We start from the raw sequence: 205,160 nt of genomic DNA on the forward strand, positions 1-205,160 counted from the left end.
CCGTAGCACATGTGTGTGGCCCCGTCATCCGCCGATGACGGGGCCACACCCCTTTAACAACCCGACGTCGGAGTGGCCCGACGTCGGATGTGGCCTGTGCCCGGCGGCCGCGCACTAGCGCGGATTGATCGTCGTCCCGCCCCATTGCTCGGGCGCGACGTCGGCGAGCGTCTCGCTGAACGTCCACGGATGGCCGACCAGGTCGGCTGCCACGTACTGACGCTCGCCGTACTCGAAGTCGGTCGGCTCCATCACGATCCGCGCGCCATGCTCACGTGCCTGCTCGCAGTGGGCGCGGACGTCGTCGACGCGCACCATCACCGTCTGCGCAGCGGCGCCCCGTCGCGGCGCGCTCCAGCCGTCGCCTGCGTCGCGCACGACGACGTCACCGTCACCGACGCTCAGCTGTGCGCGGTGACCCTCGCCGATTCGCACGCGCTCGGTGAAGCCGAACGCGGCGGTGAGCCAGGCGACCGCGGCCTCGACGTCCGGGTAGTTCACAACCGGGATGACGGTCGCAGCCGGCATCGAGCGGTTGAACTTCACCGCTCGGGCCAGGTCTCGTCGCTGAGGCGCTGCTCGCCGACGGCGGTCAGGCGCACGTCCTGCACGACCGACAGTCCCACTCTCGTCGGCTCCTCCAGCGCGGCGAGGCCGAGCTCGACTGCGCGGTTGACGAGCGCCGGGTTGATCTCTGCCGGTACGTCGTAGATCGGCGGCCCCTCGCCGTCGGTCACGAAGCGGACCTCGCTGTCGCGGATCGCGACGAGGACGGCGTGATGCTCTTCGGGTGTCGGCGGTGCCATGGCGGCCGTGTCCTTTCTACGTGCGTGGGGGTTCGTTCAGGCGACCTCGGTCGCATCCGCCGCCGCGGCGGACGGACGCCAGCCGATCGCCGGCGCGACGTGGCGCGCGATCGTCTCCAGCATTCGCGCGTTGTACTCGACGCCGAGCTGGTTCGGGACGGTCAGGAGGACGGTGTCGGCCTCACGTACGGCGACATCCCTGCTCAGCTCCTCTGCGATCACGTCAGGCTCACCGACGTAGCTCTTGCCGAAGCGTGCGAGGCCGCCGTCGAGGTGGCCGACCTGGTCGTCGCCGCTACGCGTGCCGAAGTAGCTGCGGTCGAGGTCGCTGACGACCGGCAGGACGCTGCGGCTGACCGAGACGCGCGGCTCGCGCTCCCACCCGGCCTTCGCCCATGCCTCGCGGTACAGCGCGATCTGCTCCGCCTGCAACTCGTCGAACGGCACGCCGGTGTCCTCGGTCAGCAGCGTCGAGCTCATCAGGTTCATGCCCTGCTCAGCGGTCCAGACGGCGGTTGCTCGCTTGCCGGCGCCCCACCAGATCCGGTCCGGCAGGCCGGGCGATTGCGGCTGGATCGCGAGCGTCCCCGCCGGGCGGCCGTCACCGCCGTCGGCGTGCGCGACCGCGGCGCCGTCGATCGCCGCACGGAACAGCTCGGTGTGGCGGCGCGCGAGGTCGGCGTCCGTCTCGCCCTCGGCGGGCACGTAGCCGAACGACTCCGAGCCGCGCAGGGCCGGCTCCGGCGAGCCGCGGCTGATCCCGAGTTGCAGGCGGCCGGCGCTGATCAGGTCGGCCGCGGCCGCCTCCTCGGCGGCGTAGAGCGGATTCTCGTAGCGCATGTCGATCACGGCGGTGCCGATCTCGATCCGGCTGGTGCGCGCGGCGATCGCTGCGAGCAGTGGGTAGGGCGACGCGAGCTGCCGCGCGAAGTGGTGGACGCGCACGTACGCGCCGTCGATACCGATCCGCTCCGCCGCGACGGCCAGCTCGATCGTCTGCACGAGCGCGTCGCGCGCGGTCTGCGACTGCGACCCGGCCACGGGCTGCCAGTGACCGAACGAGAGAAACCCGATCCGCTTCATGCACGCGACGGTATCGCACCGCCGCCGGCAGCTCCGTGGGGCTAGCTCGACTCGAAGCCGCGCCGCCGGCGCTCGTCAGCCGGTTACGCGCGCGTGCCCTTGACCCTCACGCAACGTGAGGCCGCATGATTGGTGACGTGAACGACGCGGACGACGAGTACAGAGTCGGCGAGGTCGCGCGGATGGCGGGCGTGTCGGTGCGGACGCTGCACCACTACGACGAGATCGGGCTGTTGCTGCCGAGCGGTCGCAGCGAGGCGGGCTACCGCCTGTACTCGCGCGTGGATCTCGAGCGGCTGCGGCGGATCCTCTTCTACCGCGAGCTGGAGTTCGGGCTCGACGACATCGGAGGAATCCTGGCCGATCCCGACGAGGGCGCCGACGACCACCTGCGCCGCCAGCACCGGCTGCTGCGCGACCGCCGTGGGCGCACACAGGAGCTGCTGAGCGCGATCGAAGACGAGATGGAGGCACGCAAGATGGGAATCTCACTGACCCCCGAGGAGCAGCTGGAGATCTTCGGCACGGAGAAGTTCGCCGAGCACGCGCAGGAGGCCGAGCACAGATGGGGCGACACCGACGCGTGGAAGGAGTCGCAGCGCCGCTCCGCCGCGTACACGAAGGACGACTGGATCGCGATCAGACGCGAGGCCGACGAGAACATCCAGGCCTTCGCCCGCGCGATCGAGGTCGGCGAGCCGGCCGACGGACCGGTCGCGATGCACCTCGCCGAGGACCACCGCCAGCACATCGCGCGCTGGTTCTACGACTGCAGTCCCGCGATGCACCGCCAGCTCGCTGAGCTGTACGTCTCCGACCCCCGCTACAGCGCCACCTGGGACGAGATCGCACCCGGCTTCTCGCGCTACGTCCACGACGCGATCCTCGCCAACGCGCAGCGCTCCCGCTCGGACCCGGACTGAGCAGCGTCAGATCGTCACGTCGTAGCGTCGCCGCAGCGCCGCGGCGTGCTCGCGCAGCCACGTGGGCTGACCATCGGCGGCCCACTCGTCCCACAGCTGCCGATGAGTCAGTGCGACGAAGACGACCTGCGGGTCCCCGACCTTGCTCGCGAATTCGTTCACCTCCGCTGCATGGATCGAGCAGACGGTGATCTCGTCGGCATTCAGCGGCTCCCAGTAGAGGTACGCGAGCGTGACGGGACGGCCGCTGAACTCGCGCTTGACGCCGAGGTAGTGCTTGACGAGCTGAGCGGCGTCCAGGTGGCGGTAGCGACGGGGATCCGCGACGAGTCGCTCGTACTCTCTTCTCCATGTCATGTGGGCGAGTTCGCCGACGCGGGCCTCGTACGCCGGCGAGAACGAGGCTTCGTGCGCGCTGAGATGTTCGGTGCACTTGGATTCGACCGCGAGCACGCGCGGACCTTCGACGAGCCAGTCGAGCGTCGGCGGGGTGCCGCGCAGGCCCGTCGCGCACTCGCGCTCGAGTCCCGTCGTCCCGGCGAAGGTCCCGTCGCCAAACGGCACGCCCTCGCGTTCGTCCAGCCATGGCCCGAAGACGTTCGCAGCCAGACACGCTGACGAGTGGGCCGCGTGGAACTTCGCTGCCGCACCTGCGCGCGCCACGAGCTCCGATCCGCCTTTGCCGGACAGGTCACGCCGGATCGCAGCCTTCGTGGCCTGCGAGAACGACGGCAGCACGACCTCGTCGAACCGTTCGGCGTAGCCCTTCGCGTCGAGCACGACACCGGACTGCTCCAGATGCGCCGCCAGCGCGGCCGCCGCGGCGGGACCGGGCGCTGGACGTGCGGCGGCGTCATCGGAGCCGACGATGGCGCCGGCGCCGGGCAGACTGCCCCACAGCGGAAGGTGGATCCAGCCTTCCTCAACCGCCTGGCCGCGCAGCACGGGTGGCGGGGGATCCGTCAAACCGACCAAGGCGGCACGTGCCACCAGCGCACAGACCAGCGCGTCGAACGCGTGGTCGACCTGCTCGCAGGTGTGACGGTCGGCGTCCGACAAGCCCAGTCCGGGCACGGCGGCGCAGATGCCGGCGACGAGCTTCGCCAGCGGCTTCGTGTCGCTGCCCTTGTAGCCGGAGGGATCCAACGCCCACCGCACGAGCGCGCCCGCGGGGTAGACCTCGACGAAGCGCCCGGCGCCGGTGCGGTCGATCGTCTCGCCGGCGACGTGCCAGCGATGCAGCAGGTGGGCGCAGCGCATCGCGGTGACGCCGAGCTTGTCGGTCGAGACGCTGAGCGGGCGGCGCGTCTGCATCGTCACGCGATCGGTCGCGCGAAAGCTCAGCTCCGCGCGGAACAGCTCCGGTCTGTCGTCGTCGGGCGCCGGCCACGCCTCGAAGCGGCGGTGGGCGGCGAGCGCGTCGATGAAGGCGCGCGGCCAGCCGAACGGGGCGTCGATCGCGACCTTTTCGGCGCCGTCGGCCAAGCCCAGCAGCGTGGCGTCGTCGCAGCGGGCGTGCAGCTTCACGCGCAGGTCCTCGCTCCCCTCCTCCAGCACGCATGCGAACGTCGTCTTCTTGCTCGCCGCCAAGTCGATCCCGAGCACACGCATCGGCAGCGACGGTAGCGGCTGCTCACGGCCGGCGCTGAAGTTCCGGACCGCGGTGTCGATCACTTCAGGTGACGTGAGCCCCTCGACAACTCGACTCCCACGAGGCACGCACGCATGAGCAGCGACTCCCCCACGGTCAACGGCGACGATCCGAGCGCGACGCGTCTCACCGAGGTCGCGGACGCGACGCAGGAGCATCAGCCCTCCAGCTCCGTCCCCGAGCTCGTCGAGCCGCCGCACCCTGGCGCGGGCCACGAGATATACCCGGCGCCGCACGAGCCGCCGCTGCGGACCGAGCTGGCGATCCCGATCGTGATCGGGACGCGGCCGGAGGCGATCAAGCTCGTGCCGATCATCCTGGCGCTGAAGGAGAGCGAGTTCTACCGGCCGATCGTGATCTCGACCGGTCAGCACCACCGGATGGTGCAGGAGATCTTCCAGCTCGCCGGGATCACGACCGACGTGACCCTCTGGGCCGGCACGCGGCGTGAGCTGAACGAGCGCGTCTCCTCCGTCATGCGCCGCTTCGAGGACTTCATGGTCGAGTGGTTCGGCGTGCCCAGCGGCGAGCGCACCAACGAGCAGATCCTCAGCGGGCAGGTGCCCGCGGCGGTGCTCGTGCACGGCGACACCAGCTCCGCGATGGCGGCCGCGCTGGCCTCCTTCCACCTGCAGATCCCGGTCATGCACGTCGAGGCGGGGCTGCGCACCGGCGGCCTGAACCTGACGCCGTTCCCGGAGGAGCTGAACCGCCGGCTGATCTCGCAGATCGCCTGCCTGCACTTCGCCCCGACGATGAAGAACCTCGCCAACCTCGTGCACGAGCGCGTGCCCGCCGGCCAGGTCTTCGTGACCGGCAACACCGGCATCGACGCGCTGCGCTGGGCCTCGGGGCTGAACGTCGAGTTCGAGGACCCGCGCCTGCAGGCGCTCGTCGACGGCGACCACCGCATCGTCGTCGTGACCGCGCATCGGCGCGAGAACTGGGGTCACGGCCTCGACTGCATCGCCGAGGGCGTCGCGCGCCTGGCCGGCAAGCACCCCGAGGTCCGCTTCGTCGTGCCGATGCACCCCAATCCCGCTGTCCGCGAGCAGATCGTCGCGAGGCTGCGCGACGTCTCCAACGTGCTGCTGACCGAGCCGCTCGGCTACGCCCGCTTCGCCCGCCTGCTGGGCCGCTGCGACCTCGTCATCACCGACTCCGGCGGGATCCAGGAGGAGGCGCCGTCGCTCGGCAAGCCCGTCCTCGTCACGCGCCAGGAGACGGAGCGGCTGGAGGGCGTCGAGGAGGGCACGCTACTGCTCGTCGGCACCGATCCCGACCGCATCGCGAGCGAGGGCGACCGGCTGCTGTCCGACCCCGAGGCGTACGCGCAGATGGCCGAGGCCGACAACCCGTACGGCGACGGCCGCGCCGCCCGCCGGATCGTCGCGGCGCTCGAGTACCTGCTGCTGGGCGCCGACGCGCCGCGCGCGTTCGGTCCTGGCTACAACCGCGGCGCGGTGATCGACGCGGCCGGCTTCGCGGGCCCGTTCGAGCCGGTCGAGGCGATGCTCGGCCAGCTCGCCGGCCGCGAGCGTCGCGCGGAGGAGCAGGCCAACGCCGACGAGCAGTGGCTGACCTGAGGTGACGTCCCCGTTCGACGGCCTGCCGTGGGGGTGGTGCGTGCCGCTCGCGCTCGGGCTGCTCGTGATCGTCACGATGCTCGGCTGGGCGGCGGTGCTGTTCGTGCGCGGACAGCGCGCGCGGGTGCGCGCGCCGTGGCCGCCGTACGAGGGACCGGACCGCTTCACGTGGGTCTTCCTCGTGCCGGCGCTGAACGAGCAGGTGACGATCCGCGACAGCGTCGCGCGCCTGCTCTCGCTGCAGCTGGAGCGGCGCTGGATCGTCGTGATCGACGACGGCTCCGACGACGACACGCCGGCGATCCTCGCGGAGCTGTCGGCCGAGCATCCCGACCTGATCGTGCTGCGGCGCGACAAGCCCGACGCGCGCGTCGGCAAGGCGGCCGCGCTCAACCACGCCTACCGGCTGCTGGGCGAGCAGATCGGCGCGGTCCCGCGCGAAGACGTGATCGTCACGATCGTCGACGCCGACGGCCGGCTGCGCCCCAACGCGCCCGCGTGGGTCTCGGCGCACTTCGCCGACGCGCACGTCGGCGGGGTCCAGTCGCGCGTGCGGATCTACAACCGCGCGCACCCGCTCGCGTGGATGCAGGACGTCGAGTTCTCCGTCTACGGTGCGCTCTACCAGGCCGGTCGCAACGGCTGGGGGACCGCCGGCATGGGCGGCAACGGCCAGTTCAACCGGCTCGCCGCGCTCGACGACGTCGCTGACGAGCACGGGCCGTGGCGCGACAGACTGACCGAGGACCAGGACCTCGGCCTGCGGCTGATCGCGGCCGGCTGGCACGGGCGCCAGGAGCTGCGCGCGGCCGTCGAGCAGCAGGGGTTGTCGGCGCTGCGCCCGCTGTTTCGCCAGCGCACGCGCTGGTCGCAGGGCAACCTGCAGGCGATGGCGCTCGCGCGCGACGTGTGGCGTGCGCCGATCGGCCTGGTGCCGCGCGCGGAGCAGCTCGGCTACCTGCTGATGCCGCTGTGGCAGGCGCTCGTCGGGGTGGCGCTGATCGTCGCGATCGTGCTGTGGGTCACGGGCGTGACGCCGTTCTGGAACGGCGGGCCGAGCTGGCAGCTGGTGTGGGTCTACGTGTTCGCGTTCGGCGGCGTCGTGCTCGGCTGCATCGCCGGCCGCGCCGAGCAGGGACCGTGCGGCTGGCTGATCGGCTTCCTCGTCGCGCATCCGTACGCGCTCTACACCTGGGTGCTGTGGCCGGTGCTGGTGCGCTCGACGTTGCGGCAGTTGAAGAAGCGCAGCGAATGGGCGAAGACCGAGCGCGAGCCGCTGAAGGAGCTGGCGCCTTCGCCGCCTGCTCCGGCTCGATGAGCCGCGCGGCCCCGTAGGGTCTGAGCGGCATGGGCCCGTTCCGAGACCCGAGGAGCTCTCGCATGACCGCCACGTCCGGCCTCACGATCACCGGCGTCGACTTCGTCGCCGTCCCGACCGATGACTTCGACGCCTCGATGCACTTCTACGGCACCGTGCTCGGGCTGCCGTTCGTGAAGAGATGGGGCGAGATGCCCGGCGCCGAGTTCCAGGCCGGCAACCTGACGCTCGCGGTGATGGACCCGACCGCGTTCGGGCAGGAGTTCAAGCCGCACAGCATGCCGATCGCGCTGCAGGTCCCCGACGTCGGCGCGGCCCGCGCCCACCTCGAGGCGCAGGGGATCCGCTTCAGCGGCGACACGATCGACAGCGGCGTCTGCCACCAGGCGCTGTTCCGCGATCCCGCCGGCAACACGCTGGACCTGCACCACCGCTACGCGCCGACCGCCTGACAGATCTAAGACGACCGGTCATAGTGGAGGAAGCCGATCGCCGAGCTGGTCGCGGCGTCGTTCGCCGCCTGGAGCGTCGCGATCCGGCGCCGGTCCGGGCTGGATCACGACGAGGCCCGGGCCGGCGCTCGCGCCGGCCTCCGGGCCCGGGTCGGACCCGGCCGGGCCGTTGATCGCGGCCAGGCGGCCGCTGAAGGCGCGTGCGACGCGCAGGGCGTGGGACTTCGCCAGCTCTGCGCGCTCGCCTGCGAACAGCTCGTCGACGGTCGTGCGCCACAGCAGCAGCCAGCGCTCGAAGTGGCCGGCGCGCAGGCGCACCTTCATGTTCAACATCGCATGCGGGGCGAACGCGCCGCCGCCGTAAGACCGTGCGCCGAGCAATATCGTCTCCCAGAACGAGGAGATCACCGGCACGTGCTCCTCCAGGTCGAGTCTCGCGACGTCGACGAAGATGAAGCCGATGATCGGATCCTTCAGCGCGCGTCCGTAGAACGCGCGCACCAGCCGCTCGACGTCGGCGCGGCTCTCGATGTCGCGGCGCTCGCTGCTGACGCTCATGCCACAACTATGGCGGGTCGCGCCCGCCGCCTCAGATTCCGAGGCGGCGGTACTCGATCGCCGGGCAGCGATCCATCACGACCGTCAGGCCGGCGGCGCGGCCGCGGGCGGCGGCCAGCTCGTCGATCACGTCGAGTTGCAGCCATGCGGTTCTGGCGCCTATCGCGACCGCCTCGTCGACGTGGACACCGGCCTCCTCGGAGCGGCGGAAGACGTCGACGACGTCGATCTCGACCTGCTCGCGCGCGTCGGCCAGCGTCGGGTAGGCGCGCTCGCCGAGGATCTCCAGCGCGGCCGGGTTGATCGGCACGATCCGGTTGCCGCGCGACTGCAGCAGCGCGGCGATCCGGTGGCTGTCGCGCGAGGCGCGCGGCGAGCAGCCGACGACCGCCCACGTGCGCGGGCTCGACAGCAGTTCGCGGATCGTCTCGTCAGGCGGGTTCATCTGTCGCCGCTGCCTCCTGGTGCTCTGCCATCGGGTGTTCTGCCGCCGTGCGCTCTGCCGCCCGGCGCGAGCTGGCGCAGCTTCTGCGCGCCGGCGACCGCATGCTGCGCGCCGTCTCTGGCGTGCGTGGTGACGCGATCCGCCCCGCCGCGCGCCCGTGCCACGGTCGCGCCGACCCAGCGGCGGGCTCTGCGCGACGGCAGGTCGTCCGGGCGCGTCAGGTCTCTGCGCGCATGCGCTCTCAGCTTCGCGGCGAGGTCGCCTTCGACGGGTGGATAGGAGGAGACCGGCTCGCCGTCCTTCCAGACGATCACGTGCCTCGCACCGTCGACGATCGCGGCGCTGAACATCCCGTCGATCTGGTCCGCCTCGCCGATCGCGACCTGACGGTGTCTGACGCGCTCCAGCCAGACGAGGAAGAGGGCGATCGCTCTCGGCCCGGCCGTCGCGAGCAGCCACGCGCGAAAGCGCTTGTTGCGCAGCAACCGCCACAGCCACACGAGCCAGGGACCCATTGCCGTCCAAGGTACCCGGAAGCGGGGCGGAGCAGCAGCGAGCGCTCCCCGGCGTGCGCCGAGCGCGCCCCGCTACCCGCGCCGTGCGCGCGCGTTCTTCCACGGGGCTGCCGATTCGCGTGGCATCATCGGAGGCAATGCAGACCGAACCGCTCGATTCCGACGTCGTCGACGCGCTCATCGCGGAGCTCGCCGACCCGGCCGTCCTGGCTCGCCTGGTGCGGCTCTATCTCGACAAGCTCGGGGACCGCCTGGAGGAGGTCGTCAACGCCGAGGACGCCGCTGCGCTGACGGCGGCGGCGCACTCGCTGAAGGCCGCCAGCGCGACCTTCGGCGCGGTGCTCGTGGCGGACGTCGCGACGCAGCTGGAGGAGCTGGGCGAGCGAGGCGAAGAGGCCCCGGCGCCGCTGCTCGACGGGCTGCTGGAAGCGGCCGAGGACGCGCGCAGAGCGTTGGAGCAGATCGTCGCCGACGCGGAGGCCGAAGCCGACGTCGAGGCCGACAACGACGTCGACGAGGGGTCCGGCGGCGCGGTCAGAGAAGGCTAGGCGCAGCGGGCGCGCCCGGCTGATGCCAGTGCGCCCGGCGGCAGCCGCGCTACGCGTCCGCGTCCGCCATCTCGAGCAGCTTCGCGACCGTTCTCCAGTTGCGGGCGGTCGCTCTGACGCCGAGGCGCTTCTCGCTCAGCGCCTTGAACAGCGGCGAGTCGGTGATGCCCTCGGGCGTCCAGACGTACAGCTCGCGGCCGATCAGCTCGAACCGCTCCGGCTCGTGCGCGACCTCGTCGATCTCCGCGACGACGGCGGGATCGGGTGCGGCGGACAGGAACACGACATGGTGGCGCTTGTCGACGGTCGCGACCTCGCCGAGCGGGTTGGCCGCGACGACCGCCGCCAGCTCGTCGCGCGTGCGGATCGTGATCAGCACCTCGAAGCCGAACTGCTCGACGATCCCCGCCTCGATCTCGCGCGCGATCGTTCTGGCCGCTCTTCTGGGCCCGCTGAAGACGACGTTGCCGCTCTGCACGTAGGTCTTCACGTCGCTGAAGCCGAGCCGCTCCATCAGCGCGCGCAGGTCGGCCATCGGCACCTTCTTGTTGCCGCCGACGTTGATCCCTCTCAGGAGCGCGATCGTCCTCATGCCGGCGGCCCGCCCGCGATCCGCTCGCGCATCTGCTCGAGGCTGCCGCGAAACCAGCCGAGCTTCTCGATCCACCACGTCAGGCCGGCCGCCTCGTAGGGCGCCACGAGCGCGGGGCCGGGCCCGGCGGAGACGCCCTCCAGCACGACGTCGAACGGCCCGCCGCGCGCGGCGGCGGTGCGCTCCGCGTGCACGAACGCGACGACCTCGGCGAGCTGCTCGGGCGTCGGCGTCGCGTCGCGGGCGACGTCGGCGAAGGTCGGGAAGACGCCGTCCCAGCGCGCGGCGCGGCGCATCGGCCGCGGCGCGGGCCAGCCGCCGGCGACCCAGATCGGCGGGCGCGGGCGCTGGACGGGGCGGGGGAGGAAGCCGGTCGTCCGCACCTGCTCGTGGGCGCCGCTGAAGCTGTACGGCGCGCCGCCGAAGAGTCCGGCGACGATCTCCAGCCCCTCGTCGAGCTTCTGCGCGCGCACCTTCGCGTCGGGGTCCTCGCCGAAGGCCGCGAACTCCTGCTCGCCCTGCGATCCCAGCCCGGCGCCGATCACCAGCCGCCCGCCCGACAGCACGTCGAGCGTCGCCAGCTCGCGCGCGAGCTTCGTCGGGCGCCGCCGTGCGAACGCGCTGACGAGCACGCCGAGGCGGATCCGCGTCGTGTCGGCGGCGATCGCGGCGACCGTCATGTACGGGTCGGCGACGGGCCAGCCGGGCTCGCGGTAGGCGACGTGATCCCACACGAACGCGCCGTCCCAGCCGGCCGCCTCGGCCTCGCGCGCGAGCTGCACGAGCAGCAGCGGATCGCCGTAGTCGCCGATGTTGGGGAGGCCGACTGCGAAGTGGAGCGGCATCGGCGGGAGGCTAGCGTTCCGTGCGGGCGCCGCGCCGCCGACGGCTCAGCCGCCGCGCGGCTTCACCGCACGCGAGGCGCGCAGCGCTCTGCCGTCGGGCCCCACCGCGCGCACGGCGACGAAGCGGGCCTTCGTCCTCACTCTCAGCGCGGTCTCGAAGCCGGTGCGTCGCAGCGGCCGGCCGATCGGGCGCAGCCTGCCCGGTCTCGGCCCTGCGAGCACGCGCCAGCGGCGCACGAGCGTCGCGCCGTTCCAGCTCGCCCAGACCGTCGTTCTGCGCCCGTCGCGGTGTCGTCTGGCCGCGATCGCGGGACGGTCGAGCGGGCGGCCGCGCCAGGGGAAGCGGAACGCCTGGTAGCTGTCGGAGCCGGCCGGCAGCGCGAGGTCGAACAGCAGCCTGCCGCCGCGCGAGAACTCTGATATCCGCTCCTCGGGTCCCCAGCTGATGAAGACGTCTCTGTTCGGCAGCGTCTGCAGGTTGCCCTCGGCGCCGGCCAGCAGCCCGTCCGGGTGTCTGTACTGGCGCACGACCTTGGCCGTCATCGTGCGGCGGTTCAGGCGCAGCTGCAGGCCGCGCGACTCCTGCGCCTTCGCGGGGGTCGCCTCGTTGTCGAACAGCGTCAGCGTCCCGTCGGGCTGGCGGCGGACGTCGTGCTGGAAGGCGAATCTGGCGCCGCGTCCGATCCGGAAGTCGCTTCTGCGCCCGCCGAGGCGCCACTCGATCCGCCCGCTCGGCCGGTCGATCTTGTAGATCGCGTGCATGTTGCGGGCGCTCACGAGCAGGTCGCCGTCGCGGTCGACGTCTATCGCGTTGACGTGGAAGTAGTCGTGCGGCTTGCCGTCCTTGGGGGCCGTCATGCCCTCGGTGACGGGCACGTGGTCGGCGCTGCGCCACTCCCACACGAGTCTTCCGCTGGCGACGTCGACCTCCTGGATGCGCGACTCGACGATCGTCCCGTCCCTCGGCCCGCCGACCTTCGAGAGGTCGGCTCTTCTCTCGATGTAGAGGGTCATCAACGCGGTGCCGCGGTCGGTCAGCTGGAAGTCGTGGTGGTCGGGCAGTTCGCTGGCGACCGAGCGCACGCGCGCGATCTCTCTGTAGTGGGTGTCCATCACGACGTACTCGCCGTGGCCGTGGCCGAGGTGCGTGTTGCCCTCCCACCAGGTCAGCACCGGTCTGCCGCGGTACTGCTGCACCTTGAAGGCGGTCGCGGTCTTGTCGCCGCCGACGGCGTGGAACCAGACCGGCCGCCCGCGGTTGTCGACGATCATCGGCCCGTCCTGCCCGGGGCCGCGCTTGACCGCGAGGAATATGAAGCCGGGCGCGACGCCGGGGGCCGCCGGGGTGGCGACCGTGAGCGCGTCGGGGTCGAGCAGCGGCCGCGAGTGGAACGCCTTGATCGACTCGATGCCGGCCAGTTCCGGCTCGGCCGGCGGCGTCAGCAGCTCCCACGCCGCCGCGCCCACGGCGACGAGCACGAGCGCCCCGAGCGCGACCGCCACGCGCTTGCGCCCGGTGCGCCTGCGCCCGCGCGTGCGCGGCGGCGGAGGCGGCGGCAGCGTCGGCGTCTGGGTCCCTTGCATCGCGCGCCTAGTCTCGCCGCTGTGGTTAAGGGGAGTGTGAGAAGCGTATGGACCGTGGCGACGCTGCTAAGGTCATCAAGTGATGTCTTCGTTTGATGACTTAGGTCAGGCCGGATGATCGCGGCACTCGTCTTCGCCGGACTGACCGTCTCGGTGATGTCGACGCTCGGGACGCCGCTGATCCCGACGATCGCCGCCGCGCAGGGCGTGTCGCTGGAGACCGCGCAATGGATGCTGACCGTCACGCTGCTCGTCGGAGCGATCGCGACCCCGGTCCTCGGCCGGCTCGGCGACGGGCCGCAGCGGCGCCGCGTGCTGCTGTTCACGCTCGCCGCCTCGCTCGTCGGCTCGGTCGTCGCCGCGACCTCCGCGCACTTCCCGCAGCTGCTGCTCGGCCGCGCGCTGCAGGGGATCGGCTATGGCACGGTCCCGCTCGCGATCGCGCTCGTGCGCGAGCACACGGGCGGGGAGCGCCAGCGCTCCGGGATCGCGACGTTGTCGATCACCGTCGCCGTCGGCGCCGGGCTCGGCTTCCCCGTCACCGGCCTGATCGCCCAGGTGCTCGACTTCCACGCCGCCTTCTGGTTCGGCGCGATCTTCGCCGCGGGCGCGCTGCTCGCCGTCCACCTCGCCGTGCCGCGCGCGCCCGGCCGCGCGAGGGCGGTGACGCTCGACGTCCCGGGCGCGCTGCTGCTGGCGACCGGCCTCGCGGCGCTGCTGCTCGGCATCAGCCAGGGCGAGACGCTCGGCTGGGGCTCCGCCACCGTCGTCGGCCTGTTCGCCGCCGCCGCGATCCTGCTCGCCACGTGGGCGCGCGTCGAGTTGCGCCGCGAGGCGCCGCTCGTCGACCTGCGGCTCGTCTCCCAGCGCGCGATCCTCGGCGCGAACGTCGCCGCGCTGCTGCTGGCGATGGGCATGTACATCGTGATGTCGCTCGTCAACCGCCTGATGCAGACGCCGACCGCGACCGGCTACGGCTTCGGCGCCTCGCTCGTCACGACCGGCCTGATGCTGCTGCCGCTGTCGCTCGGCAGCCTCGTCTCGCAGCAGATCACCCGCCGCGTGATCGCCCGCTACGGGATCCGCATCGTGCTCCCCGCCGGCGCGCTGATCGTCGCCGCGACGCTGCTGTGGCTCGCGCTCGCGCACGACCACCTGTGGGAGATAGCGGTCTCGACGGCGCTGCTCGGGGTCGGGGTCGGCTGCTCGTTCGCCGCGATGCCGGCGCTGATCGTCGCGAGCGTGCCGGGCGAGCGGACCGGCAGCGCGACGAGCCTCAACCAGGTCCTGCGCAGCATCGGCGGCGCGCTCGGCAGCGCCGTCGGCGTCGCGATCCTGTCCGCGCACCATCCCGCCGGGCTGGTCTTCCCGCTGGAGGACGGCTACACCGTCGCGTTCCTCGCCGGCGCCGTCATCTGCGTCGTCACCGCGCTGGTCACCGTCGCGCTCGCGCCGCGCCGCGCGGTCGCCGACGAGGCCGCGATCGAGGTCCGCGACGTGCGCGAGCAGCTCGTGATGGAAGAGGCCGCCGTCGGCGCCGGGATCGGGCCGAGCGTGTTCGACGGGGAGCAGCCGGCGCTGCCGGGAGCGGTCGCGAGGGTGGGGGCGTCGTGAGCGCGGCGGGCGCGAGGGGCGGCGCGGAGGGCGCGGCGGGCGCGAGGAACGGCGCGAAGGGCGCGGCGGACGCGAAGGGCGCCGCCGATCCCAAGCCCGTCCGCAAGCGCGACGCCGAGGCGACGCGGCGGGCGCTGATCGACGCGGCCGGGTCGCTCTTCGACGAGCGCGGCTACGAGCGCGCGACGACGCGCGAGATCGGGGAGCGCGCCGGTGTCGACCCCGCCCTGATCGCGCGCTACTTCGGCTCCAAGGAGGCGCTCTACCTCGCGGTCCTCGCCGGCGAGGAGCGAATCGCACGCATCCAGCCGGCCGTCGCCGACCTGCACGCGATCGCGGAGCGGATCATCGGGCGCTGGGACAGAGCCGAGGTCTCACCGGTCCGTCGCGCGCTCGCAGATCCCGCGCCCGCCGAGCACGAGCGCCGCGTGCTGCTGCGGCGGATCATGCGCCCCGGCGTGCTCGATCCCGCGAAGGAGGCCGTCGGCGACGGCGACGACGCGGCGCTGCGCGCCGAACTGCTGCTGGCGCTGCTGCTCGGCGTCACCGTCTCACGCTCCAACGGAACGCTTTCCGCGCTCTCTTCGGCGTCACGGACGGAGCTGCTGCGCCAGCTCTCGCCGCTGCTCGACGCCTTGCAAGCTGGCCCCGGCGCGTCGGGTGCGCCGGGCGGGTCTCAGGACTCGCCCGGCGCATCCGCCCCACCACCCACGTCGATCGTCTGAGACCGACCGATTCGGTTACCGCGGCCGCAGCCCGTCGAGCATGATCTCCATGTAGCGGCGCCAGTCGGGCACGCCCGCCTGCACCACGCTCGCGAGGCCCGCGTACAGCGGCGGCATGTCGCTCGGCTGCAGGTCCGCCCGTACGACGCCGGCGGCGCGCGCGCGCTCGACCATCGTCGTGCTCAGCTCGATCAGCTGCAGCAGCTGCTGCGGCGGCGGGCCGAGGGGGCCGTGGGCGGTGCTGGCGGCGGCGATCGCGGCGACCGCGTCGGCGTAGCCGCGGTCGGTCAGCTGGGTCGTCGCGCACAGCTCGAACGACCGCTCGATCACGCGCCACGGGTCGGGATCGGTGCGCAGCAGCTCGTTGCCCTCCGCGATGATCCGGTCGAAGCGCTGCTCGACGATCGCGAGCGCGAGCGACTCCTTCGTCGGGAAGTGGCGATAGACGGTCCCGACCCCGACGCCGGCACGCCGCGCGACGTCGTCCATCTGCGCGTCGCGCCCGTCCTGCGCGAACGCGTCGCGGGCCGCGTCGAGGATCTTGGCGCGGTTGCGCGCCGCGTCGGCGCGCAGAGGTTTGGCACCGGTGCCGGGCGGGGGAATGGGGGTTGGGGTTGACAAGCGGAACCGCGCCTCCGTAACGTTCCTAAGCGGAACCGGAGATCCGGTTCCGCTCCCTTCTGATTCTAGCCTTCACGAGAAGGACGACACGATGGCCTCCGCCGCCCCCTCCCACGAGACCGCTCCCGACCCGCTTCGCTGGAAGGCGCTGGTCGTGCTCGCGGTCGCGCAGTTCATGGTCGTGCTCGACGCCTCGATCGTGAACGTCGCGCTGCCGTCGATCCAGAGAGACCTCGACTTCTCCGACGCCAGCCTGCAGTGGGTCGTCAACGCCTACACGCTCGCGTTCGGCGGCTTCCTGCTGCTCGGCGGGCGCGCCGCCGACCTGTTCGGCCGCCGCCGCGTCTTCATCGCCGGCCTCGGGCTCTTCTCGGTCGCCTCGCTCGCGGGCGGCTTCGCGACGACGTCGGAGTGGCTGATCATCGCCCGCGGCGTGCAGGGCCTCGGGGCGGCGATCGTCGCTCCGGCCGCGCTCTCGATCGTCACGACGACCTTCACCGAGGGCGCCGAGCGCAACAGAGCGCTCGGCATCTGGGGCGCGCTGGCCGGCGCCGGCGGCGCCGTCGGCGTGCTGCTCGGCGGGATGCTGACCGAGTGGGCCGGCTGGGAGTGGGTGCTGTTCGTCAACGTCCCGATCGGCGTCGCGGCCGCGATAGTCGCGCCGCGCTTCGTGCGCGAGAGCAAGGGCCAGGAGGAGACGAGCCTCGACATAGCCGGTGCGACGCTCGTGACCGGCGGCCTGATCGTGCTCGTCTACGCGCTCGTCGACGCCGAGAGCGCCGGCTGGGGCTCGTTCCAGACGCTCGGGCTGATAGCGCTCGCGATCGTGCTGCTGGTGCTGTTCGTCGTCGTCGAGTTGAAGCTCGTCAAGCACCCCGTGATGCCGCTGCAGATCTTCCGCAACCGCAACGTCGCCAGCGCCGACTCGGTCGCGCTGCTGGTCGGCGCCTCGCTCTTCTCGATGTTCTTCTTCATCTCGCTCTACCTCCAGCAGGTGCTCGGCTTCTCGGCGCTCGACGCAGGGCTCGCGTACCTGCCGCTGGCGTTCATGATCATCGTCTCGGCCGGCTCCGCCTCGCAGCTGGTGACGAAGGTCGGGCCGAAGCCGATCCTCGTCACCGGCCTCGTGCTGACCGCGATCGGGCTGCTGCTGTTCACCCAGATCGACGCGAACGGCTCGTTCCTCGGCGACGTGCTCATACCGTCGCTGGTCGTCGCGGCCGGCCTCGGCTTCTCGTTCGTGCCGCTGACGATCACCGCGGTCGCGGGCGTCACGCACGACGAGGCGGGGCTCGCGTCGGGCCTGATCAACACGGCCCAGCAGGTCGGCGGCGCGCTCGGGCTGGCGGTCCTGTCGTCGATCGCGAACTCGAAGATCAGCAGCTCGCTCGGCTCCGGCACGGCGATGCCGGACGCGCTCACCGACGGCTTCAAGCTCGCCTTCCTCGTCGGCGCGGGCTTCGCCGTGATCGGCGTCGTGATCGCGCTCGTCGCGGTCCCGAGAGTGAAGAGCGACGAGCTGCCGCAGGAGGTGGCGGTCGGGGCCTGAGCGGAGCGCGGTACTCTCGCTGGCGTGCAGCAGCCGCCTCTTCGAGCCAGCGACGACGACCGCGAGCAGGTCATCGCGCTGCTGCGGCAGGCGTCGGTCGACGGGCGTCTCACGGTCGAGGAGCTGGCCGATCGCGCTGAGCTCGCGCAGGCCGCCAGAACATACGACGAGCTGAGAGCGATCGCCGCGGACCTGCTGCCGGGCGGGCGCCTGCCGACCGCCGCGGACGCCGCCGGCGGGCCGCTCAGCGGCGCGGTCGAGCGCCACCGCGCGGTGCTGTCGAGCCTCGACCGCCGCGGCCGGTGGACGCTCGCGCCGCGCAGCCGCTTCGTCGCGACGCTCGGCTCGATCCAGCTCGACCTGCGCCAGGCGATCATGCCCGGCCCCGAGGTCGAGATCGTGCTGAAGGCCGTGCTCGGCTCGGCGGAGCTGCTGGTGCCGGAGGGCACCGACGTGCGCGTCAGCGGCGGCAACGTGCTCGGCTCGTGCGAGCTGCACCTCGGCGCCGAGGCGCCGCCGCCCGGCGCGCCGATCGTGCGCGTGATCGTCGCCGGTGCGCTCGGCTCGGTCGAGGTCCGCAGCGAGCCCCGCCTCGCCGACCGCATCAAGGCGGAGGCGAAGCGCTTCGCCCAGCGCCTCATGTCCCCGCCGCCGCAGCCGCCGCGCCCGCGCGCGCCGCGGCCCCCGGCGCCGCCGAGCTGAGCCGGGCGCCGCTCGCTCAGTCGCGCGTCGGAGCGCCGCCGATCAGGTCCAGCAGCTGATTGCGGCGAACGGCGAAGGGGCGGTCGGGGGAGAAGCGGCGGCGGGCGCGGGCGAGCTTGTCGCCGCGGTAGCGCCACCGTGCCCACGGCGAGTCTGGGGTCGCCAGCCGGCAGGCGGTGTAGAGGCCGATGAACGGCAGGTGCAGGGCGACGATCCCGAGCACGAAGCGGCCCTTCATGAACGTGATGCCGGACAGCACCACCAGCAGCGCGACGGCGCCGATCGAGGCGAACGTGCCGCCTGTGTCGCCGAGGCCGACAGGTCGCACGCCCATCGCGACGATCGTCGCGAAGACGGTCGCGAGCACGACCGCGTCGAGCGAGCTGCGGCCCTCCTGCGCCCAGTAGACGTCCTCGAGGTGCAGCCACAGCGCGAACTCGTCGAGCGTCAGGCCGGCGCCGACGCCGAAGCCGATCGCCGTGATGTGCATCCACGGCGCTCTGAACTCGGTCGCATAGCCGACGAAGCCGGAGATCAGCAGCAGCGAGATCCCCCACACGAGGTGGTGGATGTGGACGCCGCTGCCGGTTCTGACGCTCCCCGGCCACCACGTCACGCGCGAGCTGCGCGTGAGGCGGGCGCTCGTGCGGATGAAGCCGAACGAGAGCAGGAACGACAGCAGCACCAGCAGCGCCGGACCCCGCGGGGAGTCCGGCGATATGTCGAAGTCGAAGTAGAGCGCTGCGTACGGTGCGATCATGGGGCGCCGAAAGCGTAGGGCTTCCGGCGCGCAGGCTCAGAGCGCCCTGCCATCAGCCCCGTCGTCGGCGAACTCGGTCACGGCGTAGACGTGGCGGCCGATGTGCTCGCGCACGGCCGTCTCCTCCTCGCCGGGCAGTCCGCTGTGCACCACGTACGGCTGTCCGCGACCGAGGTCGAAGATCGCCAGCACGACCTGTCCGTGGACCGGATCGGGCTTGCCGACCTCCAGCACGCAGTCGCGCCCGCCGCGGCGGCACCAGAGGCGGAAGATGCGGCGGTCGCGCGGGGCGCAGCCGGCGTCGTCGGTCGCGCGCTGTCTGAGCGCCGCGTAGGCGACCTCGTCTTCGGGCTGAGCCGGATCCAGGCGCGGCACGAAGAACGCGACGGGCTGCTCGGCGACGCTCATCGCACAGCTCCTGTGGTTGGCCTGATCAGACCGGACCTCGAGGGCACAGTCTCACCTCCGCTCCTCTGTTGAATCGCGCGGAAGGACGAGGCGGCCAAGCGTGCGTAGTGGCACAAACCCTACAGCAGGTACTTGTGTGAAACGTCACGAGTACCGCTGCGAGTGCGCCCGGACGCGCGCGCGGGTCTAAGCGGCCTCCGTCTCGATCTGCCGCTGGCGCTCCAGCTCGGCATCCAGCTCGACGCCGAACAGCAGCGCGAGGTTGGCGATCCACAGCCAGATCAGGAACACGATCACGCCGCCGAGCGTGCCGTAGGTGGCGTTGTAGGAGCCGAGGTTGGCGGCGTAGAAGGCGAACCCGACCGAGGCCACGATCAGCACCAGCAGCCCGACCGCGGCGCCCGGCGTGATCCAGCGGAACTTCGGGTGTCTGACGTCCGGCCCGACCCACGTCAGCAGCGCCACCATCACGATCGCGACGAGCAGCATCACGGGCCACTTGGCGACGTTCCAGACGGTCACGGCGCTGTCGCCGAGGCCGATCGTGTCGCCCAGCGCGCGCGCGACGGAGCCGCTGATGACGAAGCCGATCGCCAGGAACGCCAGCAGAACGACCATCACCGCGGTGACCGCGAGCTGCAACGGCCGCAGCTTCCAGAACGGGCGCGTCTCCTCCGTGTCGTAGACGGCGTTGGCGGCGCGCATGAACGCGCCGATGTAGCCGGAGGCCGACCACAGCGCCGTCACGAGGCCGACGCCGAGCAGCGCGCCCGCGCCGCCCTTGTCTCTGACGACGCCGCTGATCGAGCTCTGGACGGTGTCGGCCGTGGAGCCGGGGGCGACCTCGCGCACGATGTCCAGCATCGCGTTGACGGTCCGCGGGTACTCGCCGAACAGCCCGACGAGCGCGACCAGCACGATCAGCAGAGGGAACAGCGACAGGACGGAGTAATAGGTCAGTGCGGCGGCCCAATCCTGCAGGCCGTCGGCCTTGAACTCCTTGCCCGTGCGCTTGAGCGTCGCCAGCCAGCCGCGCTTGGAGATGTCGGTCGGTCCGTCGGGCGCGGCGTCCTCGGATCGCTCGGTCTCAGGTTCGACTCGAGCGTCAGGCCTGTCGTCGAACTGGCCGTCAGCAGGGATTTCGTGAGCTTCCCAGGGGCGGAGCGCGGGGTCGGCGACCGCCGTGTCCGAAGGATCGGGTCGAGCCTGAGAATCCGCTTCCTGGTGCCCGACGCGTCCCCGCAGGCGTCCCACCAGGCCGCCGCTGCGTCGTCCTGTTCCGGCCATCGGCTCTTCCTCCTCAGCGGCGCGCGATCCGCAGCGCCACGAGCGCCACGAGCGCTGCACCGGCGGCGGCGAACGGGACCGGGTTGCTCTTTGCGCTGCGCTGAAGCGTCTGGGCGCGCTCGCGTGCGCCCTGCTTGGCGACTGCGACGCGATTGCGCGCCTGCGCCTTGACGTCCGCCTTGACGGCGAGCGCGGCGACGGTGTCGCCCAGCTCAGCGCGCGTCGTCTCGATCTGCGCCCGCAGCGCGACCGGGTCGCCCTCCGCGAGCGTCAGTGCTGTCGTGCCGTTCTTGCGCGCGTCTTCGCCCATGCGACGTCCTCCTTCACGGTCTCGACGGTCTGCTGCGGCAGCGGCGGGGTTGCCTGCTGGACCTGCCGTTTGCCCGCGAGCGCCGCGCCACCGGCGATCGCGAACAGCACGACGGCGACGATCAGGGCGGCCAGCCAGGTCGCGAGCGCGAGGCTGAGCGCGACGATCGCCGCGGTCACGAGCGCGCCGACGCCGTACAGCGCCAGGATCGCTGCGCCGCCGAACATCCCCGCACCCCGGCCGACGTGCTTGCCCTTCTCGGCCAGCTCCGCCTTCGCGAGCGCGACCTCTTCCCGCACGAGCAGCGACGCCTGGTCTGACAGCCGCCGCAGCAGCTGCGCCATCGGCAGCTCCTCGAGCTGCTCCTGCCGGGTCGGATCGTGCGGCCCTGCTCCGTTCGTCGGAATGGAGCTCATCTGACGCCACCTCCTGGCGTTGCCGACGACCTTCACGTACCCGTTCCGGCGCTGCGCACACGCGCAGCAGGGCGCGTGCGCGATTGCGCGTGCGCTACGGCTCGACGGAGAAGAGTCTGTCCGACAGCGGCTTGACGCCTCTGGCGGCGGCGTAGCCGAGCGGGTCGACGCCGAAGATCTCCGACAGCGTGCGCAGCAGCGTGAAGGCGTTCGCGGGAGTTCTGTCGACTCTGCCCGACGGCGTGTACGGCGAGATCAGCAGCGCTCCGACGGGGATCCCCGCGCCGGCCGCGACCGCGTCGCCGACGTTGGCGTATCTGCTCGGGCCGGGACCGGCTTGGACGGGAGCGGCGGGGTCGGGATCGCCGTCGGCGGCGCTGCGAGCGAGCGGGCCGCCGGCGGATGCGGCCGCGGCGAGCGGCGACGCAGCGGCGCGCGCGGTCGCCGCGTTCGCGCCGAGGTTCGGCGGGTCCGTCGGCGTCGTGTCCGCCGGCGGGTCGACCGGAGTTGTGGGCGTCGTCGGAGTCGTCGTCGGCGGTGGATCCTCAGGCGTCGTCGGCGTGGTCGGCGTCGTGATCGGCGGGTCGACGGGCGTCGTGACGGGCGGCGGCTCCGTCGGCGTCGTCGCGGGCGGAGCGGCCGGCGTCGTCGCTGCGGGCGGCGGGGGCACCGGGTCCGTCGGCGTCGTGGCGGCCGGCGGCGCGGGCGGCGTCGGCGCCGCCGCCGGCGGCTGGTCGCTGGTGATCACGATCAGGCCGCCGTTCGCGTACGCGAGCGAGTTCTGGATCGCCGGCACGACGCGCTCCAGGAACGCGTCGGCCTCGGCCGAGCCCTGCTGCGCGTCGCTGGAGATGTACGAGAACGCGGGCGTTCTGTCCGGGTCTCTGAGGTCTCTCTCCAGCTGCGACAGCGGCACGTTGTGCTCGTCGCAGTCGTCGGCCTCCAACGTGCCGCGGAACCACAGGAAGGGATTGCGCCGCGTCGTCGCCGCGTCGGTTCTGCAGGCCGCGGCGGCGCGAGCGCGCGGGCCGCCGCCGTTGCTCGCGGCCGTCGCGCCGAGCGCGCGCGGGCCGGCGCCGGCGTCGCGCGTGCGGGAGGCGCTCGCGTGGCCGCGCGACGCAGTCCCGGCCGCCGGCTCCGTGTACGCCCGCCACGTTCTCTCCAGCGCGCGCAACTGGTCGCCGAACGTGCCGGTCTCGTAGCCGTAGACGCAGCCGTCGCCGCCGGTCTGGCCGTCGGGCAGCGCGTCGGCCGGTCTCACGTCGGCGAAGGTCGTGCAGTCGTCGAGCGTCTGCTGCGTCGGGCCTTGGCCGCTGACGAGCGCGATCCGGTTCGCGAGCGCGCCGCGCGCGACCGTGCGGTAGTCGCTCAGCAGCGTGCCGCTCTTGGCGAGCGTGCCGGCGATGTAGGGCGCCGCCGTCTCGTCTCTGGCGAGCGCCGCGACGTCGGTCGAGCCGAGCACGATCATGAAGACGTGTCTGACGGGCGACTCGTCCTCGGCGGGCGTGTCGGCCGGCGGATCCTCGGCCGGCGCGTCGTCACCGTCGGTCGGCGTCGGGTCGGTGGTCGCCGCGGGCGCCTCCACGACGGGCGCGTCGGCGAGCGGCGTCTCGGCGAGCGGCGGCTCCTCGTAGGTGTCGTCGACGACCGGCGCGGGCTCCTCGGCCGGCGGCGCCTGGGCGACCACCTGCGCGGCGACCTGCGCCGGCAGCACGACCGTGAACGGCGGCTGACCGGAGCCGGCCAGCGACGCCGGCACGTTGGACCCCGTCACGACGACAAGCCCGACCAGCGTCGCCAGCGCGACCGGCAGCGCGGCGCGGCGGCGGTTCGCGGCGGTCGCTCGGCGCGGAGCGGCGACCGTCGGGGGAGGGGTGGGTGATTCAGCCCGCGGCCCCAGCAGCAGCGCGAGCGCGTCGGTGCGGGCGCTCGCGCGGCGGGCGCCGCACATCACGCACCAGTGCTGGTCGCCCGCGAGCGGGGCACCGCACTCGACGCACGGCTGCTCGCCGGGCAGGGGTCGCGGCGGGTGCGTCACAGGCCCGGGGTCTGCCCTGCGTCGGCGCGGCCGGGAGGCTCGGGCGCGATGATCGCGTCATCGCCGCGCGGCTCGCGCAGGCCCGTCGGCATCGTGTCCTGCTCGTCGGCCAGCGGCTGGGGCGACCCGGACGGAGCGGTCTCCTCCGCGATCGGCATGCGGACGCGGAAGTCGCCCTCCGCGCGCGGCCCGCCGAAGCCGTCGTCGGCGTTCGGGACGTGGACGCCGTAGGGCGCGTCGGCGGCGGCCGGGGGCGGCGTGACGCGCCCGGCCGCCGCGCCGCCGTCCGCGGGCGCGGCAAGGGCCGCCGACTCGACGGTCGCGGCGTCAGTCGCAGCAGCGGGCGCGGAACCTGCGCCGGCCGCCCCGCCAACCGCCGGCGGCGGCGTCAGCGCACCGCCGACCTGCTGGACGCCGACGAGCTGGAAGGCGCAGTGCGAGCAGAACAGCGCGCCACGGGCGTAGAGCGCGCCGCAGCGGGGGCAGGCGCCGGCCGCGCCGGTCGTGTCGAGCCGCAGCAGGTGCTCGACCTCGCCGAGTCTGGCGTCGACCTCCTGCAGCCTGCCGGCCTGGCGCATCAGCACGTCGAGGCGGAAGTGGTCGCGGATCGCCATCTCGTAGGCGAGGCCGCCGAGGTCCCACTGCAGCTCTGCCAGTTCGCGCGCGAGCTCGTCGCGGCGCTTGGCGAGGTCGGAGGCGCCGACGGCCTGGCCGCCGCCGGGCGGCAGCGGGCTCGGCGTGGGCGGCGGCGGGTCGCCGGAGATCAGCCGCTTGGGGCTCAGCCTTCTCTGCAGGGAGTCCATCTGGCTCATCCGATCGAGGTCGCTTCGGAGCCGCCGCCGGCCGGTTCGTCGTCCACCGGCGGCGGGGCGCCGGGCGTCGCCGTCTCCGTCGGCTGCTGTCTCAGTCTGTTGATGTCGCCGCCGGTTCTCTCGGTGCCGGTCGACTGCGGGATGTCTCTCGTGCTCTCGAGCACTCTCTGCGCGTCGGCGGCGGCGTCTCTTCTCGAGGTCGCGCCTCTGGCTCTGTCGCTGCTGGACGCGTCGCTCGACGCACCGCTGTCGGTCGCCGCCGCCGGATCGCTCGCGGTCGTGTCGGTCGTCGCCGGAGCGGGGGCGCTCGTCGGCAGCCCGCCGCCCTGGATGTTCACGACCGGCGCTCTCTGCGCGACCGGGGTGTCGTTGCCGGCCTGGCCGATCAGGAAGCCGATCCCGAGCGCGACCAGCACGACCGCGGCCGCGCCCATCGGGCCGCCGATCTTGTCCAGCCGCGACGGCGCGGGCGCGGGCGCGGCGCCGCCGGGAGCCGCGCCGTCGAGCGCCGGCGCACCCGCGGCGTGCACCGCGGTGGCGGCGGCCGGGTCGTGCCCGTTCGTCGCGGCCTGCGCGCGATTGGACTGCTCCAGCTCCGCGACGAAGTCGAGCCGCGGCGCCGTCACGCGCGTGCCGCAGCTGAGGCAGTAGCGTTGATCCGGTGCGAGCTGGGCGCCACAGGTGCGGCAGGTGGGGATCTGGATCATCTCGGTCAAGGAAGTGTGGAAGGTTGCGACTCGAAGGTTAGCTCAGCACCCGTCGGGTCGCCGATGTAGTAGACGTGGATCGTCGCTCTGCCTCTTGCTCTCAAAAGCGGCACGATCGCGCGCCCGGCCGCGACGACTCTGCCGCCTCTGCGCGCGACGCTGGCGATCACGAGCTCTCTCTGCGGGACCGCCGAGCCGTTGACGACTTTCGCGACGGCGGTGAGGCCGCTGGCGACGTCGCCCTCGAGTCTCGCGTCGGCGACCGTGATCTTGACGTCGCTCGCGTTCGCCGGGGCGTCTCTGCCTCTGCCGGCGGTCAGGTCGGCTCTGGCGGGTCTGCCGCCGAGCACCGTCAGCTGGTCGTTGACCCACACGACCTCTCTGCCTGGCGGCAGCAGCGCGACGTGCGTGAGCCAGTGCTCCAGCCCCGCCTCGTCGTTTCTCGCCGTCGCTCTGCCTCTGCCGTCTCTGACGACGAGTTGCAGCGGCACGTCGGACAGCGCTCTGGGGCCGGTGTTTCTCAGCACCGCGACGACGGCGCTGCCGTTGACGTCCGATATCACGGCCGTCTCGACGACGCTCACCGCGCGGTTGGCGGCGCCGACGTCGAGACCGGTCTGTCTGAACGCGTTGTCGCCCTGCTTGGAGACCTTCGCGGCCTGCTCGCGCGTCGTCTCGCAGCCGCCGCTGCCGAGCGCGAGTGCTGCCGCGGATGCCAGCACGAGCGCCATTCCTCGCCTCACCCGAACGCCCCGCCGACGTAGTCGCGCGTGCGCTGCGCCTGGGGCGCGTTGAAGATCTGCTCGCCGCTGGCCAGCTCGACCAGCTCGCCGAGGTACATGAACGCGACTCTGTCGGCGACGCGCTGCGCCTGCTGCAGGTTGTGCGTCACGATCACGACCGCGATCTGCTCGCGCAGCTCGAGGATCAGCTCCTCGATCTTGCCGGTCGAGATCGGGTCGAGCGCCGAGCACGGCTCGTCCATCAGCAGCACCTCGGGCTGCGCGGCGAGCGCGCGCGCGATGCAGAGCCGCTGCTGCTGGCCGCCGGAGAGGCGCAATGCGGGATGGTCGAGGTTGTCCTTCACCTCGTGCCAGAGGCCGGCGCGCGTCAGCGCGCGCTCGACCGGCTCCAGCAGCTCCTTCTTGCGCGGGCGCTTGCTGCCGCCCTCGCGCAGGCCGTAGGCGACGTTGTCGAAGACCGACATCGGGAACGGGTTCGGCTGCTGGAAGACCATCGAGACGCGCTTGCGCAGCGCGGTCACCTCGAGCCGGTCGATGTCCTCGCCGTCGAGCGCGATCAGGCCGCCGCGGGCGGCGCTCGGCGTCAGCTCGGTGAGGCGGTTGAGCGAGCGCAGCAGCGTCGTCTTGCCGCAACCCGACGGGCCGATCATCGCGAGCACCTCGCCCTGGCTGATCGGCAGGTCGACCTTGTTGACGGCGACCTTCGCGCCGTAGGCGATCGTGACCGCCTCGCAGCGCATCCGCTCGATCACGGGCGCGTCGGACGGCGGCGGGCCGGGGGTGTGGAGGCCGGTGCCGGCGCGCGACCCGGTGCCGTTGCCGTTCCCGTTGCGGTCGAGCGGGATCGGCGCGACCGGCACCACGACTGGCGGCGCGTCGAGCGAGATCTTGCGAATCGGGGGCGGTGGCATCAGCGGATCCACGCGGTGTCCTTTCCACGCCCGCGGGCGATGCGAGTTGCGAGAGCGTTGAGGGCGACGACGATCAGCAGCAGCACGAACGCCGCCGCGTACGCCTTCTGCGGCGCGTTGCCCTCGCCGATCGGTGAGTTGCCGTAGATGTAGCTGGTGAGCGTCGAGCCGGTGCCCTGCAGCACGCTCAGCACGGGGATGCTGCCGTCGCGCGGCTGCGTCGTGAGCGTGTTGCCGAGCAGCAGGATCACGATCGCGGTGTCGCCGATGATGCGGCCCATGCCGAGCGCGGTGCCGGTCGCGATGCCGGGGCGGACGGCCGGCAGCAGCACGGCGCGGATCGTCGAGGCCTTCGTCTTGCCGAGCGCCAGCGACGCCTCGCGCACGTGGTTGGGCACCTGCAGCAGCGCCTCGCGCGTGGCGCCGACGATCAGCGGCAGCGCGATCAGCGACATGACCGTGCCGGCGACCATGAACGAGCGGCCGAAGGCCGTGTCCTCGGAGCGGAACGACATCCACGAGAAGAACGTCTCGGAGAAGAACGAGAGGCCGAACAGGGCGAGCACGACGCTCGGTGCGCCGGCGATCACGTCGACGGCCGACTCGACGATCCGCGCCAGCGCCGCCGGGCGGCCGAACTCGACCAGCCACAGCGCGACGCAGACCCCGATCGGCACGGCGATCACGATGCCGATCGCGGTCAGCAGCAGCGTGCCCTGGATCGGGTCGAGGAAGCCGCCCGATCTGCTCTGGTCGACGGCCGCGCTCGGGTGCGTCACGAGCATGCTCGGGCGCAGCTGCGTGATGCCCTTGAAGCACATGTACAGCAGGACGGTGAGGGCGACGATCGCGAGCGTCGCGCCGGCGATCCAGCAGAGCGCGAGGCCGATCCGGTCGCGCAGCGGCCAGCTCGTCGCGCTGTCACGCGCGCGCGTCCGTCTCGGCGGCGCCTGCGCGGGTCCGCGCGGAGGTGTCGCGAGCGCGCTCATCAGCGGGTCGCGTACTTGCGCAGCGGCTGGCGGACGGCCCAGCCGGCGAACGACAGCAGGGCGGAGGAGACGAGCAGCACGGCCGCGATCGCGTAGAGCGTCTGCCCGAGCGGGACGGCCGAGAAGCCCTCCTGCTGGCCGACGATCGTGGCGGCGAGCGGCTGCAGCGGCTCGAGGAAGAAGTTGAGCCCGTCGAGCGGGTTGGGCGACCAGATGAAGGAGCCCGAGACCATCGCGAGCATGATCGCCTCGCCGAGCGCGCGCGCGGTCGCGAGCACGACGGCGGCGGCGATCGCGGGGCGGGCGGTGCGCACGGCGACCTTCCACATCGTGCGCCAGCGGTTGACGCCGAGCGCCGCCGAGCCCTCCAGCCACGAGCGCGGAACGGCGCGCAGCGCGTCGCTGATGATCGCGATCATGATCGGCACGATCATCACCATCAGGATCACCGAGGCGAGCAGGACGCCGCCGCCGCTGATCGGGACGATCGCGTTGACCGCGAGCTTGAACTCAGGGCTGACGAGGTGCTTGTCGATCCACGGGGCCAGCACGAGGATGCCGATCAGGCCGTAGACGACGGAGGGGACCGCGGCGAGGAAGCGGACGACCGGGGTCATGATGCGCTTCACGCCGGGAGGCGCGAACTCGACCATGAAGAGCGCGCACAGGAGCGCGAAGGGGAGTCCGATCAGGACGGCGAGGCCGGTCGACAGGATCGTGCCGTAGATCAGCGGCCAGGCGCGCAGGTGGTACTCGTACTGCGAGGGGTCAGACGGCGACTCGTAGATCGCCGCCAGCTGCTGCTGGACGTTGCCGCCGCTGCCGAACCAGGCGAGCCCGTTGTGGCTGAACGACGGCCACGCCTCCTTGAAGACGAAGCCGAGCATGCCCAGGATCACCAGCAGCAGCGTCGCCGCAAGCGCGCCGAGCCACAGCTCGGCGCGCTCCGGAGGACGGCGCGGCGCGCCGCGCCTCCGTGACGACAGCACGTTCACCGAATCGGGATCCAGTGCTGGTTGACGATCGCCTTCGCGTCGGCGCTCGTCTGGATCCACTTGATGAACGTCTTCGTCGCGCCGGTCGGCGCGCCGCGCGTCACGAGCGAGAACGGACGCACGCCCTTGTACTGACCCGACTTGGCGTTGCGCAGCGTGCAGCCGACGCCCTCGTAGTTGACGGTTCTGAGGCCGCCGGTGACGAAGTCGAGCGAGACGAAGCCGATCGCGCCTCTGGTGCTGGCGACGGTCGACTGGACGAGGCCGTTGGACGACTTCACCTGGGCGCTCGCCGCGACCGACTGCTGGCCGCCGAGGAAGATCTCTCTGAAGGCGTCAGCGGTACCCGACGTGGCGGTACGGCTGATCAGCTCGATCGAGCCGGTCGCTCTCGCGCCCGGGACCTGGCTCCAGGCGCGCGTGCGGCCCGTGAAGATCGACTCCACCTGGTCCTGCGAGAGCGTGCCGAGCGGGTTGCCCGGGTTCGTGATGATGCAGATCGCGTCGTACGCGATCTTGTTGAAGACGAGGCCGCCCGGATCGGAGGGCTGCTGTGCGCGCGAGGCGTTGCCGATCGTGACGCGGCCGCGCGAGACGTCGTTGATGCCGGTGTCCGAACCACCCTGCTGCAGGATGAATCTGACCTTTCCGGTGCCGGGGCCGCCGCTGACGTACTTTCTCGCGAGCAGCGTGATCAGCGGAGCGACGGACGTCGAGCCGCTCATCGTGATCGTCGTCTTCGCGCTCGCGGCGGGGGCGGCGATCGCGGATGCCGCGACTGCGGCGAGGGCGATTGTGGTTGCGCGGTGACGCACAGGACCTCCGTGAGAGGGGGTTTCGTGTTGACGGATGCAGATGCGCGCGAGCTGCGACGCACCGCAGTCGGCACGCGAAGGCGATGGTGGCGCATGAATGAACCCGTCCCGTTACCGATTCGTGAACGACGGTTTGTCGTTATCAACTTGTTCACGCGACCGGCGCGGCGAGTCTCCATTCTCTGCTTTCGTGCGCCCGTTCGCCTTTCGCCGTCTGCCGGCGCCCGTGCTCGCCTCCGTGCTCGCGCTCGGCTTCGCAGCCGCTCCCGTGCACGCGACGATCAACGCCGCCTCCACGCTCGACGGTCCGTCCGCCGACGTGATCGGCGTCGACGGCGTCGCAATGTCGGAGGACGGGACCGGCGGCCTCGTCTACAGCAAGCGCGTCGACGGCCGCGTCCACGTCTTCGTCAGTCGCTACGTCGGCCGCAGATGGCAGCCGCCGCAGCGCGTCGACCTCGGTCAGAGATTTGACTCCTCGTGGCCGGCGATCGGCGCCGGCGACGGCGGCCGGCTCGTCGTGACGTGGATCCACCAGTACGGCGGCGGCGTTCAGAACCGCATGTTCTCCGCCTCGCTGGACCCCGGTGCCAACAGCTTCCAGGCGCCGATCGCGATCGACCTCGACGTGCGCGAGGGGCTCGACGCGGCGCCGTCGCTGTCGATGGGACCGGGCGGCGTCGCCTACCTCGCCTACCGCGTCGTCTACCAGCGCCAGAGCCCGACGCTGCCGCCGGACACGGTCGACGCCGACATCCGCCTGCAGCGCTACTCGGGCTCGTTCTGGTCGCAGCTGGGCCAGCCGGTCGATCGCATCCAGAGCCAGCCGCAGACGACGCCGACGGATCTCAACGGGCCGCAGGTGCGCAGCGACGGCAACGGCAACGCGGTCGTCGCCTGGATCGAGCCCGACGATCAGCTGATCCCGCGCGTCTACGCCCGCCGCGTCTTCGGCCAGGTGCTCGGCAACGTCCTGCCGGCGAGCCCGACGGAGGTCGACGGCAAGCCGCTGCGCTCCGGCGCCGACCAGGTCGCGCTCGCGGTCGCGCCGTTCGGCGAGACGATCGTCGGCTTCCGTCAACAGCCCGACGCGCAGGGCAGCTGGACGCGCCCGCGGCTGCTCGTGAACATGCTGCCGTCGAGCCTCGCGGAGGGCGCCGGCACGTTCCTCGGCTTCAGAGCGGTCGACGGCGGCGGCGCTGACGGGCCCGCCGGCACGCTCGGCACGGTCAACGTCTCCGTCGACGACGGCGGCAGCTTCGACGCCGGCGTCTCGCTCGACACGCAGGCGCTCGACGTGCCCGGCGACGAAGGCGCGGTCGGCACGCCGTCCCGCCTCGACGACGGCTCTGCGCGCAGCGCGCCGAACCCGTTCGTCGCGCGCGGCACCGAGGGCTCGCTCGCCGCCGCCTGGACCGTCGACCAGGGCTCCTCCGCGGGTGTCGGCCTGTTCGAGCGGCGCGCCGACGGCACGCCGTTCCAGCGGATCGTCAGCGGCGCCAGAGGCGGGGCGGTCAGCGGCCTGCGCTTCTCCGGCTCGCCGCTGGGCAGCGCGCTGGTCGGCTTCCTGCAGGGCAGAGAGGACGGCAAGCAGATCGTCGCCGCCTCGATCGACGCCCCGCCGAGCGGGTTCATGGTCTATCCGCCGCTGGGCTGGACGCGTGCGAGAACGATCCCGATCAGCTGGGATCGCGCGCACAGCGCCTCGGGCGGCATCCGCTACGCCGTCCAGGTCGACGGCGAGGAGATCGCGACCGGCCTCACGGCGCTCACGCGCACGCTCAGAGCGGCGGAGCTGGGCGACGGCAACCACGAGCTGACGGTCGTCGCGACCGACGCCGCCGAGCAGACGACGACGAGCATCGTGACGCGTCTGAAGCTCGACCGCTCCGCGCCCGTCGCCCGTGTCAGAGCGCTGCGCAGACGGCGCCTGCGCACGACCGTCAGCGACGGCGTCAGATCGGAGTCCTCGGGCCTCGCCAGCGTCGCGATCGCCTGGGGCGACGGCACGCGCGGGCGCGGCCGCAGCGCGACGCACAGATATCGCAGACGCGGCCGCTACACGGTCCGCGTGACGATGCGCGACAAGGTCGGCAACCGCAGAACGCTGGTCCGGAAGGTGGTTGTGAGATGAGGCGTCGCCCGATCTCGTTCGCGCTCGGCGGCGCGCTGCTGCTGGCGGCCGCGCTGCCGGCCGTCGCACCGGCCGCGTGGAGCGACGCGCAGCTCGCTTCGGTCGACAACGCCCGCCTCGAGCAGGCCGACGGCGGCACGACCGCCGTCGACCTGTCCGGCGACGGCCGCTGGGTCGTCTTCCAGACGAGAGCGACGAACTTCTTCCCCGACGACGACGCCGACGCGATCGGCACGCTGCGGCTCGGCGGGGTCTTCCGCTTCGATCGCACGACCGGCGCGATCCAGCTCGTCGCCGACGGCGACGTCGTCGGCGAGGAGGACGGCACGCTGCTGCAGCGCGGCGCGGCCCGCCCCTCGGTCAGCGACGACGGTCGCTGGGTCGTCTTCTCGACGGCGCAGAGACTCGTGCCGCAGGACGACAACGACAACATCGACGTCTACGTGCGCGACATGTCCGTGCCGTTGACGAGCGACCGCGCGGGCGGCGGCGCCTACAGACTCGTCTCCGCGCGCGACGGCAGCGACGACCCGGCCCACTACGCGCCGATCGATCCGCCGCTGACGGGCCGCAACCCGGGCGCCGACGTCTTCGCCGCCCAGGCGATCAGCGCCGACGGCCGCTACGTCGCCTTCCGCACCACCGACCTCGCCTCCGACCTGCCCGCGCGCGACGCGGTCGACACGTCGCCGTTCAACGTCTTCGTGCGCGACCTCGCGACGAAGCGGACCGTGCTCGTGACGCGCGACGCCGACGGCAACGGCGCGGGCGGCGGGCTCGGACCGGTCGTGCTGAGCCGCGACGGCAGCACCGTCTCGTGGGTCGGGCAGAACGCCTCGCGCCAGACGCGCTTCCTCAACGGCGAGAACACCGACGACGCGTTCTCCTACTACCTCTGGCGCCGCTGGGACGACGCCGGCGCGACGACGCGCCGCGTGACCGGCCTGGCCGACCCCGACGACCCCGCCTGCGTCGACGGGACGGTCGACACCAACCCGATCGCGACGGGGCCCTGCTACGGCCCGCTCGCCGACACCGACGCCGGCTTCAACGACATCGGCTCGCGCGCCCCCGCACTCAGCGCGGACGGCTGGACGGTCGCGTTCCTGGCCGGCGCCGCGGCCCGGCCCGCGCAGGATCCCGACACGTACCTCGACGTCTTCACGACGTCGATGCGGCCGGGCGTCAGCCGCAAGGCCGGCACGCAGGCGGTCACGCGCGGCACGTCCGCGCCGAACCCGAACGTCAACGGCGAGATCGCATCGATCGCGATGAGCGCCGACGGCAGCCGGCTGGTGCTGGTGAGCGCCCGGCGGCAGTACCTGCCACCCGCCCCGCCGCTGGTCGGCGACCCGCGGTCGTCGGCCGGCGGCAACGAGCTGTACACGATCGACCTCGGCGCCGGCGGCTCCACGCGGCGCGTGCTGCGACCGGGCGGGGGAGACGTCGACGGCAGCATCGACGCCAACGCGGCGGTCTCCGCCGACGGCCGCTCGATCGCGTTCGTCTCCGGCGCCGCGAACCTCGCCCCCGGCGACGCCAACGGCCAGCCGGACGCGTTCACGGTGACCGAGTCGGCCGACCCGCCGTCGGGCGCGCCGCCGGCCGGCCTCGGTGCGGATCCGATCAACGAGGAGATCGTCAGCAGCTCCGACGACCTCGGGGTGCGCGCGATCGTGCGCAGAGACGGGACGCTGCTGCTGCGCGTCTCTGTGCCGGGCCCGGGTTCGCTGCGCGCAGTCGCCAAGACACGTGCGAGCGGGACCACCGCGGCCAGAGCCAGAAGAGCGAGAGGCGGCAGAAGAGCCGCCAAGAAGGTCAAGCCCGCCAAGCCACGCCAAGTCGCCGTCAGAAGCGCGCAGGCGCGCAGACGCAGCACCGTGCAGATGACGTTGAGGCTGAGGGGCAGAGACCGCACGAAGGTCCGCCGCGGCACCCCGCTCCCCGTTCGTGTCACCGTGACGCTCACACCGAGACCGAAGGCGCGTGCGAAGTCGGTCTCAATTACGTCGAGGTTCCGCTTCGTCGCGTCGAGAGCTTCGCGTAAGTCTGCGCATAGGTGAACGAGCTGTGAAGAGTGTGCCACCAACCTGTGAACCGTCGGGGCGAATCCTGTGAAGAGCTCTGTTCGGCGGGGTATCGCAGGCCGCAGAGTTCTGTTCGCCTCTACGTCACGTCTTAGACGCGAAAGGACCACACACCTCATGGCATCACCCGCAGCGGCACTTTGGCCGCGACGCGTGCTGACGGCCGGTATCGCCGCAGCTGCGCTCGGGCTGGGCGCGCTTGGCGCGACCGACGCCCACGCTGCTTTCACTCTCAACGAGTGCGCCGGCGCGAGCGGCGTCGTCGGTCAGGGAGCTTCTTTCCAGGCCGACTTGCACAGAAACTTCGCCGCCGTCTTCAACGGCTCGCTGATCGGCTGTGGCGGCAACCCGTCCGCGCCGACGTTCAGCGCGAGAGGCTCCGGCGTCGGCCTCGGCTCCGCCGGCGCCGGCACGAGAGACGCGAACACGCTCTGCATCGTCAACAGAACGTGCGGGAGCGAGCTGCTCCCGGGTCAGCGCGATCTGTCGGTCTCCTTCCAGGCGACCGACGACCCGCCGACGTTCGCGCAGTACACGCAGATGCAGAACGGCCTCGACACCACGACGGCCGACGACGCGCTGCTGCACGTCGTCCCGGTCGCGACCGGCGCCGCCGTCCTGATCATGAGACTGCCGCAGGGCTGCTCGATCAAGTCCGACGGTGCGGCGACGCTGACCGGCGCTTCCGTCGGCGACAGCTTCGCCGCCGGCACGCAGCGCCCGCTGATCCCCGGTAGAACGGTGGAGGGCGCCTTCGCCGGCACCGTCAGAACGTGGGGCGACCTCGTCCCGACGATCAGAGGGACGCCGACCAGCGGCCAGTACGCCGACCTCACGCCGGCCCTGACCGACTGCGGCGACGTGCCGATCCGCCGCATCGTCCGTACCGACAACTCCGGCACGACGTTCTCGTGGAAGGCCTACCTCGGCCTCAACAGCCCGAGCCGCGGCTGGACCACGACGTACGCCGCCACGCCGAACATCAACTGGCCCGTCGACGGCACCGGCAGCGCGACGCCGACCAGAATCGACACCGCCTCGACGGCCGTCTGCCCGATCGGTGGGACGAACCTCTGCTCCAACACGGCGACCGGCGGCGGCGCGCTCGCCGACGCGGTCAACCTCGTCGACGGCTCGATCGGCTATGTCGATCTCGCCGCGGCGCGCAACAAGAACTTCTGGAACTCCTCCACGGCCAGCACCCAGGATCAGACGATCTGGACGCCGCTCGAGGTCAACCCGGAAGCCAACCCGGCGACGAGAACGTGGGCTGAGCCCTCGGTCGACCCGACCGCGCACAACAGCGCCAACGTCACGAAGGGCGCGTCCTGCGGCCTCGTCGACATCAAGAACGTGCCGACGCCTGCCAACTCGCCCAAGAACGACCCGACGCTGGGCGACTGGAGCAGAACGTTCGCCGCCGGCGGCGTGACGGGCTACCCCGCCTGCGTCCTGACGTACGGCCTGCTGTGGGACGACAACGCGGTCGTCTACGGCGCCACGGCGTCGGAAGAGGCCAAGGCGCGCACGGTGAAGGACTACTTCACGATGCTCGTCAGCGACGCGGGTCAGAACGCGATCGCCGGCTACGACTACTCCGAGGTGCCGAACACGGCCGCCCAGCCGCTGCGCACGTACGCGCAGAACGGCGTTGCGGCGATCGACTGGAACAAGTCGGCCTCGGTCGCTCCCCCGGCGCCCGCCCCGCCGACCCCGACGCCCCCGACGCCCCCGGCGCCGGCTCCGCCGGTGACGCCGGCTCCGCCGAGCAACTCGTTCTCGGTCCCGAGCAGCAAGACGACGGCGTCGCTGCTGACGTTCGTCGCGCAGCTCCCGGGCGCCGGCTCGTTGAGAGTCGCTGCCACGACGAGAGTCGGCAGAAGAACGATCAGAGTCGCCTCGGTCTCCGCCAGCCCGAAGGGTGCCGGCAGAGTCACGCTGAGACTCAAGCTGTCCGCGGCCGCCAAGAGCGCGCTTGCGAGAGCGAAGAGCAAGAAGCTGTCGGTCAAGGTGGCGTTCACCTTCACGCCGACGGGCGGCACGGCCAACACGGTGACGAAGACCGTCACGGTGAGAGCCGCGAGAAAGCCCGCCAGAAGAGTCAGCAGAAAGAAGAAGAAGGCCGCCAAGCGCTGACGCGCCCGGCAGCTCCGCACACCCGGTCCCGCCGCTCTCGCGGCGGGACCGAGTGTCGTCCGTTCCCCACACACAGAAGCGCAGGACCACCCAGTGACCGACGATCCGCAGGCACCTCAGCCGGACCCCAACAGCGACGAGCGCCCGCTCGGCACCAAGCGCGCGACGCGTGCTGACGCGCTGCCGAGAGCGAGAGTCCGCTCGGGCCTCGCGGAGAGACGCAATCCCGCCGCAGACGCGCTGCGCAACGGCGCCACGGCGATCCGCCGCTTCCTGCTGAGAGACGTCTTCGCGCTCGGTCTGATGATCGCCGCGCTCGTCATCGTCATCCTCTTCTTCACGCTGCTCGGGGCGACCAAGCCGTCGAGCAGCGGCGTCGGCATACCGCTCAGCCAGGTCTTCACGCTCGCCAGAGAGAGAGTCATCGTCGAGGCGACGCTGCTGGACCAGGACGCGCGCGTCCAGATCCACACCAGAGACGGCAGCGAGTTCTGGGCCGCCTACCCGAGCTCCGGCGCGCAGACCGCGACGCTCTCCTCCGCGCTCGACAGAGGCGGCGCGATCGTCGCCGTCAAGCAGCAGCCGGGCAAGGCGCAGGTGACGATCGTCGTGCAGTTCCTGCTGCCGATCCTGCTGCTCGTCTGCCTCTTCGCGCTGTTCATGCGGATCGGCCAGGACGGGGGCGCGGGCGGCATCGCCTCGTTCTCCAACTTCACCGGCAGAGGCAAGAAGAAGGGCAAGGGCACCGCTCACAAGGTCACGTTCGCCGACATCGCCGGCGTGCCCGAGGCCGTTGCCGAGCTGGCCGAGATTCGCGACTACCTCGCGGACCCCTCCAGATACCTCGACCTCGGCGCCGCGGCGCCGAAGGGCGTGCTGCTGGTCGGACCTCCCGGCACCGGCAAGACGCTGCTGGCGAAGGCCGTCGCCGGCGAGGCCGAGGCCGCCTTCTTCAGCCTCTCCGGCTCCGACTTCGTCGAGTCGCTCGTCGGGGTCGGCGCCGCCCGCGTGCGCGACCTGTTCGCGAAGGCGCGCAGAATGTCGCCCGCGATCATCTTCATCGACGAGTTCGACGCCGCCGGCCGCAAGCGCGGCGCCGGCATCGGCCAGGGCAACGACGAGCGCGAGCAGACGCTCAACCAGCTGCTCGTCGAGATGGACGGCTTCGGCGGCGACGGCGGCCTCGTCGTGATGGGCGCCACCAACCGCCCCGACATCCTCGACCCGGCCCTGCTGCGTCCGGGCCGCTTCGACCGCCAGATCACCGTCGACACGCCGGACGTCCACGGCCGCGGTGAGATCCTGCGCCTGCACGGCAACAAGCGCCCGATGGGCCCCGACACCGACCTCGACGAGATCGCGCGCCTGACGCCGGGCTTCTCCGGCGCCGAGCTGGCCAACGTCGTCAACGAGGCGGCGCTGCTGACCGTCCGCGCCGGCGAGCGTGAGATCACGCAGAAGGTACTGGAGGAGTCGATCGACCGCGTCGTCTCCGGCCCCGCCAAGAAGCACCTGCTGACCGAGCGCGAGCGCTGGATCATCTCGATCCACGAGGCGTCGCACGCCGTCGTGACGGAGGCGATGGGGACCGGCGCGACCGCGCGCAAGGTCTCGATCGTCGCCCGCGGCCGCACGCTCGGCACGGCCGCGCACATGCTCACCGATCGCGACCAGACGATCATGGAGGAGCAGGACCTGATCATGCAGCTGATCGCGATCCTCGCCGGCGCGGCCGGCGAGCGGATCGAGTTCGGCGGCCTCTCGACCGGCGTCCACGACGACCTCCACGAGGCGACTGCGATCGCCCGCTCGATGGTCACCAGCTTCGGCATGTCCGAGGAGCTCGGTCCGGTCACGATCGGCGAGAAGGCCGGCGAGGTCTTCCTCGGCGCCTCGCTGCAGGAGCTCGGCTCCGTCGGACCGAGAACGCTCGACGTCATCGACGAGGCGGTCGAGCGGCTCGTGAAGGACTCCGAGCTGGTCGCGCGCGGGATCCTGCGCCAGAGCATCGACGCCGTCCACGAGACCGCACAGGCGCTGCTCGTGCACGAGACGCTCTCCGGCGTCGCGCTGGAGGCCGTCCTCTCGACCGTCCCCAACGTCGAGCCGGAGGACTTCCCGCGGCTGCGCGAGCAGGAGCGCGGGAGCATGCCGGACCGCGATCGTCGCTGATGCGCCGCAGGCTGCTCTGCACCGTCGCCGCGTCGCTCGCCGGGCTCGCGCTGCTCATCACCGGCGCCGGCACGGCCGCACCCGCGGCGCAGGCGGCGTCGTGGCGGCTGGAGCAGCCGGCGCCGCCCGCCGGCTCGCCGTACAAGGTGCCGCTCGGCAGACCCGGCGACCTCTCCTGCATGTCGGCGACGCGCTGCCTGCTCGCCGTCGAGGGCAACGCGATCGTCCCGCGCGGCCTGTGGTTCTACGACGGCGCCGCGTGGCGCCAGCTGACGACGGTCTGCGGCGGCAGCGCCGACACGACGCGGATCGCCTGGGCCGGCACCGACGAGTTCTGGACGATCACAGAGCCCAGCCTTCCGCGCCGCGGCGGCGGCCTCGGCCTCTGCCACTTCCGCGACGGCCAGGTGATCGCCTCCTACTCGACGGCGCCTGACAGCGCCGACCCGTTCCGCACGCTGACCGCGGCCGCCTGCAGCGGCCCGAGCGACTGCTGGTTCGGCGGGGTCGCGGCCGAGGACCCCTCAGGCCAGCGCGCCGGCGGCTACCACCTGCACTGGGACGGGACGACGCTGACGTCGTTCTACGCGCCGCAGGGCCGCGGCGTCAGCGACATCGTCGCCGGCGCCGGGCGCTTCTACGAGACGACCTTCATCGGCGCGCAGCGCGAGGACCGCGACACCCCCGTCCAGCTCACGCAGCAGGAGGACTTCCCGTACACGATCCACGCGATCCAGGGCACCGCCTTCCGCAACGAGCGCTACGCGACGCTGCCGCCGCCGGGGCTGCGCCCCGGCAGCGCCGAGCTGCTGGCGACCGACGTCGCGTCCGGCAACACGCCCTGGTTCGTCGGCGGCGGCGCCGCCTCGGGACCGGTCGCGCCGGCCGACACGAACTCGCCGCGCCCGCCGCTGGCGGTGCGCCTGGAGAACGGCTTCTACCGCGACCTCTCGCTCGACCCCGCGCTGTTCGGCGAGCACGACCGCTTCACCGACGTCGCGGCCGTCCCGGGCGGCGGCGACGCGTGGGCGACGGTGCAGTCCTATCAGGAACGCGCCTCGACGACCGCGCGCGCCCGCGTCGTGCACATGCGGCCCGACGACAGCGCCGAGGTCGTGCGGCTGCCGGCCGGCGGCTCCGGCCGCGGCGCGGCCGCGAGAATCGAGTTCACCAGCGCCGACGAGGGCTGGATGGTCACGAACGCCGGCTGGATCTTCCACTTCACCGACGGCGCCCCGCGCGCCGCCGAGAGCGATCCGGCGTTCGCGAGACTGATCACCTACCGCCCCAACGAGTCGGTCGCGCAGGCGATCTCCGACACGCCGCCGGCGGACGACTCGCAGCTGTTCGCCCCGCCGGACGTCGAGCCGGAGCCCGAGGCCGTCGTCAGAGACCCGAGAACGGTCCGGCTGAAGGCGCTGATGTTCAGACTCAGCAAGCCGAGAGTCGACAGACGCCTGAGGCTGCACCTCACCTTCTCGCTGCGCCGCGTCGCGAGAGTGCAGCTGCAGGGACGCCGCAAGGGCAAGGTCGTCGCGCGCACGCGGCTGCGCAGACTGAAGCCGGGTCGCCACACGCTCGTCCTGCAGCTGAACCGCAGACGCTGGCCGGACAGACTCAGATTCGTCACGAAGGAACCGAAGCGATGACGTCGATCCGCGCCGCTCTCGCCGCCGTCCTGGCGGCGGCCGTCACGCTGCCCGCAGCCGTCGCCGCGCCCGCCCAGGCGGCCGGCACCGCCGCGCCCGTGCTCGGCCTCGCCGACCGCGACACCGTCGTGATGGGCGCCGCGCCCGCCGGTGCGGCAGGCGAGACCTGGGCCTACCGCAGACTCTCCGCCGACGTCCCGTCGTTCGGCGACCTGAGCGGTCCGCTCGCCTTCGGCGCGTTCACCGACAGGCTCAGCACCGGCGGTCAGCTCGTCTTCGAGCGGACCGACGACGCCACCGGCTACTGGTCGCCGGCGCAGACGCCCGTCGACGAGACCGGCGCGCCCTATCGCGGCCCCGACCCCAACGCGTCGACCGCGCGCATCACCGCGCACGGCGGCGGCGCGCTCGTCGGACGCGACGGCAAGCGCAGAAGCGGCCTGCAGGGCGTCGTGCTCGCACGCGACCCGGGCGGGCGCTTCACGGTCCTGCCGGCTCCGCCCGACGACGTCGCCGAGCCCGCCGACGACCTCTCCAGCCTGCCCGCGGAGACCGTGACGCCCGAGCAGGGCGCGGGTCACACCGCGATCGCCGCCTACGACGCCGACGGCAGAACGAACGTGCTGCTGCCGCTCGTCGGGCGTGACGTCGAGCAGGCCGTCGCGCACTGGGACGGGACCGCCTGGAGACGCGAGCCGATCGAGCTCCCGGCCGACTCGCCGGAGCTCTTCCACACGATCGCGATCGACGCGAGCTCTGCCGGCGACGCCTACCTGCTGGCGCAGACCGACCCGACCGCCGCCGACGGCTTCGTCCTCTTCCGACGCGTCCAGGACGACAGAGGCGCGCGCTGGCAGCAGCAGGACCTCGGCGCCGATGCTGCGCGCTTCGCCGCCCTCGGCACGCCCGCCGACGGGATCACCGCGGTCGGCGCGCTGGCCGGCGACGGTCAGCAGCCGCTGAGCGCGACCGCAAACGGCGTCTGGATGGACGGCACGATCAGACTCGACGACGGCAGCGAGAGCGACGTCACGCTGTGGTGGTCGTCCTCCGCGAGAAGCGTGACCGGCAGCTGGTGCGACGCGCACGGCCCCGACGGCGGCGCGCTCTGCACGAGCGAGCTCGGCTTCAGATTCGGCCGCCGCGCCGGCTACCGCTCGTTCGCGTTCGCCGGCGACGGCTTCGGCACGCGCGTCGTGACGAACCCGCTCGCGATCGGCGGCGACGACGCGACGAACCTCGGCACGTGGGCCCGCTTCGACGGCACGCGCTTCACACGCGAGCAGGGCGCCGGCCCCAACTTCGCGCCCAGCGGCGGCTTCAGCTCGGCCGACCACGGCTGGCTGCAGGGCCCGGTGCAGGTCTCCGAGACGCCTACGCCCGCGCGACTGGCGTCATGGCCGGTGTCGCTGCGCTCGCCGCTGCTGGACGTCGCGACCGAGCCCGGCGCGACGCCCGGCGCGCTCGACCGCGGCGCGCTCGCGGTCGGCGCCGACGGCGCCGTCGCACGCTACGCGCCCGGCGTCGGCTGGGAGCGCGAGTACCTGCTCAGCTCCACCGGCGCCGTCAACGCGTCCCTGTTGCGCGGCGTCGCGTGGCCCGAGGCCGGGCGCGCCTACGCCGTCGGCGACCTCGGCTCGATGTGGCTGTGGCGCAAGGAGACGGGCCTGTGGGAGCGGGACGCCGCCGCGCCGATCGCGTTCGACGGCAACCTGATGGGCGTCGGCTTCGACGCCGCCGACTCCCAGCGCGGCTACGCCGTCGGCCGTGACGGCGTGCTGCTGATGTACGGCAAGACGTGGGAGCAGCAGCCGCTGCCCGCCGGCTTCGAGAGAGCGGACTTCACCGACATCGCGTTCGCGGGCCGCCAGGCGCTCGTCGCGGCCGGCAGCGACGTGCTCGTCAACGACGGCGACGCCGCCGGCTGGCACGTCGACGCGGGCCTGCACGCGCTGATGGCGCAGGCGCCCGGCGGCGGGCGGATCGTGACCGTCGCGGGCCTCCCCGACGGCGGCGCGATCGCGGCCGGCCGCGGCATCGTCTACGAGCGCGACAGCGCCGCCGGCGCGTGGCGCATCGCGGCGTCGCCGCTGCCGGGGGTCTCCGTCGTCGCCGCGGCCGCGGTGCGCGCCGGTGCGCAGGTGCGCGCCGTCGTCGCCGTGGCGCCCAACGTCGACTGGCCCGTCGCCCCGATCCTGCCCGCGCCCGATCCCGAGGTCCCCGATGCGCTCGTGCCGCCGTTCCCGCTGGCGGCCGACGGCTACGTCCTGCGCGAGGTCGACGGCGGCTGGCGCGACGAGCAGCGCGAGGCGTACGCGGGCGTCGCCAACGACAAGCCGGAGAAGGCCGATCCGATCGCCGCGTTCGCGCTCGATCCGGCGAGCGGCGACGGCTGGGCCGTCGGCGGCTGGTCCGGCCAGGCCGACAACGCCGGCCGCGGCACCGGCGCCAGCGGCGCCGGCGCGACGGTGCGCGCGCGCGTGCAGACGTCCGCCGTCGAGCGCTACTCGCCGAACACGGTCCCGGCCGGACCCGGTGCGGAGACCGCGAGCCCGATAGGGCTCGACACCGCCACCGCGACCTTCGCCGTCGCCGGCCACGCGACCTGCGACGGCCCGTGCGCGCTGCTCGGCGGCGGCGTCGGGCCCGACCGCACCGTCAACGCGCTCACGAGCGCGCTCGGCGCGCTCGCGACACAGCCCGGCGCTCCGCGCGCGCTGCTCTACACCGGCGGCCGGATGCCCGTCACGTCGACGCTGCCGACGCAGCTCTCCGACGCCGCGCGGCTCGCGGGCATGCTGAGCTCGTCGCCCGTCCCGGTCTACGGCGCGGTCTCCGCGGCCGACTCGCTCGGCGACACGGCGCAGACGTTCCGCTCGGCGTTCGCGGGGCTGCCGTCGCCGTTCGGCACGGCCGCGACGCCGAGCGGCATCACGATCTTCGGCAGCGCCGACACGTCGCTGGGGACGCGCACGCACTACGCGTTCGACTCCGCCGGCGCCGCCGGCACCGTGCGCGTGATCGTGATCGACAACTCGCGCGGCTCGCTCGCCGCCTCGGACCCGTACCAGGTCCCGCAGGAGGAGCAGGAGCCGTGGCTGCGCGCCGCGCTCAGAGACGCGCGCGCGAGAGGGATCCCGGCGATCGTCGTCGGCAGCCGCGACCTCAACACGCGCTTCACGCCGCGCAGCAACGTCGCCGCCGACGGCGACGCGATCGCGCAGCTGCTGGTCGACGAGGGCGCCAGCGCCTACGTCTACGAGCGGCCCGAGGAGCAGCGCGTGACGCAGATCCCGGCCGGCGGCACGACGACGATCCCCGCCTTCGGCACCGGCACGCTCGGCTACCGCTCGCCGATCGCCAACGCGCAGCAGCCCGACCAGGCCGACGCGATCTTCGGCGACAGCGGCTACCTGCTGCTGAGCGTCGACGTCGCCGGACGCGACGCGACGACCAACCGCGCGCCGGTCAGAGTGCGGATGATCCCGCTGATCAAGCAGCTGGCGCTCGCCGCCGTCGACGGCACGCTGCTGCGGCGCAGCAGACCGGCGCTGTTCCAGGGGCTCGGCCGCCGCGCACTCGGCGGCGACCGCTGGGGTCCGATCTCGCCGGCCGACGGCAGCCCGAACCCGACCGGCGCCGACCCGTACCTGAGCTTCCCCGCGGCGCTCTGCCTGCAGGCGAACTGCTCGACGCGCGTGACGCCCGAGTACCGTTTCACCAGCTCGGACCCGGACATCGCGGACTTCGTCGCGGTCGACCCCAACACGACGAACCTGCGCAAGCCGTTGCAGGGTGCCGACGGCAAGACCGTGACGGACGCGACCTCGGGGCTGCTGTGCGCGTTCAACCCCGGCACGACGACGCTGACGGTCAGCGCCGGCGGCATGTCGTACTCGCAGGTCGTCACGGTGCAGGCCGGTTCGGTGCAGCAGCCGTGCGGCACGCGCCCGCTCGACCCCGCCCGCTTCAGAAACGTCACCGAGCCGACCGCGCCCGTGGCCGTGCCGCCGCCGGCGGCGCTGCCGCCCGCCGTCGCGCCGAGCCCGGCGCCGGCGCCTCCACCGCCGCCGCCGCCGGTGATCGCCCCGGTCATCCCGCCCCCGCCGACGCCGCCGAGAGCGCCGAGAGCGGCGAGACTGCCGCCGCCGGTGATCCCGTTCGTGCCGCCTGCGCTGGTGCCGGGCGAGATCCCATTGAAGCCGCCGACGCAGCGCCCGATCGTCGGCGTCTCGCCGCCGCCGCCCGCGACCAGCTTCACCGGTCCGACGCCGCCCGGCGGCGCGACGGTGCGCGTCTACGAGGAGAAGCGGGAGGAGGAGGTCGCGCCGGAGTCGTCGCAGGCCTTCGCCGCCTACAACCCGGACGAGCACTCGCCGCTCGCGCCCGCGCTGCTGGGCGTGGCGCTGCTGGCCGCGTTCGCCGGCACCGCGCTGACGCTCGGCGTCCGTCGCCGCGACCGCAACACCCCGCGCCGCGTGGCGCCCGCGACGGCCAACGGCCGCGCGCAGGCACGCGCCGAACAACGACACAGCCGCCACAGGAGGCGTCGATGATGGAACGACTGAACAGAAGCGCCGGCTTCGCCGCGCTCTTCGTCGCGCTGCTGGCGCTCGTACTGGCCGTGACGGTGCCCGCGCTCGCGCAGAAGGGCAGCGCGAGAAGAAAGACCGCCAAGAAGGCGGCGCCGGTGGTGAAGCTGGTGAAGGGCAAGATCCCGGCGAGATACCTGCCGGCGGTCGCGCGCGCCAAGCGCGCCGACCGCCTCGGGGCCGACGGCGCGACCTCCGAGACGCTGACCGGCAGCTGCTCGCCGGAGACCGTCGACCTCGGCACCTGGTGCCTCGCGTCGGCGCTGACGCCGCTCGAGGACGACGAGATCGGCAAGAACGACTACCTGTTCGCGACGCAGAAGTGCGTCGACCTCGGCGGCTGGCTGCCGACGGCCGCGCAGCTGCTCGGCGCCGCGCCGCGCGTGAAGCTGGCGGGCACGATCGACGACAGCCGGCTGACGGCGACGACCGACCTCGACCCGAGCGACGGCCTGAAGGACAGACGCGAGATGTCCTCGACGCTGATCACGACCGCCGCCGGCTCCTCCGCGGCCGGTTCGCAGGGCGTCACCGACGGCTCCAAGGGCGATCCCAAGCAGGGCGAGCCCGACCCGGTCCCGCTGCCCGCCAACCCGCTGCCGGAGACGACGCAGTACGTGACCGTCTACGACAACCACGACAAGGGCGGTTTCGCCGGCGGCAAGCCGGTCAGCCAGCCGGAGAACTTCCGCTGCGCGTTCAACAAGAGCGAGGGCGCGGCGCAGAGAGAGAGCAACTAGGACGGAGGCGGCGGCGCGCGCGGGTCGCGGCCGCGCGCGCCGCTGCGGCGATGAGCGGCGGCGCGCCACCGGCGTGAGCGCGTCATTCGGCGCGCGGCGCTACGCTGGACTGACGTCCGCGCGGGCTGCCGCCTCCGCGCCGCGTCCAGACTCAGCCGTCATGGGAGTGCCGTCTCGCGCGGGCGTTTGTCATGCGCACCTCCCGGACCCTCATCACGCTGCTGGTCGCGCTCGCCCTGATCGCGGCCCCGGTCGCCGCCAGCACGTTGGGGGGCGATCGAGCGCGACCTGAGCGCCGCGTCGCGAACGTGATCGCGGGCAGCGCGTCGCTGCCCGTCGCCGCGCCCGGCGAAGTCTCCGCGACGACGCCGTCGCGAGCTGCGCCCGCTCCGCTGTCCGCGCTGTCGCCCCCGCTGTTCACCGCGCCGTGGGCGACGCTCGTGCCGCCGCCGCTGGTTTCGCAGCGGCTCGACCCGGTGCTCGCGCGGCGCAATGCGGCGCGCGCCGCATTGCGCCGCGCGCTCGCCGCCGCGCGCCGCGACGACGCGGCTGTGCTGGTCGACAAGCGCCGTGCGCTGCCGGCGCGCTACGTGCCGCGGGATCTCGTCGTGCCGCGCGTGACCTTCCTCGCGGGCGTGCCGGAAGAGGGTCGGATGCTGCGCCGTCGTCCCGCGCGGGCGCTCGAGCGGCTGTTCGCCGCCGCGCGCCGCGACAAGGTCCCGCTGGCCGCCGTCTCCGGCTTCCGCTCCTACGGCTCTCAGCAGGCGCTCTTCTCCGGCTACGCGAGCGAACGCGGCACGGAGAACGCGTCGCACGTCAGCGCACGCGCCGGCCACAGCGAGCACCAGACCGGCCTCGCGGTCGACGTCTCGGGCGCCAACGGCCGCTGCGCCGCCGAGAGCTGCTTCGCCGGCACCCGCCCGGCCCGCTGGCTCGCCGCCCACGTCGCCCGCTACGGCTTCGTCGTCCGCTACCCGCGCGGCCGCGAGCAGACCACCGGTTACGAGTACGAGCCATGGCACCTGCGCTACGTCGGCCCCGCACTGGCCGCCACCGCCACGCGCACCGACCGCACGCTCGACGAGCTGCTGCGGCGGCGCTGACGCGCTCGCTCACTCAGCGTCCCCGCTGCGCCCGGCGGCCTCGCTCCTCCCGACGCGTCGACGTACCTGACACACGTACGTCTACACGCAGCTATGTGGGCACGACCTATCTGATCTGCACTCCCGAGATCGCACGGGCGATCACGAGGCGCTGGATTTCGGAGGTGCCCTCGAAGATCGTGTAGATCTTCGCGTCGCGGTGCATCCGCTCGACCGGGAACTCGCGCGTGTAGCCGTTGCCGCCGAGGATCTGGATCGCGCGCTCGGTCGCCCAGACGGCCACCTCGCCGGCCTTCAGCTTCGACATCGAGCCCTCCGCGTTTCTGAACGGGACCTGGTTGCGGCCCATCCAGGAGGCGCGCCAGACGAGCAGGCGGGCGGCGTCGATCTCCAGCTTCATGTCGGCGAGCGTGAACGCGATCGACTGGTTCTCGATGATCGCGCGGCCGAACTGTCTGCGCTCTCTCGCGTAGTCGAGCGCGTACTCGTAGGCCGCGCGGGCGATCCCGAGCGCCTGCGCGCCGACGGTCGGGCGCGACGCCTCGAACGTCGCCATCGCCGCCTGGCCGCGCGACTTCGTGCCCTCGCGCACGCGCGCCAGGCGCGCGTCGAGCTTCTCCTTGCCGCCCAGCAGGCAGGAGCCGGGGATGCGGCAGTCGTCGAGGAAGACGTCGGCCGTGTGCGACGCGCGCAGACCGTGCTTCTTGACCTTCGTGCCCATCACGAGCCCGGGCGTGTTCGGCGGGATCACGAACGACGCCTGGCCGCGCGAGCCCAGTTCGGGGTCGACGGAGGCGACGATCACGTGGACCGCGGCGATGCCGCCGTTGGTCGCCCACGCCTTCTGGCCGTTGAGGACCCACTCGTCCTTCGCGGCGTCGTACTTGGCGCGCGTGCGCAGGGCGGAGACGTCGGAGCCGGCGTCGGGCTCGGAGACGCAGAAGGCGGCGATTCTCGGGTCCTCGGCGGTGCCGAAGCACTGCGGGATCCACTCGCCGATCTGCTCGCCGGTGCCGTTGGCGACGATGCCCGCGGCGGCGAGACCGGAGCCCATGATCGCCATGCCGATGCCGGCGTCGCCCCAGAACAGCTCCTCGTTGACGATCGGCAGCGACAGCCCCGTCGGGTCGGCGAAGAACTGCGCGAGCCCCTCGAAGCCGTAGAGGCCGATCTTGGCGGCCTCTTGGATGATCGGCCAGGGCGTCTCCTCGCGCTCGTCCCACTCCGCGGCGGCGGGGCGCACGACGTCTCTCGCGAAGCCGTGCACCCAGTCGCGCACGTCCTTCTGGTCCTGCGTCAGCTCGAGCGAGAAGACGGGCTCGCCGGCGGCGGGCGCCTCCTGCACTTCCGTGATGGCTTCCATGGGGGGCCTGGTCCTCTTCCGAACTCGTACGTTCTGACAACCTGTCAAGCGGCAGGGTAGCGCCGCCTGCTGCTGCTCACGCAGGTTCCCGCCCGCGGCCGCCGCGCCCCTGCGACGGCCGCGAGCGTCAGCTCAGCCGGCCCACTCCTGCGCGATTGGCCGGCCGAAGCGGAAGCGGTCGTCGGGGTCGTAGCGGTGCTTCAGCGCGGCCAGCCGCGGCAGCGCCTCCGGCGCGTACGCCTGCGCGAGCCGCGCCGGCGTGAGCGGCTCCAGTTCGCCGAGGAAGCTCGGCAGCGGTCCGCCGACGACGTGCGGGGCGAGCGCGTCGGCCAGGCCTCTCAGCGCGGCGCGGACGGGCTCGCCGGCCGGGCCGGGCGGCGCCACCGTCTCGACGTGGAAGAGCGCGTCGCCGGCCGGTCGGGCGATCGGACCGTCCACGCCCGCGCGCGCGAGCGCACCGCCGAGGTGGCGCACCTCGACCATCGAGAACGGCTGCTCGCCGACCGCGGTGCCGGCCAGCAGCGCCTGCACCTCGGGTGTCAGCCCGGCGACGACGTCGGAGTGGCCGGCCGCCGGCATCGGGTCGACGGGATCCATCACGACCTCGCCGAGGCCGCCGATCTCGATCGGCCGCATCATGTCCGCGACCGGCTCGCCGAGCGCGCGGATCGGCGCCAGCAGCTCCTGCGCGCGCGCCGGATCGGCCTCGACGCAGGCGCTGACGACGGTGACCGTGCGCCCGCGCAGCGGCTCCGGCACGATCGGCAACGGCGGGATCCGCAGCACGCAGATCGCGCTGGAGACCTCCTCCGGGACCGTCGCGATCCAGTCCGCGTAGGCGGCGATCGTCTCGGTTGCACGCTCGCCGGGGTACATCACCATGCCGCCGAACAGCGCCGGCGCTTCGATCAGCGCCAGCTCCAGCGCGACGACAGCGCCGAAGTTGGAGGCGCCGCCGCGCAGCGCCCAGAACAGGTCCGGCTCGCTCTCGGACGTGACGCGCAGGCGCGTCGCGTCGGGCAGCACGACGTCGATCGCGCGCACGCTGTCGACCGCCAGCCCGTGCTTGCGCGAGAAGTGGCCGAGCCCGCCGAGCAGCGTGTAGCCGACGACGCCGACGTTCGGGCTGGAGCCGACCAGCGGCGCGAGGCCGTGCGGCGCGACGTGGGGCAGCACGTCGCTCCATCTCGCGCCGGCGCCGATCCGCGCGGTCCGCGTCGCGGGGTCGACCTCGACGTCGAGCAGCCTGCCGGTGCGCACGAGCAGGCCGCCGTCGGCCGTGTGCGCGGCACCGTGGCCGGTCGACTGGACAGCGACGGCCAGCCCGCGGTCGCGCGCGAACGCGAGCGCCGCGACGACGTCGTCGGCGCTCGCCGCCTCGACGACGAGGGCGGGCCGCTGGTCGAACGTCAGGTTCCAGCTCGCGCGCAGCGCGTCGTAGCCGGGGTCGGCCGCCGTCGCGACGGCACCGGCGATCTGCGCGCGCAGCGCGTCGACGTCGGCGGCCTCGGGGAGGTTGAGTGCGGAGGACATGGACGGGACCGTACGTGTTCGGCAGGCGGCTGTACATCGGGAAAACCCCCTGGCCGATTCCCTGCCCACGAGCCCCGAGGCGCGTGGACCCGGAGGCGACGCCGGCGGCGCGACGCGGCTCCCGCCCCGGCACCCGTTACAGCCAGCCGCGCTCCTCGGCGGTCCGGATCGCCTCGATCCGGCTGCCGGCGCCGAGCTTGCGCATGATCGCGGAGAGGTGGTTGCGGGCGGTGCCGTGGGAGAGGTGCAGCGCGTCCGCCAGCTCGGCGATCGTGCCCTCCGTGCGGGCGGCGGCGAGCACCTCGCGCTCGCGCGCGGTCAGGGGGTTCTCGCCGGCGCTCAGCGCGGCGGCGGCGAGGCCGGGGTCGACGATTCGCTCGCCCGCGACGGCGCGGCGGATCGCGGCCGCCAGCTCGCTCGCGGGCGCGTCCTTCAGCATGAAGCCGGCGGCGCCGTTCTCCATCGCCCGCCGCAGGTAGCCGGGGCGCCCGAACGTCGTCAGGATCACGGCGCGGCACGACGGCAGCGCGGTGTGCAGCGCGGCGGCGGCGTCGAGCCCCGTCATGCCCGGCATCTCGATGTCGAGCAGGGCGACGTCGGGCCGGCTCGTCGCGGCCGCCGCGACGACCTCGTCGCCGCGCCCGACCTCGGCGACGACGACGATGTCGTCCTCCAGGCCGAGCAGGCTCGCGAGCGCCCCGCGCACCATCGCCTGGTCCTCCGCGAGCAGCACACGGATCATTGGGCGGCTGCTTCCAACGGCACCGTCACGCGCAGGCTGAAGCCGCCCTCGGGGAGGGCGCCGGCGTCGATCCGGCCGGCCAGCTGCGCCGCGCGCTCGCGCAGGCCGTCGAGGCCGTTGCCGCTGATGCTCGGCGCGCCGCTGTTGACGCCGCGCCCGTCGTCGCTGATCTCCGCGCTCGCGAGGCCGTCGCCGTTGGGCGGCGAGATCGCGATCTGGCAGTGGCGCGCGCCGCTGTGGCGGATCACGTTCGTCGTGCCCTCGCGCACCGTCCACGCCAGCAGCGCCTCGACCTCGGTCGGCAGCCCGTCGTCGTCGGGGCGCCGCAAGCGCAGCTCGATGCCGGCCGCGTCGAGCGCCATCCGCGCGCCGGCCAGCTCGCCCGTGAGCGTCGGTCTGCGGTAGCCGCTGACGGTCTCGCGCACCTCGCCGAGCGCGTCGCGTGCGACCTGCTCCAGCTCGCGCACGTGGCGCTGGGCCTCCTCGCCGCGCTCGGGCAGCAGCCGCCCCGCCAGCTCCGCCTTCAGCGTGATCACGGAGAGGCTGTGGCCGAGCACGTCGTGGAGGTCGCGCGCGAACCGTTCGCGCTCCGCCTCGACGGCCAGCTCGCCGATCCGGATCCGCGCCGACTCGAGCTGCCGGTTGGCGTTGATCAACCGGCCCATCGCGAGCATCAGCGCGCCGACGCCGAGCGTGCTGATCCCGTACGACAGCGACGTGCCGGCGCCCTCGTGCCAGTTGAGCCCGATCGCCAGCACGACGAACGCGATCAGCAGCGGTCCGGCCTGCTGCGGCGGCAGGTGGATGCCGGACAGCACCGAGACGTAGGTGAAGAGGATCGCCCAGGAGGGCGCGACGAACAGCGTCAGCACGATCCCGACGAGCGTGATCGTCGCGATGCACGGGTACAGCCGCCGCGGCGGCTGGCAGCCGGCCGGTCCGGCGACGCCGAGCAGGTAGGCGAACGCCGCCGCGACGAACAGGACGAACGCGAGCACCGCTCTCCACGCCGCCGGGTCGGACGTCGCGGTGTCGACGATCGGGATCGCCAGCCACGCCATCCCCATCAGCACCCCGAAGAGGTGTCTGCCGCGGCCCTCGACGGCCCCCGGCTCGTGGAACGGGCCGCCCTCGGCGGACAGTGGGAACGGCTTGGGCATCTCGATCGATCAAACTACGCGAGCACCGCCGCACGCGAAAGTGGCGTGCGTCAGGACATCGCCATGACATCTGTCACGGGTCCGGGGAAGGATTCCCACCCCCTGCGATAATCGACCCATGTCGATCGACTCGCCCGAGGATCTCGCCGGCCTGAAGGCGGCCGGCGCCGTCGTCGCCGCAACGCTGAAGGAGTGCCGCCGCGCCGTGCGCGCCGGGATCACGACCGCTGATCTCGACGCCGTCGCGGGGCGCGTGTTCGCGCGCATGGGCGCGCGCTCGGGCCCGCAGCTGACGTACGACTTCCCGGGCGTGATCTGCATCTCGGTCAACGACCAGGTCGTCCACGGCGTGCCCGGCTCGCGGCGCCTGCGCGACGGCGACATCGTCAAGGTCGACGTCACCGCCGAGCTGAACGGCTACTACAGCGACGCGTGCATCACGGTGCCGGTCGGCAGAGTCAAGCCGGCCAGCGGGCGTCTGGCAGCGGCCTCGCAGGCGGCGCTGCTGAAGGGGATCGACGCGGCGCGCGCCGGCGCACCGCGCAACGCGATCGGCGCCGCCGTCGAGGCCGAGGTGACCAAGCGCGGCTTCCACGTGATCCGCGAGCTGACCGGCCACGGGATCGGCCGCGGCCTGCACGAGAAGCCCGACGTGCTCAACTGGTGCGACCCGCTCGACGACGAGCCGCTGACGGAGGGGCTCGTGATCACGATCGAGCCGATGATCTCGGCCGGCTCGACCGAGCTGGAGGAGCTCGAGGACGGCTGGACGCTCGTGACGCAGGACGGCGCCCGCTCGGCGCACTTCGAGCACACGCTCGTGATCCGGCGCGACCAGCCGGCGCTCGTGCTGACCGCCTGAGGGGCGGCCGTAGGATGTGCGGATGAGCGATCAGCCCGACCGCGAGCTGACGATCGACGAGCTCGCGCGTGAGACGGGGATGACGGTGCGCAACATCCGCGCGCACCAGTCGCGCGGCCTGCTGCCGCCGCCGCAGGTGCGCGCCCGCACCGGCTACTACGGCCCGGAGCATGCCGCCCGCCTGCGGCTGATCCAGGAGATGCAGTCGGAGGGCTACAACCTGAAGGCGATCGAGCGGCTGGTGGAGGCGTCCAACGGCGCCGGCCAGCAGGTGCTCGACTTCGGTCGGATGGCGCTGAGCGCGTTCACCGAGGAGGAGCCGGAGCTGATCACGCTCGCCGACCTGCAGCAGCGCATCGGCGGGCCGGACCAGAAGGCGCTGCGCAAGGCCGAGCGGCTCGGCGTGATCCGCGCGATCGGCGACGGCACCTACGAGGTCCCGAGCCCGACGCTGCTGCGCGCCGGCTCCGAGCTGGTCGCGATGGGCGTCCCCGCGACGCACGCGCTCGCCGTCGCGGAGCAGATCCAGCGCCACTCGCGCGCGATCTCCGACGCCTTCGCGAGACTGTTCATCGAGGACGTCGCCGGCGGCCAGATCGACCCTCAGACGCGCACCGCCGAGGACTGGGCCGAGCTGGCCGAGGCGCTCACCCGCCTGCGCCCGCTCGCGACCGAAGCCGTCGCCGCCGGCTTCCAGTTGGAGATGGCGAAGGTCGTCGAGCGCGAGCTGGCGAGGGTCCTGCGGCGGACCTAGCGCGCGAGCGCCGCGAAGCCCTCGCGCCAGCTCGGCCACTGCGGCTCCCATTCGAGCAGCGCCTTCGCCTTCGCGTTCGACGAGCCGCGGATCTCGCACATCAGCGCGACGACGTGCGCGCCGAGCATCCGCCCGACCCAGCGCGGGACGTGCCGCGGCGGTTCGGCGCCGATCGCGGCGGCCAGCACCGGCAGCCACTCGCGCACCGGCGCCGGCTCGTCGTCGCAGACGTTGTAGACCTCGCCGGGCGTCCAGCGCTCCAGCGCCGCCAGCGTCGCGCGCGCGGCGTCCTCGATCTGCAGCAGCGACCAGACGCCGGCGCCGTCGCCGACGAGCGGGAAGCCGCGCCGCGCGATCAGGTCCCACTGGTCGCCGCCGGGCGCGAGACCGGTTCCGGGCCCGTACAGCCCGCCGTAGCGCAGCGCGACGCCGCCCGCCGCGGTGACGGTCCGCTCGACGTGCCGAATCGCGGCGAGCGTGCGGCGCAACTGCTTCGGCGGGTTCGGGTCGAGCGGGTCGCGCTCGCTCTTCAGCTGTGCCGACGGGCCGCTGCGCGCGTTCGGCCAGCCCGTGAAGCTCTGCGCGACGACGCGCTCGACGCCGTTGCGCCGTGCGGCCTCCAGCAGATGGTCGGTGCCCTCGGTGCGGAGGCGGTCGGTGAGCGCGAACGAGCGCGCGAAGCGGCGCATGTCGACGGTCGCCAGCGCCGTCATCTGGTGCACGATCGCGTCAGGCCGCACGCGTGCGACCGCGTCGAGCACGGCCGCGCGGTCGAGGCCGTCGAGCACGATCGGCTCGGCGCCGAGCGCGCGCAGCGCGTCCGTTTTCGCCGGGCTGCGCGTGCTGCCGATGACGGTGTGGCCGGATCTGGTGAGGAGGGGGATCAACGGCCGGCCGATCGCGCCGGTCGCTCCCGCGAGCAAGATCTTCATGCCCCTCCGACGAGACGACCTGCCAGCCTGTGACAGATGGACGGGATCGATCGTCCCCAACCGTCGGCGCAGCTGCGCTCGCTCGCCTTCGCGGTCGCCTACCGCATGCTCGGCAGCGTCGCCGAGGCCGAGGACGTCGTGCAGGAGGCGCTGCTGCGGCTGCACGGCGCCAGCGGCGTCGAGAATCCTGAGGCGTTCCTGACGACCGTCACGACACGGCTGGCGATCGACGTGCTGCGCTCCGCGCGCATGCGGCGCGAGACCTACGTCGGCGCGTGGCTGCCCGAGCCGTTGGTCGGCGGCGAGCCCGATCCGGCTGTCCGCGTCGAGGCTGACGAGACGATCTCGCTCGCGTTCCTGACGCTGTTGGAGCGGCTCGGCCCGGAGGAGCGGGCGGTGCTGGTGCTGCGCGAGGCGTTCGACTGGGAGTTCGCCGAGATCGCCGCCGCGCTGGGCAAGAGCGAGCCGGCCTGCCGGCAGCTGCTGAGCCGCGCTCGGCGTCGGATCGACGCCGAGCGTCCGCGCTTCGAGGCCGAGCCCGAGCAGCGCGAGGCGCTCGCCGCGCGCTTCCTCGCCGCCGCCCGCGGCGGCGACGTCGAAGGCCTGCTGGCGCTGCTGGCGCCCGATGCGGTGCTGACGGGCGACGGCGGCGGCAAGGCGCGCGCGCTGCCGGCGCCGCTGGTCGGCGCGGCGAGCGTCGCGCGCGCGCTCGCGGCCTTCGCCCGCATGGGCGCCGAGTGGGGGATCGTGCTGGAGCCCGTGACCGTCAACGGACAGCCCGGCGTGCGCGCCCGCACGGGTGACGGCGCGGTCGTCAGCATCCTCGGGATCGACGTCGAGGGAGGCCGCGTCGTGCGCCTGCACTCGATCGTCAACCCCGACAAGCTCGCGCACCTCGGGGCCGTGTCGGAGATCGCGCTGCGCCCGAGCGCGCGGCGCGACCGCGACCGCGACGCGCCGCCTACTTGAACTTCGGCAGCGCCACGCCGCCGGCGTCCTTCACGACCATGCCCTTGTACATCTTGCGCACCTGGGCGGGGTTGCGGACGGCGAGGTTGCGGGTCTCGCCTCTGTCGCTGCGGAGGTTGTAGAGCTCGGGTCTGACGTTCTGGTTGTCGCCGATGTAGGCGAACTCTCTGTTGCGTGCGAAGACGATCGAGCTGTAGGCGCCGGTGACGTAGTCGCGTCTCTTCGCCGGCTGCTTGCCCTCGGTCAGCGGCATCAGGTTCGCGCCGTCCATCCACTCCGGCTTCTCGAGGCCGGTCGTCGACAGCAGCGTCGAGGCGACGTCCTCGGTCTGCGAGTAGTAGTCGGTCGTTCTGCGCGCGCCCTTGCCCTCGGGGTGGCGGATCATCATCGGCACGTGGATCAGCTCCGGGTGCAGCTCCCACGCGAACTTCGCCACGTAGCCGCGCTCGCCGAGCAGGAAGCCGTGGTCGGACAGGAACATCACGACCGTGTCTCTCTCCAGGCCCAGCTCGTGGAAGCGCTGCATGAAGTTGCCGAACCAGCGGTCCGCCATCGTCAGCTCGGCGTAGTAGAGCGCTCTCATCGCCTTCACGTCGGCGGGCGCGAGGCCGTTCGTTCTCGTCGTGCCGTTGAGGACCGTGCCGGGCTGCCAGGCGCGCTCGGGGTTGCCACCGTGCAGCGCGATGTATCTGGCCGGCGGATCCCACGGCTCGTGCGGGTCGAAGCAGTCGATCGCGATCGCGAACGGCTTGTCGGACTTCTTGCCCTCTTCGAGCAGGCTCATGCCGGCGGTGAAGACGCGCGCGGGCAGGTAGTCGTCCTCGCCTCTGCGGCTCGCCATGTTCGCCAGGTACTGGCGCATCTTCTGGCCGGAGCTGGAGGAGAGGATCTTCGGCGGGACCCAGCGCGCCAGCTCGGCGTCGCTGATGATGTCCTCGTTCGCGGTGACGGTGCCGGTCTGGCCCGTGATCGGGATGTATCTGTCCCAGTCGGCCAGGAACGGTCTCTGCGAGCCGACCTGGACCCACGGCGTGTCGACCGCGTAGCCGGTCCAGTAGCCCATCCGTCTGAGCGTCGAGACCATGTTCTCGTCCGGCACCGGCTGCCAGCCCGGCGTGCTGGGCATGTCGCTCGGCGCTCTCCAGTTGCGGAACGGGAACAGCCGCGAGCCGCCGAAGATCGTCGCGCGCGCCGGGCCGGTCGGGAACGCCTCCGGGTAGCACTCGGTGAAGCGCAGCGACTCGCGCGCGAAGGCGTCGAGGTTCGGCGTGTGCGCGTTGCGTCGGCCGTAGGAGCCGAGCGCGTCGGCGCGGATCGAGTCGATGATGACGAGCAGCAGATTGGGCACGTCGCCCTTTCTGACCTTTCTGCTGACCTTCGCCGGCGTGCGCGGAACGGTCGCGACCGTCGCGGCGACCGGACGTGCGGCGCTCGCGGTGTTGTCACCGTCGTTGCCGCAGCCGGCGAGGCCGAGGGCTCCGACGCCAGCGGCGCCGACACCGGCCAGGCGCAGCAGTTCTCGTCGATCGATCTGGTCCATGAAGCCTCCGCGGCTCGAAATCCGTCGTGGGGGTTCTCCATGAACCCGTCGTCACCGCCAACGATGCGGCGCGCCACCCATGTTAGGCACCCCGGCCCACGGACTCGCCGACGGCGAGCCGCGCCGCCGGCCGGAGAGCGGCCGCGCGTCAGCCCGCCGGCGCCGCCGGGCGCGGGTTCGGCAGCGGCGTCAGCTTCGCCTCGATCTCGGCGCGCTGGGACTCGAAGCGCGGCGGCAGCACCAGCGTCTGCCCGAGCTGCTCGATCGGCTCGTCGCTCGTGAAGCCGGGGCCGAGCGTCGCCAGTTCGAACAGCACGCCGCTGGGCTCGCGGAAGTAGACGCTTCTGAACCAGAAGCGGTCGACGAGGCCGGTCGTGTGCGTGCCGGCCTGCGTCACGCGCGCGTTCCAGGCCTCGATCTCGTCGTCGTAGGAGGCCCACGCGATGTGGTGGACGGTGCCCGCGCCGCCGCGCCCGCGCTCCTGCGGCGCCGGGTCGTAGGCGTAGAAGCCGCCGCGTCTGTCGCCGCGCGCCTCCCACTGCGTCGCCGAGTCGGCGTCGCCGGGCGTGAAGCCGAGCACCTCGCCCAGCAGCGCCTTGCTGCGCTCGGGCGCGGTCGTGAAGGCGCGCGCGCCGGCGAAGCCGCGGATCGCGTGCTCGGCCGGGACGTCGGGCGAGACGGCCGTCAACGGCGCGTCGCCGCTCTCGTCGACGATCAGTTCGTAGCCGAGGCCCTCGGGATCGGCGAAGCGCAGCGAGCGGCCGTCGCGCTCGCTCTCGAGCCGCTCGTCGGCGAGCCGCAGGCGCCAGAAGTCGAGCGATGCCTCCGAGCCGACGCGCAGCACGATCGTGTGGATCATGCCGGCGCCGGCGCGGCCCTTGCGGGCGCCGGGGTACTCGAAGAAGGTGAGGTCCGCGCCGGGGCTGCCGGCCTCGTCGGCGTAGAAGAGGTGGTAGACGGACGGCTCGTCCTGGTTGACCGTCTTCTTCACCATCCGCAACCCGAGCACCCGCACGTAGAAGTCGACGTTGCGCGCGGCGTCGCTGGTGATGGAGCTGATGTGGTGGATGCCTTCGAGCTGCATCTGACGCCTCCTGGCGGGTGCGCGGATGTGGATTGTTGACTGCGCAACTACTTTACCAGGATCGTGCGTGACCCGCACGTCCTGCCGGGTACGTACCCATCCCATGCCCACCGTCCTGCTGACCGGCGCGACCGGCTATGTCGGCGGCCGTCTCGCGCCGCGCCTGGCGGGCGCCGCCGACGCGTCCGACGGCGCCGAGCTGCGGCTGATGATGCGCCGGCCCGACCCCGCGAAGGCGCCCGCCGGAGCGCGCGTGCGCGTCGTGCAGGGCGACGCGGTCAGCGGCGAAGGGGTCGCGGCGGCGCTCGACGGCGTCGACGTCGCGTACTACCTGATCCACTCGATGGGCCGCGGCGGCGGCGCCGACTTCGAGGCGCGCGACCGGCGCGCGGCGGCGGGCTTCGGGCGCGCCGCGGCCGCGGCGGGCGTGCGGCGCGTGATCTACCTCGGCGGGCTCTCCTCCGAGGACGCCTCCTCCGCGCACCTGCGCAGCCGCGACGAGGTCGCCGAACTGCTCGGCGAGCACGTGCCGGAGTTCGTGCACGTGCGCGCCGCGATGGTGATCGGCGCCGGCAGCGCCTCGTTCCAGATGCTGCGCGCGCTCGTGCGGCGGCTGCCGGCGATGATCTGCCCGCGCTGGATCGACACGCGCACGCAACCGATCGCGATCGACGACGTCGTCGCGGCGCTCGCGCAGGTGGGGGCGCGCCACGACGTGACCGGTGACGTGCAGCTCGGCGGTCCCGCGCCGCTCACCTACCGCGCCATGATGGATCGCACCGCCGACGCGATGGGCCGCCGGCATCCGCTGGTCGTGCGCGTGCCGGTGCTGACGCCGCGGCTGTCGTCCTACTGGGTCCAGCTCGTGACGCCGGTCGAGGCGGCGCTCGTGCGGCCGCTCGTCGACGGCTTGCGCGAGGAGATGCTCGTGCACGAGCCGCCGCCGCCCGGGATCAACGCGGCGCCGCGCGACTTCGACGCGGCCGTGCGGTCGGCGCTCGACGGGCGCTGAGCGTCGCAGTAGGCTCGCGTGCGTTCGACGCGAACGACGGGGGAGCTCGAGATGCAGATCAAGGCCGCGGTCCTGGGACCCGGCAACATCGGCACCGACCTGCTGGTGAAGCTGCAGCGCAGCGCCGCGATCGAGACGGCGCTGATGGTCGGGATCTACGACGACTCGCCCGGGCTGGAGCGGGCGCGTGCGCTTGGCGTGCAGACGAGCGCCCGCGGGCTCGACGCGGTGCTGGAGCGCGACGACGTGCGGCTCGTGTTCGACGCGACCGGCGCCCGCGCGCACCGCGAGAGCGCGCCGCTGCTGGCCGCCGCCGGCAAGGTCTGCGTCGACCTCACGCCGGCCGCGCTGGGACCGTACGTCGTCCCGTGCGTCAACCTCGACGACCACCTCGACGCACCGGATCTCAACATGGTCACATGCGGCGGGCAGGCGACGATCCCGATGGTGCACGCGATCGACCGCGTCGCCGACGTCGCCTACGCCGAGATCGTCGCGACGATCTCCTCCGCCAGCGCCGGCCCCGGCACGCGCCAGAACATCGACGAGTTCACCGAGACGACCGCGCGCGGCCTGGAGCTGGTCGGCGGCGCCGACGAGGGCAAGGCGATCATCATCCTCAACCCCGCCGAGCCGCCGATCCTGATGCGCGACACCGTCTTCGCGCAGGTGCGCTCGCCCGACGCCGCGGCGATCGAGGCATCCGTGCGCGAGATGCTGGAGCGGCTGCGGGCGTACGTGCCGGGCGCGCGGCTGCGGTTGTGCGACGTCGACGGCTCGCTCGTGACAGTGCTGCTGGAGATCGAGGGCGCGGGCGACTTCCTCGCGCCGTACGCCGGCAACCTCGACGTGATGACGGCCGCGGCGGCGCGGGTGGGGGAGCGGGTCGCCGAGCGGATGCTGGCGACCTCGACCGGAGCATCCCGACCGCGCGTCGGACCCGCCGCGGCAGCCGCCGGGGATGCGGCTGCAGCCCCGCTCGCGACGATCGACCCTGCGCAGCGGCCGAGCGGGGATGCGGCATGATCACCCTCGTCGACTCCTCCCTGCGCGACGGCATGCACTCCGTCCGCCACAGCTTCTCGCCCGACCAGGTCGCGGCCGTCGCGGCCGGCCTGGACCGCGCCGGAGTCGACGCGATCGAGGTCTCGCACGGCGACGGCGTCGGCGGCTCGTCGCTGCAGTACGGCCGCGCCGCGTTCTCCGACGAGGCGCTGATCGAGGCGGCGGCGGGCGCCGTCTCCGACGCGCGGATCGCCGCACTGCTGCTGCCGGGGATCGGGACGCTCAGACAGCTGACCGCGGCGCAGGCGCTGGGCGCGACGATCGCGCGCGTGGCGACCCACTGCACCGAGGCCGACATCGCCGAGCAGCACATCGCGTGGGCGGCCGAGCACGGCATGCGCGCGGTCGGCTTCCTGATGATGAGCCACATGATCGGGCCGGCGGAACTGGCGGTGCAGGCGCGGCTGATGGAGTCCTACGGCGCGAGCGTCGTCTACATCGTCGACTCCGCCGGAGCGCTCGTCCCGCGCACCGCCGCCGCGCGCGTCGCGGCATTGCGCGAGGCGCTCGGCGCCGCGACCGCGGTCGGCTTCCACGCGCACAACAACCTCGGCTGCGGCGTCGGCAACGCGCTCGCCGCCGCCGACGCCGGCGCGACGTGGCTCGACGGCTCGCTGCGCGGCCTCGGCGCGGGCGCCGGCAACGCGCAGCTGGAGGTGTTGGCCGCGGCGCTGGAGCGCTCGGGCTTCGAGACCGGCGCTGAGCTGTTCGCGCTGATGGACGTCGCCGAGGACGTCGTCGCGCCGCTGATGCAGCGCCCCCAGATCGTCGACCGCACGGCGCTGTCGATCGGCTACGCGGGCGTCTACTCGTCGTTCCTGCTGCACGCCGAGCGGGCCGCGGCGAAGTTCGGCGTCGAGCCGCGCGAGGTGCTGATGGAGCTGGGCCGCCGCCGCATCGTCGGCGGCCAGGAGGACATGATCATCGACGCCGCGGCCGAGCTGGCGGCGGCGAAGGCGCGCTGAGCGGCGCTACGTCTCGCGGCAGTCGCTGCAGGCGCCGTGCAGCACGACGTCGTGCTCGTCGACCGCGAAGCTGAGGCGCTGGGAGACCTGCTCGATCGCCTGCTCCAACGACGGGTCCTCGAACGGCTCGACGGTGCCGCAGTTGTCGCAGACGAGGTGGTGGTGATGGTCGCCGTCGGGCTGGTGGCGCTCGTAGCGCGCGATCCCCTGGCCGACGTCGATCCGCTGCACGAGCTTCATCTCGGTCAGCAGCTCGAGGATCCGGTAGACGCTCGCGCGCCCGACGGCGCGGCCGGTCTCGCGCAGGCGGTCGTCGATCTCCTGCGCGGTCAGCGCGCAGTCCTGGTCGGCCAGCAGCTCGACGACGGCGTTGCGCGCGCCGCCCTTGCGATGACCCGCGGCCGACAGCGTGGCGAGCGTGTGCTCCTGCCAGTCGTGGCTGCTCTGGGCGTGTGAATGGATCGACTCCATCTCCACAATCGTAGAGGACGCCCACGCATTGGGACTCGTTCTCATCTAGACTCGACGGCCCCGTGCTCGAGGCCTTCGACTACCCGTTCGTGCAGCGCGCCCTCGTCGAGGTGCTGGTGCTGTCGATCGCCGCCGGCACGCTCGGCGCGTGGATCGTCCTGCGCGGCCTCGCGTTCTACTCGCACGGCGTCGCCGCGGCCGCCTTCCCCGGCCTCGTGCTGGCCGACGGGCTCGGCTTCAGCGCGACGCTCGGCGCGTTCGGCGTCGCGCTGCTGTTCGCGCTGACGGTCGGGCAGTTGGCCGCTCGTGCGCGCGGCGGCCACGACTCGCTGACCGCGCTCGTGCTCGTCGCCGCGCTCGCGATCGGCGTCGTGCTCGCCTCCGACGTGTTCGAGTCCGGCGCGAACGTCGAGACGCTGCTGTTCGGCTCGCTGCTGGCGATCGGCCCCGACGACATCCGCCTCGCCGCGCTCGTCGCCGGGCTCGCGCTGCTGGCGACCGCGCTGCTCGGCGAGCGCTGGCTGGCGGTCGGCTTCGATCCGACGGCCGCTCGCTCGCTCGGCGTCCGCTCGCCGCTCGCGGACCTCGCGCTGCTGATCTTGATCGCGCTCGCGGCGGTCGCGACGCTGTCGGCCGTCGGCGCGCTGCTGGCGACCGCGCTGCTCGTCGTGCCGGCCGCGACGACGCGGCTGCTGCTGCGGCGGATGCTGCCGTGGCAGGTCGCGACGGTCGCGCTCGCCGCCGTCGAGGGGACCGCCGGCCTGTGGCTCGCGTTCGAGACCAACGCCCCGCCCGGCGCGACGATCGCCGTGATCGCCGGCGGCGTCTTCGCGCTCGTGGCGCTCGGCCGTGCGCTCGCGACGTGGCTGGCGCAGGGCAGAGCGCGTCGCCTCGCGACCGCGGGAGCAGCCGCATGAGCGCGCCGCGCACGAGCCCGCGCCGGTCGCGGCCGGCAGGAGCCCCCGCATGACCGCGCCCGGCATCGCCGACACCGGCACGGTCGCGCCGACCGCCGCCGCGATTCCCCTCATCACCGCCGACGCCCTCGCGGTCGGCTACAGCGCCGCCCCGGTCCTCAGCGAGGTCACGTTCTCGCTGCGCGCCGGCGAGCGGATCGGCGTGCTGGGGCCCAACGGCGGCGGCAAGACGACGCTCTTCCGCGCGCTGCTGGGCGAGCTGAGCCCGCTCGCCGGCAGCCTCGACACCGCGGCCCGCTGCGGCACGGTGCCGCAGACGGAGCGCTCGCGGCTCGACTTCCCCGTCAGCGCGCTCGACGTCGCGCTGATGGGCGCGATCGCCGGACGGCCGTGGTGGAAGCGCCCCGGCCGCGCCGAGCGCGCCGCCGCCCACGCGGCGCTCGAGCGCGTCGGCCTCGACGCGCTCGCAGAGCGTGCCTTCGGCGAGCTGTCGGGCGGACAGCGTCAGCGCGTGCTGGTCGCGCGCGCACTCGTCCAGGACGCCCGCATCGTGCTGCTCGACGAGCCCTTCACCGGCCTCGACAACGTCAGCGTCCAGCGGCTGGAAGGGCTGCTGGACGAGCTGGCGGGGGAGGGGCGCGGCGTGCTGATCGCGACCCACGACGTCGACCAGGCGCGCGCGTGGGACCAGGTCCTCTGCATCAACCGCCGTCAGGTCGCGTTCGGGCCCCCGCGCGAGACGCTGACGCTGGAAGTGCTCGCGGCGACCTACGGCGGCTCGATCGTGACGCTGCCGCAGGACGGCGGCGAGCGGCTCGCGATCCTGCCGCCGCACCACCACGACCACTAGCGGCCGCCGCCGCGTCTCGACCGCCAGCCCGCCCGCCCGATGCACGCCACGATCCTCACCACCCTGACCGACCCGTTCGCCGGCGGGATCATGCAGCGGGCGTTGCTGGAGATCGTGATCCTCGCGCTCGTCGGCGGCGCGCTCGGCTGCTGGATCGTGCTGCAGGAGCTGTCCTACGGCGCCGAGTCGCTCGCGCACGGGATGTTCCCCGGCCTCGTCGTCGCCGCGCTCGCCGGCGTCCCGCTGCTGCTCGGCGGCGCGGCCGGGATCCTCGTCGCGGCGCTCGCGATCGCGCTCGCCGGGCGGATCCCCGCGATCGGCCGCGACAACGCCGTCGCGGTCGTCGTCACGACGCTGTTCGGGCTCGGCGCGCTGCTGGCGCTCAGTCCCGACGTGCCGCCGGGGATCCAGGAGCTGCTGTTCGGCGACGTGCTCGGGACCAGCGGCAGCGACCTGATCGCCGGCGCGGCACTCGCCGCGGTCGTGCTCGCGGCGCTGTGGCTGATGCACTGGCGGCTGCTCGCGGTCGGCTTCGACCGCACCAGCGCGCGCTCCGTCGGCGCCTCGCCGCTGGTCGCCGACGCGCTGCTGCTGGTGCTGCTCGCGATCGCGGTGCTGGTCGCCGTGCAGGGCCTCGGCAACCTGCTCGTCGTCGCGGTCCTGGTCGCGCCCGCGGCGGCCGCGCGGCTGATCTGCCGCCGGCTGCTGCCGATGATGGCGGCGGCGGTCGCGATCGCCGTCGTGGCGGGACTCGCCGGCCTCTACCTGTCGTACTACGCCAACGTCGCGGCGGGGGCGTCGGTGGCGGGCCTGATGGTCGCGGCGTACCTGCTCGCGCGGCTCGGTGCGCTCGTCACGACCGTCCGTGCCTGACGCCGGTCGGCTGCAGGCACGGAGAATCGCCTTGAGCGGCTGCCGCCGAAGCTAATGTCGCGGCCCCGCTCGGCCGATAGCGCACGCAATGAGCGCATCAGAGATCGAGCCGGCCGCGTCAGGCCTGGGGGCTCTCGTCAGTGCCGTGTACCAGCCGGTGATGGAGCTGGAGCACGGCGGCATCGTCGGCTACGAGGCGCTCGCGCGCGGTCCGCAGGGCGGCCAGCTGGAGCGCCCCGACAGACTGCTGTCGGCCGCGCGCCGCGCGGGTCTGCTGGCGCAGGTCGACTGGGAGATGCGGCTGGCGGCGGTCGCCGGCGCGCTCGACGCCCGCCTCGACCGCTGCACGACGCTGTTCGTGAACATGGAGCCGGAGGCGGTCGGCCCGAGCGCCAACGGCGACGGCCGCGCACCCGACCTGTGGAGCCGCGCGGAGCAGTCGCTGTCGGTCGCCGTCGAACTGCCGGCCGGCGCGCTGCGCGCACGTCCGCGCGAGCTGGTGCGCGCCGCGGACGCCTGCCGCGACCGCGGCTGGGCGGTCGTGCTCGACGACGTCGGCGCCGACCGTCACTCGCTCGCCGTGCTGCCGCTGGTGGCGCCGGACGCGATCAAGCTCGACCTGCGCGCGACGCGCGGCTCGGGTGCGGCGGCCCCGACGCTGTCGGACATCGCGACCGCTGTCTGGTCCGAGCAGGAGCGCACGGGCGCGGCGATCATCGCGGAGGGGATCGAGACCGAGCAGCAGTTGGAGCAGGCGCGCGGGATCGGCGCGACGCTCGGCCAGGGCTGGCTGTGGGGCAGACCCGGCCCGCTGCCGAGCGAGGCGATGCTGCCGATAGAGGGCGGCCCGCTGTGGCAGGAGCTGCGGCCGCCCGCATCGCGCGACACCCCGTTCGAGCTGCTCGCCGCGACGCGCCCGCTGCGCGAGGCGCCGGCCGCGCGGATGGCGACGATGAGCGGGCACATCGAGCGCGCGACCCACGACGTAGGCGCGGGCGCGATCGTGCTGACGAGCTTGGACGACGCGGCCGGCTTCGACGGCGCCGCGCGCGACCGCTACCGCGACCTGGCGAGCCGCACGACGCTCGTCGCCGTCTTCGGCAGCGGCATATCCGCAACCCCCGCGATCGGGGTCTTCGGCACCGACGTCGCGACGGACGATCCGCTGCACCGCGAGTGGGCCGTGATCGCGCTCGCGCCTCACTACGCCGCGGCGCTCGTCGCACGCGCGAGCGAGCAGCAGCCCGACGACGTGCTCCCGCGCGAGCGTCGCTACGACTACGTGCTGACCCACGACCGCGACCTCGTCGTCGCGGCCGCGCGATCGCTGGCGGCACGCCTGGGCTGATGCGCACACTGCGCGACATCGCACGGCGGCTGGCGGAGGACCCCCGCGACGAGGGCGTCCTGATGAACGTCACGGCGGGCTTCATGTGGCTCGCCGCGGGCGTCGGCGGCGCGATCGCGCTGGCGCTGCCGGGCACGCCGCACGAGCACCTCCCGCTGCTGGTGGCGATGACGCTGCTGTCGTTCGCGTGGGGCGTCCTACTGCTGTCGCTGCGCTTTCCGCGGCCGGGGACCTGCCTCGAGCTGCGCGCGGTGACGAGCGCGCTGCTGATCGTCGCGGTCGGCGTCGGGCTGTGGGCGACGGGCGGGGCGCGCAGCTATCTGCAGCCGGTCCTGCTGTTCACCGGGCTGCATGTCGCCTACTTCTACCCGCCGCGGCTCGCCTGGCCGCTGCTGAGCCTGTTCGTCGTGGTCTACGCGACGCCGCTGCTGTACGACGCGCACGCGATCGACGACGGCTACCCGGCGCGCGTGCTGCTGTTCACCGTCGCGCTCGCCGCGACCTACGCGATCATGCGGCTGCTGAAGCGGCGCCTGCTCGCCGCCGAGCAGCGCCAGCGTGCGATGGCCGAGCGCGACGCGCTGACGGGCCTCGCGAACCGGCGCGCGTTCGACAGCGCGCTGGCGCAGGCGGTGCAGCAGCGCGACCAGCACGGCCGCTCGGCGGCGCTGCTGCTGATCGACTTCGACGACTTCAAGGCGATCAACGACACGCACGGCCACCCGGTCGGCGACGAGGTGCTGAAGGCGGTCGCGCGAGCCTGCGAGCCGGAGGTTCGCGGCGTCGACTGCCTCGCGCGGATCGGCGGCGACGAGTTCGCCGTCGTCGCGCCGGGCGCCGGCGCGGTCGGCGCCGAGCGGCTCGCCGGCGCGCTGCACGCGGCGGTCGCCGCGACCGCGACGATGCCGGCGAGGGTCGGTCCGGTCGCGGTCACGATCGCGTGGGCGACCGTGCCGGAGGACGCGACCGGCGCCGAGGCGCTCTTCCGCGTCGCCGACCGCCGCCTGCTCGAATGCAAGCGTGCGTGCACGCTCCAGAAGCCGCTGCGAGCGCGCGGCGGCAGATCGCGCGCGCGGCCGCTGCCGCATCCGGGCTGAGCGAGGCCGGCCGCGCGGCCGGCGGCGGCGCCGCGCCGCGCCGCGTGGCCTCGCGCCACGCGATTCGGCTGCGCCGTGCGATTCGGCCGTGCGATCCGGCCGCGCGATTCAGCCGCGCGCTGCGCGCCGTGCGATTCGGCTGCGCCGCGCGATTCGCCCGCGCCGCCCGATCCGCCCGCGCCGCCGCTCAGCCGGGCGCCCGCACGGCGGGCTGTTGCTGCTGCGTCAGCAGCATCGCCGCGCGCACGCGCCGCAGCCACTCGACCGTCGCGTGCAGGTGGGCGACCTCCGCGTCGCGCACCATCACCGCGGCCGCCGCCGGCCACGACGGCGCCTCGGCGACGATCTCCTCGACGCCCTCAGCCCCCGCGTGCGCCTCGAGCCGCTGCAGGCACGACTGCTCCCGTGCGCCGATCAGCTCGATCAGGCGCGGCAGGTCGGCGGGCGTGGAGAGCGCGAGCTTCAGGTGCAGCACCTCGCGCAGCGGCGCCAGCGACGAGTCGGCGTCCATCCACTCGGCGAAGCGCTCGCGTCCGCGCTCGGTCGGCTCGTAGACGACGCGCGGCGCGCCGCGCACGGTGCGCCGGCGCGTCGGCGTCTCGCCGTGCTCGCTCGCGAGCGGCCGTACGAGCCCCTCCTGCTCGAGCTTGTCGAGCGCGACATAGATCGCGCCGGCGTTCAACTGCCACGCGGGCCCGACCTGCTCCTCGAAGCGCTGCACGAGGTCGTAGCCGTAGCCACGCCGCTGCACGAGCAGCCCGAGGACCGCGTATTTCACAGACATCCCGTGTCTCGCAACGTCCTGCCACCCCAGTCACTTTCGCCCCGTTCGGAACGCGAGCGTATCTCAAGCCCGCTGCACCCGCCAGCGGGCTCGGACGCCGGGGAGGCGGCTGGGTCGCTCGCTACAGTGCCCCGATGCCACGACTCACGTTCATCCGCCTCGCCCCCGTCCTGCTCGCGCTCTCCGTCGGCGTTGCCGCGTGCGGCGGCTCGGACGACGCGGAGCAGGTCGACGCGACCGTGTCGCAGCCCCGCACGACGGCCACGCAGCAGCCGCCGAGAGCGACCACGACGACGCCGACGCCGACCACGCCCGCGACGGCGACGACGCCGCCCCCGGCGACGACGCCGCCGCCGACGGTGACCACGCCCCCGACGACCCCGACGACACCGCCCGACAACGGCGGCGCGACCCCGCCGTCGGCCGACGATCCGGCCACGACGACGACCACGCCGCAGCAGTCCGGCGGCGCCGCCACGCCCGCGTCCTGCGGCAACGTCGCGGGCGGCTTCATCACCGGTGTGCAGGCGAGCGGAGCCGACTGCGGCGAGGCGACGGGCGTCGCGAGCGCCTGGCTCGACGCGATCGGCGAGTCCGGACCCGACGCCGACGTCGCCGCCGCCGGCTTCGCCTGCAGCGGTGCGCTGAACGGCACGAAGGCAAGCGTCACCTGCATAGCCGACGGCGGCAGACGCGTCACCTTCCAGGCCGCTCCGTAGCCGCAACGACGCGTGCGGCGCGGCGTGTCCGCTGCGCACGCTGCTACCGTCAGTCCCACGGGTGGCGCCTTGCCGCCCGTGAGGTTCTGGTCTTCGAGGTGCGCCGACAGCGCGATTCGGGTCAAGGAATCTCCCGAATCGTTCGTGCGCAGGGGATGGGTACCGCCCACCTGCCGCGAGAAGGAGCACCCAAGCAATGCCAATGTCCTTTGCCGATCTCGGCAGCTCGAGCGCGGTCGTCAACGCCCTGCTGAAGCGCGGCTTCGAGAACGCCTTCCCGATCCAGGAGCTCGTCGTCCCCGACGTGCTCGGCGGTCACGACGTCCTGATCCAGTCGCCGACCGGCAGCGGCAAGACGCTCGCGTTCGGCGTCCCGCTGATGGATCGCATCGAGGCGACCGACAAGCGGCCGTCGGCGCTGATCCTCGCCCCGACGCGCGAGCTGGCGCTGCAGATCGTCGAGGAGACGCGTGAGCTGGCCCACGCCCGCGCGCTCTCGATCACCGCCGTCTACGGCGGCGTCGGCCTCGAGAGACAGGCCCGCAACGCCGCCAGATCGCACATCCTCGTCGCGACGCCCGGCCGCCTGGAGGACCTGCTCCAGCGCCGCGCCTTCACGCTCGCCAACGTCAAGCTGCTGATCCTCGACGAGGCCGACCGGATGCTCGACATGGGCTTCCGCCCGGCCGTCGACCGGATCGTGCGCGCGACCAACCCGCGCCGTCAGACGATGCTCTTCTCGGCGACGCTGAAGGGCGAGGTCGACAAGATCGCGACCGAGTACACGACGGACGCCAGACGCCATGAGCTGGCGCCGGCGCCGGAGAGAGTGGCCGACATCGACCACCGCTTCCTGCCGGTCGTGCACGAGGCCAAGCTCGACCACCTCGTCCACGAGCTGCGTCACCACGAGCGCGGGCTGACGCTCGTGTTCGTCAGAACGAAGCGCGGCGCGGACCGCCTCGTGAAGCGCCTCAGAGCGCAGAACGTCGAGTCCGTCGCGATGCACGGCGACAAGACGCAGGGCCAGCGCGAGCGCGCGCTGGCGCGCTTCGAGCGCGGCGAGGTCGACGTGCTCGTCGCGACTGACGTCGCGGCGCGCGGCATCGACGTCAACGGCGTCAGCCACGTGATCAACTTCGACGCGCCCGAGGACCGTGAGGGCTACGTCCACCGCATCGGCCGCACCGGCCGTGCCGGCGCGACCGGCATCGGCGTCACGTTCGTGATGGCCGACCAGGCGAGAGACATCGGCAAGATCGCCGTCGAGCTGGGCCTCCAGCGCGAGTTCGCCGAGACCGGCTTCAACGTCGACGTCGCCCCGCAGCGCCAGGGCCGTCAGGGCGGCGGTGGCGGTCAGGGCGGCGGACGCAACCGCACGCGGCGTCGCCGCGGCGGCAGCGGCGGCACGGGCGGCACGCCCGGCGGCGTCGACCAGCGCGGCGGCGGCTCCTCGCGCGGCGGCAGCTCGTCGTCCGGCGGCTACGGCGGCGGCTCCTCGCGCAGCGGTTCCTCGCGCGGCGGCTCCGGCTCCTCGCGCGGCGGCTCCGGCTCGTCCAGAAGAGGCCTCTACGGCGGCGGCTCCTACGGCGGCGGCTCGCGCGGCCGCTAGGTCGTGTTGGAATGCGCTGCGCGCCGCTTGTCGGCACGCGGCGCACGCTCCGTCAGCCGCCGAACGTCGCTGCCTCACGCGGCAGGCGGCGCGGTGAGAAGCGGGCTTCGAGCAGGGCGGGGGTGACCTGCTCGCCTGGCTCGGCCAGGCCGAGGCTCGCGGCCATCCAGCCGAGCGCGTCGGCCGGCTCCCAGCCGCGCGCCTCGGAGAGGTCCGCGAGCGTGACGGCGCCGTGGCGCTTGGCGAGCCGTCTGCCGTCGAGGCCGAGCACGAGCGGCACGTGCGCGTACGACGGCGCTTCGAGGTCGAGCAGCCGCGCGATCAGCAGCTGACGCGGGGTCGTGTCGAGCAGGTCGTCGCCGCGCACGACCTCGCCGACGCGCTGGTCGCCGTCGTCGACGACGACCGCGAGGTTGTACGCCGGCGTGTCGTCGTTGCGCCACAGCACGAGGTCGTCGACGGCGGCCTCGACGCGGCCGTGCAGCCGGTCCTCGAACGCGATCGTGAGGTCGGCAGCGTCCGCGCTCGCGCGTTCGTCCAGCCGGTCCTCGAAGGTGATCCTGACGTCGCCTGTGTGCCCGTCGCCGAGCGCGGTCGCTGCTGCGCGCGCATCCAGCCGCAGCGCTGGCGAGCGTCCCGACGCCTCGCGCTCGGCCCGCTGCGCCGTGGTCAGGTGTCGGCAGGTTCCCGGATAGGCGCCCTCGCGCAGCGGACCGTGCGCGGCTGACGCGGCCTCTCGGATCTCCGCGCGCGTGCACCAGCAGGAGTACACGAGCCCCGCCTCCCGCAACCGCGCCAGCGCGGCGCGGTGCAGCTCCCGTCGCTCGGACTGACGCACGATCGGCCCGTCCCAGTCGAGCCCGATCGCCGCCAGGTCGGCGAGCTGGCCGGCCTCGTGCTCGCGCCGCGAGCGGCCGGGGTCGAGATCCTCGACGCGCACGAGGAAGCGCGCCCCCGCCGAGCGCGCGAACAGCCACGCCAGCAGCGCCGTGCGCAGGTTCCCGACGTGCAGCGCCCCGCTCGGGCTGGGCGCGAACCGCCCGTCGCGACCGCTCATCTCGCGACTGGATCGGTGGGGCCGTCGACCGCCGCACCCCCGCGTCCGGCTCCGCTCGCGAACCGCGCGGCCCCGCCGGCCGCCTCGTGTTCGAGCGCGACGCGGCCGTGGCGCAGCTCGTTCGCGAACGCGGCGTCGAGCGGCAGGTCGTGCTGCTCGTAGGCCGAGAGACGGTCGTGGCGCATGCACAGCTGCGGGAATCTGGCCAGCTCGTGGGCGAGCGCCTCGGCCGCGGTGCGCGCCTCGCCGGGCGGCACGACGAGCGTCGCGAGGCCGATCGCGAGCGCCTCCTTCGCGCTCACGGGGCGCCCGGTGAGGATCAGGTCCAGCGCCCGCCCGAGGCCGACGATGCGCGGCAGCCGCACGGTGCCGCCGTCGATCAGCGGCACGCCCCAGCGGCGGCAGAAGACGCCCAGCACCGCGTCCTCCTCGACGACGCGCAGGTCGCACCACAACGCCAGCTCCAGCCCGCCCGCGACCGCGTGGCCGGCGATCGCGGCGACGACCGGCTTGGACAGCAGCATCCGGCTGGGCCCCATCGGCCCGTCGCCGTCCGGCGCGACGCGATTGCCCTCACCGGCCGCGACCGCCTTCAGGTTCGCGCCGGAGCAGAAGGTGCCGCCGGCGCCCCACAGCACCGCGACGGACGCGTCGCCGTCGGCCTCGAACGCGCGAAACGCGTCGGCGAGCGCCTCCGCGGTCGCGCGGTCGACCGCGTTGCGGACGGCGGGCTCGTCGAGGATCACCGTCGTGACGGGTCCGTCTCTCTCGACCGTGACGGGCATGGGGCTGAGGCTATCGGGAGCGCCGCGGGCGGCGCCGAGTCAACCGCGCGACGCTCCCGCGCGTAGGAACCATCGTGAAGATCGCGATCATCGGCTCCGGCGTCTCGGGACTCGTCGCCGCCCACGTGCTGCACGGTCTTCACGACGTGACGCTGCTGGAGGCCAACGACTACGCCGGCGGCCACACGCACACGCAGCGGGTCGAGACCGAGCGCGGCGCGTATGACGTCGACACCGGCTTCATCGTCCACAACGACCGCAACTACCCGCACTTCACCCGGCTGATCGATCAGCTCGGCGTCGCGACGCAGCCGTCGCCGATGAGCTTCGGCGTCTCCGACACGATCGGCGACTTCGAGTACAACGGCGCCTCGCCGAACGGCCTCTACGCGAAGCGCAGCCACCTCGTCTCGCCGTCGTTCCAGCGGATGGTCGCCGACCTGATCCGCTTCAACCGCGAGGCGCGCGAGCTGCTCGAGACCAGCGCGTCGGCGTGGGATCCGTCGTTGCGCGAGTACCTGCGGGCGCGCCGCTACTCCGACGCGTTCGTGCAGAAGCTGATCGTGCCGCAGGCGGCGGCGGTCTGGTCGGCCGATCCGGGACAGCTGTGGAGCTTTCCGGCGCGCTTCCTCGTCGAGTTCTTCGACAACCACGGCATGCTCGGCTTCCGCGACCGCCCGCAGTGGCGCACCGTCACCGGCGGCTCCGCGCGTTACGTCGAGGCGATCGTCGCGCGACTCGGCTCCGAGCGGGTGCGGTTGGCGACGCCGGTGCAGCGGATCGAGCGTCGCCCCGACCACGTCGCGGTGACGCCGCGCGGCGGCGACGCCGAGCGCTACGACCACGTCGTGGTCGCGGTCCACAGCGACCAGGCGCTGCGGATGCTGGCCGACCCGAGCGAGCGCGAGCGCGAGCTGCTCGGCGCGTTCCCCTACCAGCGCAACGAGGTCGTGCTGCACACCGACCGCGGAATGCTGCCGCGGCGGCGGCGCGCGTGGGCGAGCTGGAACTACCACCTCGGCGAGCGCGCGAGCGACCGCCCGACCGTGACCTACCACATGAATCGCCTGCAGTCGTTCGCTGCCGACCGCGAGTTCTGCGTCACGCTCAACCGCTCCGACGAGATCCGCCGCGAGCACGTGATCGCCCGCTTCGAGTACGACCATCCCGTCTACACGAGCGCCGGCCAGGCGGCGCAGCAGCGCTGGCACGAGCTGGAGGGCGACGGGCGCACGTCGTACTGCGGCGCCTACTGGGGCTGGGGCTTCCACGAGGACGGCGTCGTCAGCGCGCTGCGCGCGTGCGAGCGGCTGGGGGGACGGTTGTGACGAACTCCGCGATCTACGAGGGCGTCGTGACGCACCGTCGCCGCGCGCCCGTCGAGCACGCGTTCAAGGCGCGGCTGTACCTGATGTATCTCGACCTCGATGAGCTGCCGCGGCTGTTCGACGGCCATCCGCTGTGGTCGGCGCGGCGGCGCGCGCCGGCCTGGTGGCGGCGCGCGGACTACCTCGGCGATCCGTCGGTCCCGCTCGACGAGGCCGTGCGCGACCTCGTCGAGCAGCGCCTCGGCAGCCGTCCGGCCGGCCCGGTGCGGATGCTCGCGCAGGTGCGCACGTGGGGCGTCGGCTTCAACCCGGTCGCCTTCTACTGGTGCTTCGACGCGCGCGGCGAGCGGGTCGAGGCGGTCGTTGCCGAAGTCACCAACACGCCGTGGGGCGAGCGCCATGCTTACGTCGCGGGGGCAGGTGGGAACGATGCAAACGTGCTCGTGAGCCGACACACGAAAGCACTGCACGTGTCGCCCCTGATGGAGATGGAGATGGAATACGTCTGGCGGATCTCGACGCCTGGAGCGCGGATCGCGATCTCGATCGCCAACGAGCGCGACGGCGCGGTCGTCTTCGACGCCGGCCTCGCGCTCCACCGCCGCGAGATCGCTCGCCGCAGCCTCACGACGATCCTGCTGCGCCACCCGCTCGTGACCGCCCAGGTGCTGGTGCGGATCTACGTGGAAGCGCTGCGGCTGAAGCTGAAGGGGGTGGGGTGGCACGCGAAACCGGCGGCAACCCATTCGGAGGCTCTCCGATGACCACCGCCGAACGCGCCGCCCGCACCGTCGCCCACGCGCTGTTGCGGCGCGTGCGCGGCGGCGTGATCGAGCTGGTCGAGCCGGACGGGACGGTGCTCGTGTTCGGCACGCAGGCGTCGCCGCCCGCAGCGCCGTTGCGGGCGCGGCTGCTGGTCCGCTCGCCGGCGTTCTACACGCAGCTCGTCGGCAGCCACGGCGTCGGCCTCGGCCGCGCCTACATGGACGGCCTGTGGGAGTGCGACGAGCTGGTGACGCTGGTGCGGATCGCCGCGCGGGCGATGGTCGCCGGCGACCGCGTGCGCGAGCGGCTGCTGCCCGTCGTCGGTCCGTTGCAGCGGACCGCGTGGAAGCTGCGCGCGAACACGCGCGAGCGCTCGCGCGAGCGGATCGCCGCGCACTACGACCTCGGCAACGAGCTGTTCTCGCGCTTCCTCGACGAGACGATGATGTACTCGTGCGGGATCTTCGAGCGCCCGGACGCGACGCTGCGCGAGGCGTCGGTCGCGAAGCTGGAGCGGATCTGCCGCACGCTCGACCTCTCCCCGCGCGACCACGTGCTGGAGATCGGCACCGGCTGGGGCGGCTTCGCGATCCACGCTGCCGGCCGCTACGGCTGCCGCGTCACGACGACGACGATCTCGCGCGCGCAGCACGACCACGCGGTCGCGGCCGTCCGCGACGCCGGCTTGGCGGATCGCGTCACCGTGCTGCTGCAGGACTACCGCGACCTGCGCGGCAGCTACGACAAGCTCGTCTCGATCGAGATGATCGAGGCGGTCGGCTGGGAGCACCTCGACACGTACTTCCGGGTCTGCAGCGAGCGCCTGAAGGACGACGGCGCGATGCTGCTGCAGGCGATCGTCACGTCGGACCTGACGTACCGCGTCGAACGCGCCTCGATCGGCTTCATCAACGCGTTCGTCTTCCCGGGCGGGTCGCTGCCGTCGATGGCGGCGATCGAGCGCTCCGTCGGCCGCACCGACCTGCGCAACGTGCGACTGGAGGACATCACCGCCCACTACGTCCCGACGCTGGCGGCATGGCGCGCCAACTTCCTCGCGGCCTGGGACGAGCTGCGCCTGTGCGGCTACGACGAGCGCTTCCGGCGCGTCTGGGAGCTGTACCTCGCCTACTGCGAGGCGGGCTTCGCCGAACGTCGCATCCAGGACGTGCAGGTGGTGCTCGCCAAACCCGCGTTCCAGCGCGAACCGCTTCCGTCGCTGCCGGCGACCGCCCCGCGCCTCGCGCTGACCGACGCGCCGCCCGCCGCCGCGCCGGCGCGCGCCACACCGCTCGCCCACGACGCGGACGATTCGCTCAGCGGCGCGGCGTCCGGCTGACCGACGGCGCCGCGACGACCACGGCTCAGCGGCGCGGCGTTCGGCTGAAGCCGCGGCCGGCGATCGTGTCGAGCAGCTGCGCAGGACCGCGCGAGGCGAGCTTCGCGAGCGCGGTCTTGCCGCCGGGGCCGAGCACGCGCTTGTCGCGCTCGATCGCCTCGACCGCGCGGCGCGCCCATTCGGCGGCGGGGATCGTCTCCCAGCCCGAGGTGTCGAGGTGCCGCGCGTACAGCTCGGTCGTCGCGTCGAGCATGTCGGACTCGACGCCGGGCGTGACGAGCTGCAGCGTCCGCACGCCGGTGCCGCGCAGCTCGCGCTGCAGCGACTCGGTGAAGGCGACGATTCCGGCCTTGGAGGCGGCGTAGGTGGAGGCGGAGGGGAAGTAGGCGTAGCCGCTGATCGAGGCGTTGTTGACGATCATGCCGCGGCCCCGCGCGAGCATCCCCGGCAGCACCCGCTGCGTCAGCTGGATCGCGGCGAGCAGGTTGACCTGCACCATCGCCTCGATCTCATCCATCCGCTGCTCCTCCAGCAGCCCGCCGGTCATCTGCCCGGCGTTGTTGACGAGCACGTCGATCTGGTCCAAGTCATCGCCCAGCTCCGCGACGCAGCCGTCGAGCGCCGCGCGGCTGGAGAGGTCGAGCCGCACCGGCACGACCTCGCGCGCACGTGCGCCGGCCCCATCGAGCGGCTGCCATCTGTCCAGCGCCCGCACCCCGGCGAGCAGCCGCACCGGCCGCCGCGCCAGCTCCTCCGCAATCGCCCGCCCGATCCCCCGATTCGCACCGGTGACCAGGCAGGTGGCGCCGTCAAGCCGCATCACCACCCAGTACGGCTCACCGCGCCGAACGGATCGCTCACGCCGTCACGGCCACCGCTCTGCCGGCGCGTGTCAGGCGGGGGTGGGGAGGTGGCCGACGTCGTTCCACAGGCGCAGGGCGGGGACCTCGCGTTCGGCGCCGATGACGGAGATGCTGGTCGGGTCGAGCACGAGATGGCGGCCGGCGTTCGGATCCAGCTCCAGCGCGACCGAGGCGAAGGTGCGCAGCAGATGGCTGTGGGCGACGACGAGGACCGGTCCGTCGGCGGCGCGGGCGCGCGCGAGGGCGCGCGTGCAGCGGGCCGCGACCTCGGCGATCGTCTCGCCGTCAGGGCAGCCGTCGCGCCAGAGGTCCCAGCCGGGCCGTCGCTCACGGATCTCGACGGTCGTGAGGCCCTCGTAGTCGCCGTAGTCGACCTCGACCAGGTCGTCGTCGAGTTCGAGTCGGTCGCCGAAGCCGGCCAGCTCGGCGGTCCGCCGCGCGCGCTGCAGCGGGCTGGAGAGGACGAGCGCGAAACCGACGTGGCTCAGCGCCGGCGCGACCGTCGCGGCCTGCCGCTCGCCATGCGGCGTCAGCGGGATGTCGGTGCGGCCCGTGTGGCGGCGGGTCAGCGACCACTCGGTCTCGCCGTGGCGGACGAGCCAGAGATCGTTCGGAGTCGTGGCCATGGCGGTCGAAGATACCCGCGCCGGGGCGCGGGCGTCGGCTACGAGTGCTGCCCGAAGTCGGTCGTGTACGTCGCGCCCGGCTGACCCTCTTCGTCGTGCAGCGGCACGCCGGGGACGATCCCTATCCCGATCTCGCGAAAGCGCGGGTTGAGGATGTTGGCGCGGTGGCCGGGGCTGTCCATCCACGCCTTCACGAGCGCGCCCGGCTGCGCCAGGTCGAGCGTGCCCCAGCCGATGTTCTCGCCGAGCGTCCAGCTGGCGCCCTTCGGCACGTAGCGGGTCGCCAGCATGCGCTGGAACGGCGTGCGCCCGTCCTGCGACTCGTGCTCGAAGTACTGGCGCTTGACCATGTCCTGCGAGTGCGCGCGCGCTGCCCGGCCCAGCTTCGGGTCGAGCTGCAGCGGCTTCATCCCGCGCTGCGAGCGCTCGCGGTTGAGCAGGCAGAGCGTCGCGTCGGTCGCCTTCTCCAGCGTCGCCCCGGTGACGTCGACGTCGGCCGCCGCGCATGCCGCGGTCGAGGTCGTCGCGCGGCTGGCTCTGTGGCCGGCGCCGTGCGCTGCGGCGGGGAGGGCGAAGACCGAGACGATCAGGAGGCAGAGGAGCGAAAGGAGACGGTGGCGGCGCATGCCCACCCATCGGCGCGCAGCCGCTGCACCGCTCGTCACGGCCTCTGTCTTGGACGTATGTCGGACGGCGCGCAAGGGGTACGGTGGCGCCATGCCCCGCAGACGCGACCGGCTCGTCGACTACCGCGACAAGCGCGACTTCGCCGCGACCGCCGAGCCGCGCGGGGAGGGGGGAGCTCGCGCCGGCGAATCCCCTCGCTTCGTGATCCAGCAGCACGACGCGACCCGACTGCACTGGGACCTGCGGCTGGAGACCGACGGCGTGCTCGCCTCGTGGGCGCTCCCGCGCGGGATCCCGCTCGACCCCGGCGACGACCGCATCGCCGTGCGCACCGAGGACCATCCGCTCGAGTACCTCGACTTCCACGGCACGATCCCCGCGGGCAGCTATGGCGCCGGCACGATGGGGATCTTCGACCACGGCACGTACGAGACGCACGAGCTGACCGCCAGAAAGGTCGAGGTGACGCTTCACGGCGAGCGCGTCGAGGGGCGCTACGGCCTCTTCCCGATCGGCCGCGCGACGCCGAGACCGAAGTCGAAGGCGAACGCAGAGGCGAGCGACGGCCCCCAGGGCGAGTGGATGATCCACCGGATGGATCCGCCGCAGGACCCGCGGCGCGCGCCGCTGCCGGAGAGCCTGCTGCCGATGCTCGCGAAGGCCGGCGAGCTGCCGCCGCACGCCGAGGACGCGCGCTGGGGCCACGAGGTCAAGTGGGACGGGATCCGCGCGCTGCTGTGGGTCGACCACGGCCAGGTGCGGATCGAGAGCCGCACGCAGAAGGAGATCACCGCCCGCTACCCGGAGGTCCGGCCGATCGGCCGCGCGTTGGCGGCGCGCGGCGCCTACGAGGTGCTGCTCGACGGCGAGCTGGTCGCGCTCGACGAGCACGGCAAGCCGAGCTTCGAGCGGCTGCAGGGGCGCATGAACGCCGGCAGCGAGGCGTCGATCAGACGGGCCGTGCGCGGTCACCCGGTCACGTACGTGATCTTCGACCTGCTGCACCGCGACGGCCGCTCGCTGCTGGACGTTCCCTACGCAGAGCGGCGCGCGCAGCTGGAGGCGCTGGAGCTGGGCGGCGGCGACGCCTGGCGCGTGCCCAGCTACCACCGCGGCAACGGCGCGGCGCTGCTGGCGGCGACGCGCGAGCAGGGGCTGGAGGGGATCGTCGCCAAGCGCCTGGACAGCCGCTACGAGCCCGGCCGTCGCAGCGGCGCCTGGCGCAAGCTGCGCAACCGCCTGCGCCAGGAGCTGGTGATCGGCGGCTGGCTGGAGGGCGAGGGCAACCGCGAGCAGCGGATCGGCGCGCTGCTGGTCGGCGACCGCGAGCAGCCGGGCGCGCCGCTCAGGTACGCCGGCCGCGTCGGCAGCGGTCTCAGCGAGGCGCAGCTCGACGACCTGCTGCAGCGGCTGCGCGCGATCGAGCGCAGAACCCGCCCGTTCGCGAGGTCGACGACCAGATCGAGATCGGCGTCGGCGACGATCCCGCGCGGAGCGCACTGGGTCGAGCCGCTGCTGGTCGCCGACGTCGAGTACACCGAGCGCACGCAGGAGGGGCTGCTGCGCCAGCCGGTCTTCAAGGGCCTGCGCGACGACAAGCCGCCGCAGGAGGTCGTGCGCGAGCGCGCCGACCTGCGCGGGCAGAGATTCTCCAACTGGGACAAGGTCCTGTACCCGGCGAGCGGCTTCGCGAAGGGCGACCTGATCGAGTACTACGTCGCGATCGCGCCGACGCTGCTGCCGCACCTGCAGGATCGCCCGGTGACGCTGCGCCGCTGGCCCGACGGCGTGGAGGGTAGAACCTTCTACGAGAAGAACTCGCCGTCGCACCGTCCCGAGTGGGTCCAGACCGCCTCGATCTACAGCCGCAGCGAGCGCAGACGGCTCAACTACACGCTCGTGCAGGACCCCGCGACGCTGGCGTGGACGGCGAACCTCGCGGCGATCGAGCTGCACCCGTCGCTGTCGCTCGCGCGCGACATGGACCACCCGACCGCCGTCGTCTTCGACCTCGACCCGGGCGACGGCGCCGGCCTGGCGCAGTGCGCCGAGGTCGCGCTGCTGCTGGAAGGGCTCTTCAGCCAGCTGAGACTGCGCAGCGTCGTCAAGACGTCGGGCTCCAAGGGCCTGCAGGTCTACGTGCCGCTCGGCGAGCACGCCGCGACCTACGAGCAGACGAAGCCGTTCGCGCGGCGGATCGCGGAGCTGCTGGAGCGGCGGCTGCCCGACCTCGTCGTCTCGCGCATGACCAAGCGGCTGCGCGTCGGCAAGGTGCTCGTCGACTGGAGCCAGAACGACGTCCACAAGACGACGGTCGCGGTCTACTCCGTGCGCGCGCGGGAGCGGCCGACCGTCTCGACGCCGCTGGCGTGGGAGGAGCTGCGCGAGGCGCACGCCGCCGGCGCCGCCGAGCGGCTCGCGTTCGAGCCGTCCGACGTGCTGCGGCGCGTCGCCGAGCAGGGCGACCTGTTCGCGCCGATGCTGGGATCGGCGCAGCGGCTGCCGCGGTTGTGAGGCTGCCCTGCCCGCCGCGGTCATCGGCCGGACCGGTCGGACCCGCGGCCGCTGCCGGCCGCACGCCGCTGCGCGCGCAAGTCGCCTAGGATGCTGCGAGCTCGCCGCCGCGCCTGCTTCTCGACCATGGATCCAGTCACCCTTCGCAACCGCCTCCTCGTCGCCACCGGCATGTGGCGAGAGGTCACCGGCACCCCGCTGCCGAGAGTGCCGCCCGGGAAGCCGGAGCAGCAGGTCGAGGCCTTCGAGCTGCTGCTGGTGGACAAGCTGTGGCAGAGCGCAACGCCCGAGAACGCGCGCGAGATCGCCGACCGCACGTGGGATCTGGTGCACGACCGGCCTGACAGAGACCCGGTCCGCAGACGCGTCGTCGAGTGCCACGAGGCGCTCGCGCGCATGTCCCGCCTCGGCGACTGAACTGAACGTTCGTCCAGGTCGCATGTGATCCCGGCATGCAACGGCCGAGGATCTAAGAGTGCCCTACCTCGTCGACGACGCCGATCCGATCGTGTTCGAGCGCCTTGCGCGCGTCGCCGCACGTGCGCTCGCGGCGCCGGCCGCGCTGATCGCCCTGCGCTGCGCGCGGGGTTCGGTGGCCGCCGACGGCAGGACGCCCGAGCACGTGCTCGCCGCCGGCTGCGGCCTGCCGCTCTCGCGCACGCGCGGCGACCGGCTGGAGGAGGCGCTGCTGCACGCCGCCGCGGATGCGCTCGACGCGCCGCTCGCGATCGCCGACGTGCGCGCGCTGCCACGGCTGCGCGAAGGCGAGATCGTCGGCGAGCTGGGCGCCGTCGCCTGCATAGCCGCCCCGCTGCTCAGCCGCGACGGCGCCGTCCTGGGCGCGATCTGCGTCTACGACGTGCGCCCGCGCGCGTGGGGCGACGAGGAGCGCGCGTCGCTGCACGATCTCGCCGGTGTCGCCGCGCACGAGCACGAGCGCACGCTCGACATACGCGAGCGGATGGCGCTGCGGCACGTCGCGACGGCCGTCGCGCACGGTGCCGACCCCGCTGCCGTGCACGCGCTCGTCGCCGCCGAGGCGGCGCGCGCGTTCGGGGCGGAGGCGGGCGCGGTCGTGCACTACGAGGACGAGCGTCACGCGCGCGTGACGGGCACGTGGGCGCGCGACGGCGCCGACCCGCTGCCGCTCGAGGGCCTGCTGCCGCTCGACGACGGCGGGATCGCGGCGGCGCTGAAGCGTGGCCTGCCGACGCGCGCCGACGGCGGCCCCAACCACCGCCCGTTCCGCTTCCGTGCCGGCGCGCCGATCGGCGGCGACCAGAACGTCTGGGGCTTCGTCGCGGTGCTGTCGAGCACGACGCCGTTCGCGGCCGAGGTCGAGCATCGCCTCGCCGACTTCGCCGAGCTGGTCGCGGCCGCGAACACGAACTCGGCGGCGCGCGCCGCGCTCGCCGCGCAGGCGACGACCGACCCGCTCACCGGCCTTGCCAACCAGCGCGCGTTTCAGGAGCGGCTGAAGGGGGAGGCCGAGCGCGCCCGTCGCCATGGTCGCAACCTCGGCCTCGCGCTGATCGACCTCGACGGCTTCAAGCTCGTCAACGACACATGGGGCCACCAGGTCGGCGACGACGTGCTGGTGGCGGTCGCGCGTCGCGCCGGCGCGACGATCCGCGCCGGCGAGCTGCTCGCGCGCCTGGGCGGCGACGAGCTGGCGCTGCTGCTGCCGGAGGCCGACGCCGACGAGACCTACGCCGCGGCCGAGCGGATCCGCCAGCTGGTCGGCCACGAGCCGATCGGCGCCGCCGGCTCGATAACGGTCTCCGTCGGCGTCAGCGACCTCAAGCTCGGCGACGACGGCGAGGGGATGGTGCGCACCGCCGACGACGCGCTCTACTGGGCCAAGGCGCAGGGCCGCAACGTCGTCGCGCGCTACGTGCCGGAGCTGCTGCACGAGCTCGGCTCCGAGCAGCGCGCCGAGCGCGTCGCCCGGCGCCAGGCGCTGATGGGGATCGGCGCGCTGGCGCGCGCGGTCGACGCGAAGGACCCCGAGAGCCAGCGCCACTCCGAGCGCGTCGCGGACCTGGTCGTGAAGCTGGCGCGCGCCGCCGGCTGGCCGCCGCAGCGGCTCGCGCTGCTGCGCGAAGCCGCGCTCGTGCACGACGTCGGCAAGATCGGCGTGCCGGAGGCGATCCTGGCCGCGGGCATCCGCACGCCGGAGGAGGCGACGCAGCTGCGCGAGCACGCGCGGCTCGGCGCGGAGATCGCGACGGAGGTGCTGACGCCCGAGCAGGTCGCGTGGATCCGCTCCCACCACGAGCGGCCCGACGGCACCGGCTACCCGGACGGTTTGAGCGGCGAGACGATCCCGCCGGGCGCCCGTCTGATCGCCGTCGCCGACGCGTGGGACGCGATGACGAGCCAGAGCAGGCACCGCACGCCGATCTCGCCCGAGGCGGCGCTGACGGAGTGCCGCGCGGGCGCCGGCACCCAGTTTTCGGCCGAGGCCGTCGCGGCGTTGGAGCGCGTGCTCGCCGCCGGTGAGCTGGCGCCGGCCTGGGCGGCGACTTCGGCGATCTCGCTGGGGGCGTGAAGTCCCAGCAAACATGGTCGATTGCGACCGGTTGCGTGTGACATGTTGAGCTTGTGCAGCAAGGGGTGGCACAGGCGTGTTGGTCCTGCTACGTTCTGCGCCGTAAGGCCGGCCACAGCGTCGGCGACAAAAGCAGTGCGACGCACGCGGGTTCGTTGGGGACAACATCCTCCGCGCATGCAGCACGAACGCAGTGGAGGGCACACGTGGCGACCGGAACCGTGAAGTGGTTCAGCGACGAGAAGGGCTTCGGCTTCATCACTCCTGATGAAGGCAGTAGGGACCTCTTCGTCCACCACACCGGCATCAACAGCGACGGCTACCGCTCGCTCGCTGAGGGCTCCAAGGTCTCCTACGACGAGGAGCAGGGCGACAAGGGGCCCAAGGCGGTCAACGTCTCCGCCATCTGATTCGCACCCGCGATCGCACGCCGAAGGCCTCCGCCAGGGGGCCTTCCGTGTTTAAGCCGCGGGCGCGCCGCTACGCTCATCGAACGCCCTATGCGTACAATGGGGTAAATCCTGATCGACTTAGGGGTATCTGACGCGGTGAGCAAGACGGTTGAAGAGCGCGAGCGGGTCGTCGTCCGGTTCGCGGGTGACTCCGGCGACGGTATGCAGCTGGCCGGCGGTCGCTTCACGGACGCGACGGCGGTGCTCGGCAACGATCTTGCGACGCTGCCGGACTTCCCTGCCGAGATCCGCGCGCCCGCGGGCACGATCCCGGGCGTCTCGGCATTCCAGATCCATTTCGCCTCGCGTGACATCCTCACGCCGGGCGATGCGCCCAACGTGCTGGTGGCGATGAACCCCGCCGCGCTGAAGGCGAACATCCCGTCGCTGCCGCGTGGCGCGACGATCATCGTCAACGAGGACGCGTTCTCCAGACGCAACCTGGAGAAGGCCGGCTATCCGGTCAGCCCGCTCGAGGATGATTCGCTGGCCGAGTTCACCGTCCATCGCGTACCGATGACGACGCTGACCGCGCGCGCGTCGGAGGCGCTGGAAGGCGTCGGCACGCGTGACGCGGGCCGCGCCAAGAACCTCTTCGCGCTCGGCCTCCTGTCGTGGCTCTACGACCGTCCGACCGACGTGACCGAGCGCTGGATCGAGGGCAAGTTCGCCTCCAAGCCGGCCGCGAAGGCGGCCAATCTCGCCGCGTTCAGAGCCGGTTGGTCGTTCGGCGAGACGACCGAGATGCTCGACGTGCAGTACCGGATCCTGCCGGCGACCGACGTCGATCCCGGCACCTACCGGCAGATCAACGGCACCTCGGCGACCGCGCTGGGCCTGCTCGCCGGAAGCGTGCGGTCGAGATTGCCGCTGCTGCTGGCGTCGTATCCGATCACGCCGGCGTCGGAGATCCTGCACGAGCTGTCCAAGCACGAGGGCCTCGGTGTGCGCACGGTGCAGGCCGAGGACGAGATCGCTGCGGCCGGCGTCGCGTTGGGCGCCGCGTTCGGCGGCCACCTCGGGATCACCTCGACCTCCGGGCCGGGCATGGACCTGAAGGCGGAGACGATCGGCCTGGCGCTGATGCTGGAGCTGCCGATGGTGATCGTCGACGTGCAGCGGGCCGGGCCCTCGACGGGGCTCCCGACCAAGACGGAGCAGTCGGACCTGCTGATGGCGATGTACGGCCGTCACGGCGACGCGCCGCTGCCGATCATCGCGGCGCAGACGCCGGGCGACTGCTTCAGAGCGGCGTTCGAGGCGGTCCAGACCGCGATCGAGCGGCGCACCCCGGTGATCCTGCTGACGGACGGCTTCCTCGCGAACTCCTCGGAGCCGTGGCGGATCCCGTCGCTCGACGAGCTGCCCGAGATCGATGCGGGCTTTGCTCAGGCTCCACCTGAGGGTGAGGCTTTTCTTCCGTACGCCCGTGACGAGCGCGGTGTGCGGCCGTGGGCGCCGCCCGGCACGCCTGGCCTGGAGCACCGCATCGGCGGCATCGAGAAGCAGGACGGCACGGGCAACATCTCCTACGACCCCGCCAACCACGCGACGATGACGCGGTTGCGGCGCGAGAAGGTCGAGAAGATCGCCCGCGACCTGCCGCTGCTGGAGGTCGACGAGGATGAGGGCGCCGAGGTGCTGATCCTCGGCTGGGGCTCGACGTACGGGTCGATCCGCGCCGGCGTGCGCCGCGTGCGCGACAGAGGGCTGAAGGTCGCTCGCGCGCACCTGCGCTACATGAGCCCGATGCCGGAGAACCTCGGCGAGGTGCTGCGCGCCTACCCGAAGGTGCTGATCCCGGAGATGAACACGGGTCAGCTCGTCAAGCTGCTGCGCGCGGAGTACCTCGTCGACTGCAAGCCGTACACGAAGATCACCGGCCAGCCGTTGTTCGCGGCCGAGCTGGAGGAAGCGATCGTGGAGCTGATCGAGGCTCCGATCCTGTCGGAGGTCACCGGATGAGCGCCACCCTGCACGTCAACGGCAACGGCGGGACGCCGAGACTGACCAAGGCGGACTTCCAGTCCGACCAGGAGACGCGCTGGTGCCCGGGCTGCGGCGACTACGCGATCCTCAACGCGGTCCAGACGCTGATGCCGGACCTCGGCATCCCGACGGAGCGGACCGTCTTCGTGACGGGGATCGGCTGCGCCGGGCGTTTCTCGTACTACATGGACACGTACGGGATGCACAGCATCCACGGGCGCGCGACCACGATCGCGACGGGCCTGGCGACGACGCGCGAGGATCTCTCGATCTGGGTCGTCTCCGGCGACGGCGACGCGCTCTCGATCGGCGGCAACCACCTGATCCACGCGCTGCGGCGCAACGTGCCGGTGAAGATCCTGCTGTTCAACAACCAGATCTACGGGTTGACGAAGGGGCAGGCGTCGCCGACCTCCGAGCGCGGCAAGATCACGAAGTCGACCCCGTTCGGCTCGCACGATCGGCCGTTCAACCCGATCGCGCTGGCGCTCGGCGCCGAGGCGACGTTCGTCGCGCGCACGCTGGACCGCGACAGAAAGCACATGACCGAGGTGCTGCGCCAGGCCGCCGAGCACAGAGGCGCGTCGCTGGTCGAGATCTACCAGAACTGCCCGGTCTTCAACGACGGCGCCTTCTTCAACCTGACCGAGAAGGACACGAAGGTCCAGATGCAGATCCGGCTCGAGCACGGCGAGCCGATCGTGTTCGGGCCCGAGGGCGCGCGGCACGGCGTCGCGCGCGCCGACGACGGCGGCCTGGAGATCGTCGAGGCGGTCGGCAACGAGCAGCGGCTGCTGGTGCACGACCAGCACCGCGAGGACCCGTCGCTGGCGTTCGCGCTCGCGCGCCTCGCCGACCGGCCGACCGAGCCGACCCCGATCGGCGTCTTCCGCCAGGTGCAGCGCCCGATCCACGGCGCCGCCGCCAGCCAGAACCCCGACCGCCAGGTCGGCGACGTCAGCGCGCTGGAGCACCTGCTCCACGCGGGCGACACCTGGACGATCCAGGGCGCGTGAGATCGGCCTAGCGGCCACCGCCGTGCGCGCAGCGTATGACGGGAGCGCGAACCGCGAGTTCCCGGTCGGTAGCGAGGCTCAGCGGGTCTCCGTGGAACTCGCAGTGCGAAGCACGGCGTAGGATGGATGCATGCGGATCCTGGTGATCGAGGACGAGACCGCGATCGCCGACTTCGTCCAGCGCGGCCTGCAGGCTGAGGGCTACGCCGTCAGCGTCGCCGGGGACGGCATCGAAGGCGAGCAGCGCGCGCTGCACGACGACGTCGACCTGGTCGTCCTCGACGTCATGCTGCCGGGCCGCGACGGACTCGCCGTGCTGGCCTCGATCCGTCGCGTCAAGCCCGAGCTGCCGGTCGTGATGCTGAGCGCGCGCGCGGCCGTCGACGACCGCGTCGCGGGCCTCGACGGCGGCGCGACCGACTACGTCACGAAGCCGTTCTCGTTCGACGAGCTGGCCGCCCGCGTGCGCGCGCACCTGCGCAGGCCGCGCCAGCGGGACGCCACGACGCTGTCGGCCGCGGGGATCGAGCTGGACCTGCTCGGCCGCACCGTCAGACGCGACGGCGTCGAGCTGCGGCTGTCCGCGCGCGAGTTCGACCTGCTCGCCTACTTCCTGCGCCATCCCGACCAGGCGCTGTCGCGCCAGCAGATCCTCAGCGCCGTGTGGGGCTACGACTTCGACCCCGGCACGAACGTCGTCGAGGTCTACATCCGCTACCTGCGGCGTAAACTCGAACTGCCCGGGCGGCCAGCGCCGATCGACACGCTGCGATCGGTCGGGTACCGGCTCACGACACGGCCATGAGCGTGCGCGGGGCCAGCGGCAGCGGTTCGCCCTGGCGCTGGCTGCGCGGCCTGCGAGCACGCCTCGCGTTGTCGATCTCGCTGATCCTCGTCGTCACGCTCGGGACCGCGTTCGTCGCGACCTACCGCGGCACCGGCACGCAGGTCCGCAACCAGATCGACGACGACCTGCGCACCGACGCGCAGGCGGTCGACCAGCGGCTCGGCTACGACGTCAGACCGAGAGCGCTCGGCGAGGCCGCCGACGCCTACCTGCAGGACCGCTTCTCCTTCGGCGCCTCCGCGCGCCTCTACCTGATCAAGATCCGCGGCGGCGGCGACGTCTCGAACCTGTCGGAGCTGAACCCGGCCGAGGGCGACCAGCGCGTCGGCAGAGACGTGCTCGGGCCGCGCCGCGAGAGCGACGAGGCGCGCGCGCTGCGCACCGCGAAGCTCGGCTTCTCGACCGTGCGCGTCAACGACGAGCCGCTGCGGCTCTACTTCATCAGCGCGCGGCGCGCCGGCAGAGAGGTCGCGCTGATCGGCGTGGGAGAGTCGGCGGCGTCGGTCGGGCGCGCGCAGAGCGGCGTCGCGCGGACGTTCCTCGTCGCCGGCACGGTCACGCTGCTGGCCGCGATCGCGCTCGGGTTCGTGCTCGCCTCGCGGCTGTCGCGGCCGCTGCGCAGAATGGCCAGTACCGCGGCCGAGGTGACGGCCGGCGACCTGTCGCAGCGGATCGGCTCCAGACGCCCGCGCGACGAGGTGCGCGTGCTGTCGGACGCGTTCGACTCGATGCTCGACCGGCTCGAGAACGCCTTCGCGCGCCAGCGCGGCTTCGTCGCCGACGCCTCGCACGAGCTGCGCACGCCGCTGACCGTGATCCGCGGCCAGCTGGAGGTGCTGGCGCGCCAGAGAGACGTGTCGCGGGAGGACGTGCGCCACGTCGACGAGGTCGTCAGGACCGAGGTGCTGCGGATGGAGCGCCTCGTCGAGGACCTGCTGCTGCTGGCGCGCGCCGACGAGGGCGAGCTGGTGCGCGCGCACTCGCTCGACCTCGCGCCGTTCGTGGAGGAGCTGTTCGACTCGCTGACGCTGACGGCCGACCGCCGCTTCGAGCTCGGCAGACTCCCGCAGGGCCGCCTGATCGCCGACGAGGACCGGATCGCCCAGGTCGTGCGCAACCTCGCCCGCAACGCGGTCGAGCACACCGGCCCCGGCGGTCTCGTGCGGCTGACGGTCAAGCCGATCGGCCGCAACCGCGTCGAGCTGGCGATCGAGGACGACGGTCCCGGCATCCCCGCCGAGCAGCGCGACCGCGTCTTCGACCGCTTCCACCGCACCGACAGCGCCCGCGCCCGCCGCACCGGCGGGGCAGGACTGGGCTTGGCGATCGCGAGGGCGATCGTCGAGGCGCACGGCGGTCGCATCTCCGCTGGGACCTCGCCCGAGGGCGGCGCGCGGGTCGCGTTCGAGCTGCCCGGCTTCAGGGCGGCGGGGAGGCGGGCGGGGCGGGAGCCGTCGGCGCGCACGTAGCGATCTCCGGGTTACTGCTGAATTAGACAAGCGCGAACAAGCCCGATAATTCCGCACGTGCTGTGTGCGACTTGTGACGCCAATGGCGGTCGCATGCGTGGTGCGGAATCGTGGGTCTAGGCTACGCATGCCCGGACATCACGGTTAGGTTTGCCGTCATCGACTACGAGAGTAGGGAGGACAGGCCCGCAACAGGTGGGCACGGCCTTGTCGTCGCGCTACTGGCAGCGTCGATCGCCGTCATGGGTGGATCCGCCGTTGCCGCCGGCTCCGAACCTCTACCTATCGTCCTGGACGGATACTCTCGATCCGAGGGGACGCTGACTGGCTCAGTCGCGAACGGAAGCGGCGCGATCACCACAAGCGAGACTGTCCCGCTCGTCACGAACCTCCATGCGAGAACCTGCCTCAGCACGGATGCCATCATGCTGAGAATCGCGATGGCTGCGGCTATGAGCTGGTGAATGGACGAAATTGTGGAGGCGACGGTCGCCGACGAGACCCTCGACGCTCGTCGGACATGCCTCCGCCACAAAGCCCGCGCGTGGCGTCGTCGAGACACTGTACGCGCGCTGACGCTGGGGGGCCGGACCCGCGCCGACTGCCGTCCGATGGCTAAGAACACCCCGGTCGTAGCGCAATCTTCGGATTCATACTCAATTGGGATCCTGTCCGCGCCTATGCATGATGCATGCGGACTAGCTTGCAGTCGTCGCAGCAGGCGTGGTACGGTTGAACAAGTTGGGGGTCGCGCAATAATCTAGTCGCAAGATTGGCCTGCGCGTTCAAAATGGGCCTATGGGTTTCCGGACGCGGAAGCGCTCTCTGTATGAGCACGGCGAAACAAGCTGTCCGCAGGGTCCGTGCGCTACCGCGCGACGCCCGACGTAGTTGGACACCGCGGTGATGGTCGTAGTGCACAACACAATAGAGAGGTCTTATCTCATGAAGGTCTTCAAGCGTGGCCTGATCGTGGCCGCGATGGCGGCTGCGTCGTTTGCCGCACTGGGTGGTTCGGCTTCGGCTGCCATCAGCCCCGACCCGTACAGCTTCAGAACCACGGATGGCGGCGCGTTCACATCGAGAACGATTCTCGGCACCTCGAACTGCAGACTGTCTGCCCTCACTGGAACGCTCGTCGGCAACGCGAACGGCGCTTCGGGCTCCGTCACGGGCGTGACGATCAGTGGTTGCTCTGGCGCCATCACGAGCGCAAGAGCGCTAACGCCGATTACGGTTGACATAAACAGAGGCGTTGTCAGAGTCAACGTCGGCATCCTAATCACCAACATTCTCGGCGGCGCGTGCCTATACTCGGGCACCCTGACGGGGACGATCGCCAACGGCGCGAGCAGCATAACGGCCAGCAACCCGGCCATCGGGCCGGCCACGACCCTAAGCGGCACCTGCACCAGAACCGCTGATGCTAACCTGACGGTTAACACGGGCGCGAGTATAACCTGGTAGCTTTCTGAAGCATCTGCAGTAAGTTATACTTGGAGGCCGCGTCTTCGGACGCGGCCTCTTTGGTTGGGGCAACGACGCAGCTGGCGATGGGCGCGCTCCACCCGGCTAACGGCGCCTATGGCCTTGAGTTGGACGTAAGGCGGCGCAGCAACGAGGGGCTGCGTCGGACGGCGGGGCCTTTTCTATCTTTTCCGAACCACGAAAAGAGCAATGTAATAGTAGATTGATATTGCGAGTTTGAGAGCATCGTGCTAGGCTTGCCTTGTCGGAGCGCTGGGGAAAGGGTCGCGAGGTCCTTACGCGTTTGATGCGGGTCACCAGCTCGCGTTGATAGTCATTTGCGTCTGCAGCGCTGGTGGTCGTGGATCGCCTTCTGATTCACGCGCTCGCCGTCGCTCCGGTGTTGTGCGTCGCCGCGGTGATTGTCGTAGCTAACACACTACTGGAAGGTCTTTCATGAAGATGCTCTTGCGCGGTCTCTTTGCGACCGCGATGCTCGTCGCGTCGATCGCTCTGATGGGTGGGTCGGCGTCGGCCTCGATCACGCCGGATCCGTACAGCTTCGGCGCTTCGGATGGCGGTGCGTTCACATCGAGAACGATCCTCGGCACGTCCACTTGCAGAGTGTCGGGTCTTACCGGCACGCTGAGAGGCACCACTACCGGCGCCGAGGGGTCTGTGACGGCGGCGACGATCAGTGGATGCTCCGGCGCCATCGTGAACGGCAGAATACTACCGCCGATTGTGATTAGAATAATAAACGGAACTGTGCTAATTGCGGTAAATGTCCTAATTAGAAACATCCTCGGAGGCGAATGCCTATACTCTGGCCTATTGACGGGGACGATCATCAGAGGTGCCAGCAGCATAACCGCCACGAATCCGGCGCTTCCTCTCCTTATCGAGCTAGTGAGAACCTGCACGAGAACTGCCGACGTGACGCTCACGATCAATACCGGCGCGAGAATAAGCTGGCTGTAGTGTCGTAGCGAAACCTGCCGACGGGCGGATTCGCCTGTCGGGCTAGGCGTGATGGGGCCGCGTCATCGGCGCGGCCCCATGTGCGCGCGGTCGGAGCGGAGCGGGGTGGGGCTCTGCTCGGCCGGTGGTCGGCGCATCTCAGGGAACGTTCGCATTTGTATCTGGCCAGCTTGCGCGTGTACTCTTGGGACACAGGTGTTTACCATACGTCGGGCGGCGGGATGCGCGGTCGAGTTGAAGGCGCGCCGGCGCTCTGTGTCGCGAGGAGAGGGAAGAGGATGAGGGCACGAAAAGCCCGTCGGCATGTCGCCGCGGCTGTCGTTGGAATTGGGCTCGGCGTGGTCGCTGCGGGCTCGCCGGCGCTTGCGGCCGGCCGCGCGTTCGAGCTGGTCACGCCAGTGGGGAGCGATCCCGACGTCAGATTGGGCGGTGGCGCAGCCACCCCAGACGGGGACATCGTTTGCTTCAACACGGAGAGAGCGATCGCGGGCTCGACTCCGAACGGCCTCGTGACGGCAGACGACGGCTTCTGCTCCAGACGCACACCGTCGGGCTGGACCACGACTTGGGTGACCGGTCCGACCCCCGTCGAGCCGCTGGGAGGGCGCGGCGGTCAGGTCTACTTCGTCTCCCCGGACGGCTCGCGCGTGGTGTTCGCTTCGGACCTGGGGATCTATCCCGACTACCGCGGTGCTGAGCCTGGCCAGGGAACGGCCAGCGGCACCCTGAGCGCATTCATGTGGGACGGTGGCGCGTCGCCGCGCTGGCTTGCGCCGACTGCGAACCCTTTGCCCGAGAGACGGTCGCCGGTCGAGCCGGCGGTGTCGCTCGAGCGCGAGGCGGTCGCGGTCTCCAGAGACCTTTCGCACGGGATCTTCGTCAGCAGCCTCGGCCTCGTTCCGCAGGACACGAACGACACACTCGACGTCTACGAGTGGACGCCCGAGGGGATACGGCTCGTGTCGCGCGATCAAGCGGGCGACGCTGTCGGTGGATTCCCCGCGTTGGGGACGGACGCAGAACAGACGTTGGCGGAGCCCGGTTCGGTGTCGGCGGACGGATCGCGGATCTTCTTCGAGCACACCGGCTCGTCGCTTGCGGGATCCCCGGCTGGCGTCAAGAGTGTCTTTCTGCGCGAAGGCGACGACCTGACGCTTGTCTCGCCTCGTCGCGGTCCGGGCCCGGCGATGGACGTCACCTTCGCGGGGGCGACCGAAGATGGCTCGACCGTGTACCTCACGACCGAGGAGCAGTTGACGAACGACGCCAAGAGAGCTGGAGCCGCGCTCTATAGCTATGACGTCGCAAGCGATCAGCTCACGCTGTTGGCGACCGATGACAGCGACACGGGCGTTTACTTCCTCGGCAGTTCCGCCGACGGATCGACCGTCGTCTATCGATCGGGGCTCGCTCAGCTTTTCGTGCTCCGAGACGGCCAGGCCAGATCACTCGGAAACCTTGACTTCACCGACACGGTCCCGCTTCTGGACTCAGGCGCTTCGTCGCGCAGCGACAAGCGTGCGATGCGCATCTCAGCCGACGGAAGCGTGATCGTCTTCGCGTCGACCGCCGCGCTGGACGACTCGCCAGGCGGCGTGAGACAGATCTTCCGCTGGACCCCTGCGGAGGGTCTGAGACGCATCTCCAGAGATGCCGCCGACACGCCCCCTGTGACCGCCGCCGGGTTCGGTAACTATTCGACCGTCCTCCCAGGCTTCACGCGTCAGTCCACGCTCAACACGATGCGCTTCCGGCCGAATCTGGGGCGGGGTATGAGCGACGATGGCAGCCGCGTCTTCTTCGAGACGGCAGATCCGCTCGTGGACTCCGACATCAACGGCTTCATCGACGTGTACGAGTGGCACAACGGCACCGTGTCGCTGGTCTCGCCGGGCACGCAGCGAGCGGACGCTTTCTACCACGACAACTCTGCAGACGGCACCACGGTCTTCTTCACCACCGAAGCTCAGATCATCCCGGAGTCTGATCGCAACACCTCGCGAGACCTCTACGCAGCACGAGAGGGCGGCGGCTTCGCACTGCCGGAGCCAGCGCCGAGATGCGAGGGCGACGTCTGCCAGGGTTCCGTCACGGCGCCCCCGGTGTCGACCCTCCCGAGCAGCAGCACGTTTGAGGGACCCGGCGACACCACCGATCCCGCGCCGCTCGTCCCCCGCCACACCGTCGCGAGACTCACCGCTGCCCAGCGCGGCGTGTTCGCGCGCAGAGGCCGCACGGTCCTGCGCGTCAGAGCGAACGAGAAGGGCATCGTGACGGCGACGGTGACCGCAAGAATCGGTCGCCGCACAGTCGTCGTCGCTCGCTCGATGCGGGTCGCTCGCAGCGGCTCGACGGCGAGCTTGCCGTTGACGCTCTCGAGAAGAGCAAGAACGGTGCTCAGAACCAAGAGGAGACTGCGTCTCGTGATCAGCGTTTCGTACTCGGAGTCGGAGACGACCATCCGTCAGGTGGTGGTGCTCCGTGGCTAGTCGCAGCGCAACATCGACTGACCGCGGTGGGGTGAGGCATCTGCTCGCCCGCGCGGCGCTGTTGCTGGGAGTCGGCGTCGCGATGATGGCGGCTGGTACCGCTGCGGCCGTCGCCGACGGCCCGCAGCACCTCGATCCCGAGCAGTTCGCGATCGAGTCGTTCACGACCGCCTCGAGCGACATGAGCGCCGGTGGGCACCCCGACGTCAGCACGGTGATCAGGCTCAAGTCGGACGTCGTCGGTCCCGAAGCCCTCCCTTACGGACGTGCCAGAAGGATCGAGGTCGACCTGCCCGCCGGCTTGGTCGGTAACCCGACGGGTTTCCCAGCGTGCACGCTGAGAGACTTTAACGCCTTTTTCGCAACGGACGGGTGTCGTCCGGAGACGCAGGTCGGCATCGCGACTGTCACGGCCGTAGGTCTCGGCCTCACACCCAACACGCCGATCTTCAACCTCGAGCACGGTCCGGATGAACCGGTGCTGCTGGGGATGAAGGTCGACCCGACCCTGTATGCGTTCATTCGTGTGCAGGTCCGTCCGGACGGCGGTCTGACCGCGGTCGTCGACGAGATCCCTGTCGGCCACCCGATAGTCGAGACCGATCTCACCCTGTGGGGGGTGCCGGCCGACCACAACGGAAGCGGCGCGCAGCGGGTTCCCTTCATGACGGGGCCGACGGAATGCGACACGATTCCGACGACGAACGTGCGCGCGTACTCCTACGAGGGCAAGACGTCCACGGCGGTCGACGCGCTCGACACGCCGCCGGAACGCTGTGGCGCCGTTCCGTTCAAGCCGACGATGACAGCAGAGCCGACTTCGCGGGCAGCAGCTGGCCCGACCGGCCTGGACGTTCGGATCGACGTTCCGCAGAACCAGCTGCCCGATGGCCGTGCGGCCGCGCACGTCAAGCAGGTGCAGATCTCCCTGCCCGAGGGCATGAAGGTCTCGCCGTCGTCAGCGAACGGTCTCGGTGCCTGCGCGCCGGGCGAGTTCGGCTACCAGACCAACAGCGAGATCACCTGCCCGGACTCGTCGAAGATCGGCTCTGTGTCGATCAAGACACCCTTGCTGACCGATTCGCTGCACGGCTCGGTGTACCTCGCTAAGCAGAACGACAATCCGTTCAATTCGCTCTTGGCCATGTACATCGTCGCCGAGGGCAGCGGTGTCACGATAAAGCTGGCCGGCCGCGTTGATCCGGATCCGGTCTCAGGCCGTCTGACAGCGACGTTCGACAACAACCCGCAGCTGCCGTTCGAGACACTCGACCTGCAGCTGAAGAGCGGGCCGCGCGCGCCGCTGACGAATCCGCAGATCTGCGGCACATATCAGTCGCTGACGACGATCACGTCGTGGGCGAGACAGACGGTCACGGGCAGCACGCCGATGACGATCGACCAGGACTGCCAGCCGGTCGGATTCAGCCCGGCGTTCAACGCGGGCACGGTCAACCCCGTCGGTGGCGGCTCATCGACGTTCTCGCTCACGTTCGCGCGTGGCGACCACGACCAGGAGCTGCGCGACATCACCGTCGACATGCCCACGGGCTTGACGGGCAAAATCGCCAGCGCGGATCTGTGCCCCGATGCGATCGCCACCGCGGGTGACTGCGGCGAGGGCTCGAAGATCGGCACGGTGACGACGGCCGCCGGCCCCGGCTCCAACCCGTTCTATCTGCCTGGCCGGGCGTACATCACCGGGCCGTACAAGGGCGCGCCGTTCGGTCTCTCGTTCGTCGTGCCGGCGGTCGCCGGTCCGTTCGACCTCGGCACGGTCGTGGTGCGGGCGGCGATCTTCGTCGACCAGCGCGACGCCTCGTTGCGAGTCGTGTCGGACCCGCTGCCGCGGATCCTGCAGGGCATCCCGCTGCAGATCCGGTCGGTCAACGTGGCGGTTGACAAGCCCGGCTTCATGATCAACCCGACGAGCTGCGCGGTGAAGGACGTGCTCGGCCGGATCACCTCCCAGCTGGGCGCGGGTGCTGACGTCAAGTCGCGCTTCCAGGTCGGCGACTGTGGTCGCCTGCCGGTGAGGCCGAAGATGCTGCTCGAGGTCGGGGCCAGAGGCAAGACGGCCAGACAGACGCGCACGCCGTTCACGGCGACGCTGACGCAGACCCCGGGCCAGAGCGGCCTGAGATCGGTCGAGGTGACGCTGCCGAAGACGCTCAACTCGCGGCTGGACGTCGTGAACCGCAGAAGAGCGTGCTCGATCGACCAGTTCAACGCCGACAGATGCCCGATGGTCGTCGGTCGCGGCACGGCGGTCACGCCGTTGCTGCGCGATCCGCTCGCCGGGCCGGCGTACTTCGTCTACAACCCGGCCCGCAGACTGCCGGACCTCGTCGTGCGTCTGAGAGGTCAGGTCGCGATCGACCTCGTCGGCAAGGTCACGATCACGAGAGATCTGCGCCTGCAGACGACGTTCGACACCGTCCCCGACGTGCCCGTCACGAAGTTCAGACTGGCGCTCGAGAGCGGTCCGACGAACGGCCCGATCGGCGTCGTGCGCGACCTCTGCAGAAGCGAAGGCAGAAACGGCAGAGCCAGCCTCGCGTTCATCGGCCACAACGGCAGACGTCTCGACGTCACCCAGAAGCTCCGCATCAAGGGCTGTGGGCCGGCGAGAAGAGCCGCGTCGAGAAGGAGCCAGCAGAAGAAGCGCCAGAAGAAGCAGCAAGAAGAGCGTCAGCGCCAAGCGCTGACGGACGGCCGGAGCTGCTGAGTCGCCGCGCGCGGCGACTCAGCAGGGCAGCGACCCGGGGCGGGCGGGCGAGAGCCGCCCGCCCGGTTGCGTTCTGGCAGCGCGCGGTACGGCCGAGTGACCGGCCGGTCGAGGATCAGTGGTCGGCGACGGTGCCGGCGGGATCCGACAGCGGGAGACCCTCATCGACCCAGGCGACGATGCCGCCGGTCATGTTGCGCGCGTCCCAGCCGGAGGCGCGGAAGGCGTCGGTCGCCATCGCGGAGCGGCCGCCGACGCGGCAGTAGAAGACGACCGGGCGGCTCTGGTCGAGCTGCTCGGCGTTGGCCAGCAGATCTCCCAGCGGGATGTGGCGGGCGCCTGCGATCGCGCCTGCATCGTGCTCGTAGGGCTCGCGCACGTCGACCAACTGGACCGCGTCGCCGTCCTCGGCGATCAGCGCGTTGACCTCGGTAGGCGAGTGCTCGGTTGGGCTGGACATGGGGTGGAGGATAGTCGTGGGCGCGATGAAGGCGCCGGCCCTCCGCGGGTGGCGGCTGCGCCGCTGATCAGCGCCTCGCGCAGGCGGGCAGCGGCAATCGGCAGATCGCTCCGCGACGCAGGCGCGGCGGCAGCGCAGATGACTCGCGCGCGGGGGTGTTGCCGCGGGGTACGCTGCCGTGCATGTGGCGCAACTGGGCGGGCGACGAGAGCTGCCGGCCGAGCGCGATCGAGCGCCCGGGGTCCGTCGGCGAGGTCGCGGCGGCGCTGGAGCGGGCCGCAGAAGCCGGGCAGCGGGTCCGCGTCGCCGGCTCCGGGCATTCCTTCACCGACGTCGCGTGCAGCGACGGGCGGCTGCTGACGCTGGAGCGGATGGACCGCGTGCTCGACGTCGACCGGGCCGGACGGCGCGTACGGGTCGAGGCCGGGATCACGCTGCGGGCGCTCAACGCCGCGCTCGCCGCACACGGGCTCGCGCTGGAGAATCTCGGCGACGTCGACGCGCAGACGGTAGCGGGCGCGATCTCGACCGCGACCCACGGGACCGGCGCGCGGCTGCCGAACCTGTCGGCACAGGTCGAGGCGCTGGAGCTGGTGCTCGCGGACGGGAGCACGCTGGAGTGCGCGGCGGGAGCCGCCGCGCCCGCCGCCTCCGTCGTCGACCGTCGCCGGGCTGGCGAGGGCGGGTCGGTGGCAGGCCATGACGAGGCGACCGAGACCTACCTCGCCGCTCGCGTCGGGATCGGCAGCCTCGGCGTCGTCACCGGCGTGACGCTGCGCTGCGTGTCGGCGTTCACGCTGCACGGCGTCGACGCGCCCGCGCCGCTGGATCAGACGCTGGACGCACTCGACGAGCTGGGCGCGGCCAACGACCACTTCGAGTTCTACGTCTTCCCGCACACGCGCACGGCGCTGACGCGCACGAACAACCGCGTCGAGGGGCCGCCGCGGCCGCGCGCGCGGGCACGCGCGTGGGTGGACGACGTGCTGCTGACCAACCACGCCTTCCACGCGGTCTGCGCCGCCGGTCGTGCTGCGCCGCCGCTGATCCCGGCGTTGAACCGCTTCGCCGCGCGCGTCGCCGGTCGCAGCGAGAAGATCGATCGCAGCGACCGCGTCTTCGCGACCAGACGGCTCGTGCCCTTCACCGAGATGGAATACGCGCTGCCGCGCGAGCACACCGCGGCCGCCGTGCGGCGGATCCTCGCGCTGATCGAGGAGCGCGGCTTCCGCGTCCCGTTTCCGCTCGAGGTCCGTCTCGTCGCGCCCGACGACGCGCTCCTGAGCCCGGTCCACGGCCGCGCGAGCGGCTACATCGCCGTCCACATGTTCCGGGGGATGGAGTGGCGGCCGTACTTCCGCGCGGTCGAGCAGCTGATGGACGAGTACGGCGGTCGTCCGCACTGGGGCAAGCGTCACTTCCAGACCGCGGCGACGCTGCGCGCTCGCTACCCCGCCTGGGACCGCTTCCAGGCCGTCCGAGGGCGGTTGGACCCCGACGGGCGGTTCGGCAACGCCTACACGGACCGCGTGTTTGGGACGATGCCGGGATGGCCCGCGCGGCCGGCGATCACAGCGGCATAGATAACCCTCTACTGGAGGGTTAGAGAAAGGTCCTTCCCTCGCCGCGGTAGGTCGGCACCGTCTCGACGATCACGTCGCCCTCGATCAGGTGCAGCTCGGCGAAGCGCTCGCACAGCTCGCCGGCCTTCGCATGGCGCATCCAGACGCGGTCGCCGACGCGCAGGCCGTCGGCCGCGGCGCCGAGCAGCGGGGTCTGGACCTCGCCGGCGCCCTCGCGCGCGTCGAGGCGCAGGCCGGCGGGCAGCAGCGGCCGGGGAAGGCGGGCACGGTCGACGGGGCCCGAAGCGAGGTAGCCGCCGCCCAGCGCCGTTGCGACCCCGGGGCCTGGGCGGCGCACGATCGGCAGCGCGAACAGCGCCGCCGGCAGCGGCGAGAAGCGCGAGTAGGCGTCGAACAGCGTCGGGCCGTAGAGGCCGGAGCCGGCCGCCAGCTCCGTCACGGCCGGCTCGGCGCGCGTCAGCTCGAGGCTGCCGGTGCCGCCGCCGTTGACGAACTCCAACGGCGCGACGGCGCTGACCGCCGCGACGATTGCGGCCCGCCGCTGCGCCAGCTCGCGCGCTGAGAGTCGCTGCATCGTGCGCAGGGCCGCTCCCATCAATGGCCTGCCGGGCGGCCGGTCCCCGACGCCCGCGATCTGCGCCTCGTACGCCATCAGGCCGACGAGCCTGAAGGCCGGTCGCGCGACGATCGCCCGCGCCAGCGCGGTGACCTGCTCAGAGGTGTGCAGCGGCGAGCGCTTGACGCCGAGCCGGATCCGCCCGCCGAGCGGCCACCAGCCGGCGTCGGCGTCGATGCAGAGGCGGATCGGGCGGGGCGGAGCGTGACCACCGCCCGTGCCACCCCCGCCGGCCGCGTTGCTCGCGCCGGCTGGATCGGTCCGCGAGCCCGCCACCGCCCGCTCGATCAGTTCCAGCTGCGCGACGTCGTCGACCATCAGGGCGATGCCGGCGTCGTCGGGGCGGTCGGCGAGGATGCGCAGGGCGGCGCGATCGGCCGTCGGATAGGCGACGAGGAGGTCGCGCAGGCCGTTGTCGGCGAGCCACAGCGCCTCCGGCAGCGTGAATGCGAGCGTGCCGCGGAAGCCGGCGTCGGAGGCGAGTGTGCGCTCCAGCAGGGCGCGGCAGCGGATCGACTTGCTCGCGAGCCGGATCGGCCGGCCGCCGGCGCGGCGCAGCAGGTCGCGGGCGTTGGCCCGGTAGGCGTCGAGGTCGACGACCGCGAAGGGCGGGTCGAGCGCGGCGGTGGCCCGATCGAGCCGGATGAGCTGCTGCGCTGCGGTGCGGGCAGCGGCCGCGTGCGCCGCGCCGGCACCGCCCGCGCGTCCCGCGCTGTCGCTTCCGCCAGTTCTCCGCGCGCCCGCGGCGCGGGTGGAGGGCTGCTCGGAGGAGGCGGACACGCCCGCGACGATACTGCCCGAGCGCCCGGTTGGCTCCATAAACCGTTTTTCCGGGTTACATATCCGCACGTTTGCGGGGAGGGCGCTTCATAACGCGCGCTCGCGCGCGCGATGCGTCCAGGAAGCGGGGGTCGGATCCATAACCGGTCGACATCCGGCCGTGACCCTTGCTAGCCTCCTCGCGTCGTTCAAGAACCCAGCCGAATCCCTGGCGTCGCAACCGCCGGGGAACGGGGGAACCACGGAGTCCGACCCAAGGACTCGGGGGCGAATCGTCGTAAGGGATACGACGTAGCGCTGCTCTTTCTGCGCGAGCCCGTCAGCTAACCCCGCAGGCGCCCGAAAGAGAAGGGGTTGCACCTTGTCGTTCACTGCTGTGCTGTCTGCCAAACGTTGTTCTGCGATCGGTGTCGCAGCAATGGCAGTCGCGCTGCTCATTTCGTCTACGGCGTCGGGCGCCGCGCTCGGTAGACGCACGCTCAAACAGGGCATGAGCGGCCAGGACGTTCGCGTCCTCCAGGATTTCCTCACGAGAGCCGGCTTCGCCACACCCGTCGGCGGCGACTTCGGCCCGATCACGCTCGGCAACGTCAAGCGCTTCGAGAAGCGCTACGCGCTGCCCGTCGACGGCGTCGTCGACGCTCCCTTCGTCGACAAGCTGCGCGCGGTCGCCGACCCCAAGAACGCGACCAAGACGACCACGCCCACGTCGACCGCGAAGACGCGCGTGAAGAGCACCGCCGTCGGCCGTCACCTCGGTGACCGCGTCCTGAGAAAGGGCTCCAGAGGCCAGGACGTCCGCGTCCTCCAGGACTACCTCGACCGCGCCGGCTTCACGACGACGGTCGACGGCGCCTTCGGTCCCGGCACTGAGCGGCTCGTGAAGCGCTTCCAGAGCACGCAGGAGTTGCCCGTCACGGGCATCGTCGACGCGGCCACGGTCGCGGTCCTGCGCAGAATCGGCGACGCCGGCAGCGCCGGCAGCAGCGCCGGTGGCGCCGACTTCGACATGACGACCATCGCGGCGCCCGTCGGCAGAGCGAAGCTGCTCGCCAACGGCCTCGCCGTCGCCCCGTCGGACGCGCCGCAGGAAGTCAAGGACGCGATCGCCGCGGGCAACGAGATCGCGAGCAAGCCGTACGTCTACGGCGGCGGGCACGGCAAGTGGAACGACCGCGGCTACGACTGCTCCGGCTCCGTCAGCTACGCGCTGCACTTCGCCGGCCTGCTCGACGAGTCGATGCCCTCGGGCAGCTTCACGAGCTGGGAGCAGCCGGGCAGAGGTCAGTGGATCACGATCTACGCCAACGGCGGCCACATGTACGCGGTCATCGCCGGCCTGCGCTTCGACACCAGCGGTGCGGATCCGTCCCGCTGGCAGAGTGATATGCGCACCAACGACGGCTTCACGGTCCGTCACCCCGCCGGGCTCTAGCAACTCCGCAACGACAGGCGCAGGGCAGATATGTGACCCTGCGCCTATCGGGGTCCCTTGGAGTACGGCGACGGTAGAGTCGGCCACATGTCCGCACTTGCCGATGCCTACGCTCTGACCGACGATCAACGCGACTTCCGCGACACGATCCGCAAGGTAGCCCAGGAGCGCGTCGCTCCTCGCGCCGCGGAGATCGACGAGAAGGCCGAATACCCCTGGGACCTGCGCGAGCTGTTCTCGGAGCTGAACCTCTTCGGCCTGCCGTTCGAGACCGAGTACGGCGGCACCGGCACGGGCGTCCTGATGCTCAACATCGCCGTCGAGGAGATCGCGAAGGCGTGCGCCTCGACCGCGCTGATGCTGATGCTGGCCGAGCTCGGGACGCTGCCGATCAAGCTGTTCGGCAGCGACGAGCTGAAGGAGCGCTTCCTGCCGAAGGTCGCCAGCGGCGAATGGGCCCCGGCCTTCGCGCTGTCGGAGCCCGAGGCCGGCTCCGATCCGGGCGGCATGATCTGCAAGGCCGTCAGAGACGGCGACGAGTGGATCATCAGCGGCACGAAGAACTGGATCTCGAACCTCGGCGTCGCCGACTTCTACATCGTTTTCGCGGTCACCGACCCGACCGCCGGCCACTCGCGCGGCATCAGCGCCTTCGTCGTCGAGAGAACCCGTGAGGGCTTCTCCGTCGGCAACAAGGAGAGAAAGCTCGGCATGAGAGGCTCCCCGACCGGGCAGCCGATCTTCGACGACGTGCGGATCCCGGCCGAGAACCTCATCGGCGAGGTCAACAAGGGCATGCACGTCGCGCTCGGGACGCTCGACTACTCGCGCCTCGGCGTCGCCGCGCAGGCGCTCGGAATCGCGCAGGGCGCGACCGACTACGCCGCCGCCTACGCGCGCGAGCGCAGACAGTTCGGCAAGTCGATCAACCAGTTCCAGGGCATCCAGTTCAAGCTCGCCGACATGGAGACGCAGACGGCCGCCGGCCGTGAGCTGCTCTACCAGGCGTGCGCGAAGGCCGACCGCGGCGACGCCGACCGCGGCAAGTACTCCGCGATGGCGAAGCTGTTCAACTCCGACAACGCGATGCGCGTGACGGTCGAGGCCGTCCAAGTGCTGGGCGGCTATGGCTACGTCAGCGAGTATCCCGTCGAGCGGATGCTGCGCGACGCGAAGCTGACGCAGATCTACGAGGGCACGAACGAGATCCAGCGCGTCGTGATCGCACGCTCTCTGCGGTAGGCGGACGCGGCCTCGGTGGCTCGACTTGCCGACGCCAGCTAACGTAGGTGGACGCCCATGCGTGCACCTACACCGAAGCGCATCCTCTTCGCCGCGATCGTCGCGCTATTGCTCGGCATCGCCGTCATAACCCTGTACCAGGGGTTCTCGACCACGTACCCGATGCGGCTCTTCCAGGGCATCGCGGTCGCAGCCGCGGGCGTGATCGTGCTCGCGTTCGTCATGTCGCTGATAACGGGGCCGCTGGCCGGCTGGCGCAGCCCGGAGAGCGACGAGGAGTTCGACGCGCTCGTGGACCGCAGCGAGCGGCTCGCGCGCGAGGGCTCGTGGGGCGAGGACGACGACGACCTCCCGGGCGGCGACTACGACGACGACGAGGACGACCTCTTCGACCCCTGGAACGAGGAGGACTTCAAGGCCGTCGTGCGCTCCGCCGTCGACGAGCTGCCGCTCGAGTTCCACCGCGCGCTGGAGCACGTCGCGATCGTCATCTCCGACGGCGGCCGCAGGCGGCGCGCCTACGGCCTCTACCACGGCGACACGGTCGCCCGCGACGGCTTCGCGGACCGCATCATCATCTACCGCGACACGCTGCTGCGCGACTTCGGGCACGACACCGACCTGCTCAGAGCGCAGGTCACGCGCACGCTGCGCCACGAGCTGGCGCACCACCTCGGATGGGACGAGGACGGCGTGCGCAACCTCGGGCTGTAGGCAGAGCCGGGCGCGGCGCGGCGCGGCGCGGCCGCGGAGCCGCGAACGGCGATCTCGTCCGCGAACTGGCGTGTCGCCGATCGCGGGTGGCTACTCTCCTCTGCAACGCCCCCGTGGAGTGAGACCGCCGGGGAAAACGAATGCCCGTGGAGTGAGACCGCCGGGCACCTCGCGAAAGGATTCACCATGGCTGAAGCCGTGATCGTCGACGCCGTGCGTACGCCGATCGGCCGCGCCGGCAAGGGCGCGCTGCGTTCCGTGCGCGCCGACGACCTCGCCGCGATCCCGTTGCGTGCGCTGCTGGCGCGCAACCCGCAGCTGGACCCGTCCGACATCTCCGACGTGATGATGGGCGCCGCCAGCGGCGAGGGCGAGCAGAACTACAACATCGGCCGCAACGCCTCGCTGCTGGCCGGACTGCCGGTGTCGGTGCCGGGCTGCACGCTCAACCGCTTCTGCGCCTCCTCGCTGCAGACGCTGCGGATGGCCTACCACGCGATCAGCGCCGGCGAGGGCGACGTCTACGTCGCCGCCGGCGTCGAGGCGGTCTCGCGCGCGGGCGGCTCGCCGATGCCGTTCCACCCGCTGCTGGACGGCTCGCCGGGGTCGCTGATGAACGTCTACATCCCGATGGGCCTGACGGCCGAGAACGTCGCCGAGCGCGAGGGCGTCACGCGCGAGGAGCAGGACCGCTGGGCGCTGATCTCGCAGACGCGCGCGGTCGCAGCGCAGGCCGATGGCCACTTCGACCGCGAGATCGTTGCGGTCGACGTGCCGGAGCACACGGTCACCTCGCCCGAGGGCGAGGAGGTCACGGTCGCAGCGACGACGGTCGTCAAGGACGACGGGCCGCGCCCCGGCACGACGGCCGAGAAGCTGGCCGCCCTGAGACCGGTCTTCAGAGCCGACGGCACGGTCACGGCCGGCAACGCCTGTCCGCTCAACGACGGCGCCGCGGCGGTGCTGGTGATGTCGGCGGAGAAGGCGGCCGCGCTGGGCCTGAAGCCGCGCGCGCGGATCATCGCCTCGGCGATCGGGGCGCTGGAGCCGGAGTACATGGGCCTCGGCCCGATCCCGGCGGTGCGCAACGTGCTCAAGCAGGCCGGCATGTCGATCTCCGACGTCGACGTGGTGGAGCTCAACGAGGCGTTCGCCGCCCAGGTCGTCCCGTGCCAGCGCGAGTGGGGCGTCAGCGACGAGCAGCTGAACCCGTTCGGCGGCGCGATCGCCCTCGGCCACCCGTTCGGCATGACCGGCGCCCGCATCATGACGACACTCCTGAACGACCTCGACACGCTCGACAGGTCGATCGGCCTCGAGACGATGTGCGTCGCCGGCGGGATGGGGCAGGCGATGTTGGTGGAGCGGCTGAACTAGGCGGTTCGGCCCGAGGACCGAACGTCTCCTGCCGTCGAGCAGCAGCAGACCTTCGGTCCTCGGCGTGCGCGCTCAGCGTGGCGGCATCCGCAGCGCCCCGTCGAGGCGGATCACCTCGCCGTTGAGCATCGGGTTGACGGCGATGTGGGTGACGAGGGCGCCGAACTCGGCGGGGTCGCCGAGGCGGGAGGGGAAGGGGACCTGGCGGCCCAGCTCGGTGCGGGCGGGCTCGGGCAGCGCGGCCAGCAGCGGAGTGTCGAACGTGCCGGGCGCGATCGTCATCACGCGGATGCCGTACTGCGCGAGGTCGCGCGCGGCGGGCAGCGTCAGGCCGACGATCGCGCCCTTGGAGGCGGCGTAGGCGAGCTGGCCGATCTGGCCGTCGTAGGCCGCGATCGAGGCGGTCTGGACGCACAAGCCGCGCTCGCCGCCGCCGTCGGGCTCGTTGGCCTTCATCGCGTCGGCCGCGAAGCGCAGCACGTTGAACGTGCCGATCAGGTTCACGCCGATCACGGTCTCGAACGACGCGAGTGCGTGCGGGCCGCGCTTGGAGACGGTCCGCTCCGCCCAGCCGACGCCGGCGCAGCAGACGGCGATCCGCAGCCCGCCCGGCAGCGCCGCCGCGCTCGCGACGGCCGTCTCGACCTGCTCCGGGTTCGTCACGTCGGTGACGACGAACTGCGCGCGTTCGCCCAGTTGCGCGGCCAGCGCGTCGCCGCGCTGCTCGTCCAGGTCGGCGATCACCACGTCCGCACCCGCGGCATGCAGCTGCCGAACGGTCGCCGCGCCGAGCCCCGACGCGCCGCCGACGACGAGCGCTCCGCTGTTCTCGATCTCCATGCGCAGGACCCTAACGGGCGGGCTGGCGGGGCCGCACCGTCTCCGCCGCCTCCGCCAGCCTCGGCTCCAGGTGTCGCAGCGCGACGAGGTGCTGACGGGTCCAGGCGATCGTGACGGTCGCGGTCAGCGGGGCGCCGTCGCCGGTCTGCAGCACGCGCACGCCGGCGGCGTCGGCTTCGCTGGCGTCGGCGCCGGGCTGCGGGGCGGGAGGGGGTCCGCCGGTCGCGAGCGCGTTGCCGAGCGCGCGCAGCCAGGCGTCGACCTGCTCCAGCTCAGCCTCCAGCAGCGCGCGCCGCTGGGTCAGCGCCGGCGTGGCACCGCTGCGAACCTCGGTCAGCGGCAGCAGCACGCTGCCGACGCGCAGCGAGTGGGCGGTGCGGCGCACGCGGCCGCAGCTGCTGACCAGCCGCGAGAGGTCGGCGAACGGCTGGTGCTGCCCGGCCGGCTCGGCCAGGTACTGGCGGAACGCGTCGTCGAGCCGGCGCGCGTCGGCGATCGATTCGCTGACCGCATCCTGCAGCGCGGCCGGGTCAGCGGAGCCCATCCGCTGCGCGACGGTCGCACTCAGCGCGGCGGCGCTGCTGGCATAGGCGGCCGCGAGGCTTCTGCGCAGCAACGCCGCTGCACCGCGCGGCCACAGCAGCAGGCCGACGCCGAGGCTGATCGCACCGCCGATCGCGACATCCTCGATCCGCACCAGGCCGACCTTCCAACCGACCGGTTCGATCAGGTTGAAGAGCACGAGCACGCAGAGCGAGAACGACGCCTGGCCGGCGATGAACGAGATCGCTCTGGGCGCGTAGCCGACGAGCAGCACGGTCAGGGGCAGCGCGATCCACAGCAGCGTGCGGTTGCCGTCGATCAGCGCCACGAGCATGCCGCCGACGACGATCCCGGCGAACGTGCCGGCGATCGCCTGCACGACTGTCGCGCCCGTGCTGAGCGCGCGCGAGCGCAGCACCGAGACGACGCCGAGCACGACCCAGAAGCCGTGCTGCAGGTCGAGCCCGACGCCGATCGCGACCGCCAGCGCCAGCCCGATCGCCCCGCGCAGGCTGTTCTGGAACAGCACGGAGCGCGTGCTCGCGTAGGCCGCGGCGAGGCGGCTCGATGCGGCGACGGTGCCGCCGGCGGCGAGGGCGGCTGCGCGGGGACCGGTCGTCGAAGCCTCCGCGGCCTCCACTTCGTCCACCTCCGGCACCACCTCGCCGCATGCCTGCAGCCCGTCGGCGGCCAGATGCCAGGTCGCGTAGGAGAGCATCCGCAGTCCGAACGCCTGCTCCAGCTCGCGCTCGATCCGCGGCTCGTCGCCGGGCTGGGCGGTGGCGATCGAGGCGAGCATCGCGTCGCCGAGCGCTCTGCGGGCGCGCGCGAGCCGCTCGAAGTCGGCGGGCTCGGTCGCGTGGCGCTGCTCCAGTCGCGCGGCGACCGCGTCGAGCACCTGCGCGACCGCCTGCTCCAGCTCGACGCGCTCACGCGGAAAGTCGTAACCGCCCGCGGGCTGGGCGCGCGCGGAGAACTGGCTGAGGTAGTCGAGGTCGTCGGCGAGCGCGGCCAGCGCCGCGGCGCGTCCCGTCGCGCCGGAGGGCCGAAACGGCGTCGCATAGAAGGTTCTGCGCAGGTCCAGCACTGCTCTGCGCGCGGTTTCTTCGAGCTTTGCCGTGTCCCCCTCACCCGCCCGGACCGCGACCAGCTGCGCGAACGCGCGGCAGCCGGCTCCCGCGGCGGCGCGCAGGCGGTCGCGCGGGCGGGCCGGCCACAGCAGCATCACCGCCGGGATCGCGAACGCCGCCGCGATGCCCCAGCCCAGCAGTCGGTCGCCGACCTCCGACATCGGCAGCTGGATCGTCACCGACAGCACGAAGGCGAGGATCGCCGAGGTCGAAGCGGCGGCGAAGGTGCCGCCGAGCACGCCGGAGAAGAGGATCGCGAAGCCGACGACGAACATGCCCGCGATCGCCGTGCCGAGATGCTGCGAGCAGAGCGTGCCGAACACGATCAACGGCACGCCGGCGAGCGCGAGCGCGGCGTAGTCGCGCAGCCGCTCGCGCGGGCTGCCGCCGAAGTCGGCGAACAGCAGCAGCCCGAAGCAGCCGAAGATCCCGAAGATCGCCGTCTGCGAGTTGTCGATCGGCCCCATCCCGAGCGCGAACGCGCACGTGCCCGCGAGCGCGAGGCGGACCGCGTTCTGGAGCGCGTATCTACGCTGCTGCCCTGGCACGCAGGCGATCCTACGCGCTGAGGCGGCGCGGGCGTCCGAGCGAGGATCGCGCGCCGCGCGGCGGCGTGCTCCCCGCTCAGCTCACGCGTCCCGCCAGCGACAACGCGAAGCGGGCGTCGGCGTCCTCGTACCAGGCGTCGAGGCGCAGGCCGGCGGCGGCGTAGTCCTCCTCGACGCGCTCGCGCGTGAACTTGGCGCTGATCTCCGTGCGGATCTCCTCGCCGGCCGCGACCTCGACGCGCAGGCCGAGCGCTCCGATCAGCACCGAGCACGGCCGCAGCGCGCGCAGGCGCATCTCGATCCACTCGTGCTGGCGGTCGAAGAAGGCGATGTGGGAGAAGCCGTCGAGCGGGAAGTCGGCGTCCAGCTCGCGGTTGACGACCGCCAGCACGTTGCGGTTGAACTCGGCCGTGACGCCCGCGGAGTCGTCGTAGGCGGCCTCCAGCGTCGGCGTGTCGATCACGAGGCCGGTGCCGAGCAGCAGGCGGTCCTCAGGGCCGAGCAGCTCGCCGATCTCGCGCAGCAGGCGCCGACGCGAGCCGGGCGGGAAGTTGCCGATCGTGCCGCCCAGCAGCGCGACGATCCGCCGCTGCTCGCCATCCGCGCGCGGGATGCGCGACAGGTGCCGCTCGAAGTCGCCGACGACGCCGTGCACGAGCAGGCCGGGGTACTCCGTCACGAGCGCCTCGGCGCTGGCGCGCACGACCGACTCGGCGACGTCGAGCGGGATGTAGCGCGTCAGGCCCGGTCCGCCGTCGGCCGCCATCGCGTCGAGCAGCACGCGTGTCTTGGAGGCGCTGCCGGAGCCCAGCTCGACCAGTTCGACGGCGCCGGTCTCGCGGGCGATCTCGACCGCGTGCGCCTGCAGCAGCGCTCGCTCGGTGCGCGTCGGGTAGTACTCCGGCAGCTCGCAGATCGCGTCGAACAGCTCGCAGCCGCGCTCGTCGTAGAAGTGCTTGGGCGGCAGCTCCTTGAACGGTCGCGTCAGCCCGTCGAGCACGTCGTCCGCGAGTCCGCGCTCGTGTGCCTCGTCGAGGTGCGAGTCGATCGTGATCGACGCGTCGCAGGTGAAGAGCGAGGTCATCTGGAGTCCTTTGCGATCCGGAAGCCGGAGAAGATCTGACGGCGCTGCGGGTAGTCCCAGTTGCGGAACGTCGGCGTCGCGACGCGCGCGCGAGTCGCCCAGGAGCCACCGCGCAGCACGCGGTAGTCGGGGCCGAAGAAGACCTCGGAGTACTCGCGGTACGGATGCGCGACGAAGCCGGGGTAGCCGTCGAAGCGGCTCGACGTCCACTCCCACGTGTCGCCGATCATCCCGAGGCAGCCGCTCGCGGCGGCGCCGTCGGCGTAGGCGGCCGCGGGGACTGTGCCGTAGCGGCGCCAGTCGACGTTCGCGCGCCCGCGCGGATCGCCGTCACCCCATGGCTGCGGTCGCGCGGTGCCGCTCGCGTGATCCCAGGTCGCCGCCTTCTCCCACTCGGCCTCCGTCGGCAGGCGCGCAGCGTGTGCGCGTGCGAAGGCGTCGGCCTCGAACCACGAGACGTGCACGACGGGAGCGTCGGGGTCGAGCGGCGCGAGCCGGTCCATCCGCCACTCGTGCCAGCTCCCGTCAGCGCCGCGCTCCCATCCGCCGGGACGCTCGATGTCGTACTCCTCCTTCCACGCCCACGCCTCGCGCGACCACCATTCGCGCCGCTCGTAGCCGCCGCCCTCGACGAACGTCAGGAAGGTCGCGTTCGTGATCGGCGTGCGGGCGATGCGATAGGCGGGAAGCTCGATCCAGTGCCGCGGGCGCTCGTTGTCGTAGGAGAACGGGCCGCCGTCCTCGCGCGCGATCGCGCCGAGCGTCGCGCGGCCGGCTGGGATCTCGACCAGCTCCAGGCCGCCGGCGCCGAGCGTCGCGGCGGTCGGCGGCAGCAGCGGCGGCGCGAGCGCGTCGGCGGCCGCCGGCAGGTGCGCCAGCTCCATCGTCTGCAGCATCGTCTCGCCGTGCTGCTGCTCGTGGCGGATCACCAGCTCGTGGATCAGCGGATCGATCCCTCGGCGGGCGATCGCCGCCAGCGTCCGCGCGCGCACGGCCTCGAGGTACTCGAGCGCCTCGTTGCGGCGCAGGAAGGGGATGTCGCCGCGCTCGGCGCGCGGCGTCTCGAACGCGTCGTACAGCTGCGCGAGGTCGGGCCGCAGCAGCGGCTCGCCGGCGAAGTTCCGCACCGCCCACAGATCCTCGTACGCCGCTATGTGGCCGAGGTCCCACACGAGCGGGCTCATCAGCGGCGAATGGACCTGCTCGAGCGTCTCGTCGTCGAGGTGGCCGACGAGCTGGAGCGTGCGCGCACGCGTATCCGCGAACGCCTCCACGACCTGCTGCACGTCGCCCTGGTGGGCTGCCGTCTGGCTCGGCATCGAAGGGAAGTCTTTCACGCCGCTCGTGGAACCGAAACCCGGAGCGTTGGGGCGCCGAGACAGCTTTGGCGCGTCGGCGCAATGGCGAGAAAACCGGTCGACATCAGCTCGGCGGCGCGGCGGCCTCGTCGGCGATCAGCTCGATCTGCGCGTCCTCGTGGTCGACCAGGCTCGCCGGGATCCGCTCCGACGGACCGGCCAGCAGCTGGCCGATCGCCCACGTCTTGCCGGCGCCCTCGGCGAGGAAGATCGCTCTGCGCGCGGCGTGCAGCACCGGCAGCGTGACCGATATGCGGTCGAACGGCGGCTTGCTGCCGTGGACGGAGATGCAGAGCCGCTCGCGCTCCTGCAGCGCGGCCGTGTCGCCGGGGAAGAGCGAGGCGGTGTGGCCGTCCTCGCCGAGGCCGAGCAGCGCGAGGTCCAAGCGCGGGACGGGGCCGCCGAGCTCGTCGAGCAGCTCCTGCGCGTAGGCTGCCGCGGCGCCGGCCGGATCGGCGTCGGCGCCGGTGACCGGATGGATCGTCGGGGGCGGCTGCTGCGCGTCGCGCAGCAGGTTGTCGACGATCAGCTTGTAGTTGCTGTCGGAGTCGTCGAGCGGCACGCAGCGCTCGTCGCCGAACCACAGGTGGACGCCGCTCCAGTCGGCGACCAGCTGCGCCAGCAGCCGGTAGGCGCCCGCAGGGGTTCTGCCGCCGGCGAGCGAGATGTGCGCGACGCCGCGCTCCTGGCGTGCCGCGTCGATCGCGGCGACGACGCGCTCAGCGGTGATGCGGGCGGCGGCGTCTGCGTCGCCTGCGACGGTCAGTTGGATCATCCGGCTGCCTGTCCTCGGGCGGTTGCGGGGGCGCCAATCAATCTACTCGTCGCGCTGGCGGTCCTCAGTCGTGCCAGCACCACAACGCGGTGCGGTGCGCAGGGGCCGGTGGTCTCAGTCACGCACGCCGTAGCGCAGGAACAGCGACGCGTTGCGCTCCAGCGTCCACAGCAGCTCCAGCCGCGCGGGGTCGGCGAGCGCGGCGCCGGTGGTCATCGCGGGGTCCGGTCCGCCGCCGGCCAGCAGCGGCGCGATCGTCAGGAACAGCTCGTCGACGAGCCGCTCGTGCAGCAGCCCGCTCAACAGCAGCGGGCCGCCCTCGCACAGGACGCTGCGGATCCCGTGCTCGACGCGCATGTGGCGCAGCGCGGCGCTCAGCAGCGGACCGTCGCGCTCGCTGTCGACGCGGTGCAGGTCGACGCGCGCCGGAACCGCTGGCGGCTGGGCGTCGGCGGTCGTGTAGACGATCACGTGCGCGTCGGGATCCTGGAACAGCGGGATCTCCAGCGGCAGCCGGCCGCTGCGCGTGATCGTCGCGAGCGGCATCGACGGCGCCAGCCCGATCCGCTCGCGCAGCGCGCGCAGGTCGTCGGCGCGGATCGGTCTGCCGTAGCCCTCCTGCCCGATCGTGCCGGTCCCGACCAGCAGCGCGTCGGCCTGCGTGCGCAGGCGGCGGAAGAGCTCGTGGTCGCCGTCGTCGCCGATCGCGCCGGAGCGGCCCTCCAGCGCGATCCGGCCGTCGGCGGTCGTGGCGAAGTTCGAGATCACGTACGGGCGATCCGGGTGAGCGCGGGCGGCAAGGCCGAGGTCGCCCAGCAGCGCGTCGCTGTCGACGGGGCCGGGATCGGGCTGGAGGCGGGTGAACTGCATCGCGCGGCGGACGCTAGCGCGCGCGGCGGCCGGTCGAACTGGGCATATCGTCCGACATTCTGGGGGAGGGTGGTAGCGTCCGCGCCTCCGGCGCCCCTGTAACCACCCGACCGCCGCCCCCTCCATGACCTCGAATCAGAACCGCCCCGATCGCAACCTGGCGCTCGAGCTCGCCCGCGTCACCGAAGCGGCGGCGCTGGCCGCGGCGCGGCTCGTCGGTCGCGGCGACAAGATCGCCGCCGACCAGGCCGCCGTCGACGCGATGCGCTTCGTGCTCGACTCGGTGCCGATGACCGGCACGGTCGTGATCGGCGAGGGCGAGAAGGACGAGGCGCCGATGCTCTACAACGGCGAGACGATCGGCGACGGCTCCGCGCCGGAGGTCGACATCGCCGTCGATCCGCTCGAGGGCACGCGCCTCTGCGCCCTCGGCATGCCGTCGGCGATCGCCGTGATCGCGCTCGCCGAGCGCGGCACGATGTTCGATCCGGGCCCGATCGTCTACATGGAGAAGATGGCCGGCAACGACGAGGTCGCCGACCTGCTCGACCTCGACCGCCCGCTCGCCGAGACGCTGAAGCTCGTCGCGGACCGCAAGGGCATGGGCATCGGCGACGTCACGGTCGTGATGCTCGACCGCCCGCGCCACGAGAGAGCGATGCGCGAGGTGCGCGAGGCCGGCGGCCGCATCCGCCTGATCACCGACGGCGACGTCTCCGCCGCGCTGCTCGCCGTCAGCGACCGCTCGCCGGTCGACCTCCTGTACGGGATCGGCGGCACGCCCGAGGGCGTCATCACCGCCGCCGCGCTGCACTGCATGGGCGGCGCGATCGTCGGGCGCCTGTGGGCGCGCGACGAGGCCGAGAGAGACGCCGCCGTCAACGCCGGCTACGACCTCTCGAGAATCCTCACGACGCGCGACCTCTGCTGGGGCGACGACGTCTTCTTCTCCGCCACCGGCGTGACCGACGGCGACGTCCTCCAGGGCGTCCGCTACCGCGGCAGAGGCGCGACGACCGAGTCGCTCGTGATGCGCTCCCGCTCCGGCACCGTGCGTCGCGTGCTGGCGACGCACGACCGCACGAAGCTGCGCGCGATCACGGGCGAGCGCTACGGCTGAATCGGCCCGGGGGCCGATTCAGGTCGGAAGTTCCACGGCGGCGAGCTGGCGCTGCGCTGCGTCGGTGGGAACTTCCCGCTTCGGGAGGTCTCAGAGCGGGCGCGTCGGCGAGTCGGCCGGCTCGCCCGGGTCGGGCACGTCTGCGACGTTCTCCGGCACCGCGTAGCGGCCGACGCGCGACTCGGCCAGGTCCAGGCGCGCGAGCGAGCGCAGGAAGCCGTGCGTGACGAGCACGTGGATCGCCGACTGCGTCCAGCGGTAGACGTGCTTGCTGATGCTGTGGGCGATCGAGGGGTAGAAGTTCGCGACCTCGACCTCGATGTGGATCCGCTGCATGCCCGGCTCGCCGTCGGCCGGACCGCAGCGGCGCACGTCGAGCTGCAGGTAGCCGTCGCCGTGGCGACCCGCTCTGGCGACCAGCAGCCCGTCCTCGATCCGCCAGCGGACGATCCCGCGCTCGCCGTCCATCTCGTACTCGGGCGCCTGGAAGCGCAGCAGCCGCAGTGGCTGGCGCAGCAGCACGACCGTGCGCTGCGTCTCGCTGTAGTCGACGCGCACGACGCCGAGCGTCGCGCGCGAGAGGAAGCGCCAGTAGGTGCGCGCGAGGCGCTCCAGTTGCGGCGGGCTCCAGAGCTTCTCCAGCTCGGCGTCCGGCAGCGTCAGGTCGGCCGCCTGCGTCGAGCGGACCGCGCCGTGCGCGTCGACCGTCGTGTTGTCCTCAGCGCTGACGATGCGGGCGCGCGCCGGCCAACTGCGGCGCGCGACGCGCCGGCGCACGGCGACGACGGCGGCGGCGAGCAGGGCGAAGAGGGCGAAGACGGCGGCCACGGTCCCTTGATTGTGCCCGTCCGCGCGCTCGCGCACCGCAGCCGCTACGCGTCCGTGTCGATTCGCACACTCGCGCATCGCCGTGCTCGCCGTGCGGCTCGGATCCGCTCGCTCGCGCATCGTCGCCTTACCCCGCGCCGCTCAGATCCGCTCGACGGCCGCCGTCGTCGCGTCCCCGTCGCCGGACGGGACGAACGCGAAGCCGTCGGCGCCGGTCAGCGAGGCGGTGATGTGCGATCCCTGCGCGCCGGTCGGGGTCGCGCGCAGCACGCCCTCTGCTTCCGTCAGCCGCACGCGCGCCGCCTGCTCGCGGTCGCGCCGTCGCAGCGGCTGCGTCAGCTGCGCCTGGGCGCGCGGCGGCAGCGGCTGCGCGTGACCCTGCAGCGCCAGCAGCGCCGGGCGCGCGAACAGCATGAACGTGACGAACGAGGAGACCGGGTTGCCGGGCAGGCCGAACACGAGCCGCTCGCCGCGCGCGCCGAACCAGGTCGGCTTGCCGGGCTGCAGGTCGACTCTCCAGAAGCGCTGCTCGACGCCGAGCGCGGCGAGCGCCGGCTTGACGTGGTCGTGCGGGCCGACCGAGACGCCGCCGGAGGCGATCACGACGTCGGCCTGCTCCAGCGCGGCGGCGAACGCCCGCGCGGTCGAATCGGGGTCGTCGTGGACCTGCTCGACGGTCGTCAGCTCGGCGCCCGCGCGGTGCGCGAGCGCGGCCAGCATGACGGCGTTGGAGTTGTGGATCTCGCCGGGGCCGAGCGGAGCGCCGGGCGGGCGCAGCTCGTCGCCGGTCGACAGCACGGCGACGCGCGGGGCGCGCGCGCAGACGACCTCGCCGAGGCCGGCGCCGATCGCGATCGCCAGCTCGGCGGGGCCGAGCGGCGTGCCGGCGCGCAGCACCGTCGTGCCGGCGCGCAGGTCCTCGCCCGCCGCGCGGATGTTGTGACCGGCGGGGACGGCGGCGCTCAGCGTGACCTCGCCGTCGTGCTCGCTCGTGTCCTCGACGCGGATCACGGCGTCGGCGCCCGGCGGCAGCGCGGCGCCGGTCGAGATGCGGACCGCCTCGCCGGCGCCGACCACCGCCGTGGCAGGCGTTCCGGCACGCGATTCGCCGACGATCCGCAACGTACGACTGGACGCTCCGTGATGTACAGCGAAGCCGTCCATGGCCGAATTTCCGAATGGCGGGACATCGGCCGCCGCGACCACGTCGCGCGCGAGCACGCGATCGAGCGCGATCCCAAGCGGTACCGGGGTTTCTGGCAGTTTGACGCTCGCGGCGAGGACCAGCTTGCGGGCCTGCGCGATCGGCATCAGGACTCTGGGCACGGGTTCATTGTGTCCATCTGCGCTCGCACTCGTCTTGCGCTGCTGGTATAGACCCTCGGATGAAGGAATCGGGGACGCCCCGTCCTCGTCGCCCGGAGCCGATCGGGTGGGGGACGGTCGAGACTCTCGGGGGGCGCGCTCAGACGATTGCGAAGGGATGGCTGCTGCTGTTGCTCGAGCGTGCTCCGCTCGACGCGGTCGGCACGCTCCCCGCTGCGACGCTCGCGGCCGAGGGGCCGGCGCTGTGCGCCGCCGTCGCGCGCGGCCTCGGTTCCGACCTCGAACTGGACCGGCTGCGCCCGTCCGGCGACCTCGCCCCGCTCGTGCGCCGCATCGGCCCGCTCAGCGGCGCCGCCGACGCCGCCGCGACGATCGCCGCCGTCGACGCCCTGCGCGCCTGTCTCTGGGTCGCCGCGCTCGACGCGCGCGCGGGCACACGCGAGGCCGGCGCCGTCGGCGCGCTCGCAGAGCGGCTGGCGGAGGTCACGGCGGTCGTGATGGGGACGGCGCTGAGCGAGGCGGCGGTGGCCGCCGATGCGCCTCCGACGCCGCGCGGCGCCGAGCCGCCGCAAGCCGCGCCGCCGCGCGCGGAGCCGGCCGACCACGCCGCGCCGCTGCAGGCCGCGCCGTCGCGGGCGGAGCCGCCGCGCGCGGAGCCGGCCGACGCCGGCGAGCCCGACCCGGAGCGGTCGTCGTACGAGCTGACGCCAGCTCCCCACGAGCGCGCGGCCGACGCCCGCAACGGCGCCGTGCAGCCGGACTGGGTTCGCTCCGAGCGGGAGGCCGACGTCGACCTCGACGTCGAAGAGCGGGACGAGGCCCGCGGCGCGCACGCGTCCGTCACGCCGCTGCCCGAACGGCCCGCGATCGACCCGCGCGAGGGGCCGGCGGCGGCGATGGACGACTCGGACCTGTGGATCGCGACGCTGGAGCGGCACATCGACCGCTGCCAGCGCGAGGGCGGCGGACTCGCGCTGCTGCGCGTCGAGCTGGTCGACGGCGAGCGCGTCGCCGCGAGCGCCCCGGAGGGGCAGGCGCACGTGCCGTACGGCCGGCTCGCGCAGGCGATCCGCAGGGCGATCCGCCGACAGGATCTCGTCGCCTCCGACCATCAGGGCCGCGCCTGGGTGATCGCGCCCGCCGTCGGCCGCGCGGGCGCGCTCGCGCTCGCCGAGCGGATCGGCACCGGCGTCGAGGAGGGCGAGGCGTGGCACGGCGCGCCGCTGGCGGCGACGATCGGCTTCGCCGTCTACGGCGAGGACGGCCGCGACGCCGCGACGCTGATCGACCGCGCCGAGGAGGCGATGCTGGCCGCGAACGCCGCCGGCGCCCGCATCGGCGAAGCGATCCCGCAGCCCGAGGGCGCCGAGAACGACCCGAACCGCCCGGGCCCGCGGCTCGTGCGCTGAGCGTCGATGCGACGAAACCGGCGCTCTGCGCGTGCCGGATCGTGGATGGCGGGCGCGACCTGACCGAGCCGACAGGGAGGGAGTCCCACGAGGCTCGGCGGATCGTGTCCGGCGCCGCGAGGCGGTGCGCTCAGAGCGCCGGCGCCTGGAAGGGCGTCTTGAGCTTCGGGACCGTGGTGACCGTGAGGGCGCCGACGGTGATCAGGCCGTCGAGGCCGCCGAGCGCCTTGTGCGTCGCCTTCGTCAGGTCCCAGGTGCGGCCGTCGATGAACGGGCCGCGGTCGATCACCGGGGCGACGATCTTCTTGCCGTGGTAGTACAGCTCGACCTGCGTGCCGCACGGCAGCGTCTTGTTCGCGACGCCGATCGTGGTCTTCGTCAGTCTGACGCCGCAGGCGGTCTTGGAGCCGCCGTTGGAGCTCGGCGCGTACCAGCTCGCGAGTCCCGGCCGGTAGACGGTCACGGCGACCTGCGGCGCGCTGCCGGTGGAGCGCGTGGCGGTCGTCGCGGCGACCGCGCGCAGTTGCTGGGCGCCGAGCGTTCTCGGGCGCCAGGCGGCGGCGAAGGTGCCGTCCTGGTCGATCGTCGCGGTCGCGACCGGCGCCCATGTCGCGAGCTTGGGGTCGAGCGCCTCGATCGAGACGCTGCCGAGGTTCGCCGGGGCGAGGCCCGTGACGGTCGCGCGCTGCTTCAGCAGCGCGGCGGCCTTCGAGCTGATCGTGATCCCGTTTGCGCTGGCGGTCGCGACCGGCGTGCCGATCGCCAGCGTCGCGCCGGTCGGCGCGCTCGCGTCGGCGGACAGCTGGTCGGGGTCGGCTGAGGCGCCGCCCGTCGCCGCGATGGCGGGGGTGGACGCGAAGGCGGCCGCGAGCATGGCGGCAGCAGCGATGGCGACAGGGCGACGACGAAGGCTCATAGATGGGTTGCCGGTGCCTACGAGGTGAGCTGTCGGGCTCGCGACGCCAGCAAGGCGCGCCGCTACGGTCCGGACTGCGACCGATTCGCCCCCGCGAGCCGAGGCTCGCAATGGGTCCCCCGTCGACGCTGCGCAGGACGTAGCGTCGTTCGGCGTGGCGGCGGGAACTGTACAGAACACTGCCCGGGAAGCGCGCTCGGCGGGCGGGGCTGGCGCGTGAAACATCGCACCGGGAACAGGCGCGCTCAAGCGCCGTCGTGCCCGGCCGATCATCTGAACGAATCCGTCGCGAAACTTGAAACGTTGCGCGACGTTCTGCGTAGTAGGTAGTGGAGTTCGACGCGCGCACCGACGCCCGACTGCCGGGCAGGCCCTTCCCCCACTGGCGCCGACGCTTTGACTCTGCAAATGCGAAGTAGCTAGACTCCTGGCCATGTTTGGATGGCGGTGGTGCGCGCTTCTTGCGCGCATCCGCGTCTGATGATCGCGCCGACGGCCGGAGTTGGGGTGGCGCACGCGACGAGAAACGGAACCAGATGTCTGTAGCTGAACTTCAGGAACTCGAAGAGATCAAGGGCCTCGTCAATCGCGGTACGCAGCTGGGTGTCCTGACGTACGCCGAGATCGCGACCGCTGTAAGCGAGCTCGATCTCGACGAGTCCGACGTCGAGGACCTGCACGGGTTCCTCGAAAGATCCGAGATCGAGCTCGTCGAGGAGATCGATCCGGCCACGGCCGCCAACAGCCAGGTCGAGCGGGCGCCCGACAGACGTCGCGGCCGCCGCGCCAGAACGGCGCTCGACCTCAAGCCGGACATGACGACCGACTCCCTTCAGCTGTTCCTGAAGGACATCGGCAAGGTCCGGCTGCTGACGGCCCAGGAGGAGGTCGACCTCGCCAAGCGGATCGAGCGCGGCGACCTCGACGCGAAGCAGAAGATGGTCGAGTCGAACCTTCGCCTCGTCGTCTCGATCGCGAAGAACTACCGCAACCAGGGCCTGCCGTTCCTCGACCTGATCCAGGAAGGCACGCTCGGCCTCGTGCGCGCCGCGGAGAAGTTCGACTACCGCAAGGGCTTCAAGTTCTCGACCTACGCGACCTGGTGGATTCGCCAGGCGATCGCCCGCGCGCTCGCCGACAAGGCGCGCACGATCCGCATCCCGGTGCACGTCGTCGAGAAGCTCAACAAGATCGGCCGCGCCGAGCGCAAGCTCGTCACGGAGCTGGGCCGCGAGCCCACCGCCGAGGAGATCGCCGAGGTCACGGGGATCGATCCGGAGGAGGTCGACTCGATCAAGCGCTCCGCGCAGGCGCCGGTCTCGCTCGAGAAGCCGGTCGGCGACGAGGAGGAGTCGGAGTTCGGCCAGTTCATCGCCGACGAGCGCGCCGAGTCCCCGTACGAGCGCGCCGCGGAGATCCTCACGAAGGAAGCCCTTCGCGAGGCGCTGGAGAACCTCTCCTACCGCGAGCGCCGCGTGCTGGAGCTGCGCTACGGCCTCGGCGGCGAGCATCCCCGCACGCTCGACGAGGTCGGCCGCACGTTCAACGTGACGCGCGAGCGGATCCGTCAGATCGAGAACCAGTCGCTGAAGAAGCTGCAGTCGCTCGCGGAGGCGCAGAAGCTCCGCGACGTGGCGTAGCCCGCTCTTCCCGGTCGCTCCGTTTCTCAGAAGGGCCCCGGTTCGCCGGGGCCCTTCGTCGTTCAGGCGCCGCTGCGCAGCTTGACGATCGCCTGCGAGCCGGGGGCGAGCGGGAAGCCCGGCAGCAACGCCCGCGCCCAGGCGACGCCGGGGCGGCCCTCGACGTGGTCGGCGAGGTCGGCGAGGCCGGCCAGCAGCGCGACGCTCGGGGCGATCTGGACGCCGGCGGCGTTGGGGCCGTCGTCGTCGCCGAGCAGGCCGTCGGCCAGCAGTTGATCGACGTGGTCAAGCGCCGCCGGCAGTTGCTCCAGCGCGGCGCGCGCGCCCCTCTCGGTGCCGTCGGCTCTCGCCGCCATCGCGAAGGCGACCGGCAGGCTGACGGTCGCGGAGACCGCCGGCAGCGGCATCCCCGCGTGCTCGCGCATGAACCAGACGCGCGTCGCGTGGTCGTGTGCGATCGCGTAGCGCGCGATGCTGCGCGGCAGGCCCTGGAAGACCGCCTCGCCCCACCGCTCCGCCTCCTCGACGGCGGCGCGCCGCCGCGGGTCGGCGGGGTAGAGCGACGGCTCCGGCACGAGCCGCTCCAGTTCCTGCACGATCTCCAGCGAGCCCTCGACGCGGCGGCCCTCGATCCGCGCGGAGGGGACGGTCCCTCTGCGGTAGCCGCGCGCCCACAGCAGCGCCGGATGCATGCCCGCCGGGAGGTTGACGATCCGCGGCTCGAGGCGCTTGCGCTCGAACGCCAGCCGCGCGCTCCAGCCGGGGTTGGAGATATCCATCGTGTAGAGCGTCGCGTCCATCTCGCGAACCTACCGTGCCGCGGCCGCTGTGGCGCCGATTCCTGGTGCGACGACCGTTCGAGACGATCGCCGGGGGTTGCGCCAGCGGATGGGGCCCGGGGCTTTCCCGCGACCTCAGACCTTCGGGATAGGGGAGATCTCCAGTTCTGCGTCGCTTGCTTGACGAACTCCGGCGCGACTGTTTCGCTGCGGTCCAGCCCTGCGCAACCGCCACCTCGAAAGGACCCGCCGCCGTGGAGACGACGCTTGACCAGTTCGCCGAGACGACCTCGACCGAATCGTTCACGCTGCAGAACTCGAAGCTGCTGAAGGTGCGGCTGGAGTCGGTCACGATCCAGGCGAAGATCGGCTCGATGGTCGCCTACCAGGGCGACGTCACGTTCGAGCACGCCGGCTCGGGCGGGATGAGCCGGATGCTGAAGAAGGCCGTCTCGGGCGAGGGCGCGGAGTTGATGAAGGTGACCGGCCAGGGCGAGGTGTTCCTCGCCGACGCCGCGCAGGACATCCACCTGATCCACCTCGAAGACGACAAGATCACCTGCAACGGGCCACACGTGCTGGCGTTCGACGCCGGGATCGACTGGGACATCGAGCGCGTCAAGGACGCCGGCTCCGCGATCGCGGGCGGGATGTCGAACATCGCGCTGAAGGGCACCGGCTGGGTCGCGATCGTGACCGACGGGCCGCCCCTGCGCCTCGACGTCGCAGCGGCACCGACGTTCGCCGACGCGCAGTCCGCGATCCTCTGGTCTTCGGGCGTCTCGACGGCGGTCAAGACCGACGTCAACCTCAAGAGCCTGATCGGCAGATCGTCGGGAGAGACGCTGCAGATCGCCTTCGCGGGCGAGGGCTGGGTGCTGATCCAGCCGTCGGAGGGGATGGTCTCCGGCAACCCGCTCGCCGGGGCGGCCGGTGGCCTGTCGAAGATGCTGCGCGGCTGAGGGGCGAATCCGGCGATTCGGCGTCGCGACTGGCCGCGGCGCCGGCTGAGCCCACTTCAGTTCGTGAAGCGTTGCGGTATCCTCTGGCGTATGGCGTATGACGAGAACTGTCCGGTGTGCGCAACCGCCGAGATCGTCTGCGGCAAGTGGACGCTGCTGATCGTCCGCGACCTCGTCGAGGGCCGGCAGCGCTTCTGCGAGCTGGAGCGGTCGCTGCGCGGGATCAGCCCGCGCACGCTGTCGCTGCGACTGCGGGCGCTCGAAGAGGAGGGGATCGTCGCACGCGAGACCTTCCCCGAGGTCCCGCCGCGGGTCGAGTATGCGCTGACCGAGAAGGGCCGCGCGCTCGTGCCGCTGATCGAGGACATGCGCAGCTACGGACGGCTGTGGCTCGGGGCCGAGGGCGAGTGCACGCCGGCTCGCTCGGTCTCCGACGACGGTGACGACGCGTCGCTTGTCGTGCCCGCTTCGCCGGTTGCGGCGTAGCTGCGCGCTCGAGCGCGCCTGCTTGCTGCAAGCGTCCGTGCGTGTGAAGGAGCGGGACGCTCGGGCGGCGAACGCCTCTGCATGCGCAATCGCACGCTCCACCAGTTGCTGCAGGCCTTCACCGAGGACTCGGGTCTGCAGCTGGCGGCGGAGACGGCGCGCGGGGCTGAGATCCCGTTCGAGGTGATCGAGGAGCCCGGTGCTCGCTCTGCCCTCTACTGCTACCGGCCGCTGACGGGCAACTTCATCCGCTCGCGGATGGGGATCCTCGACCGCCTGCCGACCTACCTGCCGGCGGCGCGGATGATCGCGACGATCGACGGGATCGACGCGTACCTGCGCAAGCGCGGCGAGCCGCGGATCCCGCCGGACGACCGCGAGCGCGCCGACGCGGTCCTGCGCTCCTTCCTGTCCGCGGTGTATGCCGAGTCGAGCGAGTTCGGCTTCCAGCCCGAGCGCTTCGCGGCCGCCTACACGGAGCTGGAGACGGCGCTCTACGAGGGGCGTCAGGTCGCGCTCGTCGTCGCCCCGCTGTTCGGGCTGGCGCTGGAGTCCGACGACGTCCCGCTCGGTGAAGGGCTGTCGCTCGCGCGCGGGGAGAACATGCCCGACGTGCCGCCCGAGGCCGTCTGGTCGACGCCCGGCGAAGTCGAGCACGGCACGGTGCTGGCGGTCCTGACGCTGGAGGGCGACAAGCTCGCCGGCCCGCCGCTGACCGCCGCCCGCACCCGCTTTCGCAGGTTGCTGAGCGCGCTGCGGCTGTTCGACGACGGCTCCTACGCGCTCGGTCCGCTGGCGTGGGCGCGGCTCGACGGCGGCCCGTGGCAGGTCGCCCCGCTGGGCGGCAGCGGTCGCGCGCGCGGCCGCTCGACGCTCGTGGTCGAGCAGGAGGACGAACTGCGCGCGTTCTGCAGCCTCGTCGCCCGCCGCACGCCGCGCGCCGGCGAGGTCGCGTGGGCGCTGAACCGCTTCGAGATGGCGCGTGAGCGGATCGCGCCGCTGGAGGCGCTGACCGACGACCTGCTCGCGCTGCGCGCGCTGCTGGAGCCGGAGGGCCCCGACAGCGGCCGCCTCGCACAGCGCCTCGCGGTGATCTGCGCGCTGCCCGGCCACCGCGCCGAGCTGGCCGAGCGGGTCGCCCGCGCGGTCACGCTGGAGCGGACCGTGATCGCCGGCCTCGCCCAGCCCGACGCGAACGCCGACGCGCTCTTCGACGAGCTGTCCGGCAACCTCCGCGCCCTGCTGCGCGACATCCTCTGCGGCCACCTCGACTCCGACGTCCGCTCGCTCGCCGACGAACTGCTCGTCGAGGCCGCCGCCGAGACGGCCGCGTAGCCGCGGGCGGGTCCTGCGCACGCCCGCGCAGGGGAGGACCGACGGGCTACTGCTGCTCTACCGCAGCAAACTTGCGCTCCTCTTGACCGGCACGCGTGGTTGAGCCGTCATCGGTCCGCAGCGATCGCCCGCACGCGGAACAGCGGTACCGGATGGTCCACTCCGCGCAGGCGGCGGTTTGGCAGCGGCGACCACTGCCAGTGGTCGGCGGACGCCTGGGCTTCGACCGCCTCACGCGTCGCGCCGGCGGCGACCACCGTGCCGGGGCGGGCGATGCCGGTGATGCGGCTGGCGATGTTGACGGGGCTGCCGTACCAGTCGCCGGCGCGGCCGAGCACCTGACCGGTCGCCAGGCCGGCGCGCAGGCTGGGGAACTCCTCGCCCTCCGCCTCGGCGGCGCCGACCAGTTCCAGCGAGGTCTCCAGCAGCGCGTCCGGATCGGGTGAGACGAGCATCGCGGCGTCGCCGATCGTCTTCACCAGCCGTACCGGCGGGCGGGCTGCGGCGACCTCGCCGGCCAGTTCGGTGAGTCGCCGCGCGACGGCGCCCAGCTCCTCCGCCGCGACGCGCTCGCCGAGCTTCGTGAAGCCTACGAGGTCGGCGAACGCGATCGACATCGTCACCGCGCCCAGCACCCCGCCGCGCGCCAGCTCCGCGCGCCCGACGACGTCGGTGCGCAGCTGGTCGCGCAGGTGCATGTTGAGGATGTGCTGCATCACGACGCCGAGCTGCGGGCCCAGCTCCGCGCTCGCGGTCGCGTAGCGCTCGCTCAGCTCGCGCTCGCCGATCCCCGGCTGCAGGAACGCGTCGCGCACGAGCGGCCGCAACGTCGCCGCCACGCGCGCGAGGCCCTCGCCGAGCACGCGCGCGACCTCGAGGATCCCCTCCTCCGGCAGCCCCGCGGCCTCGAACTCCTTCAGCCGCGCGGCCGCCTCCACGTCGCTCGCCGTCAGGACGCGGTCGTCCGGGCCGGGCCGGGGCAGGCCGAGCGCCTGGCGCAGCAGCAGCACCAGCTCCAGCGACACCCCCGCCGCCTGCGCGACCTCGCGCGGCGTGAACTCCTCGGTGCCGAGCATCCGCTCGACCTGCAGCAGCGCGAGCCGGTCCTCCGCGGCCGCCCGCCGCAGCTCGTCGAGCGTCACGCCCTCCGCCAGCAGCCGCTCCAGCAGCGCGACTCGCTCGGCGCGCTCGCGCGCGTCGTCGATCCCCTCCAGCAGCCCCTCAGCAGCGAAGTCCATTCCTTCGCGCAGCCTATCGCGATGCCCTGCGAGCGCACGCCGGCCGCGACCAGGTCCCGGCCTGCGCGACTGCGACATAGCGCGACCTCGAAGAACTATAATCTGGTAATGAGACTGGGGGCAGTGTATTCAGATACCGTTAACGCGCTCTATCGCGTAGTCATCCCGATGATGGGACTGCAGGGGCTCGGCTACGAGGTCGTCGGCGTCAGACTCGAACGCGGCGAGAGGCTCGATATATCGCCGCTCATCGGCTGCGATCTGGTGCAGTTGCACCGCATCAGCTTCTTCGACGGCCACGACCCGATCGCTGATCTGCACGAGGCGGGCGCGCTCGTCTCGTTCGACGAGGACGACGACATGGGCGCGGGGACGCCTGAGATCGAGGCGATCGTCGGCAGCGATCGGTTCGCAAGTGGGCAGAAGCAGTTCGCGAACCTGCTCGCGCGTCTGCCGGAGGTCGACCTCGTGACGACGCCGAGCGAGGCACTCGCGGATCGCTTCGAGGAGGCGGGCGCGCCCACGATAGAGGTGATCGACAACTATCTGCTCGACAGATTCGCTGGCACCAACGCAATCGGCCACGACGGTTTCGTGATCGGTTGGCACGCCTGTGCGGAGCATGCCATCGACGCTGAGCTGCTTGGTCTCGCCGCGGTGTTGCAGCAGACGATGGAGCGACACGAATGTGTGCGCGTGGTGACGATAGGGCTCGACTTGGGGTTGGACCACGAGCGCTACCGCGCGAGTCCGAACGTCTCCTTCGACATGCTCACACGGGAGCTCGCTGACGTCGATCTCGGCATCGCACCGCTGGCGGATACCCCGTTCGGTCGTGCCCGTTCGAACGTCAAGGTGCGCGAGTACGCGGCCGCCGGCGTTCCGTGGCTTGCGTCCGACCTGGGGCCGTACGCTGGGTTGGGTAAGGACCAGGGCGGGCAGCTCGTTGGCGACGACGAGTGGTTCGCGGCGATCGACCAGCTCGTCAATTCACCTCGAGCGCATCGCAAGCAGCGTGAACGCGCTCGGCGCTGGGGGACCGCCGAGACGATCTCCAGCATGTGTCACATCTGGGAGGAAGCGTTCCTGGATACGCTCGCGACCGCGCAGTCCGTCTGACTGGCGGGGCGGCACCCAGCTCTGGGTGCCGCCCCGTGCCGGTCCGCTACGTCAGTCCGACGTCAACGTCTCGCGCCGGCTCTGCGCTTGGCGCTCGCGTTTCTACCTCTGTTGGTTCTTCTCTGTCTGGTCTGCGCTCTCGGGCTGGCTCTGCCGCAACCGGCGACGGTGATCGCCTGCGAGCGCTTGATCTGCCTGTTGTTCTGTCCAACGAACGCGAGGTCGGCCTTGAGGCCTCGTCTGGTCGCCGGCAGGCAGAGGTTCCTGACGACGCCGATCGGGCCGTTTCTCGGCCCGGACTCGAGCCTCAGGCTGAACTTCGTGATCGGCGCGTCCGGGACGGCGTCGAATGTCGTCCGGAGTCTGAGATCTCTGGTGATCGTCACCTTGCCGACGAGATCGATCGCCACCTGACCCTTGAGTCGCACGACGAGGTCCGGGAGTCTGCGGTCCGGGGTGTAGACGAAGTACGCCGCCCCTCTGAGTGGGTCTCGCAACAGCGGCGTAACTGCGGTCCCGGTACCCACCGCCATCGGACATCTCTCTGCACGGAACTGCTCGATCGTGCAGGCGCTTCTGCGGTTGACGACGTCGAGGCGCGAATTGAGCGCCTTGGGCAGGGTCACCTCAACGGATCTGTTGTTCGCTTGGCCCAGCGGCATCGTCAACGTGACGTCAAGCGGGGTGCGTTTGCCTCTTGTCAGCTTGCCTCTCGCGCCGACCTTCAGCGTCATCTTCGGCGTGAACGGCAGGCTGGCGCAGCTGACCGGCTGGAACAGGGTGCTGCGGTTCGCGACTGTGCCGAGCGCCGATCGAATCGCCGCGTTCACGCTCGACGCCGTGCAGTTGGACGGGTTGAACATGAAGCGCGGCCGGTCGACGGTGACCATCACCTCGCGGATCTGCAGCGGGATCCCCTGCAGGATCGTCGGCATCGGATCCGAGACGATCCGCAGCTGCGCCGTGTTGCGGTCGGTGTAGATCGCCGCTCGCACGACGACGAGCCCGAGGTCGAACGGCCCGGCGACAGCCGGCACCGCGATCGAGAGCCCGAACGGAGCGTCCTTGTACGGCCCGGTGATGTACACCTTGCCGCCGAGCCGGAACGGCAGCGGCCCGGCGCCGGCGGCGACGTCCGCTCTGCCGATCAGCGAGTTCGGTCCGCAGGCGCCGGCGCTGGCCGCCGCATCGGAGCAGAGGTCAGCGTCGGCGATCCGCGCCAACAGTCCCTTGGGCATCGAGACATCGATGTCGGAGAGGTCCTGTTGACGGCCGCCGCGCGAGAACTGCAGCATGAACGACGAGTCCTTCGCGCCGCGCGCGTCGACGCTGCCCGCGACGAGCGCCGGGTCGAACCCGGGAGCACCGCAGGGCGTGCCCTGCCCGTCCGCGCTGACCGTGAACGAGTCCTCCGACGTCGCGACCTTGCCGCTCCATGCGGTGAACGTGGTCTTGGTCGTGTGCGTCCCGCACGTCTCGGGCAGCACCAGCGGCGCCTTCGGCCCGTCGTTGAACTCGAGCGCGAGGTCCGTGAACGGCAGCTGCGGGTTGTTGTCGAACGTGGCGGTGAGATTGCCTGCGCCGTCACGATCGACCACACCGGCCAGCTTGATTCGCACCCCGCTGCCAGCCGCGACGAGATAGAGCTTGATCAACTCGCTGGCAGTTGGCTGCGCGAGGTAGATCGACCCGCTCAGCGGATTGTCGAGCAACGGCGTTCTCACCGTCACCGTCCCGATCTTCGAGTTCCCCGGACAACTCGCCGGCCCGTCGACTCTCAGCCCGATCTGCTCCGGGGCGCACCCTCCCAGCCCGGCGGCCGACGGAGGCGAAACCCGCACCCCCGCCGGCAGCGCCACCACAGCCTTCTTCAACGCCGCCTGCGCCAGCCCGGTCGGATCGGTGCTGTACGGCATTCTCAGATGCACCTCGAAGCCGGACGGGGTGTCGGCTTCTCTCATGACGGGCTGCATCGTCAGGCTCGGATCGAATGGGACCTTGTCGCAGTTCTCCGACCCAACCGGTCTGTTCTCGGGAGCAGGCGTGTGCGAATCGAACGACGAGTACTTCCAGTCGGTCGGGTCCTGCCAGGATGCGACGCGGAGGTTCGTCCGGACTGGGCCTGCGCATTCGGTTGGGAGGGTGAGGAAAGGCTTTGGCGTGACGTTAGCTCGGGTCGGCGTCGCGAAACAGTCGATGATCGGGTCCCAAACGGGATCGAGGTGATCGCCGTAGCAGCCTGAGGCGGGGATGCCTCGTGCGGGGTCGTGGCTCTGGTCAGCCGGAACTCCCCAGAATGTGAGTGATGTGCCCGTGACCGGCGATGACTGCGGGATGCCCGGGACAAGCACTGAGAGGCCATAGTCGTCCTCGGAGCGCACCGCGGCATTGAGGACAACTGGAATGCTCAACGGATGAAATCCAAACTGTGCAGGAGAGTCATCGCTCGGCACAAGATTAAAGACAGGATACGTGAGAAGTGAACCATTGAGATCCACCGTGGCGAGACCTACCTGCGCGGATGGCAAGCATCCCAGTTGGGAGAAGCGTTCCTTCGAGCACTTCGGAGTTGCTGAGGGATCTCCGCCGAAACCAGCGGGGAGGTCGACGACGATGTCCTTGACCGACTCGTCGGGCACTCCCGCGAACAGAATCGTTGTCGATGCTTGGTAAGGATGTGACCCGGCGGCGGTCGCCGCTGCTCCGTCCGCGTTCGAGACGAGTCCATCGAAGCCGTCGATCGAAAGCTCGGCGCCGCGCGCCGTCTGCGTCCACCCCGCAGCGCAGATCAGCATCGTGCACAGCAGGATCGCCGGAGCGGACGCCCGGAGACCACGTTTGCCGTATGTCAGTGGCCCACATGTCATCGTTCTGCCTTTCTAGGGCCCGCCTTGAGCGCGCTGGAGCCGACTCGTTGCCGCACGACGTGACGCAGCGTGACCGGCTTGGCGACGCTTGAGAACCGAACGACGGCCCGGACGCGTGTAATTCCTCTCCTCGCAAGTACAGACCTGGCGAATCTGTTGACGTGAAGGACGATCGTCGCGTTTCGATTCCTGGTGAGCGTTGCGGTGTGCTTGTCGGCTACGACCGTCGCCCCGCTGTGTGTGATGAGGAGTTCCGCCGTGAAGGCTCCTCGAGTACTTGCTGTCATGGTCAGCCGCAGGCGGCCGGTGGCGGCAAATCGTCTCCAGCCAGCCTTACCGATTCTTTTCACGGAAAAGACCGGAGCGACTGACAGATCGGGTGCGTTTTCCGAAGTCGCGGGCGTAGACGAGCCCAGACGTGGGACATCAACTAAAGTTCGCGGCGACGGCTGGCACGCGCTTCCCGAACATTCGGCACCAGGCAGGGGGCGTGCCGGCCGGCCATTGAGGGTCGCGTCATAGAGGTCGGTGTTGTTGTCTCTGTCGGAGGTAGCCAACTGCTCACGCGTTGTGAAGAACACGTCACTGCCATCACTACTCGCGTCTTGAAAAAATGAATTATCTTGGCTTTGGCCCGATGAGATCAGCCTGACTGTGCCGTCGGCAATTTCATACGCGTCGAACTGGGAGTTGACGTCACCTGGGACGAGACGCTGACGTGTGCTGAAAAACGCGCGCCGCCCGTCGGCAGAGATCGAGTTCTGGTAGATGGCCGGTTCGGTACCGAACCGGCTACCTCTTGTCCCAGGAGGCAGGACTGCGGAATCGACAGGTTCTTGCCCGTTCGATGGGCAAGACCCACACGAGATAATCTTCCGATCCGCGTCGTAAAGATAGATCTGACGAGATCCTCTCGAATCGTAAGTCGTCAGATTGTCCTCGGACGCGAAGACGAGCCCCGAACCGTCAGCCGAGACCCGAGCCGTTTGTCCCGGCCCGGCAAACGTTCCCGACGAACCGAACGTCGGCGCGACGGCTTCGATGCTGCCGCCTCTCCAAAGATAGATCCCGACGGTCATCCCGTCATCGACGCTAGCGACAAAGTAGACGGAATCGCCATTGTCACCAGCCCCGATAACCCCGTATACCGTTGTCAGATCCCCGACTGTCCCTCCGGTGAGGAGCTCAAGGCTGCCGTCATCGACGCGATATCGATAGAGATCAGTCCTTGTGTCTTGGTCGCCATCAAGGAGTTGTTCATCCGACGTAAAGTAGGCGCTGCTCCCATCACGGGTTGCTGTCCAGAAGGTTGCTGCTTGTGGCACGTCTGGGGTAAGCTTCTGGGACTGTGACACCGGTCGAGTTTCCGTGCCGTCAAGTCGCACATAGATCCGACCATCATTTGGCGTCGTGAAGAAGATCTTGCTGCCATCGGATGACACGGTGTTGAGCAGGCTTCCCGACGCGCCGCCACCGGCGACGGCGCCTGCTGCCGCTGGCGAGCTATCGGGGAGGACGTTCACCAACCTGACTGCTCCAGCCGTCCACTCGTAGAGGTTTGTGACGCCAGCGGGCGCGGTTGCCGTGTGGGCGTTGGAGTCTTGGAAGACGACGTGCGACGCGTCGCTCGACGAGCCAACGTACGAGATGTCCGGATAGAGCGCAGGATTCGGCAGGGTGTCGAGCGTGAGAGTGGTGTAGCCGGGTCGGCCGACCGCACTGAGGAAGTAGTTGAGAGTCCCCGCGGAAGCGTCTGGGGCAAGGACGGGATCTTGAGCCAGCGTTATCGCCTTTGTCAGATCATCCGAATATCCGCCGACTGGCGCTTGCGCGCTGAAACTTCCATGCTCGGCAGCAGCTTCAGGCACGGTGCTCCACCCATCTGCGGTCCGGCGGGCCACATACGATATGCGAAATGCGCCTACTGATGCACCGGCAAATGGCGTTCCGGAGATGAACGCTACCGAATCGCCCGAGGGAGCACTATCCACGAGAAACGAGGCGGGAATGTTAGCGGCCTCCACGAGAACGTCGCCGCCAGTCTTGTCAGGCGGAGACACCTGTTCATACGTCCGCCCGATGGCCGACCCGGAGCTTATTGCCAGCGCCGTCGCAATGCCGGTGACGGCGCACATGGTTTTGCGCCATTGGCGCTGGTACGCGATCTGCTTCATCCACTCCTCCTAGCCGATGACCCACTTTCCGACATACTAATGGTAGACACATATGGCTCTAGAGGCAACGCGGTGCGTCAAAACAGGTGTAGCCGATCGGCTGGAAGGCAGAGCGAGTCTCACGCAGTGGATAGCGAATGGTTTCGGGTCCGGAGCGGCGAGAGTGATTGGCGCGGCCATGGCCGCGCCCTGTAGAAGAGCTAAATCCTGGCTTATTGCATCTACTGCATTTCTAGAGTATCATGTGCAACAGCGTGTGTGCCGCGCGTCGACTGATGAGAGCGGGTTGAAAGGGGGGATCTGTGTGGCGCTCACACGCTTTACTGCATGGCTTCTAGTAGCCAGCACAATAAAGAATGAGGTAATATATGTTTAAGTTGCGATTGCTGTTCGTGACTGCTCTTGCTGTGGTTGCAGGCATGGCGATAACGAGCGCTGCGAGCGCTATTGTCATCGGACCAGGCGCACCTGGAACGAGAACACCGATAACTGCCACGGCTACTAATCTCACCGTCGGTGTTCCTCCCGGCGGATATCAGAGTAATGTCACTCTCACGGGGACAATAACAGCCGGCAATATCGCTAATAACGTTCTTACGCAAATAGGTACCATTCTAGCTGGAACCTGCGTCAGCGTGACTGCCGGATTCATAACAGAATGTAGACTACTTACGTCGGCTGCGCCGTGGAACGTCTTCATACAAGGCACAGCCGGTGCTGCGACGGTCAGAGTCGTAATTAGACCAGTGACGTTCCTAATAAGCACGTCAGACGGCAGAATCGCGTGCCTACTTACCGCGGATGTAAACGGCACCTATGCGAGAGCAACCGGAGTTCTTACCCTCGCTGGTGCTGGTTCGGTTACTAATATAGTGCCGAGAGTGCTAGCGCCGGGAACGTGTCCGGCGGGCGGTGCGCCAACTCTGACGGGAACTTTCAGAATTGTTCCGGCAATAACCTGGGTGTAGTAGCATAATTCACTATTTGGTAGCCTTCTTGTGCCGGGGTGCGCTGTGTGCCTCGGCACAGGTTGTGCGCACGTGTATCGCATTGGCTGAGGCTGAGGTGCTGGGATGAGAATCGCGTTTTGTGCTGACATCGCGACCCCGAACGGCTGTTACCGAGCACTGTGGCCGATGGTGGCGCTCGGCACACGCGGGCATAGGATACGACAGGTTAATCCTGGGGTCGGTCGGAAGTTACTGGGCCAGTTCGAGGTCTTACATGTGCATCGATACTCGGACCCTCAAATCCTTGGTTTGGTGCGTATTGCGCATGAGGAGGGGCTCGGTGTCGTCTGGGACAACGATGATAATTTCGCTGCAATCGATAGAGCGATGCCCGATTATGTTCGGCACGGGGGCCTGAAGTGGGAGAGACGGTCGGCAGATATGCGGCGGATCTTCGAGCTGGCGGGGATCGTCACCAGCCCGAGTGAGCATTTGTGTGAGGTTCACCTAGAGGCTGGAGCACGGGAGGTTGCGGTCGTGCCGAATCGCATCCAGCGGAGAGATTTGACGGGACCGCAGATCAGCGCGCGGGTTGTGGTGATCGGGTGGCTTGCCGGGAGAGAGCATCGGATGGACGTGCGCGCCCTCGGGATGGACGAGGTGCTCGCTCGGGTGTTGGAGCGCTCGACGGATGTGTACGTGGAGAGCGTCGGGATCTCACTCGGGCTGAAGTCGGATCGCTACATACACACCGAAGGCGTTCACTTTCCGAGATTGATCTCCAAGCTCGCGAGCCTCGACATCGGGATCGCCCCGCTGGCTGACCTGCCGTTCAACCGGTCACGATCGGACATCAAGGTTCGGGAGTATGCGGCTGGCGGGGTGCCGTGGCTTGCCTCACCGATAGGGCCGTACACCGGCCTCGGTCCTGATCAGGGCGGGATGTTGGTCGGCGATGCTGACTGGGAAGACGCGCTTGTCAGGTTCGCCACGGACGCGAAGCGGCGGAGGAAGCTTTCGCGTGCGGCGCAGAAGTGGGCGGCGCGTGAGACGATTGAGCGGTCGGTGGGGGAGTGGGAGCAGATACTGACGCGGGCGATCGAGGTTCGGCAGAGTGAGTGAACGGGGGATGATGTGGGCTCAAGAGCCGGTGACGTATGGCGTTGTTGAGGCGGGGGCGCGCTCAGACGCCGGTGGAGACGTTGTCGCTCGCATTCTCCGCGGACCTCGGCGCTGCCAATGGGTGGTACCGCGCGCACGGACCGTTGGAGGCGCTGGAGGCTCGGGGGCATCGGGTACGCGCGCTGAACGGGCGGGATGTGGCGACCGGCAGAGCGTTGACCGGAGTCGACGTGCTGCTCGTGCACCGGTCGTGCGACGCCGCGGCGCTGGGATTGGTCCAGTCGGCGCGCGCGCGGGGTGTCGCGGTCGTGTGGGACGACGACGATGACTTCTCTGCGATCCCTAGGAGGACGGCGAGTTACAAGCATCATGGCGGGATGGCGTACGAACGGCGTGCGGCGGCATTGAGGAAGCTGCTCCCGCACGTCGATGTGGCGACGGCGCCGAGCGAGCGCATCACTGCGCACCTGCAGGCCATGGGTGCCGCGCGGGTGCAGGAGCTGCCCAACTACGTTCCGGACGCGTTCGTGCGTGCCAAACCACAATCGCATGCCGGGTTCACGATTGGTTGGGTTGCCGGGCTCGAACATCGCTACGACTATGACGCGCTCGGCATCCGTCAGCAGCTCGAAGCGCTCCTAGACGTCCATCCCGCGCTGCGCGTCTCGGCAATCGGGGTGGGACTCGGGCTTCCGGGCGATCGTTGCGTGCACGAGAGACTCGTGCCATTCGGCGAGCTTCCGGCGCGGATCGGCATGTTCGACGTCGCGCTGGCTCCGCTCGCCGACATCCCGTTCAACCACGCTCGCTCCGACATCAAGGTCAAGGAGTACACGGCGGTTGGCGTGCCGTGGCTCGCGTCGCCCATCGGTCCCTACCGTGGGCTTGGCGAACGGGAGGGTGGACGGCTGGTTGCCGATGATCGCTGGTTCGAAGAGATCAACCGGATGATCATTGACACGAAGGCGCACCGCCAAGCCGCCAGGCGTGCCGAGCGTTGGGGCTCATCTCAGACGGTCTCGCAGAACGCTCACCAGTGGGAGACGCTCTTCACCGACCTCGTGCGCGCGCGCCGCGCGTAGCGCCGAGAGCTGCATTGCGCCGGGATGTGAGCGGCGAGACGCGCGTTCAGCCGCCTCTACGCGGCGCCGCCGCTACGCGAACAGATGCCCCCCGATCCGCACCAACCCCTCCGCGTCATGGACGTCGTCGTCGAGGTGCGGAATCAGGAGCAGGGGGACAGAAGGCCCGAGCCGCGCCGCGAGCAGCGCGACGTTCTCGCGGTCGCGCACGGCGAGCGCGTGCTCGTCGGCGAAGCAGGCGGCGACTCTGCGCGCGAGCGGTCTGGAGAGGCCGGCCTCGTCGACGAGCCGGGCGATCAGCTCGCCGGCGTCCTCGTCGCCGAGCTGGTCGGCGTGGACGCGGTTGACGATCCCGCCGCCGAAGCCCATCCGCGCGGCCTTCAGCTTGCGGTGGAAGTAGATCGCCTCGTCGATCGGCTCGCGCTCGGGGGAGGTCACCAGCAGGAAGCGCGTGCCGGGGTCGCGCAGCAGCGCGTCGACCTGCTCGGCACGTGCTCTGAAGCCCTCCATCAGCCCGCCGAGCAGGCGGAAGAAGGTCGACAGGTCCGTCAGCAGGTCGACTCCGGTGACGCGCTTGAGGACGCCGAGCGCGAGACCGGTCGAGCGGCCCAGCAGCCGCATGCCCAGACCCGGTCCCGCCCACCCGCGCAGCAGCGCCTGCAGCGCGCGGCCCTCGAAGAACTGCGTCAGGCGGTCCGGCGCGTCGAGGAAGTCGAGCGCGTTGCGCGACGGCGGCGTGTCGAGCACGAGCAGGTCGAACTCAGCCGTAGCGGCGAGGTCGTGCAGCTTCGCGATCGCGGTGAACTCCTGCGAGCCGGCGACAGCGCCGGACAGCTCGCGGTAGATGCGGTTGGAGAGGATCTCCTCACGGGTTCTCGCGTCCGGCGCGAGCCGCTCGATCAGGTCGTCGAACGTGCGCTTGGCGTCGAGTTGCAGCGCCCACAGCTCGCCGTCGCCGAGGTCGAGGCCGGCGGCTGTGAAGGCGGCCGGGTCGACGCGGTGCGGGTCGTTGCCGAGCGCGTCGAGGCCGAGCGCGTTGGCGAGCCGCTGCGCCGGGTCGATCGTGACGACGCAGACCTTCAGCCCGCGCGCGGCCATCCCGGTCGCGATCGCGGCGGAGGTCGTCGTCTTGCCGACGCCGCCGGAGCCGCCGCAGATGCAGACGCGGGTGCCTGCGAGCAGCGTCGCGACGCCGCCCGCCGGCGCCCCTGCCGCCGCGCCGGCCGCCTGCTCGCCGTCGCGCAGGCCGCTCACAGCAGCTCCTCCAACCGATCCGCCAGCAGCTCCAGCCCCGCACGATCGACCGACGGCGTGAACAGGTACGGCAGCTCGAACGGATCTGACCCGAGCCCGTCCGCGAGCCGCTGCACCTGCGCGCGCTGGGCGCGTGCGCGGACGTGCTCGGAGCGGGCCGATTCGAGTGCGGCTCGGACGAGCGGGGAGAGCGGCGACGACGCCGTGCTCGCGCGCGCCGAGCTGCCGTCGGACACCCCGCCGCCCGCCTCGATCGCTCTCGCCACCCCCGCCGCCTGCCGCGGCCCCAGCCGGTCGGGCACGAGCGCGTTGACGATCGTGTGCGACAGCTCGATCCCGCAGTCGTCGCGCAGCGACCGTCGCAGCGCGAGCGTCTCGTTGACCGGCATCTCCTCCGCCAGCGCGACCGCGATCACGGCGGCGAAGCGGGGGTCGGTGAAGGAGGCGTCGAGCGTGCGGCCCTGCGACGCGATCGGGCCGACCTTCGCGATCTCGGCGAATGTTCGAGGCGTGCGCAGCGTCGCGAGGCCGTGGCCGGTCGCCGGCGCGTCGACGATCACGAGGTCGTAGGGCTCGGCGCCCTTCGTTCGCCGCGGCGCCTGCGACAGCTCCCACGCCTTGCCGAGCGCCAGCAGCTCGCGCATCCCGGGCGTCGCGGAGACGAAGCCGTGGAACGTGCGCGAGTGGGCGAGCACGTCGCCGAGCGGGCCGGCCTTCTGCTGCAGGTACTCCTCCAGCGCGTGCTGCGGCTCGATCGAGATCGTGTGCAGATTGCGCGCCAGGCGCAGCTCGCGCGCGCCGCTGGAGCCGTCGGCGTGGCCGAACGCGACCGCGGCGCGGTCCTGGCCGGTCAGCTCGGCGACGACCGTGCGCAGGCCGCGACGGGCCGCCGCGATCCCGAGTGCGATCGCGACGGTCGACTTGCCGACGCCCCCTTTTCCGGTAAGGAAGAGCAGTCGCTTGTCGCGGAGTCCGGACACCGTGCGTGAGCCTAGACGCTCGACCGGGGGAGGAAACCCCGCCCCGACTGCGAATAGAGGCGCGTATGGGTTTCCCGACGCAACGGAGTCACCAGTGACCGGCCAGGCCAAGGTCATCGCCTTCGCCAATCAGAAGGGCGGCGTGGCGAAGACGACGACGACGCTCAACCTCGCCGTGGCGTTTGCGGAAGAGGGCCATCGCGTGCTCTGTTGCGACATGGATCCACAGGGCAATCTGACGATGTCGCAGGGGATCGACCCGGACACGGTCGAGACCTCGATGTACCACGTGCTCGTGAACCACATCTCGATCCGCGAGGTGATCCGCCGGCGCGAGATCGACGTCGCCTGCGCGTCGATCGACCTCGCCGGCGCCGAGATCGCGATGTCGACGCAGATAGGCCGCGAGCGCTCCTTGGAGAAGGCATTCCGCCCGATCAAGGAGGACTACGACTTCATCTTCATCGACACGCCGCCGAGCCTCGGGCTGCTCACGATCAACGCCCTGACGGCGGCCGACAAGGTGATCGTCCCCGTCCAGTGCGAGTATCTGTCGATGCGAGGGCTGCTCCAGCTCCAGAACACGCTCAAGATGATCCGCGAGAACCTCAATCCGAACGTCGACATCGAAGGCATCCTGCCGACGCTGGTCGACACCCGCACGCTCCACGCGAAGGAAGCGATCGAGCTGCTCGAGGAGAGCTTCGGCGAGCGCGTGTTCGCGTCCCGGATCCGCAAGACGGTCCGCTTCGCAGAGGCGCCCGTGCAGGGTATGTCCGTGTTGAAGTACGAACCCGACGGCATGGCTGCCCACGCCTACCGACAGCTCGCGAAGGAGGTTCTCGACAATGGCGCCAAGTAGACGCACGAGCATGAGGGAAGGTCCCCTCGCGGCGCTCTTCCGGAGAACCGAGGACGAGGGGCTGCAGGGGACGCCGCGCGATCAGGAGCCGGCCGCTGCCGCGCAGTCGCAGGCCCCCGCTCCCGCGCAGCCGCAGGTCGCCGCGCCGGCCTCTGCGCAGCCGGCCGCCGCGCAGCCGCAGGCCCCGCAGCCGTCGACCCCCGCCGCCGCCCGCGGCGAGGTGCAGGAGCGCCCGCACCCGTCGCTGCGCAGCGACGTCGTCGCCCCGCCCGTCGAGTCGGCGCCCGCGCCGCCGACGCCGCAGGAGCGCCTGCACCGCGCCTTCTCCGCCGACATTCCCGAGAACATGATGGATCCGACCCCCGCCGCGCCGCCGCGTGACGTCTACGCGCGCGTCGAGGAGACCGGCCTGCCCTCCGACCCGTACGGCGCGACTCGCGGCCACGGCCCGGTGCTGCGCGTCGTCGGCGTCGGCGGCGGCGGCGTCAACGCGGTCAACCGGATGGTCGAGGCGGAGGTCAACGGCGTCGAGTTCCTCGCCGTCAACACCGACCTGCAGTCGCTGCAGCAGTCCGCGGCGCACCTGACGCTGCACATCGGCGCCAACGTCACGCGCGGGCTCGGCTCCGGCTCGGACCCGTCGCTGGGGCGCAAGGCGGCGATGGAGGAGTACGACAGGATCAAGGCGCTGCTGAAGGGCAGCGACATGATCTTCATCACCGCCGGCGAGGGCGGCGGCACCGGCACGGGCGCCGCACCGGTCGTCGCGCGGATCGCGCGCGAGCTGGGTGCGCTGACGGTCGGGATCGTGACCAAGCCGTTCGGCTTCGAGGGCACGCGCCGCAAGGAGCAGGCCGACGTCGGCGTCGAGGAGCTGGCGGCCGAGGTCGACACGCTGATCGTCGTGCCGAACAACCGCCTGCTGTCGGTGCTCGACCGCGGCACCTCGATGGTCGACGCCTTCCGCGTCGCTGACGACGTGCTGCGCCAGGGCGTGCAGGGGATCTCCGACCTCGTCACGCTGCCGGGCCTGATCAACCTCGACTTCGCCGACGTGCGCACGATCATGGCCGACGCCGGCAGCGCGCTGCTCGGGATCGGCATGGGCACGGGCGAGCGGCGCGCGATCGACGCCGCCGAGCAGGCCGTCGCCTCGCCGCTGCTGGAGACCAGCATGGAGGGCGCGCGCTCGATCCTGCTGTCGATCACCGGCGGCACGGACCTGTCGCTGTGGGAGGTCAACGAGGCGGCCAAGGCCGTGTCGGAGGCCGCGCACCCGGACGCGAACATCATCTTCGGCGCGATGGTCGACGAGAAGCTCGGCGACCAGGTCTGGGTCACGGTCGTCGCGACCGGCTACGGCGAGGTCCGCCCGCCGCGCCAGTCGCGCGAGCAGCTGCGCGGGTCCGACATCGGCGTGCCGCGCGAGGAGCGCGCCGCGGTTGCCGCGGCCGCCGCTCGTGACGATCGTCCCGTGCGCAGCCGTTTCGCGGAACCGGCCGCCGGCGAGGTGCGGATCGCGCGCACGAGCCACGCGAGCCCGCCGCCGCGCGAGCGCGTGCGCGACGAGCTGGACGTGCCCGAGTTCATGCCGCACCGCTGAGCGGTCGTTGCCGCGCGGGGAGGCGTTGTCGTCCATCCCCGCCGTCGCGCGGTCGTTGCCGCGCGGCGCGGGCGCGTTGATGTCATCCTCCCGGCCGTGACCGTTCGCACGGCTGGGGAGGAGAGCCGCAGCGGCGTCGTCGCGGCGGGTCATCCGCTCAGCGCCGAGGCCGGCGCCGCCGTGCTGCGCGACGGCGGCAACGCGGTCGACGCGGCGCTTGCGGCGATGCTGACGTCGTTCGCCGCGGAGCCGTTGCTGACCGGCCTGGGCGCTGGCGGCTACATGCTCGTCGTCCCGCCCGACGGCGAGCCGCAGCTGCTCGACTTCTTCGTCGAGGCGGCCGGGCGCGGCGCCGACCATTCCCGCCGCGCCGAGCTGGTGCCGGTGTCGGTCTCGTTCGGCGACGCGGTCCAGGTCTTCAACGCCGGCGCGGCGTCGGTCGGCACGTATGGGATGCCGCACGGGATCTGCGAGGCGGCCGAGCGGTTCGGGCGGATGCCGCTCGCGGAGCTGGTCGAGCCCGCCGCGGCGCTCGCGCGTGCCGGCGTCCCGCTCAACCCCGAGCAGGCGTACATCGTCGAGATCCTCGAGGGGATATGCCGCCTCACGCCGGAGGTCGAGGCGATCTTCGCTCCCGGCGGGCGGCTGCTGGGCGAGGGCGACGCGATCGTCCAGCCGGAGCTGGCGGCGACGCTGGAGCTGCTCGCCGACGAGGGCTCGCGGCCGTTCTACGACGGCGAGATCGCGGCGGCGGCGACCGCGCTGCTCGACGCGCACGGCGGGCTGTTGACGCGCGCCGACCTGGCCGCGTACAAGACGGTCGCGCGCGAGCCGGTGCGGGTCGCCTATCGCGGCCGCGAAGTCCTCTCGAACCCGCCGCCGTCGGCCGGCGGCACGCTGATCGCGTACGCGCTGGCGTTGCTGGAGCGGGAGGGGGTGGGAGCCGGCGGCGCATCGCTCAGCGGTGGCGCGGCGGGGAGCGGCGCGGCGGGCGGTCCGACCTCCGCCCAGTTCGTCGCCGCGATGGGCGCCGCGCAGGACGAGCGCACGCCGGCCTTCCTCGACGGGCTCGACGAGCCCGGGTTCCTCGACCGCTTCCTCGCCGCGCGGCTCGGCTCGACGACGCACGTCGCCGTGCTCGACGGCGACGGCGGCGCGTGCTCCGTCACCTGCTCCAACGGCGAGGGCGCCGGGATCGTCGTGCCCGGCACCGGGATCCACCTCAACAACATGCTCGGCGAGCAGGACCTGAACCCGCTCGGCTTCCACCGCTACTCGCCCGGACGCCGCCTGCCGAGCATGATGGCGCCGACGGTCGTGCTGCGCGACGGGCGGCCGGAGCTGGTGCTCGGCAGCGCCGGCTCCAACCGCATCCGCTCCGCGATCCTGCAGACGATCGTCGCGGTCGTCGACCACGGGCTGGACGTGGAGGCGGCGGTGCGGGCGCCGCGGCTGCACTTCGAGGACGGGATCGTCTACGCCGAGCCGGGTGCCGACACGGAGGCGCTGGAGGCCGACGGCCACACGATCGCCCGCTTCAGAGCGTTGAACCTCTTCTTCGGCGGCGTCCAGGCGGTCGCGCGCGACGCCCGCAGCGGCGCGCTGTCAGGCGGCGGCGACCCGCGGCGCGGCGGGGCGGCCGTCGTCGCGTGAGCGGTCGCGCCGGTCGCTTCCCACGCGCGTCGCGGCGAAGGGGCGCTCCGGCGCGGCGAACCGTCGCTTCCCGCGCGCGGCGCACCGGCCCGCAGAAGCGGCTCGGTAGGGTCCGCCGCATGCGCCGTCTGCCGCTGCTCGCCACGATCGTCTGCACGTTCGCGCTCGCGCTCGTGTCAGCCGGCTGCGGCGCCGACTACTCCGACCTCTTCCTCGTCAGACGCACCGGCGTGCTGCCGGACGCCGACGTGCAGATCGTCGTCAACGACGGCGGGACGATCAGCTGCGACAGAGGCGAGTTCAGAGAGCTGCCGTCGAGAATGCTGCTGGACGGGCGCGACATCATGAGATCGCTCAGAGAGGATCTCGAGTTCGGCAAGGTCCACCCGAGAGCCCCGAACGCGCAGCTGCGCTTCCGCATCGACGCGCCCGACGGCACGATCAGCTTCAGCGAGACCGACGGCGCGCACGACGAGGACCTCGCGCGGCTCGTCCAGCTCGTGCGCGAGCTGTCTCAGCAGATGTGCGGGCTCGCGCGCTGAGCGCGCGCCGGGCCCTACTGCGGCGGCTCGCGGTCGGGCGAGTCCTCAATCGGCCGGGCACCCGGGACGCTGCGGTCCGCGCGCTTGGCCTCCCAGTCTCTGCGGGTCGCGACGATGTCGTCCTCGACCAGCTGCGACTCGCGCTCCAGAGCACGAACCTGATCGTCCAGCCCGCGCTCGTAGGCGTGGATGCCGGCCTCGTCGTCGGGGGTGCTGGTGGGGTCTCTCGGGTCTGGGGCCATCTTGCGAGGCTACCCGCCCGCGGTCGGTGCGATGCCCCTGATCGCACGCGATCCGCGCGATGCCCCTGATCGCGCGCGAGCGCGTCAGCGGCGGCCGCGGTGAGCCGGGCGTGGCGCCCGGCTCACACGGCGGTCGTCGCTAGCGGACCGTGACGGTGACGGCGGCGATCCGCCGCGCGCCGGCGAGCTTTCTGCCGGCGTGACGGGCCGGGCTGGCGAGCGTGTAGCGGCCGCTGAGCTTGCGGTAGCTGACCTTCCCGCCCTTCTGGCGCTTGACGACCGCTGCGCTCAGACGCAGCGTGCGGCCTCTCAGCGTGCCGCTGGCCATGACCGTCTTGCCGCGGCGCAGCACGACGCGGTACGTCTGCGAGGAGCGCCGCCCGACCTGCCCGGAGAGCGTGAGGACGACCTGGCGCTTGGCCTTCTTCGAGCCTCTGATCGCGGCGGTGATCCGTCTGGTGGCGGCGGGCGACACCGGTGCTCTGACCGACGGCGCCGGGACGCTCGGGACCGTCGGCGCGCTCGGCGCCGGCGGCGCCTGCGGCGTGTCCGGCTGGGTCGGCTGCCCCGGCTCCTCCTCCGGCGGATCGGTGCGGGGCTCGATCGCGGTCGGGATCGTGAACGTGAGGAAGCCGAACGGCTGGCCGGCGTAGGTCTCGAGCCCGTAGGTCGAGGTGCCGGCTGCCGAGGCTCTCGCCGGCACGGCCACCCACGAGCGGACGCTGCCGTCGCCGCTGGTCCGGGGCGCGGCGCCCGACAGGTCGACGTCGAGCAGCCGCACGTTGCTGACCGGGATCGTTCTCGGATTGCCGGCCATCGCGTCCGCCATCGAGCCGCTGGCCTGGCCGTCGACGTAGACGCGGGCGCTGCGCTCGTCGGCGGCGATCTCCAACCGCGGGTCGACGAGCGTGCTGTCGATGTAGTGCGCGGTGTTGACCCAGCGGATCGTGCCGCGGTACTGGATCACGAGCTTGCCGCTGGCGGGGTCCCTGTAGGCGTCCTGCTGCGTCAGACGCCAGCTCGACCGGTCGCCGGCGTCGGGTTGGCTGGCGCCGTCGCTCGTCTGCACGCCGCGCGCGGTCGTCGGGCCAGGTCCGGGCCAGGCGGTGTAGAGGTAGTTGACCCAGGTTCGCAGGTTGGACGAGCCGGTCAGACCGCGCGCAGTCCAGTCGAGTCGCGGCGCGACCGACGCCTCGAAGCGGGCGGACTCGTTCGTCCGCGCCGCGGGCGCGGCCGCGGCGGCGTACGGCGTCCAGCCGAGCGCCGCGTTGCCGAGCGGGTCGCCGGCGAGCGTCAGGTTGGCGTCGTCGGGCAGCCCGAGCGCCGTCGTGTTGCCGTAGGTCGGCGTGGGATTCGTGTAGGTGACCGGCGCCGACCAAGCGGTCTCCCCGGCGGCCCGGTTGGCGACGCGGATCTCGCCGCCGCTGAGCACCACGACGCCGCCGCTGAACGAGGGCGCCACTCTGCTGGTCCAGGCGACCGTCGCCGCGCCGTCGGGGCCGAGCGCGATCCGTGGCCAAACGGCCGGGTTGGCGGCCGTCGCCTCTTCGGCGACGGTCTCCGCCGCTCCCCAGGAGCCGTCGTTGCCGAAGCGCTGGGCGCGCACGCGGCTCGGCGTCCCGGCGCCGGCGTCGGCCGCCTCCGGCCAGACGACGGTGGCGGTGCCGTGGGCGTCGAAGGCGGCCGACGGGATGCCGGTGCCGCCGGTGATGCGCGCGGGGGCGCCCGTCTGCGTGGTGGCGGCGTTGGCGCTGCCGGAGGCCAGCACGGCCGGCGGCGTCCACACCGCCGACGAGCCGGCCGGGCGCGCAGCGGCGCGCGGTCCTGCGTCCGAGCCCCAGGTCGCGACGGCGGCGCCGGCGGCGTCGACGGCGACCGCGGGACGGCTCGCGAAGCCGGCGGCCGTGGTCAGCGTGGCGACGGCGCCGAGGCCGCCTCCGGCGGCGCGGGTGCGGGTCTTGATCTCGCGGGTGGCGTTGTCGGCGCCCGTGCGCCAGACGATCGTCAGCGCGTCGTCCTGGTCGCGGCCGAGGCCGATCGTGTCGGCGATGTCGACGGTCGTCGCGTCGACCGTCTGCGGTGCGCTCCACGCGCCGGCCGCGCCCGCGCGGGTCGCCAGCTCGACCGCGGCGGCGCCCTGCCACGCGATCGCGGCGTCGCCGTCGGCGGCGACGTCCACGGCGATCGTGAAGGAGGTGCTCGGCGCGGTCACGGTCGCGAGCGTGGCCGGCGCCGACCAGCTGCCGTCGGCGGCGGCCGTCGCCGCGCGCACGGTGACGGAGTCGGCAGCGGTCCGCTCGCCCCAGGCGACCGTGGCGCGACCGGCGCCGTCGACGGCGACCTTCGGCCCGACGATCACCGTGTAGTTGCTGCTCGCGGCGCGTGCGACGGAGGCGATCTCCTGCGGCGTCTGCCAGCTCGCGCCGGCGGGGCGGCGGCTGACGCGCACCGACTGGACGGCGGGGTCGGTCCACATCGTGGACTGGTCGTCGCTCTGTGCCCAGGCGAGCGTCGCGGTCCCGGCGCGATCGAGCGCGAGGTCGCTGCGCATCCGCATGCCGACCTCGACCTCCGCGCCGGCGGGGCCGTCGGCGACCGCCTCCGACGCGGGCGACCAGCCGCCGGCGGCGAGCGCCGGAGCGGGGGCGAGCGCTGCGAGCAACGCGGCGGCGGCGAGCGTCCCGCGGGCAGCGCGCGTCCCTCGCGCACGGCGCCGGCGCGGCGCGGGGGATGGGGCAGAGTGGTGCATGGGCTGGCTTCCTCTTCGAGTTCGACGTGCCTTTCAGGAGTGAGAAGCACGTCTTGTTGAGGATTGTTAGGGTAACCTAACTTAGGCCAGGACGGTTGTTGGCGCCCGCCCGAGCGAAGACTCGCCGCTGAGATCGGCGCCGCGGGACGACGGCGACGCGCGCGGGCAGGCGCTACGCCTGCTCGATCCGCAGGAAGTTGCCCGCGGGGTCGCGCACCGCGGCGTCGCGGGCGCCCCAGGGCTGGCTGGCGGGCTCCTGCAGTACCTCGGCGCCGGGCGTCTCGGCGACCTTCTCGAAGGTCGCGTCGAGGTCGTCGCTGCTGAAGTGCAGCGGGCGCAGCTCGCCCTTCGCCAACAGCGCGGCGAGCGTGTCGCCGTCCTCCTGCGAACGGCCGGCGTGCGGCTGGGACAGCACGATCTGGATCTCCGGCTGGCTGTCGGTCGCGAGCGTGATCCAGCGGAATTCGCCCTGCTCGACCTCGTTGCGCACGGTCAACCCGAGCGTGTCGCGGTAGAAGGCGAGGGCGGCCTCGGGGTCGTCGACGAGGACGTGTACGGCGCTGATGGAAACGGTCATGGAAACGACCCTAGGCGAGCGCCGAGGTGGTTGCTTCTCGAAAACTGCTCGACTCCCGGGCAGGTTTGCGCGGCCGCGTCAGCACCATGACCTGACAGCCCGGAACGACCTCGAAATCGCTGTGATCGCGGGCGCGGTAGGCGCTCGGCGTCTCCCCGACGACCTGCGTGAAGCGCGCGGAGAACGAGCCGAGGCTGGTGCAGCCGACGTCGATACAGGCCTCCGTCACGCTCACGTCACCGCGGCGCAGCAGCGCCGTCGCACGCTCGATGCGACGCGTCAGCAGGTAGGAGTAGGGCGTCTCGCCATACGCCTCACGGAAGCGGCGGCTGAAGTGCGCGGTCGACATCAGCGCCGTGCGGGCGAGCGCGGCGACGTCGAGCGGCTCGGCGTACTCGCGGTCCATCCGGTCGCGAGCACGCCGCAGCCGTCGCAGCTCGTCGAGGTCGGGGGCGCCCATGGCCCCCATTGTGCCTCAGCCGCCGACGTACGCCGCGAGATGCTCGCCGGTGATGGTCGAGCGGGCGGCGACGAGGTCGGCGGGCGTGCCCTCGAAGACGATCTCCCCGCCGTCGTGGCCTGCGCCGGGGCCGAGGTCGACGATCCAGTCGGCGTGCGCCATCACCGCCTGGTGGTGCTCGATCACGATCACCGACTTGCCGGAGTCGACGAGCCGGTCGAGCAGGCCGAGCAGCTGCTCGATGTTGGCGAGATGCAGGCCCGTGGTCGGCTCGTCGAGGATGTAGACGCCGCCGCTCTCGGCCAGGTGGGTCGCCAGCTTGAGCCGCTGACGCTCGCCGCCCGACAGGGTCGGCAGCGGCTGGCCGATGCTGAGGTAGTCGAGTCCGACGTCGGAGAGCCGGCCGAGGATCGTGTGCGCGGCGGGCGTGCGCGCGTCGCCGGCGCCGAAGAACTCCTCCGCCTCGCGCACCGACATCGCGAGCACCTCGCTGATGTCGCGGCCGCCGAGGTGGTAGTCGAGCACCGCCGGCTGGAAGCGCTTGCCCTCGCAGTCGTCGCAGGTGGAGGCGACGCCGGCCATCATCGCCAGGTCGGTGTAGATCACGCCCGCGCCGTTGCAGGTCGGGCAGGCGCCCTCGGAGTTCGCGCTGAAGAGCGCCGGCTTGACGCCGTTGGCTCTCGCGAACGCCTTGCGGATCGGGTCCAGCAGCCCGGTGTACGTCGCCGGGTTGCTGCGCCGCGAACCGCGGATCGCGGTCTGGTCGATCGACACGACGCCGTCCCTGCCCGACAGCGATCCGTGCACGAGCGAGCTCTTGCCGGATCCGGAGACGCCGGTCACGACGACGAGCACGCCGAGCGGGACGTCGACGTCGACGTCGCGCAGGTTGTGCGCCGACGCGCCGCGGATCTCCAGCTTGCCGGTCGCTCTGCGCACGGTCTGCTTGAGCGCGGCACGGTCGTCGAAATGGCGGCCGGTGAGCGTGCCGCTGGTGCGCAGGCCCTCGACGCTGCCCTCGAAGCAGACGGTGCCGCCGTCCGGGCCGGCGCCGGGGCCGAGGTCGACGACGTGGTCGGCGATCGCGATCGTCTCCGGCTTGTGCTCGACGACGAGCACCGTGTTGCCCTTGTCGCGCAGCCGCAGCAGCAGCGCGTTCATCCGCTCGATGTCGTGCGGGTGCAGCCCGACCGTCGGCTCGTCGAAGACGTACGTCACGTCGGTGAGCGAGGAGCCGAGGTGGCCGATCATCTTGACGCGCTGCGCCTCGCCGCCCGACAGCGTGCCCGACGGCCGGTCCAGCGCGAGGTAGCCGAGCCCGATCTCGACGAACGAGTCGAGCGTCTCCTCGAGCGCGTCCAGCAATGGCGCGACCGACGGCTCGTCGAGGCCGCGGACCCATTCGACCAGGTCGCTGATCTGCATGGCGCAGGCGTCGGCGATGTTCTTGCCGTCGATCTTCGAGGCGCGGGCGCCCTCGGCAAGTCGCGTGCCGCCGCAGTCGGGACAGGCGGTGAACGTGACCGCGCGGTCCACGAAGGCGCGGACGTGCGGCTGCATCGCCTCCTTGTCCTTCGAGAGCATCGATCTCTGGATCCGCGGGATCAGACCCTCGTAGGTCATGTTTATGCCCGCGATCTTCATCCTCGTCGGCTCGCGATAGAGGAAGTCGTGCAGCTCTCTCTTGGTGAACGTGCCGATCGGCTTGTCCGCGGGATAGAAGCCCGATTCGGCGTAGAGCCGCGTGTTCCAGCCGTTGCCGGTGAAGCCGGGGACGGTGATCGCGTCCTCGGAGAGCGACTTGCTGTCGTCGAACAGCTCGGCGAGGTCGAGGTCGGTCACGTTGCCCATGCCCTCGCAGCGCGGGCACATGCCGCCGGTGACGCTGAAGGTCGCCTTGACCGTTCTTCTGGAGCCGCGCTCGACGGTGATCGCGCCGGCGGCTCTGACCGACGGCGTGTTGAAGGAGTACGCCTTCGGCGAGCCGATGTGCGGCTGCCCGAGCCGGCTGAAGACGATCCGCAGCATCGCGTTCGCGTCGGTGACGGTGCCGACGGTGGAGCGGGGGTTGGCGCCCAGCCGTTCCTGGTCGACGATGATCGCCGTCGTCACGCCCTCCAGCAGGTCGACGTCCGGTCGCGCCAGCGTCGGCATGAAGCCCTGCACGAAGGCGCTGTAGGTCTCGTTGATCAGCCGCTGCGACTCGGCGGCGACCGTGCCGAACACGAGCGAGCTCTTGCCCGAGCCGGAGACGCCGGTGAAGACCGTCATGCGGCGCTTCTGGAGCGCGACGCTGACGTCCTTGAGGTTGTTCACGCGCGCGCCCTGGACCCGGATCAGGTCGTGGCTGTCGGCTACGTGCTGTGCAGGCGACTGCGTGTCCGTCGTCGTCTTGCTCATCGCGTCATCCTAAGCGCGGCTCGGCGCGCGGCGCTTCTCCGATCCTGCTCGCTTGCGGCGGAGCGGAGTCCGCTTGCGGCGGCGGCTGCGCTGCTTTCAGGTGAAGCGGACCTTGCCGTTCGATCTCGCGCGCGCCTGGGCGCGTGTGACGAACTCCAGCCGCTTCGTCGCCGCGCGGAAGAGGCGTGTGACGAGGCGGATGCGCGCGTTCTCCGAGCGCAGGTCCAGCAGCCCCTGCTTCGCCTCCAGCCCGAAGTCGACGGTCGCCGCCATCGCGTAGGCGCTCATCGTCGCCAGCTCCTGCGCGTCGGGCCGTCTGTCGGTCGCGCGCTCGACCAGCTCGGCGTACAGCTCGCGCGCGAGCGTCGCGGCGGCTTCGTCGAGCACCTCCTCGCGATCCTCGAGGAACTCGACCGTGCCGACCGGCCACGGCAGCCGCTCGTCGCGGTCGACGATGTCGAACGGCCGCGTCCCGCGCGCGAGCAGGTTCAGCCTGCCGTCCTCCATCCGCTCCAGTACCTCGCTGATCTCGCATGCGCAGCCAATCGGGCGCAGTCCGTCGTCGGACATCCAGACGATCCCGAACTCGCTGCCGCGCGTCAGACAGCGCTCGATCATCATCTTGTAACGCTGCTCGAAGATGTGCAGCGGCACGATCTCGCCGGGCAGCGCGACGATGCCGAGCGGAAAGAGGGGAAACTCGCGCATGAGCCGGTTGGGCATGGTTCGGGAGTCTAGGCCCCGGCGCGTGGTGAGCCGCTCGCCCCCGTGCGTCCGTACTCAGCGCGATGGCCTCACGCGACGACTCGACCGCGCTCGTCTGGCTGCGGCGCGACCTGCGGCTGCACGACCATCCGCAGCTCCTGCGGGCGCTCGGCGAGCACGCGCGCGTGGTGCCGGTGTTCGTGTTCGATCCGGCGCTGCTGCGGGGGCGCTTCGCGTCCGGTCCGCGGACCGCGTTCATGCTCGCGTGTCTGCGCGAGCTGGACGGCGATCTGCGCGAGCGCGGGAGCGGGCTCGTCGTGCGGCACGGGCGACCCGAGCGGGAGCTGGTCGCGCTCGCCCGCGCGACGGGCGCGAGCGCGGTGCTGTGGGCGAGCGACGCGACGCCGTACGCGCTCGCGCGCGACAGACGGGTCCGGGAGGCGTTGGCGGAGGCGGACGTCGAGGCGGTGCCGGGGCCTGGCAACTTCGTCGCGGACGTCGGCCGGCCGCGCACGAGAGGCGGCACGCCGTTCAGCGTCTTCACCCCGTTTCAGCGCGCGTGGGAGGCGTTGGAGCGGCGCCCGGTGCAGCGCGCCCCGGCCGAGCTGCCGCCGTTGCCGTCGGCGCTCGCGAAGGGACGGCTGGCGGGGCTGGAGGCGCTGCTGGGGAAGCGGCGGGCGGGGGACGCCGTCGAACCCGTCGTCGAACCCGGCGAAGCCGCCGCCCGGCGCGCTGCCGCCCGTTGGCTCGACGGACCGCTGGAGCGCTATGCGCGCGACCACGACCGGCTCGCGGGCGGCGCGTCGGAGCTGTCGGCGCATCTGCGCTTCGGGACGCTGTCGGCGCGCGAACTGGAACAGCGGGCGGGGCGGCGCGGCGGGGAGGGGGCGGACGCGTTCGTGCGGCAGCTCGCCTGGCGCGACTTCTACGCGCACGTCCTGCTGCACCACCCCGCGAACCTGCATTCAGAGCATCAGGAACGGATGCGCGCGCTCGCCTGGGACGAGGACGAGCAGCTGCTGCGCGCCTGGCAGGACGGTCAGACCGGCTATCCGCTCGTCGACGCCGGCATGCGCCAGTTGCGCGCGTGCGGCTGGATGCACAACCGCGCGCGGTTGGTCGTCGGCTCGTTCCTGACGAAGGATCTGCAGCTCGACTGGCGCCTCGGCGAGGCGTGGTTCATGCGCTGGCTGCTCGACGGCGACGTCGCGTCCAACAACGGCAACTGGCAGTGGATCGCCTCCGTCGGCGTCGACCCCGCGCCGGCCTTCCGCCGCCTGCTCAACCCGACCCTGCAGCAGCAGCGCCACGACCCGCGCGGCGAGTACGTGCGCCGCTGGGTGCCCGAACTGGCCGGCGTCCCCGACGACCGGCTCGCCGAGCCGTGGACGATGAGCGACGAGCAGCAACGCGCCGCGCATTGCGTGATCGGCGAGGACTACCCGGCGCCGATCGTCGATCACGCGGTCGAGCGCAAGCGCGCGCTGGAGCGCTATCGGGCGGCCGGTTCGGCGACGTCGCGCTGAGACGCCGCCGCCTCCAAGCCACGCGCCAGCTTCGCGAGCCGCCCCACGCCGCGCCGGATCGCCGGTTCGGCGACGTTGCCGAAGCCGAGCACGAGGCCGGGCGGGCTCGGGGTCGCGGCGTACCAGCTGAGGCCGTGCAGGCGCATGCCGACAGCCTCCGCACGTTTCAGCAGCGCGCGTTCGTCGAGCTGCTCGGGCATCAGCGCGACGAAGCTGAGGCCGGCGGCGACCCCGGCTGGGCGCCAGTCGGGCAGCTCGCGCTCCATCGCCGCCACGAGCGCGTCGCGGCGGGCGCGGTAGTTGGGTCGCATCCGGCGCAGGTGCCGGTCCAGCTCGCCGCGCTCGAGGAAGTCGGCGAGCGCGAGCTGGTCGAGCACGGCCGCGCTGGCGCGACCGCCCCGCGATCGACCGCGGCGACGGGATCTTCCTCGCCGGCGATTCCGTCGCGGCAGCGGGCATGCTGACCGACCCGGCGGTGACGAGTGCGCTGGAGGCGGCGCGCGGGGCGTTGGCGTGGGCGGCCGCGCCCGCGCCCGCGCCTCAGGCCCCGGGCTTGCGCGCCGCGAGCAGCAGGTTGTAGAAGATCGCCGCCGGCAGGCGGCCTTCGAGCAGCGCCTCGTCGACCTTCTGGAAGGCGAGGTAGCCGCGGTAGGCGTACTGCCGCCAGCCCCATGGCACGTCCTCGGGCTCGGCGGTCGCCTCCAGCGCGCGGTTGGTCCAGCCGAACCAGTTCGCGGTCAGCTCCTCGCCGCGGACGTTGACGTCGGTGAAGCCGGCCGCGCGCGCGACGTCGGCGAGGTCGCCGGGGGCGAACGCGTGGATGTCGACGAACTGCTCCAGCTTGTGGTCCTCGTGGTGACCCTGCGCGCCGCCGTGGCCGTTGCCGAGCGCGCCCGCGGGGCGCGCTCTCATCAGCCAGCGCCACGCCGGCGCGACCGCGGTCGCGCCGCGCTTGGGGATCTGCGCGAGGCGGTCGCCGTAGCGCGACGGCTCGCCCGCGAAGACGATCATGCCGCCGGGGCGCAGCACGCGGTCGAACTCGGCGAACGCCCGCGCCAGGTCCGGCAGGTGGTGCAGGACCGCGTGGCCGAGCACGAGGTCGAAGGAGCCGTCCTCGAACGGCAGCGCGTCGGCGCCGGCGACGGCGGTCTCGACGTCGAGCCCGAGCCGCTCGGCGTTGCCGCGCAGCGTCTCGATCATCCCGGGCGAGATGTCGGTGCAGGTCGCCTGCTCGATCACGCCCGCCTGCAGCAGGTTGAGCGAGAAGTAGCCGGTGCCGGAGCCGATCTCCAGCGAGCGCTCGAAGCCGTCCTCGACCTGCGAGCCGAGCACCTTGCGCAGCTTCAACAGCACCTGGTGCTGACCGATCTCGCCGAAGTCGATGCCCCACTTGGCGTCGTACGTGTCGGCGGCGACGTCGTGGTACTTCGTGTTGACGTCGCGGATGTCCTCAGCGGTGCTTGGAGCCTCCATAGGCCGCGGGAGTCTACGCTGTCGATCCTCATGGAGACCGCATACGTTCAGTCGAATCAGCCCGACGGCGTGCCGCCGCTGGAGCTCACCGGTGAGCGCACGCTGCCGGACGTGCCGGAGGAGAACTACTGGTACCGCCGCCACCTCGCGGTCTACGAGTGGATCGCCGCGCGCGCGGTCGGTCAGCGCGTGGTCGACATGGCCTGCGGCGAGGGCTACGGCAGCGAGCTGCTGGCGCGCACCGCGCGCGGCGTCGTCGGCGTCGACGCCAATCCGGAGGCGCACGAGCACGCGCGGCTGCGCTACGTGCGCCCGCACCTGCGCTTCGAGCGCGACCTCGTCGAGCGCTTCTCCGAGCAGTCCGACGCGGTCGTCTTCCTGCAGACGATCGAGCACGTGCAGAACCCGGACGAGATCCTCGAGCACTTCAAGTCGATGCTGACCCCGGGCGGCGTCGCGTACGTCTCGACGCCGAACCTGCTGACGCTCGCGCCCGAGGGCGCCGAGAAGTCCGACAATCCCTGGCACGTCAAGGAGTACCGCGCCGCCGAGTTCCGCGCGCTGTGCGACGCGCACTTCCCGCAGGTCGAGCTGTACGGCCTCTTCCACGCGCGCAAGCTGCGCGTCCACGAGCTGGCGATCAGACACCTCGGCTGGGACGCGATCCACAGACGCGCCGGCTTCACGAGACCGTTCTACGACCGCTTCACGCCCGCGATCTCCGCGCGTGACTTCCGCCTGCGCCTGGGCGACGACGCCGCGCTGGCCGGGGCGCTCGACTTCGTCGCCGTCTGCCGCACCTGAGTCCGAGATGAGCAGGGTCGCGGATCGCGGCGAGCTGGCGCTCGTCCTGCACACGCACATGCCCTACGTCGAGGGCTACGGCACCTGGCCGTTCGGCGAGGAATGGCTGTGGGAGGCGATCGCGTCGTGCTACCTGCCGCTGCTGTCGTTGCTGGACTCGCGCGAGGACGGCCGTGACGTGACGGTCTCCCTGACGCCGGTGCTCGCCGACCAGCTCGCTGTCCCCGACCTGGCCGATCGCTTTGCCGCATTCCTGCGCGAGGTTCGCCGCGAGACGCACCGCTTGGACGTCGACGGCTGCCGCGCGAGCGGGCGGGAGGACTGGGCGCGCGAGCTGGAGCGCTCGGCACTGGACTACGAGCGCGCGCTCTCCGGTGTCGAAGCGCTGCGACGCGACGGCCGCGACCTGCTCAGCGCGTTCGCCCCCCACGCCGCTTGGACCTCATCCGCGACCCACGCGGTGCTGCCGCTGCTGGCGACCGACGCGGGCGTGCGGCTGCAGGTGGAGACCGGGGTCGGCGCGCATCGGGCGCGGTTCGACGGGGTGAGCGAATGGCGCGGCGGGTTCTGGCTGCCGGAGTGCGCGCATGCGCCGTGGCTCGATCCGCTGCTGGCGGAGGCCGGCGTGCACGCGGTCTGCGTCGACCTGACCGACCTGCTCGGGCGCGGCGCGGCGGCGCAGCTGGCGCCGTTGCAGAGCGCTGACGGTCCGCTGCTGGTCCCGCTCGACCGCGCGACGATCGAGCTGGTCTGGAGCGACGGCGGCTATCCCGCCCACCGTGCGTACCGCGACTACCACGCCTTCACGGTCCATCACCACCGCGTCTGGAACAACGCGGGCGAGACGTACGACCCGGTCGCGGGGCGGGCGCAGGCGCGCGCCGACGCGGCCGACTTCGTCACGCGCACGATCGCGCGGCTCGACGCGGGCGCCGCCGAGCTGGGCCGCCCCGCGCTCGCCGTCTGCGCGATCGACACCGAGCTGCTCGGCCACTGGTGGTACGAGGGCATCGACTGGCTCGCCGCCGTCCTCGACGAGGCCGACCGCCAGGGCCTGCGGATCACCCACCTCGACGACGCCCTCGAACGCCACGCGCCCGTGCCCGTCGCCGCCCGAGGCACCGCACCCCCGCCCGCGAGGGAGGACCGCCGATCTCCTGCTGCTCAGCGACAGCAGATTGGCGCTCCGCGGTCGGACCGGGCCGGATCGGAGCTGCCGACCACGACGTGGGGGACCCCACGCGATCTGTCGACCTGGGACGCGCCGCACGTCGCCGACCTGGCATGGCAGGCGCGCGCGCTGGAGCTGCGGACGCTCGCGGGCCGCGGTGGGGGCGATCGGGACGGGAGCGAGCGGAGCGGGCGCGCCGTGGGCGTACCGAGCAGCCGCGCGCTGCGGGAGCTGCTGGCGCTGCAGGCGAGCGACTGGGCGTTTCAGGTCACGCGCGACTCCGCCGGACCGTATCCGCGCGAGCGTGCGGCTGCGCACGCGGCCGCGCTCGAAGAGGCGCTCGACGGGATCGACCCGGACGCACCGGTTCGCGGTCTCGCGCCGCACCTCAGCTGCCGCTGATCCCCGCTGCTCTCACCCTGTCCGTCGCACCGCGGACGGCGTGAGATGTCGGGCGCTGCACTACACTGCGGCGCGGGCGCCGGTCCTGGCCGGCGAGCCAAGTTCCGGCATGGCCACCACTCGCGTCCTCATCCTCTCCTGGGAGTACCCGCCGCTGGTCGAGGGCGGCCTCGCCCGGCACGTGCGCAAGCTGTCCGAGCAGCTCGTGCGCCACGACGTCGAGGTGCACGTGCTGACGCGCGGACAGGTGCGGATGCGCGCTCACGAGGAGGTCGCCGGGGTCCACGTCCACCGTCTGCGCGAGCCGAGAAAGCCGCGCGACCTCGACGAGTTCCTGACCTGGATCGAGCAGATGAACGGCGACATGGTCACCGCCGGGCTGGAGCTGGGCGAGCGGCTCAGGTTCGATCTCGTGCACGGGCACGACTGGCTCGTCGCGGCGGCGGGGGAGGAGCTTGCGAAGGCACTCGGCTGCCCATGGGTCGTGACGATCCACGCAACGGAGTACGGCCGTCATCAGGGCTGGGTCGACAGACACCCGCAGTCGCACATCCACGCGGTCGAGACGTGGATGGCGCGCAGCGCGGACGCCGTGATCACCTGCTCGCACTACATGCGCGATCACGTCACCGACGTCTACGCGCTCGACGACGCCTCGGTCGCGGTGATCCCGAACGGGATCGACCCGCTCGACCTGCAGGCGGTCGAGGACCTCGACGCGCTGCGCGCGAGATTCGCCGCTCCGCACGAGCGGCTCGTGCTGCTGGTCGGCCGGCTCGTCTACGAGAAGGGCTTCCAGATCGCGCTGGAGGCGCTGCCGGGCGTGATCGAGCGGCTCGGCGACGTACGCTTCCTCGTCGCCGGCTCCGGCACCGCCGAGCGAGAGCTGAGAAGACAGGCGGCGAGACTCGGCCTGCGCAGACACGGCACCTTCATGGGCTGGATCGGCGACGACATGCTGCACTCGCTCTACCGCATCGCCGATCTGACGGTGGTGCCGAGCATCTACGAGCCGTTCGGGCTGGTGGCGCTGGAGGCGATGGCGTCCGGCTGCCCGACGATCGTCGCCGACACCGGCGGCCTGCGCGAGGTCGTGCCCAACGAGGAGGTCGGCCTGCGCTTCCGCTCGCGCGACCCCAGATCGCTGGCGACGATGATGGAGCGCGTGCTGTCCGACGACCCGCTGCGTGAGCGCCTGATCGCCGAGGCGAGCGAGCACGTGCTGCGCTTCGACTGGGCCGACATCGCGCGCCAGACACGCGACGTCTACGGCGAGCTGCTGCGCGGCGGCGAGCTGCGGCCGGGGCTCGCGGTCTAGCTCCACACCACCCGCCGGCGCCCACGCCAGCCCCAGCCGAACAGGAAGCCGCCGAGGACGCCGGCGGTGACGCCGGCGATGATCGTGAGCACGCCGCTGCCGGTCCAGCTCGGGCCGCCCTCGGTCACGACGTAGGGGACGCCGTCCGGCCGTATCCGCTCGGAGCGGCGCGTGCCGGCGACGTAGCCGCAGACGATGCTGACGCGCCCCGGCTGCGACGTGAACGTGCCGACGGAGACGGCGTTGCCGAGCGTCGTGGAGACCGTCTGGCGCGAGCCGCTGAATCTCGTCAGCACGCCGTCGGGCATCGACGCGACGCAGCCGGTGTCGCGTGCGACGAGGTCGTCGTTCTCGGAGTTGCGCACGAGTCCGCCCTTCAGCAGCAGGTAGACGGAGTAACGGCGCCGCTCGCCGTTCGGCACGTCGAACGCGACCGCGCCGCGCAGCCCGTCGCGGACCGTCCCGCGCGCGACCGCCCGGCTCTCGATCCGGTCGCGCGCCTCGATCGCCTGCACGATCCCCGCGACCGTCGCACCGATCCCGCCGACGAGCAGGACGACGCCGAGCAGCAACCGGATCCAGCCGTGGCGGCGGACCGTCGGGCGACTGCCGAACGGGTCGTCGACGATCATCCCTGGTCGATCGCCGGCCAGCAGTAGCGATGGGGCGGGACGGTCTCGCCGCCCCACGCGTCCAATCGGTCGATCAGCTCGGCGACGCGGGCGACGGGGCGGACGATCGCGGGCAGGCCGGCGAGGTCGTCGTCGACCGCGGCCAGCGGCGGGCGCAGGCCGAGGCCGTTGCCGAGGCGCGCCTGCAGGATCTCCGACTCGTAGGCGGCCCAGCGCTCGCGTCCGGCGGCGTACTCGGGCCGGTCGCGGTAGACGAACACGACGTGCTGGCAGCCGTGCGTGCGCATCCGGTCCTTCCCGTCGGCGCACGGCTGCTTGGGGCCGACGTTGGTCGACATGAAGCCGCCCTGGACCAGGGGGCTCGGGCGATCGACCGTCGCCTGCGCGCTGTAGCTGTCCTGCGGCCGCAGCCCGACGACCTCCAGGTACGCCCGCAGCAGCTCCTGCGGCGTCGCCGGCAGGTAGGGGAACGGCGACGGCACCGGCGGCGGGTGGTGGACCTTCAGGTGGACGGCGCGGCCGATCGCCTCCCAGTTGAGCACCTCGACGTGGATGCCCGCGTCGGCGAGCTGGTCGGGCGCGAGCGCGACCGGGGCGGCGTCGCGCATCCGCGCGAACGTGCCCGAGGACTCCTGCGGATGCAGCGCGACGATCCCCTTCACGAGCGTCACCAGCTCGCCGGCGCTGTCGTCGCTGCCGCTGCCCTTCAGCGCACGGAACTCGGAGATGCGCGCGAGCCCGGCGCACCGCTCCGGCCCGATCCCCGCCGCGAGGCAGAACGCGAGCGCGAGATCCTCGTCGAGCACCGACGGCTCTCCGAGCCGCCGCGCGACCCAGCGATCCTCGCCGCGGAAGGAGGTGGCGACGAGCGGCGCGGCGGAGGGACCTCCCGCCGCCCCCGCCGCATGCACCACGTCCCACTCGACCACGCGGCCGCGCTCCGAGTACGGCGTCACCGGCCCGCTGATCCGGTCCGGGACGCGGTAGACGCCGAAGATCAGGTCGGGGCGGGCGGCGAGGCCCGATTCCCGCAGGTACGCGAGCAGCTCGGCGAGCTGCGTCTCGCCGCGCGTCGCGATCCGGCTGATCGCCGTCGGGACCGCGTCGGGCGCGGCGAACGGGGCGCGGATCAGGTCGCGCGCGCGGCGCTCCTCGGCGGCGAGGCGGGCGCGCTCGACGGGGTCGGAGACCTGCTTGACCTCCTGGATCCCGAACGACTGCCGCAGCGCCTGCTTGAACTCGCCCTTGCGCTGCGCGCGCAGCTCTCTGACGACCGGGAGCGTTCCCTGCTGCATCATGCTCGCCTCGATCTCGGCGGGCGAGGCGAAGTCGCCGATGCCGGCGCCGTGGACGTATCTGCCCGCCGGTCCCTCCAGCACGCGCGTCTGCTCGGAGATCCGCTTCGCCTCCTCCCACGCGGCCTGTGACGCCGCGCGGCCCTGCTCGACCTGCGCCATGTTCGCGTCGTATGCGGCGCGCTGCTCGGGCGTCAGCGACGCAAGGCTCGCCTCGATCTGCGCCTGGTCGACCCCGTTGCGTGCGGCGTCGATCCCGCGCATGAAGTTCGACGGCTTGAATGCCAGCGCGACGTTCTTCAGGAATCCCATCGTGCGGCGCACCGTACGCCGGCCGCCGCGATCCGTCAGTGTCGGATCGGTCTCGCGTCGGTGTCACGGCCCACGTCGCCGCGGTTGCGACGGCGCCGCGGCGGGACGCCGCGCTCACCACGTCACCGGTCCGTCGTCGTCGAAGAAGCCGCCCGTCGGTCCGTCGTCGGGCAGCGTCGCCAGCCTGATCGCGATGCGCGCGCCCTGCTCGGGCGTCCGGACTCCGCGGAAGCCGTTGAAGTCGGTCGCGACGTGACCCGGTGCCGCGGCGTTGACCTTGATCGCGGTGCTCGCCAGATCGCGCGCGTAGTGGACGGTGATCGCGTTCAGCGCCGTCTTCGAACTGGAGTACGGCATCGACGGTCGTCCCACGAAGGCCCCCTCGTCGCCGAGCGATCCGCGCAGGCTGGAGACGTTGACGATCCGCGGCGCGCGCGCCGCGAGCAGCAGCGGCAGCAGCGCGTGGGTGACGGCGACGACGCCGAAGACGTTCGTCTCGTAGACGACGCGAAAGTCGTCGGCGGTGGCGTCGGCGGCGCTCGTGCGGACCGCGGTGCCGGCGTTGTTGACGAGCACGTCGAGGCGGCCGAAGCGCTCCGCGACGAACGCCGCGGCGGCGTCGACCGAGTGCTGGTCGGTGACGTCGAGCTGCAGCGGGACGACGGCGACGTCGCCGGCCGTTCGGTGGGCTGCACCGCGCGAGTCGTCGTCGGCGGTCGCTCCGCGCGCGTCCGCGGTCAGCTCGGCGGCGGCCGCCGCCCCGCGGGCCTGATCGCGCGAGCCGAGCAGGACGGTCATTCCGGTACGGGCGAGGCCCTGTGCGATCGCCTTGCCGATTCCCTTGTTGGCGCCGGTCACGAGCGCGACCGGTTGATCTGGGCGGTTGGTTTCCATGTAAACCACTATAGCGCGTGGTTGTCATGTAAACCCGTCGCTATGCTTCCGCTCACATGACCGAACCGCTCACGCCCGACGAGCTGCGCCTCTGGCACGCCTGGAAGAACGCCGGCGAGCGGGTGCGCGCGCGGGTCGTGCACGACGTCGCCGCGGCGACGGACCTGTCCGAGCCCGACTTCGGCGTGCTCGACCGGCTCGTCAAGCTCGGCGGCGGCGGACGGCTCGCTCAGCAGCAGTTGGCGGATTCGATGCGCTGGTCCAAGAGCCGGCTCTCACGTCATCTGACGCGGATGCAGGCGCGCGACCTCGTCACGCGCCGCGCACGCAGAGACGGGCCGGGGACCGCGGTCGCGATCACGCCGGCCGGCCGCCGTGCGCTCGACGCGGCACTTCCGGTCCACGCCGACGCCGTCCGTCGTCACCTGACCGACCGCATCACGCCGGACGAGGCGCAGCTCGTGCTGGCGCTCGCCGAGCGGCTGCAGCGCGAACGCGACTGACGCGCCGACGGCGCGCCGCGCCGCACCGTGCCGCGCGCCGTCGCGGCGCCGCGGCTACGAATCGCGCTCGAGCAACGCCAGCCCGTACGCGTCTACCAGGTCGTCGACCCGCGTCTCGGCGTCCAGTGCGAACCCGCCGCGGTCGGCGAGGACGCTGCGCCAGGAGCCGAACAGGGCGGGTGGGAGCGTCAGCACCGCGTCGTCCCAGGCGCGCACGCCGACGACCACGATCGCGTCATCGCCGCGCGCGAAGGCGCACACGCCCGGTCCCGCCTCAAGCGGCAGATACGACCCGCCGGTGAAGCTCGCGGGCCGCCGCTCGCGCAGCGCCAGCGCCCGCACGATCAGGTCGAGCTTGCGCGTCTCGTCGGTCGCCTCCGCGCCGTCGCGCAGCGAAGCGAGCAGTCTGCGCCGCAGCTCCCAGTCGACCGGCCGGCGGTTGTCGGGGTCGACGAGGCTGAGCGCCTCCAGCTCGTCGCCCTGGTACACGTCCGGCACGCCCGGGACCGTCAGCTTCAGCAGCAGTTGCGCGAGCGCCGAACGACGCCCCTCGGCCACGACCCGCTCCAGGAACGGCTCGAAGTCGTCGAGGAACGGGCGGTGCGTCAGCAGCGCGGTCGCGAACTCGACCGTACGCGCCTCGTGGCGCTCGTCGGGCTCCGCCCAGCTGCTCGTGCGCTTGCCCTCGCGCAGCGCCTTCACGAGGTAGCCGCCGAGCCGCTCGGCGGAGATCGGCCAGGCACCCGCCAGCGTCTGGTAGATCAGGTACTCCTCGGTCGCGTCGGGGATCCCGTCGGCGCGCAGGTCGGCGGTCAGCTCGCGCCAGGCGAGCACTCGCTCCCGCCACTCCTCGGCCATCCCCGCGAGCGCGCCGATCCGCGCGCGCACGTCGCCGGAGCGCTTCGTGTCGTGCGTCTGCGTCTCCAGCAGGTTGTGCGGGAAGCGGCGCGCGCGCAGCGCGTTGGCGGCGTGGAAGTCGGCGACGGTGAGCGAGAAGCGGGCCGGCTCGCCGCCGACCTCGTTCAAAGCGGTCAGCCGCATGTCGCGGTAGAAGGCGGTGTCCTCGATGCCCTTCGCGGTCACCGGCGGCGAGGTCTGCTGAAAGCGCGTGACGAACTCGTCGTGGCCGCGCTCCTGCAGCGTCAGCACGCGCTGCAGCCGCTCGGACATGTCCGCCGCGGCGATCGCGGCGCGGTCGTCGTCGCTCACGGACGCAGGGCCGGTGGCCGGCTCCACATACGTCCGATAGCGCGGCAGGGCCGCCATCGCGTCCGCGATCCCCGGCTCGTCCAGCTGCGTCCGCAGCCGCGCGATCTCGCGCGCGAACGTCGTCGTCGCCAGCAGCACCTGGGCTTCGAGCGCGATCTCGTGGAACGGTCGCGACTCGCCCGTGACCTCGGCCGCCAGCCGCGTCAGCACCGCCTCGCCCGCGGGGTCGACGAACAGCGCCGTCGCATCGTTGAGGAACTCGTAGCCGACGGTCCCCTCGACCGGCCAGTCGGGCAGCTGCTCGGCGGGCGCGTCGAGGCTGAGGATCTTCTCGACCCAGACATGCTGCGCGCCCTCGTCGCGCAGCCGGCGCAGGTACGCGGCCGGGTCGGCGAGCCCGTCGGGGTGGTCGACGCGCAGGCCGTCGATCACGCCCTCGCGCACCAGTTGCAGGATCTTGCCGTGCGTCGCGGCGAACACGTCCGGGTCCTCGACGCGCAGCCCGACGAGGTCGTCGATGTCGAAGAAGCGCCGGTACCAGCCGTCGGCCGGGTCGTAGTCGAAGTACTTCGGCCGCAGCGACTCGTCCGTCCACCACGGGTTCTCGTCGCCGACGCCCATGTGGTTGGGCACGATGTCGAGCACGATCCCGAGGCCGGCCGCCGCCAGCGAGCGCAGTCCCTCCTCGCCGCCCAGCGGCTCGCTGACGCGCGACGGGTCGACGACGTCGTAGCCGTGCGTCGAGCCGCTGCGCGCCTGCAGCGAGGGGGAGAGGTAGAGATGCGAGACGCCCAGATCGCGCAGGTACGGGACCAGCTCCGCCACCGCGGCGAAGTTCAACTGCGGCGACAGCTGCAGGCGGTAGACCGCGCGCGGGACGCTCATCGAAACCCGACCCCCTCGACGCTCATGCGATCCGCCGCAGGACCTTCAACGAGCGCGACCGCACCAGCAGCTCGCTGCGCGCCTCGAAGCGGCCTTCGCCGGGCACGATTCTCGCCTCGTAGGTGCACAGCTCGTGCGTCCAGGCGCCGCCGTACGCGGCCGCCGGCAGCGTGAACGTCGCGTCGTCGTGATGGGCGTTGAACAGCAGCAGGAACGAGTCGTCGAGGATCCGCTCGTTTCTGATCGTGCGCGTCGCGGTCGCCTCGCCGTTGAGGAAGACCCCCAGCACGAGGCTCTCGGGCGCGTCCCAGTCGCGCTGCGTCATGCGGTGGCCGTCGGGCCGGAACCACCACACGTCGGGGAGCCTGTCGCCCTCCGGATCCGCGCCGCGCAGGAAGTCGTGGCGGCGGAAGATCGGGTGGTTGCGGCGCAGCTCGATCAGCCGCCGCGTGAACGCGACCTGCTCTCTGCGGTCTTCGAGCAGGCTCCAGTCGTACCAGGAGATCTCGTTGTCCTGGCACCAGGCGTTGTTGTTGCCGCCCTGCGTGCGGCCCAGCTCGTCGCCGCCGAGCAGCATCGGCACGCCCTGCGACAGCACCAGCGTCGTCAGCAGGTTGCGCTGCTGACGACGGCGCAGTCTGGCGATCGTCGGGTCGTCGGTCTCGCCCTCGATGCCGCAGTTCCAGGAGCGGTTGTCGTCGGTCCCGTCGCGGTTGCTCTCGAGGTTCGCCTCGTTGTGCTTCTCGTTGTAGGTGACGAGATCGCGCAGCGTGAAGCCGTCGTGCGCGGTGACGAAGTTGATCGACGCGAACGGGTCGCGGCCGTCGGCCTCGTACAGGTCGGCGGAGCCGCTGAAGCGCTGCGCGAAGTCCGCGACGCCGGCCGCACCGCGCCAGAAGTCGCGCATCGTGTCGCGGTAGATCCCGTTCCACTCGCTCCACAGGACCGGGAAGTTGCCGACCTGGTAGCCGCCGGGGCCGACGTCCCACGGCTCCGCGATCAGCTTCACCTGGCTGAGGATCGGGTCCTGGTGGATCGTGTCGAAGAACGCCGACAGGCGGTCGACGTCGTACAGCTCGCGCGCCAGGGCGCTGGCGAGGTCGAAGCGGAAGCCGTCGACATGGCACTCGGAGACGAAGTAGCGCAGCGAGTCCATCAGCAGGCGCAGGACGGCCGGCTGGCGCGCGTCGAGCGTGTTGCCCGTGCCGGTGTAGTCCATGTAGTGACGCAGGTCCTCCGGCACGAGCCGGTAGTACGTGCGGTTGTCGACGCCCTTGAACGACAGCATCGGCCCGAGGTGGTTGCCCTCGGCGGTGTGGTTGTAGACGACGTCGAGGATCACCTCGATTCCCGCTCTGTGCAGCGCCTTCACCATCCCCTTGAACTCGCGCACCTGCTCGCCGTGCTGGCCGGTCGCGGCGTAGGCGGCGTGGGGGGCGAAGTAGCCGATCGAGCTGTAGCCCCAGTAGTTGGTCAGGCCCTTGTCGAACAGGAAGCTCTCGTCCACGATGTGGTGGATCGGCAGCAGCTCGACGGCGGTGACGCCCAGCTCCTTGAGGTACCCCAGCGCCGCCTCGGAGGCGAGCCCGGCGTAGGTGCCGCGCAGGTCCTCGCGCACCTCCGGGTGCGTCATCGTGAAGCCTCTGACGTGGGTCTCGTAGATGACCGTGTCGTGCCAGGAGTTCCTCGGCGGGTGGTCGCCCTCCCAGTCGAACGAGGCGTCCACGACGACCGACTTCGGGATCGCCGGCGCGGAGTCCTCGTCGTCGCGCTCCATGTCGGCGTCGTCGGGCACGTCGGCACCGCCGGGCACGTACGGCAGCGTGTTCGCCTTGTCCCAGCCGACGCCACCCTCGATCGCCTTCGCGTAGGGGTCGATCAGCAGCTTGGCGGGGTTGAAGCGGTGGCCGCTTCTGGGGTCGTACGGTCCGTGGACGCGGTAGCCGTAGCGCTGGCCGGGCCCGATCCCCGGCACGTAGCAGTGCCAGTGGTGTGCTCTGACGTGCTCCAGCTCCAGCCGCGTCTCACGGCCGTCCTCGTCGAACAGGCAGAGGAAGATCCGCTGCGCGTACTCGGAGAAGATCGCGAAGTTGACGCCCTCCCCGTCCCACGTCGCGCCGAGCGGGAACGGCTCGCCGAGCCACAGCTCGTAGGCGCTCATCGGGCGCTCACCAGGGCGCCCGAGAGGGCGGGGAGCTCGACGGCCGCGCCGACCTCGGCGTCGTCGTCGGCACTCGCGTCAGCCGCTTGCACCGCCGCGTTCGCACGCAGCTCGGTCGCGCCCGGGTGCGTCGCGAGCACCAGCCGCGCGGCGTCGCCGCCGGCCGGCACCGTCGCGGGCACCGCGCCGAAGTTCATCAGCAGCGTGTGCTCGCCGCGGTGCACGCGCAGGCAGCCGGTCAGCGGATCCAGTTCGACCGCGTCGACGTCGTCCTGGCCCAGCTCGCGGCGCGTGCGCAGCAGGTCGCGGTAGAGCTGCGCCAGCTCGGGGTCCGCGGCGCGCGTCAGCTTCGAGCGCTCGAACGTCGCGAGGGCCTGTGGATCGGGTACTTCTTCGCCGCTGAAGGCGGCGAACGCGGCGAACTCGCGACGGCGTCCCTCTCTCGTCGCGATCGCGATCTCCGCGTCGATGTGGTCGCTGAAGAAGAGGAACGGTGCGTCCTCTCCGTATTCCTCGCCCATGAAAAGCATGGGGGTGAACGGTGCCAGAAGCACGCAGAAGGCGGCGAGCGGTCGCACTTCGCGCGGCAGCCGATCGCCGAACGCGCGGTTGCCGACCTGGTCGTGGTTGGCGCTGAAGACGACGAACTGGCGTGCCGGCCGGTCCAGCGCGGGAGCGCCGAAACGGCGTCTGCGCGAGGGCGAGTAGTCGCCGTCGAAGACGAACGGGCGCTGGAACGCCTTCGCGATCTGCGCCAGCTCGCCGAAGTCGGCGTAGTAGCCCTCGCGCTCGCCGGTCAGCACGACGCGGATCGCGTGGTGGAACTCGTCGGCCCACTGCGCGTCGCAGCCCCAGCCGCCGAGCCGCTGCGGGCGGATCACCTTCGGATCGTTGAGCGCGCTCTCGGCGATCACGATCGGCGCGTGCGGCGGCGCGACGGTCGCGCCGTCGCCCGATGCGGCGCGCGCGGCGGCGACGGCGGCGGCGCGCTCGGCGCCCGCGGCATGCACCCGCGCCGCGATCTCGCTGACGATCGGGCGGGCGGAGTCGTCGTAGATCGCGTGGATCGCGTCCAGGCGCAGGCCGTCGATGCCGAAGTCGCGGACCCAGCCCTCGGCACTCTGCAGCACCCATTCGCGGACCGGATCGCACTGCTCGTCGTCGTAGTTGATCGCCTTGCCCCACCACGTCTCGTGCTTGGCGGTGAAGTAGGGGCCGAACGCCTCCATCGCCTTCACGCCGGAGGCGCCGAGGTGGTTGTAGACGGCGTCGAGGATCACGCCGAGGCCGGCGTCGTGGGCGGCCGCGACGAGGCGAGCGAGCCCCTCCGGACCGCCGTAGCTCGACTGCGCGGCGGAGATGTAGACGCCGTCGTAGCCCCAGCCGTGGTGGCCGGGGAACTCGGCGACCGGCATCAGCTCGATCGCGGTCACGCCCAGCTCGGCAAGCCCGGCGAGCTGCGGGATCGCGGCGTCGAACGTGCCCTCGGCGGTGAACGTGCCGACGTGCAGCTCGTACAGCACGAGCCCGTCGGGGTCGACGCCGTGCCAAGCGCCGGCGCCGCGTGCGAGCCGCCGCGGGTCGACGACCCGCGAGCTCCCGCGCAGCCCGTCCGGCTGCCAGCGCGTGGCGGGATCGGGCAGCGCGTCGCCGTCGAGCACGAAGCGGTAGTCGTCGCCGTGCGCGGCCGCCAGGGTGACCGACCAGAAGCCGGCCTCCTCGGGCGCGAGCGGGTGGCGCTCGCCGCGCAGCTCCAGCTGAGGGCTGCGCTCCGGCGCCCACACCCGGAACTCGACTGTCCCGTCGCCCAGCGGCGTCGCGCCGTGGCGCCGCTCCCACGGATACGCCGTCGTCAAGAGTCGGTCCCTTCCGGCACGAGCCAGACGACGCCAAGCGGCGGCAGCACCAGCTCGGCCGAATGCGGCTGGCCGTGCCACGGGACGCCCTCGGCGAAGACGCCGTCGCCGTTGCCGATGCCCGCGCCGCCGTATTCGGCCGCGTCGGTGTTGAGCGCCTCGACCCAGCGGCCGCCGCGCGGCAGCCCGACGCGGTAGGTCTCGCGCGGGATCGGCGACAGGTTCGCGACGCAGACGAGCAGGTCGCGCGTGTCGCCAGAGCGCGGATCGGCCGGATCCAGCCTCCCGCCGCGCGCGAACGCGATCACGTTGCGCTCGGCGTCGTTGGGCTCCAGCCACCAGAATCCAGCGGGCTCGAAGTCGACCTCCCACAGCGCGGGCCGATCCCGGTACACGTGGTTCAGATCGCGCACGACGCTCTGCACCCCGCGATGCCCGTCCTGCTCCAGCAGGTGCCAGTCGAGCGAGCGCTCGTGGCTCCACTCCTGCTCCTGCGCGAACTCCTGGCCCATGAACAGCAGCTGCTTGCCCGGGTGCGCCCACATGAAGCCGTACAGCGCGCGCAGGTTGGCGAGCTGCTGCCAGCGGTCGCCGGGCATCTTCGACAGCAGCGAGCCCTTGCCGTGCACGACCTCGTCGTGGCTCAGCGGCAGCACGAAGTTCTCGCTGAAGGCGTAGTGCATCGCGAACGTCAGCTCGTGGTGGTGGTAGCGCCGATACACCGGATCCTGCTTGAAGTATTCGAGCGTGTCGTGCATCCAGCCCATGTTCCACTTGAAGCCGAAGCCGAGCCCGCCGACGTAGGTCGGGCGCGAGACGGCCGGCCACGAGGTCGACTCCTCCGCCGCGGTCATCACGCCGGGCACGCTGCCGTACAGCAGCTCGTTCATCTCCTTCAGGAACTGGACCGCCTCGAGGTCCTCGCGCCCGCCGAACTCGTTCGGCACCCACTCGCCCTCCTCGCGCGAGTAGTCGAGGTAGAGCATGCTCGCGACCGCGTCGACGCGCAGGCCGTCGACATGGAACTCGCGCGCCCAGAAGAGCGCGCTCGCGAGCAGGAAGTTCTTCACCTCGGTGCGGCCGAAGTTGAAGATCAGCGTGCCCCAGTCCGGGTGCGCGCCGCGGCGCGGGTCGGAGTGCTCGAACAGCGCGGTGCCGTCGAAGCGCGCGAGCGCCCAGACGTCGCGCGGGAAGTGCGCGGGGACCCAGTCGAGCAGCACGCCGACGCCGCGCTCGTGCATCCGGTCGACGAACTCGCGAAAGTCGTCCGGCGTGCCGTGGCGCGGGGTGGGGGCGAAGTAGGAGGTGACCTGGTAGCCCCAGGAGCCGGGGAACGGGTGCGCCATCACCGGCAGCAGCTCGACGTGGGTGAAGCCCATCTCCACCACGTAGTCGGCCAGCTCGTCCGCGAGCTCGCGGTAGGAGAGCATCCGGTCGCCCTCCTCCGGTCGCCGCCGCCACGACGGCAGGTGGACCTCGTAGATCGAGGTCGGGATCGCGAGCTGGTCGGCCTCGGCGCGGCGCGTCAGCCAGTCGGCGTCGCGCCAGGCGTGGTCGGTCGCGTGCACGATCGAGTTCGTCTCCGGCGGAATGTCGGCGGCGAACGCGAACGGGTCGGCGTGCAGCACCAGCTCGCCGCCGGCGCCGCGGATCTCGAACTTGTAGCGGTCGCCGCTCCTGACGCCGGGCACGAACAGCTCCCAGACGCCGGAGGAGCCGAGCCCGCGCATCGGATGCAGGCGCCCGTCCCAGCCGTCGAAGTCGCCGACGACGCTGACCGAGCGCGCGTTCGGCGCCCAGACCGCGAACGCGGTGCCCTCGACGCCGTCGAGCGTGCGCACGTGCGCGCCGAGCCGCTCGTAGAGGCGCTCGTGACGCCCCTCCGCCAGCAGGTGCTCGTCCAGTTCGCCGAGCGTCGGCGCGTGGCGGTACGGATCGTCGACCGGGAACGCGCCGTGCTCGCCGTAGTCGACCGCGAGGCCGTATCTGAGCGGCAGCTCCGCGCCCGGGACGACGCCCTCGAACAGGCCGGCGACGTGGACCCGCTGCAGCTCGACCGGCTCACCGCCGTCGGGGTGGACGGCCACGTGCAGCGCGTCCGGCCGCCACGCGCGCACGACGACGCCGCCGTCTGGGCCGGCCGGGTGCGCGCCCAGCAGCCGGTGCGGGTCGCGCAGGTCGCGCGCCAGCAGCGCGGCGAGGTCCGCGTCGAAGGTGTCGGGACGGAGCAGTGTCATTGGATCGGCTCCTCCAGCAGGCGCGCGATCGCCGCGGCGGGGATCGGCACCCAGTCGGGTCGGTGGTCGAGCTCGTAGCGCAGCTCGTAGACGGCCTTCTCCAGCTCGAAGATCGACAGCAGCGTCTGCGTCGCGGCGGTGCTCGGCGGCAGCAGCGTGGGCTCGACGGCGGCGAGGTAGCCCTCCAGGAACGCCTCCCGCGCCTGCTGCTCCCACGCCTCGTCGACCTCGACGCCGCGCTGCAGCCTGGCCGCGAAGACGGCGTACGCGAGCGAGCGCAGCAGGCCCGCGACGTCTCTCAGCGGCGAGCCCTTGCGGCGCCGGTCGCGCAGCGCGCGCGCCGGCTCGCCCTCGAAGTCGAGCAGCACCCACGAGTCCGCGACGCCGTCGCGGCCGGGCACGAGCAGCGTCTGGCCGAGGTGGAAGTCGCCGTGGTGGCGGATCAGCCGCCCGACGCCGCCGAGGTGCGAGACGAGCCGCAGCCGGTCGCGCGCCTCCTCGCCGCGGCCGGCGATCGACGCGAGTCGCTCGTCGTCGCCGGGCAGGTCGAGGAACAGCCGCTCGATCTGCTCGTCGATCGTCGCCGTCATCAGCGGCAGCGCCTCCTCGCTCGCCTCCTCGGGCGCGAACGCGGGGTCGTTCATGTCGGACGCGAGCACGCTGTGCATCGCGCCGACGACGGCGCCGAGGTCGCGCAATCGGGTGAGCAGCGCGGCCGGCTCGTCGGCGAGACCGTCGAGCACCAGCTCCCAGCCGTCGATCCCGCCCTGTACGAGCCGCTGCGCGACGCCGAGCGTCGCGTCCATCACCTCGCCGGCGTACTCGTACCAGCCGCCCAGCTGCGCGATGTGCGGGAAGCCGTGCGCGGTCAGGAAGCGCACCATCTCCAGCTCCGGGTTCTCGCCCGGCTCGAGTCTGCGAAACGCCTTCAGCACCAGCCGCTCGTCGAGCACGACCGACGAGTTCGACTGCTCGGCGCCCATCGGCCGCGCCGGCGGGTCGCCGAGCGGCGGGGCGCTGGTGTCGTCGAGCCATCGGAACGCGACGCGCGACTCGTCGCCGACCGACGCCTGCTCGCGCAGCATCGCCGACAGCCCGTCGATCGCCTGCGGGTCGACGAGCGCGTCGTAGACGGTCGCCTCGCCGAGCTGCTGCACGACGCCGCGCTCCCAGCCCTCGCCCGCCGGCCGCGCGGCCAGCAGCAGCTGGTAGAGGTCGTGCGTGCCGCCGGGGAAGCGCGCCTCGACGATCGCCAGCGCCAGCGGCGGCGGCCCGTCGTGCAGCACGATCGTGTCGAGCACGCGGACCTGCGCCAGCTCGCGCGACTTCGCGCCGAACCAGCGTCGTTCGGCCAGCCATTCGGCCAGCAGTCGCTCGTCCAGCTCGTGCAGATCAGGCAGCATCGGACGAGTCCTTCCGTTCGTCGTCATCGCCATGGTTCGTACCCGCGTCGCCGGTGCCGATCGCAACGGTCGCGTCGCCACCGCCCGCGCCGGCCGCGTCGCCGTCGTCCTCGCCGCGCAGCAGGAACCAGAAGAAGCCGCGCGGGGCGAGCGTCAGCAGGTACGGCAGCTCGCCGATGCGAGGGAATCTGGTGCGCCCGAACATCTCCTCGGGCCAGCGCCCCTCGAAGGCCGACAGGTCCAGCTCGACCGCCTGCGCGCTGCGCGCGAGGTTGTGGACGCAGAGCGCGATGTCGTTCTCGTACCGGCGGATGTGGGCGAACACCTTCGTGTTGGAGGGCGACAGCGGCTCGTACGTGCCGACGCCGAAGACCGGATGCTCCTTGCGCAGCGCGATGAAGCGCTTCAACCATCGCAGCAGCGAGGTCGGCGTGCGCAACTGGGCCTCGACGTTGACGGCCTGGTAGCCGTAGACGGGGTCCATCAGCGGCGGCGCGTACAGCTGCGCGAAGTCCGCGCGCGAGAAGCCGCCGTTGCGGTCCCCGGTCCACTGCATCGGCGTGCGGACGCCGTCGCGGTCGCCGAGGTAGACGTTGTCGCCCATGCCGATCTCGTCGCCGTAATAGAGCACCGGACTGCCGGGCAGCGAGAACATGATCGCCGTCATCAGCTCGATCTCGTCGCGGCCGTTGTCCAGCAGCGGCGCCAGCCGGCGGCGGATCCCGAGGTTGAGCTTCATGCGCGGATCCTTCGCGTACTCCGCATACATGTAGTCGCGTTCCTCGTCGGTCACCATCTCGAGCGTCAGCTCGTCGTGGTTGCGCAGGAACAGACCCCACTGGCAGTTGCCGGGGATGTCGGGCGTCTGCTCCAAGATCTCGTACATCGGCGTCGCGTCCTCGCGCCGCAGCGACATGAACATCCGCGGCATGACGGGGAAGTGGAACGCCATGTGGCACTCGTCGCCGTCGCCGAAGTACTCGACGACGTCCGACGGCCACTGGTTCGCCTCCGCCAGCAGCACGCGATCCGGGTAGGCGGCGTCGACCTCCTTGCGCACGCGTCTGAGGAAGGCGTGCGTCTCGGGCAGGTTCTCGCCGTTGGTGCCGTCGCGCTCGAACAGGTACGGGACGGCGTCGAGGCGGAAGCCGTCGAGGCCGAGGTCGAGCCAGAAGCGCAGCGCGTCGAGCATCGCCTCCTGCACGGCCGGGTTGTCGTAGTTGAGGTCCGGCTGGTGACTGAAGAAGCGGTGCCAGTAGTAGGCGCCGGCGACCGGGTCCCAGGTCCAGTTCGACGGCTCCGTGTCGACGAAGATGATGCGCGCCTCGGAGTAGCGCTCGTCGGTGTCGGACCAGACGTACCAGTCGCGCTCGGGCGAGCCGGCGGGCGCTCTGCGCGCGCGCTGGAACCACTCGTGCTCGCTGGAGGTGTGGTTCATCACGAGGTCGGCGATGATCCGCATCCCGCGCTCGTGCGCGGCGTCGATCAGCGTGCGCACGTCCTCTATCGTGCCGTAATCCGGATGGACGGCGTAGAAGTCGGCGATGTCGTAGCCGCCGTCGCGCAGCGGGGAGGCGTACATCGGCAGCAGCCAGATGCAGTCGATCCCCAGCCACTGCAGGTAGTCGAGCTTCTCCGTCAGACCGCGCACGTCGCCGGAGCCGTCGGCGTTGGCGTCGAAGAAGCCGCGCAGGTGGATCTCGTAGAAGACCGAGGTCTTGAACCAGAGCGGATCGCTCTCGAACCAGTGCGACGGGGTGTAGGCGGCGCGGCTGCCGGGCGGCGGCGCGGAGGGAGGCGTCGGCTCAGCGCTCATGAGGTTGCCTCCGCCCGCAGGAACGAGCCGCCAGGCGAGCTCTTGCGGCCGAATGCGAGACCTCTGGTCGCAGCATCTGGCGCGCTCATGAGGAGGTGTCCACCCGCAGCACGTGGCCGGCGCGCTCGCCGGGCACGAGCCGGACGTAGTTGCCGCCCGTGCGCCAGTCGAAGCGCTCGACGCTGACGAGGTCGGTGACGGTGAACTCGGCCGGCAGGCCGAGGTCCCATGGCAGCTCCACGAGCCCCTCCTGGGGGTTGTCGAAGTCGATGTTGACGACGGTCACGACGACGTTGTCGCCGTCGCGCTTGAGGTAGGCGACGAGCGCCTCGTTGTGCGTCTCCAGAAAGCGCAGGCTCTCCAAACGCTGCAGCGCCGGATTGTCGCGGCGGGCGCGGTTGAGCTGGCCGATCAGCTCCAGCAGCGGCCCGTCGAGCGCGCGCTCGCGCAGCTCGTACTTCTCCGAGTCGAGGTACTCCTCGCTGCCCTGTCTGACGGGCGTGTGCTCGAAGCTCTCGAAGCCGGAGTAGACGCCGTAGCTGGGCGACAGCGTCGCCGCCAGCAGCAGCCGCACCGGGAAGGCGTTGGGCCCGCCGACCTGCAGGTACTCGGTCAGGATGTCGGGCGTGTTGACGAACGCGTTGGGGCGGAAGTACTCCTGCTCGCCGGAGTGCGCCAGCTCGCCGAAGTACTCCGTCAGCTCCCAGCGCGCGTTCTTCCAGGTGAAGTACGTGTAGCACTGCTGGAAGCCGACCTTCGCCAGCGCCTGCATCATCCGCCGCCGCGTGAACGCCTCCGCGAGGAAGATCACGTCGGGATCGGTCCGCCGCACCTCCGCCAGCAGCCACTCCCAGAACGGCAGCGGCTTCGTGTGCGGGTTGTCGACGCGGAAGACGCGCACGCCGTGGCCGATCCAGAAGCGCACGATCGCCAGCAGCGCTTGCCAGAGCCCTCTCCAGTCGGCGCAGTCGAAGTCGAAGTTGTAGATGTCCTGGTACTTCTTCGGCGGGTTCTCGGCGTACTTCAGCGTCCCGTCGGGGCGGCGGTTGAACCACTGCGGGTGCTCGCTCAGCCACGGGTGGTCGGCCGAGCACTGGATCGCGAAGTCGAGCGCCAGCTTCATCCCGTGCTCGTCGAGCCTGGCGACGAGCCGGTCGACGTCGTCGAGCGTGCCGATGTTCGGATCGACGGCCGTGTGGCCGCCGTCGGGGCTGCCGATCGCGTAGACGCTGCCGGGGTCGTCGGGGCCGGCGACGAGCGTGTTGTTGCGGCCCTTGCGGTTTCTGACGCCGATCGGGTGGATCGGCGGCAGGTAGAGCACGTCGAAGCCCAGCTCGGCCAGGCGCGGTACCTGCTCGATCGTGCCGGGCAGGCCGCCCCATGAACGTGGGAACAGCTCGTACCAGGCGCCGAAGCGAGCCAGCACGGGATCGACCTGGATCGCCAGCTCCTCGCCCTTCGCCAGTTCGCTGCGGTCGGGGAACTGGGCGAGCACGGCGGCGAGGTCGGGATCGAGCGCCAGGCGCGGGTCCGCGCGCTCGGCCGCGAGTGCGTCGGCGGCCGTCAGGACGCGCCTTCTGGCGGCGCCTCTCATCTGCGCCGCGGCGTCGCGCAGCACCAGCACGCCCTCCGACAGCTCGCCGCTGAGGTCCTGCTGGCCGGCGTCGAGCTTGCGCTCCAGCTCCTCGGCCCAGGAGGCGAAGCGGTCGACCCAGGCGAGCACCTGCCAGCGCCACCGGCCGAGCTGGCCGGCGAGCGCGAACTCGCCCTCCCAGCGGACGCCGTCCTCGTGCGCGTCGACCGGCAGCAGCGGCGCCTCGCGCCATCTGCGGTCCGCGGGCGAGCGGTAGCGCGCGACGGCGCGCAGCTGCTCGTGGCCGTCGCGGAAGACGTCGGCGCTGACCTGCAGCACGTCGCCCAGCGTCCGTTTGACGGGATGGCGACCACTGTCGACGGTGGGCGCCTCGTGCTCGATGCGGATGCGAGGCGGCGGCGATTGAGAGGATGCGGAGCTGGGCACGCAACCACGCTAACCGCATCCGCCCTCATCCAACCTGTCCGGCAATGAGATCTTCACGAACCAGCGGTATCCAACTGCACATAACCTCGCTGCCCGGAGGCCGTCTCGGCCCGTCCGCGTACGCGTTCGTCGACTGGCTGCAGGCGGCCGGGCAGTCGTGGTGGCAGATGCTGCCGCTCGGCCCGCCCGACAGATACCGCTCGCCGTACAAGTCGGCGTCGGCGTTCGCGCAGTGGCCGGGGCTGCTTGCCTCGCCCGACGCGCCGGTGAGCGCTGAGGAGGAGGTTTCCTTTCGCGTGTCGCAGGCGTACTGGGTCGACGACTGGGAGCGGTTCGCGGGTCCTGGCGCGGTCGCGGACCAGGTCCGCTTCGAGCGCGAGTGGAGCGCCCTGCGGTCGTATGCGCGCGAGCGCGGCGTCGGCCTGATCGGCGACGTGCCGATCTACGTCGCCCCCGACGGCGCCGACCACCGCGCCCACCCGCGCCTGTTCCGCCACGGCGTCGTGTCGGGCGCCCCGCCGGACGCGTACGCGCCGACGGGCCAGCTGTGGGGCAATCCGGTCTACGACTGGCCGGCGCTCCAGCGGACCGGCTACCGCTGGTGGGTCGAGCGGTTGCGCCGCACGCTCGCCCACTTCGACATGGTCCGGTTGGACCATTTCCGCGGCTTCGTCGCGTATTGGGCGGTCCCGCAGGACGCGCCCGACGCGTCGCACGGCGTGTGGGCGCGGGGGCCGGGGCGGGCGGTGTTCGACGCGGTGACGCGGGAGTTGGGGGGCGGCCCCGCCGGCGAGGCGTCCGCTCTCGCGGGCGACGCACCTGTGCCCGGTGTGCTGCCGCTGATCGCCGAGGATCTCGGCGTCATCACCCCGGCGGTGCAGCGCCTGCGCGACGGGCTCGGACTGCCCGGCATGGCGGTCCTGCAGTTCGGCTTCGACCCCGATGACCCGCGCGGCCCGCATCGGCTGGAGAACCACAGAGAAGATCAGGTCCTCTACACCGGAACGCACGACAACGACACGCTGCGCGGCTGGTGGGAGACGCTCTCGGCGGACCGCCGTGCCGAGGTCGATGCGGCCGTCGCGTCGGCCGGCTTCGAGGAGCCGGAGCCGTGGTGGTCGCTGATCCGCCTCGCCCAGCGCTCGCCCGCGAGGCTCTGCATGCTGCAGGCGCAGGACGTGGTGGGCCTCGGCAGCGAAGCCCGCATGAACGTCCCCGGCTCGATCGGCAGATCGTGGCGCTTCCAGCTGGAGGAGGGGCAGTTGACGGAGGAGCTGGCGGCGCGGCTGGCGGCGGTGACGCGGGAGGCGGGGCGCGAGTCGTGAGCGACGCGGTTGCGGCGAGCGTCGGCGACGCGGATCGGCCGGGCGCGGCGAGCGCGAGCGCCGCAGGTCGGCCGGCCGCGCACGCCGCGCGCGACGCCAGCGCGGCCGCGCTGCGACGCGGCTTGGTCGCGCTCGGCGACAGCATCACCAACGGCCGCGGCGAGCCGTGGCTCGGGGTGCCGGCGCTGTCGTGGGCGCAGTGGGTCGCGGAGGCGCTGGAGCTGCCGTTCACGAAGCTCGCCCGCGACGGCGCCCGCGCCGAGGACGTCCTGCGCGATCTGGCCCCGCGCCTCGCCGGCCCGTACGACGTCGCGGCGCTCTACGTCGGCGTCAACGACGCCCGTTCGCTCGACTGGGACGCGGCGGCGTACGAGCGGTCGCTGACGGCGCTTGCGCAGGCTGCGGGCGCATCGCTCGTCGCGCCGGCCGATCGTGCCGCTCCCGGGCGAGCGAACGCCGGCCGCCTCCTCCTCCTGACTCCGCCGGCCGATCTCGGCCGCCCGACCTGCGCGCCGAAGTCGCTGGAGGCGGCGGCGATCGTGCGGCGGGTGGCGGGCGAGCAGGGCGCGCTGGTGGTCGCGCTCGACGACCTCGCCGGCCGCCGCTTCGTGCTGCCCGACACCGTCCACCCGACCGCGCTCGGCCAGGTCGAGATCGCCGCGCGCGCGATCAACGTGCTCGCCGCCGCCGGCCGGCCACCGCGCCACGACGTCTGGGAATCGGCCGACCGCCACCGCTCCCGCCGCGCCGCCCGCGCCGCCGACCGCCGCTGGCTGACCCTGCTGGCGCAGGACCTCAGGCGGCGGGCGGTCGAGCGGCTCGCCCGCTGACTGCCCGCCGCTCACCGGCGCGGTCTCGCTCCTGCGCGCCGCCCGTGCGCGGTCAGCGCCGCGCCGCCTCAGCTACCGCTTCAACGTCACCCCCAACCGCAGCGGCGCGGTCTTGCCGGCGTACTTGGCGGTGCCGGAGATCGTCACGGCGACGCGCTTCTGTCGCGCCAGCGCAGCCGCAACGCCGCCCGTGAACGTCAGCTTCACCGTCACGCGACCGCTCCCGCTTGCACTCGCGGCCGCGAGCACGCCCTGACTTCGCGGTATGCAGTTTCTGCGCGACCGCTCTCGTGACCGTCGCGCTCACCTTCGCGCTGCAGGCACCGTCGCAGGCGAGGCTCACCGTCAGCACGCGTCGTCTCGCGAGCGTTCTCAGCGACGGCAGTCTGCCGGCGGCGGCCAGCCGCGGCGCTCTCACGACGGCCGGCGGAGGCGTGCCTCTGTCGACCGGTCTCGTCTGATCGCCCGGGGGCCGAGGAGCTGCGACCCGTCGAGGGGCGAAGGAGGGGTCGGCGAACTCGCCGGTCGGTCTCGTCAGCGCGAAGCGTGCCGTCGTCGGCCTGCGACACGGACGTGTAGCCGCCGTCGCCGGTGACGCGTCGCTGCCCGGTGCCGTTCGGGTAGGCGAGCCAGAGGCCGCCCTCGTCGAGGTAGGCGATCGAGCCCGCGCTCGCCGGCGTCGTCGGCACGAGCAGCAGCAGCGCGAACGGGACCGCCAGAAGCATTCTTCGCACGCAGCCGACCGTACGACCGTCGCCGCGCCCGCTCGTCGGACGATCTTCCCGCCTGTTTCCCTTGAACGTCCGCGCAGGGCGCGGCGCCGTTCAGCCGATCGACGCGCTCATCCCCACCGCAGCGTTCTCGGCGCGGGGCGTCTGCGCAGCCTGCGCGCGGGCGCGCCGCCGACGACGTCGTTGGCCGCCACGTCTCTCGTGACGACCGACAGCGTCCCGACGATCGCGTTGTCGCCGACCGTGACGCCGCGCAGCAGGCAGGCGCCGTAGCCGACCCACACGTTGTGCCCGACGCGCACGTCGCGCTTGTAGATCCCCTGCAGCCGTATCGGCCGCTCGACCTCGGCGGCGCCGTGGTCGAAGTCGATCAGCATCACGCGGTCGGCGACGATGCACTCGCGCCCGATCGAGACGTGCTGGTAGGCCGAGATCGTGCACTCCTGCCCGAGCACAGACTTCGCCCCGATCGTCACCTCGCCCTCGTGCACGCGGATCTTCGTGCCGTGGCCGATCCACGACCAGCGCCCGAGCACGACCCGCGCGTCCTTGCCGATCTCGAACGTGACGTCGGGGCAGACGAACGCAATCCCGTCGGTCTGCAGGCGCCCGCGCCAACGCAGCTTCAACCACGCCCAGCGCAGCAGCAGCACCGCGTAGTGGCGGTTGAGCATGTGGTTGCGGCGCATGAAGCGCAGCAGTCTGCGCGGCCCTCCCGACAGCGGCGGCGGCGCCTCACGCCAGTGCAGCGGCGCAGCCTCCACCTCGGGCGGCGTCATGACGGGTTCCATCGCTGCGCATGCTAATGCGTGCCGGCCACTGCGAGTTCCACGTCGGCTGGTCGGCGCGATGACATGCAGGCGGGAAGGCGCGCTCGCGGCCGGTCCGATCGCGCTCGTCGATCGGGTCGCTGTTCGGGATCCGCCTGCCATCATCCGCGGTCGCATGACGCCGGATCAACGATCGCTCGCCGAGCGCCTGCTGGACGGGGACAAGCGCGCCCTGGCCCGCGCGATCACGCTCGTGGAGGACGATCGCCCCGAGGGCTGGGCGCTCGTCAGAGAGGTCTATCCGCACACGGGCAGAGCCGCGGTCGTCGGCTTCACGGGTCCGCCCGGCGTCGGCAAGTCGACGCTGCTGGGCGCGCTGACGAAGGCCGAGCGCGCGCGCGGCCGGACGGTCGGCGTGCTGTCGATCGACCCGTCGTCGCCGTTCACCCACGGCGCGCTGCTGGGCGACCGCATCCGCCTGACCGAGCACTTCCTCGACCCGGGCGTCTTCATCCGCTCGATGGCCAACCGCGGCGCGCTCGGCGGTCTCTCGGAGGCGGCGCTGCAGGCGGCGCTGCTGATGGACGCGGCGGGACGCGAGGTGGTCTTCGTCGAGACGGTCGGCGTGGGGCAGGCGGAGGTCGACGTGATCGACCATGCCGACACGGTCGTGCTGGCGCTGATGCCGGGCTCCGGCGACTCGATCCAGGCGCTGAAGGCGGGCGTCATGGAGATCCCCGACATCATCGTCGTCAACAAGGCCGATCACCCGCTGACCGACACCATGGTGCGCGAGATCCGCGGCGTCCTGTCGCTCGGGTCGCAGAGCGGCTGGCGCGTCCCGATCGTCAAGACGCAGGCGGCGTCGGGGATCGGGATCGACGAGCTGGTCGAGCAGCTGGAGAAGCACCGCGAGTACATCCGCGGCGAGGGCACGCTGCTGGAACGCCGCCGCCGCAACCTGATGAACGAGGTCGTCGCGATCGCCTCCGCCCGCATGCGCCGCCAGCTCGAGGCCTCGATCCGCTCCGACCCGGCGGTCCAGGAGCTGCTCGACGAGGTCGTCGCCCGCCGCCTCGACCCCGCCACCGCCGCCACCGAAGTCCTCGCTCGCAACGCCCGCAAGCTGGAAGCGGAGCGCGACGGGGCCTGACGCGGCCGACCACCGGCACTTCTTGGTCGCTCAGCGACCAAGAAGTGCCGGAGGTCGCTACTCCGCGCGCCAGAGATCGATCGTCTCGACCCTGGTCGCCTCGAAGTCGCGGAGCCGGACCCCTAACCGGAATCCTGTTCACTCTTTCGCAACACCGCGGGAACCGCGGACCGGGAGAGTGGTCGCGTGATGGCGAGCATTCCGCGTCCGCTCTTGCCGCACCTGCGTGCGCAGCTGCCCACGCTCGGGACCTCCGATCGCAAGGTCGCCGACGTCGTGCTGGCACAGCCGGGCGCGGTCGTGTTCTGGTCGGTCACCGAGTTGGCCGACGCGGCCGGGACGGCGAAGTCGAGCGTCGTGCGCTTCTGCCAGGGGCTCGGGCTGCGCGGCTACCACGACCTCAAGCTCGTGCTGGCGCAGGAGACCGCGGTCGAGCACCGCGGCGCCGGGCCGGACGGACCGTGGGCGGGCGGCTTCGCCGGCGGCGGCGCGGCTGGCGCACGGGGGATGGGGACGGTCGTCGGCGCGGGCGGCGCACGCGGCGCGGGCGCCGACAGGCGCGGCGTCGACGGCGACGACGACCGCGAGCGCGTCACCGACGTGCTCGGCGCGGTCGTCTGGCGCGGGGTCGAGATGCTGCGCGACACCGCCGCGACCGTCCAGCGCGACGCGTTCGACGCGACGGCCAAGCGGCTGACGGAGGCGCACAGCGTGCTGCTGGTCGGCGCCGGCTCCTCGGCGCCGCTGGCGCAGGACGCCGCGCAGCGGCTGCGCTCGATCGGCGTGCGCGCCGCCGCGCCGTCCGACGCGCCCGGCCAGCTGATCGCCGCCGCGCTGCTGGGCCGCGAGGACGTCTGCCTCGCGATCTCCCACAGCGGCTCCACGCGCGGCACGCTCGCCGCCCTCACCGCCGCCACCGACGCCGGTGCCACGACCGCCGCGATAACGAGCTACTCGCGCTCCCCGCTGACCGAGCTGACCGACCACGTGCTCGTCGCCGGCGCCCGCTCCGCCTCCCCGCGCTTCGCGTCGCTGACCAGCCGCCTCGCCCACGTCGCCGTCCTCGACGCCCTCCTCGTCGCCGTCGCCCTGCGCGACGAGCCGCGCGCCGAGGCGGCGCTCGCGCGCACCTCCGCCGCGCTGGCCGATCAGCGGCGCTGAGCGCCCGGGTTCCGGGCAGCGGCGCCGAGCAGCGCCCGCGCGATCACCAGCCGCTGGATCTCGCTCGTACCCTCGTAGATCTCGGTCACCTTCGCGTCGCGGTAGTAGCGCTCGGCGGGGAACTCGCGGGTGTAGCCGTAGCCGCCGAGGATCTGGATCGCCTCGCCGGTCCAGTGGCGCGCGACGCGGGAGGCGAACAGCTTCGCCTGCGCGCCCTCGACCGTGTGCGGGTGGCCGGCCTGCTTCAGACGCGCGGCGCGCCAGGTCAGCGCGCGCGCCGCCTCGATCTCCGTCTGCATCTCCGCGAGCTTCTCCTGGATCGCGCCGAAGCGCGCGATCGGGCCGCCGAACGCGACCCGCTCCTTCGCGTACGCGGTCGCGACGTCGAGCGCGGCCTGGGCGATCCCGACCGCCTGCGCGGCGATCCCGATCCGGCCGCCGTCGAGCGTCCCCAGCGCGATCCGCATCCCGGCCCCGCGCGCGCCGAGCAGCTCTCCGGGCGTGCGTTCGAACGTCAGCGCCGCGGTCGAGGAGGAGTTCAGTCCCATCTTCTCCTCCTCGCGCGCGACCGCGAGCCCCGCCGCGGGCCGGCGCACGACGAACGCGGAGATCGCCCCGTTCGCCGCCTCGTCGCGCGCGAAGACGATCAGCAGGTGAGCGTGTGAGCCGGTCGTGATGAACTGCTTGGAGCCGGTGACGAGGCCGTCTGCATCCGCCCGCGTCCGCAGCGCCCCGGCATCGGACCCGGCCTCGGGCTCGGTCAGCGCGAACGCGCCCAGCTCGTGGCCCTGCGCCAGCGGCGGGACCCAGCGGTCGATCTGCTCGGGCGTGCCGTGGGCCAGCAGCGGGAGCGTCGCGGCGGAGGTGTGGACCGCGACCGTGACCGCGACGCCGCCGTCGGCGCGCGCCAGCTCCTCCAACGCGAGCACGTAGGAGAGGAAGTCGGTGCCGGCGCCGCCGTGCGCCTCCGGCACGCACGCGCCCATCAGCCCCAGCTCGCCGAGCTGCGCGAAGACGGCCTTCGGGAACGTGTGCGAGCGGTCCCACTCGGCCGCGTGCGGGGCGATCGCCTCGTCGGCGAAGCGGCGCGCGAGCGCCCGCACCTCGCGCTGCTCGTCGGTCAGCTCGTGCAGGCTCATCGGCGCGACCTCGCATGCGCGCCCGCGGGCGCGCCTCGTCCATTCGACTCGTACAGGCTCATCGGCCGGGCCAACGTACCCGCGAGGGCGGCGGTGTCCGGCGCCGCCCGACCATCAGCGACCCCGCGCCGCCGATCGCGACCGCCGCCACAGCGGTCCCGGCGAGCGTCAGGCGGCGGCCGAGGCGCTCGAAGCGCAGCGTCTGCCAGCCCTCCTCGCGCGCCACGCGCGCCAGCTCGGCGTCCGGATTGACTGCGACCGGGTGGCCGACCGCACGTAGCATCGGCAGGTCCGACTCCGAGTCGGAGTAGGCCCACGAGGCGCTCAGGTCCAGGCGCTCGCGCGCGGCCAACAGGCGGATCGCCTCGGCCTTGCCCTCGCGGTAGGTGAAGGGGCCGTCGGGCTGGCCGGTGTAGATCCCCTCGCGCATCTCGGATCTGGCGCCGAGGCCGCCGTCGAACGTCAGCACGTGCGCGAGCACCTCCGCCAGCTCGTGCGCGGCGGCGGTGACGATGTAGACCGGCCGCCCGGCGTCCTGGTGCTCGTAGGCGACGCGCAGCATCTGCGGGTAGACGCGCGGCAGGATCCCCGCCAGCATCTCGGGGCCGAGCCGCAGCATGTCGCGCACCGCCACGCCCTGCATCAGCTTGAAGATCTGCTCGCGGACCTGGTCGGTACCGGCGTCGGTCGAGCCGCGCAGGCGGAAGCGGACGTTGGCCGCGGCGCCGGCAGCCAGCTGCCGGCGCGTGAGGATCCCCTGCCGGTAGGCGGCGCGCGCGAACTCGAACGCGGACGAACCGGCCATCAGCGTGCGATCGAGGTCGAAGAAGGCGGCGCCGCGCTGCGGACCGCCCTCCACGACACCAGCGCCCTCGGGCGCGACGCTGTCGACGCCCTCCGCCGCGCGCTCGCCGCGCTCGTCGCTCACGCCGGCCTCGTCATCGCGTCAGCTTCTCGCGACCTCGATGATGACCGCGTCGCCCTGCCCGCCGCCGGAGCAGATCGCGGCGATGCCGCGGCCGCCGCCGCGACGCTGCAGCTCCAGCGCGAGCGAGCCGAGGATGCGGGCGCCGGAGGCGCCGATCGGGTGGCCGAGCGCGACCGCGCCGCCGTTGACGTTGACCTTGTCCTCGTCGATGCCGAGCATGCGGATCGAGTTCAGCGTGACGGACGCGAACGCCTCGTTGATCTCCCACAGGTCGATGTCCTCGACGCCGAGGCCGGCCTTTCTGAGCGCGACCAACGACGCGTTGGCGGGCGTGCGGGCGAGGTAGGGGAAGTCGTCGGCGATCTGCGCCTGCGCGACGATCGTCGCGAGCGGGCGCTTGCCGTTGGCGGCGGCCCAGTCGCTGGAGGCGAGCACGAGCGCGCCGGCGCCGTCGTTGACGCCCGGAGCGTTGCCCGCGGTGTGGGTGCCGTCCTTCATGAAGATCGGCTTCAGCGCGGCGAGCGCCTCCAGCGTCGTGCCGGGGCGCGGCGCCTCGTCGACCTCGACGACGGTGTCGCCCTTGCGACCCTTGACCGTCACCGCGACGATCTCCTCCGGCAGGCGGCCTTCCTCGGTCGCCTTCAGCGCCAGCTCGTGCGAGCGGACCGACCAGCGGTCCATGTCGGCGCGCGTCATCTCGAGCTCGGCGGCGACCTCGCTGGCCTCGTGCGCCATGTGCTTGCCGCTGAACGGGTTCGTGAGCCCGTCGTTGATCATCGCGTCGAGCGCCTTGCCGTCGCCCATGCGGTAGCCGAAGCGGGCGCCCTTGAGCAGGTACGGGGCGTTGCTCATCGACTCCATGCCGCCGGCGACCGCGACCTCGAGGTCGCCCGCGCGGATCGCCGCGTCGAGGATGCCGGCCGCGCGGATGCCCGACGCGCAGACCTTGTTGATCGTCTCGGAAGACACGTCCTTGGGGATCCCGCCCTTGATCTGCGCCTGGCGCGAGGGGATCTGGCCCTGGCCGGCCTGCAGCACCTGACCGAAGACGACGTGCTGGATCTGCTCGGGAGCGACGTCGGCGCGCTCCAGCGCCGCCTCGATCGCGATCCCTCCGAGGTCGGTCGCGTCGAGCGAGGCGAGGCCGCCGCCGAGCTTGCCGATCGGCGTGCGCGCTGCGCTGAGGATGACGGTAGAGGGCATCGGGAGATCTCCGTTGGAAGGTGTGGTCCTGTCGGCCCCCCGATGCTAGTCGTCGGTGTTGCGGATGGGCCCCGCTTGTAGCATGGCGCGATGCAGATCGAAGCCACGACGCAGGCCCCGGCGCAGACCGGCGCGGACACGATCGCCGTCGGGGTCTTCGACGGGGAGGACATCGCCCACGACGTCGCGGACGGCCTGTTGCAGAGGCTGCTGGACCAGGGCGAGGCGCGCCGCGCCTTCCGCCATCTCGCCGTCGCCCACGCCGACGGGCGCCGCTACATCGTCGTCGGGCTCGGCGACCGCGCCCGCTTCGACACCGAGCGGGCGCGCGTCGTGGCCGCGACCGCGCACGGCCGCGCGCGCGAGCTGGCGACGTCGACGCTCTGCTGGGAGGTCCCGCACCACCTCGACGACGCCCACGTCGGCGCGCTCGTCGAGGGCACCGTGCTGGCCGCCTATCGCTTCGACAGATACCGCAACCACCCCGACGACGACGGCGGGATCGAGCGCCTGGTCGTCTCCGCGCACCATCCGATCGACGGCCCGGTCGCCTACGCGGAGGTCGTCGCGGCCGCCCAGAACCGCGCCCGCGACCTGCAGAACACGCCTTCCAACGAGCTGACCCCGGAGCGCCTCGCGCACCGCGCGCACGAGCTGGTGGCCGAGGTCAGCGGCGTCACGCTGGAGGTGCGCGGCGAGGAGGACATCGCGGCGCTCGGGATGGGCGCGTTCGCGGCCGTCGCGCGCGGCTCGCACGAGGAGGCGCGCCTGATCGAGCTGAGATACGAGGGCCCGGACGCGACCGGCCCGCTGCTGGCGCTCGTCGGCAAGGCCGTCACGTTCGACAGCGGCGGCATCTCGATCAAGCCGGCGATGAGAATGTCGGAGATGAAGTTCGACATGTCGGGCGGCGCCGTCGTGCTGGAGGCGATCGGCGCGATCGCCCGGCTGCAGCTGCCGATCCGCGTGCTCGGCGTGATCGGCGCGACCGAGAACATGCCCAGCGGCCACGCCGCCCGCCCCGGCGACATCGTCCGCGCCGCCAACGGCACGACGATCGAGATCGTCAACACCGACGCCGAGGGCCGGCTCGTGCTGGCCGACTGCCTCGTGCACGCGATCAACCACGGTGCCGAGCGGATCGTCGACCTGGCGACGCTGACGGGCGCGGTCGTGACGACGTTCGGCAGCAGCCACGCCGGCCTGTGGGCCAACGACGACGAGTGGGCGCGGGCGCTGGAGGCGGCCTCGGCCGCCAGCGGCGACCTGCTGTGGCGGCTGCCGCTGCACAGCGACTACGCCGACGCGATCAAGGGCCGCTACGCCGACATCGTCAACTCGACCGAGAACCGCAAGGCGGCCTCGATCACCGCGGCGGAGTTCCTGCACCGCTTCGTCGGCGACGTGCCGTGGGCCCATCTCGACATCGCCGGGACGGCCAACGACACCGGCCGCTCCTACGCCGGCAGCGGCGGCTCGGGCTACGGCGTGCGGCTGCTCGTCGAGCTGGCAAGACGACTCGGGCAGTGACCGGGTCCCTTTTCGCGAACCGTTCCCTACTATTCGCCCCGCCGCGACGCCGACGCATCCAGACGGCGCGCGGACACCCCCGAATGTCCACATCCTCCGAGCGAAAGATCCGCGTCGTCGTCGCGAAGCCTGGCCTGGACGGCCATGATCGCGGCGCGAAGATCATCGCGCGCGCCCTGCGCGACGCGGGCATGGAGGTGATCTACACCGGCCTGCACCAGACGCCGGAGCAGATCGTGGAGACGGTGATCCAGGAGGACGCCGACGCGGTCGGCCTGTCGATCCTGTCGGGGGCGCACATGACGCTCGTGCCGCGCATCGTGGAGCTGTTGCGCGCGCAGGACGTCGACGACGTGCTCGTCACGGTGGGAGGCACGATCCCGGCGGACGACATCCCCGAGCTGAAGCGGCTCGGGGTCTCCGAGGTGTTCACCCCGGGCGCACCGACGCAGGACATCATCGACTTCATCCGCGGCGCGGTCCGCAGCGACTAGACGCGTCACCCGCCGGCACGGGCGGGAGCGTTTCCGGGCCGCACGGGGGAGGTGCGGGGACGGTACGCGATTGACTGGTCAGTCAACACGGGTATCATGCCGCCACGAACACTGCCACGAACGTTTGTTTGGCTCTTTCTGAGGAGGCACCCCAGTTGAAGATTTGCGTCCTGGTCAAAGAGGTGCCGGACGCCGCCGTCGAGAAGCGCATTGACCCCTCGACGGGGCGGATGGACCGCAGCGGGGAGAAGAACCTCAACCCGTACGACACGCACGCCATCGAGGCTGCGATGCAGCTGAAGGAAGGCGGCGCGCTGCAGATCGACGAGGTCGTCGCCGTCACGATGGGGCCGGAGTCGGCCGTTCGTGCGCTGCACAAGGCGGTCTCGCTCGGCGCCGACCGCTCGCTGCACCTGAACGACGACGCGCTCGCCGGCTCCGACGTCGCCGCGACGGGCTACGCGCTCGCGAAGGCGCTCGAGAAGGAGCAGCCCGACATAGTCCTGCTCGGGCAGCAGTCCGACGACGGCGAGTGCTACACGATCGGCGCGGTCGTCGCCGACCACCTGAAGGCGCCGTCGCTGACCCAGGTGATCAAGCTCGACGTGGTCGACGGCGGCCTGCGCTGCGAGCGTCAGGCCGAGTACGGCTACGACACCGTCCAGGTGTCGCTGCCGGCCGTGATCTCGGTCGGCGACGCGATCAACGAGCCGCGCTACCCGTCGCTGAAGGCGATCATGGGCGCGAAGAAGAAGCCGCTCGAGAAGGCCGCTGCCGGCGACGTCGGCATCGACCTCGCGCTCGTCGGCGCCGACGGCTCGTCCGTCAGCTGCGGCGAGTTCAAGGCGCCGCCGGCGAAGTCGGCCGGCAAGATCATCGAAGACGAGGACACGGACGCGACGGTCGAGCAGATCGTGGCGTGGCTGGACGAAAGGAAGCTGATCTAGATGGGCGGGATTCTCGTCTACGTCCTCCACTACGAGGGCGCGCTCAACAAGAACTCGCTCGGCGCCGTCTCCGAGGGCGCGAAGCTCGCCGCGGAGCTGGGCACGACCGCGGACGCGATCGTCGTCGGCGGCGCTGACCTGACCGACGAGCTGCTCGGCACGCTCGGCGACTACGGCGCGGCGAAGGTCTTCCGCGCCGAGGGCGCCGAGGGCCTCGCGCAGCCGGTCATCGACGCGATGGACAAGGTCATCGAGGAGAACGGTCACGACTACGTGATCTTCGGCGGCGGCCTGCTCGGCTTCGAGATCGGCGCCGGCCTCGCCGCGCGCCGCAACGCCGGCGTGACGATGGAGGTCACCGGTGTCGTCGTCGAGGGCGGCAAGCTCGTCGCCGAGCGCCCGATCCTCGGCGACTCGCAGATCTCGCGCTCGCACTACAAGGGCCTCGGCATCATCATCGGGCGCATCAACGCGTTCGAGTTGAAGCCGGGCGCCGGCGGCGCGGCCGAAGTGGTCGACGTCACGGTCGAGTACTCGCCCTGGTCCAACCAGGCGACGATGGTCCAGCGCGGCGAGCAGCGCGGCGCCGACGTCAACATCGAGGACGCGAGCGTGCTCGTGGCCGGCGGTCGCGGGCTCGGCAAGGCCGAGGGCTTCCAGCTCTGCGAGGACCTCGCGGGCGTGCTCGGCGGCGCCGTCGCCGCGACGCGCGCGGTCGTCGACGCCGGCTGGTACCCGTATGCGGCCCAGATCGGCCAGACCGGCAAGTCGGTCGCGCCGAAGCTCTACCTCGCGGCCGGCATCTCCGGCGCGATCCAGCACAAGGTCGGCATGCAGGCGTCGGAGAACATCGTCGCGATCAACAAGGACGCGAACGCTCCGATCTTCGAGTTCAGCGACCTCGGCATCGTCGGGGACCTGAACAAGATCCTGCCGAAGCTGACGGAGGCCGTGAAGGCCAAGAAGGGCGGTTGATCGCATGGCCGGCAGCAGCAACGGCCGGGTCGTGCCGGCGGCGTACCCGCCGCCGGTCGACTCGCCCAGAGAGTTCATCAAGCGCGGACTCGACGGTGAGGACGAGCTGATCGAGGTCGGCGTCGCGATCGTCGGCGGCGGCACGGCCGGTCTCGCGTGCGCGAACCGGCTGCTGCAGCTGCTGGCCGACGATCCCGAGACGCTGGAGCGCCTCGGCGAGGTGCCCGTCGCGGTCCTGGAGAAGGCGAAGACGTGCGGCGGGCACAACCTGTCAGGCGCCGTCATGCGTCCGCAGGCGCTGCAGGAGCTGTATCCCGACCTGAGCCGCGAGGACTGGCGCAAGGAGGGCTTCGCCTTCGGCGAGGTCGACAAGGAAGCGGTCTACATGCTTCCGTCGGCCAAGTCGAAGATCCGCATCCCGCCGCCGCCGCCGTTCAAGAACCACGGCAACGAGGTGATCTCGGTCGCGGCGCTGGCGCGCTACCAGCAGCGGATCGCCGAGGAGGCCGGCGCCTACATCCTCACGGAGACCGCGGCGACCCAGCTGGTCGTCGAGGACGGCGCCGTCGTCGGCGTGCGCTCGGGCGACAAGGGCCGCGGCAAGGACGGCGAGCCGCTCGGCAACTTCGAGCCGGGCACCGACATCAAGGCGCAGGCGACCGTCCTCGCCGACGGCTGCTGGGGCTCGCTGACGGGCGCCGCGATCCGGGAGTTCGAGCTCGACGAGAGCCGCGAGCCGCAGGTCTGGGAGCTGGGCGTGAAGGAGGTCTGGAAGGTCACCAGACCGCTCGACCGCCTGATCCACACGATCGGCCCCTGGCCGCTGAAGCTGTCGAAGAGATACGGGCAGATCGGCGGCACCTGGATCTACCCGATGAAGGACGAGAGAACGGGCGACGACCTCGTCTCGATCGGCTTCGTCGTCGACCTCGAGTACGCCGACGCGACGACCTCCGCGCACGACCTGCTGCAGCAGTTCAAGCTGCACCCGCTCGTGCGAGGGATCCTCGAGGGCGGCGAGCGCGTCGCCTGGGGCGCGAAGGCGCTGCCCGGCGGCGGTTACTGGTCGATGCCGAAGCTGACGATGCCGGGCGCGCTGCTGGTCGGCGACGCCGGCGGCATGGTCGACACGGTCTCGCTGAAGGGCGTGCACCACTCGATCCTGTCCGGCAAGCTCGCGGCCGAGGCGATCTACGACCAGCTCACCAGAGGCGTCCCGCTGGAGTCCTACGAGCAGAAGATCGAGAACTCGCTCACGGGCAAGGAGCTGTACGAGGTCCGCAACACCCGTCAGCCGTTCCAGATGGGCTTCATCAGAGGCGGCCCGCTCGTCAACCTCGCGATCGCGACGAAGGGCAAGCTGCCGCCGGGCCGCTGGCCGTGGCACAAGAACGACGAGCAGGGCATGTTCATCGGCAAGACCGCCGACAGCTACCCGAGACCGGACAACAGATACACGTTCGACAAGCTCTCGTCGGTCTTCATCACCGGCAACGCCACGCGCGACGACGCGCCCAACCACATCCGCGTGCAGAGAAGCGTCCCGCGCGAGGTCGCCGAGACGTGGAAGTGGATGTGCCCGGCGGGGGTCTACGAGATCCCCGAGGACGCGCCGGAGACGGGCAACGTCGACGTGATCGTGAATTACACGAACTGCGTGCAGTGCGGCGCGATCACGGCAAAGGGCGGTCGCCTGACGCCGCCCGAGGGCGGCGACGGGCCGCTCTACACGATCACCTGAGTCGCACCTGTGCGGTCTCGCGCCTGCGTCCGTTGGGACAACCGGCGCGGGACCGGACAGAGGTTCGCAACTTATCGCTGTGCCGGCGGTTATAAGCGGCACCATGAAGGTCGCAGCATTCTCCCTCCGCGCAGCGCTGCTGGCGCTGCTGATCGGCACCGCCGCCGCGCTTGCAGCCGGCCCGGCGCTCGCCGCCGTCGCGCCGCCCGGCGCGAAGCTCCGCTCGGTCGCCCCGGCGTCCGTCAAGCTCCCCTTCGACGCCCGCATCGCGACGTGCAGAAAGTCGCCGAGAACGGACCTGCGCACGGCCGTCATCGCCGCCTCGATGCGGCCGATCGACGGCGGCACGAAGCTGTCGCTGCGCGCCGACCTCTACCAGCGGCCGCTCAGCGGCGGGCGCTGGGCGCTGCGCTCCGACGTGCCGGGGCTGGGCGTCTGGAGCAGCCCGACGGACCCGTCGATCGGCAGCAATCCGGGCGACGTCTTCAAGTACCGCTACGCCGTCGGCCGCCTCGTCGTGCCGTTCGCCTACCGCTTCAGAGTCACCTACCGCTGGAGCGACCTGACCGGCAGAGTCGTGCGCGAGGAGACGGTCACGACGCTGCCGTGCAAGGAGCCGGACCTGCGCCCGGACATCGTGATCGACGACGTCGTCGTGGAGCCCGCGCTCGACCCGACCCAGAGCACCTACACGCTGTTCGTCCGCAACGCCGGCAGATCGACCGCGTGGAACGTCGCGCTCTCGTCCAGCTACGCCGCGCGGGTCGGCACGATCCGCAGAATCGGGCCGCTGGAGACGACCGAGCTGACGTTCGTCGCGCCGCTCTGCGCGGAGGGTCAGCCGGGGCCGACGTTCGTCGCCGATCCGTCCAACGCGATCGACGAGGCGAGAGAGACCAACAACACGCTCGTGGCGACGTGCCCGGCTACACTGGAACAACCATGAAGACCGACATCCATCCCAACTACGTCGAGTCGCACGTGCGCTGCACCTGCGGCAACACGTTCACGACCAGATCCGTGGAGCCGACGATCAACGTCGAGATCTGCTCCAACTGTCACCCGTTCTACACGGGCAGACAGAAGCTCGTCGACACCGGTGGTCGTGTCGAGCGCTTCCAGCGTCGCGCCGCAAGACGCGCCGCCGAGAGCGCCGCCTCCTAGCCGCCGCGCTGATGCGCTCGGCCTAAGTGGCCTCGTTGGGATTGGTCCCGACGGGGCCACTCTCCGTTAACCCCTAGACTCGTCGGCCGTGATCGAGCAGCTTGTACAGCAGATCGAGTCGCGCTTCGGCGAACTCGAGAACATGATGGCCGACCCCGACGTGATCGGGGATCGTCAACGGTTCGCGGAGGCCGGGCGCCAGTACGCCGACCTCGAGCCGGCGGCGAAGCTGGCCGTCGAGTGGCGCCGCGCCGTCGACGACGAGGCCGGCGCGCGCGAGCTGCTGGAGGAGGGCGGCGACGACGCCGAGGTCCGCGACATGCTCGCCAGGGCGAGAGAGCGGATCGAGTCGCTCGACGAGGAGATCCGCCTCGCGATGGTCGAGAAGGACCCCAACGACGACAAGAACGTGATCGTCGAGATCCGCCCCGGCGCCGGCGGCGACGAGGCCGGCCTGTTCGCCGGCGACCTCTACCGGATGCTGACGCGCTACGCCGAGCGGCGCGGCTTCCAGACCGAGGCGATGTCGGAGGGCGACGGCACCTACACGTTCGCGATCAAGGGCGGCAACGGCGCCTACTCCGTCTTCAAGTACGAGGGCGGCACGCACCGCGTCCAGCGCGTCCCGGAGACCGAGTCCCAGGGCCGCATCCACACCTCCACCGCGACCGTCGCGGTGCTGCCGGAGGCCGAGGACGTCGACGTCCACATCAACGAGAGCGACCTCCAGATCGACGTCTACCGTTCCTCGGGGCCGGGCGGTCAGTCGGTCAACACGACCGACTCCGCGGTCCGCATCACGCACAGACCCAGCGGCGTCGTCGTCTCGATGCAGGACGAGAAGTCGCAGCTGCAGAACCGCGACAAGGCGATGCGCGTGCTGCGTGCGCGCCTGTACGAGCGGGCGCTCGCCGAGCAGCAGGCGGAGCTGTCGGCCAACCGCCTCTCGCAGGTCGGCACGGGCGAGCGCGCGGAGAAGATCCGCACCTACAACTTCCCGCAGGGCCGCATCACCGACCATCGGATCAAGCTGACGGTCCACAACCTCGACGCGGTGCTCGGCGGCGAGCTCGACGAGGTGACCGCGGCGTTGCAGAACGATGAGAAGCGGCGCAAGCTCGAGGAACAGGCCGAGGCCTGATTCCGGCGTGAGTGCGCCGGAATCCGATTGGACTTTCGCGGAAGGCCCTTCCGTGCGGATGTCGCTGGCGATCGCGACCGCGGACCTGCGCGAGGCCGGCTGCGACAACCCGCGGCTCGACGCCGAGCTGCTGCTGGCGGACGCTTTGGCGGCGACGCGGACATCGCTGCACCTGTATCCGGAGCGGATCCTGGGCGCCGCCGAGAGCGCCCGCTTCGCGGCGCTGGTGGCGCGCCGGCGGGCGCGTGAGCCGGTCGCCTACATCCGCGGCACGCGCGGCTTCCGCCACATCGACCTGACGGTCGACAGCCGCGTGCTGGTGCCGCGGCCGGAGACGGAGCTGCTGGTGGAGGTCGCGCTCGGCCTGCCGCGCGCCGCGCGCGTGCTCGACGTCGGCACCGGCAGCGGAGCGGTCGCGCTCGCGCTCAAGCACGAGCGGCCCGACCTGCGGATCGTCGCGACCGACCTCAGCGGCGACGCGCTCGAGGTCGCGCGCGACAACGCCGCCGCGCTACGCCTCGACGTCGCGTTCGCGCAGGGCGACCTGCTGTCGGGCGTCGACGGTGCGTTCGACGCGATCCTCTCCAACCCGCCGTACGTGCCCGACGGCGACCGCGAGCAGCTGGAGCCGGAGGTCGCCGTCCACGAGCCGGCGCAGGCGCTGTTCGCCGGCGGCGACGGCCTCGACGTGCTGCGCCGCCTCGCCGCCGACGCCGCCGCGCGTGCGCCGTTCGTCGCGTTCGAGGTCGGCGCCGGCCAGGCGCCCGCGGTCGGCGAGCTGCTGTCGGCTGCCGGCATGACGCGCGTGCGGGCGCACAGAGACCTGGCGGGAATCGAGCGCGTGGTGGTGGGAGAGCGGTGATCACGACCGCTGACGCGGCCGCCTTCTCGCTGACGATCGCGTCCGGCGGGGTCGCGGTCTTCCCCGCGGACACCGTCTACGGCTTGGCGGCCGCGCCCGACGACCTCGCCGCTGTCGCGCGGCTGTACGAGCTGAAGGGCCGCCAGCCGACCAAGCCCGCCGCGCTGATGTTCTTCGACCGCGACCGCGCGCTGGCGGCGCTGCCCGAGCTGGGCCCGCGCACGCGCGGCGCGGCCGAGCGGCTGCTGCCGGGCGGCGTGACGCTGCTGCTGCCGCAACCGGAAACGGGGGAGGGCGGCACCGGCGCCGACCCAGCAGACGCTCCCGCTCTCGGCCTGCGCGTCCCGCTCCTCGACGGCCCGCTCGCCGCGCTCGCCGGCGTCGAGTTGGCGGTCGTGCAGTCGAGCGCGAACCTCGCGGGCGGCCCCGATCCGCGCACGCTTGCCGACGTGCCGCAGGCGATCCGCGACGGCGTCGACCTCGTGCTCGACGCCGGCCCGCTGCCCGGAACGTCCTCCACGGTGATCGACCTGCGCGGCTACGAGCGCGCCGGCACGTGGACGATCGTGCGCGCCGGCGCGGTTTCGGCGCAACGCGTCGCGCAGACGCTCGGCTGATCGCGTCAGGGGCCTGAATCCCCTGTGCCGGCGGCGATCGGCCCTGTACGATCGCGATCGTCGTGGTGGGCTGTGACCATGAGGGTCGGGTCCGAGCTGCACGAGGGTGGTCACGGATGCATCGTCTTCGCCGGATCGCGGCACTCGCCGCCACATCAGCGGTCACCGCTGCCTTGACCGCGGCGCCCGCGCTCGCCGTGCAGGCGCAGGATCCGGGCAGGCCGCAGCTTGACGTGCGCGCGGGCAAGCGCGCGCCGGTGCCGGCGGCGACCGACCGCGCGCGCGACGCGCTCGCGCAGCGGCTTGGGACCGAGGCCTCGCTCAGCGTCGATCGCACCAGCGGCGGGATCCGCGCGATCGGCCGCACCGACGGCTTCCTGACGTCGCCCAGCGGCGACGACGCGGCCGCCGTCGCGCTCGGCTACGTGCGCGACCATCCGGTCGTCTTCGGCCTCGACGGCGACGACCTCGCCGCGCTGCGGCTGCTGAGCCGCACCACCTCCGGCGACGGCGTGACGCACCTGACGTGGATGCAGACGAGCGACGGCGTCGAGGCCTACGACAGCGTCCTGAACGCGAACGTGACGAGCGACGGGCGCCTGCTGAGCATCGGCGGCGCGCCGTCGGCCGACCTCTCGATCGCCACCGCGACGCCGGCGCTGACCGCATCGCAGGCGCTGCGAATCGTCCAGCGGGACGTCGGCGGCACACTCGCGCTGCCGCGCGCCGACGCGCGCCCCGGCGCCGAGCGGCGCACGACCTTCAGCAACGGCGACGCTGCCCGCCTCGTCGCCTTCGCCGCTCCCGACGGCGACCGGTTGGCCTGGCGCGTGACGGTCGCGGGCGAGCAGCCGTTCCTCTACGACGTCGTCGTCGACGCGCACAGCGGGGAGTTGCTCGCGCGCAACTCGCTGACGGACTTCGCCAGCGCGCAGGTCTACGACTTCCACCCCGGCGCCGCCCCGGCCGACACCGTCGACCTCGCCAGATGGCTCGGCGACACGCAGGGCGACACGCGCCTGTTCGGCCCCAACGCGCACGCCTACGCCGACGTCGGGGCGCCCAACGGCGTCAACGCCGGCGAGCAGGTCGCGGCGACGGGCGGCAACTGGAGCTATCCGCTGCAGCAGGTCGCGCCGGCCGCGCTGCAGTACTGCTCGCCGTTCGGCGGCGGCGCGGGCATCTGCACGTGGGACGGCTCCAACCGCGCGAGCGAGACGACCAACCGCAGCCAGACGACGGCGCAGCTCTTCTACTACGTCAACACGTACCACGACTGGCTCGCGCAGGCACCGATCGGCTTCGACGCCGGCTCGCGCAACTTCGAGGGCGGCGACCGGGTGCTGGCCGAGGCCGACGACTACAGCGGACTCAACAACGCGAACATGTCGACGCCGACCGACGGCCAGTCGCCGCGGATGCAGATGTACCTGTTCTCCAACCCGTTCCCGGCGGTCAACTCCGGCGACGACGCCTCCGTCGTCTACCACGAGTACACCCACGGCCTCTCCAACCGCCTCGTCGCGGGCGGCACCGGCAGCCAGCTGGCGCGGCAGCAGGGCAGCGCGATGGGGGAGGGCTGGAGCGACTGGTACGCGTTCGACTACCTCGTCGCCACCGGCATCGTGGCCGACACGGCGGCCGACGGCGAGATCGCGGTCGGCGAATACGTCACGGGCAACACGCTGACCGGGATCCGCCGCGAGGCGCTCGACTGCTCGGTCGGCTCGGCCGCGCCCGCCTGCGCCGGCACCTCCACCTCCGGCAGAGGCGGCTTCAGCTTCGACGATCTCGGTCGCGTCGGCGCCTCCAGCAGCGGGCCGCGCTTCGAGGTCCACGACGACGGTGAGATCTGGGCGCAGACGCTGTGGGACCTGCGCAAGGCTGTCGGCGCGACGACGGCGCGCGGCCTCGTCACGAACGCGATGCGCCTGACGACCGTCGACAACCCCTCGTTCCTCGACGAGCGCGACGCGATCCTGCAGGCCGACCTCGCGACCGGCGGCAGAGACCACGACACGATCTGGCAGGTCTTCGCCAACCGCGGGATGGGCTACGGCGCGAGCGTGACCGACCCGAACGCGACACGCGCGACCGCGTCGTTCGCGCTGCCGTCGCTGACGTCCGCGAGCAGACCGGCGCTCGACGACGCCGCCCCGATCGGCGACGGCGACGGCGTCCTGGAGCCCGGCGAGGCGGCGCGGCTGAGCGTCCAGCTCGACAACCCCGCGGCGATCCCGCTGACGAACGTGCGCGCGACGCTCAGCGGCTCGGCCGGCGTCGTCGTCGGCACGTCGCGCGTCGGCTACGGCACGATCGCGGCGGGCGCCAGAGCCGGCGGCGCGGCGCCGTTCGCCGTCACGCTGCCGGCGGCGGCGCAGTGCGGCGCGCCGGTCGCGCTCGCGCTCCACGTCAGCACCGATCAGGGCGACGTCTCGCTGCCGCTGAGGCTGCCGGTCGGCAGCGGCTGGGAGCCGCTCGCGTCCGCGAGCAACCTCGCGGCCCCGATTCCGGACGGGGACCCCAACGGCGTCACGCGGACGCTGTCGGTGGGCGCCGGTCGCGCGATCGCCGGACTGCGCGTGACGCTGTCGATCACGCACACGTATGGCAACGACCTGCGCGCGCTGCTGACCTCGCCGAGCGGCACGACGGTCGAGCTGCTGTCGCAGCCGGGCTCCTGGAACGCGGCCTTCGACGGCTTCGCCGGCGTGCAGCTGGACGACGGCGCGAGCGCGTCGATCCAGAACCTGCCGAGCGGCGACCTCCCGGCGGTCAGCGGTCGCTTCCGGCCCGACGAGCCGCTCGCCCGCTTCGACGGCGAGCCGCGCGCCGGCAGTTGGACGCTGCGCGTCCTGGACAGCGTCAGAGGCGACACCGGCAGCCTCACCGCCTGGAGCCTCGACGCCGGCCAGCCGGCCTGCGCGACGACCGCGCCGGCGCTGCCGCTCGCAGCGACGGGCGACGCGAGCGGGGTCGCGGCCGCTGCGGCGACGCTCGCCGGCACGCTCGACCCCGCGGGCGCCGCGACCGACTACGCCTTCGAATACGGCACGACGACCGACTACGGCAGCACCACGCCGGCGGCGTCGGCCGGCGCAGGCAGCGGCGCGAGCGCCCGCAGCACCGCGGTCGGCGGGCTCGCGGCGAGCACGACGTACCACTTCCGCATCGTCGCGCTGCGCGGCGGCACGGTCGTCGCGCTCGGCGAGGACCGCAGCTTCACGACGCCGGCGGCGCCGGTCGACGGGCCCGGGGGAGGCGGCGATGACGGCGGCACGCCTGGACCGGGCGATGGCGGGACGCCTGGACCGGGCGACGGCGGCACGCCCGGACCGGGTGCGGGCGGCACGCCGGGACCGGGTGCGGGCGGCACGCCGACGCCCGGAGGCGGTCTGGCTCCGCCTGCCAGACCGACCACGCCCGCGGCGACGGTCGGCACGCTGCCGCCGAAGCTCACGCTCAACGCCCGCAACGCCTTCACGCTGACGTTCAGAGCGACGCCGGCGAAGGCGAGCGGAACCGTCAGATTCACGCTGCCGAAGCAGAAGCGCCGTGCCGCGATCGCGTTCTCGGCACCGTTCGCGGTCTCGGCCCGCGGCACCGTCAAGATCTCGCTGACCGTCCGCGGAACGGCGCTCAGACGCCTCCGCCAGCTCGGCTCGGCGCGCACGACGGTGACGATCGCGCTCGGCGGCAGAACGTTCAGACGCACGCTGACGCTGAAGCGCGCGCCCGCGCGCAGACGCGGCTGAGTGCTCAGAGACTCCACGGCGGGGCGGATGGCGCCCCGCCGTGCGCCGGCGCTGCGACCGGTGTGGTGATTGGTACGCTGGCCCCGCCGCCATGAAGATCGCAATGGAGACTTCCGCATGACCGACCTGCCGTCCGACTTCTTCAACAAGCCGCTCGCCGAGGTCGATCCCGAGATCGCGGACGTCCTCGAGCGCGAGCTGGAGCGCCAGCAGAAGACGCTCGAGATGATCGCCTCGGAGAACTTCGTCCCGCAGGCGGTGCTCGACGCGCAGGGGAGCGTGCTGACGAACAAGTACGCCGAGGGCTACCCCGGTCGCCGCTACTACGGCGGCTGCGAGTTCGTCGACATCGCGGAGCAGCTCGCGATCGACCGCGCGAAGGAGCTGTTCGGCGCCGAGCACGCCAACGTCCAGGCGCATTCGGGCGCGCAGGCCAACACGGCCGTCTACCACGCGCTGCTGAAGCCGGGCGACACGATCATGGGCCTGGAGCTGGCGCACGGCGGCCACCTCAGCCACGGCATGAGAATCAACGTCTCCGGCCGTCTGTACGACATCGCGCCCTACCAGGTCGATCGCGAGACGAGCCGGATCGACATGGACGAGGTCGCCAAGATCGCCCGCGAGCGCAAGCCGAAGCTGCTGCTCGCCGGCTGGTCGGCGTACCCGCGCCAGCTCGACTTCGCCCGCTTCCGCGAGATCGCCGACGAGGTCGGCGCGCTGCTGATGGTCGACATGGCCCACTTCGCGGGCCTCGTCGCCGCCGGCCTGCACCCGAGCCCGGTTCCGTACGCGGACGTCGTGACCTCGACGACGCACAAGACGATCGGCGGCGGCCGCGGCGGCCTGATCCTCTGCAGAGAAGAGCACAGAAGAGCGATCAACTCGGCGATCTTCCCGGGCCAGCAGGGCGGCCCGCTGGAGCACGTGATCGCCGGCAAGGCGGTCGCGTTCAAGATCGCGATGAGCGACGCTTTCAAGGAACGTCAGCAGCGCACGATCGCCGGCGCGCAGGCGCTCGCGAGCGAGCTGCTGGCCGACGCCTCCTCCGGCGTCAGCGTGCTGACGGGCGGCACCGACGTCCATCTCGTGCTCGTCGACCTGCGCGCCTCGGAGCTCGACGGCCAGCAGGGCGAGGATCGCCTGCACGAGATCGGCATCACGGTCAACCGCAACGCGGTCCCGTTCGACCCGCGCCCGCCGATGGTCTCCAGCGGCCTGCGGATCGGCTCCCCGGCGCTCGCCACGCGCGGCTTCTCGGTCGAGGACTTCCACGAGATCGGCAGAATCCTCGCGACGGCGCTGACGCCGGCGTTCGAGGGCAGCAGGGCGGAGCTGGCCGAGCGCGTCCAGGCGCTCGCCGAGAAGCACCCGCTGTACGCCCACTTGGGCACCGCCGCCACCGTCTGACACGCGCGTCGGCGAGCTCGCGGTAACACCGCGGTCCACCGCCCCTGGCAGACTTCAAACCCGGCATGAACGAGCTCGACGCCGTCTTCGCCTTTCTCGTCGCCCTGGCCGTCGCGGCGTTGACGACCCCATTGGTGGCGCGGCTGGCGGTGCGGATCGGCGCGGTCGACGAGCCGCGCGACCGCGGCCTGGCCGCGCGCGTGACGCCGCTGCTCGGCGGCCTGGCGATTCTCGCGGGCGTGCTGGTCGCGTCAGCGATCTGGCTGCCGATCACCGAGGAGACGCGCGGGATCCTGCTCGGCGCCGCGCTGATCGCCGCCGTCGGGGCGATCGACGACGTCGTCGACCTGCCGCCGCAGTGGAAGCTGCTGGGCCAGATCGTCGCGGCGATCATCCCCGTCGCGGCGGGGGTGAAGGTCGAGAACATCACGTTTCCGTTCCTCGGCGCGCTGCAGTTCGGCGACGTCGGCGGCGTCTTGACGGTGTTCGGCCTCGTCGCGCTGATGAACGTCGTCAACTTCTCCGACGGCGTCGACGGGCTCGCGGCCGGCGTCTGCTCGATCAGCGCCGTCGCGTTCTCGATCATCGCGTTCGACCTCGGCCGCACCGGCGCCGGCGTGCTCGCGGCGATCGTCGCGGGGGCGGCGCTCGGCTTCCTGTTCCACAACTTCCACCCGGCCTCGATCTTCATGGGCGACTGCGGCGCGCTGCTGCTGGGCTTCCTGCTCGGCTGCGTCGCGGTCCAGGGCTCGCTCAAGACGAACGCCTTGATCGCGCTCGTCGGCCCGCTCGCGATCCTCGCCGTCCCGTTCCTCGACACCGGCTTCGTGATCGCGCGGCGGTTGAAATACCGCCGTGCGCCGTGGTCCGCGGACGCGCAGCACTTCCACCACCGCTTCTCGCGGATCGGCTTCAGCCAGCGCCGCACGGTCCTCTACCTGTACGCCTGGACGATCCTGCTGGCCGGCCTGGCCGTCGCGATGCGGTTCATCCCGTACACGGACAACCACGGCAACTTCAACCTCGGCTGGTCGCTCGTGATCGGCGCGCTGGCGCTGTTCGTCGTCGGCGCGAGCGTCTACCTCGTCGTCGTGCTGGAGATCCTCAAGCTGAAGCGCCTGCGCGCCTGGCAGCTGCGCCGCACAGATCCGGACGCGAGCGAGGACGAGATCGACGAGCGCGTCTCCAGCGAGCTGGAGACGGGGGAGTTCGGCGCGCTGGAGGACCAGCGGCCCGGCTCTCAGCCCCCGCCGCCGCCCGGGCCGGCGCCGCCCGCCGCCCCGCCGGCGTCTCAGCGCGCGCCGTAGACGGCGGCGAGCCAGATCCCCAGCATCGCGTCCACGAGCGGCTGCGGCTGCACCGCGCCCTCGTTGACGAGCCGCTCGAAGACGCTGCGCTCGGTCATCCAGACGAGCGCGAACGCGGTCGCCTGCGCCGGCAACGCCGCGTCGACGCGCCCGGCCGCCTGCTCGCGCTCGATCCGCTCGCGCGTGGCGTCGATGAAGCGGCCGACGAGCGCGCGCCAGAAGCGCGCGACCTGCTCGTCGTAGGCGGACGCCTCGACGATCGCGCGCAGCAGCGCGGGGCGACGGCTGTAGATGCCGACGATCTTGTCCAGCGCCGCGCGCAGCTCCGGCTCGCCGCGTCCGGCGCCCGACCACCAGCGGCCCGCCTCCGCGAACAGCTCCTCGGCGACGCCGTCGGTCAGGCGCATCAGCAGCTCGCGCTTGTCGCGGAAGTAGAAGTAGAAGGCCGTGCGCGAGATGCCGGCGCGCGTCGCGATCCGCTCGATCCCGAGGTCGGCGTAGGCGGCGCCCTCCTCCAGCAGCTGCGCGGTCGCCTCGAGGACACTGCGCTCGACGGCGGCGCGCTTGCTGTTCTGCGCCTGCGTCCGTCGGCTCAGGGATGCCATTCGGGCCAGCCTATCGAGAAGATTCGAGTGGTCGCGCATGTCAGGACGGCGACGCACCTGTTGCCGGTCCTGCATCCATCGTCCGACACGCGTGCGCGTACGCGCACGTGACAGAGAGTTGCGACTGTCACGAAGTTGTTACAAGCGGGTTAGAGCAGGTAAGCTCTTCATAAGCCCACTAGGCAGCCGCTCTTCCGCAAGGCCCGCGGGGACGGAACTGCCTGTCAGTGGGTTCTTTTTACGTTCTGGCGGTAACGCCCCCCATGTGCCCCCCCGACCTCCCAGAGCAGCATCCAGACGATGAACGACCGTCCGCCGACCCGCGGGGCCGTCGCCGGCTCGATCCTGATCGCCGCCGTGCTGTTCTGCGCCGGCGTGGGACTGGGGCTTGGGGCGCTCGTGGGCGCGCCCATACCGCTGTTGATCGTCGGCTTGGGCGTAGGCTTCGCCGCCGGCATCGCGCTGGTACGTGCGCACTTCGGTGACCTCTGACAACTGAGCCATGATCTTTCTCCGTCAACTCGACGTCGTCCTGCTGTTGCTCGCGCTGCCGATCTTCATCGTCAGCGGCGAGCCCCTGCTCGGCTGGGCCGCGACCACCGTCGCCTGGATCGGGCAGAAGGCGCTGCAGGCCGTTCTGGAGCGCAAAGCAGCCCAGGAAGAGGACGCCAGACGCTTCTTCGGCTTCATGGCCGGGTCGTTGATCGGACGTTCATGGCTGCTTGCCCTTACGATCTTCGCCGTCGGCATCGTCGACCGTGACGCCGGGCTCGCTGCCGCGGTGCTCGCGCTCGCCGTCTTCACCACCTATCTCGTGATCTCACTCATCATGCGTGCACCGCAGAACCACCCGGAGCGAACCTCTTGAACCTGCGCAGTCATCTCCGCCTGCTCCTCGCCTCGGCCACGGCGCTCGTCGCCGTCCTGCTGCTGTCGCCGGTTGCGGCGCTCGCGCAGGGGACCACCGACCCGGCGAACGAGCCCGCGCTGAACCCTTCTGAGGAGTTCGCGCTTCCGAGCTGGATCGACATAAGAATCGGCGGGCTCGACCTGTCGATCAACAAGGCCGTCTTCTACGTCGTCGTCGCGACGATCCTCACGTGCGTCGTGATGATCTACGCGGCCCGCCGCATGGCGACGCGGCCGACCGGGCGCCTGCAGACGACGGTCGAACTGGCGTTCGGCCTCATGCGCGACAACATCACGCGCGGCAACATGGACTCGAGAATGGCGGCGAAGTGGTTCCCCTTCATCGCCACGCTGTTCCTCTTCATCTGGTTCTCGAACATGATCGGGTACATCCCGTTGCCGACGAACACGCACGAGAAGTTCAGCCTCTTCGGGTTGGAGATCCCCTCGTTCGCGCTCTACGCCGCGACGGCGAACATCTCCGTCCCGCTGGTGCTGGCGCTCGTCGTGTGGATCTCGTACCACGTCGAGGGCGTCCGCGCGCACGGCCCGATCGGCTACATCCGCAGCTGGGTGCCGAAGGGCGTCGAGGGCTTCATGGTCGGCCCGATCCTCGCGATCGAGGCGCTGTCGCACTTCGTGCGGCTGATCTCGCTCTCACTGCGTCTGTTCGCCAACATCCTCGCCGGCCACCTGCTGATCCTCTTCATGGCCGGTGGTCTCGTCGTCCTGCTCGGGATGGGCGTCTTCGGCTCGGTGATCCTCGGCATCTCGACCGGGACGCTGGCCGTCGTCTTCTTCATCTTCGAGATCGGCCTGGTCGCAACGCTCCAGGCATTCATCTTCAGCACACTGACCGCGATCTACCTCGGCGGCGCCGTCGCCGAGGGTCACTAAGGAGAACCCGCAAGTGGACCTGATCCTGATCACCGCACAGGCTGCAGTCGACGCCGCAACTGCGACGGGCGAGACGGCCGGACGCGCGATCGGCCTCGGCCTCGGCACCGGCCTTGCCGCGCTCGGTACGGGCATCGGCCTCGGCTTCATCTTCGGCAAGACGATCGAGGCGGTCTCGCGTCAGCCGGAGCTGAGAGACGACATCCAGTCGATCCAGTGGCTCGGCTTCGCGCTCACCGAGGCGACCGTCTTCTACGGATTCATCGCCGGCCTGATCGCGTTCTTCGTCTAAGCCGATGTTCGCCGCTATCGACAACATCGCGGCGCCCCTCGTCACGGCTGCGACCGAGAGCGACGACGGGCTGAATCCGCTCGTCAGAGTCGTCCCCGGTCTGATGATCTGGACGCTGCTGGCGTTCCTCGTGGCGCTGTTCGTGCTGCGCAAGTACGCCTGGCCGCAGATCACCAGAGTCCTGGACCAGCGCCAGACGCAGATCGAGGACTCGATCGACGCGGCTGAGCGCACCCGCCAGGAGGCCGATCAGCTGCTCGCCGAGTACCGCGAGCGGCTGGCCGAGGCGCGCAGCCAGGCCGACGAGATCGTCGCGAAGGCGGAGCGTGCCGGCGAGGTCGCCGAGCGCGAGGCGCTCGACGCGGCGAAGGACAAGCGCGAGGACATGCTCGAGCAGACCAAGCGCGACATCCAGGCCGAGACGCAGCGCGCGATCCAGGAGATCCGCCGCGAGGTGGCCGACCTGACCGTGCAGGCGACCGAGAAGGTCACGAAGAAGACGCTCTCCCCGGACGACCAGAAGCGGCTCGTCGAAGAGGCGCTGTCGGAGCTGGACTTCACGCAGCTGTCCGGCGACCGGAGGAACTAGGTCCCCATGGAAGAGATCGCCCAGGTCTACTCGCGCGCGCTGTTCGAGGTTGCCAAGGAACACGGCAAGCTCGACGTCGTGCGCGAGCAGCTCGGCCAGTACGCCGACGCGCTCGACAGAAACCATGACCTCGCGGTCTTCTTCTTCTCGCCGTACTTCTCCACGGACGAGAAGAAGGAGGGTCTGCGCAGAACGCTGGAGGGCGCTGACGAGACGTTCGTCAACTTCCTCGAGACGCTGCTGGAGCGCCATCGCATGCCCGCCGTCTTCCGCGTCCGCGCGGAGTTCGAGCGGTTGTACGACGAGGAGAAGAAGCTGCTGCCGGTCGAGGTGACCAGTGCGATCGACCTCGACGAAGCTACCGTGAAGAGCATCGGCGACCGCATCGGCGAGCAGACCGGACAGACCGTCGAGCTGACCAGCAAGGTCGACCCGTCGATCCTCGGCGGCATCGTGCTGCGGGTCGGCAACCAGATCCTCGACGCCTCGATCAAGCACCGCCTGGACCAACTTCGCAAGCACGTCGCGCAGGCCTGAGCGCCTGCCCTAGGAGCCAAAGAACCCCACCATGCAGATCAAGCCCGACGAGATCACCTCCATTCTGAAGAGCCGCATCGAGGGCCTCGACAGCGGCAGCGCCGACCTGACCGAGGTCGGCACCGTGCTGTCCGTCGCGGACGGCATCGCCCGCGTGCACGGGCTCGAGAACTGCATGTCGTTCGAGATGCTCGAGCTCCCCAACGACGTCACCGGCCTCGCGCTCAACCTCGAGTCCGACAACGTCGGCGTCGTGCTGTTCGGCGACTGGCAGCAGATCGTCGAGGGCGACACGGTCAAGCGCACCGGCAGACTGCTCGACATCCCCGTCGGCGAGGCGCTGCTCGGTCGCATCGTCGACCCGCTCGGCAATCCGCTCGACGGCAAGGGCGACATCGAGACGACGGAGTTCCGTCCGGCCGAGTTCAAGGCTCCGGGCGTCGTCCAGCGCCAGCCCGTCACCGAGCCGATGCAGACCGGCCTCAAGGCGATCGACGCGATGATCCCGATCGGCCGCGGCCAGCGCGAGCTGATCATCGGCGACCGCCAGACGGGCAAGACGGCGATCGCGATCGACACGATCATCAACAACAAGGACTCGGGCGTCGTCTCGGTCTACGTCGCGATCGGCCAGCGCCTCGCGACGGTCGTCGGCATCGCCGAGACGCTCGCCGAGGCCGGCGCGCTCGATTCGACGATCATCGTCGCCGCCGCCGCCGACGAGGCCGCTCCGATCAAGTTCATGGCGCCGTACGCCGGCGCCGCGATGGCGGAGTACTTCCTCTACAAGGGCAGACACGCGCTCGTCACCTACGACGACCTCACCAAGCACGCGTACGCCTACCGCCAGATGTCGCTCCTGCTGCGCCGCCCGCCGGGCCGCGAGGCGTATCCGGGCGACGTCTTCTACCTGCATTCGCGCCTGCTGGAGCGCTCCGTCAAGCTCAACGACGACCTCGGCGGCGGCTCGATGACGGCGCTGCCGATCATCGAGACGCAGGGCGGCGACGTCTCGGCCTACATCCCGACGAACGTGATCTCGATCACCGACGGGCAGATCTTCCTCGAGCCGAGACTGTTCTACTCCGGCGTGCGCCCGGCGATCAACGTCGGCATCTCCGTCTCCCGCGTCGGCGGCAACGCGCAGATCAAGCCGATGAAGCGCGTCGCCGGCAAGATCAAGCTCGAGCTGTCGCAGTTCCGCGAGCTGGAGGCGTTCGCGCAGTTCGGCTCCGACCTCGACGCCGACACGCAGCGCACGCTCGCGCGCGGCAACCGGCTCGTGCGCACGCTGAACCAGAACGAGCGCTCGCCGCTCGCCGTCGAGGACCAGGTCATCCAGCTGTACGCGGCGACCAACGGCTTCCTCGACCGCATCGACGTCGACAAGGTCGAGAAGTTCCTGATCGACCTGACGCGTCGCGCGCACTCCGAGGCGGCCGACCTGCGCAAGGCGATCGCCGGCGGCGACTGGTCCGACGAGACGGAGGCCGCCGTCAAGGAGCTGGTCGACCGCTTCGCCCAGGACTTCGGCTACGACCTCGACGAGGAGGGTCAGCCGATGGACGACAGAGCCGCTCCGAGAGCCCGTCCGGCGGCAGCGCCGGCCAACGGCGAGACGGCGGACTCGGCGACGCGCGAGCAGGAGGCAGCGGCGGTCTAACGCGCAGTTCGCGCGACTCAGACCAGCCCGCAACAGCCCATGGCTCAGCGAGACGTCAAGAACCGCATCGCGTCGGTCAAGAACATCCAGAAGATCACCCGCGCGATGGAGATGGTCGCCGCGGCGCGTCTGCGCCGCGCCGAGTCGCGGATCTCCGCCCTGCGTCCGTACGCGGGCGCGATCCGTCGCATGACGCGCCAGGCGGCGGAGGCGGCCGGCGACGTGCCGGCGCTGCCGATCCTCGCCGACCGCGAGAACGAGGAGCGCGTCGCGCTGCTGCTGGTCACGGCCGACCGCGGCCTCGCGGGCGCGTTCAACTCGCAGATCGTGCGCGCCGGCCTGCGCACGGCCGACGAGCACGAGGCGGACGGCCGCGAGGTCGTCTACTACGCGACGGGCCGCCGCGGCGTCTCGTCGCTGACGTTCCGCAACCGGGCGCCCGAGCAGGGCTTCACCGGCTTCACGGAGCGTCCGACGTACGCGAACGCGCGTGAGATCGCGAATGCGCTGACGGCGGCTTACGTCGACGGCGAGGTCGACCGCGTCGAGATCCTCTACAACGGCTACATCTCGCCGATGTCGCAGGAGGTCCGCCGCGAGACGCTGCTGCCGCTGCAGAAGGCGACGATCCTCGAGGAGCACGAGGACGACGCCCACGCCGCCGGCAGAGCGCACGCGCACGCGCTCGTCGACTACGAGCCCGAGCCCGAGGAGATCCTCGCGCGGCTCGTGCCGGACTACGTCGAGATCTCGATCTTCCGCGCGCTGCTGGAGAGCACCGCGTCGGAGCTCGGTGCCCGCATGACCGCCATGCGCAGCGCCTCCGACAACGCGGGCGACATCATCGACGACCTCACGCTCGAGATGAACCGCGCCCGTCAGGCCGAGATCACGCAGGAGATCATGGAAGTCGTCGCCGGCGCCGAAGCGCTCGGCTAGCCAGTGACGCTCTAAGGAGATACCGAGAAACCAATGTCAGCCACCGCAGAGACCCAGACGCAGCATGTCGGGCGCATCGAGGAGATCCAGGGCGTCGTGATCGAGGCCGTCTTCCCGAACGGCCTGCCCCACATCAACAACGCGATCACGATCGACCGCGGCGAGGACGGCGTGCTCGTCTGCGAGGTCCAGCAGCACCTCGGCGACGATCGCATCCGCGCAGTGGCGATGGACTCGACCGACGGTCTTGCACGCGGCACGGAGGTTCACGACACCGGCGGACCGATCACGGTGCCGGTCGGCCGTGGCACGCTCGGGCGCATCTTCAACGTGCTCGGCGACCCGATCGACCTCGGCGGCCCCGTCGAGGCGACCGAGCGCCGTCCGATCCACGCGAAGGCCCCGGACGTCGAGGACCTGACCCCGACGACCGAGATGTTCGAGACGGGCATCAAGGTCATCGACCTGCTCGCGCCGTACGCCAAGGGCGGCAAGGTCGGCCTGTTCGGCGGCGCCGGCGTCGGCAAGACGGTCCTGATCCAGGAGCTGATCGACAACCTCGCGCGCGAGCACGGCGGCCTGTCGGCCTTCTGCGGCGTCGGCGAGCGCTCGCGCGAGGGGAACGACCTCTGGCTCGAGATGAAGGAGTCGGGCACGATCGACAAGACGATGCTCGTCTTCGGTCAGATGAACGAGCCGCCCGGCGCCCGCATGCGCGTCGCGCTGTCCGGCCTGACGATGGCCGAGTACTTCCGTGACGAGGGCCAGGACGTGCTCCTCTTCATCGACAACATCTTCCGCTTCGTGCAGGCCGGCTCGGAGGTCTCCGCCCTCCTCGGCCGTATGCCGTCACAGGTCGGCTACCAGCCGACGCTCGAGTCGGAGATGGGCCAGCTGCAGGAGCGCATCACCTCGACGCGCCAGGGCTCGGTCACCTCGGTGCAGGCCGTCTACGTGCCCGCAGACGACCTCACCGACCCGGCGCCGGCGTCGGTGTTCGCCCACCTCAACGCGACGACCGTGCTCTCGCGCTCGATCTCGGAGAAGGGCATCTACCCGGCCGTCGACCCGCTCGACTCGACCTCGACGATCCTCAAGCCGGACATCCTCGGCGAGGAGCACTACGCGGTCGCCAACGAGGTCAAGGAGATCCTGCAGCGCTACAAGGAGCTCCAGGACATCATCGCGATCCTCGGCATCGACGAGCTGTCGGACGAGGACAAGGTGATCGTGCAGCGCGCGCGCAAGGTCGAGCGCTTCCTGTCGCAGCCGTTCCACGTCGCCGAGCAGTTCACCGGCACCCCCGGCTCCTACGTCCCGATCGCCGAGACGATCCGCGGCTTCAAGGAGATCATCGAGGGCAAGCACGACGAGCTGCCCGAGCGCGTCTTCCTGCTCAAGGGCACGATCGACGACGTCGTCGAGGCCGCGAAGAAGGGCTAGGGGAGCGCCGTGGCCCGCACGACGTTCAAGGTCGAGGTCCTCACCCCCGAGGGTGAGGTCTTCAACGACGATGTCGAGATGATCGCGACCAAGACGGTCGAGGGATCGATCGGCATCCTCGCCAAGCACCAGCCGCTGCTCGCGATGCTGGACCCGGCGGAGCTGCGGCTCTACCGCTCCGACAGCGAGATCGTCACGCTGGCGCAGGGCGAGGGCTATCTGCAGGTCGCCGAGGACGGCGGCGTGCTGATCCTCGTCGAGGAGGCGCACGCGCCCGACCAGCTCGACCTGGCGGATCTGAGAGAGAAGCTGCGGATGGCGGACGAGGCGTACGCGAGAGCCGACGCCCACTCCGAGCAGCAGCGTATCGCCGCCCGCGACAGACGCCGCTGGGAGGCGTTCGAGCGGATCGCGTCGGGCTCCTAGAGCCTGGCACAGCAGTTTGTTGGGATCGAAGGGCCCGCTCGCCGAGCGGGCCCTTCGCCGTGCTCAGGAGAGTCCGGCGGTGACCTCCACGTCTGTTCTCGTGGCGACGTCGAGTCCGGCGATGACGGTCGCCTTGACCCGGACGTAGGCGAGATCGCCGGCGCTCAGCGTGGCACTGCCGCTGCAGTCGGCTTCGAACTCGGTGCCGCTCGCGACGATGCCGGTGAGGCCAGACACCGCAGGGCACGTCAGCCCGGTCGGGGCGTCGTTGCCGTAGAGCGTCGCGGAGATCTCGACCGTCGAACCGACCAACGTCTGGCTGTTGGTCAGCTTTCCCTTGACGCGCAGCGTCGTCAGCGTCACGTCCGCGGCGACGACCTGCTGGAACGAGAACGGCGCGGGACCGGAGAACGGATACGTGGTGATGCCGGCGACGCCCGACAGCGGCAGCGCGAGAGCGTCGCCGGTGACGCCGCCGAGCTCCGTCGTCAGCGTGCCGCTGGCGCTCGCGCTCAGCAGCGTCGGGCCGGCGGGGCCGGGGGCGCCGTCTCTGCCATCTGCTCCGGGGACGCCCGGGTCGCCCTGCGGACCGTCTCTGCCGGTTGCTCCGGGGGCGCCGTCGGCGCCGTCTCTGCCGGGCTCGCCCTGTGGGCCTTGCGGGCCGATTGGGCCGATCGGGCCCTGCGGTCCGGCCGGCCCTTGCTCGCCGCCGCCCGAGCCGCCCGTGCCGGCAGGTCCGGCCGGGCCGGCGGGTCCTGCGGGGCCGGCGGGTCCTGCGGGGCCCTGCGCGCCGGTCTCGCCCTTGGCGCCCGCCGCGCCGGTCGCGCCGGTGTCGCCCTTGGCGCCTCTCGCGCCTCTCGCGCCTCTCGCGCCGGCGGCGCCTCTCGGCCCGCGCGTGCCCTGCTTGCCGCCCGGCCCCTCGACAGCCCACGAGATCTTCTGCTGATCGCCGGCGCAACGCCCGCGGGGCGTCGTCAGGTTGAGCGTCTTGAAGTTGCCCGCGACACAGGCGTAGATCCGCGTCGCCTGTCCGGGGTCGCCCTGCGCGGCGCTCGCGACCTGCGCGGCCGAGCCCAGCAGCAATCCTGCGCCGAGCGTGGCGAGGGCCGGACGGCGCAGCTGCGCCAGCTTTCGAGACATGCGATCTCCTCTACGGGACGTTTGCGGGCGTTGCGCCCATCCCCTTGTCATCGGCCGGTCCCGCCGGATCTCTATCCTGGACCGACCGTGGTCGACGAACGCGCGCTCGCCGAGAGGCTCATCACCTACGACACGTCGCGCGCCGAGGAGCTGGCGGCCGCGGCGGCGTTCGTGCGCGGCTGGCTGGAAGCGCGCGACATCGAGGTGCGCGAGCAGACCCACAACGGGCTGCCGGTGCTGAGCGCCGAGGTCGGGCCCGCCGACGCCCCGACGGTGATCCTGCACGGCCATCTCGACGTCGTGCCGGGGCTGGAGCAGCAGTACGTCCCGCGCGCGGAGGGCGACCGCCTGATCGGCCGCGGCGCCTACGACATGAAGGGCGGCCTCGCGGCGATGATGTGCGCGCTGAAGGACTGCGCCGCGCAGCAGCGCGTGCGCGTGCGCTTCCTGTGCGTGCCCGACGAGGAGTCCGAGGACGTCGACGCGCGCTCGACCGACGAGCTGGTCGCGGGCGGCTTCAGGGGCGACTTCGCGATCACCGGCGAGCCGACCAACCTGCACATCGGCGTGCAGGCGAAGGGCGTGCTGGCGATGCGGATCGACGTCGCCGGCCGCTCTGCGCACGGCTCGACGCCGTGGCTGGGCGACAGCGCCGTGCTGAAGGCGATCGACGTCTACCGCCGGATCGAGTCGCTGCCGTTCTCGCGCGAGTCCTCGGAGCTGTTCGACCGGCCCTCGATCAACCTCGGCCGGATCGCCGGCGGCGACGCCTTCAACAAGGTGCCCGACCACTGCGAGATGGTCGTCGACGTGCGCTACCTGCCGGGTCAGGACCCGGGCGCGATCCTCGCGCAGATCCGCGCGATGGACGACGTCACGGTCGAGCAGACGCTGACGCGGCCGCCCGCGCATGTCTCGCGCACGAACCCGTACGTGCGCGCGCTGCGCGACGCGATCGCCCGCACGCTCGACGACGAGGCCGTCTCGATCGGCCGCGACGGCGCCTCCGACGCGGTCTCGTTCCTGGCCGCCGGGATCCCCGCGGTCGAGTTCGGCCCCTCCGGCGCCGGCCACCACGGCCCCGACGAGTGGGTCTCGATCGCCTCGCTGACGCGCTACCGCGAGGCGCTGGCCGATTTCGTGCGGACGCTGCCGGAATGGCTGGCGCGGGACCGCAACGGCGAGTCCGGCGGCGGGTTGCATGCGATCGAGGGCGGTCTCGCATGAGCTACCAGCACGAACAGTTCGACGACGAGTTCCCGCGCCGCGCGCGCGCCGGCACGTGGTGGCGCTTCGTGCTCGCCGCGGTCGTCGTGATCGTGCTGACCGCGGGCGCGACCGCGACCGCGGGCCTGCTGAACGTGCAGAACTTCGTCGACGACCTGAAGGCCGGCGGCACGATCAGAGGGCTCGGCAGAA

The 205,160-nt window shown here is 71.9% G+C and carries 177 protein-coding genes, 1 pseudogene and 2 riboswitches; of the genes and pseudogenes, 97 read left to right on the top strand and 81 right to left on the bottom strand.

Annotated features, from left to right (window positions below; translation table 11 throughout):
* Nucleotides 1-114 precede the first annotated feature (114 nt).
* Genes Q7L65_RS21020 through Q7L65_RS21030 form a run of 3 tightly spaced genes read right to left on the bottom strand, consistent with a single transcriptional unit; the run spans nt 115 to nt 1,889 of the window.
* Nucleotides 115-546, bottom strand: a complete 432-nt coding sequence (locus Q7L65_RS21020; protein WP_304724191.1) for a VOC family protein — start codon at nt 544-546, stop codon at nt 115-117.
* Nucleotides 543-806: a hypothetical protein gene (locus Q7L65_RS21025; RefSeq protein ID WP_304724193.1), complete on the bottom strand. Its 264-nt coding sequence runs from the start codon at nt 804-806 to the stop codon at nt 543-545. The genes Q7L65_RS21020 and Q7L65_RS21025 overlap by 4 nt, the downstream gene beginning before the upstream one ends.
* Nucleotides 807-842: 36 nt before the next feature.
* Nucleotides 843-1,889 (bottom strand): LLM class flavin-dependent oxidoreductase, encoded by a 1,047-nt coding sequence (locus Q7L65_RS21030; protein ID WP_304724195.1) that lies wholly within the window; start codon nt 1,887-1,889, stop codon nt 843-845.
* Nucleotides 1,890-2,026: 137 nt separating this feature from the next.
* On the opposite strand from Q7L65_RS21030, the gene Q7L65_RS21035 reads away from it, so the two are divergent.
* Nucleotides 2,027-2,812: a MerR family transcriptional regulator gene (locus Q7L65_RS21035; protein ID WP_304724197.1), complete on the top strand. Its 786-nt coding sequence runs from the start codon at nt 2,027-2,029 to the stop codon at nt 2,810-2,812.
* Between the two features lie 6 nt (nt 2,813-2,818).
* Here Q7L65_RS21035 and Q7L65_RS21040 read toward each other — a convergent pair whose 3' ends face one another.
* Nucleotides 2,819-4,423, bottom strand: a complete 1,605-nt coding sequence (locus tag Q7L65_RS21040; protein WP_304724199.1) for a DUF429 domain-containing protein — start codon at nt 4,421-4,423, stop codon at nt 2,819-2,821.
* A gap of 114 nt (nt 4,424-4,537) precedes the next feature.
* Here Q7L65_RS21040 and wecB point away from each other — a divergent pair, with 114 nt between their 5' ends.
* From wecB to Q7L65_RS21055, 3 genes are all read left to right on the top strand, one after another.
* Complete coding sequence (gene wecB, locus Q7L65_RS21045) at nt 4,538-6,049, top strand: non-hydrolyzing UDP-N-acetylglucosamine 2-epimerase (protein ID WP_304724201.1); 1,512 nt, start codon at nt 4,538-4,540, stop codon at nt 6,047-6,049.
* A gap of 1 nt (nt 6,050) precedes the next feature.
* Nucleotides 6,051-7,367, top strand: a complete 1,317-nt coding sequence (locus Q7L65_RS21050) for a glycosyltransferase family 2 protein (RefSeq protein ID WP_304724202.1) — start codon at nt 6,051-6,053, stop codon at nt 7,365-7,367.
* 62 nt (nt 7,368-7,429) lie between these two features.
* Complete coding sequence (locus Q7L65_RS21055) at nt 7,430-7,819, top strand: VOC family protein (protein WP_304724204.1); 390 nt, start codon at nt 7,430-7,432, stop codon at nt 7,817-7,819.
* 18 nt (nt 7,820-7,837) lie between these two features.
* Here the strand turns inward: Q7L65_RS21055 and Q7L65_RS21060 are convergent, their stop codons facing one another.
* From Q7L65_RS21060 to Q7L65_RS21070, 3 genes are read right to left on the bottom strand one after another with little or no spacing between them, the layout of a single operon-like run.
* Nucleotides 7,838-8,377, bottom strand: coding sequence for a group III truncated hemoglobin (locus tag Q7L65_RS21060; RefSeq protein WP_304724206.1), 540 nt, complete (start codon nt 8,375-8,377; stop codon nt 7,838-7,840).
* Nucleotides 8,378-8,408: 31 nt separating this feature from the next.
* Nucleotides 8,409-8,822 (bottom strand): CoA-binding protein, encoded by a 414-nt coding sequence (locus tag Q7L65_RS21065; RefSeq protein WP_304724208.1) that lies wholly within the window; start codon nt 8,820-8,822, stop codon nt 8,409-8,411.
* A complete protein-coding gene (locus tag Q7L65_RS21070; RefSeq protein WP_304724210.1) occupies nt 8,819-9,337 on the bottom strand; it encodes a hypothetical protein in 519 nt (172 codons plus the stop codon). The genes Q7L65_RS21065 and Q7L65_RS21070 overlap by 4 nt, the downstream gene beginning before the upstream one ends.
* A gap of 137 nt (nt 9,338-9,474) precedes the next feature.
* On the opposite strand from Q7L65_RS21070, the gene Q7L65_RS21075 reads away from it, so the two are divergent.
* Nucleotides 9,475-9,885, top strand: a complete 411-nt coding sequence (locus tag Q7L65_RS21075; protein WP_304724212.1) for an Hpt domain-containing protein — start codon at nt 9,475-9,477, stop codon at nt 9,883-9,885.
* A gap of 49 nt (nt 9,886-9,934) precedes the next feature.
* Here Q7L65_RS21075 and Q7L65_RS21080 read toward each other — a convergent pair whose 3' ends face one another.
* The 3 genes from Q7L65_RS21080 to Q7L65_RS21090 are packed head-to-tail and all read right to left on the bottom strand — an operon-like array spanning nt 9,935 to nt 12,906.
* Nucleotides 9,935-10,477, bottom strand: a complete 543-nt coding sequence (locus Q7L65_RS21080) for a DUF1697 domain-containing protein (protein ID WP_304724214.1) — start codon at nt 10,475-10,477, stop codon at nt 9,935-9,937.
* Nucleotides 10,474-11,322, bottom strand: coding sequence for an LLM class flavin-dependent oxidoreductase (locus Q7L65_RS21085; protein WP_304724216.1), 849 nt, complete (start codon nt 11,320-11,322; stop codon nt 10,474-10,476). Before Q7L65_RS21085 ends, Q7L65_RS21080 begins: the two co-directional genes overlap by 4 nt.
* Nucleotides 11,323-11,367: 45 nt before the next feature.
* Entirely contained in the window at nt 11,368-12,906 is a 1,539-nt protein-coding gene (locus tag Q7L65_RS21090) for an arylsulfotransferase family protein (RefSeq protein WP_304724218.1), read from the bottom strand.
* Between the two features lie 114 nt (nt 12,907-13,020).
* Between Q7L65_RS21090 and Q7L65_RS21095 the strand changes: the two genes are divergently transcribed.
* On the top strand, nt 13,021-14,520 hold the full coding sequence (locus Q7L65_RS21095) for an MFS transporter (protein WP_304724221.1): 1,500 nt from the start codon (nt 13,021-13,023) through the stop codon (nt 14,518-14,520).
* Entirely contained in the window at nt 14,517-15,245 is a 729-nt protein-coding gene (locus Q7L65_RS21100) for a TetR/AcrR family transcriptional regulator (RefSeq protein ID WP_304724223.1), read from the top strand. The genes Q7L65_RS21095 and Q7L65_RS21100 overlap by 4 nt, the downstream gene beginning before the upstream one ends.
* A gap of 15 nt (nt 15,246-15,260) precedes the next feature.
* Here Q7L65_RS21100 and Q7L65_RS21105 read toward each other — a convergent pair whose 3' ends face one another.
* Complete coding sequence (locus tag Q7L65_RS21105) at nt 15,261-15,866, bottom strand: TetR/AcrR family transcriptional regulator (RefSeq protein WP_304724225.1); 606 nt, start codon at nt 15,864-15,866, stop codon at nt 15,261-15,263.
* A 91-nt stretch (nt 15,867-15,957) separates the two neighbouring features.
* Here Q7L65_RS21105 and Q7L65_RS21110 point away from each other — a divergent pair, with 91 nt between their 5' ends.
* Nucleotides 15,958-17,415: an MFS transporter gene (locus tag Q7L65_RS21110; protein WP_304724227.1), complete on the top strand. Its 1,458-nt coding sequence runs from the start codon at nt 15,958-15,960 to the stop codon at nt 17,413-17,415.
* Nucleotides 17,416-17,439: 24 nt separating this feature from the next.
* The gene (locus Q7L65_RS21115) at nt 17,440-18,117 is read left to right on the top strand and encodes a DUF1707 domain-containing protein (RefSeq protein WP_304724229.1); all 678 of its coding nucleotides are present in this window, start codon (nt 17,440-17,442) and stop codon (nt 18,115-18,117) included.
* Nucleotides 18,118-18,133: 16 nt separating this feature from the next.
* Here Q7L65_RS21115 and Q7L65_RS21120 read toward each other — a convergent pair whose 3' ends face one another.
* The 13 genes from Q7L65_RS21120 to Q7L65_RS21180 form a co-directional block, all read right to left on the bottom strand.
* Nucleotides 18,134-18,877: a hypothetical protein gene (locus tag Q7L65_RS21120; protein WP_304724231.1), complete on the bottom strand. Its 744-nt coding sequence runs from the start codon at nt 18,875-18,877 to the stop codon at nt 18,134-18,136.
* Between the two features lie 36 nt (nt 18,878-18,913).
* On the bottom strand, nt 18,914-19,285 hold the full coding sequence (locus tag Q7L65_RS21125) for a hypothetical protein (RefSeq protein ID WP_304724233.1): 372 nt from the start codon (nt 19,283-19,285) through the stop codon (nt 18,914-18,916).
* Between the two features lie 186 nt (nt 19,286-19,471).
* Nucleotides 19,472-20,572 (bottom strand): YihY/virulence factor BrkB family protein, encoded by a 1,101-nt coding sequence (locus Q7L65_RS21130; RefSeq protein WP_304724236.1) that lies wholly within the window; start codon nt 20,570-20,572, stop codon nt 19,472-19,474.
* A 13-nt stretch (nt 20,573-20,585) separates the two neighbouring features.
* A complete protein-coding gene (locus Q7L65_RS21135; protein WP_304724238.1) occupies nt 20,586-20,882 on the bottom strand; it encodes a DUF3618 domain-containing protein in 297 nt (98 codons plus the stop codon).
* Nucleotides 20,843-21,226, bottom strand: a complete 384-nt coding sequence (locus Q7L65_RS21140; protein ID WP_370552609.1) for a phage holin family protein — start codon at nt 21,224-21,226, stop codon at nt 20,843-20,845. Before Q7L65_RS21140 ends, Q7L65_RS21135 begins: the two co-directional genes overlap by 40 nt.
* Nucleotides 21,227-21,392: 166 nt before the next feature.
* Nucleotides 21,393-23,336, bottom strand: a complete 1,944-nt coding sequence (locus Q7L65_RS21145) for a phosphoesterase (protein WP_304724242.1) — start codon at nt 23,334-23,336, stop codon at nt 21,393-21,395.
* Complete coding sequence (locus tag Q7L65_RS21150) at nt 23,333-24,139, bottom strand: hypothetical protein (RefSeq protein ID WP_304724244.1); 807 nt, start codon at nt 24,137-24,139, stop codon at nt 23,333-23,335. The genes Q7L65_RS21145 and Q7L65_RS21150 overlap by 4 nt, the downstream gene beginning before the upstream one ends.
* Before the next feature lie 5 nt (nt 24,140-24,144).
* Nucleotides 24,145-24,855 (bottom strand): zinc ribbon domain-containing protein, encoded by a 711-nt coding sequence (locus Q7L65_RS21155; protein WP_304724246.1) that lies wholly within the window; start codon nt 24,853-24,855, stop codon nt 24,145-24,147.
* Between the two features lie 5 nt (nt 24,856-24,860).
* Nucleotides 24,861-25,586, bottom strand: a complete 726-nt coding sequence (locus Q7L65_RS21160; RefSeq protein WP_304724248.1) for a hypothetical protein — start codon at nt 25,584-25,586, stop codon at nt 24,861-24,863.
* Between the two features lie 8 nt (nt 25,587-25,594).
* On the bottom strand, nt 25,595-26,338 hold the full coding sequence (locus Q7L65_RS21165) for a phosphate ABC transporter ATP-binding protein (protein ID WP_370552610.1): 744 nt from the start codon (nt 26,336-26,338) through the stop codon (nt 25,595-25,597).
* A 170-nt stretch (nt 26,339-26,508) separates the two neighbouring features.
* Nucleotides 26,509-27,498, bottom strand: a complete 990-nt coding sequence (pstA, locus tag Q7L65_RS21170; RefSeq protein WP_304724255.1) for a phosphate ABC transporter permease PstA — start codon at nt 27,496-27,498, stop codon at nt 26,509-26,511.
* Nucleotides 27,498-28,493 (bottom strand): phosphate ABC transporter permease subunit PstC, encoded by a 996-nt coding sequence (gene pstC / locus Q7L65_RS21175; protein ID WP_304724257.1) that lies wholly within the window; start codon nt 28,491-28,493, stop codon nt 27,498-27,500. The genes pstA and pstC overlap by 1 nt, the downstream gene beginning before the upstream one ends.
* A complete protein-coding gene (locus Q7L65_RS21180; protein WP_304724259.1) occupies nt 28,490-29,308 on the bottom strand; it encodes a phosphate ABC transporter substrate-binding protein in 819 nt (272 codons plus the stop codon). Before Q7L65_RS21180 ends, pstC begins: the two co-directional genes overlap by 4 nt.
* A 190-nt stretch (nt 29,309-29,498) precedes the next feature.
* Between Q7L65_RS21180 and Q7L65_RS21185 the strand changes: the two genes are divergently transcribed.
* The 8 genes from Q7L65_RS21185 to Q7L65_RS21220 all read left to right on the top strand — a co-directional run bounded on the left by Q7L65_RS21185 (nt 29,499) and on the right by Q7L65_RS21220 (nt 45,921).
* Nucleotides 29,499-31,442, top strand: a complete 1,944-nt coding sequence (locus tag Q7L65_RS21185; RefSeq protein ID WP_304724261.1) for a PKD domain-containing protein — start codon at nt 29,499-29,501, stop codon at nt 31,440-31,442.
* Entirely contained in the window at nt 31,439-33,505 is a 2,067-nt protein-coding gene (locus tag Q7L65_RS21190) for a hypothetical protein (protein WP_304724262.1), read from the top strand. Before Q7L65_RS21185 ends, Q7L65_RS21190 begins: the two co-directional genes overlap by 4 nt.
* Nucleotides 33,506-33,646: 141 nt before the next feature.
* Nucleotides 33,647-35,665 (top strand): substrate-binding domain-containing protein, encoded by a 2,019-nt coding sequence (locus Q7L65_RS21195; RefSeq protein WP_304724264.1) that lies wholly within the window; start codon nt 33,647-33,649, stop codon nt 35,663-35,665.
* A 93-nt stretch (nt 35,666-35,758) separates the two neighbouring features.
* Nucleotides 35,759-37,837 (top strand): ATP-dependent zinc metalloprotease FtsH, encoded by a 2,079-nt coding sequence (gene ftsH, locus Q7L65_RS21200; protein WP_304724266.1) that lies wholly within the window; start codon nt 35,759-35,761, stop codon nt 37,835-37,837.
* Entirely contained in the window at nt 37,837-39,486 is a 1,650-nt protein-coding gene (locus Q7L65_RS21205) for a hypothetical protein (protein WP_304724268.1), read from the top strand. The genes ftsH and Q7L65_RS21205 overlap by 1 nt, the downstream gene beginning before the upstream one ends.
* Nucleotides 39,483-44,042, top strand: a complete 4,560-nt coding sequence (locus Q7L65_RS21210) for a hypothetical protein (RefSeq protein WP_304724269.1) — start codon at nt 39,483-39,485, stop codon at nt 44,040-44,042. Before Q7L65_RS21205 ends, Q7L65_RS21210 begins: the two co-directional genes overlap by 4 nt.
* The gene (locus Q7L65_RS21215; protein ID WP_304724271.1) at nt 44,039-44,818 is read left to right on the top strand and encodes a hypothetical protein; all 780 of its coding nucleotides are present in this window, start codon (nt 44,039-44,041) and stop codon (nt 44,816-44,818) included. Before Q7L65_RS21210 ends, Q7L65_RS21215 begins: the two co-directional genes overlap by 4 nt.
* A 191-nt stretch (nt 44,819-45,009) precedes the next feature.
* Nucleotides 45,010-45,921: a M15 family metallopeptidase gene (locus Q7L65_RS21220; RefSeq protein WP_304724273.1), complete on the top strand. Its 912-nt coding sequence runs from the start codon at nt 45,010-45,012 to the stop codon at nt 45,919-45,921.
* A 106-nt stretch (nt 45,922-46,027) separates the two neighbouring features.
* Here the strand turns inward: Q7L65_RS21220 and Q7L65_RS21225 are convergent, their stop codons facing one another.
* From Q7L65_RS21225 to Q7L65_RS21240, 4 genes are all read right to left on the bottom strand, one after another.
* Entirely contained in the window at nt 46,028-47,284 is a 1,257-nt protein-coding gene (locus Q7L65_RS21225) for an acyl-CoA dehydrogenase family protein (protein ID WP_304724275.1), read from the bottom strand.
* 132 nt (nt 47,285-47,416) lie between these two features.
* Nucleotides 47,417-48,817 (bottom strand): FAD-binding oxidoreductase, encoded by a 1,401-nt coding sequence (locus Q7L65_RS21230; RefSeq protein WP_304724277.1) that lies wholly within the window; start codon nt 48,815-48,817, stop codon nt 47,417-47,419.
* A gap of 136 nt (nt 48,818-48,953) precedes the next feature.
* Nucleotides 48,954-49,559: a response regulator transcription factor gene (locus Q7L65_RS21235; RefSeq protein ID WP_304724278.1), complete on the bottom strand. Its 606-nt coding sequence runs from the start codon at nt 49,557-49,559 to the stop codon at nt 48,954-48,956.
* Nucleotides 49,556-50,719, bottom strand: coding sequence for a sensor histidine kinase (locus tag Q7L65_RS21240; RefSeq protein WP_304724280.1), 1,164 nt, complete (start codon nt 50,717-50,719; stop codon nt 49,556-49,558). Before Q7L65_RS21240 ends, Q7L65_RS21235 begins: the two co-directional genes overlap by 4 nt.
* Nucleotides 50,720-50,837: 118 nt before the next feature.
* Between Q7L65_RS21240 and map the strand changes: the two genes are divergently transcribed.
* On the top strand, nt 50,838-51,581 hold the full coding sequence (map, locus tag Q7L65_RS21245) for a type I methionyl aminopeptidase (protein WP_304724282.1): 744 nt from the start codon (nt 50,838-50,840) through the stop codon (nt 51,579-51,581).
* Between the two features lie 22 nt (nt 51,582-51,603).
* A complete protein-coding gene (locus tag Q7L65_RS21250; RefSeq protein ID WP_304724285.1) occupies nt 51,604-52,335 on the top strand; it encodes a MerR family transcriptional regulator in 732 nt (243 codons plus the stop codon).
* Here the strand turns inward: Q7L65_RS21250 and Q7L65_RS21255 are convergent.
* Nucleotides 52,332-53,267, bottom strand: coding sequence for an NAD(P)-dependent oxidoreductase (locus Q7L65_RS21255; protein WP_304724287.1), 936 nt, complete (start codon nt 53,265-53,267; stop codon nt 52,332-52,334). The two genes, Q7L65_RS21250 and Q7L65_RS21255, sit on opposite strands and share 4 nt — an antisense overlap.
* Before the next feature lie 36 nt (nt 53,268-53,303).
* Between Q7L65_RS21255 and Q7L65_RS21260 the strand changes: the two genes are divergently transcribed.
* Nucleotides 53,304-54,236 carry an RNA polymerase sigma-70 factor gene (locus tag Q7L65_RS21260; protein ID WP_304724288.1) on the top strand — a complete coding sequence of 311 codons (933 nt, stop codon included), beginning with the start codon at nt 53,304-53,306 and terminating at the stop codon, nt 54,234-54,236.
* On the opposite strand, the gene Q7L65_RS21265 is transcribed toward Q7L65_RS21260, so the two are convergent.
* Both Q7L65_RS21265 and Q7L65_RS21270 read right to left on the bottom strand, forming a co-directional pair.
* Nucleotides 54,229-55,776, bottom strand: a complete 1,548-nt coding sequence (locus Q7L65_RS21265; RefSeq protein ID WP_304724289.1) for a sulfatase — start codon at nt 55,774-55,776, stop codon at nt 54,229-54,231. The genes Q7L65_RS21260 and Q7L65_RS21265 overlap by 8 nt on opposite strands.
* Before the next feature lie 148 nt (nt 55,777-55,924).
* Entirely contained in the window at nt 55,925-56,860 is a 936-nt protein-coding gene (locus Q7L65_RS21270; RefSeq protein WP_304724291.1) for a ring-cleaving dioxygenase, read from the bottom strand.
* Nucleotides 56,861-56,963: 103 nt separating this feature from the next.
* On the opposite strand from Q7L65_RS21270, the gene Q7L65_RS21275 reads away from it, so the two are divergent.
* From Q7L65_RS21275 to dmpG, 3 genes are read left to right on the top strand one after another with little or no spacing between them, the layout of a single operon-like run.
* Entirely contained in the window at nt 56,964-57,872 is a 909-nt protein-coding gene (locus Q7L65_RS21275; RefSeq protein ID WP_304724293.1) for an NAD(P)H-binding protein, read from the top strand.
* Between the two features lie 51 nt (nt 57,873-57,923).
* A complete protein-coding gene (locus Q7L65_RS21280) occupies nt 57,924-58,898 on the top strand; it encodes an acetaldehyde dehydrogenase (acetylating) (RefSeq protein WP_304724295.1) in 975 nt (324 codons plus the stop codon).
* Nucleotides 58,895-59,902: a 4-hydroxy-2-oxovalerate aldolase gene (dmpG, locus tag Q7L65_RS21285; RefSeq protein ID WP_304724296.1), complete on the top strand. Its 1,008-nt coding sequence runs from the start codon at nt 58,895-58,897 to the stop codon at nt 59,900-59,902. The genes Q7L65_RS21280 and dmpG overlap by 4 nt, the downstream gene beginning before the upstream one ends.
* Nucleotides 59,903-59,908: 6 nt before the next feature.
* Here the strand turns inward: dmpG and Q7L65_RS21290 are convergent, their stop codons facing one another.
* Nucleotides 59,909-60,373 carry a Fur family transcriptional regulator gene (locus tag Q7L65_RS21290; protein ID WP_304724298.1) on the bottom strand — a complete coding sequence of 155 codons (465 nt, stop codon included), beginning with the start codon at nt 60,371-60,373 and terminating at the stop codon, nt 59,909-59,911.
* 62 nt (nt 60,374-60,435) lie between these two features.
* On the opposite strand from Q7L65_RS21290, the gene Q7L65_RS21295 reads away from it, so the two are divergent.
* The 5 genes from Q7L65_RS21295 (at nt 60,436) to Q7L65_RS21315 (ending at nt 65,458) form a co-directional block, all read left to right on the top strand.
* Nucleotides 60,436-61,290 (top strand): metal ABC transporter permease, encoded by an 855-nt coding sequence (locus tag Q7L65_RS21295; RefSeq protein ID WP_304724300.1) that lies wholly within the window; start codon nt 60,436-60,438, stop codon nt 61,288-61,290.
* Nucleotides 61,291-61,339: 49 nt separating this feature from the next.
* A complete protein-coding gene (locus tag Q7L65_RS21300) occupies nt 61,340-62,140 on the top strand; it encodes a metal ABC transporter ATP-binding protein (protein WP_304724302.1) in 801 nt (266 codons plus the stop codon).
* 39 nt (nt 62,141-62,179) lie between these two features.
* Nucleotides 62,180-63,013, top strand: coding sequence for a metal ABC transporter permease (locus Q7L65_RS21305; protein WP_304724303.1), 834 nt, complete (start codon nt 62,180-62,182; stop codon nt 63,011-63,013).
* Nucleotides 63,014-63,101: 88 nt separating this feature from the next.
* Nucleotides 63,102-64,361, top strand: coding sequence for an EAL domain-containing protein (locus Q7L65_RS21310; RefSeq protein WP_304724305.1), 1,260 nt, complete (start codon nt 63,102-63,104; stop codon nt 64,359-64,361).
* Nucleotides 64,361-65,458, top strand: coding sequence for a diguanylate cyclase (locus Q7L65_RS21315; protein ID WP_304724306.1), 1,098 nt, complete (start codon nt 64,361-64,363; stop codon nt 65,456-65,458). Before Q7L65_RS21310 ends, Q7L65_RS21315 begins: the two co-directional genes overlap by 1 nt.
* A gap of 187 nt (nt 65,459-65,645) precedes the next feature.
* Here the strand turns inward: Q7L65_RS21315 and Q7L65_RS21320 are convergent, their stop codons facing one another.
* Nucleotides 65,646-66,242, bottom strand: coding sequence for a PadR family transcriptional regulator (locus Q7L65_RS21320; protein ID WP_304724308.1), 597 nt, complete (start codon nt 66,240-66,242; stop codon nt 65,646-65,648).
* A gap of 134 nt (nt 66,243-66,376) precedes the next feature.
* Between Q7L65_RS21320 and Q7L65_RS21325 the strand changes: the two genes are divergently transcribed.
* Together Q7L65_RS21325 and Q7L65_RS21330 are read left to right on the top strand one after the other, a co-directional pair.
* Nucleotides 66,377-66,961 carry a hypothetical protein gene (locus Q7L65_RS21325; protein ID WP_304724310.1) on the top strand — a complete coding sequence of 195 codons (585 nt, stop codon included), beginning with the start codon at nt 66,377-66,379 and terminating at the stop codon, nt 66,959-66,961.
* Between the two features lie 196 nt (nt 66,962-67,157).
* Entirely contained in the window at nt 67,158-68,573 is a 1,416-nt protein-coding gene (locus tag Q7L65_RS21330) for a DEAD/DEAH box helicase (protein WP_304724312.1), read from the top strand.
* A 52-nt stretch (nt 68,574-68,625) separates the two neighbouring features.
* Here the strand turns inward: Q7L65_RS21330 and gluQRS are convergent, their stop codons facing one another.
* Both gluQRS and Q7L65_RS21340 read right to left on the bottom strand, forming a co-directional pair.
* The gene (gene gluQRS, locus Q7L65_RS21335; RefSeq protein WP_304724313.1) at nt 68,626-69,630 is read right to left on the bottom strand and encodes a tRNA glutamyl-Q(34) synthetase GluQRS; all 1,005 of its coding nucleotides are present in this window, start codon (nt 69,628-69,630) and stop codon (nt 68,626-68,628) included.
* Nucleotides 69,627-70,415, bottom strand: a complete 789-nt coding sequence (locus Q7L65_RS21340) for a crotonase/enoyl-CoA hydratase family protein (RefSeq protein ID WP_304724315.1) — start codon at nt 70,413-70,415, stop codon at nt 69,627-69,629. The genes gluQRS and Q7L65_RS21340 overlap by 4 nt, the downstream gene beginning before the upstream one ends.
* A gap of 74 nt (nt 70,416-70,489) precedes the next feature.
* Between Q7L65_RS21340 and Q7L65_RS21345 the strand changes: the two genes are divergently transcribed.
* The 3 genes from Q7L65_RS21345 to Q7L65_RS21355 are packed head-to-tail and all read left to right on the top strand — an operon-like array spanning nt 70,490 to nt 73,847.
* The gene (locus Q7L65_RS21345) at nt 70,490-71,743 is read left to right on the top strand and encodes an NAD(P)/FAD-dependent oxidoreductase (protein WP_304724317.1); all 1,254 of its coding nucleotides are present in this window, start codon (nt 70,490-70,492) and stop codon (nt 71,741-71,743) included.
* The gene (locus Q7L65_RS21350; protein ID WP_304724318.1) at nt 71,740-72,507 is read left to right on the top strand and encodes a DUF1365 domain-containing protein; all 768 of its coding nucleotides are present in this window, start codon (nt 71,740-71,742) and stop codon (nt 72,505-72,507) included. Before Q7L65_RS21345 ends, Q7L65_RS21350 begins: the two co-directional genes overlap by 4 nt.
* Complete coding sequence (locus Q7L65_RS21355) at nt 72,504-73,847, top strand: cyclopropane-fatty-acyl-phospholipid synthase family protein (RefSeq protein WP_304724320.1); 1,344 nt, start codon at nt 72,504-72,506, stop codon at nt 73,845-73,847. Before Q7L65_RS21350 ends, Q7L65_RS21355 begins: the two co-directional genes overlap by 4 nt.
* 25 nt (nt 73,848-73,872) lie before the next feature.
* Here Q7L65_RS21355 and Q7L65_RS21360 read toward each other — a convergent pair whose 3' ends face one another.
* From Q7L65_RS21360 to Q7L65_RS21370, 3 genes are all read right to left on the bottom strand, one after another.
* A complete protein-coding gene (locus Q7L65_RS21360) occupies nt 73,873-74,667 on the bottom strand; it encodes an SDR family oxidoreductase (protein ID WP_304724322.1) in 795 nt (264 codons plus the stop codon).
* 72 nt (nt 74,668-74,739) lie between these two features.
* Nucleotides 74,740-75,336 (bottom strand): histidine phosphatase family protein, encoded by a 597-nt coding sequence (locus Q7L65_RS21365; protein WP_304724324.1) that lies wholly within the window; start codon nt 75,334-75,336, stop codon nt 74,740-74,742.
* Between the two features lie 38 nt (nt 75,337-75,374).
* Nucleotides 75,375-75,962, bottom strand: coding sequence for a CAP domain-containing protein (locus tag Q7L65_RS21370; protein ID WP_304724326.1), 588 nt, complete (start codon nt 75,960-75,962; stop codon nt 75,375-75,377).
* 91 nt (nt 75,963-76,053) lie between these two features.
* Between Q7L65_RS21370 and ligD the strand changes: the two genes are divergently transcribed.
* The 9 genes from ligD to Q7L65_RS21415 all read left to right on the top strand — a co-directional run bounded on the left by ligD (nt 76,054) and on the right by Q7L65_RS21415 (nt 87,265).
* On the top strand, nt 76,054-78,477 hold the full coding sequence (ligD, locus tag Q7L65_RS21375; RefSeq protein WP_304724327.1) for a DNA ligase D: 2,424 nt from the start codon (nt 76,054-76,056) through the stop codon (nt 78,475-78,477).
* Between the two features lie 126 nt (nt 78,478-78,603).
* On the top strand, nt 78,604-78,894 hold the full coding sequence (locus Q7L65_RS21380) for a hypothetical protein (RefSeq protein WP_304724328.1): 291 nt from the start codon (nt 78,604-78,606) through the stop codon (nt 78,892-78,894).
* Between the two features lie 58 nt (nt 78,895-78,952).
* Complete coding sequence (locus tag Q7L65_RS21385; RefSeq protein WP_304724330.1) at nt 78,953-81,028, top strand: diguanylate cyclase; 2,076 nt, start codon at nt 78,953-78,955, stop codon at nt 81,026-81,028.
* A 206-nt stretch (nt 81,029-81,234) separates the two neighbouring features.
* Nucleotides 81,235-81,438, top strand: coding sequence for a cold-shock protein (locus Q7L65_RS21390; RefSeq protein ID WP_304724332.1), 204 nt, complete (start codon nt 81,235-81,237; stop codon nt 81,436-81,438).
* Between the two features lie 138 nt (nt 81,439-81,576).
* Entirely contained in the window at nt 81,577-83,445 is a 1,869-nt protein-coding gene (locus tag Q7L65_RS21395; protein WP_304724333.1) for a 2-oxoacid:acceptor oxidoreductase subunit alpha, read from the top strand.
* On the top strand, nt 83,442-84,485 hold the full coding sequence (locus Q7L65_RS21400; RefSeq protein WP_304724334.1) for a 2-oxoacid:ferredoxin oxidoreductase subunit beta: 1,044 nt from the start codon (nt 83,442-83,444) through the stop codon (nt 84,483-84,485). The genes Q7L65_RS21395 and Q7L65_RS21400 overlap by 4 nt, the downstream gene beginning before the upstream one ends.
* 130 nt (nt 84,486-84,615) lie before the next feature.
* Nucleotides 84,616-85,290, top strand: a complete 675-nt coding sequence (locus Q7L65_RS21405; RefSeq protein ID WP_304724336.1) for a response regulator transcription factor — start codon at nt 84,616-84,618, stop codon at nt 85,288-85,290.
* A complete protein-coding gene (locus tag Q7L65_RS21410) occupies nt 85,287-86,801 on the top strand; it encodes a cell wall metabolism sensor histidine kinase WalK (RefSeq protein ID WP_304724338.1) in 1,515 nt (504 codons plus the stop codon). The genes Q7L65_RS21405 and Q7L65_RS21410 overlap by 4 nt, the downstream gene beginning before the upstream one ends.
* 110 nt (nt 86,802-86,911) lie before the next feature.
* Nucleotides 86,912-87,265, top strand: coding sequence for a hypothetical protein (locus Q7L65_RS21415; RefSeq protein ID WP_304724339.1), 354 nt, complete (start codon nt 86,912-86,914; stop codon nt 87,263-87,265).
* 474 nt (nt 87,266-87,739) lie between these two features.
* On the opposite strand, the gene Q7L65_RS21420 is transcribed toward Q7L65_RS21415, so the two are convergent.
* Nucleotides 87,740-88,246, bottom strand: coding sequence for a hypothetical protein (locus Q7L65_RS21420; protein ID WP_304724341.1), 507 nt, complete (start codon nt 88,244-88,246; stop codon nt 87,740-87,742).
* A gap of 478 nt (nt 88,247-88,724) precedes the next feature.
* On the opposite strand from Q7L65_RS21420, the gene Q7L65_RS21425 reads away from it, so the two are divergent.
* From Q7L65_RS21425 to Q7L65_RS21435, 3 genes are all read left to right on the top strand, one after another.
* On the top strand, nt 88,725-89,249 hold the full coding sequence (locus Q7L65_RS21425) for a hypothetical protein (protein WP_304724342.1): 525 nt from the start codon (nt 88,725-88,727) through the stop codon (nt 89,247-89,249).
* A 155-nt stretch (nt 89,250-89,404) separates the two neighbouring features.
* On the top strand, nt 89,405-91,738 hold the full coding sequence (locus Q7L65_RS21430) for a hypothetical protein (RefSeq protein ID WP_304724343.1): 2,334 nt from the start codon (nt 89,405-89,407) through the stop codon (nt 91,736-91,738).
* 31 nt (nt 91,739-91,769) lie between these two features.
* Complete coding sequence (locus Q7L65_RS21435) at nt 91,770-94,466, top strand: hypothetical protein (RefSeq protein ID WP_304724345.1); 2,697 nt, start codon at nt 91,770-91,772, stop codon at nt 94,464-94,466.
* A gap of 115 nt (nt 94,467-94,581) precedes the next feature.
* Here the strand turns inward: Q7L65_RS21435 and Q7L65_RS21440 are convergent, their stop codons facing one another.
* Nucleotides 94,582-94,926 carry a rhodanese-like domain-containing protein gene (locus tag Q7L65_RS21440; protein WP_304724346.1) on the bottom strand — a complete coding sequence of 115 codons (345 nt, stop codon included), beginning with the start codon at nt 94,924-94,926 and terminating at the stop codon, nt 94,582-94,584.
* Nucleotides 94,927-95,108: 182 nt separating this feature from the next.
* On the opposite strand from Q7L65_RS21440, the gene Q7L65_RS21445 reads away from it, so the two are divergent.
* A complete protein-coding gene (locus Q7L65_RS21445) occupies nt 95,109-96,509 on the top strand; it encodes a D-arabinono-1,4-lactone oxidase (protein ID WP_304724348.1) in 1,401 nt (466 codons plus the stop codon).
* A 19-nt stretch (nt 96,510-96,528) separates the two neighbouring features.
* Here the strand turns inward: Q7L65_RS21445 and Q7L65_RS21450 are convergent, their stop codons facing one another.
* Nucleotides 96,529-97,770 carry an amino acid deaminase/aldolase gene (locus Q7L65_RS21450; protein WP_370552611.1) on the bottom strand — a complete coding sequence of 414 codons (1,242 nt, stop codon included), beginning with the start codon at nt 97,768-97,770 and terminating at the stop codon, nt 96,529-96,531.
* 323 nt (nt 97,771-98,093) lie between these two features.
* Nucleotides 98,094-98,258, top strand: a riboswitch (cyclic di-AMP (ydaO/yuaA leader).
* Nucleotides 98,259-98,395: 137 nt separating this feature from the next.
* Here Q7L65_RS21450 and Q7L65_RS21455 point away from each other — a divergent pair.
* The 4 genes from Q7L65_RS21455 (at nt 98,396) to Q7L65_RS21470 (ending at nt 102,673) form a co-directional block, all read left to right on the top strand.
* Entirely contained in the window at nt 98,396-99,340 is a 945-nt protein-coding gene (locus Q7L65_RS21455; protein ID WP_304724352.1) for a peptidoglycan-binding protein, read from the top strand.
* Nucleotides 99,341-99,427: 87 nt separating this feature from the next.
* On the top strand, nt 99,428-100,582 hold the full coding sequence (locus tag Q7L65_RS21460; protein ID WP_304724353.1) for an acyl-CoA dehydrogenase family protein: 1,155 nt from the start codon (nt 99,428-99,430) through the stop codon (nt 100,580-100,582).
* 57 nt (nt 100,583-100,639) lie between these two features.
* Nucleotides 100,640-101,296 (top strand): metallopeptidase family protein, encoded by a 657-nt coding sequence (locus tag Q7L65_RS21465; protein ID WP_304724354.1) that lies wholly within the window; start codon nt 100,640-100,642, stop codon nt 101,294-101,296.
* Between the two features lie 186 nt (nt 101,297-101,482).
* On the top strand, nt 101,483-102,673 hold the full coding sequence (locus tag Q7L65_RS21470; RefSeq protein ID WP_304724356.1) for an acetyl-CoA C-acyltransferase: 1,191 nt from the start codon (nt 101,483-101,485) through the stop codon (nt 102,671-102,673).
* A 72-nt stretch (nt 102,674-102,745) separates the two neighbouring features.
* Here Q7L65_RS21470 and Q7L65_RS21475 read toward each other — a convergent pair whose 3' ends face one another.
* The 6 genes from Q7L65_RS21475 to Q7L65_RS21500 all read right to left on the bottom strand — a co-directional run bounded on the left by Q7L65_RS21475 (nt 102,746) and on the right by Q7L65_RS21500 (nt 109,821).
* Nucleotides 102,746-103,513, bottom strand: coding sequence for an SDR family NAD(P)-dependent oxidoreductase (locus Q7L65_RS21475; protein WP_304724358.1), 768 nt, complete (start codon nt 103,511-103,513; stop codon nt 102,746-102,748).
* A gap of 10 nt (nt 103,514-103,523) precedes the next feature.
* Entirely contained in the window at nt 103,524-105,734 is a 2,211-nt protein-coding gene (locus tag Q7L65_RS21480; RefSeq protein WP_304724359.1) for an FUSC family protein, read from the bottom strand.
* A gap of 76 nt (nt 105,735-105,810) precedes the next feature.
* Nucleotides 105,811-106,818 (bottom strand): L-histidine N(alpha)-methyltransferase, encoded by a 1,008-nt coding sequence (gene egtD / locus Q7L65_RS21485; protein WP_304724360.1) that lies wholly within the window; start codon nt 106,816-106,818, stop codon nt 105,811-105,813.
* Nucleotides 106,815-108,137: an ergothioneine biosynthesis protein EgtB gene (egtB, locus tag Q7L65_RS21490; RefSeq protein ID WP_304724362.1), complete on the bottom strand. Its 1,323-nt coding sequence runs from the start codon at nt 108,135-108,137 to the stop codon at nt 106,815-106,817. The genes egtD and egtB overlap by 4 nt, the downstream gene beginning before the upstream one ends.
* 103 nt (nt 108,138-108,240) lie before the next feature.
* Entirely contained in the window at nt 108,241-108,951 is a 711-nt protein-coding gene (gene pgl, locus Q7L65_RS21495) for a 6-phosphogluconolactonase (RefSeq protein WP_304724363.1), read from the bottom strand.
* Nucleotides 108,952-109,065: 114 nt separating this feature from the next.
* Nucleotides 109,066-109,821 (bottom strand): dihydrofolate reductase family protein, encoded by a 756-nt coding sequence (locus tag Q7L65_RS21500; RefSeq protein ID WP_304724365.1) that lies wholly within the window; start codon nt 109,819-109,821, stop codon nt 109,066-109,068.
* A 124-nt stretch (nt 109,822-109,945) separates the two neighbouring features.
* Between Q7L65_RS21500 and glpX the strand changes: the two genes are divergently transcribed.
* Entirely contained in the window at nt 109,946-110,941 is a 996-nt protein-coding gene (gene glpX / locus Q7L65_RS21505; RefSeq protein WP_304724367.1) for a class II fructose-bisphosphatase, read from the top strand.
* A gap of 90 nt (nt 110,942-111,031) precedes the next feature.
* Here glpX and Q7L65_RS21510 read toward each other — a convergent pair whose 3' ends face one another.
* Both Q7L65_RS21510 and glp read right to left on the bottom strand, forming a co-directional pair.
* The gene (locus tag Q7L65_RS21510; RefSeq protein WP_304724369.1) at nt 111,032-111,769 is read right to left on the bottom strand and encodes a hypothetical protein; all 738 of its coding nucleotides are present in this window, start codon (nt 111,767-111,769) and stop codon (nt 111,032-111,034) included.
* A gap of 141 nt (nt 111,770-111,910) precedes the next feature.
* A complete protein-coding gene (glp, locus tag Q7L65_RS21515) occupies nt 111,911-113,080 on the bottom strand; it encodes a gephyrin-like molybdotransferase Glp (protein ID WP_304724523.1) in 1,170 nt (389 codons plus the stop codon).
* Between the two features lie 185 nt (nt 113,081-113,265).
* On the opposite strand from glp, the gene Q7L65_RS21520 reads away from it, so the two are divergent.
* Entirely contained in the window at nt 113,266-114,504 is a 1,239-nt protein-coding gene (locus Q7L65_RS21520; RefSeq protein WP_304724371.1) for a diguanylate cyclase domain-containing protein, read from the top strand.
* Between the two features lie 130 nt (nt 114,505-114,634).
* Here the strand turns inward: Q7L65_RS21520 and Q7L65_RS21525 are convergent, their stop codons facing one another.
* Nucleotides 114,635-115,378 (bottom strand): septal ring lytic transglycosylase RlpA family protein, encoded by a 744-nt coding sequence (locus Q7L65_RS21525; RefSeq protein WP_304724373.1) that lies wholly within the window; start codon nt 115,376-115,378, stop codon nt 114,635-114,637.
* Between the two features lie 57 nt (nt 115,379-115,435).
* A riboswitch (cyclic di-AMP (ydaO/yuaA leader) is annotated at nt 115,436-115,574 on the bottom strand.
* 382 nt (nt 115,575-115,956) lie between these two features.
* Here Q7L65_RS21525 and Q7L65_RS21530 point away from each other — a divergent pair.
* Nucleotides 115,957-117,060, top strand: coding sequence for an RNA polymerase sigma factor RpoD/SigA (locus tag Q7L65_RS21530; protein WP_304724375.1), 1,104 nt, complete (start codon nt 115,957-115,959; stop codon nt 117,058-117,060).
* A gap of 62 nt (nt 117,061-117,122) precedes the next feature.
* On the opposite strand, the gene Q7L65_RS21535 is transcribed toward Q7L65_RS21530, so the two are convergent.
* Nucleotides 117,123-117,860 (bottom strand): glutathione S-transferase N-terminal domain-containing protein, encoded by a 738-nt coding sequence (locus Q7L65_RS21535; RefSeq protein WP_304724377.1) that lies wholly within the window; start codon nt 117,858-117,860, stop codon nt 117,123-117,125.
* A 233-nt stretch (nt 117,861-118,093) separates the two neighbouring features.
* Between Q7L65_RS21535 and Q7L65_RS21540 the strand changes: the two genes are divergently transcribed.
* From Q7L65_RS21540 to Q7L65_RS21550, 3 genes are all read left to right on the top strand, one after another.
* Nucleotides 118,094-118,801 (top strand): AIM24 family protein, encoded by a 708-nt coding sequence (locus Q7L65_RS21540; RefSeq protein WP_304724379.1) that lies wholly within the window; start codon nt 118,094-118,096, stop codon nt 118,799-118,801.
* 90 nt (nt 118,802-118,891) lie between these two features.
* Nucleotides 118,892-119,287, top strand: coding sequence for a helix-turn-helix domain-containing protein (locus tag Q7L65_RS21545; RefSeq protein WP_304724381.1), 396 nt, complete (start codon nt 118,892-118,894; stop codon nt 119,285-119,287).
* Between the two features lie 81 nt (nt 119,288-119,368).
* The gene (locus Q7L65_RS21550) at nt 119,369-120,622 is read left to right on the top strand and encodes a hypothetical protein (protein ID WP_304724383.1); all 1,254 of its coding nucleotides are present in this window, start codon (nt 119,369-119,371) and stop codon (nt 120,620-120,622) included.
* 107 nt (nt 120,623-120,729) lie between these two features.
* On the opposite strand, the gene Q7L65_RS21555 is transcribed toward Q7L65_RS21550, so the two are convergent.
* Nucleotides 120,730-121,860 carry an adenylate/guanylate cyclase domain-containing protein gene (locus Q7L65_RS21555; RefSeq protein ID WP_304724385.1) on the bottom strand — a complete coding sequence of 377 codons (1,131 nt, stop codon included), beginning with the start codon at nt 121,858-121,860 and terminating at the stop codon, nt 120,730-120,732.
* Between the two features lie 108 nt (nt 121,861-121,968).
* Here Q7L65_RS21555 and Q7L65_RS21560 point away from each other — a divergent pair, with 108 nt between their 5' ends.
* Nucleotides 121,969-122,979, top strand: a complete 1,011-nt coding sequence (locus Q7L65_RS21560; RefSeq protein ID WP_304724387.1) for a hypothetical protein — start codon at nt 121,969-121,971, stop codon at nt 122,977-122,979.
* A 62-nt stretch (nt 122,980-123,041) separates the two neighbouring features.
* On the opposite strand, the gene Q7L65_RS21565 is transcribed toward Q7L65_RS21560, so the two are convergent.
* Nucleotides 123,042-124,940: a hypothetical protein gene (locus tag Q7L65_RS21565; RefSeq protein ID WP_304724389.1), complete on the bottom strand. Its 1,899-nt coding sequence runs from the start codon at nt 124,938-124,940 to the stop codon at nt 123,042-123,044.
* 902 nt (nt 124,941-125,842) lie between these two features.
* A complete protein-coding gene (locus tag Q7L65_RS21570; protein WP_304724391.1) occupies nt 125,843-128,020 on the bottom strand; it encodes a hypothetical protein in 2,178 nt (725 codons plus the stop codon).
* Between the two features lie 1,262 nt (nt 128,021-129,282).
* Here Q7L65_RS21570 and Q7L65_RS21575 point away from each other — a divergent pair.
* Both Q7L65_RS21575 and Q7L65_RS21580 read left to right on the top strand, forming a co-directional pair.
* The gene (locus Q7L65_RS21575; RefSeq protein WP_304724393.1) at nt 129,283-130,092 is read left to right on the top strand and encodes a glycosyltransferase; all 810 of its coding nucleotides are present in this window, start codon (nt 129,283-129,285) and stop codon (nt 130,090-130,092) included.
* Nucleotides 130,093-130,172: 80 nt separating this feature from the next.
* Nucleotides 130,173-131,174 carry a hypothetical protein gene (locus Q7L65_RS21580; protein WP_304724395.1) on the top strand — a complete coding sequence of 334 codons (1,002 nt, stop codon included), beginning with the start codon at nt 130,173-130,175 and terminating at the stop codon, nt 131,172-131,174.
* 72 nt (nt 131,175-131,246) lie between these two features.
* Here Q7L65_RS21580 and Q7L65_RS21585 read toward each other — a convergent pair whose 3' ends face one another.
* Both Q7L65_RS21585 and Q7L65_RS21590 read right to left on the bottom strand, forming a co-directional pair.
* Nucleotides 131,247-132,428, bottom strand: a complete 1,182-nt coding sequence (locus tag Q7L65_RS21585; RefSeq protein ID WP_304724398.1) for an ArsA-related P-loop ATPase — start codon at nt 132,426-132,428, stop codon at nt 131,247-131,249.
* Nucleotides 132,425-133,408, bottom strand: a complete 984-nt coding sequence (locus tag Q7L65_RS21590) for an ArsA family ATPase (protein WP_304724400.1) — start codon at nt 133,406-133,408, stop codon at nt 132,425-132,427. The genes Q7L65_RS21585 and Q7L65_RS21590 overlap by 4 nt, the downstream gene beginning before the upstream one ends.
* A gap of 94 nt (nt 133,409-133,502) precedes the next feature.
* On the opposite strand from Q7L65_RS21590, the gene Q7L65_RS21595 reads away from it, so the two are divergent.
* From Q7L65_RS21595 to Q7L65_RS21610, 4 genes are all read left to right on the top strand, one after another.
* A complete protein-coding gene (locus tag Q7L65_RS21595; protein ID WP_304724402.1) occupies nt 133,503-134,270 on the top strand; it encodes a ParA family protein in 768 nt (255 codons plus the stop codon).
* Nucleotides 134,271-134,679: 409 nt separating this feature from the next.
* Nucleotides 134,680-135,873: a cell division protein FtsZ gene (gene ftsZ, locus Q7L65_RS21600; RefSeq protein WP_370552612.1), complete on the top strand. Its 1,194-nt coding sequence runs from the start codon at nt 134,680-134,682 to the stop codon at nt 135,871-135,873.
* A 96-nt stretch (nt 135,874-135,969) separates the two neighbouring features.
* Nucleotides 135,970-137,526: a gamma-glutamyltransferase family protein gene (locus Q7L65_RS21605; RefSeq protein ID WP_304724405.1), complete on the top strand. Its 1,557-nt coding sequence runs from the start codon at nt 135,970-135,972 to the stop codon at nt 137,524-137,526.
* A 119-nt stretch (nt 137,527-137,645) separates the two neighbouring features.
* Nucleotides 137,646-138,068, top strand: a complete 423-nt coding sequence (locus Q7L65_RS21610; protein ID WP_304724407.1) for a hypothetical protein — start codon at nt 137,646-137,648, stop codon at nt 138,066-138,068.
* A 14-nt stretch (nt 138,069-138,082) separates the two neighbouring features.
* Here Q7L65_RS21610 and Q7L65_RS21615 read toward each other — a convergent pair whose 3' ends face one another.
* From Q7L65_RS21615 to Q7L65_RS21640, 6 genes are all read right to left on the bottom strand, one after another.
* The gene (locus tag Q7L65_RS21615) at nt 138,083-138,310 is read right to left on the bottom strand and encodes a hypothetical protein (RefSeq protein ID WP_304724408.1); all 228 of its coding nucleotides are present in this window, start codon (nt 138,308-138,310) and stop codon (nt 138,083-138,085) included.
* A gap of 139 nt (nt 138,311-138,449) precedes the next feature.
* Nucleotides 138,450-141,059 carry an HtaA domain-containing protein gene (locus Q7L65_RS21620; RefSeq protein WP_304724409.1) on the bottom strand — a complete coding sequence of 870 codons (2,610 nt, stop codon included), beginning with the start codon at nt 141,057-141,059 and terminating at the stop codon, nt 138,450-138,452.
* 172 nt (nt 141,060-141,231) lie between these two features.
* Nucleotides 141,232-141,636 carry a VOC family protein gene (locus tag Q7L65_RS21625; protein ID WP_304724411.1) on the bottom strand — a complete coding sequence of 135 codons (405 nt, stop codon included), beginning with the start codon at nt 141,634-141,636 and terminating at the stop codon, nt 141,232-141,234.
* Nucleotides 141,637-141,646: 10 nt separating this feature from the next.
* Nucleotides 141,647-142,096 carry a helix-turn-helix transcriptional regulator gene (locus Q7L65_RS21630; RefSeq protein WP_304724413.1) on the bottom strand — a complete coding sequence of 150 codons (450 nt, stop codon included), beginning with the start codon at nt 142,094-142,096 and terminating at the stop codon, nt 141,647-141,649.
* Nucleotides 142,097-142,111: 15 nt separating this feature from the next.
* Nucleotides 142,112-144,496 carry an excinuclease ABC subunit UvrA gene (locus tag Q7L65_RS21635; protein WP_304724415.1) on the bottom strand — a complete coding sequence of 795 codons (2,385 nt, stop codon included), beginning with the start codon at nt 144,494-144,496 and terminating at the stop codon, nt 142,112-142,114.
* A gap of 96 nt (nt 144,497-144,592) precedes the next feature.
* Nucleotides 144,593-145,219, bottom strand: coding sequence for an LON peptidase substrate-binding domain-containing protein (locus Q7L65_RS21640; RefSeq protein ID WP_304724416.1), 627 nt, complete (start codon nt 145,217-145,219; stop codon nt 144,593-144,595).
* 65 nt (nt 145,220-145,284) lie between these two features.
* Between Q7L65_RS21640 and Q7L65_RS21645 the strand changes: the two genes are divergently transcribed.
* Nucleotides 145,285-146,727, top strand: a complete 1,443-nt coding sequence (locus tag Q7L65_RS21645; protein ID WP_304724417.1) for a deoxyribodipyrimidine photo-lyase — start codon at nt 145,285-145,287, stop codon at nt 146,725-146,727.
* On the opposite strand, the gene Q7L65_RS21650 is transcribed toward Q7L65_RS21645, so the two are convergent.
* The gene (locus tag Q7L65_RS21650) at nt 146,694-147,104 is read right to left on the bottom strand and encodes a hypothetical protein (protein WP_304724419.1); all 411 of its coding nucleotides are present in this window, start codon (nt 147,102-147,104) and stop codon (nt 146,694-146,696) included. The genes Q7L65_RS21645 and Q7L65_RS21650 overlap by 34 nt on opposite strands.
* Before the next feature lie 163 nt (nt 147,105-147,267).
* The gene (locus Q7L65_RS21655) at nt 147,268-148,200 is read right to left on the bottom strand and encodes a class I SAM-dependent methyltransferase (RefSeq protein WP_304724421.1); all 933 of its coding nucleotides are present in this window, start codon (nt 148,198-148,200) and stop codon (nt 147,268-147,270) included.
* A 30-nt stretch (nt 148,201-148,230) separates the two neighbouring features.
* Between Q7L65_RS21655 and Q7L65_RS21660 the strand changes: the two genes are divergently transcribed.
* The 3 genes from Q7L65_RS21660 (at nt 148,231) to Q7L65_RS21670 (ending at nt 151,895) form a co-directional block, all read left to right on the top strand.
* Entirely contained in the window at nt 148,231-149,004 is a 774-nt protein-coding gene (locus tag Q7L65_RS21660) for a bifunctional 2-polyprenyl-6-hydroxyphenol methylase/3-demethylubiquinol 3-O-methyltransferase UbiG (protein WP_304724423.1), read from the top strand.
* 7 nt (nt 149,005-149,011) lie between these two features.
* On the top strand, nt 149,012-150,577 hold the full coding sequence (locus Q7L65_RS21665) for a 1,4-alpha-glucan branching protein domain-containing protein (protein ID WP_304724424.1): 1,566 nt from the start codon (nt 149,012-149,014) through the stop codon (nt 150,575-150,577).
* A gap of 109 nt (nt 150,578-150,686) precedes the next feature.
* Nucleotides 150,687-151,895, top strand: a complete 1,209-nt coding sequence (locus Q7L65_RS21670) for a glycosyltransferase family 4 protein (protein ID WP_304724426.1) — start codon at nt 150,687-150,689, stop codon at nt 151,893-151,895.
* Here the strand turns inward: Q7L65_RS21670 and Q7L65_RS21675 are convergent.
* The 3 genes from Q7L65_RS21675 to Q7L65_RS21685 form a co-directional block, all read right to left on the bottom strand.
* Complete coding sequence (locus Q7L65_RS21675) at nt 151,892-152,527, bottom strand: hypothetical protein (RefSeq protein ID WP_304724428.1); 636 nt, start codon at nt 152,525-152,527, stop codon at nt 151,892-151,894. The two genes, Q7L65_RS21670 and Q7L65_RS21675, sit on opposite strands and share 4 nt — an antisense overlap.
* Nucleotides 152,524-154,134 (bottom strand): hypothetical protein, encoded by a 1,611-nt coding sequence (locus tag Q7L65_RS21680; protein ID WP_304724430.1) that lies wholly within the window; start codon nt 154,132-154,134, stop codon nt 152,524-152,526. Before Q7L65_RS21680 ends, Q7L65_RS21675 begins: the two co-directional genes overlap by 4 nt.
* 114 nt (nt 154,135-154,248) lie before the next feature.
* Nucleotides 154,249-155,028, bottom strand: a complete 780-nt coding sequence (locus tag Q7L65_RS21685) for an SDR family NAD(P)-dependent oxidoreductase (protein WP_304724431.1) — start codon at nt 155,026-155,028, stop codon at nt 154,249-154,251.
* Nucleotides 155,029-155,084: 56 nt separating this feature from the next.
* Between Q7L65_RS21685 and Q7L65_RS21690 the strand changes: the two genes are divergently transcribed.
* On the top strand, nt 155,085-155,531 hold the full coding sequence (locus tag Q7L65_RS21690) for a MarR family winged helix-turn-helix transcriptional regulator (RefSeq protein WP_304724433.1): 447 nt from the start codon (nt 155,085-155,087) through the stop codon (nt 155,529-155,531).
* 54 nt (nt 155,532-155,585) lie between these two features.
* Here the strand turns inward: Q7L65_RS21690 and treY are convergent, their stop codons facing one another.
* From treY to Q7L65_RS21725, 7 genes are all read right to left on the bottom strand, one after another.
* Nucleotides 155,586-157,625 carry a malto-oligosyltrehalose synthase gene (gene treY / locus Q7L65_RS21695; protein WP_304724435.1) on the bottom strand — a complete coding sequence of 680 codons (2,040 nt, stop codon included), beginning with the start codon at nt 157,623-157,625 and terminating at the stop codon, nt 155,586-155,588.
* A gap of 22 nt (nt 157,626-157,647) precedes the next feature.
* A complete protein-coding gene (glgX, locus tag Q7L65_RS21700) occupies nt 157,648-159,786 on the bottom strand; it encodes a glycogen debranching protein GlgX (RefSeq protein WP_304724437.1) in 2,139 nt (712 codons plus the stop codon).
* On the bottom strand, nt 159,783-161,642 hold the full coding sequence (gene treZ / locus Q7L65_RS21705) for a malto-oligosyltrehalose trehalohydrolase (RefSeq protein WP_304724439.1): 1,860 nt from the start codon (nt 161,640-161,642) through the stop codon (nt 159,783-159,785). The genes glgX and treZ overlap by 4 nt, the downstream gene beginning before the upstream one ends.
* A complete protein-coding gene (gene glgB / locus Q7L65_RS21710; RefSeq protein WP_304724441.1) occupies nt 161,639-163,879 on the bottom strand; it encodes a 1,4-alpha-glucan branching protein GlgB in 2,241 nt (746 codons plus the stop codon). The genes treZ and glgB overlap by 4 nt, the downstream gene beginning before the upstream one ends.
* Complete coding sequence (locus tag Q7L65_RS21715) at nt 163,876-165,282, bottom strand: hypothetical protein (RefSeq protein ID WP_304724443.1); 1,407 nt, start codon at nt 165,280-165,282, stop codon at nt 163,876-163,878. Before Q7L65_RS21715 ends, glgB begins: the two co-directional genes overlap by 4 nt.
* The gene (treS, locus tag Q7L65_RS21720; protein ID WP_304724445.1) at nt 165,272-167,098 is read right to left on the bottom strand and encodes a maltose alpha-D-glucosyltransferase; all 1,827 of its coding nucleotides are present in this window, start codon (nt 167,096-167,098) and stop codon (nt 165,272-165,274) included. The genes Q7L65_RS21715 and treS overlap by 11 nt, the downstream gene beginning before the upstream one ends.
* 85 nt (nt 167,099-167,183) lie before the next feature.
* Entirely contained in the window at nt 167,184-169,118 is a 1,935-nt protein-coding gene (locus tag Q7L65_RS21725; RefSeq protein ID WP_304724446.1) for an alpha-1,4-glucan--maltose-1-phosphate maltosyltransferase, read from the bottom strand.
* Nucleotides 169,119-169,162: 44 nt separating this feature from the next.
* On the opposite strand from Q7L65_RS21725, the gene Q7L65_RS21730 reads away from it, so the two are divergent.
* Together Q7L65_RS21730 and Q7L65_RS21735 are read left to right on the top strand one after the other, a co-directional pair.
* Nucleotides 169,163-170,443 (top strand): 4-alpha-glucanotransferase, encoded by a 1,281-nt coding sequence (locus Q7L65_RS21730; protein ID WP_304724449.1) that lies wholly within the window; start codon nt 169,163-169,165, stop codon nt 170,441-170,443.
* Nucleotides 170,440-171,273: a GDSL-type esterase/lipase family protein gene (locus tag Q7L65_RS21735; RefSeq protein ID WP_304724451.1), complete on the top strand. Its 834-nt coding sequence runs from the start codon at nt 170,440-170,442 to the stop codon at nt 171,271-171,273. The genes Q7L65_RS21730 and Q7L65_RS21735 overlap by 4 nt, the downstream gene beginning before the upstream one ends.
* Before the next feature lie 72 nt (nt 171,274-171,345).
* Here the strand turns inward: Q7L65_RS21735 and Q7L65_RS21740 are convergent, their stop codons facing one another.
* The gene (locus Q7L65_RS21740) at nt 171,346-171,486 is read right to left on the bottom strand and encodes a hypothetical protein (protein ID WP_304724454.1); all 141 of its coding nucleotides are present in this window, start codon (nt 171,484-171,486) and stop codon (nt 171,346-171,348) included.
* 628 nt (nt 171,487-172,114) lie between these two features.
* Complete coding sequence (locus Q7L65_RS21745) at nt 172,115-172,795, bottom strand: acyltransferase (protein WP_304724456.1); 681 nt, start codon at nt 172,793-172,795, stop codon at nt 172,115-172,117.
* A gap of 154 nt (nt 172,796-172,949) precedes the next feature.
* Between Q7L65_RS21745 and meaB the strand changes: the two genes are divergently transcribed.
* Together meaB and Q7L65_RS21755 are read left to right on the top strand one after the other, a co-directional pair.
* Complete coding sequence (gene meaB / locus Q7L65_RS21750) at nt 172,950-173,927, top strand: methylmalonyl Co-A mutase-associated GTPase MeaB (protein WP_304724458.1); 978 nt, start codon at nt 172,950-172,952, stop codon at nt 173,925-173,927.
* 189 nt (nt 173,928-174,116) lie between these two features.
* Nucleotides 174,117-175,088: a MurR/RpiR family transcriptional regulator gene (locus Q7L65_RS21755; protein ID WP_304724460.1), complete on the top strand. Its 972-nt coding sequence runs from the start codon at nt 174,117-174,119 to the stop codon at nt 175,086-175,088.
* Here the strand turns inward: Q7L65_RS21755 and Q7L65_RS21760 are convergent.
* The 3 genes from Q7L65_RS21760 to Q7L65_RS21770 are packed head-to-tail and all read right to left on the bottom strand — an operon-like array spanning nt 175,076 to nt 178,358.
* Nucleotides 175,076-176,227 (bottom strand): acyl-CoA dehydrogenase family protein, encoded by a 1,152-nt coding sequence (locus tag Q7L65_RS21760; RefSeq protein ID WP_304724463.1) that lies wholly within the window; start codon nt 176,225-176,227, stop codon nt 175,076-175,078. The two genes, Q7L65_RS21755 and Q7L65_RS21760, sit on opposite strands and share 13 nt — an antisense overlap.
* Nucleotides 176,228-176,285: 58 nt before the next feature.
* On the bottom strand, nt 176,286-177,155 hold the full coding sequence (locus Q7L65_RS21765; RefSeq protein ID WP_304724466.1) for an HAD family phosphatase: 870 nt from the start codon (nt 177,153-177,155) through the stop codon (nt 176,286-176,288).
* 18 nt (nt 177,156-177,173) lie between these two features.
* On the bottom strand, nt 177,174-178,358 hold the full coding sequence (locus tag Q7L65_RS21770; RefSeq protein ID WP_304724468.1) for an acetyl-CoA C-acetyltransferase: 1,185 nt from the start codon (nt 178,356-178,358) through the stop codon (nt 177,174-177,176).
* Between the two features lie 90 nt (nt 178,359-178,448).
* On the opposite strand from Q7L65_RS21770, the gene Q7L65_RS21775 reads away from it, so the two are divergent.
* From Q7L65_RS21775 to Q7L65_RS21835, 13 genes are all read left to right on the top strand, one after another.
* Nucleotides 178,449-179,888: a M17 family metallopeptidase gene (locus Q7L65_RS21775; RefSeq protein ID WP_304724470.1), complete on the top strand. Its 1,440-nt coding sequence runs from the start codon at nt 178,449-178,451 to the stop codon at nt 179,886-179,888.
* Nucleotides 179,889-179,971: 83 nt separating this feature from the next.
* Nucleotides 179,972-180,382, top strand: coding sequence for a cobalamin B12-binding domain-containing protein (locus Q7L65_RS21780; RefSeq protein WP_304724472.1), 411 nt, complete (start codon nt 179,972-179,974; stop codon nt 180,380-180,382).
* 155 nt (nt 180,383-180,537) lie between these two features.
* The gene (locus Q7L65_RS21785; protein ID WP_304724474.1) at nt 180,538-181,329 is read left to right on the top strand and encodes an electron transfer flavoprotein subunit beta/FixA family protein; all 792 of its coding nucleotides are present in this window, start codon (nt 180,538-180,540) and stop codon (nt 181,327-181,329) included.
* On the top strand, nt 181,330-182,304 hold the full coding sequence (locus tag Q7L65_RS21790; protein WP_304724476.1) for an electron transfer flavoprotein subunit alpha/FixB family protein: 975 nt from the start codon (nt 181,330-181,332) through the stop codon (nt 182,302-182,304). It begins immediately after the preceding gene.
* Nucleotides 182,305-182,308: 4 nt separating this feature from the next.
* A complete protein-coding gene (locus Q7L65_RS21795) occupies nt 182,309-184,045 on the top strand; it encodes an electron-transfer flavoprotein:ubiquinone oxidoreductase (protein ID WP_304724478.1) in 1,737 nt (578 codons plus the stop codon).
* Nucleotides 184,046-184,148: 103 nt separating this feature from the next.
* Nucleotides 184,149-184,991, top strand: a complete 843-nt coding sequence (locus Q7L65_RS21800) for a CARDB domain-containing protein (RefSeq protein ID WP_304724480.1) — start codon at nt 184,149-184,151, stop codon at nt 184,989-184,991.
* Nucleotides 184,988-185,209, top strand: coding sequence for a 50S ribosomal protein L31 (gene rpmE / locus Q7L65_RS21805; protein WP_304724482.1), 222 nt, complete (start codon nt 184,988-184,990; stop codon nt 185,207-185,209). Before Q7L65_RS21800 ends, rpmE begins: the two co-directional genes overlap by 4 nt.
* Before the next feature lie 88 nt (nt 185,210-185,297).
* Complete coding sequence (gene prfA, locus Q7L65_RS21810) at nt 185,298-186,350, top strand: peptide chain release factor 1 (RefSeq protein WP_304724484.1); 1,053 nt, start codon at nt 185,298-185,300, stop codon at nt 186,348-186,350.
* Between the two features lie 58 nt (nt 186,351-186,408).
* Nucleotides 186,409-187,212, top strand: coding sequence for a peptide chain release factor N(5)-glutamine methyltransferase (gene prmC, locus Q7L65_RS21815; RefSeq protein WP_304724486.1), 804 nt, complete (start codon nt 186,409-186,411; stop codon nt 187,210-187,212).
* Nucleotides 187,209-187,829, top strand: a complete 621-nt coding sequence (locus Q7L65_RS21820; RefSeq protein ID WP_304724488.1) for an L-threonylcarbamoyladenylate synthase — start codon at nt 187,209-187,211, stop codon at nt 187,827-187,829. Before prmC ends, Q7L65_RS21820 begins: the two co-directional genes overlap by 4 nt.
* Nucleotides 187,830-187,945: 116 nt before the next feature.
* Nucleotides 187,946-191,584 (top strand): M36 family metallopeptidase, encoded by a 3,639-nt coding sequence (locus Q7L65_RS21825; RefSeq protein WP_304724490.1) that lies wholly within the window; start codon nt 187,946-187,948, stop codon nt 191,582-191,584.
* 117 nt (nt 191,585-191,701) lie between these two features.
* Nucleotides 191,702-192,994 (top strand): serine hydroxymethyltransferase, encoded by a 1,293-nt coding sequence (gene glyA / locus Q7L65_RS21830; RefSeq protein ID WP_304724492.1) that lies wholly within the window; start codon nt 191,702-191,704, stop codon nt 192,992-192,994.
* Nucleotides 192,995-193,059: 65 nt separating this feature from the next.
* Entirely contained in the window at nt 193,060-194,301 is a 1,242-nt protein-coding gene (locus Q7L65_RS21835; protein WP_304724493.1) for a glycosyltransferase family 4 protein, read from the top strand.
* On the opposite strand, the gene Q7L65_RS21840 is transcribed toward Q7L65_RS21835, so the two are convergent.
* Nucleotides 194,286-194,906, bottom strand: a complete 621-nt coding sequence (locus tag Q7L65_RS21840) for a TetR/AcrR family transcriptional regulator (RefSeq protein WP_304724495.1) — start codon at nt 194,904-194,906, stop codon at nt 194,286-194,288. The two genes, Q7L65_RS21835 and Q7L65_RS21840, sit on opposite strands and share 16 nt — an antisense overlap.
* A gap of 300 nt (nt 194,907-195,206) precedes the next feature.
* Between Q7L65_RS21840 and Q7L65_RS21845 the strand changes: the two genes are divergently transcribed.
* From Q7L65_RS21845 to atpC, 10 genes are read left to right on the top strand one after another with little or no spacing between them, the layout of a single operon-like run.
* Nucleotides 195,207-195,398, top strand: a complete 192-nt coding sequence (locus tag Q7L65_RS21845; protein WP_304724497.1) for a hypothetical protein — start codon at nt 195,207-195,209, stop codon at nt 195,396-195,398.
* A gap of 10 nt (nt 195,399-195,408) precedes the next feature.
* Nucleotides 195,409-195,774, top strand: coding sequence for a hypothetical protein (locus Q7L65_RS21850; protein WP_304724499.1), 366 nt, complete (start codon nt 195,409-195,411; stop codon nt 195,772-195,774).
* The gene (gene atpB / locus Q7L65_RS21855; protein WP_304724500.1) at nt 195,771-196,712 is read left to right on the top strand and encodes a F0F1 ATP synthase subunit A; all 942 of its coding nucleotides are present in this window, start codon (nt 195,771-195,773) and stop codon (nt 196,710-196,712) included. The genes Q7L65_RS21850 and atpB overlap by 4 nt, the downstream gene beginning before the upstream one ends.
* A gap of 13 nt (nt 196,713-196,725) precedes the next feature.
* Entirely contained in the window at nt 196,726-197,004 is a 279-nt protein-coding gene (gene atpE / locus Q7L65_RS21860; protein ID WP_304724502.1) for an ATP synthase F0 subunit C, read from the top strand.
* A gap of 4 nt (nt 197,005-197,008) precedes the next feature.
* On the top strand, nt 197,009-197,593 hold the full coding sequence (gene atpF / locus Q7L65_RS21865) for a F0F1 ATP synthase subunit B (protein WP_304724504.1): 585 nt from the start codon (nt 197,009-197,011) through the stop codon (nt 197,591-197,593).
* Nucleotides 197,594-197,599: 6 nt separating this feature from the next.
* A complete protein-coding gene (gene atpH, locus Q7L65_RS21870; protein WP_304724506.1) occupies nt 197,600-198,130 on the top strand; it encodes an ATP synthase F1 subunit delta in 531 nt (176 codons plus the stop codon).
* A 31-nt stretch (nt 198,131-198,161) separates the two neighbouring features.
* Nucleotides 198,162-199,793, top strand: a complete 1,632-nt coding sequence (atpA, locus tag Q7L65_RS21875; protein ID WP_304724508.1) for a F0F1 ATP synthase subunit alpha — start codon at nt 198,162-198,164, stop codon at nt 199,791-199,793.
* A gap of 39 nt (nt 199,794-199,832) precedes the next feature.
* Nucleotides 199,833-200,732 (top strand): ATP synthase F1 subunit gamma, encoded by a 900-nt coding sequence (gene atpG / locus Q7L65_RS21880; protein ID WP_304724511.1) that lies wholly within the window; start codon nt 199,833-199,835, stop codon nt 200,730-200,732.
* Between the two features lie 33 nt (nt 200,733-200,765).
* Nucleotides 200,766-202,175 (top strand): F0F1 ATP synthase subunit beta, encoded by a 1,410-nt coding sequence (gene atpD, locus Q7L65_RS21885; RefSeq protein ID WP_304724513.1) that lies wholly within the window; start codon nt 200,766-200,768, stop codon nt 202,173-202,175.
* Between the two features lie 9 nt (nt 202,176-202,184).
* On the top strand, nt 202,185-202,601 hold the full coding sequence (gene atpC / locus Q7L65_RS21890; RefSeq protein WP_304724515.1) for an ATP synthase F1 subunit epsilon: 417 nt from the start codon (nt 202,185-202,187) through the stop codon (nt 202,599-202,601).
* Between the two features lie 63 nt (nt 202,602-202,664).
* On the opposite strand, the gene Q7L65_RS21895 is transcribed toward atpC, so the two are convergent.
* Entirely contained in the window at nt 202,665-203,741 is a 1,077-nt protein-coding gene (locus Q7L65_RS21895) for a hypothetical protein (protein WP_304724517.1), read from the bottom strand.
* 87 nt (nt 203,742-203,828) lie between these two features.
* Here Q7L65_RS21895 and Q7L65_RS21900 point away from each other — a divergent pair, with 87 nt between their 5' ends.
* The gene (locus Q7L65_RS21900; RefSeq protein ID WP_304724521.1) at nt 203,829-204,968 is read left to right on the top strand and encodes a M20 family metallopeptidase; all 1,140 of its coding nucleotides are present in this window, start codon (nt 203,829-203,831) and stop codon (nt 204,966-204,968) included.
* Nucleotides 204,965-205,160, top strand: a pseudogene (locus tag Q7L65_RS21905) (hypothetical protein); the annotation flags it as partial. The gene Q7L65_RS21900 and the pseudogene Q7L65_RS21905, both read left to right, overlap by 4 nt.

It is taken from the genome of Conexibacter sp. CPCC 206217, assembly GCF_030646165.1.
In the GTDB taxonomy this organism is placed as follows: Bacteria; Actinomycetota; Thermoleophilia; order Solirubrobacterales; family Solirubrobacteraceae; genus Conexibacter.

Bases quoted from the DNA above. Each gene is read 5' to 3' on its own strand.
- Q7L65_RS21715 (WP_304724443.1), bottom strand. From the start codon at position 165,282: ATGCTGCCTGATCTGCACGAGCTGGACGAGCGACTGCTGGCCGAATGG.
- treY (WP_304724435.1), bottom strand. From the start codon at position 157,625: ATGAGCGTCCCGCGCGCGGTCTACCGCCTGCAGCTGTCGCCGCAGTTG.
- atpD (WP_304724513.1), top strand. From the start codon at position 200,766: ATGTCAGCCACCGCAGAGACCCAGACGCAGCATGTCGGGCGCATCGAG.
- Q7L65_RS21330 (WP_304724312.1), top strand. From the start codon at position 67,158: ATGCCAATGTCCTTTGCCGATCTCGGCAGCTCGAGCGCGGTCGTCAAC.
- Q7L65_RS21235 (WP_304724278.1), bottom strand. From the start codon at position 49,559: ATGATCCGTGTGCTGCTCGCGGAGGACCAGGCGATGGTGCGCGGGGCG.
- Q7L65_RS21690 (WP_304724433.1), top strand. From the start codon at position 155,085: ATGACCGAACCGCTCACGCCCGACGAGCTGCGCCTCTGGCACGCCTGG.
- atpG (WP_304724511.1), top strand. From the start codon at position 199,833: ATGGCTCAGCGAGACGTCAAGAACCGCATCGCGTCGGTCAAGAACATC.
- Q7L65_RS21565 (WP_304724389.1), bottom strand. From the start codon at position 124,940: ATGAGAGAAGCCGACACCCCGTCCGGCTTCGAGGTGCATCTGAGAATG.
- Q7L65_RS21545 (WP_304724381.1), top strand. From the start codon at position 118,892: ATGGCGTATGACGAGAACTGTCCGGTGTGCGCAACCGCCGAGATCGTC.
- Q7L65_RS21410 (WP_304724338.1), top strand. From the start codon at position 85,287: ATGAGCGTGCGCGGGGCCAGCGGCAGCGGTTCGCCCTGGCGCTGGCTG.
- Q7L65_RS21405 (WP_304724336.1), top strand. From the start codon at position 84,616: ATGCGGATCCTGGTGATCGAGGACGAGACCGCGATCGCCGACTTCGTC.
- Q7L65_RS21305 (WP_304724303.1), top strand. From the start codon at position 62,180: ATGCACGCCACGATCCTCACCACCCTGACCGACCCGTTCGCCGGCGGG.
- Q7L65_RS21120 (WP_304724231.1), bottom strand. From the start codon at position 18,877: ATGATCGCACCGTACGCAGCGCTCTACTTCGACTTCGACATATCGCCG.
- Q7L65_RS21160 (WP_304724248.1), bottom strand. From the start codon at position 25,586: ATGGCGCTCGTGCTGGCATCCGCGGCAGCACTCGCGCTCGGCAGCGGC.
- Q7L65_RS21230 (WP_304724277.1), bottom strand. From the start codon at position 48,817: ATGTCCTCCGCACTCAACCTCCCCGAGGCCGCCGACGTCGACGCGCTG.
- Q7L65_RS21135 (WP_304724238.1), bottom strand. From the start codon at position 20,882: ATGGGCGAAGACGCGCGCAAGAACGGCACGACAGCACTGACGCTCGCG.
- Q7L65_RS21355 (WP_304724320.1), top strand. From the start codon at position 72,504: ATGACCACCGCCGAACGCGCCGCCCGCACCGTCGCCCACGCGCTGTTG.
- glgB (WP_304724441.1), bottom strand. From the start codon at position 163,879: ATGACACTGCTCCGTCCCGACACCTTCGACGCGGACCTCGCCGCGCTG.
- atpH (WP_304724506.1), top strand. From the start codon at position 197,600: ATGGAAGAGATCGCCCAGGTCTACTCGCGCGCGCTGTTCGAGGTTGCC.
- Q7L65_RS21795 (WP_304724478.1), top strand. From the start codon at position 182,309: ATGGCCGGCAGCAGCAACGGCCGGGTCGTGCCGGCGGCGTACCCGCCG.
- Q7L65_RS21475 (WP_304724358.1), bottom strand. From the start codon at position 103,513: ATGGAGATCGAGAACAGCGGAGCGCTCGTCGTCGGCGGCGCGTCGGGG.
- Q7L65_RS21070 (WP_304724210.1), bottom strand. From the start codon at position 9,337: ATGGGTCCCTGGCTCGTGTGGCTGTGGCGGTTGCTGCGCAACAAGCGC.
- Q7L65_RS21780 (WP_304724472.1), top strand. From the start codon at position 179,972: ATGTCCACATCCTCCGAGCGAAAGATCCGCGTCGTCGTCGCGAAGCCT.
- pgl (WP_304724363.1), bottom strand. From the start codon at position 108,951: ATGATCCAACTGACCGTCGCAGGCGACGCAGACGCCGCCGCCCGCATC.
- Q7L65_RS21550 (WP_304724383.1), top strand. From the start codon at position 119,369: ATGCGCAATCGCACGCTCCACCAGTTGCTGCAGGCCTTCACCGAGGAC.
- Q7L65_RS21835 (WP_304724493.1), top strand. From the start codon at position 193,060: ATGAACGAGCTCGACGCCGTCTTCGCCTTTCTCGTCGCCCTGGCCGTC.
- Q7L65_RS21530 (WP_304724375.1), top strand. From the start codon at position 115,957: ATGTCTGTAGCTGAACTTCAGGAACTCGAAGAGATCAAGGGCCTCGTC.
- Q7L65_RS21850 (WP_304724499.1), top strand. From the start codon at position 195,409: ATGATCTTTCTCCGTCAACTCGACGTCGTCCTGCTGTTGCTCGCGCTG.
- atpA (WP_304724508.1), top strand. From the start codon at position 198,162: ATGCAGATCAAGCCCGACGAGATCACCTCCATTCTGAAGAGCCGCATC.
- Q7L65_RS21290 (WP_304724298.1), bottom strand. From the start codon at position 60,373: ATGGAGTCGATCCATTCACACGCCCAGAGCAGCCACGACTGGCAGGAG.
- Q7L65_RS21215 (WP_304724271.1), top strand. From the start codon at position 44,039: ATGATGGAACGACTGAACAGAAGCGCCGGCTTCGCCGCGCTCTTCGTC.
- Q7L65_RS21615 (WP_304724408.1), bottom strand. From the start codon at position 138,310: ATGGCCCCAGACCCGAGAGACCCCACCAGCACCCCCGACGACGAGGCC.
- Q7L65_RS21310 (WP_304724305.1), top strand. From the start codon at position 63,102: ATGAGCGCATCAGAGATCGAGCCGGCCGCGTCAGGCCTGGGGGCTCTC.
- Q7L65_RS21675 (WP_304724428.1), bottom strand. From the start codon at position 152,527: ATGATCGTCGACGACCCGTTCGGCAGTCGCCCGACGGTCCGCCGCCAC.
- Q7L65_RS21060 (WP_304724206.1), bottom strand. From the start codon at position 8,377: ATGAGCGTCAGCAGCGAGCGCCGCGACATCGAGAGCCGCGCCGACGTC.
- glgX (WP_304724437.1), bottom strand. From the start codon at position 159,786: ATGAGCGCCTACGAGCTGTGGCTCGGCGAGCCGTTCCCGCTCGGCGCG.
- Q7L65_RS21090 (WP_304724218.1), bottom strand. From the start codon at position 12,906: ATGCAAGGGACCCAGACGCCGACGCTGCCGCCGCCTCCGCCGCCGCGC.
- Q7L65_RS21065 (WP_304724208.1), bottom strand. From the start codon at position 8,822: ATGAACCCGCCTGACGAGACGATCCGCGAACTGCTGTCGAGCCCGCGC.
- Q7L65_RS21635 (WP_304724415.1), bottom strand. From the start codon at position 144,496: ATGAGCAAGACGACGACGGACACGCAGTCGCCTGCACAGCACGTAGCC.
- Q7L65_RS21280 (WP_304724295.1), top strand. From the start codon at position 57,924: ATGCAGATCAAGGCCGCGGTCCTGGGACCCGGCAACATCGGCACCGAC.
- Q7L65_RS21455 (WP_304724352.1), top strand. From the start codon at position 98,396: ATGAGCGGCCAGGACGTTCGCGTCCTCCAGGATTTCCTCACGAGAGCC.
- rpmE (WP_304724482.1), top strand. From the start codon at position 184,988: ATGAAGACCGACATCCATCCCAACTACGTCGAGTCGCACGTGCGCTGC.
- Q7L65_RS21320 (WP_304724308.1), bottom strand. From the start codon at position 66,242: ATGTCTGTGAAATACGCGGTCCTCGGGCTGCTCGTGCAGCGGCGTGGC.
- Q7L65_RS21840 (WP_304724495.1), bottom strand. From the start codon at position 194,906: ATGGCATCCCTGAGCCGACGGACGCAGGCGCAGAACAGCAAGCGCGCC.
- Q7L65_RS21370 (WP_304724326.1), bottom strand. From the start codon at position 75,962: ATGCGCCGCCACCGTCTCCTTTCGCTCCTCTGCCTCCTGATCGTCTCG.
- glpX (WP_304724367.1), top strand. From the start codon at position 109,946: ATGACCTCGAATCAGAACCGCCCCGATCGCAACCTGGCGCTCGAGCTC.
- gluQRS (WP_304724313.1), bottom strand. From the start codon at position 69,630: ATGAGCGGTCGCGACGGGCGGTTCGCGCCCAGCCCGAGCGGGGCGCTG.
- Q7L65_RS21470 (WP_304724356.1), top strand. From the start codon at position 101,483: ATGGCTGAAGCCGTGATCGTCGACGCCGTGCGTACGCCGATCGGCCGC.
- Q7L65_RS21445 (WP_304724348.1), top strand. From the start codon at position 95,109: ATGTGGCGCAACTGGGCGGGCGACGAGAGCTGCCGGCCGAGCGCGATC.
- Q7L65_RS21220 (WP_304724273.1), top strand. From the start codon at position 45,010: ATGCGCACCTCCCGGACCCTCATCACGCTGCTGGTCGCGCTCGCCCTG.
- atpF (WP_304724504.1), top strand. From the start codon at position 197,009: ATGTTCGCCGCTATCGACAACATCGCGGCGCCCCTCGTCACGGCTGCG.
- pstA (WP_304724255.1), bottom strand. From the start codon at position 27,498: ATGAGCGCGCTCGCGACACCTCCGCGCGGACCCGCGCAGGCGCCGCCG.
- Q7L65_RS21460 (WP_304724353.1), top strand. From the start codon at position 99,428: ATGTCCGCACTTGCCGATGCCTACGCTCTGACCGACGATCAACGCGAC.
- Q7L65_RS21040 (WP_304724199.1), bottom strand. From the start codon at position 4,423: ATGCGTGTGCTCGGGATCGACTTGGCGGCGAGCAAGAAGACGACGTTC.
- Q7L65_RS21315 (WP_304724306.1), top strand. From the start codon at position 64,361: ATGCGCACACTGCGCGACATCGCACGGCGGCTGGCGGAGGACCCCCGC.
- Q7L65_RS21380 (WP_304724328.1), top strand. From the start codon at position 78,604: ATGGATCCAGTCACCCTTCGCAACCGCCTCCTCGTCGCCACCGGCATG.
- glp (WP_304724523.1), bottom strand. From the start codon at position 113,080: ATGCCGATCGCGCAGGCCCGCAAGCTGGTCCTCGCCGCGAGCGTCAAA.
- Q7L65_RS21190 (WP_304724262.1), top strand. From the start codon at position 31,439: ATGAGGCGTCGCCCGATCTCGTTCGCGCTCGGCGGCGCGCTGCTGCTG.
- Q7L65_RS21365 (WP_304724324.1), bottom strand. From the start codon at position 75,336: ATGGCCACGACTCCGAACGATCTCTGGCTCGTCCGCCACGGCGAGACC.
- Q7L65_RS21325 (WP_304724310.1), top strand. From the start codon at position 66,377: ATGCCACGACTCACGTTCATCCGCCTCGCCCCCGTCCTGCTCGCGCTC.
- Q7L65_RS21465 (WP_304724354.1), top strand. From the start codon at position 100,640: ATGCGTGCACCTACACCGAAGCGCATCCTCTTCGCCGCGATCGTCGCG.
- Q7L65_RS21275 (WP_304724293.1), top strand. From the start codon at position 56,964: ATGCCCACCGTCCTGCTGACCGGCGCGACCGGCTATGTCGGCGGCCGT.
- Q7L65_RS21645 (WP_304724417.1), top strand. From the start codon at position 145,285: ATGGCCTCACGCGACGACTCGACCGCGCTCGTCTGGCTGCGGCGCGAC.
- Q7L65_RS21400 (WP_304724334.1), top strand. From the start codon at position 83,442: ATGAGCGCCACCCTGCACGTCAACGGCAACGGCGGGACGCCGAGACTG.
- ligD (WP_304724327.1), top strand. From the start codon at position 76,054: ATGCCCCGCAGACGCGACCGGCTCGTCGACTACCGCGACAAGCGCGAC.
- Q7L65_RS21655 (WP_304724421.1), bottom strand. From the start codon at position 148,200: ATGGAGGCTCCAAGCACCGCTGAGGACATCCGCGACGTCAACACGAAG.
- Q7L65_RS21110 (WP_304724227.1), top strand. From the start codon at position 15,958: ATGGCCTCCGCCGCCCCCTCCCACGAGACCGCTCCCGACCCGCTTCGC.
- map (WP_304724282.1), top strand. From the start codon at position 50,838: ATGTCGATCGACTCGCCCGAGGATCTCGCCGGCCTGAAGGCGGCCGGC.
- Q7L65_RS21610 (WP_304724407.1), top strand. From the start codon at position 137,646: ATGCGCCGTCTGCCGCTGCTCGCCACGATCGTCTGCACGTTCGCGCTC.
- Q7L65_RS21085 (WP_304724216.1), bottom strand. From the start codon at position 11,322: ATGCCGCTCCACTTCGCAGTCGGCCTCCCCAACATCGGCGACTACGGC.
- Q7L65_RS21095 (WP_304724221.1), top strand. From the start codon at position 13,021: ATGATCGCGGCACTCGTCTTCGCCGGACTGACCGTCTCGGTGATGTCG.
- Q7L65_RS21150 (WP_304724244.1), bottom strand. From the start codon at position 24,139: ATGGACTCCCTGCAGAGAAGGCTGAGCCCCAAGCGGCTGATCTCCGGC.
- Q7L65_RS21080 (WP_304724214.1), bottom strand. From the start codon at position 10,477: ATGAGGACGATCGCGCTCCTGAGAGGGATCAACGTCGGCGGCAACAAG.
- Q7L65_RS21625 (WP_304724411.1), bottom strand. From the start codon at position 141,636: ATGACCGTTTCCATCAGCGCCGTACACGTCCTCGTCGACGACCCCGAG.
- Q7L65_RS21670 (WP_304724426.1), top strand. From the start codon at position 150,687: ATGGCCACCACTCGCGTCCTCATCCTCTCCTGGGAGTACCCGCCGCTG.
- Q7L65_RS21895 (WP_304724517.1), bottom strand. From the start codon at position 203,741: ATGTCTCGAAAGCTGGCGCAGCTGCGCCGTCCGGCCCTCGCCACGCTC.
- egtB (WP_304724362.1), bottom strand. From the start codon at position 108,137: ATGCCGAGCCAGACGGCAGCCCACCAGGGCGACGTGCAGCAGGTCGTG.
- Q7L65_RS21265 (WP_304724289.1), bottom strand. From the start codon at position 55,776: ATGGACCAGATCGATCGACGAGAACTGCTGCGCCTGGCCGGTGTCGGC.
- Q7L65_RS21800 (WP_304724480.1), top strand. From the start codon at position 184,149: ATGAAGGTCGCAGCATTCTCCCTCCGCGCAGCGCTGCTGGCGCTGCTG.
- Q7L65_RS21665 (WP_304724424.1), top strand. From the start codon at position 149,012: ATGAGCAGGGTCGCGGATCGCGGCGAGCTGGCGCTCGTCCTGCACACG.
- Q7L65_RS21660 (WP_304724423.1), top strand. From the start codon at position 148,231: ATGGAGACCGCATACGTTCAGTCGAATCAGCCCGACGGCGTGCCGCCG.
- Q7L65_RS21030 (WP_304724195.1), bottom strand. From the start codon at position 1,889: ATGAAGCGGATCGGGTTTCTCTCGTTCGGTCACTGGCAGCCCGTGGCC.
- Q7L65_RS21055 (WP_304724204.1), top strand. From the start codon at position 7,430: ATGACCGCCACGTCCGGCCTCACGATCACCGGCGTCGACTTCGTCGCC.
- Q7L65_RS21770 (WP_304724468.1), bottom strand. From the start codon at position 178,358: ATGCCCTCTACCGTCATCCTCAGCGCAGCGCGCACGCCGATCGGCAAG.
- Q7L65_RS21845 (WP_304724497.1), top strand. From the start codon at position 195,207: ATGAACGACCGTCCGCCGACCCGCGGGGCCGTCGCCGGCTCGATCCTG.
- Q7L65_RS21240 (WP_304724280.1), bottom strand. From the start codon at position 50,719: ATGCCCAAGCCGTTCCCACTGTCCGCCGAGGGCGGCCCGTTCCACGAG.
- Q7L65_RS21360 (WP_304724322.1), bottom strand. From the start codon at position 74,667: ATGCGGCTTGACGGCGCCACCTGCCTGGTCACCGGTGCGAATCGGGGG.
- Q7L65_RS21300 (WP_304724302.1), top strand. From the start codon at position 61,340: ATGACCGCGCCCGGCATCGCCGACACCGGCACGGTCGCGCCGACCGCC.
- Q7L65_RS21555 (WP_304724385.1), bottom strand. From the start codon at position 121,860: ATGGACTTCGCTGCTGAGGGGCTGCTGGAGGGGATCGACGACGCGCGC.
- Q7L65_RS21745 (WP_304724456.1), bottom strand. From the start codon at position 172,795: ATGGAACCCGTCATGACGCCGCCCGAGGTGGAGGCTGCGCCGCTGCAC.
- Q7L65_RS21125 (WP_304724233.1), bottom strand. From the start codon at position 19,285: ATGAGCGTCGCCGAGCAGCCCGTCGCGTTCTTCGTGCCGCGCCTGGAT.
- Q7L65_RS21225 (WP_304724275.1), bottom strand. From the start codon at position 47,284: ATGGAAGCCATCACGGAAGTGCAGGAGGCGCCCGCCGCCGGCGAGCCC.
- Q7L65_RS21205 (WP_304724268.1), top strand. From the start codon at position 37,837: ATGCGCCGCAGGCTGCTCTGCACCGTCGCCGCGTCGCTCGCCGGGCTC.
- Q7L65_RS21075 (WP_304724212.1), top strand. From the start codon at position 9,475: ATGCAGACCGAACCGCTCGATTCCGACGTCGTCGACGCGCTCATCGCG.
- Q7L65_RS21140 (WP_370552609.1), bottom strand. From the start codon at position 21,226: ATGGCGCAGCTGCTGCGGCGGCTGTCAGACCAGGCGTCGCTGCTCGTG.
- Q7L65_RS21210 (WP_304724269.1), top strand. From the start codon at position 39,483: ATGACGTCGATCCGCGCCGCTCTCGCCGCCGTCCTGGCGGCGGCCGTC.
- Q7L65_RS21525 (WP_304724373.1), bottom strand. From the start codon at position 115,378: ATGCTCGCGGCCGCCTTCGCGTCCACCCCCGCCATCGCGGCGACGGGC.
- Q7L65_RS21825 (WP_304724490.1), top strand. From the start codon at position 187,946: ATGCATCGTCTTCGCCGGATCGCGGCACTCGCCGCCACATCAGCGGTC.
- Q7L65_RS21790 (WP_304724476.1), top strand. From the start codon at position 181,330: ATGGGCGGGATTCTCGTCTACGTCCTCCACTACGAGGGCGCGCTCAAC.
- Q7L65_RS21130 (WP_304724236.1), bottom strand. From the start codon at position 20,572: ATGGCCGGAACAGGACGACGCAGCGGCGGCCTGGTGGGACGCCTGCGG.
- glyA (WP_304724492.1), top strand. From the start codon at position 191,702: ATGACCGACCTGCCGTCCGACTTCTTCAACAAGCCGCTCGCCGAGGTC.
- prmC (WP_304724486.1), top strand. From the start codon at position 186,409: ATGTCGCTGGCGATCGCGACCGCGGACCTGCGCGAGGCCGGCTGCGAC.
- Q7L65_RS21730 (WP_304724449.1), top strand. From the start codon at position 169,163: ATGAGATCTTCACGAACCAGCGGTATCCAACTGCACATAACCTCGCTG.
- Q7L65_RS21340 (WP_304724315.1), bottom strand. From the start codon at position 70,415: ATGCCCGTCACGGTCGAGAGAGACGGACCCGTCACGACGGTGATCCTC.
- Q7L65_RS21560 (WP_304724387.1), top strand. From the start codon at position 121,969: ATGAGACTGGGGGCAGTGTATTCAGATACCGTTAACGCGCTCTATCGC.
- Q7L65_RS21155 (WP_304724246.1), bottom strand. From the start codon at position 24,855: ATGATCCAGATCCCCACCTGCCGCACCTGTGGCGCCCAGCTCGCACCG.
- meaB (WP_304724458.1), top strand. From the start codon at position 172,950: ATGACGCCGGATCAACGATCGCTCGCCGAGCGCCTGCTGGACGGGGAC.
- Q7L65_RS21195 (WP_304724264.1), top strand. From the start codon at position 33,647: ATGGCATCACCCGCAGCGGCACTTTGGCCGCGACGCGTGCTGACGGCC.
- Q7L65_RS21440 (WP_304724346.1), bottom strand. From the start codon at position 94,926: ATGTCCAGCCCAACCGAGCACTCGCCTACCGAGGTCAACGCGCTGATC.
- Q7L65_RS21755 (WP_304724460.1), top strand. From the start codon at position 174,117: ATGGCGAGCATTCCGCGTCCGCTCTTGCCGCACCTGCGTGCGCAGCTG.
- Q7L65_RS21270 (WP_304724291.1), bottom strand. From the start codon at position 56,860: ATGCAGCTCGAAGGCATCCACCACATCAGCTCCATCACCAGCGACGCC.
- Q7L65_RS21500 (WP_304724365.1), bottom strand. From the start codon at position 109,821: ATGCAGTTCACCCGCCTCCAGCCCGATCCCGGCCCCGTCGACAGCGAC.
- Q7L65_RS21685 (WP_304724431.1), bottom strand. From the start codon at position 155,028: ATGGAAACCAACCGCCCAGATCAACCGGTCGCGCTCGTGACCGGCGCC.
- Q7L65_RS21640 (WP_304724416.1), bottom strand. From the start codon at position 145,219: ATGCCCAACCGGCTCATGCGCGAGTTTCCCCTCTTTCCGCTCGGCATC.
- dmpG (WP_304724296.1), top strand. From the start codon at position 58,895: ATGATCACCCTCGTCGACTCCTCCCTGCGCGACGGCATGCACTCCGTC.
- Q7L65_RS21630 (WP_304724413.1), bottom strand. From the start codon at position 142,096: ATGGGCGCCCCCGACCTCGACGAGCTGCGACGGCTGCGGCGTGCTCGC.
- Q7L65_RS21260 (WP_304724288.1), top strand. From the start codon at position 53,304: ATGGACGGGATCGATCGTCCCCAACCGTCGGCGCAGCTGCGCTCGCTC.
- Q7L65_RS21570 (WP_304724391.1), bottom strand. From the start codon at position 128,020: ATGAAGCAGATCGCGTACCAGCGCCAATGGCGCAAAACCATGTGCGCC.
- egtD (WP_304724360.1), bottom strand. From the start codon at position 106,818: ATGACCTCGCTCTTCACCTGCGACGCGTCGATCACGATCGACTCGCAC.
- treS (WP_304724445.1), bottom strand. From the start codon at position 167,098: ATGAGCGCTGAGCCGACGCCTCCCTCCGCGCCGCCGCCCGGCAGCCGC.
- Q7L65_RS21775 (WP_304724470.1), top strand. From the start codon at position 178,449: ATGCAGATCGAAGCCACGACGCAGGCCCCGGCGCAGACCGGCGCGGAC.
- Q7L65_RS21425 (WP_304724342.1), top strand. From the start codon at position 88,725: ATGAAGATGCTCTTGCGCGGTCTCTTTGCGACCGCGATGCTCGTCGCG.
- Q7L65_RS21250 (WP_304724285.1), top strand. From the start codon at position 51,604: ATGAGCGATCAGCCCGACCGCGAGCTGACGATCGACGAGCTCGCGCGT.
- Q7L65_RS21535 (WP_304724377.1), bottom strand. From the start codon at position 117,860: ATGGACGCGACGCTCTACACGATGGATATCTCCAACCCCGGCTGGAGC.
- Q7L65_RS21680 (WP_304724430.1), bottom strand. From the start codon at position 154,134: ATGGGATTCCTGAAGAACGTCGCGCTGGCATTCAAGCCGTCGAACTTC.
- Q7L65_RS21620 (WP_304724409.1), bottom strand. From the start codon at position 141,059: ATGCACCACTCTGCCCCATCCCCCGCGCCGCGCCGGCGCCGTGCGCGA.
- Q7L65_RS21255 (WP_304724287.1), bottom strand. From the start codon at position 53,267: ATGAAGATCTTGCTCGCGGGAGCGACCGGCGCGATCGGCCGGCCGTTG.
- Q7L65_RS21165 (WP_370552610.1), bottom strand. From the start codon at position 26,338: ATGCGCTGCGAGGCGGTCACGATCGCCTACGGCGCGAAGGTCGCCGTC.
- Q7L65_RS21025 (WP_304724193.1), bottom strand. From the start codon at position 806: ATGGCACCGCCGACACCCGAAGAGCATCACGCCGTCCTCGTCGCGATC.
- Q7L65_RS21760 (WP_304724463.1), bottom strand. From the start codon at position 176,227: ATGAGCCTGCACGAGCTGACCGACGAGCAGCGCGAGGTGCGGGCGCTC.
- wecB (WP_304724201.1), top strand. From the start codon at position 4,538: ATGAGCAGCGACTCCCCCACGGTCAACGGCGACGATCCGAGCGCGACG.